A 205921-nucleotide genomic window follows, 5' to 3' on the forward strand; every position below is an offset into this window, starting at 1 on the left:
GCTTATGACCGTCCAGGTGGCTCGAAAGCTTGCTCTTGCCGCTGGCGTCCTTGGCCTTCTCCGCCTTGGTGCGTCCGAAGCTGGCGCGATTCTCCGCAGCTTTCACCTCGGCTGCTGAGCGGGCCTTGGCTTTGCGGGCGCGATTGAGGTTCACGATCTCAGCGGCCAAAGGAGCAACTCCTGTTCAAGGGAAACGGCGGTAGTCTACAGGGGATCGCGAGGGGAGCTTGAGAGATTTTTTGGTCAACATAGCTGCCATTCTTGTGGCGCCGGGAATGGGGACATTTTCAGCCTTGCGGGCGGGTTTGAAGCCGGGCAACGATAGCGCCGCCTACCTATCGCGGCAGGGCACAGAATAAGAAGAAGGGCATCATGCGGACGATCACCTATCTCGACGGAGCCTGGAGCGAAGGCAATACCCCGCTTATGGGGGCAACGACCCAGTCGGCTTGGCTCGGCCATTCCGTATTCGATGGCGCGCGGTCTTTTGGCGGGGCGGCGCCCGATCTGCAGAAACATTGCCAGCGGGCGATCCGCAGTGCCGAAGTTATGGCGATGAAGCCGCCGGTAAGCGCGCAGGAAATCGAAGCGCTGGCCCGCGAAGGCATCGCGAAGTTCGAGGCGGGGGCAGAGCTCTATATCCGCCCGATGTTCTGGCTTGAAACCGGCATGATGGTGATCGCCCCGGAGGCGACCCGGTTTGCCCTGGTGATCCAGGAAATTCCGCTGCCCGGCGACAAGGGTTTCTCGGCCACCCTGTCGGCCCATCGCCGTCCGACACCCGAACAGGCGCCGACGGCGGCCAAGGCCTCCTGCCTCTATCCCCAGGCGACGCTGGCGCTGCGGGCGGCGATGGAGAAGGGTTTCGAGAATGCCGTGATGTGCGATCTGGCGGGCAATGTCGCCGAATTCACCGGCTCGAACATCTTCATCGCCAAGAATGGCGTCGTCTCCACCCCCGTGCCGAACGGCTGCTTTCTGAATGGCATCACGCGCCAGCGCGTCGTCGCCCTGCTGCGTGAAGCGGGTATCGAGGTGCAGGAGCGCGCGGTGACGCCCGCCGATGTTGCCGATGCGGACGAGATTTTCTCGACCGGCAATTACGCCAAGGTCCAGCCGGTCACACGCTATGAACAGCGGGATCTGCAAGCCGGGCCGATGTATCGCAAGGCGCGGGAACTCTATTTCGGTTGGGCCAAGACCCAGCCCGTCTAAACCCGGGCGGTATGATATTGCCGCTGGTCTAGGACGGAATGTCGCGGGGGCGGCGGGGCAGGATCTAAAAGGCTTGCCCCGTCGTTCTGTCGTCGCCAGACTGAAAAGCCGAACGGAGTTAATCCGTCTTTAAAAAAGAAACCTTTGACAGGGGGAAGCGATGCGTAGCGTCAAGACCGTTTTCATGGCTGCATTGGCCACCACTCTCCTGGCCGGCACCGCCCTGGCCCAGGATTATCCGACCAAGCCGGTCACCGTCGTCGTGCCGTTCGCAGCCGGTGGTCCGACCGATACCGTTGCCCGCCTCGTCGCCCAGTCGATGAGCAAGACGCTGGGCCAGCAGGTCCTGATCGAAAACGTCGGCGGTGCCGGTGGTACCCTGGGCGCGGCCCGCGTCGCCAAGTCGCCGAATGACGGCTACACGCTGCTGCTGCATCACATCGGCCATGCGACCGCCGTCGCGCTGTATCGCAAGCTGCCCTACAACGCGCTGACCGATTTCCAGACCATCGGCCTCATCACCGACGTGCCGATGACCATCGTTGCCAAGGCCGATCTGCCGCCCAAGACCATGGCCGAGCTGATCGACTATGTGAAAGCCAACAAGGACAAGGTGTCCCTGGCCAATGCCGGTATCGGTTCGGCCTCGCACCTCTGCGGCATGATGCTGATGTCGGCCCTGCAGACCCAGGCGACCACCGTTGCCTATACCGGCACCGGCCCGGCGATGAATAATCTGCTGGGCGGACAGGTCGATCTGATGTGCGACCAGACCACCAACACCACCGGTCAGATCAAGGGTGGCAAGATCAAGGCCTATTCCGTCACCACCCTGACCAAGGTTCCCTCGCTTCCCGATCTGCCGACCGCCGACAGCGCGGGCCTGAAGGGTTTTGAAGTGGCCGTCTGGCACGGCCTCTACGCTCCCAAGGGCACGGCCGAGCCGATCGTGAATAAGCTGAACGCCGCTCTTAAGGTCGCCCTCAAGGATCCGACCGTCGTGCAGCGCTTCGCCGATCTCGGCACGGAGCCTGTTCCCGAAGCCAAGATCGACCCGAAGGCCCATGAAGCCTTCGTGAAGGCCGAAGTTGATAAGTGGTCGCCGGTCATCAAGGCCGCGGGCGAATACGCCGACTGATCGGTTCTACGTGACAAAGGGGCGGGCAGCGATGCTCGCCCCTTTTTCTTTTTGGCAAAAACCGTCATTCGTTGGCTCAAGGCTCCTCCTGCATAAGGACATCGCCATGAAGATCAAATTGATTGCCGGACTGTTTCTTGCGCTTGGGCCGCTGGTGTCGCCTGCTGCTGCGCAAAACTTCCCGTCCAAGGCCATTACCGTCGTCGTTCCCTATGCCGCCGGTGGGCCGACCGATACGGTGGCGCGCCTGACGGCCCAGTTCATGGGCGCCAATCTCGGCCAGCAGATGGTCGTCGAGAATGTCGCTGGGGCGGGCGGAACCCTGGGCGCGGCCCGCGTCGCCAAGTCCGATCCTGACGGCCATACGCTGCTGATCCACCATATCGGCCACGCCATCAGCCCGGCGATGTACCGCAAGCTGCCCTTCGATGCTGTGAAAGACTTCGCGCCGATCGGCCTGATCACGGAGGCGCCGATGACCTTCGTCGCGCGCTCGGACTTCCCAGCGCAGACGCTGAAAGACCTTATCGCCTATGTGAAGGAGCACCGCAGCCAGGTGACCTTCGGCCATGGCGGCATCGGCGGGGCGGCCCATTTGTGCGGGATGCTGTTCATGCAGGCGGTGGAGACACAGATCACCGTTGCGGCCTATCGCGGCACGGGCCCCGCCATGAATGATCTGCTGGGCGGCCAGATCGATTTCATGTGCGATCAGACGACGACCACCGTCAGCCAGATCAAGGCGGGGCGGGTCAAGGTCTATGGTGCGACGACCGCCAGCCGTATCCCCGCTTTACCCGAGGTTCCAACCCTGGCCGAGGCCGGGTTACCGGGCTTCGAGATCAGCGTCTGGCATGGTCTTTATGCCCCTGCCGGAACGCCGCCTGCCGTCATCCGGCAGTTGAGCGAGTCTTTGAAAAAAGCGCTGGCGGAACCGGAGTTGGCGGCACGCTTCAACGACCTTGGGACGGATCCCGTTCCGGCGGCCAAAGGCGAGCCAAAGCCGCTGGCGGATATGCTGGCAGCCGAAATCAAGAAATGGTCGCCGATTGTCCGGGCGGCGGGGGCTTATGCGGACTGAAAAACAGCGCTAACCGCAGCATTTTTGCTGACAAGCGGCGCGACGCTCGTTCACCATCACGCTCAATAGGGAGGAAGCGAGACCGCCGCCGGGAAAAATCGAGCGGTGGCCGCTCCCGTCACGTAGCGTGGAGGGCTGTGAATGGGGTCGTTGATACGAGCGCCCAAAGAATTTTGGTCAGGCGTTCTTTTCCTTTTCATCGGCGTCACGTTTTTCGCGCTGTCCTTTGAATTCCCGCTTCTGCAGCGGCGTGGCATCGGGGCAGGCATGTTCCCGGCCGTGGTTTCCGGATGTCTGATGCTGATCGGTGTCGTCATCATCGCGCGCGGTGCTCTGCTGAAAGGCGATGAGGAGGAAGCAGGTCACCCGATCGCCTGGAAGGCGCTGGCGGCCGTCGTCATCGGCGTCGTGCTGTTCGGGGTGCTGATCCGCACGGCCGGGCTCTTGATCGCAGTGCCGACCCTGATGCTGCTGGTGTCGCCCGCCTCGACCAAATTCAAGATTATCCCCGCCGTCCTTCTGGCGGTGTTCATGACCGGCTTCTGCTGGCTGGTCTTTACCAAAGGTCTTGGGCTGCCGATTCCGGTCGCCCCCTGGTTGGATTAAGGGGAGCGGCGATCATGGAAGTTTTTGACAATCTGGCGCTGGGTTTCGGCGTCGTCCTCACCTTCGATAATCTCGGCTATTGCCTGATCGGCGTGCTGCTGGGGACCCTGATCGGCGTGCTGCCGGGTCTGGGGCCGGTCGCGACCATCGCGATGCTGCTGCCGATCACCTTCACGCTGCCTGCCGTCTCCTCGCTCATCATGCTGGCGGGTATCTATTACGGTGCCCAATATGGCGGGTCGACGACGGCGATCCTGATCAATGTGCCGGGTGAAAGTACGTCTGTGGTGACCGCGCTCGACGGCTATCAGATGGCGCGCAAGGGCAAGGCGGGAACCGCGCTTGCCACCGCCGCCATCGGCAGCTTCTTTGCCGGGACCGTGGCGACGGTCCTGATCGTCTTCTTCGCCCCGCCGCTGTCGGAACTGGGCCTGAAGTTCGGTTCGGCCGAATATTTCTCGCTGATGCTCCTGGGCCTTGTTGCCTGCGTCACCCTGGCCAGCGGGTCGCTGATCCGCGCCATTGGCATGATGCTGGTCGGTCTGCTGTTCGGCATGATCGGCACCGATGTGACCTCGGGCACCGAGCGCTTCACCTTCGGCATCGATGTGGTGCGCGAGAAACTGGACTTCGTGATCGTCGCCATGGGCCTCTTCGGGTTGGGCGAGATCATCCGCAATCTCGAGGATGAATCGACCCGCGAAAGCTCGGTCAAAAAAATCTCCAGCCTGCTGCCGAGCAAGGATGATCTCAAGGCGATGACCAAGCCGATCCTGCGTGGCACGGCTCTGGGGTCGTTCCTCGGGATCCTGCCCGGTAACGGCGCTCTGCTGGCGTCGTTTGCAGCCTATTCGATGGAAAAGAAGCTGTCGAAGAACCCGCAGGAATTCGGCAAGGGTGCCATCGCGGGTGTCGCGGGGCCTGAATCGGCCAATAACGCGGGTGCGCAGACGAGCTTCATCCCGATGCTGACCCTCGGCATTCCCTCGAACCCGGTCATGGCGCTGATGATCGGCGCCATGATCATCCAGGGCATCGTGCCGGGACCGGCGGTGGTGACCGAACAGCCGCAGCTGTTCTGGGGGATCATCGCCTCCATGTGGGTCGGCAACCTGATGCTGATCATCCTCAATCTGCCGCTGATCGGACTGTGGGTGCGCCTGCTGACCGTGCCCTATCACATGCTCTATCCGGCGATCCTGGTGTTCTGCGCCATCGGCGTCTATTCGCTGAACAATCAGCCGCATGAGGTCATGCTGACCGCTGGCTTCGGGGCGCTCGGCTATATGTTCGCGCGTCTGAAGTGCGAACCGGCGCCGCTGCTGATCGGCCTGATCCTCGGCCCGATGATGGAAGAAAACCTGCGGCGTGCGATGACCCTGTCGCACAATGACCCGACGGTCTTCCTGACCCGTCCGATCAGCCTGGGTCTGCTGATCTGCACGGTCGGCATGCTGATCGTCGTGCTGCTGCCTGCCGTCCGCAAGAAGCGCGAAGAAGCGTTCCAAGAAGACTGATGGCGGCGGCTTCCCTGGATGCAGTGCTTGACCGCGCCATCGCCACCGGCACGCTTGCCGGGGCGGTGGTGGCGGTTGCAGCCCGTGGTAAGCCAGTCTATCTGCGGGCTGCAGGCGATCTGGATCGTGAAGCGGGCCGGGAAATGCCCTCCGATGCGATCTTCCGCCTTGCCTCCGTCACTAAGCCGATTGTGACGGTCGCCGCCTTCGGCCTTGCCGAGGATGGCGCCTTTACGCTCGATGCCCCGGTGACGGACTTCCTGCCGGACTTCCAGCCTCGCTTGAGGAATGGCGATCCCGCAGCCATCACTCTGCGCCATCTGCTAGGCCATACGGCGGGTCTCTATTATCGGTTCTTAGGCATTGGCGGTGGTGCCTATGACCGGGCCGAGGTTTCCGACGGTCTGGACCAGCCCGGCCTGTCGCTGGAGGAAAACCTGCGGCGGTTGGCCTCCGTCCCCCTGCTGTTCGCGCCGGGCAGCAGCTGGTGCTATTCGATGGCGACCGATGTCCTGGCAGCCGTCCTGAGCCGGGTGACCGGGATGAGCCTGCCCGATCTGATCGGGGCGCGGATCGGCAGTCCGCTCGACTGGCGCGATACCGGCTTTGGCGTTTCGGACAGCAGCCGTCTTGCCGTCCCCTATGCCGATGGTGAGGGGGGAGCCCCGGTTCGCATGGGGCGCTATCACGAGGTTCCGGTCGGCAAGGGCTTCCTGCGTTACGTGCCGGACCGCTATCTCGACCCGAAGTCCTATCCGTCGGGCGGCAGCGCGTTGAACGGCACGGCGACCGACCTGCTGGCGTTTTTCGAGGCGGTACGGACCCATCGACTGCTGTCGAAGGAAAGCCTCACCCTCATGACCCGCGATATTCTGGGCGACAGCCCCTTGCCGGATGCGCCGCCGGGTTGGGGCTTTGGGTTAGGAGTAGCGGTACTCAAGGACCGGGTGCCGTCGGGAACGCCGCAGGCCAATGGCAGTTTTGGATGGGGTGGGGCTTACGGCCATACTTGGTTCGTCGATCCGGTGAACGAGCTGACTGTGGTTTCCCTGACCAATACGGCTGTTGCCGGTATGCAGGGCTGGTTCCCGGAAGCCGTCCGCGATGCCGCCTACGATCTTCTGGCTTAAGGAAAACAGATGCAGCTCGGTTACGTCATTCGCTACGTCCCCAATGTGGAAGCCAGCATGGCTTTCTATGAGGCAGCTTTTGGCCTTTCCCGGCGCTTCCTGCATGAAAGCGGCGCTTACGGCGAGATGGAAACCGGGGCGACCGCGCTGGGATTCGCATCCGAAGAGAATGCGCCCGAGTTCGGGTTCGCGATTTCCCACCAGCGACCCGATGGCCTGCCGGGGCCGCAGGAGATCGCCTTCGTGATCGCCGATGTGGCAGATGCCTATCGCCGGGCGCTGGCGGCAGGCGCCGTGAGCCTGATGCCCCCGACCGAAAAGCCCTGGGGCCAGACCGTCGCCTATGTTCGGGACAGCGACGGTGCCCTGGTGGAGCTGTGCACGCCCGTTAGTGGGGGATGAAGCGGTTGAGGAGCAGGCCAAGCCAGCCCGGCAGCTTCAAGCGTCCTTCGATCAGATAAAGACAGATGCATTCCCCATCGTCGTGGGCGGTGGGGGTGTGCAGATCGTCATCCCCGGCGATAGCTAGGTCGCCGGGGAAATAATCCTTGCCCCCATCGCTGAAGCCGCCCTTCAGCACGGCTGTCAGCTCGCGACCGTTATGGGTATGCTTGGGCATGGCGCGACCGGCCTGGACGCGCAGAATCCGAAGGCTGCCACCCTCTGCGCCCAAGGGAATCTGGGTCATGCCGGGCAGAAAACTGCGCCAGGGAACCTGCGGCAGATAGGGGCGTAACGGCACCGGCGCCCATTCGTAACCCGGTTGCACCGGCGGTGGGGCCGATTCAGCCGGAGCCGGTTCATCGAGACGCGCGAACAAGCTGTCGAGGCTGGTCGTCACCGCCGTTGCCGGTAGTTGCTCCACCAGGGCGCCGCCGACGGCTTCCAGGCGCTTCACCTCGCCCCGGCAGGCGGAGCAATAGGTCAGGTGGGTTGCGATCAGCAGCGACGGAGCTTCGGCCAGGGCGCCGGTGGCATAATCGAGCAGCAGATCTTCGGTGGGATGATGGCGCGGATTCATGCGTCATCTCCCAGGGTGATGCGCAGATGCTTCAGCGCCAGGCGGATTCTGGATTTCACGGTACCAAGGGGCAGGGATGTCTCGTCTGCGATGCTGGCGTGGGACTTATCCTCATAGTAGGCCATCTTGATCAGGGTCGACTGTTCGGGCGAAAGGGTCTCTACCGCCTTCTGCAGCCGATCCACGTCGCGGGCGGCTTCCAGAAAGACATCGGCGCCGTCGATATAGCTCTCGCCGGTCAGCAAGGGGTCATTGGGGTCGAATTCGGCGCGATGGGAGCGCCGCAGATGATCGATCCGCTTGTTACGGGCGATGGCATAGACCCAGGTCGCGACCGACGACAGGGCCGGATCGAAGGTATCGGCCCGCCGCCAGAGGGCCAGCATGACCTCCTGCAGGACCTCTTCTGCTTCGGCGCTGCTGGCGCCCTGACGCATCAGGTAGGTTTTGACCCTGGGGCCGAAATGTTCAAAAAGCTCAGCAAAGGCGGTGCGGCTCTGCTCCGAAACGATCCGGGCGATAACATCGGCAAATGGGTCGACGCGACCGCCATCCTTCACGATGGCAATCCATGGCAGGCGCCAGGATACGCCGCCTTCCTCGATAAGGCGGTAAACAGCACGATCACGCCGGATGCAAAGGGGTAAGCACATACCCCACATACGCAGCCCTGTTGCACATGGATCACTGGAAGCCGCCTCGATACAGCGCGGGGTGAAAATCAGGTCCGGCAGTCCTAGATTCTAGCGGCAAGGCTCCCATACGGCCAATGCATTGTGAAGAAGGGCCGTTTTGAATTATAAGTCCTTCGCTCTAATGAGGGTCCCTTAAGTCATGTCGCTTGCAATTTCAGCCGCGCCCAGCGCGCCGGCCGCCGATACTGTTTCCGTGAAGCCGAATCTCATCGGCCTCTCTAAGGCTGAGCTTAAGCAGGCGATGGTTGACCTTGGCGAAAAGCCATTCCGGGCAACCCAGCTTTGGCACTGGATGTATTATCGCGGCGAAACCGATTTCGACCGCATGACGACCCTGCATAAGGATTTCCGCAAGCGACTGGCGGATAACTACGAAGTGCGCCGCCCGCGCACCTCGGTCGATCTCAAGTCTGTCGATGGCACCCGCAAGTGGCTGCTGAAGATGGATGACGGCAACGAGATCGAGACGGTGCATATCCCCGAAGAGGATCGCGGCACGCTGTGTGTCTCCTCGCAGATCGGCTGCACGCTCACCTGCTCCTTCTGCCATACCGGCACCATGCGCCTTGTGCGCAACCTCACCTCGGCCGAAATCGTCGGTCAGGTGATGCTGGCGCGCGACGGCATCGGCGAATGGCCGAGCCCGGCCGAAGGTCGCATGATCTCCAACATCGTCATGATGGGGATGGGCGAGCCGCTGTATAATTTCGACGAGGTGAAGAAGGCGCTGCATATCTGCATGGATGCCGAAGGCATCGCCCTGTCGCGCCGCCGCATCACTCTTTCGACCTCCGGCATCGTTCCCGGCATCAAACGGGCGGGCGAGGAAATCGGCACCATGCTGGCGATCTCGCTGCATGCGGTGACGGACGAACTGCGCAACGTGCTGGTGCCGATCAACAAGAAATATCCCCTGAAGGAACTGATGGACGCCTGCCGCACCTATCCCGGTGCGACCAATGCCCGGCGCATCACCTTCGAATACACCATGCTGAAGGGCGTCAACGACAGCCCGGCCGAAGCGCGCGAGCTGGTGCGCATGCTGGCGGGCATCCCGGCCAAGGTGAATCTGATCCCCTTCAATCCCTGGCCCGGCGCGCCTTATGAGTGCTCGACCGACGAGGCGATTGCCAAATTCGCCGATATCGTCAATGCGGCCGGTTACGCCTCGCCGGTCCGCACCCCGCGCGGTCGCGACATCTTCGCCGCCTGCGGTCAGTTGAAGTCCGCGTCGGAGCGTCCGCGCAAGAGCCGTCTTGACGGTGGTCTTGCGCCGCAGCCGATGGCAGGCGCCCTGCCGCAGCCGTCCGTGGCCTGAAGTTTTGTCGCAGCCGTCACCTAACTCCCGCCTGCTGTTCTGGATCATCGCTCCGGCGATCGGGTTCGGCAGTTCCATGCTGTTGGCCTTCCTGACCCTGGCCTTTGCCCGTTGGATCGGCTGGCCCGACCTGGGGGGCGCGGTTGTCGGTTTCGGCCTTATCGCGGTCTGGGAAGCGGGGACGGTGCGTCAGACCCTGGGGCAATCCTCGCTGGTCTGGGTGCAGGCTTTCCTGGTGCTGCCCGCGTTCCTGCTGGGAACCTCCGGTCTTGCCGTCAATCTGGTGCCGGGTGGCACCTGGCTTATGCCGATGCTGCTGGCCCTGCTGGTGCCTGCGGCGGCCTGCGCCTGGGCTGCGTTCAAGCTGGGTGCCAGAGCGGAACGTAATCACCTCATCGCGGCCTCCATCTGGCTGATCATTGCCATCATCGGCATGCCGGTGGATCGCGATATCGACAGTGCCTATCGCCTGCTGGCCCTGTCGGGGACCCTGACGGTTGCCGTGATCAACATCATGCTGGGCATGCTCTGGCCTTGGATGCATGACAATCGCGATCCGCGCCTGCTGGGGCTGTTCCCCTGGCTGATGCCGGTGCTGTTGGCCGAAAGCGTCTCGCCCCAGCGCAAGGCGGCCCCGCCGCCTGCGCCGACGCCGGTGCAGCCAGCGGGTGAAGCAGCGGCTCAGCCCCCGGTCGAAACCGTCGTGCAGCCACGCTCGACAGAAAATGACGAGCGGTTCCAGTCCTCCAAAACCGGCCCGACGCCAACCCTGCCCGCGAATGCCAAGGTGATCTCGGCAGCGGCCTTGCGCATGCGCCGCAAGCGTCGTCCGTCGCGTTAGATACTAAAAGAGGTCGTCATCCCGCACTTGATGCGGGATCTCTCTCCAGAGCGGCCGCCTCGGATAGACCCCGCACAAGTGCGGGGTGACGAAGGTTCCTTAAAGGCGCCTAAGCCGGAAGCGGTTGCGCGCTGGCCAGAACGGCAGCTGTCACCCGGTTGCGCCCGCCATCCTTGGAGCGATAGAGCGCCTGATCGGCCCGGACCATTGGGCCATCGATCTGGGTTTCTTCCGTCTCCAACTCGGCGATGCCGAAGCTCATGGTGACCTGCAGAACATCACCATTCGGCAGGGTGACCGTCTGTTTGGAGACGGTATCGCGCAGCCGGTCGGCCACTTCGCAGGCTGCATGCAGGGCGGTGCCGGGGAGTAGGATTGAAAACTCCTCGCCGCCGGTGCGCGCCAGCACATCTTCCTGCCGCAGAACCTTGGCCAGGGCCTGGGCGACCATCTTCAAGGTCGCATCGCCGATATCATGGCCGTGCCGGTCATTGACCTGTTTGAAGTGATCGATATCGCCGACGACGACGCAGAGCGGCAGGCCGGTCCGGTTGAAGCGGGCAATCTCCCGCTTGGAGGTTTCGATATAGGCCCGGCGGTTCGCGACCCCGGTCAAAGCGTCGGTCAGAGCCTGCTGTTTGAGTTCGTTCGAATAGACCCGCACGCGGTTGACCAGCGGACGGAAGATCAGGAATGCCTCGGCGATCAGGGTCGCCAGGATGAACAGCACCGTATAGCGCTGCATCGTCTCAAGCCGCTCGATGGCCTGAGCGTTTTCCTTCTCATACTGCAGCACTACGCGCTCCAGGCCGGCCAGCAGATCATTCTCTGCCGCCTCCACGATGGCAAGGCTGTGGAAACGCCCGGCATCCGTCTCGCGCACCATGCCCAGGCCCGATACGTGGGAGAGGAAACCTCGCACCTGCGGGTCAACGGCGGCGGGGCCGATGAAATAGATGTCTTTCAAGGTCGGGGATAGGGTCAGTTTCTGCGCGCCCGAGGTTTCGCCCATGAGGCGCTTATGGGCGGTTGCCATCTCCTCGGCCCCGGCCAGCATGCGGGCGCGATCTTCCTGGGCACCGGTCTGCGTATAGCGGTCGGCATAGAAGGCAATGCGCTGTGACAGCATCCGCTGGCGCCCTGCGAGATTGACGATCTCGGCCGTATCGCGGTTCTCGGCGATGACCCGGCCCAGGGTCATATGGGCCATCAGCGACATGAGGGCGATCAGGGATAAACCCAGGATATAACCGACGCTCAAGAGCCGTGTCGGTGTCGGATAGTCCGCATTTGGACGACTGCGTATGCCCGCCATTCGGTTGCCTGCCCCCTCGTTCACCGAACTGTCTCATAAAACCTTAGACGGTTTTCGCGAACTGACTAGGTCGTTTCCGCTGCATTGCAGCAAAAAAAGTGATTCCCTTGGATTTCTGGGGCGGGCTCTCCATCTTGGGGGAAGTCTCCGCAGAAAGGTCACAGCTTTGCCTGACATGATCATCACGCTTCCGATTGCGCTGATCGCGATCATTCCGCTCTGGCGGATCTTCGATCGCGCCGGAATCACGCCTATCTGGTCCCTGGCGGTTTTCATCCCGGTGATCGGATTGGTGCTGGTCGTTGCCATTCTGGCCTTCTCGCGCTGGCCCAGCGTGGAGGACGATATCCAGATCCTTGAGAGGAAAATGCGATGATCGATCTGTTCACCATGCTGGTCAGCTGGGGCCTGTCATCCATCGGCTGGATCCTGTCGGCGGTTTTTTCGCTGATCGGGCTGGTGATCCTGCTGCCGCTCGTGATCCTCTGGTTCTGGGCGTTTGTGCGCATCCTGAACAAGATGGGCTATTCGGGCTGGTGGAGCCTGCTGACCTTCATCCCGCCGCTCTCGCTGGTCGCACTCTGGATCGTCGCCTTTGCAGATTGGCCTAGTCAGAGGCGTCTGATCACCGTCATTCCGCCGCGATAAAAATGTAATATGCGCGGGGTGCGTTACAGGCATGACGGCTAAAACGTCGCCATAGATTGCACAAATTCCCGTGGTCGGGTACATGCACGCCGTCCAAACGGCCATCCGGCCTGTACCGGTCTCACTGGAGGTAACGTCCCCCATGCGTATGACCCAGCGCGTCAAAAAGATTCTGGCGCACTATGAATCCGATAATCCCGGCACTAAAGCCAATCTTGCCCGCATTCTGATGCAGGGTAAGCTGGGTGGTACCGGCAAACTGGTGATCCTGCCTGTCGACCAAGGTTTCGAACATGGTCCGGCGCGCAGCTTCGCTCCCAATCCGGATGCCTACGATCCGCACTATCATTTCGAGTTGGCGTTGGAAGCGGGCCTGTCGGCCTATGCCGCTCCGCTCGGCATGATCGAAGCGGGCGCAGACACCTTTGCGGGGCAGATCCCGCTCATCCTGAAGGTCAACAGCTCCAACAGCCTGTCGCGCCTGAAGGAAGATGCCGATCAGGCCGTGACCGCCACGGTGCAGGATGCCCTGCGCCTGGGCTGCGCTGCTATCGGCTTCACGATCTATCCTGGCTCCGACAATGCGTTTGCCATGATGGAAGAGCTGCGCGAACTGTCCGAGGAGGCCAAGTCGGTCGGCCTCGCGACCGTCGTCTGGTCCTATCCGCGTGGTGGTGAGTTGTCGAAGGCGGGCGAGACCGCGTTCGATATCTGCGCCTATGCCGCCCACATGGCCGCGCTGATGGGCGCTCATATCATCAAGGTGAAGCCTCCGCAGGCTCCGCTGGAACTCGACGCCGCCAAGAAGGTGTACGAGAAGCAGAAGATCCCCGGCGGCTCGATGGCCGAACGTGTGAGCCATGTTGTGCAGGCCTGCTTCGCCGGCAAGCGCATCGTGGTCTTCTCCGGCGGTGAAGCCAAGGATCTCGACGGCCTCTATAACGAGTGCCGCTCGATCCGCGATGGCGGTGGCAACGGTTCGATCATCGGCCGTAACACCTTCCAGCGTCCGAAGGCCGAAGCGCTGGCCATGCTCGATCAGATCATCAAGATCTATCAGGGCAAGGCTTAAGCCTTTACCGTTTTTTGCGGTGTAGAAACCCCGTCCGGTCTTGCCGGGCGGGGTTTCTCGTTTATAAAGGGCCTATGTCCGAAGAAACCTACGCTCCTCGCCTTTATCTCATCCTGCCTGCGACGACTGAACCGTCAGCATTGGCGGCCCTGCTGAAAGCGGGCGATGTTGCCTGCGTCGCGGTCAGCGGCAGTGCCGATCAGGCGAGGGGGCTGTTGGCGACCGTGCGGGAAGCCGACCGGGCTTTTGTCTTGATCGGCAGCGGTGCCGATGCTGCTCGGATCGACGCCGACGGTGTTCATCTGGTTGCGCCCAAGGATTATGCCGCTGCCCGTAAAGCCCTCGGGGCCGAGCAGATCTGCGGCGTGAACGCCGGGACCTCAATGCATGTGGCGATGGAAGCGGCTGAGCAGGGGGCCGATTATATCGCGCTGTCCCCCCAGACGGATCTGATCGACTTCTGGGTCGAAGCTATGACGGTGCCCTGCGTCGCCTGGGATGTGTCGGATGAAAAGACCGCGGCGGCCATGGTCGATGCCGGAGCCGATTTCATCGCGCTGAGCGGCGCCTTGGCAACTGTCGATGGCGTGACGGCGGTTCAGAAACTCATCGACGCCGCAGGCTGATGATTCTGTGATACACTGGCCCTCTGTTTCGACGGGAGGGGGCCATGCAGAACCAACCTGCCTCGTTGTTTCGTCAGCCGGTGCCGATCGATCCGCTGCGCCACGCCACGGCGGGCCTTATTCCGCAGGCTGGTTTCGAGTTTGCGGCCTCGCTCACGCTGATCCCGCTGGGGATCGAGGAGCTCGCCCCTGCCAGTGCCCATGTGCCGATCCTGTTTGGCGGCGAGGGCGGTTGCCCGCAGGGGCTCTATGGCATCAGGCCGGACCATAACCTGTTTGTCGGCAGCGATGGCCGCTGGCGCCCGACCTGCTATATCCCGCTGACCGTGCGGCATTATCCTTTCCATGTTCAGAACGTCGTCGGCGGTCCTCAGCTCACCATCGACGAGGCGGCCGAGATGTTTCGGGCCGAGGGTGGGGCACCGCTGTTCGAAAATGGTGACGTAAGTTCCCTGCATCGCGCGGCGTTCGATGCCTGTCTGGAAAGTGCGGCCGACCTGGATCGTGCGGCAGATTTCACCCTGGCGTTGCAAGATTATGGTCTGCTTAAACCGTGCGATCTGCATATGATGCTGGCGGACGGTGAAAGAATACATCTGGCCGGACATTACCAATTGGACGGAGCTTCACTTGAAGTCCTGTCCGATAGTGGGGTGCTTGATCTGCGTAGGAGAGGGTTTCTGAAGCCCCTCTATGCAGTTCTTCTGTCCCAGGAAAGATGGGATGGCTTGATGCAACTTGGGGGTGTGGCTGCGCGTGGAATTTAATTAGTCCCTTTCGCTTAAAGCAGGTTGACTTTCATCTGTCACAAGAAAGAACATTTCAGCCGCCGGTTCGGCACCCCGTCGCTCAGAGGGAGCGCGAGGGGGAGGAGTGTCGAACCAGACGAACAACGAAAGCCCACGGGAGATTGGGAATGCGGTTCAATGCAGCGCTTTTCGCAAGCGCACTTCTTGCTGGCGTGTCCAGCTTTTCGATGGTCCAGGCGGCAACGCCGAAGGACGTCATCGTCATGGCCAAGACCATCGACGACATCATCTCGCTGGATCCCGGCGAAAGCTTCGAATTTTCGGGTTCGGAAGTCCTCGGTAACGTCTACGACCGTCTGCTGACCTTCGATTATAACGACGTTTCGAAGATCAAAGGCGAAGCCGCCGAAAGCTTTGCGGTCGCCGAAGATGGCCTGACCTATATCTTCAAGATTCGCAAGGGTGTGAAGTTCCACTCCGGCAACACGATGACGGCCGAAGACGCTGCTTACTCGATCCAGCGCGCCGTGATCCTGAACAAGTCGCCGGGCTTCATCCTGACGCAGTTCGGTTTTAACAAGGACAATGTCACCGACCGCGTTCGCGCGCAGGACGCCGACACCCTGATTATCCGCCTGGATAAGCCTGTCGCGCCGACCTTCTTCTTCTACTGCCTGACCGCCACCGTGGCGTCGGTCGTCGATTCTAAACTGGTCAAGGCGAACGAAAAGGACGGCGACTTCGGCAATGCCTGGCTGAAGGCTAATTCGGCCGCCTCGGGCCCCTACAAGCTGCAGAGCTGGAAGGCCAAGGAAAGCTACACCCTGACCGCCAATACCGAATATTGGGGTGACAAGGCCAAGAACAAGCGCGTCATCGTCCAGCATATTCCGGAAGCCGCAACCCAGCGTCTGCTGCTGGAAAAGGGCGATATCGACTTTGCCCGTAATCTGGAAAAAGACCAGATCAACGGCGTTGCGAACAACAAGGACATCAAGATCCAGTCGGGCGTCAAAGGCTCGCTGATGTATCTCGGTCTGAACCAGAAGAACCCGAATCTGGCTAAGCCCGAAGTCCGTGAAGCGCTGAAGTATCTCGTCGACTATCAGTCGATCGAGAACAACCTGCTGAAGGGCACCTACACGACCCATCAGGCGTTCCTGCCGAAGGGTTTCCTGGGTGCGCTTAACGATACGCCGTACAAGTACGACGTCGCCAAGGCCAAGGAACTCCTGGCCAAGGCCGGTCTGCCGAATGGCTTCTCGATCACTATCGACGTGCGCAATGTCTCGCCCTGGCAGGACGTGGCTCAGGCCATCCAGGCTTCCTGGGCAAATGCTGGCGTGAAGGTGGAACTGGTTCCGGGCGATGGCGGTCAGGTTCTGACCAAGTATCGTGCGCGTAACCACGACATCTACATCGGTAACTGGGGGCCGGATTATCAGGATCCGCACACCAACGCCGAAACCTTTGCCGTGAACTACGACAATTCGGATGCCGGTAAGACCAAGACCCTGGCATGGCGCAACTCGTGGGATATCCCCGAGATGACCAAGCAGACCCTGGCCGCCGTTCTGGAACGTGATGCTGCAAAGCGCGCCGCGCTTTACACCACGATCCAGAAAGAGCATCAGAAGTCGTCGCCGTTCGTGGTGATGTTCCAGCAGACCGAAGTCGCGGCCAGCCGCACGAACGTCTCGGGCTTCATCATCGGCCCGAGCTTCGATAACAACATCTATACCAACATCGTAAAGAAGTAAGCCTTGTCTCAGTCGCCTCAGGCGACCGGCGCGCGGGCCGGGGGGGGGATCCCCCCCGGCCTCCTGCTTTTTGGCAGGGGGGTTCTCCGCGTTATTCCGGTGATCGCCGTTACCCTCTTCGGGCTTCTGCTCGTTACCTTCGTCATCGGCCGCTTCATGCCGCAGGACCCTGTGCTCGCCATCGTCGGTGACCGGGCAACGGCGGAGGTCTATCAGCGGGTTTATCTCGAACTCGGCCTCGATAAGCCGATTTGGACCCAGTTCTGGATCTATGCCAAGAAGGCCATTACCGGGGATCTGGGCATTTCGGTCCTGACGACCAAGCCCGTGATCGAGGATATCGCGCGATTCTTCCCGGCGACGCTTGAGCTGTCGACCATGGGAACCTTTATCGGCGTGCTCTTCGGCGTTCCGGCCGGCGTGATGGCGGCGGTCTATCAGGGGCGCTGGCCCGATTATCTGGTGCGTTTTGTCGGCCTGCTCGGCTATTCGGCGCCGGTCTTCTGGCTCAGCCTGATGGGCCTGTTGATTTTCTACGCCAATCTGGGCTGGGTTTCCGGGCCGGGGCGTCTGGATGTGGTCTATCAGGATCTGGTCGATAGCGTGACCGGGGTCGTTGTCATCGACGCGATGCTGGCTGGTGAATGGGAAGTGGCAGCCAATGCCTTCTCGCATCTGATCCTGCCGTCAACGGTGCTGGGCTATTATTCCATGGCCTATATCAGCCGCATGACCCGCAGTTTTATGGTCGAGCAGCTGCGCTCGGAATATGTCACCACCGCGCGTGTCAAAGGCATGTCGGAATTCAAGGTGATCTGGCGCCATGCACTCGGCAATATTGCTGTCCCGCTGATCACGGTGATCGCCCTGTCCTATGCCAATCTGCTGGAAGGCTCGGTTCTGACCGAGACCGTCTTCGCCTGGCCGGGCCTTGGGCAATACATCACCTCCTCGCTTCTCAATGCCGATATGAACGCGGTGCTGGGTGGAACGCTGGTTGTGGGTGTGACCTTCATCGTCATCAATATTTTCTGCGATATCCTGTATCGCCTCGTCGATCCGAGGGCAAAATGAGCACGAGTGCTGCATCCGGCAGTTGGAGATCCTGGCTGCTGGCGGCCGAGCCCAAGAGCCGGGCTCAAGCCCGCCTGGGTCAGACCTATCGCCGTTGGCTTACGTTCCGCCGCAATCCGCTGGCTTTGCTTGGCCTTACCATCGTTCTGGCCCTGATTCTCGTTGCAATGTTTGCCGATGTTCTGGCGCCGGCATCTCCGGTCGTTCAAGACCTGTCCCATCGCCTGCAGGCACCGGGTGGGCAGTATATTCTGGGGACGGACGATCTAGGCCGCGATATCCTATCGCGCTTGATTCATGGTTCCCGGATCACCCTGTGGGTTGTCGGGCTCGTCATCATCATCGTTGCGCCTATTGGCCTCGCGGTGGGGACGATCTCCGGTTACTTCGGAGGTTGGATCGATACGGCGCTGATGCGTATTACCGACGTCTTTATGGCCTTTCCGCGCCTAATTCTGGCGTTGGCTTTTGTCGCGGCGCTTGGGCCGGGGTTGACGAACGCGGTTATCGCAATCGCCATCACCAGCTGGCCACCCTATGCCCGCATGGCCCGTGCCGAAACGATCACCTTGCGCAACTCCGATTTCATCGCAGCAGCCCGTTTGCTCGGCGCTTCGAAGTCGCGGATCATCCTGGGTCACATCGTGCCGCTGTGCATGTCGTCGCTGATTGTGCGTGTGACGCTCGATATGGCGGGTATCATCCTGGTTGCTGCCGGTCTTGGCTTCCTGGGCCTTGGCGCGCAGCCTCCCTTACCTGAATGGGGCGCGATGATTGCCGGTGGCCGCAAGTTCATTCTTGATCAGTGGTGGGTTGCGGCGATGCCCGGCCTTGCCATCCTGACCGTATCGCTCGGCTTCAATCTGCTGGGTGATGGTCTGCGCGACGTTCTGGATCCCAAGCAGAAATGAGTCAGAAACCTCTCCTGGAAGTCGAAGACCTGCGGGTCAGCTTCAACACCGCTGACGGTGTGTTCGAAGCTGTGCGCGGTGTCAGTTTCACCATGGGGCGCGAGAAGCTGGGGATCGTCGGCGAAAGCGGGTCGGGCAAGTCGCTCACCGGCCGTTCGATCCTGAAGCTGATCCCGGCAGCCCGCGAAGTGACTGCCAAGCGCATGAACTTCGACGGCACCGATCTGATGACCGCCAGCCCCAAGCAGATGCGCGACATCCGCGGGCAGCGCATCAGCCTTGTGATGCAGGATCCGAAATACTCGCTGAACCCGGTCATGACCGTCGGCGCGCAGATCGAAGAAGCCCTGCTGACCCACAATAAGATGAAGCGGTCGGATGCCCGCAAGCGCGCCATCGCCATGCTGGAAGCGGTCAAGATCCGCGATCCCGAGCGTGTCTATCGCGCCTATCCGCACGAAGTGTCGGGCGGCATGGGTCAGCGCATCATGATCGCCATGATGCTGATCCCCGAACCCGATCTGATGATCGCGGACGAGCCGACCAGCGCCCTGGACGTGACCGTGCAGATGCAGGTGCTGGCGATCCTGGACGATCTCGTCTCGGAACGCGGCATGGGGCTGATCTTCATCAGCCACGACCTCAATCTGGTGGCCAGCTTCTGCGACCGCGTCATCGTCATGTACGGCGGCCGGATTGTTGAAACGCTCAAAGCGTCCGAACTGCATCAGGCCCGCCACCCCTATACCCAGGGTCTGCTGAAGGCGCTGCCGCAGCTGGAAAAGCCCGCAGGCGATCTGCCGGTGCTTACCCGCGATCCCGCCTGGATGACGGAGAGTTTCTCCTGATGATGATCGACGTAAAGAACCTAACCATCAGCTTCCAGACCAAGGGCGGCGCGGTCCATGCCGTCAAGAACATCGATTTCTCGGTGAAGGACGGCGAGTGCTACGGCCTCGTCGGGGAAAGCGGATCGGGTAAATCGACCGTGCTGCGCGCCCTGTCGGGGCTTAATCCCGATTGGACGGGCAATGTCTTCATTGCTGGGCAAAAGCAGGGCAAGGAACGTCCGAAGTCGTTCCACAAGCTGGTGCAGATGGTCTTCCAGGATCCCTATGGATCCCTGCATCCGCGCATGACCATCGATAGCGCGCTCGACGAAGCCCTGGCGATCCACGGGCTCGACAACCGTTCGCAGCGGGTGGAGCGGGCCTTGATGGACGTGGGGCTGCCGGTGGCCTTCCGCTTCCGCTATCCCCATCAGCTTTCGGGCGGTCAGCGTCAGCGCGTGGCGATTGCCCGTGCGCTGATCCTGGAGCCGAAGATCCTGCTGCTGGACGAACCGACCAGCGCGCTGGACGTCTCGGTGCAGGCGGAAATCCTCAATCTGCTGCGACGCCTGAAGGCGGAGCGTGGCCTCACTTATGTTCTGGTCACCCATAATCTCGCGGTGGTCGGCAATATGTGTGACCGCGTGGCGGTGATGCGCCATGGCGAGATCGTCGAAGAAACCTCCGTCGAGCAGCTGCGCGATGGTACGCCGTCGCAGGCCTATACCCGTCAGCTGCTGCTGGCCAGTAAGGGCTACGACCGGCAGGCGGCCCGCGAGATGGTCGAGCTTTAAGATCGGCTAAGCTTATGAAAAAGGCGCCCGCAAGGGCGCCTTTTTTGTTTCAGGAACGCAGTTTAGCTGGCCTCAAGCAGCGAAGCGTTAGGCCAACACAAAGCACGAGCCTCAAGCAGCGAAGCGTTAGGCCAACACAAAGAGTCTAAGCCGCGCAGATGTCTGCATGATCGTCCCAGGCTTCGGAACGTGCCCGTGCCCGCGACAGGTTGGCCGGGGTGAGGGTTTCCTCGGTGGATCCCCAGCCGATCAGTTCACGCGCGACCATCAGGGTGCGCGGGAAGTTGAGGCGCACCTGCTCCATATCATGCAGCACGGCAATGATCGTGCGCTGCTCACCATGCCAGCGGCGCACCAGGGTCAGCAGGTCAGCCGTGGTGCGGGCATCAATGGCATTGAACGGCTCGTCCAGCAGAATGACCGGGGCATCCTGGACCATGACGCGGGCGAAGAGCACGCGCTGGAACTGCCCGGCAGAGAGTTCGGCGATCATCCGGCGCTCGAACCCCGACAATCCGACTGCGGCCAGCGCGGCGAGGGCATCGCGTTGCGCGGCTTTGCCCAGCGATCTGAACGGACCCACGGTGCGCCAGGCGCCCATCAGCACGCAGTCCATCACCGATAGCGGAAAGCTGCGGTCCATTTCGGCGCTCTGGGGCAGATAGGCGATGTCGCGCCGCTCGCAGCCCTGAAGGCGGACATGACCGCCGCTAGGCGGCATCAGGCCGACGATGGCTTTCAGAAGGCTCGACTTGCCAGCACCATTGGGGCCGACGATGGCCGTCATGCTGCCGGTTTCGAAACTGCCGGAAACATGATGGATGGCCGGATGGCGCTGATAGGTGAGCGTCAGATTATCGAGCGTGATTGTCGACATTATTCCCCCAGCGCCCAGGCAACGAGCAACCACAAGGCAGCCAAGGCACCGGCTACCCAGATCAGGCGCCGCTGCACGCTCCAGCCGAAGGGGCCGCCGGTATAGGCGACAGGGGCATCATGCCCATGGGTATGGGGGGCGTGATGCGAATGGTCGTGCGAATGGCTCATGGAGGCAGATGTTATAGTATTGCGCCTGCCGGTCAAGCGCCTGCCCTGCATGCTTGCCTCCCGTGTTGCGAATGATTCCTCTTGCCGTCTAGCAGGCATCAGGCAAGGTAGCGCTTAAGGTTGCTGGAGACGCGTACATGTTGCGACGGTGGGTGCTGAGTATCCTGACGTTGGCCGTCCTCTGGGCCGCATTGTTCGGACTGGTTGTGATCTGGCGTCCCCCGACTCTGGTCGCAACGGAAGGCTGGGCCAGCGATCTGCTGCTGCGCCTGACGGATCCGGTATCGACCCGGACTGTGATTGTCGGCATCGATGAGGAAGACCTGAAAGAACTGGGGCAATGGCCCTGGTCGCGGGATCTTTCGGCCAAGATCGTTGATCGTCTGATAGAAGGCGGAGCAAGCGCGGTGGGGTTGCTGGTCACCTACGCCGAACCGGATAGGCTGGCGACACCACAGAATGATACGGACGGGGCCTTGGTGAGGGCGCTGGCAAACCGGCCGACTGTGGTTCTTACGCTGCGAAGCCTCAAGGGCGTTCGAGAGGCGCCTGTAGCCAGCCGTTTAGCCGTTGCCACATCGAAAACGACCAATCCGGAGGCGACCCTCTATCCGGCCCTGCCCCGGGTGCCGAACTTGCCGGCAATCGAGCAGGTGACCATGGTGGCGCCTGCTTTTAGTTATCCCGACCCGGACGAGGTCGTCCGACGTGTTCCTGCCTTCCTGAGTATGGCTGAACAGGCTTGGCCAAGCATGGCGACTGCCCTGGTGGCGCGTGCCAAGGGCTGTACGACTCCGGGGCTTACGATGTGGAAGTCCTTCGGAGGGGCGATGGCCTTCTGCGACGACAAGTTTCTGCGGCTAGGGTTGCTGGGTACGATTACTCTTGCCCGACCGGAAGGGGGCAGGCCGGTACTCTCTGCTGCAAAGGTTTTAGCAGGAGAAGTTCCCGCGGAGATCCGAGGCAGGCCCGTCCTCTTTGGCGCGCTGGCGGTTGGGCTGTCGGATCCGGTTCCTGTGCGCGACGCCCGTATCATGCCGGTAGAGCTGCACGCGCGGGCAGTGGATACGCTGCTGGCCGAGCGCAGCATCCAGTCGGAGCAACTCAATAGCCTCTATGCGATGATCGGTGTGGCGTTGCTTTGTCTTGTCCGCCGCAATCTTTTGATCTTTGGCGTTATGGTCGCCGCAATCATCGGAACTGCCTGTTATTTCGCAACACAAGATCTGCTGATCGAACCGGTGGGCATGCTGATTGCGCTGCTTGGCGCGTATCTGATGCCCCGCTGGCGTTGAAAAAGCAAAGACGGCATTTGCCTAATATTTGCCATTTTTCGGCAACTCCGCCACGATGGCTGAGAATCCAAGAAGAGGCGTTCAGCGGTGGGTATTCTCAAGAAAATCGGCGGCCGGGTCGGTAGGTTTTTCCGTAAGCTGTTCGGCGGCGGGCAATGGATCGCTTTTCTGGTGCTGGTTGGTCTTACGATCGTCCGCATCTGGAACCCGGAGCCGGTAGAATTTGTCCGCCTGAAGGTTTTCGACACCTATCAGAAGATCAAGCCGCGTGAAAACGCCGAGCAGAACGTCGTCGTCATCGATCTTGATGAACGGAGCTTAGCTGAAGTGGGGCAATGGCCCTGGGGTCGCGACAAGGTCGCTCAGATGGTGGTGAACGCCCACCGTGCGGGGGCCGTACTGGTCGGCTTCGATATTGTCTTTGCCGAACCGGATCGCCTTTCGCCCGACCTACTGGCGGATACTCTTCCCAATATCGACCCGGACATGCGCGGACGCCTCAAGGGGATGGGGTCGACCGATGCCATTCTCGCCAACGTCCTGAAACAGGCGCGATCGGTCCTGGGGCAGGCGGCAGATGATACTAAGGCCGCCGACGATCTGGTCCGCCCCGAACCCGCTGCGATTGCTACTATCGGTGGCGACCCAAGGCCTTTCCTGCAGAATTACCCCAGCCTCGTCGGTAATCTGAAGATGTTCGAGGATGTCGCGGGTGGTCGCGGCCTTTTCACAGTCTATCCGGAAAAAGACAACGTCGTTCGTCGCATCCCCGTAGTGGCCCGGTCGGAAGACAAGATCTATCCGGCCCTGTCGCTTGAGATGTTGCGGGTGTTCACGGGTAATTCGACCATCGGTATCCGCCTGACCCCGGAGGGAACGGGGATTCAGGATGTCTTCATGCAAGGCAGCCGTCGGATTATCTTCCCGACCGATCGCATGGGCCTGATGTGGCCTTATTATTCCAAGCTGGATGAGTCACGGTACATCCCGGCCAAGGACGTGCTGGCAGGTACCTTCGACCCAAAGAAGATGGCGGGCAAGCTGGTGTTGTTCGGAGCGTCTGCTGCGGGCCTGCGAGATCTGCGTACCACCGCCGTCGATGAGAACATTCCCGGCGTGGAAGTTCACGCGCAGCTCATTGAAAGCGTGTTCGCCGAATCGTTGCTCCAGCGGCCGCTTGAAGCGGAAATGATCGAAGGTGCGCTGGTTGTCGGCGGTGGTCTCTTCATGCTGATCGCCATGGCCTCGGTCGGCGCCCGCTGGACCATGGGTGTCTTCATCGCGGCAACCGCCGGAATGATCGGCGTCAGCTGGTATTATTTCGCGCACGACCGCACCCTGATCGATGCTACGGCGCCGGTCATTGTGGCGCTCGCGGTGTATATGACCTCGACCTATATCAGCTATACCCGCGAAGAAGCGCAGCGGCAGCAGATCAAGAATACCTTCGCCTTCTATCTGTCGCCCGCGATGGTCGATAAGCTGGCCGAACATCCCGACCAGCTGAAGCTGGGTGGCGAAACGCGCGAGATGACCATCTTCTTCTCCGACGTGCGTGGCTTCACCACCATCTCGGAAATGTTCGATGCGCAGGGCCTGACCGCCTTCATGAACCGCTATCTGACGCCGATGACCGATATCGCGCTCGCCCATGGCGCCTATATCGATAAATACATCGGCGATGCGATCATGGCGTTCTGGAACGCGCCGCTCGAAGACCTTAATCACGCCCGCAGCGCCTGCGATACGGTGCTGGAGATGCGGACGGCCCTGGTCGCGCTGAATGAAGAACTCCAGGCCGAAGCGACCAAGAACGGGACCAAGATGATTCCTATCGGCATCGGTATGGGTCTTAATTCCGGTCCCTGCGTCGTCGGCAATATGGGGTCGAACCAGAAGTTCAACTATTCGGTCCTGGGCGATGCCGTGAACCTTGCCTCTCGCCTGGAAGGTCAGTCCAAGCCCTATCACACCGACAATGTGATCGGCGAGGCGACCCAGGTGCTGGTGCCGGATTATGCCACGCTGGAAATCGACTCGATCCGGGTGAAGGGCAAGACTATTCCGGTGACGATCTTCACTCTGGTCGGCAAGCCCGAGGTGGCGCAGAGCGGCGAGTTCAAAGCTCTGAAGGAAGTGCACGACGAGATGCTGGCCTGCTATCGTGGTCAGCGTTGGGATGAGTGCGAGACCCTGATCGGCCGTGCACGCGTGCTCGCTGAACCATTCGGCATCGTCCCGCTCTATCAGACTTACGAAGAGCGCATTGCCGAATATCGCGCCGACCCGCCCCCCGCCGACTGGGATGGCGTCTATGTGGCGACGTCTAAATAGGGAGAACGGCGCGACGTTCCCAAAAAGAGATTGTCATCCCGGGACTTGATCCCGGGATCTCCTCCGGGTGCATTTCCTTAAGAAGACCTCGTCATCCTCGGGCTTGACCCGAGGATCCAGGGTGGTTGCCGAACTACAGCTCTACGCGGCGCGCTGAAAGATGGATCCTCGGGTCAAGCCCGAGGATGACGAGATTAAGTGGGACAGATTCCCGGAGGAGATCCCGTGGTCAAGCCACGGGATGACGACAGAAGCAGGAAAGCTTGGAGATCCTGTGGTCAAGCCACGGGATGACGAGGTCTTTACTACCGGCTCAGAATCAGCACCACGCCCGCAAAGGCGACAAAGGTCGCGGCCCAGGCGATGGTCGACAGACGGGCGCCGAAGCCAAAGCGTAGGATCGGCAGCATGATGATCGGCGGCAAGGCGGCCAGGATGGCTGCGATCCCGGCAGATGTATTGGCGATGGCGACCAGCAGCAGAATGATGCCGGTGCAGCCGAACATGGCCTGCGTCACGATCAGCGGGATCAGGCGCGGCGAGACGTAATAGGCGCGGAAGCCTGCGGTGGGCAGGGTGACGATGGCCATGGCCAGCATGGCGGCCCCGGTGCGGATCGGGGCGGCTGCCAGCGGTTCTACCCCCATCGCCAGGGCAGGCTTGGACAGCAGGGTGCCCGCCGCCTGGGCGAAGGCCGCGATCAGGCCAAACAGGATGCCCTTGGTCAAGGCGCCCGGTTCCATTTCAAAGCCTTTGGCTTCCTGTTCCTTGCGGGCCAGGGCCAGGCCGATGCCGCTTAAGGTCAGAAGGCCGCCCAGCAGCGCCTGGCCCGAGAGATATTCATTCAGGAACAGCCAGGCCAGCGCGACCGTGAAGGGCGCCGACATCATATAGAGCAGCGAGCCCAGGCGCGGCCCGACCGCCTTGTAGGAGGCAAAGAGAAACAGATCGCCGAAGGTGACGCCGATCACGCCGGAAAGCCCCAGCCACAGCGCGGCGGACGGGGTGATGCTGGCAAGGTCGCCCGCCAGTAGCGCCACGGCAAAGGTCATGAGGAAGAAAATCCCGGATCGCACGCGGTTGAAGCGTACCGAGCCGATTTCTTTCACGACCTTGGTGCCCAGCAGCGGACCGATGGTCCAGCAGGCAGCGGCGCCCAGGGCGGCTAATTCTCCGACGGGGATCTGGGAAATCATGATTGATGCTTTATAGGGCAATTTTAGTTGCGGCCGCTAACCGGAAACACACATCAGCCGAGCGTTTGCGTCGCTTGACGGAATGCCTCATGAACAGGCAGGGTTTCAGCCCCAAAATCTCCAACTAAATGTAACGGATAAGATGATTAAGATTACCCTTCCCGATAACTCGCAGCGCGAGTATCCCGGCCCGGTCACGGGCGCGGATATTGCCGCTTCGATCGGGCCGGGGCTGGCGAAGGCGGCTCTGGCGGTTAAGGTCAACGGCGACTTGAAAGACCTGACTGCCACCATCACTACCGACGCCAATGTCTCGATCATCACGGCCAAGTCGTCGGAGACGTTGGAACTTGTCCGCCATGACTGCGCACACATTATGGCGCAGGCCGTCCAGGAACTGTTCCCCGGCACGCAGGTGACCTTCGGTCCCGCGACGGAAACCGGCTTCTATTACGACTTCTATCGCGAGCAGCCTTTCTCGACCGATGATCTTGAGGTCATCGAGAAGCGCATGCATGAGATCGTCGACCGCGACCTGCCGCTCATCCGCGAGGAATGGAGCCGCGAGCAGGCCATCGAGTGGTTCACCAAGCAGGGCGAAAGCTTCAAGGCCGAATGGATCCCGCAGCTGCCCGCCAATGAGGCGCTGTCGATCTATCGCCAGGGCGACTGGCTCGACCTGTGCCGCGGTCCGCATCTGCCCTCCACGGGTAAGACCGGCCATGCCTTCAAGCTGATGCGCGTGTCGGGTGCCTATTGGCGCGGCGATGCCAAGAATGCCCAGCTGCAGCGCATCACCGGCACGGCCTGGCGCACCCAGGCGGAACTCGACCAGTATCTGTTCCAGCTGGCCGAGGCCGAGAAGCGCGACCATCGCAAGCTTGGCAAGGAAATGGGCCTCTTCCATCAGCAGGAAGAAGCCGCCGGCATGATCTTCTGGCATCCGAAGGGCTGGGCGCTCTACCGGACCCTGGAAAATTTCATCCGCGGCCGACTGCAGGAAGATTATGTCGAGGTGAAGACTCCGCAGCTGATCGACAGCAGCCTCTTCAAGGCGTCGGGCCACTGGGACATGTATGGCGACAACATGTACAAGGTGGCGGTGGACGAGGAGCGGATGTTCGGTCTGAAACCGATGAACTGCCCCGGCCATGTGCAGATCTTCCGTCAGGGCATCAAGTCCTATCGCGATCTGCCCTTACGTTTTGCCGAGTTCGGCTCCTGCCATCGCAACGAGCCCTCGGGCGGTCTGCACGGCATCATGCGCGTGCGTGCCTTCACCCAGGACGATGGGCATATCTTCTGCCGTGAGGATCAGATCCGCGACGAAAGCCTGGATTACTTCAAGCTTCAGCTTGGGGTTTACGAGGCTCTCGGCTTCTCGGGCGAGTCGATCCAGGTCAAGCTGGCGCTGCGTCCTGATGTCCGCGCCGGTGAGGACAATACCTGGGATCGTGCCGAACAGGGCCTGCGCGACGCCTTGAATGCCGCCGGTCTGGCGTTCGAGGAACTGCCGGGCGAAGGCGCCTTCTATGGCCCGAAGGTGGAATTCCATCTGACCGATGCCATCGGCCGGACCTGGCAGTGCGGGACCCTGCAGCTCGACTTCGTGTTGCCGGAACGCCTGGATGCGACCTATATCGGCGAAGATGGCGCCCGCCATCGCCCGGTGATGCTGCATCGTGCGATCCTCGGGTCGCTCGAACGGTTCATCGGCATGCTGATCGAACATTATGCGGGTCGTCTGCCGCTCTGGCTGTCGCCGGCGCAGGTGGTCGTCACGACCATCACCAACGAAGCCGACGGTTATGCTGCCGAGGTGCACGCGGCCCTGAAGGCGGCCGGGCTGAAGGCGGACCTTGACCTGCGGGCCGAGAAGATCAACTACAAGGTCCGTGATCATTCTCTCGCGAAGATCCCGGTGATTATCGCCGTGGGTAAGCGCGAATCCGAGGAACGGACCGTGACATTGCGGCGTTTAGGTGGCGATAAGCAGGAAGTGCTTGCGCTTACCGACGCCCTTACTAGACTAAGGGAAGAAGCGGCGGTGCCGGGGGCGTAAGCCCTCGGCCCGTTGGCCTGCTTAGATGTTACCGATCTACACTTTTTATCGACAACCATAGGGGGCTAGTCATAGCCAGGATTCCACAGGACATGGCGCCGACCCGGGACGGGCCGCGCGTTAATGGCGAAATTAATTCGATGCAGGTTCGCCTCGTCGATCAGAATGGCGAAATGATCGGGGTGGTCTCACTCCGGGAAGCGCTGGAGCGGGCGGATGACGTCGGTCTCGATCTGGTCGAAGTAGCGGCGCAGGCTTCGCCGCCCGTTTGCAAGATTCTCGACTTCGGCAAGTTCAAGTTCGAAGAACAGAAGAAGAAGAACGAAGCGCGCAAAAAGCAGAAGGTTATCGAAGTCAAGGAGATCAAGCTCCGACCGACGATCGATGACAATGATTATAATGTGAAGATGAAGGCGATGATTCGCTTCCTCGATGAAGGCGACAAGGTGAAAGTCACCCTGCGCTTCCGTGGTCGCGAATTGGCCCATCAGGATCTCGGCATGCAGGTGCTGATCCGGGTGCGTGACGACCTGGAGGAACTTGCCAAGGTCGAGCAGATGCCCAAGATGGAAGGCCGTCAGATGATCATGGTGCTGGCGCCCAAGTAAGGCGCCTGCCCGTCAAGACGACCTGAACCGAACCCCGCCCGATCATCCGGCGGGGTTTTGTTTTTCCGGGAAGCGCTTCAGTTCCCCACTTCCGTATCCGGCTGGCTCATGGGGTGGGCGGCGGCGAAGGCTTCGTGCGCGTCCAGATTGGCGGCGATGCGGCGGATGGTGGGGTAGGGCTTCATCTCCACATTGAAGCGGCGGGCGCTGAAAACCTGCGGCGCCAGGATGACGTCGGGCAGAGTCGGATTGTTGCCGACGCAGAAAGGCCCGGCGGTGGGGCCAAGGGCTGCTTCCAGGGCGGCAAATCCTTCCGCGATCCAATGGGTGACCCAGCCGTCGATCTGCGCTTGCTCGAGCGCGAGATCCTGCTTGAGGTACTTGAGGATCCGCAGGTTGTTGAGCGGATGGATATCGCAGGCGATCAATTGCGCCAGCGCCCGCAGGCGCGCGCGTTGCGCCGCATCGCCTGGCAGCAGGGACGGCCGGGGCTGCAGTTCGTCGAGATATTCGATGATCGCCATCGACTGGGTCAGGATGGCCCCTTCGTCGGTCACCAGGGCCGGAACGAAGCCTTGCGGGTTCAGGGCCAGAAAGCTTTCCCCGCGCTGCTCGCCCTTGCGTAGATGTACAAATGCCCGCTCCGCCGTCAGGCCCTTGAGGTTGAGGGCGATGCGGACGCGATAGGCCGCAGACGAGCGGAAATAGTCATAGAGGCGCATGATTACCTGTCGATGACGGAAGGTTAACTGGCGGGTGGCCGCAATTCAGCCAGGATCGAGGTCGATGGTATGAGCCATCTTGGATCATGGAGGCGACATCGTGAAGGTCTCGAGTATCGGTATGCTTATTTTGGCAGCAGCAATCGGCGTTGGCGGTTGTACGGCCAATCCGGGCGGGTCCGGTCAGATCGGGGATTCCTGCAGCGATCTCGGTTGGGGCAAGATCGTCGGTACGGCGGGTGGTGCGGCTGCGGGTGGTTACCTCGGATCGCGCTGGAAGGGGGCCGGTAGCGGCACACAGACGGCGGCCACGGTCGCTGGTACCCTGCTGGGCGCCGCAGGCGGTTTCTTCGCCGGGCGCTCGATCGATCGCGGCCAGTGCGAAAGCGCGACGATGGCGCGGCAACAGGCGCTGAACAGTAATCAACCGATCAACTGGAACCAAGGCAACGCTTCGGGTACTTTCACGCCCACCGGGCGTACCGGCAGTCTTTCTAACGGTCAGATTTGTAAAGAATATGAGCAGACAATCCGCATTGATGGTCAGTTGGAAACAGGGGTTGGGCAAGCGTGCCAGCGTCCTGACGGCAAGTGGGAAATCCACAACGGTTAAACGACTGCTGCTGTTGACGGCCATGCCGCTGGCTCTGGCGGCATGTTCCAGCAACGGCGCGCGTTCCAACATGTACAGCATGGAGGCGGCCCAGAAGGTCAGCCTCGTCGAGCGCGGTCAGGTCCTCAGCGTCCGCAAGGTTTCGGTCACCGGCAATAACAGCCAGGTCGGCACCCTTACGGGTGTCGGCGCTGGCGCCGTTGGTGGGTCGGCCGTCGGCGGCGACTGGCGATCCAATGCCCTCGGGGCCATCGGCGGTGCGGTGATCGGCGGAATCGGCGGCGCGGCCGTCGATAGCGTCGTGAACGAACAGGTCGGCTACGAGTATCTGTTCCAGGTCGATGGCGGCAAGCTGCAGTCCCTGACCCAGGTCGATACCGAACCCTTGCCGGTTGGTCAGCGGGTGCTGCTGATCCAGGGGCCGCCGGCGCGCCTGATCGTCGATACGCTGGGCTTGCCGCCCAAGGCCGCTGCAGAGACGGTCACGGCGCCGCCCCCGGCTCCGGTGCCGGCTGTCGCGCCCGCCGCGCAATCCTTTACCGTGACGGTGACGCCGGTCGCCCCGGCTCAGGGAGTTCCGGCGCCTGTGGTGCCAGCTTCTGTGACACCTGCCCCGGCGGCTGTTTCCGCCCCCTCCGCTCCGACCCCGGTCGTAGAAGCGCCGCTGGCCCCGCCGTCGGCTGTGACGGCTGTACCTGAAACTCCCGCTGCCACCACGGTAACGGCCGAGCCGCTGCCGCCGCCTGCGCCAGTTACGCCTGCGCCCGCCGCGCCGGAAATCGAGCCCTCTGCTCTGGAAGCTGGTCCGCTGGAGATACCACCCCCGCCGCTAACCCCCTAGGGGTCAGGCGGGGCTCATCCTGCCGGTACGCAGGGCAATCGCCCAATCCGGACGGCCTTCGTTCTCGGCCTTGCGGGCCGCGCTCTCATGGTCATAGGCGACATGGAGCAGGGAGACGGTAAAGGCGCGGCCATGGTCGGTGACGATGGCGTAACGCGCCGCCGTCTGGCCGTTCTCGATCACATGGCGAACGGGGTGGTCGTCCTCATAGGCCTGTAGACCGACGCTGCCCGGATTGACGATCAGCGGACCGTTCGGCACCTGGACGGCGCGCGGAATGTGGGTGTGGCCGCAGAGGATCAGGCGCTGCTCCCCGGCATTGCCCAGAAGCGGCATCAGCTCCGACGGACGGCGGGGGCGGACCTGGTCGCCGTCTAGGATCTCCATGAAATATTCGACGTCCGAGCGCGGGCTGCCATGGACCATCAGAATGCGGCCCGGCAGCTCCCGTTCCGCTGGCAGCGCCTCGATATACTCGATGTGGCGGGACCGAAGGCGCGCCGCTGTGAAAGCATCGCTCTCCCCCATGCGGTCGCCCAGGGTCAGAACCTGGCGTTCGTGATTTCCCCGGATGGCAATGGGGCGCAGGGCCTCCAGCCGCTCAGCCGTCTCGGCGGGCCAGAGCGGGCCGGAGAGCGAATCGCCAAGATCGACCAACTGATCGAACCCCCGGCGCGCCGCATCGGCCAGAACGGCCTCCAAAGCGGGCAGGTTGCCGTGGATGTCGGAGACTACGCAATATCGGGTCAAACTCAGCGCCACCCACCACCTCGCCGCGATCGGAAACCTTGCATACGTTCGGATGCCTCACCGGCTGTCATGGGGCGGCGGCGGGCAGCCTGACGGCGATCTAGGATCGCCATTTTTTCTTCGAAACTCAGTTTATGATTTTGGCGATGCGCCTTGATCCGGCGCTTCTCCATCATGTCGCGATAGGACTCGCGCCAGATCTGCAGGATGATCGCGCAGACGCTCACGGTAATGGCGGTGATGCTGAGGTACAGCATCCAATTGGGGGACAGGGCGATGGAAACGCCACCCGCAAGCGCGAGCAGCACCAGGACGGTCTTCAGTCCGCCCCGCCAGCCTGCCTTGATCCAGGCTCCGGCGATCAGCACTGCAGCTAAAATCCCCAAAAGCCAGGGCATCGTCAGCCCCATCGTCCCCACTCCATGACCTGGATATTGGCGCCAGCATGCCCACGACGCCCTGCTTCATAAAGCGAAATCCGCGCAATACGCTTAAAAAGCCGAGTGCTTGAAACTTGAATGGATTGTCGTTTCTCTGCGGCCCGCAGAAACCGAGTCGCAGAAAAGAGAAAGGCCACCCTTCGCTGAGAAGGATGGCCTTTTTTGCTACAAGCGTGTCCTGGCTATTCCACCAGTTCCTGTTCGCCTTCTTCCTGATCTTCCGACCGCTTGGAGCGTCCGGGAGCAGAGGTGACCAGGAACTTGAGCTTGTCGCCATCCTTGTCGGCATCGACCTGGACGGTGCCGCCGTGGACGAGCTTGCCGAACAGCAGTTCGTCGGCCAGCGGCTTCTTGACGTGCTCCTGGATGATACGGCCCAGCGGACGCGCGCCATAGAGCGGATCGAAGCCCTTCTTGGACAGCCAGGCCTTGGCCGCGTCCGTCAGCTCGATATTGACGTGACGTTCGGCAAGCTGGCTTTCCAGCTGGATGACGAACTTGTCGACCACACGGTCCATCACTTCCGGCGTCAGATTCGCGAACGGCACGATGGCGTCGAGGCGGTTGCGGAATTCGGGCGTGAACATCCGCTCGATCGCTTCCTTATCCTCGCCGACCCGCTTGTCGCGCTCGAAGCCGAAGGCATTCTTGGCCATGTCGGCCGCGCCCGCATTGGTCGTCATGATCAGGATGACGTTGCGGAAGTCGACATTCTTGCCGTTGTGATCGGTCAGTTTGCCGTGGTCCATGACCTGCAGCAGGATGTTGAAAAGGTCCGGATGGGCCTTTTCGATTTCATCCAGCAGCAGAACACAATGCGGCGTCTGATCGACGGCATCGGTCAAAAGACCGCCCTGGTCGAACCCGACATAGCCCGGAGGCGCGCCGATCAGGCGGCTGATGGAGTGGCGCTCCATATATTCCGACATGTCGAAGCGCTTGAGTTCGATCCCTAGCAGACGGGCCAGCTGACGCGCCACTTCGGTCTTACCCACGCCGGTCGGACCGGAGAAGAGGTAGGAACCGATGGGCTTTTCGGCATCGCGCAGTCCGGCGCGCGACAGTTTGATCGCGGTCGACAGGGCTTCGATCGCCTCGTTCTGCCCGAAGACGACGGTCTTCAGGTCGCGGTCCAGGGTTGCCAGCAGCGCCCGGTCGTCGCTGGAGACGGCCTTTGGCGGGATGCGGGCGATCTTGGCGACCACGGCTTCGACGTCCTTCACCGTGATGGTCTTCTTCCGCTTGGAGGGCGGCAGCAGCATCTGGTAGGCGCCGACTTCGTCGATCACGTCGATGGCCTTGTCGGGCAGCTTGCGGTCGTTGATATAGCGCGCGGCCAGTTCGACGGCGGTCTTGATCGCCTCGTTGGTGTAGCGCACGTGGTGATGCTGCTCGTAGTAGGGCTTAAGACCCTTCAGGATCTTCACCGAATCCTCGATGGAGGGTTCGGCCACATCGATCTTCTGGAAGCGCCGGACGAGTGCCCGGTCCTTCTCGAAGTAGCTGCGGTATTCCTTATAGGTGGTGGAGCCGATGCAGCGCAGCGAACCCGAGGCCAAAGCCGGCTTCAGCAGGTTCGAGGCATCCATGGCGCCGCCGCTGGTAGCGCCCGCACCGATGATGGTGTGGATCTCGTCGATGAAGAGCACGGCATTCGGATGGGCTTCCAGTTCCTGCAGGACGGCCTTCAAGCGCTCTTCGAAATCGCCGCGATAGCGGGTACCCGCCAGCAGCGCGCCCATATCGAGCCCGAAGATGGTGGCGCCCTTCAGGACTTCCGGCACATCGCCGGTGACGATGCGGCGGGCAAGCCCTTCGGCAATCGCGGTCTTGCCGACGCCCGGATCACCCACGAACAGCGGGTTGTTCTTGGTGCGGCGGCACAGGATCTGGATGGTGCGTTCGACTTCGCTCTCGCGCCCGATCAGCGGATCGATCTTGCCCTGACCGGCCTTCTTGTTGAGGTCGATGCAATAGTTGTCGAGGGCCTCATGCGCCTTCTTGCCGGGCTTCTCGGCACCAGCGGCGGCGGCGGGGCGCTCTTCTTCCTCGGCGCCAGTCACGCGCTTCGGTTCGGCCTTGCCCGGAACTTTCGAGATGCCATGGCTGATGAAATTGACGGCATCGAAGCGCGACATGTCCTGCTCTTGCAGGAAATAGACAGCGTGGCTTTCGCGTTCGGAGAAGAGGGCGACCAGCACATTGGCGCCGGTGACTTCCGACCGGCCGCTTGACTGCACATGGATGACCGCACGCTGGACGACGCGCTGGAAGCCTGACGTCGGCTTGGCTTCCTCGCCGCGCGGCGAAACGATGTTCGCCAGCTCGTTATCGAGATAATTGGTTAGATCCCGGCGCAGCTTATCCACGTCCAATCCGCAGGCGCGGAAGACGGCGATGGCGTCCTGATCCTCGGTGAGAGAGAGCAGCAGATGCTCGAGGGTTGCAAACTCATGCCGCCGTTGATTCGCTAAATCCAGGGCGAGATGCAGGCTTTTCTCAAGGTTCCGCGACAGCATGGGCGCTAATCCTTCTCCAGAGTGCACTGCAGCGGGTGCTGATGACGGCGGGCAAAATCCATTACCTCCGTCACTTTGGTTTCCGCGACTTCGTACGTAAAAACCCCACAAAGGCCCACGCCCTTTTGATGGACGTGCATCATGATACGGGTCGCTTCGTCACGGTTCTTCTGAAAGAACCGCTCCAACACGTGAACGACAAACTCCATGGGAGTATAGTCGTCGTTCAACATCAGGACCTTGTACATCGACGGCTTTTTAGTCTTCGGCTTGGTCTTTACGACCACGCCGGTGTTTGTGCGATCGCCGCCGTTTGTGTTGTCTTCGCTCATTATCGTTCGATACGCTTCAAGATCCGTTCACCTGACGCTGTACCAATCATATGAGATCGTCAGCGCTGCCGAAAAGGGGCGAACCTGACAGGAGGGGCCGATTTCGCGGTGCAACCGGCTATGCGCTCCCTCGCTCTTGATGTTCAGGCATCGATCCCCATGGATAAGTATCGAACCACAAAAACGCAGCCTTCGGCAGCCCTTATTGGGGGCAAGGTGGATGTTTTTGCGGCGCCGTGGATCGCCCTCGGGATAAGGGCAAAATAAAACCCCCGGCAAGCTCAAGCCTGCCGGGGGTTGATGGCGCGAAGATGGCAGGCGAATTAGGCCGCCTTGGTCGCCTTCGAGATCGCAACATCGACGCGGGCCTTCAGCGGCTCGACGACTTCGTTGGCGACCTTCTGAACCAGTTCGCTGACCTTGGTGCCTTCAGCAACCAGCTTGTCGAACGAGGTCTTGGCGACTTCGTTCTGCAGGTCGACGACCTGGTTGAAAGTGGTGGCGCCGAAGAAGGCCTTGCTGGTGGCAAGGGCGGCTTCGTAATTGGCCTGGCTCAGGGCGGCCAGGGTCTTGCCGATCTCTTCCGAGCCCTTCACGAAGGCGGTCTGGGCCTTCACAAAAGCTTCGACATTGTCCTTGCCGAAGGTGGTGAATTCTTCATACGAGCCAAAAAGGGTCGCGGTGGTCTTCTCGAACTGTGCCTTGGCGGCGGTGAACGAGGTTTCGAAAGCCTGGGTGGTGCTGGTCATGATGTCTTCTCCGGTCGGAAGGGCGGCGGGTGCGGGCAGAGCGGCGGGCGAGGTCAGGGCCGCAGTTGGCGCCTGGGCCACCTCGGCGGCGACTGTCTTGGCAACCTTCTTCACTGCGGCAACGGCCTTCACGGCTGCCGGCGCCGCGGCCTTGGCCGGGGCAGGAGCAACCTTCGGCGCAGGCGCCTTGGCAGGGGCGACAGCGGCGGGGCGCTTGACCGTCGTTTTAGGCGAGGTGGTCATGTAACTCTCCGTCAGTCTCACAATCTCGCACTCGCTCCCAAGAATGGTGCGCTGCGATAGGCTAGAATATGAGGAGAGTTCTCTCTGGGGTCAAGGGGATTTTTGCTGCACTGCAACAAAAAGATAAAATGCCCGATTCCTTCGTCTTTCCACTCTGGCTAGAGCAGCTTTGGCATGGAGGCGATGCCATTGGGTCGCGCGGTAATTGTAAAGTTGAAGCGGCGATCATCCTGCCTAATCCGCTCAGGAACCGCAGGAGGCATCTCGAGTGCGCCTGCATCGCCAGCCTGTTTCTGCAGCGCAGGTGCCGGGGCAAAGGCGGAAAAGCGCTGGCCGTCCTGTGGGCGCAGGGCGGCGGTTGTCCAGGCGCCCTTGTCGCAATGGTGGATCAGCCACCAATAGCCGTCGCCGTCCAGATTTTGCGAGTGGGTCAGCGGCGTATGAGCTGCACGCAGGAGACCGTCAAGCGCATCGCCCGCTGCCTTGTCGAGCTTCTGGTCGGTCTGGCGACCCCGCATCGGCGCCAGCGGATCATCAAGATTGACGGGGACGGTGGCAAAATTCATCTGGTCCCTGGCGAAGCTGGAAAATTCCCAGGTGGCTCCCGTCTGTTTGAGCGTGTACACCCGAACTTGTTTTTCGTACGTGCCATTATAAACCGCTCGCCAGAAGGTTCCGCCCGCATCGCAAGTGGGCTTCAGATCGGCCCCTTCCATGACGCCGAACCAGAGACCCTGGCGTTGGATCGGATCATTCAGGCTTGGCGGCTGGGCACAACCAGTCATGATGCTGGTCACAGCAATGGTGCAGAGAATTGTTGCGGTTTGGCGTGACGGCATGAAGGGCCTCTTACGAATGAGTCAGACTCATCAATTGGTTATGGACAGTTCTTAAAAGCAACTATAGTCTGTTGTCTATCGGGAAGCTTAAACAGTGCGGTGCGGTAAGACGGTTGCCGCGTTCGGTTTTGGGGGCATGACACATGCGGCTTGGGTTGAAGATCGGACGTTTCGGGGCCTCGATTGCGGCTGCCGCTGTTCTGGTGTTTGCTCAGATGGGTGTCGCTCAGGCCGCCCGCAATGACAAGGCCGCTTCCTTCGTGATCGACTATGCGACAGGTGAAGTGCTGCATGCGGACAATGCCGATGCGCAGCGTCATCCGGCGTCGCTGACCAAGATGATGACGCTCTATATGGCTTTCGAAGCCGTGGAGCAGGGCCGTCTCAAGCTCGACGACCGTATTGCCGTTTCCGAATATGCCTCCGAACAGTCGCCGACCAAGCTGGGCCTGAAGGCTGGCAGCACCGTGCGCACCGAAGATGCCATCATGGGCCTTGTTACCAAGTCGGCGAATGATGCCGCCGTGGTGATTGCCGAGCATCTGGGCGGTTCTGAGAGCGGCTTTGCCCGTCAGATGACCCAGAAGGCGCGTCGTCTTGGCATGCCGAACACCACCTTCAAGAATGCCTCCGGTCTGCCGGACAATGATCAGGTGACGACTGCCCGCGACATGGTTGCGCTGGGCCGCGCGCTGATTCGTGATTTTCCGCAATTCTATCCGCTGTTCTCGACCCGCAGCTTCACCTTTGCGGGCCGCGCCCATGCCAATCATAACCATCTGATGTCGACCTACGACGGCATGGATGGCATCAAGACCGGCTTCATCCGCGCGTCGGGTTTCAACCTCGTCGCGTCGGCCAAGCGCGGCAACCGCCGTCTGGTGGCGTCGGTCTTCGGTGGCACCTCGCCCAAGAACCGCGACGATTATATGGCCAAGCTGCTCGACCGTTCGTTCGGCACCGAGCCGGGCCGTGGCCGGGTCGAGGAGCCGCTGGTGGCTGCCGTTGCGCCCAAACCCGCTCCCAAGCCGGTTGCCGTTGCTGCGCCGACGCCTGTTCAGACGGCGCTGGCCAAGTCGTTGCCGACACTGCCTGAGGCCCGTCCTGAGCCGCAGACCGTCCAGGTCACGCCGGTCGTCAATCGCATGGGACAGGTGGTTTCTAACCAGCCGATCGAGGATGAGAGCGACCGTCTGGCCAATGCTAAGCTTGAAGTCGGCAAGCCTTTCAAGACGCCCGCCAAGCCGGTGCAGGTTGCCTCGGCACGGATGGTGCCCCAGGTTGCTCCCGCTCCTGCCAAGGGCGCTGCGGCTCAAGCCCCCGCTCCGGCTGTTGCAGGCAAGGGCGGCACCTGGATCATCCAGGTTGGCTCCTTCTCCTCCGATCAGGCTGCCCGTGTCACGGCTGACCGTGCCAAATCCTCCGTCGGGCGTGGTGCTGTTTCCATTGCGCCGGGCAAGGTCGGCGGCACGAAGGTCTTCCGCTCGCGCCTGTCCGGCTTCGATGAAACTGCTGCCCGCGCCGCCTGTCAGGTTCTGATGAAGCAGCAGCAGGCGTGTGTCGCGCTAGGCCCGAACTCCCCAATGCTCTAGGGCGGGCGGCGCTCGCCCTGACGCACGATCTGCATCGTTACCGGAAATGCTCGGTGCTCACGTACGGGACGTACGCTCCGCGCCTGTGCTTCCCGCTGCCTAGCATCTCATACGTCAGGCCTTCGCTTTTAAAGCCGACAAAAAAGAACTCGTCATCCCGGACTTGATCCGGGATCTCGTGTGGCCAAGCCGTGCCCCCTTTTTCTTCTGCTTTAGAAGCGAAGGCGGAAGGCATGAGATGCTAGGCGCCTAGCCGCGCAGAAGCGGAGCGTACGTCTGTACGTGAGCATTCGAGCAGCGTAGCAACGACGCAGATCGTGTCTTCGGCCGAGCGACGCTTAAGGCCAGGAGACTTCCGGGGGGAGCGACATCAAAATCGCTTCGATGTTGCCGCCGGTCTTGAGGCCGAAGGTCGTCCCGCGATCATAGAGCAGGTTGAACTCGACATAACGGCCGCGCTTGATCAGCTGATGGCGGCGCTGCTCGTCCGTCCAGGGACGTTCGCAATGGCGGGCGACAATCTTGGGATAGATATCCAGGAAGGCGCTGCCGACATCGCGGGTGAAGGCGAAGTCCGCCTCCCAGTCGCCGCTGGCAAGGCCGTCGAAGAAGATCCCGCCAACGCCGCGTGCCTCGTTCCGATGCTTCAGGAAGAAATACTCGTCGCACCAGTTTTTATACTTGGGATAATAGGCCGGATCATGGGCGTCGCAGGCAGCCTTGAGGGCGCCGTGGAAATCGGCGGTATCCTGATCGTCGGGATACATCGGCGTCAGATCCGCGCCGCCGCCGAACCAGCCCTTGGAGGTGACGATCATCCGCGTGTTCATATGGACGGCGGGCACGAGCGGCGACTGCATATGGGCGACCAGGGAGACGCCGGACGCCCAGAACTCCCCGCCGTTTTCAGCCGCGCCGGGGATCTGGTTGCGGAATTCTTCCGAAAACCGGCCATGGACGGTAGAGATATTGACGCCTACCTTCTCGAACACCCGGCCGCCGCGCATCAGCGACATGGTGCCGCCGCCACCCTTTTCGCCATCGGTGCCGTCGCGCTCCCAGGTCTTGCGTTCGAACCGACCGGCCGGACGGGCGGCGCTGGAATTTTCCTCCAGGGTTTCGAAGGCGGCGCAGATGCGGTCGCGCAGCCCCTCGAACCAAAGGGCAGCCTGCTGTTTGCGGGCAGTCCAGTCGATCTCACTCATTGCGGTAGTCCTTGGGTCTGGCGCAGGGCCTCGAAAGCGGTGATGGCGGCGGCGACCGCCACATTGAGCGAGCGGACACCCTGTGCTAGCGGAATGCGCACGCCAGCGTCGGCGATCTCGGCGACCTCCGCCGGGACGCCTGCGCTTTCCTGGCCGAACAGCAGCCGGTCGCCGGGCTGGAACTCGAAACCTTCAAGCCGGGTCGATGCCTTGGTCGACAGCAGCACGAGCCGCCCCTGGGGCTCGGTTGCGAGGTAAGCTTGCCAGGAGGAATGGCGCTGCCAGTCAACCTGATCCAGGTAATCCATGCCCGCCCGGCGGAACTTTGCGGCATCGAAGGGAAAGCCGCAGGGCTCGATCACATCGACACCGACACCAAGGCAGGCCGCCAGCCGCAGGATGGTTCCGGCGTTCTGGGCGATATCGGGCTGGAAAAGGACAAGGCGCATGGTGGGCAGAGGGATAGGCGAGCGGAAGCCTAATCACAAGTATCTTTGGGTATAGGGTGGCCTTGGGAGCGAACTGTTTTGTCGCCTCTCCCAAAGATCGTCACCCCGGGACTTGATCCCGGGGTCTCCTCCGGGGGCGTTTCGAACCAACAAAAACCTTGTCATCCCGGACTTGATCCGGGATCCGGCCGACGGCAATTGCATGCCTCTGACGCTATAGACTGGCCATCCAGGTGGCCGGATCCCGGCTCGGAGGCCGGGATGACAGCGAGAGTGGGGACAGGCTCCCGGAGGAGATCCCGTGGTCAGGCCACGGGATGACGACAAACACAAATGATTGGAGATCCCGTGGTCAGGCCACGGGATGACGACAAACACAAATGATTGGAGATCCCGTGGTCAGGCCACGGGATGACGACAAACACAAATGATTGGAGATCCCGTGGTCAAGTCACGGGAAGACGAGTTTTTACCCCCAGAGCTCACGTTCCGCCGGTGTGATCTCGCTGCCTTCGAACTTAAGGCCCGGTTCGCGGTCTTTTGCCAGCAGCAGAGGCCCATCGAGATCGACGAAATCAGCGCCTGCGGCCAGCAGCATGGCGGGCGCCATCGCCAGCGACGTGCCGACCATGCAGCCGATCATGAGGCCAAGGCCCAGGCTTTTGGCTTCAGTCACCAGGGCAACGGCTTCGGTCAGGCCGCCGGTCTTGTCGAGCTTGACGTTGATCGCCTGATAGCGCGTGGCGACATCGGCAAGGCCATGACGCTCATGCACGCTTTCATCGGCGCAGATGGGGATCGGCGACTTGATGCTGGCGAGCAGGCTGTCGTTTGCAGCGGGCAGCGGCTGTTCGATAAGGGCGACGCCAACTTCCCGGCAGGCAGCCAGATTTTCTTCGATGGTGTCCTTGTCCCAGGCCTCGTTCGCATCGACGATCAGGGTCGAGGATGGGGCGCCGCGACGCACCGCGCGGATACGCTCCGGATCGCCGACGCCGCCCAGTTTCACCTTCAGAAGGGGGCGGGCCGATGCTTTTGCAGCAGCGGCTTCCATCTCTGCAGGCTCGCCCAGGCTCAAGGTATAAGCGGTGATGGTCGGGCGCGGGGCGGGCAGGCCTGCCAGTTCCCACACCGGCTTGTCCGTCTGTTTGGCTTCGAGATCCCACAGCGCGCAATCAAGCGCATTCCGCGCCGCGCCACCCGGCAGCACGTCCTGCAACTGGGCGCGGGTCAGGCCACCGGCGATGGCGGCGGCTTGGGCCTGGATCAGTTCGGCAACGCCTTCGACCGTCTCGCCATAGCGGGGGTAGGGGACACATTCGCCCCGGCCGATGATGCCGTTGTCCTCGATGGTCGCGACGACGACCACGGCTTCGGTGCGGCTCCCGCGCGAGATCCGGAAGGACCCCGCGATTGGGAAACGCTCGATCGAGACAGAAAGAGTGCGTGCCATGATCAGCCGACGCGGGCCAGCTTACCCGACTGCGGATAGTCGGCGACCAGCTTGTCGACCAGCACGCCGACGCCGAAGCGGATCGGATCGGTGGCGGGCAGGCCATATTCCGCCGACAGATCGGCCAGATACTTCTTGGCCTCGGCTTCACCCAGGGCCTTGGTATTGACGGCGATGCCCAGCGGCTTGATGGCCGGATTGGTCAGCTTGCCGCAGCGCAGAGTCAGGTCGATGACATCGGCGATGGAGGGCAGCGGGGTCTTCACGCCGCGCATGGTGGTGCGGGTCGGTTCATGGCAGACGACGAAGGCATCCGGCTGAGCGCCATGCAGCAGACCCATGGAGACGCCGGCGAAGGACGGGTGGAACAGCGAACCCTGGCCTTCGATCAGATCCCAGTGATTGGCATCGGCGGCGGGCGCGATCCATTCGACGGCGCCGGAGATGAAGTCGGCGACCACCGCATCGATAGCGCAGCCGCGACCGGAGATGAAGACACCCGTCTGGCCGGTGGCGCGGAAATCGGCATCCAGGCCGCGGGCGCGCATTTCCTTTTCCAGGGCGAGCGCGGTGTATTTCTTACCGGCCGAGCAGTCGGTGCCGACGGTCAGCAGACGTAGGCCCGGGCGCTTGTCGCCCTTGCCGGTGGCGAAGGTCATGTCCGAATGGCGGACGTCGAAAAGGGTGCGGCCATGCTTGGCAGCGGCGGCGGCGATTTCCGGCTTGGAGCCCAGCTTGGTATGCAGACCGGAGGCGACATCCATCCCCGCCTCGATGGCTTCGACGATGACCGAAGTCCAATGATCGGGCAGGACGCCGCCAGCGTTCGCAACCCCCACGATCAGCGTCTTGACGCCCTTGGCCTTGGCCCCGGCGATGGTCATGTCGGCGATGCCGAGGTCCGCCTTGCAGTTCGGCAGGCGCAACTGGCCGACGCACCATTCAGCGCGCCAGTCGACGATCCCCTGGGCGGTCTTCGCGGCCAACTGGTCGTGAACATCGCCCAGGAACATGAGGTAGGGGGGATTGATCTGCATGGTGGAGGCGACCCGTGTTTGCTTGGTGTGACCGCATGATGGGAAGGCCGCCCGTTAAAGGCCAATGCCATTTGAGCATTATTGATGCAATATCTGCATTGGATGGTCCGCCGAGCCTGTGGATACAATCGGCCCCGATGTCGAACCGGACCTGTCACATAACCGCCGATTGCACCGGGGCCAGCCCCGGCAAGAGGGGATTTACGCAATGAATGTCCGCTGGCTGCAGGATTTCCTGGCGGTGGCCGAGACGGGGAATTTCACCCGTGCGGCTGCCCTACGGAATACCTCTCAGGCGGCTTTTTCGCGTCGGGTGCAAAGCCTTGAGGCCTGGGTCGGCGCCCCGCTGATCGACCGTAGTTTCTTTCCGACACGCCTGACCAAGGAAGGCGAGCAGTTCCGCCATCACGCCTCAGAAATCCTGCGGCAATTGTCCGATGCCAGGGCCGAAGTTTCGGGAGAAGCGGGCGCACGGGCAGACCACATCCGGATCGGAATTCCCTTCGCGCTGGCGACGACGCGGTTGCCGGGCTGGTGGGCCGATTGGACTGCCACCCGCAAGGTGACTGCCTCGCTGCTGGTCGGCAATATCCACGATCTCGCGACCGATATCGTCTCGGGCAACATGGATCTCATGATGTGTTTCCATAATGCCCAGGAACCTGTGCATCTCGATCCCGAACGGTTCGAACGGGTGCAGATCGCGACCGACGCCCTTAGCCCCTATGTCCGCCGGGACCTATTCGTCGAAGGCGGCTATACTTGGCCGGGGCATCCCGCGAAACCCTTGCCGCTGCTGATGTATTCGCGGGGGATTTATTTCGCGCGTCTGGTGGATGCCATCCTCGAATCCGCCCCGGCCAGCCTGCATGGCAACCGGGTTCTCGAGTGCGACATGACGGATGTGTTGCGCGAAATGGCGCTATCGGGCTACGGCGTCGCCTGGTTGCCGGAAAGCAGCATTCGGGGGGACGCTGCAGACAAACTGGTACGGCTTGGCGGTGCGCCCTGGAGCACACCGCTGTCCGTAGTGGTCTTCAAGGATCGGGCAAACGACCGCCCGGCGCTCGCCCGTCTCTGGGCGAAGCTAGCCGATGCCGAGGCAAGCGATCTCTCGGCGTCGCAAAAACCAAGGACGCGTACAGGCGGGGCAGTCGGCCGACGTCTGGCGCGGGGATAAACGTCACCAAAGAGAGGGAATTTGGTAATGCGCACACTCGTTCTTTTGGCAGCCGCCGCTGGCCTGATGGCTTCGCCGGCCTTCGCCCAGGATGGCACTCTGAAGAAGATCAAGGAAACCGGCGTGTTCAACGTCAGCTTCCGTGAATCCTCCATCCCCTTCTCGTATCTTGACGACAATCAGAAGCCGATCGGCTTTGCCAAGGACATCTGCGACAAGGTCGTGGAGGCCGTTAAGGCCGAACTGAAGCTGCCGAACCTCGAAGTGAAATATACGCCGGTCACCTCGGCCACCCGTATTCCGCTGCTGGCCAACGGCACCATCGATATCGAATGCGGCTCGACCACCAACAACGTCGACCGTCAGCAGCAGGTGTCCTTCACCAACACCCACTTCCTGACCGCTTCGGCTTTCGTTTCGAAGAAGTCGGCCAACCTGACCAAGATCGATGACCTGAAGGGCAAGACCATCGTCTCGACCTCGGGCACGACCAACATCCAGCAGGTCAATAATGTGAATACCGAGCGCAAGCTCGGCATGAACATCCTGGCCGCCAAGGACCATGCCGAAGCCTTCCTGATGGTCGAAACCGGCCGCGCAGTTGCCTTCGTGATGGACGACATCCTGCTCGCCAGCCTCGTTGCCAGCTCCAAGGCTCCGGCTGACTATCAGCTGTCGGCTGAAGCTTTCTCGATGCCCGAACCCTACGGCATCATGGTCCGCAAGGGCGATGCCGAGTTCAAGGCGCTGGTCGATAAGACCACGGCCGCTCTCTACAAGAGCCCGGAAGGCGAAGCCCTCTACAACAAGTGGTTCACCTCGCCGGTTCCCCCGAAGGGTCTGAACTTCAACGTTCCGATGTCGGCAGCCCAGAAGAAGGCCTTTGCCAATCCGTCCGATAGCGCGGATCCGAAGTCCTACCAATAAGTCTGAACGAAGTGACTGCCCGGCCTTGATGGCTGTGGCATGATCAAAAAGGAGGCGGCGGCCACTCGGTCGCCGCCTTTCTTAAAAGAACTGGCTCTCAACAGGGGCGGCGGGGCGCATGAATTACAATTGGAACTGGGGCATCTTCTGGCAGCCTTCGCCAGAAGGGGTCGGGACCTATTTCGATATGCTGATGACGGGGCTGCAATGGACGCTCGTCACGGCCCTATGCGCCTGGGTTCTGGCGCTGATCCTCGGATCCATCGTCGGCGTCGCGCGCACCTTGCCGTCGCGCGCCGTGCAGCGGATCGCCGGGGCTTACGTCGAGTTTTTCCGCAACATCCCGTTCCTGGTGCAGCTGTTCCTCTGGTACTTCGTGTTGCCGGAACTACTGCCGGAAGCGGCGGGACTGTGGCTGAAACAGCTGCCGAACGCGCCCTTCTGGACGACCATGATCGGCCTGGGTTTCTTCATGTCGGTGCGTGTCGCCGAACAGCTGCGCGCAGGCATCAACGCCTTGCCGCGCGGGCAGAAGATGGCCGGTCTCGCCCTGGGTCTCACCACCGGGCAGACTTACGGCTATGTCCTGCTGCCGATGGCCTATCGCATCATTCTGCCGCCGCTGACCTCCGAGCTGCTGAACACCATCAAGAATACCTCGGTCGGTCTCACCATCGGTCTGATCGAACTGACGGCGCGCGCCCGCGCCATTCAGGAATTCTCCTTCCAGGTGTTCGAGGCTTTCACGGCTGCGACCCTTATCTACCTCGTCCTCAACCTTCTGGTGACGGTTCTGATGCGCTGGCTTGAGCGTTCGGTTGCCGTGCCCGGTTATGTGGCGGGGAAGTGAGGCATTATGTTCGCTAATCTCGATTTCGAAATCATCGCCCGCACGCTGCCCTACCTGTTCCTGGAGGGCATGACCTTCACGCTGATGCTGACGGCTTTGGCGACGCTGGGCGGTATCGTGCTGGGCACGATCCTGGCGCTGATGCGGCTGGGGTCGCTCCCCGTGCTGCCGAAGATCGCGGCCGGTTACGTCAACCTGATGCGCTCGCTGCCGCTGGTGCTGGTGATCTTCTGGTTCTATTTCCTGGTGCCCTATCTCGGGCAATGGGCGACCGGGGCCTCGCGCCCGATGCAGGTCGGCGCCTTTGCCTCCTGCCTCATCACCTTCACGCTGTTCGAAGCGGCCTATTTCTCTGAAATCATGCGTGCGGGCATCCAGTCGATCTCCAAGGGTCAGGTGGGCGCCGGTTATGCGCTGGGTCTCACCTATCGCCAGGTGATGAGCTATGTCGTGCTGCCCCAGGCGTTCCGGAACATGGCGCCGGTGCTGCTGACCCAGACCATCGTGCTGTTCCAGGATACCTCGCTCGTCTACGTGCTGTCGGTCACCGACTTCCTGGGTGCGGCCAGCAAGGTCGCCCAGCGCGACGGGCGTCTGGTTGAGATGTATCTCTTCGCCGCCGTCGTCTATTTCGCGATTTCCTTTACCGCCTCGATGCTTGTGAAGCGCTTGCAGAAGCGCATCGCGATCATCCGCTAATCCAGGGTCGTATTCCCATGAGCACCATGATCGAATTCAAGGACGTCTCGAAGTTTTACGGGCCTTTCCAGGTCCTGAAGAACTGCAGCCTGAAGGTTGCCAAGGGCGAAGTGGTTGTCGTCTGCGGCCCCTCGGGCTCGGGCAAATCGACGCTGATCAAATGCGCCAATGGTCTGGAGCCCTTCCAGAAGGGCGAGTTGATCGTCGACGGCGTGCCGCTGCACGACCCCAAGACCGATATGCCCAAGCTGCGCGCCCGCGTCGGCATGGTCTTCCAGAACTTCGAGCTGTTCCCGCACCTGAAGATCGCCGAGAACCTGTGCCTTGCGCAGCAGAAGGTGCTGGGGCGCGGCAAGGACGAGGCGATGGTCAAGGGCATGGCCCTGCTGGATCGGGTCGGCCTGAAGGAACATTCCCACAAGTTCCCGGGCCAGCTGTCCGGCGGTCAGCAGCAGCGCGTGGCGATTGCCCGCGCGCTGGCGATGGATCCCATCGCCATGCTGTTCGACGAACCGACCTCCGCCCTTGATCCTGAAATGGTCAATGAAGTGCTGGATGTCATGGTCGAACTGGCCCGCGAAGGCATGACGATGATGGTCGTGACCCATGAAATGGGCTTTGCCCGCAAGGTCGCGCACCGGGTTGTCTTCATGGACAAGGGCGAAGTGGTGGAAAACGCGGCGAAGGATGATTTCTTCAACGCGCCGCGCAGCGACCGGGCCCAGCTGTTCCTGTCGAAGATCCTGACTCACTGACACCTGAAAGGGGTCATCGCTATGCAGGGAAAAGTAGCGCGCTGGGTTAAAACTCGGCTGCGGTGGACACTCATGCTCCGCTCGACCTTGACGGTCGTGGTGCTCGCCGGTCTTGCCAATGTGATCGGCGCCGCCGGCGGCTGGGTCATTCTGGCTTCCGAATCCCAAACCCAGCGCGAGCGGGCGGCGGAATCGAAGGTCGAGGTTGCGGTGACCGCCCTGCGGGACGTCTATACCTATGTCAGCGTCGATACCGACAACGACGGGCGCCTGCTGCGGATTGTCAGCGACAAGCCTATCGGCGATGTCAATTCCCTGCTGATCACCGGCTTGGTCCCCGACGACGTGCTCGACGGTGTGGCGCGCCGCACGATTGGCGAGGTCTGGGTATTCGGCAAAACGCCGGACGGCTTCGCCAGCCTCGTCACCAGCGCCAAGCGTGGACGCGGTGGCAAGCCGGTGCCAGGCGAAGATCCGCTTTTCGCCAGCATCACCGGCGAAAAGACCGATGTCGAATTCGCGACCATCGCGGGCGAGCGTCACTATGTCGGCACCATTCCCATCGTGAAGCCGGATGGCGCGATCCTGGGCCTTGTGGTCGTGAGCGCGGGTCTGGAGGAGGATCTGCTGCGGGCGCAGCGCACCCTGGCGCGCAATGCCCTGCTGATCCTGTCGGGCACCCTGGCCGTAACGATCCTGATCGGCTTGTGGATGTTCCGCCGTCAGTTCCGCCCCGTGCCGACCCTGGTGCGGGTGACGCGCGAGATCGCGGACGAACAGATCGGCGGAGTAGTGCCCTTCCGGGATCGCCGGGACGAGCTGGGCGAACTGGCCCGCGCGCTCGAAGATCTGCGTAACGCGGTTGCCGAACGCATGCGCCTGCGGGCGGCCGAACAGAGCCGCGAACAGCAGGCCGAACGCAGCCGGGCAATGGAAGCCGCCATTGCGCGCTTCCGCGCCGTGATCGATGTGGCCCTGCGCGCGACACGCGGCAGCGGCGATGCCGTGCGCTCCACCTCCGCAGCCCTGACTGCCGCCGTGCAACGCAATCGGGGCGAGGTGAAGGATGTGCTGAGCGCTTCCGAAGGCGCCAGCCGGGATGTGTCTTCTGTTGCGGCCTCGGCGCGGGATATCTCCGACGTGATCGCCACCATCTCCTCGCGCACTGGCCATGCCATCGAAGTGGTCAGCCGCTCGCGCACCATCGGCGAGGAATCCAAGGCCCGCAGCCTGGAGCTGGCGCGGGCTGCCGATCTGATCGGCAATGCCGTGCAGATGATCCGCAAGATCGCCGAACAGACCCATCTGCTGGCCCTGAATGCCACCATCGAGGCGGCGCGGGCGGGCGAATATGGCAAGGGGTTTGCCGTCGTGGCGTCGGAGGTCAAGGTGCTGGCCGGGCAATCGACCGAGGCGATGGACGAGATCGGCTCCCAGGTCGCCACCATCCAGGGGGCAACCCGCCAGGTCCTGAGCGCGGCGGAGGAGATGCAGCAGGTACTGCTGGAAGTCGGCGACGTCAGCCATCAGGTGGCGGCCGCCATCGGCGAACAGCAGGCGGTCACTGCCGATATCGCCCGGGCGGCCGATACGGCGGCGGGCGGCGTTGGTGATATCCGCGCGGCCATGGCGCAGATCGGCACGCTGATGGAGGATACCGGGGCCGCCGGTGGCAATCTGGAGCGGATCGCAACCGAACTGCTGGGGGCCGAGGAAGACCTGGATCAGGCCATCCGCGAATTCCTGTCCGCCATCACCGACCTGCAGGCCGAGGCTGCGGCAGATGAGGCACTGGTGGCCTAAAGGGTTTATCTCCAAGGCCGCGACCCGCTAGGATGCTGCCAGCTAAATCAAAGGAGCAGACGGATGATCAAGGCACGCGCCGCAGTCGCTTGGGCAGCAGGCAAGCCCCTCACCATTGAACAGGTCGAGGTTGCCCCTCCCAAACAGGGCGAGGTGCTGTTGCGGCTGGTCGCGACCGGCGTCTGCCATACCGACGCCTTCACCCTGTCGGGCGACGATCCCGAAGGCATCTTCCCGGCGATCCTGGGTCATGAAGGCGGCGCGATTGTCGAAGAAGTCGGCCCCGGCGTGACCTCGGTCAAGCCCGGCGACCATGTGATCCCGCTCTATACCCCCGAATGCGGCGAGTGCAAGTTCTGCCGCTCAGGGAAAACCAACCTCTGTCAGGCGATCCGCGCCACCCAGGGCAAGGGCCTGATGCCGGACGGCACCACGCGCTTCTCGGTCGGCGGCAAGCAGGTGTTCCATTACATGGGCACCTCCACCTTCTCCGAATATACCGTCCTGCCGGAGATCGCGGTCGCCAAGATCAACAAGGAAGCGCCGCTTGAAAAGGTCTGCCTGCTCGGCTGCGGCGTCACCACCGGCATCGGCGCGGTGATGAATACCGCCAAGGTGGAGCCGGGCGCGACTGTCGCGATCTTCGGTCTGGGCGGTATCGGCCTCTCGGCCATCATCGGCGCCGTGTTGTCGAAGGCGGGCCGCATCATCGGCATCGACACCAACCCGGCCAAGTTCGAAACCGCGAAGATGCTGGGTGCGACCGACTGCATCAATCCCAAGGACTACGATCTGCCGATCCAGCAGGTGCTGGTCGATATGACCGATGGCGGCGTCGATTATTCCTTCGAATGTATCGGCAACGTGAATGTCATGCGCTCGGCCCTGGAGTGCTGCCACAAGGGCTGGGGCGAATCGATCATCATCGGCGTTGCCGGTGCCGGTCAGGAAATCTCCACCCGTCCGTTCCAACTGGTGACGGGCCGCGTCTGGCGCGGGTCGGCCTTCGGCGGCGTGCGCGGCCGCTCGGAACTGCCGGGTTACGTTGACCGCTTCATGGGCGGCCAGTTCGAACTGGATACCTTCATCACCCACAAGATGGGTCTGGAAGACATCAACACGGCCTTCGATCTGATGCATGAGGGCAAGAGCATCCGTTCGGTCGTGATCTTCTGATGGAGCTGGTTTCCCAGAACAAGGTCTTCGGCGGCGCCCACCGCCGATACCGCCATCGGTCGGCCACGCTTGGCTGCGACATGGTGTTTGCCGTCTTCCTCCCGCCCCAGGCTTTGGCGGGAGAGAAGGTGCCGGTGCTTTACTGGCTGTCGGGCCTGACCTGCACGGACGAGAATTTCATGCAGAAGGCCGGGGCTTTCCGCACTGCTGCCGACCTGGGCCTCGCCATCGTCGCGCCCGACACCTCGCCGCGTGGCGAGGGCGTGCCGGGCGATCCCGACGGCAGTTGGGACTTCGGTCTGGGCGCCGGTTTCTATGTGGATGCCACGCAGGAGCCGTGGTCGAAGCACTACCGCATGCATGACTATGTGGTGAACGAACTGCCGGCCCTGGTCGAGGCGGAGTTCCCAGTGACCGGGCTGCGCTCCATCTCCGGCCACTCGATGGGCGGCCATGGTGCGCTGGTCTGTGCCCTGCGCAATCCGGGGCGCTACCGCTCCATTTCTGCCTTCGCGCCGATCAGCAACCCGACCGATGTCCCCTGGGGCCAGAAGGCTTTCGGGCATCTGCTGGGGCCTGAGCGGATCGGTTGGCTGGCCTGGGATGCCTCGGTCCTGATCGCAGGGTCGGACGAACGTCTGCCGCTGCTGGTCGACCAGGGGGAAGCCGACAGTTTCCTGGAGAGCCAGCTGAAGCCGGAACGCCTGAAAGAGGCTGCCGATGCCGCTGGGTATCCGCTGACCCTGCGGCGCCATGCCGGCTATGACCACAGCTATTATTTCATCGCCAGCTTCATCGACGACCACCTGCGCCACGCGGCGCGTGCGTTGGAGATTGCTTAGCATATAAGGCTCGTCATCCCAGGGCTTGACCCTGGGATCTTGTGTGGCCACACCGCGTCGAGCACTCAACGGCGGGAGATCCCAGGGTCAAGCCCTGGGATGACGGTTTCTTTATAAGGAACCCACCCCTTACCGCGCCGTTTAAGCCTCACACTTTCCTCGTGAGGCGCCCCATGATGCCCGACTGGCAAGCGATGTTCATTCCGCAGACCACCGTCTTCGAGGTGATCGTGCGTGGGACCATTATGTATTTTGTGCTGTTCCTGATCCTGCGTTTCTTCATGAAACGGCAGGCGGGCGGATTGGGCATTGCCGATGTGCTGGTCATCGTGCTGATCGCCGACGCGGCGCAGAACGGCATGGCGGCGGACTATAAGTCAGTGACCGAGGGCATCTTGCTGGTCCTGACCATCGCCTTCTGGGATTTTGCCCTTGATTGGCTCGGCTATCGCTTTTCCGCCATCGGCCGCTTCATCCAGCCGCCGCCGGTTCCCCTGATCGAGGACGGGCACATGATGCAGCGGAACATGCGCCGGGAAATGATCTCGCGCGACGAACTCATGAGCCAGTTGCGCCAGCAGGGGATCGAGGATCACCGCCAGGTCAAACGCGCCTGCATGGAAGGCAACGGCAATATCTCCGTCGTGCGGTTCGATGGCGATGAAACCGCCAAGCCAACCGATCGGAACGTTGCCTTCTGATCCTGCCCTGGCCCATAACGGGCCATGTTCATTCCCCGTCCGCACCAGGAAACCGCCCGCGACAGCATTTTGAAGGCCCGCGCCGCCGGGCGTCCCGGCTTCCTGCTGGGCGATCTGACCGGGCTGGGCAAGACGCTATCCGCCTGGAGTGCCGTAGCAGCGATGCCGGAGGCCGAGGTACTGGTGATCTGCCCCAAGGGCGCGATCCCGCAATGGCGCCGCACCATCGCCCAGTCGGGCCTGCCACCCAAGCAGGTGACGATCCTCAATTTCGAGAAGACAAAGTCGCTGCTGGCACCCTTGCCTGCGACTCTGAAACGCTCGACCCGCGCCAAGAATAACGAGCTGGCCAAACACGGCTCGCCCAAGAAGATCTGGCCGCTACTGATCATCGACGAGAGCCACCGCATCCGGAATCCCAATTCCCAGCAGGGCATGGTCTGCCGTCAGATGGCCGATGCCGCCGATTTCACCCTCTATCTCAGCGCCACCGCGGGCCAGTCCCCCCACGAGCTGTCGTATCTGGGCAAGCTGCTGGGGGCCGAAACGCTGGATGCCTATCGGGTGCTGATGAAGAAACTCGGCATCAAGGGGGCCAAGGGGCGCTGGAAGAACTGGCGGTGGGAGCCGAACGAGCGCGACCGCGCGGTGATGTCCGAGCTTCTCTATAGAGGCGCAAACGCCATCGGCCTGCGGCGTCGGCCCGAGGAGATCGCCGGTTGGCCGGAGGTCCAGCGCGAACTGGCCCCCATCGCGCTGGAAACGGGCGAGCGCAAACTCTATGACGCCACCTGGCGGGAGTTCCGCAAGGAACTGGGCCTCCTGGGCGGCTCCACCCGGCGCCCCGTGGGCTGGGCGGCCGACCTGCGGTTCCGCCAGAAAGCCAGCCTGCTGCGCCTCTTAGGTACTGCGGACTTCTGTGAGGATCTGCTGGATAACGGCCAGCAGGTCGCAATCTCCGTCGCCTTCCTGGAAACCAGCGCGCTGCTGGCCGAAAAACTGGCCGGGCGCGGCTGGCGGGTGGGGGAGATCAATGGTGAGCGCACGGGCGAGACCAACGAGACAACCCGCATCGCCTTCCAGACCGGGGAGCTGGATGTCGTGATTTTCACCGTGACCGAGTCGATCTCGCTCCACCGTGGCGAGATGCCGGGCGGGGACCGTGAACGCTCGCTGGTGATCCACGACATGCGGCATAGCGCAATCCAGTTGCAGCAGATCGAAGGCCGCTGCCATCGCGACGGCCAGCGCGCGACGATCTATTACGCCTATGCCGAAGACACGGTGGAGGAAAAGGTCGCCGGAACCGTCATCGCGCGCATGGCGGCGATGGATGGCATGGCGGGCGACGACACCAGCATGCTGGAAGCCATCGGCGCGGTGTTCGACGCGGCGGAGTGAGGTATCCGTTTGTTACCCGGTCCGCGAGCCGGGATATCCTCGCGATGCATCAAACAAGAACCGTCATCCCGGACTTGATCCGGGATCTTGTGTGGCCGGACTCTGTTCCGTTTTTCGACGCGGCTTGTCTACGCGAGATCCCGGATCAAGTCCGGGATGACAAAGTCTGTGGGGGAAAGACTCCAGAAAATTCACCGCCCAAGAAAAAGGGCGGCCCCGAAAGACCGCCCAATCTCGTGCCGTTCTTTAAAAGCCGAACGCCTTAGTGCGTCGCGCGCTTCATGGCATCCTTGGCATCGGCATAGGCTTCACGGGCATTGCCCTTGGCCTTGTCCAGCTTGCCTTCTGCCTGCAGCTTGGTGTTCCCGGTAGCGCCACCGACGGCGTCCTTCACGGCGCCCTTGGTCTTATCGACGGCGGCTTTGACGTGATCCTTGTTCATGTCTCTCTCCATCACTCGATATGGCTGCGGCGACAAATCGCTATTTGCGCCTCGCATCTAGTCAACGCTGCTGACCCGTCGCGGGTTCCATCCGTTTTCCCCTTGCTCAATCCGGCGTTAATCAGGAAGGCTCCCCAGCGGTCCGTTTGCTTCGCGAAGGAAGATCCGCCATGGCCCTACATTTCGACACGCCCGAATTCGATGCCCGTAAACAGCGCCTGCTGACCGCGATGAGCGCGGCCAAGCTCGATGGGCTTTTGATGTTCGAGCAGGAGTCGATGTATTGGCTGACCGGCTATGACACCTTCGGCTTTTGCTTTTTCCAATGCCTCTATCTGGGTGCCGATGGGCGCATGGCGCTGCTGACCCGCTCGGCCGATCTGCGGCAGGCGCAGCTGACCTCGATCCTGAAAGATATCCGAATCTGGAAGGATGGCGCGGCGGCCGACCCCGCCAAGGATCTCGCGCAGATGCTCAAAGACATCGGGGCGGGCAGGCGTCTGGGTGTCGAGTATGCCAGCTATGGTCTGACGGCGGCCAACGGTAAGCGCCTGGATGCGGTGGTGGGGTCGCTGTTCGATCTGAGCGATGCCTCGGGCATGGTCGGGCGGTTGCGCGCCGTCAAATCGGCGGCCGAGCTGGTCTATGTGCGGGAAGCGGCCCGCCTGTCCGATGCTGCCGATCAGGCCGCTATCGATCTGCTGGCGCCGGGGGCGGACGAGGGCGCGATTCTGGCCGCCCAGCATAACGCGATCTTCGAAGGCGGCGGCGATTATCCGGCCAATGAATTCATCATCGGATCGGGCGTCGATGCCCTGCTGTGCCGCTATAAAGCGGGCCGCCGCACCCTGGACGCCAACGACCAGCTGACCTTGGAATTTGCGGGCGTCTACCGCCACTACCATGCTGCCGCCATGCGGACCCATGTCACCGGCAAGCCACGCGACCTGCATCTGCGCTACCATGCCGCCGCAGTCGAAGCGCTGACGGCGGTGGAGGCGGAGATGCGGCCCGGCCGCACCGCGGGTGACGTCTTCGCAGCCCATGCGCGGATCTTCGACAAACACGGGCTGAAGAACCATCGCCTGAACGCCTGCGGCTATTCCCTGGGGGCGAAATTCACGCCCTCCTGGATGGACTGGCCGATGTTCTACGACGAAAACCCCTGGGTGCTGGAGCCAGGGATGGTCCTCTTCGCCCATATGATCCTGATGGACAGCGAGAGCGAAACCGCCCTCTGCCTCGGCCGTACCAGCCTTGTGACGGAGGGCGCGGCGGAAACCTTGAATATCTCCAATCTGGATCTCGTCGTCCGCTAGGCCCCGATCATGGCGGATATCTTCCTGACCCATACGCCGGACGCGCGGGCGACCTATTATGGGGAGCGGGCGCTGGCGGGACTGCGCGCCCTGGGATCGGTGCGCCTGAACGAGGCTGACCATCCGTTGTCGACGGCGGAATTGCTGGAGGCCTCGCAAGGCTGCCGCATCATCGTCTCGGATCGGGCAACCTTCGGCGAGGCGGCGCTGTTCGACCGCCACCCGACCCTGCAGGCCTTCCTGCGCTGCGCAGTCGATATCCGCACCATCGATGTGGAGGCGGCTTCCCGCAACGGCATCCTCGTCACCCGCGCAACGCCGGGATTCGGGGTGGCGGTGGCCGAACTGATCCTGGGTCTGATGATCGATCTGGCGCGCGGCATCTCGGACAATGTCCTGGCCTATCGTTCCGGGCAGAGCCAGACGATCCGCATCGGGCGGCAGTTGCGCGGGGCGACGCTGGGTATCGTCGGCTATGGCACCATCGGGCGGCTGTTGGGGGAGATGGCGCAGGCGTTGGGCATGGAGCTGCTGATCCATGATCCCTATCTGGAACCAGGGGCCAGTGTCGGTTTTCAAGATCTGCTGGCGGCATCCGATATGGTCGTCTGCCTTGCGCCCGCAACGGCTGAAACTGCCAATATGTTCGGGGCGGCGGCCTTTGCTGCCATGAAGCCCTCGGCCTATTTCATCAATGCCGCCCGGGGCGATCTGGTTGACGAGCAGGCGCTGATCGACGCCCTGGATCGCAAGCTCATCGCCGGGGCTGCGATGGATGTGGGCCGGGCGCTCGATCAGATGCCCTCGCCGTTGCTGGCGGGGCGCGCGGATGTCATCGCCACGCCCCATATCGGCGGCCTGACGCGGGAGGCGACAGAACATCAGGCGATGGATACCGTCGGGCAGGTGGGTGCACTGCTGTCAGGCAGTCTGCCGCTGCACGCCGTAAATACGGAAAGTGCATTTCGGATTCGCAGGCTATTGCCCTGATCGCAACCACTACCCGCTAAATTAATCGAGCGGTGCGAGGTCGGCGGTATCACCCGGCTTCAGAGCGCCCAATAACGCGGCCACAATACGGCGGTAGCCAGTTCCTACAGCGGCAGAAAAAGTTGGATGCCGCCAGGAATCGACCGCAGATCCTAAACATTACCCGCCACCGCGACGATCCCGGCGATTGCGCCCTTGCAGGCCACGTCATTCCCTATCCAGCCTCCGCTTCCGTGTGACATATCTATTTCTATATTAATTTCGCCGCAGATCGCATTTGACAGTTATAGCGAAATTCCCAAGGCTCTGGATCAACCGGCAGTAACCCTGAAGGAGATCCGGCGGTATCGGCGCGGGCGATGACAGCTGCGCTTTAAGGTTCATGCGGCGCTTAGCGCTGCTAATACAAGTTCTAAGCATTAAAGCTGCGGGTGTCGGACTTCCGGCCCGATAAGAACACATGGGAGAGAGACGTGAATAAACTGAAATCGCTCATCGGTGCGGTGGTCATCGGCGCGTTTGCTTTTGCATCCGGCGCTTTTGCCCAGGACAAGGGCACCATCGGCATCGCCATGCCCACCAAATCCTCGGCCCGCTGGATCGCCGATGGCGCCAGCATGGTGAAATACTTCCAGGAGAAGGGCTACAAGACCGATCTCCAGTACGCCGAAGATGATATTCCGAACCAGCTTGCGCAGATCGAGAACATGATCACCAAGAAGGTGAAGGTTCTGGTCATCGCCGCCATCGATGGCACCACACTCACCGGCGCCCTGAAGCAGGCAGCCGACAGCGGGATCAAGGTCATCGCCTATGACCGCCTGATCCGTGGTTCGGCGAATGTCGATTACTATGCGACCTTCGATAACTTCCAGGTCGGCGTGCTCCAGGCTGGTTATATCGAAACCGCGCTGGGTCTGAAGGACGGCAAGGGCCCCTTCAATATCGAGCTGTTCGGTGGCTCCAACGACGATAACAACGCCTTCTTCTTCTATGACGGCGCCATGTCGGTTCTGAAGCCCTATATCGACAGCGGCAAGCTGGTCGTGCAGTCCAAGCAGATGGGCATGGACAAGGTCGCGACCCTGCGCTGGGACGGCGCCGTTGCCCAGGCCCGCATGGATAACATCCTGTCGGCTTTCTATAACGGCAAGAAGGTCGATGCCGTGCTGTCGCCCTACGACGGCCTGTCCATCGGCATCATCTCGTCGCTGAAGGGTGTCGGTTATGGGTCGAAGGATCTGCCGATGCCGGTCGTCACCGGCCAGGACGCCGAAGTGCCGTCGGTGAAGTCGATCCTGAAGGGCGAGCAGACCTCGACCGTCTTCAAGGACACCCGCGAGCTGGCGAAGGTCACGGTCGGCATGGTTGATGCCCTGCTGGGCGGCGCCGCGCCGGAAATCAATGACACCAAGACCTACAACAACGGCGTGAAGACCGTGCCGTCGTACCTGCTGAAGCCGGTCAGCGTCGACAAGACCAACTGGGAACAGGTCCTGGTGACCAGCGGCTACTACAAGAAAGAGCAGATCCAGTAGGATCGGTTGAACGTGCGGCGTCCTTCTGGGCAACCGGAGGGACGCCGTTTCGTTTATACTGACCTACTGCCTGGTTCGAGGTTTTGTAGATGACCGCTATTCTGGAAATGCGGGGAATCACCAAGACGTTCCCCGGCGTTAAGGCCCTGCACGATGTCAATCTCGTGGTGCAGGAAGGCGAAATTCATGCCGTCGTCGGCGAGAATGGCGCGGGTAAATCGACCCTGATGAAGGTCCTGTCCGGGGTCTATCCCCATGGCACCTATGATGGCGCCATCGTTTTTAAGGGCGCGGAGCAGAAGTTCGCCTCCATCGCCGACAGCGAGAAGCAGGGCATCATCATCATCCACCAGGAACTCGCCCTGGTGCCGCTCCTGTCCATCGCCGAAAATATCTTCCTAGGCAACGAGCCCGCCAATAAGGCCGGGGTGATCGATTGGGGCGAGGCGTTCGACCGCACCAAGACATTGCTCGCCAAGGTGGGGCTCAAGGAAAAGCCGGGCGCGATCATCGCGAACCTTGGCGTCGGCAAGCAGCAACTGGTCGAGATCGCAAAGGCGCTGGCCAAGGAAGTGAAGCTGCTGATCCTGGACGAGCCGACCGCTTCACTCAATGAAAGCGACAGCGACGCGCTGCTCAATCTGCTACTGGAATTCAAGGCGCAGGGCATCTCCTCGATCCTGATTTCCCACAAGCTCAACGAGATTTCGAAGGTCGCCGACAGCATCACCATCCTGCGCGACGGCTCGACGGTCGACACGCTGGATTGCCGGGCGGAGACCATCTCCGAAGATCGGATCATCCAGAATATGGTCGGGCGAGAGATGGCAGATCGCTATCCCAAGCGCGAGCCCAAGATCGGCGAGACGATTTTCGAGGTGAAGGACTGGCGCGTCTATCACCCGCAGAACCCGGATCGCCAGATGATCAAGGGTGTCAATCTGCACCTGAAACGCGGCGAGATCCTGGGGATCGCGGGCCTGATGGGCGCCGGGCGGACCGAGCTGGCGATGAGCATCTTCGGTCGCGCCTATGGCCAGAAGATCAGCGGCACGGTCGAACTGCACGGCAAGGAGATCGATGTCTCCAGCATCCAGAATGCAATCGCCCATGGCCTTGCCTATGTGACCGAGGATCGCAAGAGTCTGGGGCTTATCCTGGCCGAAGACATCAAGCGCAACGTCACCCTGGCGAACCTGCCCGGCGTCTCGACGCATATGGTGATCGACGAGGGGGAGGAGCTGTCGGTGGCGGCTTCTTATCGTCGCCAGCTCAATATCCGTTCCTCCACGGTTTTTCAGAAGACGGTCAATCTGTCGGGCGGTAATCAGCAGAAGGTCGTGCTCTCGAAGTGGCTGTTTGCTGATCCCGAGATCCTGATCCTGGACGAGCCGACGCGCGGCATCGATGTTGGCGCGAAATACGAGATCTATTCCATCATCAACCAGCTCGCGAACGAGGGTCGGGGGGTGATCATGATCTCCTCCGAAATGCCCGAGCTGCTGGGGGTCTGTGACCGCATCTATGTGATGAACGAGGGGCGGTTTGTCGGCGAATTCGAGGCCAAGGATGCCTCGCAGGAAAAAATCATGCGCGCCATCATGCGCGAAAGGGAGGCGTCGTAATGGCCATCGGCACCGAAGTGGGCGAGGGCGCTGGCTCCTACGCGGGCTTCATGAAAAAGCATCTGCGCGAGTACGGCATCCTCATGTCGCTCGTCGCGATCATGATCTTCTTCCAGTTCATGACCGACGGCACGCTGATGCAGCCGCTCAACATCACGAACCTCATCCTGCAGAACAGCTACATCATCATCATGGCGCTGGGCATGCTGCTGGTGATCGTGGCGGGCCATATCGATCTGTCGGTCGGCTCGGTCGTCGGTTTCATCGGCGCGCTGGCCGCCGTCATGATGGTGCAGTTCAAGATCCATTATATCCCGGCGACGCTGATCTGCCTCATCGTCGGGGGCGCCATCGGGGCGGCCCAGGGCTATTGGGTCGCGTTCCTCAAGATCCCTTCCTTCATCGTGACCCTGGCGGGCATGCTGGTCTTCAAGGGGCTGGCACTGGCGATCCTGCAAGGCCAGTCGGTCGGCCCGTTCCCGCCGGAATTCCAGCTGCTATCTTCGGGCTTCCTGCCGGATTTCTTCGGCGTGCAGGGCCTGAAGGTCACGTCGCTGGTGATCGGGGTGGCGGTGGCCGTGGTGCTGGCCTATCGCGCTATCCGCTCCCGCGCCAATGTCTCGAAGCGCGCAGGGGAGCAGGAACCGGGGCCAGTCTTCATTGCCAAAATGGTGCTGCTGCTGGGCGCCATCGGCTATTTCAGCTGGCTGCTGGCCACCTATAAGGGCCTGCCGAACGTGCTGCTGGTCATGTTTGCCCTGATCCTGCTCTATGAATTCGTGACCACCCGCACCGTCATTGGCCGCCGCATCTATGCGTTGGGTGGGAACGAGAAGGCCGCCAAGCTTTCCGGCATCCGCAGCGAACGGCTGACCTTCCTGACCTTCGTCAATATGGGTGTGCTGGCGGCACTCGCGGGTCTGATCTTTGCCGCGCGCCTCAATACGGCTACGCCCAAGGCGGGGCTTTCGTTCGAGCTGGATGTCATCGCCGCCTGCTTCATCGGCGGGGCCTCGGCCTCGGGCGGGGTGGGCAAGGTGCTGGGCGCGGTCATCGGCGCCTTCATCATGGGCGTGATGAATAACGGCATGTCGATCCTGGGCATCGGTATCGACTATCAGCAGGTCATCAAGGGACTGGTGCTGCTGCTGGCCGTCTTCATCGACGTCTACAACAAGAATAAGGCGGTCGTCTGAGGCCTTTGTGTTGGCCTACCGGGCTTCGCCCTACTTGAGGCCCTTTCCGCCGGGTGGGTCAGCCCGGCGGCTTAAACAAGAACTGTCATCCCGGACTTGATCCGGGATCTCGAGTGGCAGAACTCTGCCCGAATTTCGACGCGGTCCGCCCACACAAGATCCCGGATCAAGTCCGGGATGACAGCTTTTTTGGGGAGTTGGGGATTACCCCCGCGCCGTCATCGGCGCGACGAGCTTGGTCTCCTCCAGGATAATCCCGCCACGCCGTCCCGGCTCGATCGATCCGAAGCGCTGGCGGAAGACTTCGGGCAGGGGGCGAGCATCTTCGGGGGAAAGCCACAGGCGCAGCAGATGCCGCTTCTCCGCATCCTCGGGCCAATCCTCGAACCCGGTGCGGTCGTGCAGCAGATTGTGGTTATGCACCAGCTGAATATCGCCCGGCTCCAGCACCATCTCGAAGTTCAGGGCCGGATCGTCGGCCAGCGCATCGAACAGATCGAGCGCGGCCACCGTCTCGGCACTTAGGCGCGGGGCATCCTCGAACCGCTGAGCGCTGTCGATATATTGCCGCTGGTAGATCGCGGACAGCAGGCCCGCATGCCAGTTGAAGACCGGGATTTCGAAATAGGGCTTCTCGCCTGGGGCGATTTCACCCCGGCGGTCGGTTGCCAGCGGCGCGAAGAGATGGCGGGCAAGGTCGCTGCGCTTCATCATCTCGTTATAGATCGTGACCGAACTGACGAGCGCCGAGTGTCCGCCGCGCTTGGCCTGCTTCAGGCACAGCAGGCCGACAATGTCGCAGCTGTCGGTATGGAAGGTCTGGCGCTCGCTGGTCTGATAGATGCGGACGTTCGGGTCCTTGGAGCTGAGCCCCAGGTCCTGCACATGCCCCAGCACATGGCCTTTGCCATTCTGCGAGCACGCCCGGCCGAAATGCAGGCCGACGCCATAGAAGGCGGTTGCCGCCATCCGCAGCCCCCAGTCCGCCACCGGCAGACCGCGCAGCAGGGCAAAGCCGCGACCCTCCAGAATCTCCTGCTTCAGATCCGCCAATATCGGACCGAGGGTCGGCAGCGGGAAGTCCGCCTGTCTCAGGCTGGCGATCTCGACCTGCTGTTCCGCCAGCGGTCCGGCCACGGCTGCGATTTCGGCGATTTCAGCGGCGGTGAACGGCCGGATCCATTCCGCGCTGCGCTGGGCCATGTCGGGGCCATACCAGGCGGAGGGGCCAGTGATCTGGGCGGGGGGCAGGCTCATGACTGAAATCCACAAGGCTGATTGAGGTGGCGATAAATTAGGCGGTTCGGAAAAAAATGAATAGCCGCGCTTGCGGTATGGAACCTTCCTTTTGGGGCAGCGTTGATCAGACGCACGCCGCTTCCAACCATCGGAAGGGCGCAGAAGTTCCGCAAAGGGAGTGTCCGCCATGAAGACCGCAGCTCTGATCCGCCCGTTCCTTGTCGTCGCCCTGCTGACCGCCACAGCGGCCTGCACCTCGACCCCGACGCAGGAAAGCACCGGCGAGTACATCGAAGCGTCGGCCACCACCGCGAAGGTGAAGGCCGCGATCCTGGAAGAACCGGGCCTGAAGTCGCTGCAGATCGGTGTCGAAACCTTCAAGGACGAAGTGCAGCTGTCGGGCTTTGTCGACACCGCCGCTTCGAAGGCCAAGGCCGGTCAGGTCGCCGCCAACGTGCCGGGCGTCAAGTCCGTGAAGAATAATCTCGTCGTGAAATAAAGAAGATAAGAACGATTGGCGGCCTCCCTCACGAAGGCCGCGCCACTAACCGGCGTTTATCAGGCTCCCCTGGTAAACGCCGTTTTTTTTGTGCGAAGCTGATGCCTCAAGACCAGGGGAGACGCTGTCCGTAATGCCGTCACTTACCATCATTGCCAAGGTTCAGGCCCGACCGGGCCATGCCGAGACCTTGCTCGCCGCGCAGCAGCAGCTTGTTGTCGAGACCCTACAGGAAAAAGGCTGCCTCAAGTACGAGCTGCACCGCTCCAACGAGCGGGAGGGGCTGGTGATCTTCGTCGAAAGCTGGGAAACCCACGCCGACTGGCAGGCCCATATGACGGGCGAAGCCATGCAGCGTTTTCAGCGCAGCGCGGGCGAGCTGATCGCCGACGCCGTGATCGATCAGCTAACCCCGGTCTGAGCAGCCGGAACGGCGTTTCTGCGCGCCGCAAACAGTCCCAGGCCCGCCAGCACCAGCACGACGCCCCAGCCGAAATAAAGCTGCTGCGCCGTCAGGCCGGACAGATATGTGGGCGACAGATAGACGAAGATGCCGAGCAGGCTGGTCGCCATCTGCACATTCGCGCGCACCCGGCCCATCATGTCTTCGCGGCAGATCTGCAGCAAGCGACCGTCCGCCAAGATCTTGGAGCCGGAGAAAGCCGCCCCCATAAGCCCATGGACGATGACCAGCGTTACCGGCACCTCCAGGAAGCTGAACAGCGCACTCGTCACGCCTAAGCCCGCCAGCAGGATATATTCCCAGCCTTTTAGGGCGAAGCGGCGCAGCAGGAAGCCGACAAGGAAAGCCACACCCACGCCGCCGACCGACCATCCGGCATCGACGAGGCCGTATAGTCCGCTGTCTCCCTCGGCGATCAGCTTGATGAAGCCTGGCAGCAGGGCGTTGCTCAACTGACCGGCGGACATGCCGAGCGCGCTGACCAGCGCCAGGGTGACGAGTTCGCCCGACTGGCGGAAATAGACGAAGCCCTCCTTCAGCTCGCCCATGAAGGCCGCATAGCCGCGTGCCTTCTTGGCGACCGGCACCGTCGGCAGCAGGGCGATGCAGCTGATGGTGATCAGGCACAGCAGGCTGCCGATCAGGAAGGCGCTCGGCAGGCCCAGCAAATGGATGACATAACCGCCGCCACCCGCGCCCGCGACCATTGATGCCTGCCGGATGCCATTGGTGAGCGAGGCCGCCTGCGGACGTTTCTCCACCGGGATCAGCGACTGCAGCATCCCATCGAGCGCGCCTGCGGCGAAGAGATGGCCGAACCCGTTGCAGAAGGCGACCAGCGCCAGATGCCAGAACTGCAGCTCGATCCCTAGCGCCCAGAGGACAAAGGGTGTGGCTGTCGACAGCCCGACAATCGCTTGTCCCAGGATGACGCTGAAGCGCCGGTTCAGCCGGTCGACCAGGGTCCCGAAGCCGGGACCGGCGACCACATTCAGGATCTGATTGATGACGAAGATCTGACCCGAAGCGGCGATGCTTCCGCTCACCACCAAGGCGCCCCAGGCAATCGTGACGATGAAGAGCCCGCGGAACAGATTGGAGACCAGCATCGCGCAGTAGAACAGCAGTATCTGCATCGACATCCGGGTCTCCAGTCTCGGTTAAGCTGCATTGGTCGAACGTTACTAGCCTGTTTCGTGTGGCGACGGCACCCACCCTTTTGTCATGCCACCCGCCCCTTTTTGTCATCCCCAACTTGTTCCCGAGAGCGCTTCAAAAAGATCCCGTCATCCCGGCCCCCGAGCCGGGATCTCGTGTAGACGAGCCGCGTCAAAGAATCGGACGGAGAGCGGCCACATAAGATCCCGGATCAGGTCCGGGATGACGAACTGACGGGGTCTCATCTAAAAAAACAAAAACTACACGTATATTTTTTCATATCACGGATCGTTAGTTTTATTCCGCTTGACCACCCCTGAACAAAGCCCTTAGATGGATCTGTCCGATGTAACCCGTCGGGCCGCGGTGATTTGAAAGCAGCAGCTTGCCCCGCGTTACCAAACGCTAAAGCGCCACGGCAGCGATGTCCGTGGTTTTCGTAACGGAGACCCGATGATGACATTGCCCCGTCGCCCGATTTCCCATTTTTCCGCCAGGGTCCGCTGTCGCGACTGAGTTCCGTCGCACAAGGTCTCTGACGTTCGCGCATCCGGCGCCCTGACGCCCGCTGTCTGCTTCCTTTATTTTTTGAGAGAGTTTCGCCATGTCCAAGACGCCCGCATTCCGTCCTGAAACCCTGGCTCTGCATGCCGGACACCGCGCCGATCCGACCACCGGCGCGGTGGCGGTGCCGATCTATCAGACCACCTCCTACCAGTTCCACAGCGCCGACCATGCCGCGAACCTGTTTGGGCTGAAGGAACTGGGGAATATCTATACCCGCATCATGAACCCGACCACGGCGGTGCTGGAGGAGCGCTTGGCGGCTCTCGAAGGCGGTGCGGCGGCTCTGGCCGTGGCATCAGGTCAGGCGGCATCGGCGCTGGCGATCCAGAATCTGGCGGTGGCGGGCGACAATATCGTCAGCTCGACCGACCTCTATGGCGGCACCTGGAACCTCTTCGCCAATACCCTGAAGAACCAGGGGATCGAAGTGCGGTTCGTCGATCCGTCCGACCCGGAAAATTTCCGGAAAGCCACGGACGAGCGCACCCGCGCCTATTACGCCGAAACCCTGCCCAACCCGAAGCTTGCGGTCTTCCCGATCAAAGAGGTGGCCGATATCGGCCGTCCGCTGGGCATTCCGCTGATCGTCGATAATACCGCCGCCCCCCTGCTGGCCCGGCCGTTCGACCATGGCGCGGCCATCGTCGTCTATTCCACCACGAAATATATCGGCGGCCATGGCACCTCCATCGGCGGTCTCGTGATCGACGGTGGGACATTCGATTGGGAGGCGCACGCAGCCCGTCAGCCCGCGTTGAACACCCCGGACCCCAGCTATCACGGCGCGGTCTGGGCGCAGGCGGCAAAGCCGCTCGGCCCCATCGCCTATATCCTGAAACTGCGGGTGACCCTGCTGCGCGACCTTGGCCCGGCCTTGAGCCCCTTCAACGCCTTCCAGATCATCCAGGGTGTCGAGACCCTGCCGCTGCGTATCCGCGAACATGCCCGCAATGGCGCGGCTGTGGCCGACTTCCTGGCGAAACATCCGGCGGTCGCCAAGGTGATCTATCCCGGCCTGCAGACCGGCGAGGCCAAGCGTCGGGCCGATGCGGTCCTGAAGGGCGGCTATGGCGGCCTTGTGGGGTTCGAACTGAAGAGCGGGCGCGAGGGCGGCCAGCAGTTCATCGACGGCCTCCAGCTTTTCTACCATGTCGCGAACATTGGCGATTCCCGCAGCCTTGCGATCCATCCGGCCAGCACCACCCACTCGCAGCTGACCGCCGCCGAACAGATCGCCAGTGGTGTCTCGCCAGGTTATGTGCGCCTGTCGGTGGGGATCGAGCATATCGATGATATCCTCGCCGATCTGTCCCAGGCCCTGGATCGCGTTACCCAGCGCGCCGCCGCCTGAACCAAAGGGAAGGCCGATATGCCGCTCGAAAGCCCCACCACGACCCTGCCGATCCTGTCGCTCGCGGCGGACCGGGAAAGCTTCCTTGCCGATCTGCGCCGTGCTGCGCGGGAGGTTGGGTTCTTCTACCTTGTCGACCATGGGGTGGATGCGGGGCTGATCGAGCGGCTGTTCGGCCTGTCCCGCCAGTTTTTCGATCTGCCCGATGCCGACAAGCTGGCCATCGAGATGGTCAATTCCCCGCATTTTCGGGGCTATACCCGGGTGGGGTGGGAGCGCACACGCGGCGCCGCCGATTGGCGCGAGCAGATCGATATCGCCGCCGAACGTCCCGCCCCGCCGCCCGGTGGTCCCGCCTGGTCGATCCTGGAGGGGCCGAACCAATGGCCGCAGGCCCTGCCGGATCTGAAGCCCGACGTGCTGCGCCTCCAGGCCGATCTCACCGCCCTGGCGATCAAGCTGCTGGGCCTCTTCGCCGTGGCGCTGGGCGAGCGGGAGGATTTTTTCGAGCCGATCTATCGCGGGGCGCCGGATCAACTGATCAAGCTGATCCGCTATCCCGGCCGCGATGTGGCGGCGACCGATCAAGGCGTCGGCGCCCATAAGGACAGCGGCCTGCTGACCTTTGTGCTTCAGCATCAACGCGGGGGCTTGCAGGTGGAGGGGGCCGATGGCTGGATCGACGCCACCCCGGTTCCCGGCGCTCTGGTCGTCAATATCGGCGAGACGCTGGAAATGGCGAGCGACGGCTATCTGCGGGCAAACGTCCATAAGGTGGTGGCGCCCCCGCCCGGTACCGACCGGCTTTCCATCGCGTTTTTCCTGGGTGCCCGGCTCGATTCGACCGTCCCGCTGCTGAATCTGCCACCGGAACTGGCAGCGGAGGCCAAAGGACCGGAGCGCGATCCCGATAATCCCCTGTTCCGGGAGGTCGGGCGCAACCGCCTGAAAGGCCGCCTGCGCTCCCACCCCGATGTAACGGAACGCCATCATGCGGCCCTGGCGGCGAAGTTTGGGATAAAGGCGGGACAGGCGGGCGGATATGGGTGAGGGCTAGGCGGGGTTGCTTTCCTTTAGCCGTCACCCCGGGACTTGATCCCGGGGTCTCCTCCGGGTGCGTTTCCTCGTGGCCTTAGTTGGAACTGGACAGGCTCCCGGAGGAGATCCCGGTATCGAGCACCGGGATGACGGAATTCATCCACACCCGTCACAAATCGGCCCCTTGCGAACCCCCTCATTCGGGGCCTAGGGTCTTCATCCCTCCTCCCCTGATAAGAAGACATCCGATGTCCTATCAAGCTGCTGCGGACCGTTACGAGTCCGCGACCTTCCGCCGTTGCGGGCGTAGCGGTCTCGATCTGCCTGCGCTGTCCCTGGGCCTCTGGCATAATTTCGGCGATAGCACGACTATCGATCGCCAGCGCGCGATCCTGCACAAGGCCTTCGACCTCGGGATCACCCATTTCGACCTCGCCAATAACTACGGTCCGCCGCCGGGCAGTGCCGAGACCAATTTCGGCCGCATCCTGAAGGAAGATTTCAAGGCGCACCGGGACGAGCTGATCATCTCCACCAAGGCGGGCTGGACCATGTGGGACGGCCCCTACGGCAAGGGCGGCGGCTCGCGCAAAGGTCTGCTCGCCAGCCTGGATCAGAGCCTGGGCCGCATGGGCGTCGACTATGTCGACATCTTCTATTCCCACCGTTTCGATGCCGACACCCCGCTCGAAGAGACGGCTGGCGCGCTGGCGACGGCCGTGCAGCAGGGCAAGGCGCTCTATGTCGGTATCTCTTCCTATTCGGCGGGCAAAACGCGGGAAATGGCCAAGCTGCTGGCCGACCTGAAGGTTCCGCTGCTGATCCACCAGCCCTCCTACAATATGTTCAACCGCTGGATCGAAAAGGGTCTGCTGGATGCGACGCAAGAGGCAGGCGCGGGCGTCATTGCCTTCACGCCGCTGGCGCAAGGGTTGCTGACGAACAAGTACCTCAACGGCGTTCCCGATGGCGCACGCGTCAAGAATGCAGGCGGCGGTTCGCTCAAAGACGACCATCTGTCGGACGAGAATCTCGCCCGTGTCCGTGCCTTGAACGAGATCGCCAGGAAGCGCGGCCAGAGTCTGGCCCAGATGGCCTTGGCCTGGGTGCTGCGGGACCCGCGTGTCACTACGGCTCTGATCGGCGCCAGCTCGCCCGAACAGATCGTGGAGAATGTCGCAGCCCTGAAGAACCTGTCCTTCACCGCTGCCGAACTGACCGAGATCGACCAATACGCCATCGACGGCGGGGTCAACCTCTGGGAAAAGCCCTCGACCGATCAGAAGGTGTAAATCAAAACTGACGTCATCCCGGGACTTGATCCCGGGATCTCCTTCCGCCGTTATCTCGACACGGCGTGGCCACACAAGATCCCAGGGTCAAGCCCTGGGATGACGGTTCTTGCTTGGGACGCAACCAGCGACCTACCCCAGCTTCAGCGAAAAATTGAAGGCCACCGAAATGCGGGTGCCGTCGCCGTGATAGGCGGTGACGGCATGCTGCAGCCAGGACGGGAACAGCACCAGCATCCCCATCTTAGGATAAAGCCGCTCGCCCAGGCCCGCCGTCAGAAAGCCGGGCAGGCCGACCTTCACCGTGGGGGCGGCCATCAGGGGCAAGGGGCCGCGCGGGTCGCTGAACTCCAGGGCGCCGCCCTGGTCGTCCCGCCCGTCGATCCCGCCGTCATCCACATAAAAGCAGCCCGACCAATAGGCGCCGGGATGGACGTGCGGGGCGTTGCCGTTGCCTCGGCGGTTGATATTGGCCCAGGCACCGATATGCCAATCGAGGGCATCGCTGGTCAGCGCGCCACCCTCCCAGACCACCGTCACCTGATCGATCATCTGGCGCACGGCGTCAATCAGGGCCGCTCCAGCCTCGCCAGACCAATCGAGGAAATCGCCTGCCGATTGCCAACCGCCATCATTGCTGTGGCTGACGCTGGGGACTGTGTCGGCCCGGCGTAGGATCGCCTGTTTCAGATCGGCGACCAGCGGCGTATCGGGCGCAAGCTGGCTGACGATCAGCGGCGTTGCGAAAAGATTTCTGATTTCCAAGGAATGGCTCCTCAGGTGCCATGCTGTTGCGCCATACCGCAGCCCAGCGCCCGAGGAGTTGCGTATCTGGTTAGACTTCTTTTTTCAAGGCGTTGTCGACCGAATGGGTGCGGGCGCCATGGATCATGAAGAAGATCGTGACGGCGGCCCAGAGGATCGATTTCTCCGACCCCGCATAGCCCTGGCTGACCACGATCCAGTGGAAATAGACCGTCACCAGCAGAATGATGGTGGCGACGGCGGCGGCCGGGCGGGTCAGGAAGCCGATCAGCAGGAAGATCCCGCTGAAAAACTCGGAAATCGACAGCAGCACCGACCAGAATTCCCCGGGGGCGAAGCCGATGCGCTCCACCATCCCGGCGGCGCCGGTCGGGTTCTGGATCTTCGGCCAGCCGTGCACGATCAGCAAGGCGCCACAGACCACCCGCAGCAGGGTTTCCGCCGGGTTGGCGAGGGTTGCGTAAAGCGGCCCCAGGGCCGGAATGATCAGACGTCCGCTCATAGATTTTGCCTCCTCTGCTTAAGCTGTCGGGATGAAGCGGGCAGAATATGGCGATTTCTGGATAGTGAGAGTTATTCGCAATTAGGCCGGGCGATGGTCAGCGATAGAAGGCGATGGCCAGGCCTGCGGCTGTCAGCAGAACGGCCAGGGAGACGGCCGCGCTGGCTGCCAGAATCAGCCAGAGATCGGACGCGCTAAATTTGCCCGGCGAGCGTCGGAAAAAGAGTTCGTAAAAGCTGATGCGTCTGATGGGCTGCATTGCAGTAGAGTCTGTCTGATTGGGCAACGCTCAACCAAAAGTAGGTGAAGCGTTTAATCGGGACAGAAAATTCGTTCCGAGTTGATCTTTTGTCAAATGTTTCAATTTTAGGAAAGTGAGACCTTCAATCAGCCGCGTTAAAAGCGCGAGTCCTGTCGATCTCTGCCAGTGCCTTATCGACGGTCGCCAGAATCTCTGAGGGCTCTGTTGGTGTCAGAACGATAGTGAGGCCGGGGACGGTCGCCTTCAGGCTGTCGTGATTGTCGAAGCGGCTGGCGAGAACGATGATCGGCATATCAGGTCGGATGCGACTGCGCAGATCCAGTGCCTCGGCCAGACCGCTGCGCGGCCCGCTGTTCCACTGCTCCGCCAGGGCAAGGGCGAGTGGAGTCGCGTGATTCAGTCTGCCCATGATCTCGTCGGCGTCAGACCCCAGAACTACCTGGTGGCCGCCGTCTTCCAGGGACAGTTGCAGGCCGCGTGCGGCCACTGCATTGCTGTCGATCAAGGCGATAAGGTTTTTCATGGATGTCAGCCTGCGCCGCTGTCTAGTGGCAGGCTAGTCGGCGGGACGGCTAATCCTTGGCCTAAGCCGCCGGCTTAGGCCGTTGGCTTAGGCTACTGGTTTAGATGGGGTGCAACAGAACCGCTAGGCTGCCGATGCGTTTTGCGCGCCGATGACGATTTTCTGGAAGGCTGGGCGCTCGTAGATGCGGGCCAGATAATCCTTGAAGACCGGCTTGGCCGGGATCTTCCCGAAGATATTGATGCCCCAGTGCAGGCTGCTCGCCATCTGGGTATCGGCTGCCGTGAAACGGTCGCCGGCGATATAGGGATTGTCTTTCAAGGTCTGCTCGACATAAGCAACCACCTCGTCCCAGGCACCGAAAGCCACAGTGCGCGGGTCATAGTTCCAGCCCAAAGCCGTTGCGGACAGAGCGGGATCCAGCACGCCGGAATTATAGACCGTCCAGGCGAGGTAGGGGCCGCGCATCGGGTCATCAAAAGCCGGGGCCAGCCCCATCTTCGGGAAGCGGTCGGCCAGATAGATCGAGATCGCGGACCGCTCGATGATGGTGACGCCGTCATGGACGATGGCCGGAACCTTTTTGTGCGGATGGATCGCCCGATAGCTCTCAGGGGCGCCGTCCACGCCGCGGATATCGACCACCTTCGCCTCATGGGGAACCTGCAGTTCCTCCAGCAGCCACAGGGTGGCAAGGCCGCGGGACTCGGGATGATAATAGAGCGTCAGCATGGTATTTCTCCGGTTCGGATTTTTGTTGGCCTATCGCGCTTTGCGCTACTTGAGGCCGTTTCGATGACCGGATCATGCATCCTGCTGCTGACAGATTATGTCAGTAGATGTGCGTCGAACCCCATTTCCTTGCGCCAGGCCTGTACCAGGGCGGCGCGACGGCGCGGATAGCGCCCCGCGACAGGCTCCAGGCTTTCGATCCGTTCCGTCCTGAAATGCCTGAACCCCTGGCGCAGTTCACACCAGGCCGCCAGAATCCGGGTGCGCTGGAAATAAGCCAGGGCGAAGGGCCAGATGATGCGCTCACTCGCGCTGCCTTGCAGATCATTGTAGCGGATCGAGAGGCGCGTTTCATGGCGGATCGCCTCCCGCAGGTCTTTCAGCAACGGGCTCTGCGCCGCCTCGCCCGCCGCCATGGGCGCCCAGAGGCCGGTATCCGCCATCTGGTCGCGCAGGTCGGTTGGGGCGGCGGTGGCGATCTTGGCCAGCAGATTTTCGGCGGCATCGGCCAGGGTCGCGTCACCCTGCTTGCAGACCCAGCGCACCCCCAGCACCAACGCCTCCAATTCCTCGGGCGTGAACATCAGCGGGGGCATGAAAAAGCCGGGGCGCAACAGATAGCCGATACCCGCCTCCCCATCGATGGCGGCGCCCATGCCGATCAAAGTTTGAATGTCACGGTAGATTGTACGCTGGGAGACCCCCATCTCCTGCGCAAGATGGGCTGCCGTCACCGGCGTTCGATGGCGGCGCAGTGTCTCGATCAGATCGAACAGGCGACTGGTACGGCTCATGCCTGCCAGTGTACCATTTGGTGTTTACAAAGGTAGAGACGGCAGGGCGCCATGAACGACATCAAGATGACGCCGATGGGCGACACGCAGGGTGAAACACGGGCAGACCGCCTGGGTGAGCGTCTGCGCGGGCGCAGCCGCAAGCTCTCGCCCGCCTTGCAGAAGGTTGCCGCCTACCTTGATGCCAACCGGCTGGAGTCGATGAATATGTCGGCGGCCGAACTGGCAGCAGCCATTGGCACCTCGGACGCCACTGTGGTGCGCGCTGTCCAGGCCCTGGGCTTTGCCGGGTTACCGGATCTCAAAGAGGCGCTGGCGGCTTTTTTTGGCGAGACTGTCAGCCCTGCCGAAAGTCTGAACCGGACCCTGGCTGCCATCGACCGCCGGGCGGAGAATGCAGTGGATCTGGTGGCGGGCGCCCATGGACAGGCTTTGGCCGCCATGCAGTCCCCCGAAGTGCGCGAGCGTATTTCCGCCGCGACGACGCTGCTGGGCAAGGCACAGCGGATCGTCGTCTTTGGCTTGGGCTCGTCCGCTTTTCTGGCCGGTTATGCCGGGGCTCTGCTGGCCCGCAACGGCCATGCGACCCATGTGCTCGATGCCACAGGCAGCGCCTTGGCCGACCAGTTGTTGGGCTTACGGGCAGGCGACGCCATCCTGATGCTGACCTATGGTCGAGCCTACCGCGAGTCGCTGGTGGTGCTGGCAGAGGCGCGGCGCCTGAAGCTGCCCGTCGTCATGATGGTCGGCAGCCAGGACGAGCGGCTGGCCCGCCGCGCGGACGTGGAAATTCCCGTCGGGCAGGACCGGACCGATACGGTCGCTCTGCAGGGCGCGACCTTCGTTTATCTCGAAGCGATCATGCTGGGGCTTGCCGCCATCAATCGGGGCAGGGCGGTTTCGGAACTGGAACGCCTCAACGATCTGCGTAAGACCCTGGGCGGTCGCCTGGATCGCTACAGCGGCATGGCTTTTCTGACCGCTGTGGGCGCTGCATTGGCCGAATTCCCCCTGATATAGAAATAGTTAATTCGATTAATTTTTTATATCTGACTCAATTCTTGAATCGGCTGATGGCGATTATTTTCGGCGGGGCTTTTTCTTTGATTTCCCCTCCAGCAACAAGGCCATCATCTGCAGGCTGAATGGGGCGGCCGCGAGGTAAACGGCCACTGTAGTAGAAAAAAACCTTGCTCTGCGTGTGGTGGCATAATCTTCTGCGCCGGGCTTGGCGCGAAATAATAATCATTATTGATCGCATTGACCTCGCTTTGCGTCAGTAAGTTTGAGACGCGGTCGCAATATTGATAAAGCAGAAATTTTGCTAATTTATCAATTAGAGTGCTTCTAAATAGTAATCTCGTTTACTGCTACAATCAGGCGTGGTTGTTCCGCTCCAGGTTGGTGCCACTAAGGCACATCCAGAGACGAGAGGAGCGATATACGTGAAGACATCATCCCTGAAGCTGGCGCTGCTCAGCTGCGCAATGGCTGTTTCCGTCACCGCCGGTGTGCAGGCTGCCGAAGTCAATCTCTACACCGCCCGCGAAGCTGGCCTTGTCGCTCCGCTGCTGGATGCCTACACCAAGAAGACCGGGGTGAAGGTCAATACGATTTTCCTGAAAGACGGTGTTGCTGAGCGCGTGGCTGCTGAAGGCGCCAGCTCGGTCGCCGACGTTCTGATGACCGTCGATTTCGGCAATCTGGTCGATCTCGTCGAAAAGGGCCTGACCCAGCCGGTGAAGAGCGCCGCTCTCGAAGCTGCCGTTCCGGCTGCTCTGCGCGATCCGCAGGGTAACTGGTTCGCCCTGTCGAGCCGCGCCCGAGTGCTCTATGTCGACAAGAAGCTCGACCTCAAGTCCTTTACCTATGAAGATCTCGCCGATCCGAAGTGGAAGGGCAAGGTCTGCATCCGTTCGGGCAACCATCCCTATAATACCGGCCTGATCGCTGCTTACATCGCCCACAATGGCGAAGAAGCTGCCGAACGTTGGCTGACCGGCGTGAAGGCCAATCTGGCCCGCAAGGCTGGTGGCGGCGACCGTGAAGTTGCCCGCGACATCCTGGGTGGCCTCTGCCAGATCGGCATTGCCAATTCCTACTACGTCGGTCTGATGCGCAGCGGCAAGGGTGGCCCGGATCAGCAGAAGTGGGGCGATGCGATCAACGTCGTGCTGCCGACCTTCAAGAATGGCGGGACCCAGGTCAACGTGTCGGGCGCCGCTGTCGCCAAGCACGCACCGAACAAGGCCGAAGCCGTGAAGCTGCTGGAATTCCTGGTCTCGGACGAAGCGCAGAAGATCTACGCCGAAGCCAACTACGAATATCCGGTGAAGCCGGGCGCGAAGATCGACCCGATCATCGCTTCGGCCGGTACGCTGAATATCGACGGTCTGCCGCTGACCCAGATCTCGGCCAACCGCAAGAAGGCAAGCCAGCTTGTCGACAGGGTCGGTTTCGACAATTAATAGTCCTTGAGTTTCCAGGGGCTGGCCGGTGCGTGGAAACACGCGCCGGCCTTTATCTTTTAGCGTGTGATGAAGCTGTCTGTTGCCGGAGGTGGCTGGCGAGCCGCCTCTCTCCTCATTGCAGGATTGGCCCTGGCGCCGATCGTGTCGCTGGTCGTGGTCGCCCTTGGGGGCGGCGCGGACCTGTGGCCGCATCTGCTTGCCAATGTGCTCCCGCGTGCGCTGCTGGAAACCGGTCAGCTGCTGCTGGGGGTCGGCTTCCTTGTCGCTGTGCTGGGTACCGGGCTCGCCTGGCTGGTGACAGCCTATGATTTTCCGGGCCGCAAGCTGCTGGAAGGCGCGTTGCTGCTGCCGCTGGCGGTGCCGACCTATATCGTCGCCTACGCCTATCTCGATCTGTTGCACCCCATCGGGCCGGTCCAGGTTTTCCTGCGGGATCTGCTGGGCTACGACTCTCCCCATGATTTTCGCCTGCCGGAAATCCGCTCCATGGGCGGCTGCATTCTGGTGCTGGGGTTTGTGCTCTATCCTTACGTCTATCTGCCGGTGCGGGCGATGTTCCTGACCCAGGCCGCCGGATTGATCGAAGCCTCGCGCACCCTGGGTGTTTCCCGGACCGGTGTGTTCTTCAAGGTGGCGCTGCCGCTGGCCCGTCCCGCCATCGCTGCCGGTATGGCGCTGGCGCTGATGGAGACGCTGAACGATATCGGCGCCTCCGAGTTTCTGGGCGTCCGCTCGCTCACTATCTCCATCTATACCACCTGGGTCACGCGCTCGGACCTGCCGGGAGCGGCGCAGATCGCGCTGGCCATGTTGCTGGTGGTCATTGCCCTGGTCAGTCTGGAGCGCTGGGCGCGCCGCCATCAGCGTTATGCAGCGTCGAGCCAGCGGATGCGGGTGATGGTGCCGCAGCGCCTGCCCCACACTTCGGGAAGTCTCGTGCTGCTGTTGGGCCTGCTGCCGATCCTGATCGGCTTTGCGGCACCGGCCTCCTATCTCGCGGTCCAGGCCTGGCGCCGGGTGGCCTTTGCCGGTATCTCCCCCGCGATCCGGGTCGAGACGCTGAATACTGTCATGGTTTCGGCCATCGCCACCGTGATCGTGCTGGCTGCCGGGATGGCCGTTGCCTATGCCGCGCGCCTGCGCCCTGGTCCGCTGTCGGGCGTCTTGGGTCGGGTGTCGGCTCTTGGCTATGCGGTGCCGGGGACGGTGCTGGCCATCGGCCTGCTGACGCCGGTGACCTTGGTGGATCGCGCCCTGGTCGATGTGACCCGTTCCTGGTTCGGGATCGCCGGAGGCTTGCTGCTGCTGGGGTCGGGGGCGGCTCTGGTCTATGCCTATGCCGCGCGGTTCCTGGCGATTTCGACCGGCGGGCTGGAGGCGGGCTTTTCCCGCATTCCGCTCAGCCTGGATCAGGCGTCGCGGGTTCTGGGCAAGACGGCGGGCGGCACCCTCGGGCGGGTGCATTTGCCGCTGTCCAAGCCTGCTCTGGCGGCGGCGGCGCTGCTGGTCTTTGTCGACTGCATGAAGGAATTGCCCGCCAGCCTGCTGCTGCGCCCGCTGAATTTCGAGACGCTGGCGACCCATCTCTATGGCGAAGCGGCGCGCGGCACCTATGAGGATGCGGCGCTGGCAGCTTTGATCATCGTGGTCATCGGGGTGGCGCCGGTCATTCTGCTGGCGCGTTTGGGGCGCCAGAAAAGCGCAAGTTAGAACCCCAGGACGCTGACACTGACGCCCTCACGCGGGGAGGGGGTCTCCTCGGCCCGGATCAGATCCTGCAAGGCCATTACAATCACATCGCTTTCCGTCGGGGTCGGCACGACCTTGAAGGCGGGCAGGGATTTTTCCAGATTGGGCGGGATATCGAAGCGGCTGGCGAGCAGCAGGATCGGCACGCACCACCCCACCGCCTGCCGCAAGCTCAGCGCATCTGCAAGTCCGCAGCCGTTGTTCCATTGCTCGACTACGATGGCATTCAGCCGGTCGAGCGCCCTTAGACCCAGCAGGACGTCGAGAGCGTCGCTGCCGATCACGGTTTCGCAACCATTATCACTCAGCAGCAGGCTCAGGCTTCTGGCCGCATGCTTGTGATTGTCGAGAAGGGCGATGATCGGTTTCATGCCGACACCATGGGCCTACTTATGGTCGGGTAATAGTCGGCATGGCGGTTAACCCGACGGCTTAGTCCTTCTGGCCTAATCGGTCGATGCCGCCGCGCCGAATTGTTGTGAAGGTGGGTTTCCCTGAAATTGGTGGCTCCAGGACGGCGGGTCAGCCGTCTTAACATCAACCCCGGGAGGGAGGTCTCGATGACCAGTCATGCCATCGAAGCCAAATGCCGAGAGCGCGATCACTATATGCATCAGGTCGCTGTCGACCTGATGGAGTCGGACGATCCCGTTGCTCAGGTGATCGGTCAGAATATTCTGCGCTGCATCCAGTGCAACGCCAGTCCGGCCCGCGAGCATCGGCGCTGCGATACCTGCCCCTTTGCCAACGACCGCGTGCTGACGCGGAACGAACTCTCCTAATATTTGACGGCCGGGCGCCCGCCTTGAGCGGGGCCAACTGAGGCCAAGGCCCGCCACGCGCGGGCGATCAGCGCCGCCATGGCGGCTGCTCGGGCGCGACGCGCCCACAGATGCATCTCAAAACTGGTCGGTCTTCTGGACATCACAAGCTCCTTTCCCGAGTGCTTGGTGGATGGGAAGAGTTTACGACTTCGAAAACATCACATAAAATGATTAATAGTGATTTCTGTTATCTGGTTTTGAGATGATCGATCTTTCCGACCTTCATGTTTTCAGAACGGTGGTTCAAGCGGGCGGGATAACCCGTGCTGCTGAGCGGCTGCACCGTGTGCAATCCAACGTGACCGCCCGTATCCAGAAGCTGGAAGAAGATCTCGGCGTCACCTTGTTTCTGCGGGAGGGCAAGCGGCTGCACCTGACAGCCACCGGCCAGACGCTGCTGGAGTATGCCGACCGTCTGCTGGATCTGGCCGTGGAAGCAAGGGCAGCGGTGCAGGGCAGCACGCCGCGTGGCATCCTGCGGTTAGGGGCGATGGAGAGCACGGCTGCCGTCCGTCTGCCACGCCCGATGTCGCTGCTGCAGGACCGCTATCCGGATCTCACCATCGAACTCCATACTGGCGATCCGCGCCGTCTGACAGCGGCTCTTCTCTCCGGCGATCTCGACGCTGCCCTGGTGACCGAACCCATATCCGATCCACGTCTGGGCAGCCGCCCGGTGTTCGAGGAGGAACTGATCATCGTCGCTGGACTGCGCCATCCACCGATTTCCGGTCCCTCGGATGTGCTGGGCGCGACCATGCTGGCCTTCCATCCCGGCTGCCCCCATCGCAAGCGTCTGGAGGATTGGTTCACCGACAGCGGTATTCCCATCGAACGGGTGGTGGAGGTCGCCTCCTACCACGCCATCCTGGGCTGCGCGGTGGCAGGCATGGGGGTGGCCGTCATGCCGCGCGCTGTGCTGGAAAGTTATTCCGAGCGCGACCGCCTCTCGATCCACGAGCTTTCCCCCCATCTTCGGCCTTTGAGGACGGTACTCATCTGGCGGGGGCAGGAGATGCCGGTGAAGGTCGCAGCCTTCCTGGAGGCGCTGGAGGCCTAGATCGCGCGACGCCGCAGACTGACAGGAGTCCGATAGCGGTCTTCGCCGGTGGCTGCTTGCAGATTGCCGAGCATCTGGGCAACGAAAGGCCAGCCGAGGGTCTGCGCCCATTCGAACGGCCCCAGCGGATAGCCGAGCCCCAGGCGCAGCGCGCGGTCGATATCCGCGACGCTGGCAACCCCGGCCTCTTCAGCCAGACAGGCTTCCGCGATCAGTTGGGCGAGGGTGCGGCCCAGGATCAGCCCCGGTGTATCGGCGACCGGCGTTGCGACAATGCCCAGGGCCTCCAGCAGTCCTGCTGCCGCTGCTTCTGCGGCGGGCGTGACACCGCAGAGAGCCAGCCGGGTGACCTGACCGAAATCGCGCGCCAGATCCAGCAGCACCAGATCCGGCAGCCCCTCCGCTTTCGCCCGCTCGCAGGCCAGCCGCCCATCGGTCAGGGCGAGGGTGGCCCCGGCGATTCTCAAAACGCCCGGACCTTCCGTCCGCTCCAACGGCAGCACCCGGCCGATCCGTTCAACCAGCGGTGCCAGCAGCCCGGCCTCGCCTCGTAAGGTGACGCTTACCGGAACTGGTCCTTCCAGATTGGCAGGGGCCGGGGTCTCCCCGGCGGGATAGAGGCCGCGCCCGCTTTTGCGTCCCAGGAACCCCGCTTCGACCAGTTCCCGCTGCCGCCAGGAGGGGGCATAGCGTGGGTCATGGCCGAAGGCTTCATGCAGGGCGGTGGAGACGGCGAGGCCAATATCATGGCCGATCATATCCATCAGTTCGGCAGGCCCCAGGCGGAACCCGCCCGCTTCCCGCATCACGGCATCCAGGGTCGCGGGGCTGCAGGCGTTCTCGCTCAGGAGGCGCCAAGCTTCCCCGTAATAGGGGCGAGCGCAGCGATTGACGGCGAAACCCGGTGCGGCCCGCACGCGGATCGGCTGTTTGCCCCAGGCCTCAGCCGTCGCCATCAAGGTCTCGACGGTCGCCGGATCGCTGGCAGGGCCCGAGATGACCTCCACCAGCGGCATCAGAGGTGCCGGATTGAAGAAATGCAGCCCGGCAAAGCGCCCCGGCTCCGGTACGCGGGCGGCGATGGCGGCAATGGAGAGCGAAGAGGTGTTGGTGGCGAGAATGGCCTCCGGCCCCAGGACACCGGCCAATTCATCGAACAGGCTGCGCTTGACGCTCAGATCTTCGACGATCGCCTCGATGGCCAGCCCACATCCGGCCAGATCGGCGATATGCGGGGCGGGGCGCAGGCGGGCGATCACCCCCTCCGCGTCGGGGATACGGCCCTTGGCTGCCAGACCGCGCAGCAGAGCCGCCAGTTTTTCGACCCCATCGTCGGCCGCGCCAGCGCGGGCATCGAAGATCCTGACCTCATGTCCCGCTTGGGCCGCGACCTGTGCGATCCCGATGCCCATCGTCCCCGCCCCGATGACGGCAACGCTTGTCTGGAGCGGAAGAGCAGGCATCATGGCGCTCGCAAGGCTGGAGGAATATTTCAGTCTTCAATATATTAGGCTTAAAGCAATTGGAGAAGAGGAGATCGTCGATGGCTCTGGTCCTGGTCGAGCATCCGACGCCCGCCATCCTTACCCTGCGTCTCAACCGGCCGGAGCGGCGCAATGCCCTCAATACGGCACTGCTGGGCGAACTGGCGGTTGCCTTGAAGATCGCGGCGGCCGATGAAACCTGCCGTGCCGTGATCCTGACCGGGGGCGACGGCCTCTTTGCCGCCGGGGCCGATCTGGATGAGATCATCGACCTCACCCCGCAGAGCGCCTTGACCGATCCCCGTCTGGCCTCCTGGGCGGCGATCCGATCCTTCCCCAAGCCGCTGCTGGCGGCGGTCGAGGGCTTCTGCCTGGGCGGCGGTCTGGAACTGGCGCTGGCCTGCGACCTGATCATCGTGGGGGCGGGGGCACAGCTGGGCCTGCCGGAGGTCAAGCTCGGTTTGATGCCGGGGGCGGGCGGTACGGCGCTGCTGCCCCGTATGGTCGGGAAGTCCCTCGCGATGCGTCTTGCCCTGACGGGGCTTCCGATCGATGCCGATCAGGCGGTGGCGGGCGGGCTGGCGGCAGAAGCGGTCGATGCGGGCGGCGCGCTGACACGCTGTCTGGAACTGGCCGAGGCGATTGCCGCCAACGGGCCAGTTGCCGTCTCGCAGGTCAAGCGCTCGATCCTGAATGCGTTTCAGATGCCCGCCGCCGAAGCCTTGGTTCAGGAGCGCGCGCTTTATGCCGGTCTGCAGGGCGGTGCGGAGAAAGCCGAGGGCATCGCGGCCTTCAAGGGGAAACGGCGGCCAGCTTTCTAGGTGTTCTGCGGCGCCAGATCCAGGCGACGGTTGCTGTGAAAAGGATCGGTGCGCCCAGGTCCAGCAGGGAATCCAGCGTCCAGTTCCACAGATAGAGCCCGTCCGGGAAAGCCTGGGTGATCGTTATCTGACGCGCGTCGGCGATATCGCGCTCGTGCTGGGTGAATTCCCGTCCGAAATAGAACATGGAGGCTGCGATAGCGCCGACCGTCACTGCCTGTTCCTTGAACCAGGGGCGGCAGCTCGCCGCAAACGCTACCTGGATAGCCACGGCCAGCAGACCGTGCGAAAGGGGCGTCCAATCCATGAGCGGGTGTTGCTCTCCAGCAAGAAGGTCGCGTCAGACCCCATGGGGGCTGGCGCTTTCTCTTAAAAAAGCTGTCTTGGATCGGTAACACAAGCCCCTGAAGAGGCGTCGTTGCTTACTCGGCGGCGTCGGCCATGATCGGCAGGCCAGCCCGTTCCTCGGCTGAAAGCCGTTCGATCAGGACAAAAACCCGCAGAGCGCTGGACAGGTTGCCGCTGCGGCCCTGGTCGATTTCGGCGATCAGGCCGTTGATCGACAGGCCCTTGCGCTGTGCCGAATGTTTAAGGGCGACCCAGAAGGCATCTTCCAGCGAAACCGAGGTTCGATGACCGGCGACGACTACGGAACGTTTGATCAGGCGGGTCGGATCGGGGCTGGTCATCATCGGATCTCCACAACAGCTCGGACAGAATAGAAAGCGGCGCGCATTCCGGCCTGCATCAAGGGGCAGGCGGACGCGGCGGAATGGGCAGGGGCGGGGGGTCTCGGCGGTCGCCCGGCATGCGCGGAATGCGCCCGCCACCCGACCAGTCCCACATCAGAAGACCGGGCAGGAACCCATCGCGTCCGCGCACAAGGCTGACGGCGGCGGCCCGCTGATCGGGGCCAAGGGCGCCCAGAAAATCCATTGTCTCGTCGGAAATCTGACGCTGCACTTCGAACCGCCCCAGCGTCGCGGCCCAAAGCTCGCGGTCCAGAACCTCGCGGTCGGGCTGCGGCTTGGCCATTTCGATCCAGAAGCGGTCGAAGTGGGGACGATTGCGGTCATTCATCTGTTTCAGCAGATTGATGACCTCCTTGCGGGCTTCCTTGGCGGCCTGCCGCTGGCTGTCGGTCATATTGACCTGCTCCAGCAGCCGGATTTCCGGCGCCATGCGTTTGCGCTCGGCAAACCATTGCCCGGTGAAAAAGAACCCGTTCCCCGCCAGCGAGATCACCAGCAGAACCCAGGGAAGCGCCTTGCGCCAGGAGGGAAGCCGCATCTGTTTCAGATCCCCGGCTCGTCGATGACCGCCACGATCAGCGCAGTATCGCTGTCGCCGATGGTCTCGGTCGCGACGCTGGCCTGACCCAGATCGAAGCCCATCCAGGCGGTCAGCATCAGGGCGCAGGCAGCCGCACCCCAGCTGGCCCGGTCCCGCCAGAAGGCACGGGCCTTGGCGCGTGGACGTTCACGTCCGGCGCGGCGGGCGGCCAGGATGTCGGCCAACCGATCCGGGTTACGGGCAAGCCAGCGCTCCACCTGGGCGCGGTCGCGCGGCCCAAGGGCACAATCTGCATAGGCGGCCAGCTGCATGGCGCCGGGTTCTTCCCCGTCATCCGGCTGCTGGGTGGCACTCCGATAGCGGCGCCATTGGTCACGCCCGATCTGCGTGCGGTCCGTCTCGCGGTCCATGGCTTAACTCCTCTTGAACCGTGATAGGGAGCCTTTGGGTGCGGCATCCCCACCGGGGTTTTCGATTTCGGCAAAATGACGGCGTAGTTTTGTCAGGGCCTTGTGATGCTGGCTGCGCACGGTCTGCGCCTCGATCTCCAGCGCCTGGGCGATCTCGATGGGATCCATGTCTTTTTCATAAAGCAGCGCCAGGATCAGTTCCTGCCGGGGGCTTAAGAGGCCCGGCGGTATCTGCACCTTCTCCTGAATTTCGACCGGCGGTACGGACAGGCTTTCTTCCGGCACATCGTCGATGGCGACGCCGATGGGCTGGCGGCGGCGCATGCGGTCGCGGGCGATGGAGCGCGCGACGATGGTCAGCCAGGTCGCGGGCGCCGCCCTTGCCGGATCATATTGTTTGAGCAGCCGGTAATCCTGGGCGACCAGCGCGGTGAACACATCCTGCGCCAGATCTGCGGCCTCGCCGCGTCCGACCATGCCGAAGCCGGGCAAGGTTCGGATCGCCGACTGAACGACCCCCGTGAACCCATCGACGAACCGATCCCAGGCGCCGCGCTCTCCGCGCATCAACGCCTGCTGGTCGAAATCATCGTCGTTGCTTCTTCGCCGACCGGCCACCCGCATCTCCCGTTACCGTAAACTGGAGATAGGCGGTATCCGGCTCAAGCATCCCCGTGTTGGAAAGTTTGTTGGGGCATTCTTTTTTGCTGCCCCCACGTACATCGTCATCCCGGTGTTCGACACCGGGATCTCCTGGCTTTTTGTATTTTTGTCGTCATCCCCCCGACTTGATCGGGGGATCTCCTCCGGGGGCTTGTCCCACTAAACCTCGTCATCCTCGGGCTTGACCCGAGGATCCATCTTTCAGCGAGCTGCGTAGGGCCGGAGTTTGGCAACCACCCTGGATCCTCGGCCCGGCGGCGTTGCCGCCGAACATTACGTTAAGCGCGCAACGCGCGCGGGGCCCGAGGATGACGAATACTCTTAAGGAAACGCCCCCGGAGGGGATCCCGGGATCAAGTCCCGGGATGACGGGATACCGCCTCAAGTAGGGCGAAGCCCGGTAGGCGAACGCACACCCGCCTCAAGTAGGGCGAAGCCCGGTAGGCGAACGCACACCCGCCTCAATGCGTCTTCTTTTTCTTCTGCAGCGCTTCGAAGATCTGCACGGCATTCAGGGCGGCGCCCTTGCGCAGATTGTCGGTAGCGCACCAGAGGGTCAGGCCGTGCGGCACGCTCTTATCTTCACGCACCCGCGACACGAAGACCGGATCGTCCCCCGCCACTTCGACCGGGGTGACATAGCCCTCATCAGCGCGATGATCGATGACCGTTATGCCGGACCGCTTCAGATGCTCGCGGGCGGCTTCGACCGACAGGGCATTCTCGAATTCGATGGTCACGGTCGCCGACTGTCCGATGAAGACCGGAACGCGCACGCAGGTGGCGGTCAGGGCGAAGTCCGGGTGGATCAGCTTGCGGGCTTCGCCTGCCAGGGTCGCTTCCTCGGTCGTCTCGCCATCCTTTTGAATGTCGCCCACGTGGGGGATGACGTTGAAGGCGATCTGCTTGGTGAAATGTTCCGGCTTCAGCGGATCATTCACGAAGACGGCGCGGGTCTGGTTGAACAGCTCGTCCATCGCCGACCGGCCAAGACCGGACACCGGCTGCATCGCCGTCACGACGGCACGCTTGGCATGGGCGGCCGCATGCAGCGGCTGGACGACGGCAGCAATCATGATCGCCAGCGGCGAGGGGTTGGCGACGATCTTCTTCTTGGCACCCGACAGGGCGGCGGCATTCACCTCCGGCACGATCAGCGGCACACCCGGCTCCAGCCGGAAAGCGGGGGAGCAGTCAATGACCATGGCCCCGGCAGCAGCGGCCTTCAGGGCATAGGGCTTGGTCTCGGCGGCATCGATGGCGAAGAAGGCATACTGGATGCCTGCGAAGTCGAATTCCTTCAGTGACCGGACGATCAGTTCGTCATCTTCGCCGAAGCTCGCCTCCTGACCCACCGAGCGGTCGGACGCCAGCGCAACGATGTCCGCAGCCTCGGCCAGTTCCTGTTCGGCCAGAATCATCAGAATTTCGCGCCCGACCGAACCGGTCGCGCCGATGACGGCAATGCTCGCAGCCATGTCCGGCTCCTTGAAAATGATTTGATCTGGGGAGGTAAGCCACATAAGTCGGGTTGGCAAGACGCCATTTGGACCATATCTTGTGATTCGTCATGTATGACGCCCCTTTTTGGTCACAGTTCTCTGTCACAGCGTTCGGGGGCCTTTGCATAAGGAACGCGGCGAATGACTGCTGCCCAGGACTGGTTCGTCTTCTGGCGCTCAATGGTTGATAATCCGGCACGCATTGGTGCCGTTCTCCCCTCCTCTCCCAGACTGGGCCAGCGTATGGCCCGTCAGGTCCGCCTGTTGCCAGGTGAAGTGCTGGTGGAGATTGGGGCCGGAACCGGCGTTGTGACCCAGGCTCTGCTGGAAGAAGCGGACGTCCTGCCCGAGCGTCTCTATATCGTCGAGCTTGATCCTCGGCTGGCGGCGCATTTGCGGGAGCGCTTCCCCCGCTGCCATGTGCTGGAAGGCAATGCGGCTGATCTGCCTGCCCTGCTTGGAGAGGAACTGATCGGCAAGGTCGGAACTGTCGTCTCCAGCCTGCCGATCCGCCCGATGAGCCGCGCTGTTCAGCGCAGCATCGTCGATGCGTCCTTTGCGGTGCTCAAGCCCGGCGGTTCTCTGCTGCAATACACCTATCCACCGCTCTGCCCGCTTCCTGCCGAGGAATTTGGGCTGGTGGCTGAGGGGTTGGGTCGCACCTGGCGCAATCTCCCCCCAGCCGCCGTCTGGCGTTTCACCCGGGCGTGATTTTGATCAACGATTGTCGTCATCCCCCGACTTGATCGGGGGATCTCCTCCGGGAGCCTGTCCCCCCTAAAAACTCTGTCATCCCGGGATCAAGTCCCGGGGTGACGATTGACGCAGGTCCTGCGGCTACCCTAAGCGCCGGATGCCATCGATCAGCAGCTGAGACGCAATCAGCCACATCACGATGGCGATGATGCTGTCGAGCACGCGCCACGCGCTCTGCTTCTTGAACAGCGGGGCCAGCAGGCGCGCGCCATAGCCAAGGCCGAAGAACCACACGAAGGACGCCGTTGCCGCGCCGCCCGCGAACCAATAGCGGTCGGGCAGGGGATGACGGCCGGACAGGCTGCCGACCAGCACCACGGTATCGAGATAGACATGCGGGTTCAGCAGGGTCACGGCGGCGACGGTTGCCAGTGCCTTGGCCAGCGTCGGCGCCGCGCCTTCGGTCGGCAGTAGGGCGCCGGGCTTCCAGGCACGCATCGCTGCTTTCAGGCCATACCAGCCCAGGAAGGCCGCGCCGGCGAAGGCAATCACGATCAGGGCATTGGGCGAGGCCTGGACGAGGCTGCCGAGACCAAAACAGCCCGCCAGGATCAGAATGGCATCGGACAGCGCGCAGAAGGCGGCCAGCGGAAAGACATGCTGGCGTAGCAGCCCTTGGCGCAGCACATAGGCATTCTGCGCGCCGATGGCGACGATAAGACCGGCACCGAGGGCAAAGCCTTCGGCGGCAACAGCGATGAACGACATGGGAAAACTCCTGACCCGCGCCCGTCTTTGAAAATGGGCGCTTCAAACAGCAAAGAATAAAGGCGATGCAGCAACCGAGGTCAGGCTCGGCGACGGCTCATCTTTTCAAGATAGTCGGCAATGATCAGGGTCATGGTGGCGGCTACTATTTCAGCAAGGCCCGTGCTTTGTCCATCTCGATCCTGCGGTAAAAATGGCGTGCCCCTGTCACACGAGCCTCACCTGCCTCGTCTCCCTTTCGAAAGCCAACTTGCTCAAGGAAGGAAGACTGCAATGGCCCGCTTGAATTGGTTCGAGATTGCGCCCGCTGGTGCGAAAGCCCTGTCCGGTATCCATCATTACGTCACGAAAGAGACCGACCTTCCCGAGGAGCTGGTTCATCTCGTCTTCCTTCGGGTCTCGCAGATCAACGGCTGCGCCCATTGCATCGATCTGCATAGCCGGGACCTCCGCAAAAGCATGTCGATCGGCAAGATCACGCTGGTGCCGGTGTGGTATGAAGTTCCCCACCTGTTTTCCGATCAGGAACGTGCTGCGCTGGCCTGGGCCGAGGAAGTGACACGTATCAGTGAAACCCATGCCTCCGACGAAGCCTATGCGGCTGTATCGGCGGTGTTCGAACCCAAAGATCTGGTGGATCTTACCATCGCCATTGCGGCCATGAATGCCTTCAACCGCTTGGGCGCGCCGTTCCGGCTCCCGGTGGCGACCAAGGCTTAGTCAATTCTAAAGGGAGCTAGTCTCATGTCGGTTTATCAGCCTGGAGTTCTTTACCCCCTAAGCGAGGGCATCTGGCTGGCCGAACATGAGATGAAGCTCGTCGGCATTCCGTTCCGCACGCGCATGTATCTGGTGCAACTGCCGGACGGCGATCTGGTGATGCATTCACCGATCCCGCCGAACCATGGGCTGACCGAGGCGGTGTGGAAACTCGGCACGCCCAACTGGCGGATCGCGCCAAACCTGCATCATCATCTCTTCCAGACCCCCTGGCAGGAACTCTGCGCTACCTCGCGGCTGCTGGCTCCCAAGGGGCTGGAGAAGAAGCGCCCGGATCTGCGTATCGACGGCACCCTGCCGCAGGATGTTCCACCGCAATGGGCCGGTGTGCTGGAGGCTTTTCCGATCCTGGGCAATCCGGTGATGAAGGAGAGCGTGTTCCTGCATCGCCCATCCCGCAGCCTGATCCTGACCGATCTCGCCATGAGCACGGCACCGGGGGACCATTGGATCCTGCGGCTCTACGGGCGCCTCAACGGTCTGCACGGCAAGCTGGGCGTGAGCCATATGCTGCGGCGGTTCTACAAGGATTGGGCGGCGGCGCGCGCCAGCCTCGACGCCATTCTGGATCAGGATTTTACCCGCGTGCTGACGACCCATGGCCCCCTCATAGAAAACGGCGGCAAGGATGCCCTTGCCGCCGCGTTCTCTTGGTTGAAACCTTAACCGGTAACCCGGCGAGGGCTAATTACTCACAATATCTTCCGTGCGTGGCTTCTGCTTGTTGCGGACCAGCAGGTTCAGGAACTCGACACCGGCCGAGAAGGCGATGGCGAAGTAGAGGTAGCCCTTGGGGATATGGAACCCCAGGCCTTCGGCGATCAGCGCCATGCCGATCAGCAGCAGGAACGACAGGGCCAGCATCTTCACGGTCGGATGTTTCGACACGAAGTTGCCGACGGGAACGGCGGCCAGGATCATGACGATCATCGCGGCAACGACGGCGGCGACCATAACGGCCAGCTCGTCGGCCATGCCGACGGCGGTGATGACGCTATCGAGCGAGAAGACGATATCCAGGATCGCGATCTGCACGATGGCGGCACCGAAGGCCAGATAGCCCTTCTTGGGCTTGCCCGTAGCGTCCTTTTCCTCGACTTCCATCGAGTGATGGACTTCGAGCGTTGCCTTGACCAGCAGGAAGGCACCGCCGCCCAGCAGGATGATATCGCGCCACGACAGCGAGAATTCACCGATGGTCAGGATCGGCGTCGTCAGCTTGACGATGAAGGAGATGGACGCCAGCAGGGCCAGGCGGGTCAGCAGGGCCATGGTCAGGCCCAGGCGCCGGGCGCGGTCGCGCTTTTCAGGCGACACCCGGTCGGCGACGATCTGCACGAACAGCAGATTGTCGATACCCAGAACGATTTCGAGGGCCGCCAACGTCAAGAAACTCATGATGACGGCGGGATTGGTCAGCAGGTCGAGCATGGCCGATCCGTTATTCCAAAATAAGGGGTTGAAGAAGTAGGTAGGGTATTACTTCCGCAGCCTGTCTAGCGTCAGTTGAGCCATCTCACGATGGCGGTCGTTGACGGAACCGGCAACAGATTTCAAGGCCGCGATCAGGACCGCGGCATCGTCGGTGAAGCCCAGACCCGCCAGAATGTCCGGCACGGCGTCGGTGGGCAGCAGGAAGTAGGCGAGGGCGCCATAGAGGATCCAGCGCACCCGGCGGGGCGTCTTGGGATCCCGTGCGGCAAACCAGGCGGCCAGCAGGTCGCTTGCGAACGGCAGACGATGAATGTTCTGACGCAGCTTGCGCCAGAAGCCCGCCTGAACGCGGGCTTCATCTTCAGCAGAGGCAACTGGAATGGGCAGATTCTCGCTCATGCGCGCCAGATGGCCCTGATAAGCGGTTTGTGCAAGGCTCGGCGCGTCGCTTTTACCTGTTTCTCACCAAAATCTTGGTCCCTAGGTGCTTCCATCGGGTTGAAAATTGCTCTAAACCCGTCGCCATCGAAGTTTTCGCTATTTTAATAAGAACGGACGATCATGGACCTCAGCAAGATCCCGACCGGCAAGAACCCGCCCCACGACGTCTATGTCGTGATCGAGAACCCGGCTGGCGCCCCGCCGGTGAAGTATGAATTCGACAAGGACAGCGGCGCGCTGTTCGTCGACCGTTTCATGCACACCAGCATGGTCTATCCGGTGAACTACGGCTTCATCCCCCATACCCTGGGCGGCGATGGCGACCCGGTTGATATGATGGTCATCACCCATCTGCCGCTGGTGCCGGGTGCGGTCATCCGCGCGCGTCCCGTCGGCGTGCTGCTGATGGAAGACGATGGCGGCATCGATGAAAAGATCATCGGCGTGCCGGTGGACAAGATGATCCCCTATTATGCCGACGTGAAGGAATACACTGACCTTCCGGCAATCCTGCTCGACCAGATCAAGCACTTCTTCGAGCGTTACAAGGACCTCGAAAAGGGCAAGTGGGTGAAGGTGCAGGGTTGGGAAGGCGCCGCCAAGGCAGCCTCCCTGATCGAAGAAGGCGTCTTGCGCGCCGCCAAGGAAGGCTGAGGTTTTCTAAGGGCCATAGCGAAAAGCCCCGGAGTTTCTCCGGGGCTTTTTTTGTCAGGGGGCATTGCGGTTATGGCAGTCCTGCGACCAACCAAGCCCCCAGTCCCCGGAATTGGTACATTCGACCGCCTTCGTTGGCTCACCTGTCCGAGTCGCTGCACCGTAGCCGGTAGGCTTTCCACCAGTCTGAGCGCAGGCTGCAAGGGCAAGAATGGCCGCCAGCATCAGCGACTTCGAGATAATCGTCGGCATCGCGGAAGTCTCCTTAATCGCGTTACCGTTCATATGGGGAGCAACAGGGATTGGTGAAGAGCCTATGTCCGGTCTCAACGGGATTGTAGTCGGGATCATCCTGACCTGGGCGCTGGCGATTGCCCTGTTGTATCTGGCGCTCTGGTTCGTGACCCGCCGTCTGGCATGGCGGTGGCGCATGGGCATCTTCGCTGTCCCGCTTCTGGCGTTGGGTGCCTGGATCACGTTCGAGCCGATCATTTACCGCGACGAACATCTTTATGAGCGTGTCTTTCAAACGGGCGTGGCCGACGAGGTTGCCGACCTCAAAACCTCGCTGGTGACGCGCCCAGGGGTGGAGATCATCGACCTGCGTTTCCGCGCCCCGCCCCAGTCGGTGGCCCGTCTCCTGGACTATTTCACGGAAACTCCGGGCGTCAGGATCCCGTCTCCGCCCACCTGGATGCCATTTATCTGTTCAACCGGCGGGCGGATTTATGCCGGAGCAGGGCTGTACGGCTGGACCGAACTGCTGGTCGCCCACTGCCCCGGCGATGGATCGGTATCGGTCCATGCTCGTCAGAACTTCGATCCGAGCGTGCAGCGGTAAGCCTCGCGGTCCTCACACCGGCCGGGCTGCATCCGTATAGGCTTCGGCGAAGTTCGCGGCGGGCGGGATCGGCTTGATCACATCGATCAGCACGCCATTCGGGTCTGCGGTAATGAAATGGCGTTGCCCAAAGTCCTCATCCCGCAGCGAGCGCAGGACGGGCAGACCCGCCGCGACCATGGCGTCATGGACGGCGTCCACATCCTCGACTTCGAAATTCAGCAGCAGACCGGAAGCCTTGCCGCGACCGATTTCGGGGATCGTCTCATGACTGCCGTCGAGGATCGCGAGATTGACCGACTCATTGCCTACCATCTGAAGATGGACATACCAGTCGGCGGTAAAGAGCGCCTGAAAGCCCAGATGCTTCTCATAGAAGCCAGCGGTTCCGGCGACATCATCGGTCATGATCACGGGGTAGTAGCTGGTGATTTTCATGGTGGCATCTCCGCATGAGAAAACATACAATCTGTATGTTTTATGGATTTAACATACAGGCTGCATGTATGCAAGAGGCAAAACGGACCAACCGCGACCGCACCGAACAGACGCGCGGCGCTTTGCTGCAGGCGGCGCGGGCGCTGTTTGTCGAGAAGGGCTATGCCGAAACCTCGACGCCGGAAATCGTCGCGGCTGCTGGGATCACGCGTGGGGCGCTCTATCACCATTTTGCTGACAAGCGCGCGCTGTTCCGGGCCGTGGTGATCGAAGAGGCGCAGGCGGTTGCTGCCGATATCGAGCGGACGGCAGCCGTCGCCACTTCCCCGCTGGACGCCTTGTTAGTGGGTAGCGATGCCTATATCGACGCCATGCAGGCGCCGGGGCGCACGTTGCTGCTGCTGATCGACGGCCCGGCCGTGCTGGGGCATCGGGAGATGCAGCATCTGGACGGCGACCATGCGGCCCGCACGCTTGCGCAAGGGCTGGCGGCTGTCTCGGGCAAGCAGGATCAGGCGCTGGCCGATCTTCTCTCGGCCGCCTTCGATCGGGCTGCACTGGCTATTGAGAGCGGCGAACCGGCAGAGGTTTACCGGGCAGCGATCAAGATGCTGGTGACAAGCGCTGTTAGGTGAAGTCCTTTTTTGCCGCTCTTTACATCCTCGTCATCCCGCACTTGATGCGGGATCGCTCTGATGCTGATCCGCCTCGGATAGACCCCGCATCAAGTGCGGGGTGACGACTTCTTGGGGAACCTCGGCAAGGATCGGGTGTCGGTGGAAGGGCAGTTTTGGCATCAAGCCCCCCTCACGAACCAAGGGGGGCTTTCAGATGACTATTCTTACCAACAAGACCGCCATCGTCACCGGTGCCAGCTCCGGCATCGGTCGGGCCGCCGCTTTGCTGTTCGCGGCCGAGGGGGCAAAGCTTGTCGTCACCGGTCGGCGCCAAGCAGAACTCGACAGGCTGGTCGCAGAGATCGGCGGCCAAGCCGTGGCGCTGGCGGGCGATGTTGCCGACGAAGCCCACGCCAAGGCAGCGGTTGACCTGGCTGTCGAGCGATTTGGCGGCCTCGACATCGCCTTCAATAATGCCGGGATCGTCGGACAGATGCTGCCGGTGGGCGAGATGACGCTGGCCCATTGGCAGGAGATCCTGGACACAAATCTGACTGGCGGCTTCCTGGGCGCGAAATATCAGATCCCGGCGATGCTGGCACGGGGCGGCGGCTCGCTGATCTTCACCTCGACCTTTGTCGGCTATACCGCCGGATTGGCGGGGATGAGTGCCTATGGCGCCAGCAAGGCCGGGCTGATCGGCTTCGCCAAGTGCCTTGCCACTGAATATGGCGCCAAGGGCATCCGGGTGAATGCCCTGTTGCCGGGCGGCACCGACACGCCCGCCAGCATCACGCGCGGTGCGCCCCAGGAAGTGGAAGATTTCGTCAACGGCCTGCATGCCCTTAAGCGTATGGCCGAGCCGGAGGAAATCGCCAAGGCCGCCCTGTTCCTGGCTTCGGATGCGTCCAGTTTCGTCACCGGCAGCGCGTTGCTGGCCGATGGCGGGGTGTCGATCAGCCGGGGGTGACAACATTTCCTTCCGTCATCCCCCGACTTGATCGGGGGATCTCCTCCGGGAGCCCGTCCAATTCTGACGGAGACAGCGTTGAAACGCCCCCGGAGGAGACCCCGCATCAAGTGCGGGGTGACGACAGAACACAAATGGCTGGAGACCCCGCATCAAGTGCGGGGTGACGGCGCTGAGCTTACCCCAGGCTCTTGCTCACGATCTCATAGACGTCCTTGGACAGGCCTTCGGTGCCCTTGATCTGTTCCAGGGCCGCACGCATCAGGTCTTGGCGTTGCTTGTCGAAGCGGCGCCAAGGGCCGAGCGGCAGGACGAGGCGGGCGGCGAGTTGCTTATTGACCTTGTCCGTCGCGACCACCTGTTCGGCGAGGAAGCGATAGCCGCTGCCGTCACCCGCATGGAAATACTGGCGATTGCCCGAGGTGAAGGCGCCGACAAGGCTACGCAGCTTGTTCGGGTTCTTGGCATCGAAGCTGGGATGGGACAGCAGCTTGCGCACCTCGGCCAGCGTGTCGGAGCGGCGCGACAGGGCCTGGAGCGTGAACCATTTGTCCATGACCAGCGTGTCGTGTTTCCAGCGCTTCTCGAAGTCGGCCAGCGCCTCCACCCGGTCGCGGCGGTCGGTATCCACAAGGCAGCCCAGGGCCGCCAGCACGTCGGTCATATTGGCCTGGGCGCGATATTGCGCGGCAGCCTCGTCCAGCGCCTGGGCATCGCCTGCGGCGCACAGCAGATCGAGGGCGGCATTCTTCAGGGCGCGCTTGCCAGCCTGATCGGCGGTGGGGGCAAAAGCCTCGTCACTCTTGCCCGCCTGATAGGCCGCGCGCAGTTCCTTCTGCAACTCGGCGCCCAGGGTGCGGCGGGCGAAGTTGCGGGCCTCGACAATCGCTTCGATATCGATCTCGCTGACCAGTTCGGCCAGATAGCTTTCGGCAGGCAGCGCAAGGCTAAGCGCGATGAAGGCCTGATCGAGGCTCTTGTCGACCAGGGTCAGGCGCATGGCTTCGACCACGGCGGGCGAGAGCGTCAGCACCCGGCCCGCACGCCAATCGGCGGCAAGCTGAAGCAGATGCTGGGCAGCCAGGGTCTGACCTGCTTCCCAGCGGGCAAAAGAATCGCTGTCATGGGCGGCCAGGAAGGCGAGATCGTCGGCCTTCAGATCGCTGACCAGCTTCACGGGGGCGGAGAAACCGCGCAGCAGCGAGGGCGTCGGCCGGTCCTTGAAGCCGGTGAAACGGAACGTCTGGCTTGCCTCCCGCAGGTCGAGGACGCGGGTTCCGGCATCGACCGGACCTTCATTCTCCAGACGCACCGGCAGATCGGCGCCATCCGTGCCGATCAGGCCAAGGGCGAAGGGGATATGATAGGGCCGCTTTTCCGACTGCCCCGGTGAGGCCGCGCAGGACTGTTTGAAGGTCAGCGACAGCACACCGGCTCCCGCATCCCACTCCTGGGAGACTTCCACGGTCGGGGTCCCGGCCTGATCGTACCAGCGTTCAAACTGGGAAAGATCGGCGCCATTGGCGTCGGCCATCGCGGCGCGGAAATCATCGCAGGTCACGGCCTGCCCGTCATGGCGCTGGAAATAGAGATCCATGCCCTTGCGGAAGCCGTCCTTGCCCAGCAGCGTCTGATACATGCGCACCACTTCGGCGCCCTTGTTATAGACGGTCGGCGTATAGAAATTGTTGATCTCGATATAGCTGGCCGGGCGTACCGGATGCGCCATCGGGCCAGCATCTTCGGGGAACTGCACGGCACGCAGGCCGCGCACGTCGCTGATGCGCTTCACGGCGGCGGAATTCATGTCCGAGCTGAATTCCTGATCGCGGAAGACCGTCAGGCCTTCCTTCAGGGATAGTTGGAACCAGTCGCGGCAGGTGACGCGGTTGCCGGTCCAATTATGGAAATACTCGTGGGCGATGACCGCCTCGATGCCCTGGTAATCGCCGTCGGTCGCGGTATCGGGGCGGGCCAGCACATATTTGGTATTGAAGACGTTGAGGCCCTTGTTCTCCATCGCGCCCATGTTGAAGTCGGACACGGCGACGATCATGAAGGTATCGAGGTCATATTCCAGGCCATAGACCTCCTCGTCCCAGGTCATGGAGCGCTTTAGGCTGTCCATGGCATAGTCGGTCTTGTCGGCATCGACGGCGACGGTCCAGATCTCCAGCGCCACCTTGCGGCCGCTCCTGGTCGTGAAGCTGTCACGGGTCGCGGTCAGGGTGCCGGCCACCAGGGCGAACAGATAGGAGGGTTTGGGGAACGGATCTTCCCAGCGCGCGAAATGCGTGCCGTCGCCTAAGTCCCCCTCGCCGATCTTATTGCCGTTCGACAGCAGCACCGGATAATCGGTCGGCGCGATCAGCGTCACCGTGTAACGCGCCATCACGTCGGGACGGTCGGGGAAATAGGTGATCTTGCGGAAGCCCTGGGCTTCGCACTGGGTGCAGAAATTATTGGAGGAGACGTAGAGGCCTTCCAGTTCGGAATTCTTGTCGGGATGGATCTCCACCACCGAATTGATCACGATGCGGCCATCGGCGGGGGGATTGAGGATCGTCAGCGCCTCGGCATCCCGGGTGTAATCGACGCCCTCGGCCAGATCCTTGCCGTTGAGGTTGATCGACTTCAGATCCAGCTTGCGGCCTTCCAGGCGCAGCGGCCCACCCTGACCTGCCGGATTGCGCTGCATCGACAGCCGGGCCTTCACCTCGGTCGTCGCGGGATCGAGCTTGAAGGTCAGATCCACCAAATCGACCAGATAGGGCGGCGGCGCGTAATTCTTCAGCTCGATCAGGCTGGGGGTCGCGACGCTGTTATCGGCCATGCTGGCGGATCCTTTTTGTTTTCTTCAGAAGTAGATATCGAACTTGGCAAGGCAGGCGCGGCGATGCAAGGCACAAGACGAAGACCGACTCATGAGCCAGATCGATCGGTTGCGCCGTAAACTCGCCCGATTGATCGATGAGATAGATCGGTCATGATCCGCGTCCTCCCCCTTCTCCTGTTTCTCGCCCTGCCCGCACTGGCCCAATCGCCCGAAGAAGCGAGCCACATCCGGGCGAGCGCCGATGCCTATCTGAAGGGCCGCTATCCCGACCTATGGCGGGCAGAGGTAGGATGGGATGTTAAGCCCGGCGCAGGGGAAACCTGGAGCGCCACCTACCGCGCCGCGCCGCAGGAAAGTGGCAAGGCACGTCTGTCAGCCGAACTCTTGCTGTCCAAGGGGCGCTACGAGGTGCTGCGGGAGGATATCTCCGTCCTGCGGGCCGACTGGGACATTCTGTCGATGGCGAAGCCAGTCCCTGCCGATCTGCTGAAGCTCGCGCAGGAGGCAGCGGGGGAGCAGCCCGGCTATGACGCGGCGTTACCGTGGGTGGTCTGGGACAGCGCGGACTGGATCAGATGGAACCGGCGCTACCGCCTCTATGCCGTGCGCTATTTCGGGGTGGAGCCCGGCCATTGGCTGGTCGGCCAGACCCGCGAGGACGGCACCTTCGGCATCGGCGCGCAGGTGATGATCGCCAAGGCAGACCGGCGAGTGGCGCGGGTGTTCTTCGAGAAGTAGGGTGCTTTCTAGACAAGGCGAATTCGGCTAATGTCAGCACAACCATGAGGCTGCTGTTCGCCCTGCTCATCATCGCGTGCCGCCCTGCCATCGCGCAGGAATCGGAGGTTGCGCCGCAGCCCGCGCCGGACCATCTGGCGACCATCGCCGATACCTATCTGTCGCTCCACCATCCGATTGTCTGGTCGCCGGGATTAAGGTGGTTGCTGGAGCCGCCGCCGGAGCCCAGGGACACTTGGACCTTGAAGCTTGAGGACACCACGGGACGGGGGCATTCCGGCTTGCTGGTTCTCTCCGCACGTAGCCAGGCCATAGTTGCCGAAGATATTCGGATTGTGGGGAAGCCGATCTTCTACGAACCAGAGCCGTTGTACCGGCCGCCGCTCGCCTTTCCGCCAACGCCGGAACTACTCGCCATTGCCGAGGAAGAGGCAAAGAAGCTAAGGCATTTCGAAAAGCGGGACCGTGAATGGGTCACCTATGACGGTGCCGATCTGATTGCCGACGAGACCCCATACCATCGCAACTCGACCTATAAAGCCGTCACCGCCGAAACCTGGGTTATCCGGCAGAAATGGACGATTGATGCGCTCGACGGGCATCACGCGATGATCGTGATCGCGAAATCGGATAAGCGCGTCCTCAAGGTCGGCTACAACTTTTTTGAGGAGGCGGACTAATCGCTTTTTGGGGCGTCCGGCACCAGACCGAAAGCGGCCACAGATCCCCCGGTCGAGCCGGGGGATGACAGTTCTTGTTTATGGAGCTTTAGAAGCGAAGGCGGGAGGGGGCAGATGCTAGGCACTTTCGAGCGCAGGCGCGGAACGTACGACTGTACGTGAGCACCGAGCACCGGAAGTAACGACGCAGATGCCCCCTCCCGCCGAGCGACCTTTAGGCGGCTTTGATTTTGGCGAGGAAGGTCGTGACAGACGTCCGCAGTTCCTCGGCCTGCTGGGCAAGACCGGTACCGGCGCCCAGGACCTGCTGGCTGGTGGCACCGGCGCGGCCCGCGGCGTCGCGCAGCTGGCCGACAGTGCTGGCCACTTCCTGGGTGCCGACGGCGGCTTCTTCCACGTTGCGGGCGATTTCAGCCGTTGCAGCGGACTGCTCTTCCACCGCCGAAGCAACGGCAGTCGCGATCTCGTTGATGCGGCGCACGGTGGAGCCGATCTCGTGGATCGCCGTCACCGCGCCATCGGTCGAGCCCTGGATCGCGGCGATCTGAGCGCCGATCTCCTCGGTCGCCTTGGCAGTCTGACCGGCGAGATTCTTCACTTCGCCCGCCACCACGGCAAAACCCTTGCCCGCATCGCCTGCGCGCGCGGCTTCGATGGTGGCATTCAGGGCCAGCAGATTGGTCTGTTCGGCAATCGCACTGATCAGGCTCAGCACGCCGCCGATCTTGCGGGCGGCATCGGCAAGACCAACCACGATCTCTTCGGTCTGGTGAACCGACTGCACCGCGCCATCGGTGATGCGGGCGGTTTCGGCCACCTGCTGACCGATCTCGCGGATCGAGGTGGTGAGTTCCTCGGTCGCGCTCGCCACCGTCTGCACGTTGGAGGAGGTATGTTCGGTCGCCTGGGCGGCAACCCCGGCCTGCTGATTGGCTTCGCTCGCCACCCCGGCCATTTCCTTGGCGGCGGCATTGAGCTGGCTCGATGCCGATCCGACCACCTGCAGAACCCCGCCCACCTGACGGTCGAAGCCCTGAATGAGGGTTTCGAGGGTCATCATGCGCATATCAGCCGCCGCGCGGGCCTCTTCCTGTTCGGCTTCCAGACTGACGCGGCGGACCGAGGACTGCTTGAGCACTTCGACGGCCTCGGCCATCGAGGCGATCTCGCCCGACAGGCCTTGCTTAGGAACGGTCGCCGACAGATCACCCTTGGCAAGCGAGCTCAGCACTTGTGTCAGGGTCAGGATCGGTCGGGCAAGGCTGCGCGACACGGTGATCGCTGCCCCGGCCACGGTCAGGCAGACCAACAGCCCGACAGCCAGCATCGGCACCAGTGATCCCAGAGCGTCCGAGCGCACCTCGTCCACATAAACGCCAGACCCGATGACCCAATCCCACTGGGGGACATAGGCGACGAAGGACACCTTGTCGACGGGCGCAGAACCTGCCTTGCGCGGCCAGGGATAATGGACATAGCCACCGGCGACATCGGCCTTGGCGACGCGGGTGAAGGTCTGGAAGATGGCCTGACCGTCGCTATCCTTGATGCCCGCCACCGACTTGCCCACCAGATCGGGCTGTATCGGATGCATGACCATCACGGGCTTGCTGTCGTTCACCCAGATATAACCTTCGTCATTATGGCGGATGGCGCCCAGGGCGATGATCGCATCCCGCTGGGCATCGGCGCGGCTAAGCTCGCCCTTTTTTTCCCGCTCGATATAGGCGGTCACGATGGACCGGCTGGCATCCACCGCCGTCTTGGCCATGGACTCGCGTTGATCGAATTTCGAGGCATAGAGCATCCAGGCGGCGACACCGCCATAGATCAGGAATCCTGCCAAGCCAACCAGCAAAATAGCTGTCAGTTTCTGTGAAACCGTCCCACGCGCCAGGAGCCCCGACATTATTCGTTCCCTTACAATAAGTTACGGGAACGCACTCTAATTAGATAAAATTGTATTTTTACCTGTCAGACTTCCAGGCCGGTGCGACATTTTTGACCATTGCCCCAGCGCGTGACTTACAGAAACGGAAGTGCCGTGCGTGTGGCAAGGGTCAGGGGTGACGGTAGCGCATCGATGGCGAACCACCCCCAGTCGGCCAGCGCCTTCGGTTCCTGGATCGCGGGAGTTCCCGACTCGATCCTAGCCCGGTGGGTGGGCGCGACCCAGTGATGATCGGCGGCGATCTGATCGACGACGCAGAGCAGCGGTCCGACCGCGATCACGATCCCCAGTTCCTCGGCGATCTCCCGCGCGATGCAGTCGACCACCGTCTCGCCGAAGTCGAGCTTGCCGCCGGGCAGGCCCCAGTGATCGGCCTCGGGCTCGCGGCGGCGCTTGACTAGCAGCAGGCGACCCTGGTCATCCAGGATCGCTGCCCCGCAACCAACTCTAGGCTGAAGTGATGTCACTTCGCCGCCATGCGAATGGCGCCATCCAGACGGATGACCGACCCGTTGAGCATGACGTTGCCGAGAATGCTTTCGACGAGCGCCGCATATTCGTCGGCCCGGCCCAGGCGGGAGGGGAAGGGGACCATGGCGCCCAAAGCGTCCTGCACATTCTGCGGCATGCCCGATACCATGGGCGTGCCGAAGATGCCCGGCGCGATGCTCATGACGCGGATGCCCTGGCCCGCGAATTCACGGGCCAGCGGCAGGGTCATCGCCGCAACCCCGCCCTTGGAGGCGGCATAGGCGGCCTGACCGATCTGACCTTCGAAGGCCGCGACAGAAGCGGTCATGATGATCGCCCCGCGCTCGCCGGTGTCCAGCGGATCAAGGCCCATCATTCCGGCCGCTGCCACCCGCAGCACATTGAAGGTGCCGATCAGATTGATATTGATCGCCTTGGTGAATTCGGCCAGCGGCTGGATACCGTTGCGTCCCACCACCTTGGCGGCGGGGGCGACGCCAGCACAGGCAACCAGGATGCGGGCAACGCCATTGGCTTCGGCGGCCTTGGCAATGGCGGCTTCGACGGCTGTGTCGGAGGTGACGTCGCATTCGATGCCCGTAACGCCCAGGTCGGCGGCAGCCTTGGCGACACGGTCGGCGCCGAGGTCGAGGATGGTCACCTTGGCGCCACGCTCTTTCAGCATCTGCGCCGTGCCATACCCAAGGCCCGAGGCCCCGCCGGTCACGAGGGCCGCTTGTCCGGCGATGTTCATGGGTTTCCTCCGTTTATGTTTTTTGCAGGCTGTGATCGACCATGCCGTGTTTAGCGGTTTGCGACTACCGTCTGCTTCTGCTCACCCAGCCCCTGAATGCCCAGGCGCATCACATCGCCTGCTTTCAGGAACTGCGGCGGAGTGAGCCCGACGCCGACGCCCCAGGGTGTGCCGGTAGCGATGATGTCGCCGGGCATCAGGGTCAGGAACTGACTTAGGTAGCTGACCAGGAAAGCCACGCCGAAGATCATATTGCCGGTATTGCCATCCTGGTGGCGAACCCCGTTCACCTCCAGGAACATCGGCAGATTCTGGACATCCGCAATCTCGTCCTTGGTGACCAACCAGGGGCCGGTGGGGCCGAAGCTATCGGCGCTCTTGCCCTTGATCCATTGGCCGCCGCGCTCGTTCTGCCAGCCGCGATCCGAGACATCGTTGACGACGCAATAGCCCGCCACATGGTCCAGAGCATTGGCTTCATCCACATAGGAGGCCCTGCTGCCGATCACCACGCCCAACTCGACCTCCCAATCGGGCTTGGGGGCACCGCGCGGCAGAACTACATCGTCGAAGGGGCCGGAGAGGGCGGAGACTGCCTTGTCGAACAGGATCGGCTCCTTGGGCCATTTATCCGGCTCGCCCGCATGGTCCTTATAGTTGAGGCCGACCGCCACGAACTTCGACACCTTGCCGACGCAAGGGCCCAGGCGCTGCTTGCCGGGTACGAGCGGCAGGCTTGCCGGGTCGATGGCGGCAAGTTTGGCGAGACCGGCGGGGCTGAGCGTATCGCCCGCAATGTCGCTCACATGACCCGACAGATCACGCAGGGCGCCATTGCTGTCGAGGATACCGGGCTTTTCAGCACCGGGAGTGCCATAGCGCAGGAGTTTCATGGGGGAGCCCTTTTTAGATCGTCATCCCAGGGCTCGACCCTGGGATCTTGTGTGGCCACGCCGCGTAGAGACAGCGGCGGAAGGAGATCCCAGGGGCAAGCCCTGGGATGACGTATCCTTGAATAGGGCGCTAATGCCCGACCAAAGTCCCTACCGGCTCCAGGCAACCACCTTCTGGTTCTGCTCGCCCAGGCCTGCGATGCCCAGGCGCATGCTGTCGCCTGCTTTCAGGAACTGCGGCGGCTTCATGCCCATGCCGACGCCCGGCGGGGTGCCGGTGGCGATCACGTCACCCGGCATCAAGGTCATGAACTGGCTGATATAATGGACGATATGGGCGACGCCGAAAACCATGGTGCCGGTATTGCCGGTCTGGCGGCGGGTGCCGCAGACATCCAGGAACATCTCCAGATTCTGCACGTCCGTGATCTCGTCCTTGGTGACGACATAGGGGCCGATAGGGCCGAAGGTATCGGCGCTTTTGCCCTTGGTCCATTGGCCGCCGCGCTCGATCTGATAGGCGCGCTCGGACACGTCGTTCACCACGCAGTAACCGGCGACATAATTCAGCGCGTCGGCCTCATCGACATAGGAGGCGCGGGTGCCGATGACGATGCCCAGTTCCACTTCCCAATCGGTCTTCTCCGATCCGCGCGGGATGACGACATCGTCATTGGGGCCGCAGATGGCGCTGACGGCCTTGGCGAACAGAATCGGCTCCTTGGGGATCGGCGATCCGGTTTCGGCGGCATGGTCGGAATAATTCAGGCCGCAGCAGATCATCTTGGAGACGCTGCCGACGCAGGGGCCGATGCGCGGGTTACCGGATACCAGCGGCAGGCTGGCAAGATCGAGCTTCGCCAGTTTGGCAAGGCCATCGGGGCCGAGGATGCTGCCGTCCACATCGGCAATAACGCCGGAGAGATCGCGGATCGCGCCGCTCTGATCGAGGATACCCGGCTTCTCCTGGCCAACAGGGCCATAGCGCAGCAGCTTCATCTTATCGTTTCCTTCCCAAGGTGAGGCCGGAAACACTAAAGGCCTGAGACGAAAGGTCAATTCCCTGGGGGCAGGATAGGGAAACTTTCGTTGAAGTTTCGTTGGGGTGGTTCCCCTTGCATTCATCGTCATCCCGGTGCTCGACACCGGGATCTCCTCCGGGAGACTGTCCAATCCTGCCGAGACACCGTGGAAGCGCCCCCGGAGGAGATCCCGGGATCGAGTCCCGGGATGACGGTCGTCTATTGGCTCGCATTTGCCAAAAGCCCTTATATACACGTGATAATCACGTATATAAATTAACAACTACATTTGGTTGTATTTTTATATTTGACGTCACAAATTCTCTGTGTTTATTCTGTGGACGCTCAAGACGAGCGGACTGAGCCGCCTAACGGCTTCGCGGTGATTTGACACCCAGTGCAGCTTGCGCCGCGTAACCAAACGCTAAAGCGCCACGACAGCCGTCGTGGTCCGGATAGGAGACCGACGATGAGCCATCATCGCTTTGAAATGACCGCCGCCTGCCAGTGTTCTTCCCTGCGCTGTTGTTGCGCCTGAAGCAGCTGCCTTTTCACCAGAAATGAAATAGGCCCGGCGCCCTTCGCAAAAGGGGCTGGGGCAAGTGGAGTATTCTTCCATGTCAGACGCCGTCGTCGTCAGCGTCGGCGGGCAGACCATCGGTTTGGCTGTCCGTCAGCGCCGTGGGTATCGCTTCTATGCGTCCGCCCACTCTTTTAATCGCATCGACCGCCATATTTTCCGCCGGGTGCGGGATCTGCAGCGCGCTGCCACAGCATTGATCCAGGACAAAGGGGGGATTGAGGCGTGAGCTATTCCCATACCCGTGCCTGGCCGCCCGCCGCGCAGACCGTGGCCGTTGCCGCCGTCATCGCGATCACTCTCCTGGGCGCCCTGCTCGCCCGTGGCTTTTAAGAAAGACAGGCCCATGTCCCAGTTCTGGAAAAGCTTCGCGGCGGCAACGCTGGCCGCCTCGGTCATCTCCTCCACCGCGCTGGCGGCGGAAATCAAACTGCTCAACGTCTCCTACGATCCGACGCGCGAATTTTATGCCGAGGTGAACAAGGTCTTCGGCGAGCATTGGACCAAGACCCATCCGGGCGACACCGTCTCGATCCGCCAGTCCCATGGTGGGTCGGGCAAGCAGGCACGCTCGGTCATCGACGGGCTTGAGGCCGATGTGGTCACTCTGGCATTGGCTTACGATATCGACGAGGTCAGCGATAACGGTTTCCTCGCCAAGGATTGGCAGAAGCGCCTGCCGCAGAACGCCTCGCCCTATACCTCGACCATCGTGTTCCTGGTGCGGAAGGGTAATCCGAAGAAGATCCAGGATTGGCCGGATCTGGCGCGTGACGATGTCGCCGTCATCACCCCGAACCCCAAGACCTCGGGCGGTGCGCGTTGGAACTACCTCGGCGCCTGGGGCTATATCCTCGACAAGGGTGGCTCGGAAGCCGAGGCTCAGAGTTTCGTCGACAAGATCCTGAAGCGGGTGCCGGTGCTGGACAGCGGCGCGCGCGGCTCGACCGTCACCTTCGTTGAACGCGGCGTCGGCGACGTGCTGATCTCCTGGGAGAACGAGGCCTTCCTGGCGGTGAACGAGCTGGGCAAGGACAAGTTCGAGATCGTGGTCCCCTCCATCTCGATCCTGGCCGAACCGCCCATTGCCGTGGTGGACAAGGTGGTCGACAAGCGCGGCACGCGCGCCGTGGCCGAGGAATATCTCAAGTTCCTCTATACCCCCGAAGGCCAGAAGCTGGCCGCCAAGCACTACTATCGTCCCCGCGACGAGAAGGCGGCGGCCGAGCAGTTCCCGAAGGTGAAGCTCTTCACCATCGACGAGAAGTTCGGCGGTTGGCGTGCGGCCCAGGCCAAGCATTTCGCCGATGGCGGCACCTTCGACCAGATCTACAAGCCCTAAAGGAACACCGGTGCAGCATTCCCTACTGCGTCGGCGGCCGAGCGTCATTCCCGGTTTCGGGGTGACGCTCGGCCTTACCTTGTTCTGGCTTGCCCTGATCGTGCTGGTGCCGCTTGCGGGGCTGGCGATCAAAAGCGCGGAACTGACGCCCACCCAGATCTACAATATCCTGACCTCCCGCCGGGTCGCCCATGCCCTGGGCCTTTCCTTCGGTCTGTCGGCGCTGGCCGCCGTCATCAACCTGATCTTCGGCACCATCCTGGCCTGGGTGCTGGTCCGCTACCGCTTCTGGGGTCGGGGGATCGCCGATGCGCTGGTCGATATCCCCTTTGCCCTGCCGACCGCCGTCGCCGGGATCGCCCTGACCGATCTCTATGGCCCCAACGGTCTGCTGGGCAGTGCGCTGGGGCAGATCGGTATCAAGGTCGCCTTTACCCCGCTGGGCATTCTGATCGCGCTGATCTTCATCGGCCTGCCCTTCGTGGTGCGCACGGTGCAGCCGGTGCTGATGGAACTGTCGGCGGAGGTTGAAGAGGCGGCGGCCACCCTGGGCGCTTCGCGCTGGCAGGTGATCCGCCGCGTCATCGCCCCGACCATTATTCCGGCCCTGTTGACCGGCGCCGCTTTGTCGTTTGCGCGCGGGGTCGGGGAATATGGCTCGGTCATCTTCATCGCGGGCAACCTGCCGAATGTGTCGGAGATCGCGCCACTGCTGATCGTGATCAAGCTCGAAGAATTCAAATATGCCGACGCGACCGCCATCGCGCTCGCCATGCTGATCGCGGCCTTCCTGCTGCTGCTGCCGATCAATTGGCTGCAACGCTGGTCCGACCGCCGGACGCGGAGGGCATGATGGCAAACTATAAAAGCGCTCGTCATCCCGGTGCTCGACACCGGGATCTCCTCCGGGAGACTGTCCAATCTTGCCGAGACACCGTGGAAGCGCCCCCGGAGGAGATCCCGGGATCGAGTCCCGGGATGACGGCTCTTTTTGTTTGGGTGGAAGTGCGTCCATGACCCTCTTCGCCGCCTCCGCCCCGCCCATCCGCACCGAGGCCCGGCCCGTCCGCTGGATCCTCACCAGCGTCGCGCTCGGCTTCCTCGGCCTGTTTATCCTGCTGCCGTTGATCCTGGTCTTCGGCAAAGCCTTCTCGCGCGGGATGACCGTCTATTGGGCCGCTTTAAGCGATCCCGACACCACGTCGGCGATCTTGCTGACCCTGGTGGTGGCCCTGACGGCGCTGGCGCTGAACCTGGTCTTCGGGGTGATCGCCGCCTGGGCGATTGCCAAGTTCGAATTTCCGGGCAAAAGCATCCTCATCACCCTCATCGACCTGCCGTTTTCCATCTCGCCGGTGGTGGCGGGTCTGGTGTTTGTGCTGCTGTTCGGCGCCAAGGGGCTGGTCGGGCCGTGGCTCGCCGAGCATGACCTGAAGATCATCTTCGCGCTGCCCGGCATCGTGCTGGCCACGATCTTCGTGACCTTCCCCTTCGTCGCCCGCGAACTCATTCCCCTGATGCAGGAGCAAGGCACGTCGGAGGAAGAGGCCGCCCGGTCCCTGGGCGCCAGCGGCTGGCTGACCTTCAGACGAGTCACCCTGCCCAATATCCGCTTCGGCCTGCTCTATGGCGCCTTGCTCTGTAATGCCCGCGCGATGGGGGAATTCGGCGCGGTGTCGGTCGTCTCCGGCCATATCCGGGGCGAGACCAACACCATGCCGCTGCATATCGAAATCCTGTATAATGAATATCAGTTCGTCGCCGCGTTCGCGGTGGCGTCGCTGCTCGCCTTCCTGGCCCTCCTGACGCTGGTCGCCAAGGCCGTGCTGGAGCGCCGGATCGCCCGCAGCCGGGGGACCCAGACATGACCGCAATAGAAACCAAGGGACTGGTGAAGCGCTTCGGCAGTTTCACCGCCCTCGACGGCATCGACCTCACGGTGAAGGATGGCGAGCTGATCGCCCTACTGGGACCGTCAGGCTCTGGCAAGACCACGCTGCTGCGGGTGCTGGGCGGGCTCGATCATCCTGACGAGGGCAGCCTGCTGGTCCATGGGGATGAGGCGCTGAACCGTAGTCTCAAAGACCGCCGCGTCGGCTTCGTCTTCCAGCATTACGCCCTGTTCCGCCATATGAGCGTGTTCGAGAATGTCGCCTTCGGTCTGCGAGTGAAACCCAAGGCCGAACGGTTACCGGATGCCGAGATTTCGGCGCGGGTGACGCGCCTGCTGGAGCTGGTGCATCTCTCCAACCACGCCACCCGCATGCCCGATCAGCTTTCGGGCGGGCAGCGCCAGCGGGTGGCCCTGGCCCGCGCGCTCGCCATCGAGCCGCGCGTGCTGCTGCTGGACGAACCCTTTGGCGCGCTCGACAGCAAGGTCCGCAAGGAGCTGCGCCGCTGGCTGCGGCAGTTGCAGCACGAACTGGGGGTGACGACCCTGCTGGTGACCCACGACCAGGAAGAAGCCCTGGAAGTTGCCGACCGCGTCGTCGTCATGAACAAGGGCCGGATCGAACAGATCGGCACACCCGAAGACCTTTATCAGCGCCCGGTCAGCCCCTTTGTGGCCGATTTCATCGGCGGCTCGAACTTGCTCCCCTGCGAGATCACGGCGCTGCAAGGCGACACGGCGGAGATCACCGTCGGTCCCTTGACACTGCGGGTGCCGTCGGTGCGGACGGAAGTAGGCCCGGCAACCCTTTCCATCCGTTCCGCCGCGTTGCGGGTGAACGGGGTGGGCCTGCCGGGGCAGGTCACCCACGTCAGCTACCTCGGTGCGTTACGGGAATATGTGTTCGATACGCCCGTTGGGCCGCTGACGGTGACCCAACCGCCCGAGGTTGTCCTGCGGCCGGGGGATAGCGCCCGCCTGGAGATCGTCGTCGGTGCCGGGGTCGTCGTCTTCTGATCCGCTGGCGCGGGTCAGATCGGCCAGGAACTCCTCGCGCCACGCCTCGATGGTATTGGTGCGCAGCACCTGGATCATGTCGGCCCAGCGGTCCTGGCGTTCTTCCAGCGCCATGGTCTGGGCGCGGTGCATGGCGTCGGTGATGCTGCCGATATCGAAGGGATTGACCAGCAGGGCTGCCGACAACTCCCGCGCCGCCCCGGCAAATTCCGACAGCACCAGCACGCCGGGATCCTCGCCGTCCTGGCTGGCGACATATTCCTTGGCGACCAGATTCATCCCGTCGCGGATCGGGGTGACGCAGCCGATGCGGGCGATGCGGAACAGGCCCGCCAGGGTCTCGCGCGGCCAGGCGGTGGTGAGGTAGCGCACCGGCACCCAATCCAACTCGGCATAGCGGCCGTTGATCTTGCCGGTCAACCGGTCGAGGTCGCGGCGCAAACTGCGATATTGCTCCACCTCACCCCGGCTGACCGGCGCGATCTGCATCATGGTCAGCTTGCCGCGATGCTCCGGGTGGGTTTCCAGCAGGGTGCCGAAGGCCTCCATCCGCTGGGTCAGGCCTTTGGAATAATCGAGGCGATCGGTGCCGATCATCAGATCGCGCCCGACGAGGCTTTCCTTGACCCGCTGCACGGCATCGCCAGCGGCGGCCCGCCGCGCCATCTCGGTAAAGCCGTCGGTGTCGATGCCGATGGAATAGACGCCGATGCGGGTGCGCCGCTGGCCCAGAATCACCGCATCGTCCGGCCCGATATCGCCCCCCGCCTCGTTCACCACATAGTCGAGGATCGAGCGCAGATCGCGGTCGGTCTGCAGGCCGATCAGATCATACTCCATCAGATCTTCGATCATCCGCCGATGGTTCGGCAGGATGCGCAGCACTTCCGTGCTGGGGAAGGGGATATGCAGGAAGAAGCCGATGCGGTTCTTCACCCCCCGCCGCCGCAGGGCCGAGGCGAGCGGGAAGAAGTGATAATCATGCACCCAGACGACATCATCCGGCTTCAGGAGCCGCGCGATATGGTCCGCGAAACGGTCGTTCACCTGCAGGTAGGCGCGCTCGTACTGGCGTTGGAAATCGACAAGGCCGATGCGGTAATGCGACAGCGGCCAGAGCGTCGAATTGGTATAGCCGAGGTAGAAATCCCGATGCTCGTCGGGATTGAGGTCGATGGTGGCATAGGAGACGGTGCCGAACTTCTGCACCTTCGGCGTGTCGCTGGGGGATTTGACGGTCTTGCCGCTCCAGCCGAACCACAGGCCGCCGTTCTTCTCGATGGCCTCCTGCAGGGCGACGGCAAGCCCGCCTGCCTCCACCTTGCGACCATCCGGGATCGTTACCCGGTTCGAGATGATTACCAGCCGCGCCAAACCGATTCCTCCCAAGATTTGCTCAGGCGCATCGCACAGAGGATGACGCCCACCATCGAATAGGTCTGGGGGAAGTTCCCCCACATCTCGCCGGTTTCGACGTCCGTATCCTCGGACATGAGGCCGAGGTGATTGCGGTGGGAGAGGAGATCGACGAACCGCTCGCGCGCTTCATCCACCCGGCCCAGCGCCACCAGCGCGTCGATGTACCAGAAGGAACAGACGTTGAAGGCCGTCTCCGGTGTGCCGAAATCATCGGCGGCGGCATAACGCATCATGTGCGGGCCGCGCTTCAGGTGGCGTTCTATCGCCTCGACCGTCGCGACAAACTGCGGGTCTTCGGGCGGCAGAAAGCCGATTTCCGGCATCAGCAGCAGGCTGGCATCCAGCGCATCCCCTCCAAAGCTTTCAACGAAACAGCCAAGCGTCGGGTTCCATGCTTTCTCCACAATTGCCGCTTTGATGCGGTCGGCTTCGCCCTGCCAATGGGCGGCCCGGCCCGGTCGGTCGAGCGTCTGGGCGATGCGGGCGAGGCGGTCGCAGGCTGCCCAGCACATCATGGCCGAATGGGTATGGATGCGTTTCCGGCCCCGGTATTCCCAGATCCCGGCATCGGGCTCCAGCGCCTGTCTGGCTGCCTTATGGCCCAGGGTTTCCAGCCGCTCGAACATCGCCTCGTCGCCGGGGATCGGCAGGCGCTTGTCGAAGAACATCTGGGCGGCCGACAGGATGATCGACCCATAGACGTCGTTCTGAACCTGAATGGCGGCGGCATTGCCCACCCGCACCGGCCCCATCCCGCGATAGCCCGGCAGCTGCTCCGCCACCCACTCATCCAGGCCCCCGGAAGGCAGCACGCCATAGACGGGGTTGAGGCCGCTGTCGCTGTCGACGGCCAGATCGGCGGCCACATCGGTCACATAGCGGATGAATTCCTCCATGGTCCGGGTGGCGCCCAGGCGGTTCAGGGCATGGACGACGAAATAGGCATCCCGCAGCCAGCAGAAGCGATAATCCCAGTTCCGCCCGCTGTTGGCCGCTTCGGGGACCGAGGTGGTGAGGGCGGCGACGATGGCGCCGCTATCCTCGAACGAGCAAAGCTTCAGGGTGATCGCCGCCCGGATCACCACCCCCTGCCATTCATAGGGGATGGAGAGGTAACGCACCCACTCCTGCCAATAGTCGACCGTGCGATCCTCGAAATCCCGCAAGGTGGCCAGCAGGGGACTGTCGAAGGGCTCGTCGATGCCCAGGGCGAAATAAAGCGCGCGATCCAGCACAAAGGACTGTTCCGCCGCGATATAGCTGACCGCCGCATTGGTGGTGAGGCGCAGGTTCAAATCCGGCGAGGTATAGCGGATATGGTGCGAGCCGATGGTCTTCTGCGGTTGCACCCCGCCGTACCCGAAGCTCGGGCGCAGGCGCACCTTCACGTGCGGGCGGCCTTTGAGCGGTTCGATCCGCCGCACATGCATCGCCGGGCGGAAGATGCGCTCCAGCCGCTTGAAGCGCGGGGCGTAATCGATGATGCGGACCGAATTGCCGTCCTTATCTTCGAGGATCGTCTCCAGGATAGCGGTATTGGTCAGATAGCGCTGTTTCGAGGCTACCTGATGGCTGAGTTCTATATCGAAGAACCCATGCTCCGCGCTCTCGCCGCCCAGCAGGGAATTGAAGATCGGATCGCCATCCAGGCGCGGGAAACACATCCAGACGAGGCGCGCGTTCCGGTCGATCAGCGCGGCGGTGGTGCAGTTTCCGACGACCCCCAGATCGAGGGTATTCTTGCCCAGCTTCGGGGCGTCCCGCTCGGCTTCGGCAATGGCGTCATTCATCACATGTTCGTTCATGCAGGCGCCCTCTCTGTCACGCAGCGAGACAACCAGCCGCGCAGCTCGGCCGGAGTCTCAAAATGCCGATCGAGATCGGCACGCGGTGCGCCGCCAACCCGGATCACCGCACCGCCATGGGCACGCACGATCAGGAAGCCCGCCTCGTCCGTCACATCGTCTCCGGCAAAGACCGGCAGGCGACCCTTGAAGGTCGGATCCTGCATCAACTTGGCAATCGCCTGACCCTTGTCGATGCCGATGGTGCGCACCTCCGCCACCATCTTGCCGGGGACGACTTCGAAGCGCTGAGCAAAGGGTTTGACGGCCAAAGCGACGGCATCGCGCACGGCATATTCCTGGGTCGGAATGGCGCGGAAATGGATGGCGCGGCCGCGCGGTTTACGCTCCAGCACCACGCCGTCGAAATCATGGGTGATCTTTTCCAGCGCCTCGGTCAGTTCGTGCGGGATCGGCGCGGCGCCCAGGTTCTGCGGCGTCTCCCCCGGTCGCCAGATCTCGGCGCCATGTTCGCCGGCGATGATGACGTCGAGGTGGGGCAGCAACTGGCGCAGGTCATCGACCGACCGGCCGCTCACCAGCGCCAGCGCGCCTTGCGTGCGATTCTGCAGCTGATGCAACAGCTGCACGAGGTCGGGAGGGATCACCACCTCTTGCGGGGAGGCGGCGATGTCGATCAATGTTCCATCGACATCAAGAAAAAAGGCACAGCGCTCAAGCTGCAACCTGTCGAGATCAAGGGTCATCTTGGCTCGCTTTCGGTTGAGACGGCGTAGACGGAAGCTTGGCACTGAAATTTGTCCTCAATGAGGACGGCAGGCCGGGAGGGGACATGATCGACAAGCTGGATTTCATCCTGGCGCTGGCGCGCGAACGCCACTTCGGCCACGCGGCCGAGGCATGCGGCGTCACCCAGCCGACGCTGTCGGCAGGCATCAAGCAGTTGGAAGACCAGTTCGGCGTCATGCTGGTACAACGCGGCTCACGCTTCCTGGGTTTCACACCCGAAGGCGAAAGAGTGCTGGAATGGGCGCGCCGCATCGTCGGCGACACCCGCGCCATGCGTCAGGATATCGACGCCCTGAAGCGCGGCCTCTCCGGTCGTCTCAAGATCGCGGCCATCCCGACTGCGCTGGCTATGGTCGCGCAATTGACCACGCCCTATCGCGCGCGGCACGCCGATGTGCGCTTTACGATCCTGTCCCGCACCTCGGTCGAAGTGCTGGCTCTGCTGGAAAATCTGGAGGTCGACGCCGGTTTGACCTACCTCGATAACGAACCGCTGGGACGGGTCACGACCGTGCCGCTGTACCGGGAGCGTTATTGCCTGCTGACCTCGGCTGAAGGCAAATACGGCGACCGCGACACGGTGACCTGGGCCGAAGTCGGGCATCTGCCGCTCTGCCTGCTGACCCCCGACATGCAGAACCGCCGCATCATCGACAAGCACCTGCTGGATGTGGGCGTGAAGCCGACGCCGACGCTGGAAAGCAATTCGATGATCGTGCTGTTCGCCCATGTGCGCACGGGCCAATGGGCCAGCATCATGCCCGCCAAGCTCGCCGATACCCTAGGCTTGACCGACCTTGTGCGCGCGGTGCCGATTGTCGAACCCGAGGCGACCCATACCATCGGCCTCGTCGTCCCCCACCGCGAACCCATGACCCCGCTGACGGCGGCTTTGGTGGCGGAGGCTAAAAGGCTGGCTGCGGCGCTGGAGGGTTAGGGGGAGATTCCCGCACCGCCCCGAGCCTAAGTCGGATCTAGCCGCCCTGGTGGCCATACTCAAGCAATCCTGTTGCGGTTCCTATGTAGTCTCGTCATCCCGGACTTGATCCGGGATCTTGTGTGGTCGAACTCTGTCCGACTTTTCGACGCGGCCCGTCTACCCGAGATCCCGGATCAGGTCCGGGATGACAGCTCTTGGTATCAGAAGCGCCCCAACTCTCCTTTCCTTGGCAATGGCCAAGTTGTCGGTTCTAAGCTATCACAACTATCGGGGGCAGTCGTCGAACCGAAAGCAGCTTGAATGACGGATGGATACTGGTGGCGTATCGAGGGGGGCGAGAAGAAAGGCCCCTATACCGCTGCGGACATCACTGCATCACTGACCCTCGGGAAGATCGACCACCGGACAGAATTCTGGCGTGACGGGATGAAGATCCCAAAGTCTCTGGGCGATATCCCGGAATTTGCGGACGCCGTCCGCGCGGATCGGGAGGCGAAGGGACTGATTGCACCCTGGTCGCGCTACTGGGCCCGCAGCGTGGATTTGGCTGTCTTCAGCCTCCCTCTGATCGTGCTGATGCCGTTCCTGATGACGCTGATAAGAACCCCCGGCTTTGCCTGGGTATTGCCGGTGACGGTCATCTCGGCATGGCTCCTGACGCTGGTGCTGGATGCTATGGTCTATGGGCGATTCGGGGTGACCCCGGGCAAATGGATCTTCGGCCTGACCATTCGGACGTTGGACGGCGGGCGGCCCTCCTTTCTGGTTCTGCTGAAGCGGAATTTGCTGATTTTTGTGTTCGGCTTTGGATGTTTTCTGCCACCGGTCGCTCTCCTGACGATGGGGCTAAGCTATGGGGCGGCAAGCCGGGGAGCGCCTTGCCGTTGGGATCGTGCGACGGGCTGTAACGTTCAATGGAAGCGCGTCAGCCCATGGCGATGGGTCATCGTTTTGGGGATGCCATATCTCTTGCCGATCCTGTTTCTGGCTGCTTCGGGTGGAAAAGTTTTCGCGGGGCAGAAATGGACGAACCCGGTGACGGGTGTTTCGACCGAACTGCCGTTGATATGGCGGGACGTATCCTTACCCGATCAGAGAGCGAGCAAAACCTATGTGTTCGCGGCCCCGTTGCGTGGCATCATCCTTACCCATATCGCCGCCGATGGGTCAGATCTTGCTGCGCAGGCTGAAAAAGCCCGGCTGAACCCGCACCTCGGTTCTTTTATCAGCGATGATACGAAGATCGACGACAGAGGGGCGACCTACCGGGAACTTCGATTTGCCCGCCTCACAGAAAAAGCCAAATACGATGTCTGGCATCGAATCCATCGGTCAGGCGCCGGCGGCTTCTGGACCTTAACTATCAGCGTCCATATTGAGGAAAATCGGGGTTTGAAAAGCGCCGAGGCGGCCGCCGCCGTTCTGACGGAAACCCTCCAGTGGGGTGAGGCTGAAAAATAATGACCGCTCCGCAATGGTGGTACATCGACGGAGAAACCCGCCGGGGTCCTTATCAGACGGCTGAAGTCGATGCGCTGTTGAAGGCGGAAGTCATTACTCCCGCTACCTTGATCTGGTGCGAGGATATGGCGGAGCCTGCGCCCATCTCCAGCGTCGATTATTTCGCCGTGGCGCAACGCCGGGCGGCCCTCGGCGAACGGTCGGCGCCCTGGATCCGCCTGATGGCACGGGCCATCGATTTGAGCCTCTGGATGGTGCCGCTCAGCCTGCTGACCACCGATCTGCGTATCCCCGGCGGCCCGTATCCGGAGACGGTCCTCTGGACGCTCGGAGCTATCGTCGGTTCGCTTACTCTGCTGATTGCCTTGCTGGCCGATGCTGTGATCATGGCGCTATTCGGCACCACCCTGGGTAAGTCTCTTTTTGATGTGACCGTGTTGAACGCCGATGGCTCGAGGCTTGGCCTGCGCCCCTTGCTTCGGCGCAATGCCTTGATCTGGTTTTACGGCCTTGGGCTGAATGTACCGGGCTTCAGCCTCTTTCGCCTTTGGGTCAGCTACAGGGAGGCGGCCAAGGGCGAACGAAGCCCCTGGGATGCCGTTACCCGTGTTGACGTCCGGTGCAAGCCGGCGGAGGGGTGGAGCTGGTGCATCGGACTTGTTCTGCTGCCGGCGCTCTGGATTGGGCCTTATTACCTGATTGCGCAGCTGCCGGGCCCTGCCTGGACGCATCCGGAAACCGGGATCACGGTGGATCTCCTGCCGGATTGGCAGATGACATCCTCTTCCCAGCAGATCGCGAAAAGCTACTATATTTTCTCCTCCCGGAACGGCACGGTTTCCCTGAGCAAGGCCAGGGCAAATGGCATGGCCCTTGATCGATTCGCCAAGGATTGGGCAAAAACGGTTCCGTCCAGCCTGTACGAGAATTTTCGTGGCATGACCATCGAAGTCGATGCCCAGGGGCGGACTTATGCCGAACTAATCTTCGCCCAGAAAATCGAAGGTCGCGACTTCGATATCCTGTTCCGCATCTGGCGCCGGGACGGCGATGATCTGTTGATCCTGAGCCTGGGCAAGCCGAGCCGTAATCCGCATCTCGCCACGACGGTAGAGACGATGGCGGCGACCCTGCTGTCGACCTCCGGCATCCCGCCGGCGGCCAGATAAAGCTAGCGCAACGCCAGCTTCACGGCATCGCAGGAAACGGGCAGCAACGGACGCGGAGCGTTAGATTTAGCGGGGGCAGCCGTCGCGCGCTGGCCGCTGGCGCAGACCAGATCTTTACCCGTCAGAAAGATCCCGGCCAGTCCCGCTAGCGGCAGTATCAACAGCCACGCCGCCAGCACCCTTTTGAATTCCGCCCTGGTCATCCGCATGTCCTCCCGCATGACTGAGCGCACCTTGCCCGGAAGTCGCGCGTATTACGACTGGCGCTTTTACCAGTCTAGGTAGCGTTTACCGATTGTCAGGTCACTGTTCTTCAGGCATCACAACCGGGGGTTTTCGATGTCTGGCGGCTGGGATGAGCGATATAGAGTGGTTTTATGGTGAGGGGAGCGACCGCAAGGGCCCCCACACTGCCGCAGACTTGAAAGCCCTGCTGGCCGATGGCGCCTTGACCCTGTCCAGTCTTGTCTGGCGCAAGGGCATGGATGGCATGGGCCCGATTTCCGATATCGCCGAACTTCAGAAATCCATGGCCGCCGGCGACAGGCCGGAGGGGGCGGTGGAGGAGTTCGAATATTCCACGCCCGAAGCCGGTGCCTGGTCCCGGTTCTGGGCGCGCAATATCGATATCGCCTTCTGGGCCATCCCGATCTACCTCTTCCTGACGCCGTTTCTGATACCACTCTATCCGCAGTCGGAATTTCTGCAGGGCATGGTGAATACGGCCCTGATTGTGCCGCTGGGGTTGCTGCTGGAAGTGCCCTTGATGGCGCTGACCGGCTCGACCCTTGGCAAATGGCTGCTCGGGATCAAAGTCCGCAGGCTTGATGGCGGCAAGATTTCCGCGCGCGGGCTGTTGCGCCGGAATTTTCTGATCTGGATCTATGGCTTTGGGCTGACGATCCCGGTGGTGGGGCTTGTGCGCGGGGTCTTGAGTTTCGGTCGCGCCAATTCGGGCAAGCGCTGTCCCTGGGACGAGCAGCCGCTTTACGTCGTTCGGCAGAAGCCCATCGGTTGGGTCCGGCGGATATTCGCTGTTCTCGCCCTTGGCCTCATGGTGTTTGCGGGTGATGTGGCAACGGCGATCTGGCAGCCTTCGCTCTGGACGAACCCCATCACGGGGCGGCAGGCAACGCTGCCTGCAGGCTGGAGCCTTGAGGTGATCGAGGCCGATTCGGGTGGTCAGGAATTCGAGTTCGCGTCCGACAAAGCGGCTGTTTACCTGCAGCGCGATGTCATGGACAGCGAGTTGGCTTTCTATGCCGACAGGATGGAGGATCGGGAGGAGTGGGGGGACCTGCGCGACCGCAAGGAGGTAACCCGCAACGGTGTCCCTGCCATCATCCTGCTGTTCCGCAAGACCAACGACGGCATCCGCTACGATGTGGAGATTAAAGTCTGGCAGGTCGGGAAACGGGATTTCTGGCGCCTGACGCAGATCAAACCCGTGAAGGATGCGCCAGCCCGCAAGGAAGCTGAAGCCGTGGCGGCGGCCCTGGAAGGGACAGCGCCGCCGGGCCGTTGAGGCCGGTTGATAAACCCGCAAATCAGGAGCTGACTGTGCAGGATGGTGGACAATGGTGGTATCTGGACGGTGACGTTAGGCGCGGCCCCTATGCTGCTGCCGAGATGGAAAAGCTGTTCGAAGCCGCCATCCTTACCCTGGAGACGCCGGTCTGGCGCGAGGGGATGGGCGAGCCCCAGCGTTTTGCCGATCAGCCTGAATTAGGCGGGAAAATCCGGGCCAGGGATGTGAAGGAGCAGCGGACCGCACCCTGGTCCCGTTGGGTCGCGCGTCAGATCGACATGCTGCTCTGGATGGTTCCGCCCAGCCTTATCGCGGTCTATGTGACCGACGGCTATTGGGAGGGGCATCCGGTTGGGGTTCTTTTCCTGCTGGGGTTTGCCTGCTTATCGGTGATCTTCCTCGCGGCCCTTCTGATTGATGCCTTGGTGCTCTGGGCCTTCGGCACGACACCGGGGAAATGGTGGTACCGGCTGTCGGTCCGAAACAAGGACGGTGGCCGCATTCCTTTGATTCAGTTGATCCGGCGCAACCTGTCGATCTGGCTCTATGGCTACGGCCTCAATCTGCCGTTTTTCGATATCCTGGCCCTATGGTTCAGCTATCGCCGCGCTGCCCAGGGCAAGCCCTGCATCTGGGACGAAATCGAGCGCCACGATGTCCGCCAGCAGCCGGTCGGCGGCTGGTGGTGGTTCGCAGGATTAGTCGTCCTGCTCGTCCTGCCTTTTGGTTTGGCAAAGATCGACCTCCCGCGCCCATCGCCCTGGACCAACCCCTTAAGCGGTGTCGCTGTCCGCATCCCGCCCGGTTGGGCGCTGGTCGATAGTTTCACCACTCCGCAGGGTCAGGGGTTTACCTTCAAGGCGCGTGGCGGACTTGAGGGCTATCTGATCCAGGAGATCGTGCCGAACCAGTCGCTGGCTGACTATGCCGAACAGCTTCAGCAGCGGCCGGTCTACGGAATGTTCCGCAGTTCGAGGCTGCATGTCGCCCCCGACGGCAAGTCCTATATCAAGCTGGCGTTTTCACAGGGTGAGGGTAGAAGCGCGAGCGACATTGACCTTTGGGTCTGGCAAGGGCAGGGCGGGTCCTTCTGGCATGTCGCCGTGTTCCAGCCGGTCAGCGACAGCGATGCCCGCCTTGAGGGGCGCAAGCTTGCGGAGATTCTGGGGAAGTCTGGCCTCGCACCGGGGCCTTGGGCGCGATAATTCGGCTGTGCGTCACGATGGGGAAGGCTGTATCGGCATCGTGGCCCGGATGAACTCGATGAGCTCTGCTTCGGGGAAGAAACTGGGGCCGAGGTAGAGGCTGATGATTTTGTTCATCAGGCTCGCGCGCAGCAGCATGTCGCCGGCTCGGTTGAGAAAATCCTCGTTCAGGTTGCGCCAACTCAAACTCGACTGCCGATGACCCAGTAGCGATTTTGGCAAATGTCGATGGCGGAAAATCCCGCGAAGCTGCTTGCCTTGATACACGGCCAGCACAAGCGTGACGTGAGCCTCGCCATCCGCTTCGATATGCTCGGTCAACTGATAGCCCTGGGGCAGGTGTTTCCGAAACGGAGTGCTCCCGAACTTATCCCTCAGCCCCATTCTCAAAAGCAGAAGATCGAGACGGTCGAGATAATTGGAGGAATCCGACGGCTCGAAATACAGACAGAAGCAGGCCTCATTCCAGCCAATTGTCCAGCGTGATAACCATGGGCTGTCGGAGAGGATCAGCGACGTGTGGGGATTATAGGGTACATTGGGTATGCCCTGCCCTTGACCGGTCAGTTGAATTTCGGTGGCTGGATCGTACCGCATCCAATCGATCAACCGGCCTGCGTTCGGCAGCATGACCAGGGTGATCAGGGCCACGCAGAAAACCAGGGCTTTCCCGAGTGGCTTACCTGGGACAAGGCCCGCAATCCCAAAAGCTAGCGTGAATTGTAGGAAAGTCGGCACCAGCCAGCCGAGAAAGAAAAACGGGATCCCGCCGAGCGGCCCGCTCACGGGGTGCAAGGCGATAAGATATCCAAAGGCGAGTATCCCTGCCGCCGCAAAGGGTCGCATTTTGGGAGGAATTCGCCGTTTCAGGGTCTGCATCGCCGCCATGGTGATCTCATTTCTGAGACCAGCTTATGGGTCTTTCCACCGTTGGTATAGCTCGCCGACGCTTCCGCCCGCTGACCCCCGGTCGAAACCGGGGCCATCCTCAAGTATTGACGCAGGGGTTCTAGATCCGCACGGCCCTGGCCGCTGCCGACAGGCTGACGATGTCCTGCACCGTCGCGCCCCGCTGTTTCACCTGATATTTCCGGCCGAGGTCGAGATACTCAGCAAGACGGCTGTCGTTCACCCAGGCGTGAAGGTCCATCTTGTTTCCGGCGGCCGTCAGTGCCTTCATCTTGGCAAACTCAGGGTTGGCATCATTCAGCTTCCCCTGTTTGGCGAGCTTATCCTCGGTCTCCAGCACACCGATGGTGATCTGAGCCAGCTTCACCCGATCATCAGCCCGCAGCACCATACGTTCGAATGGGTCAGACAGGCCCTGAAAGAACTCAGCCTGACGGGCCAGCTTATCGCGATCCACATAGGCATCGGATCGGCCGTCATATTCCAGCTTGGTCGCATAGATGGCGTCGCTGACCTTCTGCTCGGCAGCATTGAAGCGCTTCATGAAGCTGGAATTCTGGACGGTCTGGCTATAGGTCTGCCGTTCAGCAGAGGTGTATTTCGAGATGTTGGCGCTGCTGACCAGATAGTTGAAGCTAAGCTCGCCATCGAAATTTTTCTGGCTGATGTTCATGAATTTGAACGCTTCGTATTTCTGGGCGTCTGTGTAGGTGCCGCTCTCGTCGGCAATGATCGCAGCCATCGCTTTCAGGTCGACCTTGCCGCCCGCGCCATTGATCGCTTGCGACAAGGCCGAGAAGCTGGCAGCCGAAGCGGAAGCACTTAAGGAAAATCTGTTGGAAGAAACCGACGAGACCATCGTGACGTTCCTTTCTGGCTATCAACCGCGAGCCTTCATGCTCCCGGTGCCGCAAAATGCGGCCTATCCTTCAGGTTGTATTCTGTCTGCCTTTTATCTGCTTTATGGCATCGAAATCAATCGCAATGGTTGTAACAATTCACTGCCGATGTCTTTGAACCGGCGAGCCAGAGCATGTCAGGCTCGAACACCCAATCGAAACCCTCAATCAATGCTGCAACGCTTAATAGAAATGTTCTATCGCAGCATGGGACGGCTTTATTGAAGCCTTCTAAAAACCCCCTTAGTTTCGAGTGAAATAAAACAAATAAAATCATTCGGAAGGGGGAGAGGCCGTGCCTGGTTTCGAGCCGTGGAATACCGAGTTGGCGCAGGAAATCATTGCGTCCGGGGCAAAGATTGAAGGGGCAACTCTGCCTATTCTCCATGCCTTGCAGGAAGTCTTCGGCCATGTCCCGGAGGCAGCCGTGCCGTTGGTGGCGCAGGCCCTTAATCTCAGCCGGGCCGAGATCCATGGCGTCGTCACCTTCTACCATGATTTCCGTGAAAGCCCCGCCGGAACCCATGTTTTGAAGCTCTGCCGGGCCGAGGCCTGCCAGTCGGTGGGCGGGAACGAACTCGCCGACAGCGTGAAGGCCCGCCTGGGCGTGGATTGGGGCGGCACGACCGCCGACGGCAAGATCACACTCGAAGCGACATATTGCCTGGGCCTTTGCGCCTGCGCACCCGCCGGGATGCTGGACGGGCAGGTCGCAGGCCGCCTGGACGAGGCTGCGGTGAGTGAGCTGCTGGCGGAGGTCCGTCGATGACAATCCGCTTCTTTCTGCCCCGTGACAGCGCCGCTCTGGCTGTGGGGGCCGATAAGGTCGCCAAGCGCCTGTCGGTCGAGATTGCCTCGCGCGGTCTGGACGCCACGATCACCCGTACCGGCTCGCGCGGGTTGTTCTGGCTGGAGCCTATGCTGGAGGTGGAAACCACGGCCGGGCGGATCGCCTATGGACCGCTGACGGCTGCCGATATCCCCGCCCTGCTGGACAGCGGCCTGCTGACCGGCGGCCACCATGCCAAGCGCCTGGGCAAACCCGAAGAGCTGCCGTTCCTTGCCCGCCAGACCCGCCTGACCTTTGCCCGCTGCGGCATTGTCGATCCTTTGTCGCTGGAGGATTACCGCGCGACCGGCGGCCTCAAAGGGCTGGAGAAAGCTGTCACCCTGGGGGCGCCCGCGATTGTGGAGGAGGTCACCAAGTCCGGCCTGCGTGGTCGTGGCGGTGCGGGCTTCCCGACCGGCATCAAATGGAAGACGGTGGCCGACACCGCCGCTGTCCGTAAGTTCATCGTCTGCAATGCCGATGAAGGCGACAGCGGTACTTTTGCGGACCGTATGATCCTGGAAGGCGACCCCTTCTGCCTGATCGAAGGCATGATCATCGCCGGGATCGCGGTCGGGGCGACCAAGGGCTACGTCTATATCCGCTCGGAATATCCCGATGCTATCGATGTCTTTACGGCGGCGGTGGAGATCGCGGGACAGGCCGGGCTGCTCGGCCCCTCGGTGATGGGCTCCTCCTATGCCTTCGAGATCGAGGTGCGGACCGGCGCGGGCGCCTATGTCTGCGGCGAGGAAACCGCCCTGCTGGAGAGCATCGAAGGCAAGCGCGGACAGGTGCGTGCCAAACCGCCGCTGCCTGCCCACAAGGGCCTCTTCGGCATGCCGACCGTCATCAATAACCTTATCTCCCTGGCGACCGTGCCGGTGATCCTGGACAAGGGCAGCGCCTTCTATGCCGATTTCGGCCTGGGACGGTCGCGCGGCACCATGCCGATCCAGATCGCGGGCAACGTCAAACACGGCGGCTTGTTCGAGGCGGCCTTTGGCCTGACCCTGGGCGAGATTATCGAGGATATCGGCGGCGGCACCCTCACCGGACGCCCGGTAAAGGCGGTGCAGGCGGGCGGTCCGCTCGGCGCCTATTTTCCGCCCCACCTGTTCGACACGCCCTATGATTACGAGGCTTTTGCTGCCCGTGACGGACTGATCGGCCATGGCGGGCTGGTGGTCTTCGACGATAGTGTCGATATGGCTGGAATGGCGCGTTTCGCCATGGAGTTCTGCGCCATCGAGTCCTGCGGCAAATGCACGCCCTGCCGCATCGGTTCGACCCGCGGGGTGGAGGTCGTGGACCGCATCACCGCCGGGATCGATCACGCGGCTAACCTAACGGTGCTGAAAGACCTCTGCACCACTATGAAGTTCGGTTCGCTCTGCGCGCTGGGCGGTTTCACGCCCTATCCGGTGATGAGCGCGCTGACCCACTATCCCGATGATTTTGCCCCGCGCGGCACGCGCTTGCTAGACGCAAGCGCTCCCCGCGCCGCCGCTGCCGAATAGGGGACAAAGATGACCCTCGTTCATGAAACCGACTATGGCACCCCTGCTGTTAAAGACGGCGCCCCGGTAACCCTCACCATCGATGGCTTTGAGGTCACGGTTCCGGCCGGAACCTCCATCATGCGCGCCGCCATGGAAGCGGGCATCCAGGTGCCCAAGCTCTGCGCGACCGATATGGTCGATGCCTTCGGCTCCTGCCGCCTGTGCCTCATTGAGATCGAAGGCCGCAACGGCACGCCGGCTTCCTGCACCACGCTCGTTGCGCCCGGCATCCAAGTGCATACCCAGACCGAGCGCCTTGCCAAGATCCGGCGCGGGGTGATGGAGCTTTATATCTCCGACCATCCGCTCGATTGCCTGACCTGCGCTGCCAATGGCGATTGCGAGCTGCAGGATATGGCGGGCGCGGTCGGCCTGCGCGAAGTCCGCTACGGCTATGAGGGCGAGAGCCATCTGGGGCTGGAGAAGGATATCTCCAATCCCTACTTCACCTTCGATAGCTCCAAATGCATCGTCTGCTCCCGTTGCGTCCGGGCGTGCGAGGAAGTGCAGGGTACCTTCGCCCTGACCATCGAAGGCCGAGGCTTCGATAGCCGGGTATCGCCGGGTGGCACCGATTTCCTGTCGTCGGAGTGCGTGTCCTGCGGCGCCTGCGTCCAGGCCTGCCCGACCGCGACCCTGACGGAAGCCAAGGTCATCGAGATCGGTCAGCCCTCCCATTCGGTTGTCACCACCTGCGCCTATTGCGGCGTCGGCTGCTCCTTCAAGGCCGAGATGCGCGGCAATGAAGTCGTGCGCATGGTCCCCTATAAGGATGGCAAGGCCAATCGCGGCCATTCCTGTGTGAAGGGCCGTTTCGCCTGGGGCTATGCCACCCATCAGGAACGTATCCTGAAGCCGATGATGCGCGACAAGATCACCGATCCTTGGGTGGAGGTGAGCTGGGATCAGGCGCTGGATCGGGTGGCCAAGGACTTCACCCGCTTGCGCGCGACCTATGGCGCCAATGCCATCGGCGGCATCACCTCATCCCGCTGCACGAACGAGGAAACCTACCTCGTGCAGAAGATGATCCGCGCGGTCTTCGGCACCAATAATGTCGATACCTGCGCCCGTGTCTGCCATTCGCCCACCGGCTATGGGTTGAAGACGACGTTTGGCACCTCTGCCGGGACCCAGGATTTCGACTCGGTCGAGGATGCCGACGTCGTGGTGGTGATCGGCGCCAATCCGACCGATGGCCATCCGGTCTTCGGGTCGCGCCTCAAGAAGCGCCTGCGCCAGGGGGCCAAGCTGATCGTCGTCGATCCGCGCCGGATCGATCTGGTGCGCACGCCCCATGTGAAGGCCGCCCACCATCTGCCGCTGCGCCCCGGCACCAATGTCGCGGTCATGACGGCGATGGCCCATGTGATCGTGACCGAGGGGTTGGCGAACGAAGAGTTCATCCGCCAGTATTGCGACTGGGACGAGTTCCAGGATTGGGCCGCCTTCGTCTCCGAACCTTCGCGTTCGCCCGAAGCCATCGCGCCGCTGACCGGTGTCGATCCAGCCGAGCTGCGTGCCGCCGCCCGCCTCTATGCCACTGGCGGCAATGGCGCCATCTACTATGGGCTGGGTGTCACCGAACATAGCCAGGGCACCACCACTGTGATGGCCATCGCCAACCTCGCGATGGTCACCGGCAACCTCGGTCGCCGGGGTGTGGGCGTCAATCCGCTGCGTGGGCAGAACAATGTCCAGGGCGCCTGCGACATGGGCTCCTTCCCGCACGAGTTCTCCGGCTATCGCCATGTGTCGGAAGACGCGACACGCGAGATGTTCGAGGAACTTTGGGGTGTGCCGCTCTCCCAGGAACCGGGCCTGCGCATCCCGAATATGCTGGATGCCGCCGTCGATGGCTCCTTCAAAGGCATCTATATCCAGGGTGAAGACATCCTGCAGTCCGACCCCAATACCGCCCATGTGGCGGCGGGTCTGGCGGCGATGGAATGTGTCGTGGTCCAGGATCTGTTCCTGAACGAGACCGCCAACTACGCCCATGTCTTCCTGCCGGGATCGACCTTCCTGGAGAAGGACGGCACCTTCACCAATGCCGAACGCCGCATCAACCGCGTGCGCAAGGTGATGCCGTCGCGTTCCGGCATGGCGGATTGGGATATTACCCTGGCGGTCGCCAAGCGCATGGGCGCCCAGTTCGACTACACCCACCCGTCCCAGATCATGGACGAGATCGCGAAGACCACGCCCTCCTTCAAGAATGTCTCCTACGCGCTGCTGGAGGAAATGGGCTCGGTCCAATGGCCCTGTAACGACAAGTTCCCCGAAGGCTCGCCGATCATGCATGTGGGCGGTTTTGCGCGCGGCAAGGGCAAGTTCGTCGTCACCGACTATGTCCCGACGGACGAGAAGACCGGCCCGCGCTTCCCGCTGCTGCTGACCACCGGCCGCATCCTCAGCCAGTACAACGTCGGCGCTCAGACCCGCCGGACCGAAAATGTGCTCTGGCATGACGAGGATGTGCTGGAGATCCACCCCCATGACGCCGAACAGCGGGGCATCCGCGACGGCGATTGGGTTGCGCTCAACAGCCGGGCGGGCGGCACCACCCTGCGGGCCAGGATTACGGATCGCGTGGCGCCGGGTGTGGTCTATACGACCTTCCATCACCCCGCGACCCAGGCCAATGTGGTGACGACCGACTATTCCGATTGGGCGACCAACTGCCCGGAATATAAGGTCACCGCCGTGCAGATCAGCCCCTCCAACGGTCCCTCCGACTGGCAGGAAAGCTATCGCCGCCAGGCCGACCAGTCCCGCCGCATCGCCAAGCTGGATGCCGCCGAATGAGCCAGCTTCCGCCCCCCTCCGTCAGGCAGACCCGCCTCGGCTATCGGGGGGAGGAGCTGGTGTCCGGCGAGCGTGCGATCCCGGAGGAAACCCCGGTCGCCCTCACCTATGACGGCACCACCTATGCCGTGATGATGGCGACGCCTGCCGATCTGGCGGATTTCGCCATCGGCTTCACCCTGACCGAAGGCATCTGCGCCTCGGCGGGCGAGATCGAAGGGCCGGAGATCGTCAGTTCCGACGCCGGGATCGAGGTCCGCATGTGGATCCCGCCCGAACGGGGGGAAGCCGTGGTGGCTCGCCGCCGCGCGCTCACCGGCCCGGTCGGTTGCGGCCTGTGTGGCATCGATAGCTTGGCTGCCGCCAAGACTCCGTTGCCCCATGTTACCGCTGACCCTGGCGTCACCCTCGCGATGATCTCCGACGCGGTGGCAGCCCTTCCGGCTGCCCAGCCTCTCAGCCTGGAAACCCGCGCTGTCCATGCCGCAGGCTTCTGGACCCCTGGCGCGGGCCTCGTGGCGGTGCGCGAGGATGTCGGCCGCCATAATGCCCTCGACAAGCTGGCGGGTGCGCTGGCGGGCAAGGGGGTTGATCCGGCCTCCGGCGTGCTGCTGCTGACCAGCCGGGTGTCGGTCGAGCTGATCCAGAAGGCCGCGCGTATCGGCGTCGGCGTGCTGGCCGCCATCTCTGCCCCCACGGCCCTGGCGGTGCGCGAGGCGGAAGCTGCGAATATTACCCTGATCGCCGTCGCCCGTGCCGACGGGTTCGAGATTTTTACCCATCCGGAGCGTCTCGCCTCCGGTCCCACCACGAGAACAGCCACCCGATGAATACGGAGAAACTCGTCTATATGGCCAACCAGATCGGCACCTTCTTCGCCTCCCAAGGTGAAAAGCAGGCCGTGGCCGGGGTGGCCGACCATCTTGCGAAATTCTGGGATCCGCGCATGCGCAAGGCCATCTTCGCGCATGCCGATGCCGGGGGCGACGGTCTGATGCCCACGGTCAAACAAGCAATAGACAGCTTACCGAGATGAGGGCCTAGCCCTCAAGCCTACCCGCCGCAACGGGGCAACCGTTTCGGCCAACGATAAACTCCATCAACATGTTCCACCTAGGGAGGAACTGACGGTATGACTGCGACCACTTCTGGCGGTGAAGGATTGGGCGTGCCTGGTCTTTTGGATCGCGAACGCATCATTGCACAACCTGGGTTCAACCGTTGGCTGGTGCCGCCTGCGGCGCTTGCCATCCATCTTTGTATCGGCATGGCCTATGGCTTTTCCGTCTTCTGGTTGCCGCTCTCCCGCGCTCTTGGGACCGGCGCCGGGGTGGCGGGGGCAGCTTGCGGCGATCTCACGCTGATCAGTTCCCTCTTCACGACTGAATGTAACTGGCGTGTCGCCGATCTCGGCTGGATCTACACCCTGTTCTTCGTGCTGCTCGGGTCGGCTGCGGCCATCTGGGGCGGCTGGCTGGAGCGGTCCGGCCCGCGCAAGGCGGCCTTTGTCTCGGCCTGCTGCTGGTGTGGCGGCATGCTGATTTCGGCGGTCGGCATCATGACCCATCAGCTGTGGCTGATGTGGGTCGGCTCCGGTGTCATCGGCGGTATCGGCCTGGGCCTGGGCTATATCTCCCCCGTTTCGACCCTGATCAAATGGTTCCCGGACCGTCGCGGCATGGCGACTGGCATGGCGATCATGGGCTTTGGCGGCGGTGCCATGATCGGCGCTCCGCTTGCCAATCTGCTGATGGGCTATTTCCGCACGGCAGACAGCGTCGGCGTCTGGCAGACCTTCATCGTGATGGCGGGCATCTATTTCGTCTTCATGATGGGCGGCACCTTTGGCTATCGCATTCCGCCCGCAGGTTGGCGTCCCGAAGGTTGGACCCCGCCGTCCTCCAGCACCAATGCCATGATCACCAATGGCCATGTGCATCTCAACAAGGCCCATAAGACGCCGCAGTTCTGGCTGATCTGGACGGTACTCTGCCTCAATGTCTCCGCCGGTATCGGTGTCATCGGCATGGCCTCGCCGATGCTGCAGGAAGTCTTCGGCGGTGCCTTGATCGGTAAGCCGGATGTCAGCTTCACCCAGCTTATCCCCGAAGATCGCACCCTGGTTGCGGGGATTGCGGCGGGCTTTACCGGTCTGCTCTCGCTCTTCAACATCGGCGGCCGGTTCTTCTGGGCCTCGCTGTCCGACAAGATGGGCCGGAAAATGACCTACTTCACCTTCTTCGCCCTCGGGATTGCCCTTTATGCCGCCACTCCCTGGGCGGCCCATGAAGGCAGCAAGATCCTCTACGTCGCCTTCTTCTGCATCATCCTGTCGATGTATGGCGGCGGGTTCGCGACGATCCCGGCCTATCTCGCCGATATCTTCGGGACCCAGTTCGTCGGCGCGATCCATGGCCGCCTGCTGACCGCCTGGTCGACGGCGGGCATCATCGGTCCGGTGGTGGTGAACTACATCCGTGAAGCCCAGATCGCGGCCGGTGTCCCCCGCGCCCAGGTCTATGACTTCACGATGTATATCCTGGCCGGGATGCTGGTGCTGGGGTTCCTCGCCAATATGGCGGTGAAACCCCTGTCGCAGATCTGGTTCATGAAGGACGAGGAAGTGGCCGCCCTGCAAGCCAAGGCAAAGGCCGCTTCCGCCGGTCCCTCGGGCTCCTTCGGCATCGGCCGGGGTGGGTTCGACGGCAAGGCGGCACTGGCCTGGGCCGTGGTGGGCCTGCCGATCCTCTGGGGCGTCTGGATGACGCTGCAGCAGACGGCGGTGCTGTTCCGCTAAACTCTTGCTTCCAGCGGCCATTGAGGCCGCGGCCCCAGGAGCGCTATTGGGTCACGAAGTGACCGCCCGGCGAGGGACTAAAACGTAAAAACTCTTCTCATTCCCCTGAGACGACTAACCCCTGGAGGAGCGATCTTCCGGGGGCTTTTTTTAGGGGCGCGGGGTAACGGTCGCCTCCAGGGCATCGGCGACCTTCAGGGCCTGCTGCCCCGCCCGCACCTTGCCCATCGGGCGATAGATCACGAGGCGCCAGTACTCATCCCCCTGGGCATGCCAGATGCGGTTGGTGATATCGAAGTCCGTGTCGCTCATGCGGTCCCTGGCGAGGAGTTCTACCCGCCTGCTGCCGTCGTCGCGGGTGATCTCCGTCTGCCCCTGGAAGCTGGTCGTCATGCGGGTGCGGACGATATCGGCATAGAGATCCAGGTCGATCAGGGGGATGACGTCGCGTGCGAAGATCACCACCGCTTCCTGGGCGCCGAAGACATAGAAGGTCTTGTCCGGCATCGTCTGTTCGGGCAGGACGCGCCAGCTGGGTTGCAAGGTTGCGACCTGCCGGGTGATCGGATTAATCCATCCGGCGCCGCTACGGCTCCAGCCGATGTTGAAACGATCCGCCAGCCGGTCCAGCAGGTCGGGCGCCCGCCGGGTGCGATGCAGCGTCTCCTCGTCCCAGCGCACCAACTCCCCGGCATTGCCCCGCTCGCGGCTGAACCAGAGGGTGAAGGGCATCGCGATCGGGATGCCCGCCCCAAGGCCATAATACCAGAGCCGCAGGTTGCGACGCACCAGCCCCCGAAAGTCGATTCGGCTGCCATTCTGCCGACGCAGCTTGACCCCCATCAACCATTTACCGGGCGTCGAGCCGCTCCAGGCCAGGACCGGCACTTCCAGCAGTACAGCCAGCAGGGTCAGCAGGACGCTGGTGGTGGTGAGGCGTGCACTGACCCCGCGGTCGAAGAAGTCGGTGAAACTCGCGATCAGGAACAGCGCCGGTATCAACACCAGTGCCAGATCGATCAAGCGTGCAAAGAACCGTCGCCATGCCCCGGCATAGGTCGTGGCGACCACATCGACCAGCCCCAGCCGATGGTCGCCGCGCATATTGTCGAGCAGTTCGTCGAAGGTCTCGAGCGGAGCCGCCCCGTCCATCCCCTCGCGCCAGAGCGGCGTTTTAAGGGTGATGGCGCCAAAGCTCAGCATCCGCTCGATGGCGATCGAGTCGTAAGGTTCCCAGCGGTTCTCACCAACCGGGACATACCAGGGGCCGCCGTATTGCATCTAACTGGTCGCTCCGTCGATGCGGCGGATACGGGGCTGTTCGCAGCTGACTACATCTAGGCAGTGGTTAAGAGTATAGAGGGCCCAATGCTGAAATGGGCCGGGGAACGTCGGGCTTGCAGTGGTGGTTTTCGCGACATAATCCAGGAAAGCCGAACTCTCCCGCACATGCAGATTGCTTCCGTACTGTAGTTCGCCCTCCTCTGCCTGGAAGAAGCTCTCATTTCGAACGGCGTAGGCGATGTAGCTTTCCCAGATAAGTTCGACGCTTGAACTCGGATCCGGTAGTAGGCGTCTGGCAGGGCCGACGGGGCTATTCGATACTTCTTCAGACGGTTGCATATCGGTCACTACGACACGCAATAGATTGCTGTCGGATTCTCCGATCTCCGCCAAAAGCAGTTTGCGGCGCCCCGCCGGGAAGTCCGTCATCCCGCCTTCGCCTCGATCCGGCGCTGATGCAGCAGCGGTTCGGTATAGCCGTTAGGCTGCTCCTTGCCCTTCAGCGCCAGATCCATGGCGGCGGCGAAAGCGACCCCGTCGAAAGCAGGCGCCATCGGCTTATAACTCGCATCGCCCGCATTCTGCTTGTCGACGATGGCGGCCATCCGCTTCATGGTCTCGGTCACCTGCGCCTGCGTGCACACCCCATGGTGCAGCCAGTTGGCGATATGCTGGCTGGAGATGCGTAAGGTGGCGCGGTCTTCCATCAGCCCGACATTGTTGATATCCGGCACCTTGGAGCAGCCGACCCCGGCGTCGATCCAGCGCACCACATAGCCCAGGATGCCTTGCGCGTTATTGTCCAGCTCCTGCTGCACGATCTCCGCAGACCAGCCGGCCGGGCCGGGCCCGTTGATCCCATCGGCGAGAGGCGGCGTCAGGATGTTATCCAGGCTGGCCCGCGTGCGGGTCTTATAGGTCTCCTGGATCGCGGCGACATCGACCAGATGATAGTGCGTCGCGTGCAGGGTGGCGGCGGTGGGGGAGGGCACCCAGGCCGTATTGGCGCCCGCCTGCGGATGGGCGATCTTCTGGGCCAGCATGGCCGCCATCAGATCAGGCATGGCCCACATGCCCTTGCCGATCTGGGCGCGCCCTTGCAGGCCGCAGGCAAGACCGATATCGACGTTCCACTGCTCGTAATCCACCAGCCAGCGCGCGGATTTGATCTCACCCTTGCGGATGACCGGGCCCGCTTCCATCGAGGTATGGATCTCGTCGCCGGTGCGGTCCAGGAAGCCGGTATTGATGAAGACCACGCGGTTGCGCGCGGCGCGGATGCATTCCTTGAGGTTCACCGTCGTGCGGCGCTCCTCGTCCATGATCCCCATTTTCAGGGTATTGCGGGCAAGGCCCAGCGCATCCTCGACCCGGGCGAAGAGGGTGTCGGCGAAGGCGACTTCCTCCGGCCCATGCATCTTCGGCTTCACGATATAGACCGAACCGGCACGGCTGTTGCGGCGGGCCTGCAGGTCATGCATCGCGATCAGGCTGGTGAACAAACCATCAAGGATGCCCTCGGGCGCATTGCGACCGTTGATCTTCACCATGCCGATGGTCATCAGGTGGCCGACGTTGCGCACCAGCATCAGACTGCGGCCGGGCAGGGTGATTTCGCCGCCGCGTGGGCCGGTGTAGCTGCGGTCCTCATTGAGGCGCCGGGTGACCGTGCCTTTGCCCTTGGGGAAAGTCGCCTCGAGCGAACCTTTCATCAGGCCCAGCCAGTTGCGATAGACGGCCACCTTCTCCTCGCCATCGACGGCGGCGACGCTGTCTTCGCAGTCCTGGATGGTGGTCAGCGCAGCTTCCAGCACCACGTCGCTCACGCCTGCCGGATCGTCTTTGCCGATGGCATGGCTGCGGTCGATATGGATCTCGATATGCAGGCCGTTATGGACCAGCAGAACCAGCGTCGGATCCGTCGGCTCGCCCTGATAGCCGGCAAGGCCGTTGGGGTCGGCCAGGGTGACGGTCTGCCCGCCCGTCTGCTTGACGACCAGCTTGCCGTTCTCGACCGCATAGCCGGTAGCTTCGCGATGGTTGCCGCCGATCAGCGGCACGGCCCGGTCCAGGAAGTCGCGGGCAAAGGCTACGACCTTGGCGCCGCGCACGGGATTGAAGCCGCCGCTGCGGGTCGCGCCATCCTCTTCGGAAATCGCATCGGTGCCATAGAGCGCGTCATAAAGGCTGCCCCAGCGCGCGTTGGCAGCATTCAGGGCATAACGCGCATTCATCACCGGCACCACCAGCTGCGGCCCGGCGGTGGTGGCGATCTCGGGATCGGTATTCTCGGTCTCGACGCTGAAATCCGGGCCTTCAGGCAGCAGATAGCCGATCTCGCTCAGGAACGCCTTATAGGCAACCGGGTCCCACAGCTGCCCCTTGCGGGCGATATGCCATGCATCGATCTTGGCCTGGATCGCGTCGCGCTTTTCCAGCAGCGCCGCATTCACCGGGGCCAGTTCAGCCAGGATCTTTTCCAGCGACGCCCACAGCTTGCCCGCCTCGATCCCGGTGCCGGGCAGTGCCTCGTCGTTGATGAAATCATAGAGAACCTTGGCAATTTCCAAGGAACCGATCTGGATCGGCTGCGTCATCGGGGGTCTCCTCGAGTCAGTTCTTATAGGCGGCGTGAGGGGCGGCCCAGCCAACGAGCGGCTAGCCTAGCCGAGGAGAGAGGGGCGTCTCAAGGATGGCGTGACGAATTGCGAGGCAAGTGATATATTCATTTGGTATATATCGGAGGGTTCGATGGAAACGGCCAAGGTTTTCTGGAGTGGGCGATCCCAGGCAGTCCGGCTGCCCAAGGAATATCGCTTCAATACAGATGAGGTGCGTATCCGCCGCCATGGCAACGCACTGATTCTGGAGCCTATCGCGCAGGATTGGGCTTGGCTCGACGCGGTGACAGGGCCGGTCGATGCCGACTTTGCCGATGCGGCGGCAGATCAGCCCGAGCCGCAGCGCCGCCCCGGTCTCGACGACATCTTTGAATGAGCTACCTGCTCGACACCAACGCTGTGATCGCTTTGATGAAGGGCGATCCGGCTTTTTTGACGCGCCTGCGAGCCCGGCGTCCCCAGGATTTCTTTCTGTCTGCCATTGTCGAACACGAGCTTTTTTACGGGGCCTATAAGTCGCAGCGGGTGACGGAAAACCTCGCCCGTGTCGCTGCTCTGCAATTTGAAGTGCTGCCCTTCGACTCCGAAGATGCCCAGGCTTCGGGGCGTATCCGGGCGGTTCTGGGAAGCGAAGGGACGCCGATCGGGCCTTACGATGTTCTCATCGCCGGGCAAGCTTTGGCTCGGGGGCTGGTTCTGATCACCCGCAATCTGCGCGAATTCCAGCGCGTCCCAGGTCTGATGGCCGAGGAGTGGCAAGGGGGGTGAAAGGCTACGTTAGTCGGCTTGCTCGTCCCGCTCAAAGGGGATGGCTTTGGCTGCCATTAGCTGTGCCCGCTTGGCATCGGCGTAGCGATGGGCGAAGGCCTCGCGTTCGGACTGCGGGCGCGCGAAATAGAGATCCTGCAGGTCGAAAAAATTCCCGCCTGGTTCCGCTTCAGGCCGCAGGACCTTCTGCTGATAATCGACCCAGTGACCGATTTCGTGCGGCAGGGTGCGATAGAGTTGTGTCGCTCGTACACTGGCAACTGTGGTGTGGATGAGAGTGAAGCGGGCCGTCCGTTCGACGCGATGGCCGTCTTCTTCGAGACGCTGAAGCTCCAGGGAGGCCTCGGGACCAAGCGACTTGCCCCATTTGAGGGTGGTGCGCCCCTGGGTAGCTTGGAAAATCACGGTAGGCCCTTCGGCCAGTTCCGTGCCATAGGTCAGGCTGATGGTGGCGTCATAGCGCAATTGCCCCCAGGTCGGGGTCAAGATGGTTTGTTTCCGGGTCGGCTGCCGGAAGATGACATTGTTCAGCCCTTCCCAGTCCTCGGCAGGCAACAGCCCCAGGATTACGCAGACATCCGCGATGGTACAGGCATGCTGGAAGCCAGGGCGAAGCGGCTCGATGAAGAAATGAATTGCTCGCCCGCTCAGGGTGTGGGTGATCTGCTGGCAACCGCTGAGCTCAGTGCTCCAATTGCTGGTCTGCCAGCGCTCGGGAATGGTGAGCCGGTTATTCTGTCCATGACCTTGCCGCGCAGTGCCGATGTTTCGGTTTCGACGCGTTGGCCGGAAAACCGCCCTCACTCGACGACCTCAAACCCCGGCGGTGTCTTCATCGTATTGCTGACGGTGCAGATCGCCTCGGCTTCTTCGATCAGCTGGTGGCGTTCAGGATCGCTCAAACCGCCGTCGATCTCGAAGCGGATCTGGAATGTCTCGATGCGTGAGGGATAACTCTCGGCCTTGGTGCCGGTCACATGGACGCGGATATCCTCGATCCGCTCCCACCAGCCCAGTTTCTTGGCGGCGATGCGGGCGGACAGCACCAGACAGGTGGCGAGCGCGCCGAACATCAGGTCCATCGGATTGAAGCCCGCGCCCGAGACGGAAGTGGCGATGGGCGCACTGCCGCCGGTATCGCTGACCAGCGTCGGCTCGCCCGTCGGGCCAAGCTGCGCCGTCGCGCCGATGCTGCGGGTCTTGACGTTGAAGGAGACCATGGGGGGAAGCCTTACAAAAATAATGCCCGTCATCCCGGTGCTCGACACCGGGATCTCCTCCGGGAGAGGGCCAAACTATAGCCGAGGCAGCGTGGAAATGCTCTCGGAGGAGATCCCGGGATCAAGTCCCGGGATGACGGTTTTTAGGAAACCCGGCCTCAAGCAGCGCGAACTGCGGTAGGCCAACACAAAACCCCCTACTGCAGCTTCATCAGTGGTCGCCGCTGATCCAGCATGCTGAGGCCATAGTGGTTCAGCATGAACTCATAGGCGGGTTTGTCCATCAACCGGGTCAGCGCTTGATTGAAGCGCCAGATATCGCGTTCGCTGAAGCGGTGGCGCCCGAAGGCGACGGCCAGATCCGCATTGCCGATGGCCACGGGCAGTACCTGGGTGCGCCCGAAATTGGTCTGTTTCAGCAGCGCGGGCAGCAGGCTCTGGCTTTCCACGATCAGCGCATCGATCCGCTTGGCATTCATCAGGCGCAGGCCGGTATGCAGGCTGTCGAACCGTTCTATCCGCACGTCGGGGCGGAAATCCAGCTCGGGATAGGAGGTCGCCAGCCGTCCGCCGAGGATCCGGGACCGCAGGCTGTCCAGCGTCACCTCGAACCCCTGATCGATAGGCACCACCAGCACCAGCTGTTCGATAGCGAGCGGCGAGGAATGAATGATCCACTCCTTGCGCTCCTCGGCATTTTCCACCGGGAAACCGACGTCGAGCGTCCCCTGTTTCAGCTCGTGCAGCATACGCCCGCGCGACATGGTTTCGACACTGGGGATCAGGCCCATGGCCTCCACCAGCAGCGGACCCATCACATCCAGGAAGGCCGCCGCCACGGGCTGTCCGTAACTGGTGACAATCTCCGGCGGCAGGGCCAAGCCGACCCGGACCTCGCGCGGACCAGCGGCGGCAGGCAGGCAGAGAGTAAGGCCGAAGAGCAGGGACAGCAGACGCCTCATCGTGACCGGCGTCCTCCGCGTCCTTTGGGAGCCTTGGCACCGCCGGGGGCATTGATCGCCCGCACCGGCCCGCGCGAGGTGGCATTGGAATGCGGACGCTCGGTCGCGATGCCCAGTTCCTGCTGCTCCAGGCGGCGCAATTCGTCGCGCAGCCGGGCGGCGGTTTCGAACTCCAGATCGGCGGCGGCGGCGCGCATGCGCTTTTCCAGGTCGGCGATATAGGTCTTGATGTCCTTGCCGACCAGATGCGGATTGGCCTCGTCGCCCGTGTCGATGGTCACCCGGTCGCCGCGCTCATAGACGCTGGCCAGCACGTCGGAAATCGACTTCTTCACCGATTCCGGGGTGATGCCATTAGCGGCGTTATAGGCCTGCTGCTTCTCGCGGCGGCGGTTGGTCTCGCCGATGGCATACTCGAGGCTATCGGTGATGCGGTCGGCATAGAGCAGCGCCCGGCCTTCGATGTTACGCGCGGCGCGGCCGATGGTCTGCACCAGGGCGGTCTTGGAGCGCAGATAGCCCTCCTTATCGGCGTCCAGGATCGCGACCGTCGAACATTCCGGGATATCGAGGCCTTCGCGCAGCAGGTTGATCCCGATCAGCACGTCATAGGCACCCAGGCGCAGATCGCGGATGATCTCGATACGCTCCAGCGTTTCCACGTCTGAATGGATGTAGCGCACGCGTACACCGGCTTCGTGCAGATATTCCGTCAGCGCCTCGGCCATCTTCTTGGTCAGCACCGTGACCAGCACACGATAGCCCTTGGCGGCTTCGGCCTTGCATTCGGCGATCAGATCATCGACCTGATTTTCCGTGGGGCGCACGATGCAGGTCGGGTCGATCAGGCCGGTCGGGCGCACCACCTGTTCGGCAAAGACACCGCCCGTGCGCTCCAGCTCCCAATTGCCGGGCGTGGCGGACACAAAGATCGTTTCCGGGCGCATCTGCTCCCATTCCTCGAACTTCAATGGCCGATTGTCCATGCAGGAGGGCAGGCGGAAACCATAGCTTGCCAGGGTCGATTTACGCGCAAAGTCGCCTTTGTACATCGCGCCGATCTGCGGCACGGTCACATGGCTTTCGTCGATGATCAGCAGCGCGTCGGGCGGCAGATATTCGAACAGGGTGGGCGGGGGCTCGCCTGGATTGCGCCCCGACAGATAGCGGGAATAATTCTCGATGCCTGCGCACATGCCGGTGGTTTCCAGCATCTCCAGATCGAAGGTCGTGCGCTGCTCCAGGCGCTGGGCTTCCAGCAGCTTGCCTTCGTCGTTCAACGCCTGAAGCCGCTGTTTCAGCTCGATCTTGATCTGCTTGATTGCCTGGGTCAGCGTCGGGCGCGGCGTGACATGGTGGCTATTGGCGTAGATCTTGATCTCTTTGAGATCGGCCGATTTCTCGCCGGTCAGCGGATCGACCTCGGTGATCGCCTCCAGCTCGTCATCGAAGAAGGACAGGCGCCAGGCGCGGTCCTCGTAATGGGCGGGGAAAATCTCGACCACATCGCCCTTGGCGCGGAAGGTGCCGCGGGCAAATCCGGCGTCATTGCGCTTGTACTGCAGATCGACGAACTGCTTCAGCAGCGTCTGCCGGTCCACCCGCTGGCCCGCCTGCAAGGTGATCGTCATCCGGCTGTAGGTTTCGACCGACCCGATACCATAGATGCAGGAGACCGAGGCGACGATGATGACATCGCGCCGCTCCAGCAGGGCCCGGGTAGCCGAATGGCGCATCCGGTCGATCTGCTCGTTGATCGAGCTTTCCTTCTCGATATAGGTGTCGGTGCGCGCGACATAGGCTTCGGGCTGGTAATAGTCGTAATAGGAGACGAAATATTCGACCGAATTGTTCGGGAAGAAGCTTTTCATCTCCCCATAAAGCTGGGCAGCCAGCGTCTTGTTCGGCGCCAGCACCAGGGTCGGACGCTGCATCGCCTCGATCACATGGGCGGCGGTGAAGGTCTTGCCGGATCCGGTGACGCCCAGCAGAACCTGATCGCGCTCCTGGTCCTGCAGCCCTTTGATAAGCTCCGCTATCGCCGTCGGCTGATCACCGGCGGGCGTATAATCGGAAACGACTTTCAGCGGTTCGCCTTCGGTCGGCCAATCATACTCGGCCCGCAGCGCGCGAATACCGGCAAGCGGATGGTCTAGAACGGGGATCGACATACGGGCTAAATGGACTGGCTCGACGGTTGACTCAAGGGCTCTCTAGGTAGAACATTCGGAGAATATCACTCGCGACCCGACCGGTCTACCAGCCCTGTCATACTTGTCGCTTTTAAGAACGATTCAAAACATGCTTGACGGGGAATTTACCCCGTGCGATATCCAGAAGCGCGAATTAGATCGATTCTAATTCAGTCGTTTTTCTCTCCCCGAAGGCGGCTTGCGGGCCGTTTCGGGCTTCTACCAACCTCAGGAGTATTCAAGCTATGTTGACCGTTGGCGATAAGTTCCCGGCTTTCAATCTGACCGCCGTGACCGGCCCGGACCACAACAAGCACTTCGCTTCGGTGACGAACGAGTCCTACAAGGGCAAGTGGCTGGTCGTGTTCTTCTGGCCGAAGGATTTCACCTTCGTCTGCCCGACCGAAATTGTCGGTTACGGCTCGCTCGAAGGCGACTTCAAGGACCGCGATGCCGTCCTGATCGGCGCTTCGACCGACACCGATTTCGTGCATGCCGCCTGGCGCACCCATCACGCCGACCTGAACCCGCTGACCTTCCCGTGGCTGGCCGACGAGAAGCGTGAACTGTCGACCGAACTCGGCATCCTCGACAAGAACGCCGGCGTTGCCCTGCGCGCCACCTTCATCGTCGATCCGGAAGGCATCATCCGTCACGTGCAGGTCAATGACCTCTCGGTCGGCCGCAACCCGCAGGAAGCCCTGCGTATCCTCGACGCCCTGCAGACCGACGAACTTTGCCCCTGCAACTGGCAGAAGGGCGAGAACACCCTGGTTGCCTAACCCTTTCGGCAACGAAAGGGTCAAGCCCGCGCGGCGCTTGAGCGGGCCCGAATAGGGCCACAAAAATCGCGCGGAGTGCGACCAAGGTTTCTACCTGAGGCGAGGGGACTGCCGCCACGGTGGCGGTCCCCGACCTTGGGAACTGTCCGACTCCTGTGCAGCAGCGGCCGGACAGTTCCCAAGACGGCCTCTCCTGAAGACCTCGTCATCCCGGGACTTGATCCCGGGATCTCCTCCGGGGGCATATCCACCCTTATTGAGGACTCCCTGGACACGGTCCCGGAGGAGATCCCGGTGTCGAGCACCGGGATGACGGTTTCTCTTTATCGACTCCGCCTCAAGTAGGCCGAAGGCCGGTAGGCGAACGTAAAAAAGGACCCATCCCATGTCGATCGAGCAACTGAAGTCGGCCATGCCGGATTATGCCAAGGATACCAAGCTGAACATCGGTGCCGTGCTCTCGCAGCCGATGCTGAGCGCCAAGCAGACCTGGGGCACAGCCCTGGCCTGTGCGCTTGCCAGCCGCAACGCCACGGTGATCAAGGCTATCGGCGCCGAAGCCGCCGCCCATCTGGACGCGACTGAAACGGCTGCCGCCAAGACCGCCGCCTCGCTGATGGCGATGAACAATATCTATTATCGCTTTGTGCATCTCTCCTCGACGCCCGATTTCGCGACGATGCGCGCCGGTCTGCGCATGAACGGCATTGCCAACCATGGCACCGACCCGCTGACCTTCGAGCTGATCTCGCTGGCCGTGTCGGCGATCAACGGCTGCGGCCGCTGCATCGAAAGCCACGAGCACGAGGTCTATCAGAAGGGCGCGACCAAGGAGCAGGTTCAGGCCGTCGTCAAGATCGCCTCGGTCATCCACGCCGTCGCCGCGACGTTGGAAGGCGCCGAAGCCCTAGGCGATACGCCTGCGGCATAACCCGCCTCAAGCAGCGCAAGCAAAACCCCCGCTGGTGACAGCGGGGGTTTTGTTCGTTTGACCCTGATAACACCTTGTCATCCCGGCCTTGAGCCGGGATCCGTCCGAAGGTGGTTGCAAGGCGTAATCGCCTGAGATTGGTCTAAGCAGTGGCCAGATCCCGGCTCAAGGTCGGGATGACAGGGGAATGAGCCTCATCCCTTAGTCCACCTCGCAGTCGACCCGGACCGGCTGCCCGTTTTTATAGGCGAAATACTCCCGGCACTCCCGGGTCCCCAGCGACACGTCGCGCGCGCCGATGTCGCTGGCTTCCAGGACCTCCAGCAGGCTGGTGCTGCCGTCGCCGTCCCAATCCATCTCCGCCCAGTTGTAACCCTGGTTCAGCACCAGCACCCCCCGCCAGCCGAGATACCCGGCCGAAACGGCCAGGATCGCGATGATCAGCGAGGGGGCGAAGCGCAGCATCTCAGGCGGCGTTGCGCAGCAGCAGGTCGATGGCGTCGCGGGTGGCCTTATCGCCCGCCACGATCAATCCGGCCTTGGTATCGCTGGCTTCATTGACCCGGCCCACCAGTGGCTGCGGTAGGGTGCGGACTTTGATCGAGACCTCATCGCCAGTCCGGACCGACTGCGGATCGGCCAGCCCGATGCCCTCTTCGGACAGATCAACGATCCGGCTTTCGAAGCTCTTGCCGCGCACGGTGACGGTGCAGGGGATATTGACGTCCTGGCGGCGGCTCTTGCGGCGGTCCACATCGTCGGTGGCCGTGCGGACGACCCGCACCAGGACCGAGCGCAACTCGTCGATGCTGAGTTTCACCTCGCCTGCGGTCTCCCGCATGCTGTCGGCGCGCTTGCCGGTGACCGAGGCTTCGCTCGACACCTGGGCGATACGCTGGGCGACCTCCTGGGCGGCGGCGGCGGTCTGGGTCACGTTGCGGGCGATTTCGCCCGTCGCTGCCGTCTGCTCCTCCATCGCCGCCGCAATGGCGGTGGAGGTCTGATCCATATCGCGGATCGTATTATCGATGGCTTTCACCGCCGATACGGCCTCGCGGGTCGTCGCTTCGATCTCGGAAATCTGGCGGGTGATTTCCTCGGTCGAATTGGCGGTCTGATTGGCGAGGTTCTTCACCTCGCCCGCCACCACGGCAAAGCCCTTGCCCGCATCGCCGGCGCGGGCGGCTTCGATGGTGGCATTCAGCGCCAGCAGGTTGGTCTGGGCGGCGATCCCCTTGATGAGGTCGGCCACCTCGCCGATGCGGGCAACCGCCGACGACAGCGAGGCGATGGTCTCCTGGGCTTCCTCGCCGCGGGTCACCGCCTGACGCGAGATGGCACTGGCGTGATTGACCTGGCTGGTGATCTCGCGGATCGATGCCGACAGTTCGTCCGTGGCGGCGGCCACGGTCTGGGCGTTGGACAAAGCCTGTTCGGCGGCGCCTGCAACTTCGGCGGAATTGGCCTGCACCTTGTCGGCGCTGCCGGCCATCTGGTCGGCATTGTCGGTCATGGCGTTGGTGCGGGTCGCGACCTGATCCACCGCGCGGCGGGTTTCGGATTCGATACGTTCGGCCATGTCCGACAGGGTGCGGCGTTTCAGTTCCTCGGCGGCCTTGCGATCCGCCTCCTGGCGATTGCGCAACTCTTCTGCTTCGGCGCCGCTGGTTTTCAGGATCTGAAGGGCGGCACGCATGGCGCCGATCTCGTCGGCGCGGCTGTGGGCGGGAACCTCGGTCTGCCAATTGCCGCCCGCGATATTTTCCATGGCGCGGGTCAGGCGGGTCAGCGGGTTGCTGATCTGATAGACGACCGATAGCCAGGTCCAGAGCGACACCAGCAGCCCCAGCACCGTCAACCCGCCGCTGATCCAGATCGTGCGGTCGAAGGCCGCTGATTCATCGGCATAAAGCCCCAGGGAATTCTGGGTGATGGCGTCGATATTGCCCGAGATCGCGTCAGTCAGCGGATCGATGGTCGGGTACATTTCCTTGACGACATAGTCGTCGAGCGCCGCCTTGTCCTTGCGCTCCATGATGCCGATCACTTTTTCGACCGACAGCTTGACGTTGACTTCCAACTGGGCGGTCTTGGCCGCCATGTCGCGTTCGTTTTTGGCATGATCGGTCAGATCGCCCACGGCCTTGGTATAGGCGGCACGGGCGGCGGCGATATCGGCCTGGGCCTTGCGCAGGGACTTCAGCCCTTCTTCCCAGGTCCAGTTACCGTTGCGGGTCTTGTGCGAGGCATCGACGACAAAGACCGCATAGGCGTCGGAGATGATTTTCAGATGGCGCAGCGGCTCGATCTGATCTTCGGCCAGGAATCTGATCGCATCATGTTGCCGGGTCATCGCCGTCCAGGAAGCGATATTGGTAGCAAGAATCAGCCCGACGAGAGCCGCGAGGACGATGGTCAATCGTGCCCGGATGGTGATGCGCATGGTGGAAGCCCTTGGAAGCAATGTATGCGACCATACAGGCAGGAAGCGAAGCCATGTGCAACCGGCAAAAAATGCAGGATGGCATTACGTCGCGCCTGCGCATTTTCTAGGCAAAAGCTGGCAGAACGATGCCTGTTTCGCACACTTGCCCCGCAGCCTTGTTCCGGCTAGGTCTAGGACATGAACCGCTTGCGGCATAAGGGACTGCGGACGTTGGGGCGCCTTCTGGCGATGCTGGCGCTTGTCTCGGGCCTGCTGGCGCCGCTGGCCGCCGCCAAGGCCGATGCCTCGGCAGGCGAGCGCGCGGCTCTGATCGCCCTGTTTGGTGCCAATGTCCTCTGCCTTCCGACCGATGCGGGCGATGATCACGCCCCCGGCCTCGCCGCCCATGACTGCCAGCTCTGCTGCACGGCGCGCCTGATCGATGGTACGCCGCCGTCACTGGTCATCCGGCCGATCCGCTTCGGTTTTTCCCTGCTGGCCTGGGAGCGGGCAGCGCCCCCGCCGGTCACGGTCGCGACCCGTCCTCCCTATTCACCGCGAGATCCTCCATCGCAGGCCTGACCGCATCAGACCTGACGACCCTATTTTTGAGGATTCTCCGAGAATGAAGACCATCCTGCTGGGCGCCGCCGTGGCTGCCCTTATTCCCGCCTTTGCTTTCGCCCATGCCACTCTGGAGACCACCCAGGCGACGGCCGGTTCCTATTATAAGGCGGTCGTCCGCGTCGGCCATGGCTGTGCGGGCGAGCCGAGTCTGAAGATCCGGGTGCGCATTCCCGACGGCGTGACCTCCGTCAAGCCGATGCCCAAGGCAGGCTGGGACCTGACTATCGCCAAGGGGCCGCTCAAGACCCCGGTTTCGGACGGCCACGGCGGCCAGATCACCGAAGGCGTGACGGAGGTGACCTGGACCGGCAAGCTGCTGGACGAGCATTACGACGAGTTCGTCATCCGCGGGAAACTGCCTGATGCCGCCGGGACGATCTATTGGCCCATCGTGCAGGAATGCGCGGGCGGCGCCCATCGCTGGATCGAGATCCCGGCCGCCGGCCAGAAGTCGGGCGATCTCAAGGAACCGGCACCCTTCGTGGTGCTGACCCCGAAGCCGTAACCAGCTTGGGACAGGAGGGGCGGCAACGTCCCTCCTGGCAAGATTATGCGGATACTATTGTTCCTCCTCGGGCTCTTCGTCTCCTTCGACGCAGCAGCCCATGCGGTGCTGATCTCCATCACGCCCGGCGATGGCGCGCGGGTGGCCGAAGTACCTGCCGAGATCGCCCTGACGTTCAACGAGCCTGTCTCGCCCGAAGTCTTCACCCTGATCGGGCCGGACGGCACGGCCATTTCCGTGCTTCCCGCCGTGGGGAAGGGGGCAAACGTCAGCCAACCGCTGCCCAAGGACCTGCCCCAGGGACCCTATCTGCTGCGCTGGAAAGTGATTTCCGCTGACGGTCACACCATCATCAATGCCAGTGCGTTTGGCATCGGCGCCAGCGTCTCGGCGGCGGGAAATACCAGCGTGGTGCCGGAATGGCGCTCGGCGCTGGCCATGGCGATCATCCTGCCCCTGGGTCTGGCAGCCCTGGGCGGTGCGCTGCTGCCTCCCAACCTCGACCCCACCTGGCGTCGGCGCGCGGCGGAAGCGGCGCTTTTCGCCCTGGCCCTATCAACCTTCGTGCGGGGCGATTTCCGCATTGGCGAGGCCATGTGGCAGGCCGGAGTGGCGGCGGCCGGTTTGCTGCTGTTGCGCCTGCGCCGTCCTGTGGCCTATGTCGGCGCGGCCCTGACCGCCCTGGGCCTCGGGCTCGACGGTCATGCGGCGATTGCGGGCTGGGCCATGTTGATGCCGCCGCTCCATGTGGCCTTCACGGGCTTCTGGCTGGCCGGGCTGATCGTGCTGGTGCGCCATCCGGTCATGGCAGCGGAATTTGGGGATTTTGCCCTCTGGCTGGTGCCGGTCATCCCCTTGGCAGGCCTCGGCTTTGCCCTGGCGATTACCGGTGGTCCTGACAGTATCAGCACGCCCTACGCCGGACTGATGATCGGCAAGATCGCCGTGATGGTGATTTTGACTCTGCTGGCCGCTTTCAACCGCTGGCGTCTGGTGCCGCTGAAATCCCGATTTTTGCGAACCAGCCTGCGGATCGAGCTGGGTCTGGTGATGGCCGCCGTCCTGGCCGGTGCCGTCGCCCAGGCCACCCCGCCACGCAAGCCTCCACCCCAGATCGCCTATTACCATCTGCATGGCGGCGGATTTCATGGGGAAGGAGAGTTCAGTCCGGACGGCAGCTTCAGCCTGCTGCTGATCGATGAGGAAAAGGGCGAGGTCGCGACGGTCAAGGAAGTAACGCTGGTTCTCGACGGCCTGTCCCGCCCGGCAAAACTCCAGCCGGAAGGCAATTGGCTCGCCGACTTCGGCCAGCTACCGCCGGGCCGCAAGCCCCTCCAGGCGACGATCCTGGTGGATGACTTCACGCGGGTGACGCTCGGGGTGGAACCTTAACCAGCAAACTTGTCCCCCTAAATCTCGTCATCCCGCACTTGATGCGGGATCTCGCGTAGACAGACCGCGTCGAAAGCCGAACGGAGTTCGGCCACACAAGATCCCGCATCAGGTCCGGGGTGACGAGCCCCCTTTCCATTAGCCCCGCCGCCCCTTCAGCCGGATCAACGCCAGCGACGCCAGGATCAACCCACAGCCCACGGCCTGGGGCAGACTCACGGCCTCGCCCACGACGAACGGCACCGCGACCGCTGTCGCCACCGGCTGCAGCAGCAGGAAGGGCGCCACGGCTGCCGCACTCAACCGCCCCAAGCCGACAGCCGTCAGCCCCTGGCCAAAAGCATGCACGAGGCTGCCCAGGGCGATCAGCGCCGCCAGCCCGCCAAGAGTGGCGGGCATCTCGAACCCCTTACCATCCGCCAAGGCCATCGGGGCGAGGGTGAGGGCGCAGGCAAGGCTGCTCCACAGCATCACCGGCCCGCTGGCATGGCGGGCGCGCAGCCGCTGCACGATCAGCATATAGGCGGCAAAGGCGATGGCAGACCCGACGCCATAGACGTCGCTCATAGGATCAGCCCCCCCGCGTCCCAGGGTATCGAAGGACAGGGCCACGCCGCCCAGGCAGGCGATCCCCAGGGCGCCTGCCTGCCGTCCGCTCGGCCGCTGACCGAAAAGCCCCCAGGCCGCCAGCACCATCAGCACGGGCGCGAGATTGACCAGGAAGGTCGCATTGGTGACCGACCCGGTGGCAATCGCCGCATGCATCCCGGCCAGATCCAGCGCGAAAGCCACGCCCGCCAGGATCACCAGCGCGATATCCTTCAGGCTCCAGCGGGATTTCTCCGGTGTCGGCGCGATCAGGCTCCAGGCCAGCAGAATCGGCACCGCGATCCACATACGCCCGGCGGCACTGTCGATAGGATCCTGCCCGGTCAGCCGCACCAGGATCGGCGAGGCCGCGACCGCCAGTTGCCCGACGATCAGCGCGGTCAGGGCGCCATTATCGGCCTTCTGGGACGGCTCCGGCAGGCAGGGGGTGAGGACGGCCATGGCAGGCTCCTTGGTATGTTTTGTCATCCCGGCCTCCGCGCCGGGATCCGGCCGCCGGAACGACCGGACTCAGGCGGTGGTGTCGGGCAACGGCTGGCGGCCAGATCCCGGATCAAGTCCGGGATGACAAGCCAGATTGGATTGGTCCTTGCCCCATCATCTGCCCCGCCGTATCATTCTGGAAACGAATTGCCTGCATCCGATCATAAGGAATTGTGATGATGCGCCCGACCTTGGATCTCGATCAGCTCCGCGCCCTGGTGACGGTGGTGGAAACCGGCGGCTTCACCCAGGCGGGGGAGCGGCTGGGCCGCACCCAATCCGCCATCTCCATGCAGATCCGCAAGCTCGAAGACAGTATCGGCCGCCGACTGCTGGATCGCAGCCCGCGCGGCGTGTCCGTCACCTTGGCGGGGGAGCAGATCGTGGGCCTCGCCCGCCGCATGCTCCAGCTCCATGACGAGACGGTGGACAGCCTCACGGGCACCATCACCTCGGGCGCGGTCAATCTGGGCATGCCGGACGATTATGCGGAGATGATCCTGCCGCCGCTGCTGGCGCGCTTTGCCGCCGATTATCCGCTGATCGAGATCAATGTGCGCTGCGCACCCACGGTGGAACTGATCCCGCGCCTGGAGAATGGCGAGCTGGATATGGCGCTGCTCACCCGCCATCGCGGCGATCCCATCGGGCGCCTGATCAAGCAGGAACCCCTGGTCTGGGTCGCCGCCCCCGGCTTCCGGCCCGAGCTGATGGATCCGATCCCGCTGGCGCTGTTCCAGGAAAGCTGCCTCTTCCGCCCGCTGATCGCGGCGGCCCTGGACAAGGCCGGGCGGCGCTATCGCATCGCTTTCTCCGGCTCCTCCATCGCGGCGGTGCTGGCGGTGGTGAAAAGCGGCCTCTGCCTGACCGCCCTTGCACGTGGCTCTGTCCCGCCCGGTTGGCGTTTCATTGGGGAGGCCGAAGGCCTGCCGCCGCTTCCCATGGAAGAGATCGCCCTGCGCATGCGCCCCAGCCCAACCCAGGCGGCCCGGCTGCTGGCGCGCTATCTTGTAACCGAGATGGCGGAACCCGCTGCGGCGTGAGGGGGCGGCCAGCCCCCAAAACTGACTCTTTCCCTTGCATGCGCCCCGGCGATCCGCTATATGCCCGGCTTCGGAATTTGAGATTGAGACCGACGTGGGCTCTTGCCGCCCGTGGGTCGTGTTAAACACAGGGCGCCGACAAGATGAAAAAAGACATCCATCCGGACTATCACACCATCAACATCATCATGACCGATGGTTCGACCTACACCACCCGTTCGACCTACGGTAAGGAAGGCGACACGCTGCGCCTCGACATCGACCCGAAGTCGCATCCGGCCTGGACCGGTCAGAGCGCCCGCATGCTCGACCTCGGTGGCCAGCTGGCGCGCTTCAACAAGCGTTTCGCCGGTCTCGGCATCAAGTAAATCCTGCCGCTCCCATGGGGCGGTGGTGACGGAAAAGGCGCGAGAGTTTCTCGCGCCTTTTTTTGTTGCCCGGCTTTCTGCCGTCATCCCGGGATCTCCTAGTTTTCCTGTCTTTGTCGTCATCCCGGGACTTGATCCCGGGATCTCCTCCGGACGCTTTCTCATGAACGCGTCATCCTCAGACTTCAGTTCCTTGTCAAATAACACAATAATTCAACGTATATATAAATACACCAAACATCTGTTGTGTAATATAAATTGACATCACGTTTTGTCGGTGATTATGTGAAATCACCCGATGGTCGTGCGTGACCATGGATGGCCTGGGACGGCCGGTTCAGTCCTCGCGGCTTTTGACGATCTGCAGCTTGCGCCGCGTCACCAAACGCTAAAGCGCCACGAATGGCCCATTCGTGGATCTGGCCCTTTTACGAGACGAGGTTCTCATGCCGATCCGATGCCCCGCCCGCTGTTGTTGCTGACGTTCTGACGCTGCCCGGCCACCGGCCGATCCAGTTCACGCCAGCAAAGGGGAGATGCGCCATGCCGCACGAACCGACCGAGCTTTTCACCTACGGCTATTTTTCCGATCTGCCGCCCGACGAGCGTGCGCAGTCGGTTCGCGAGGATACTCAGACCATGACCGACAATCAGACCCTGCTTCGGACTTACGGCGCGCCCCTGGCCCTGTTCATTCTGTTCACGGCGATTCTCTTCACCGTGGCGACGGTTGGCGGGGCCTGAGCGGGTTCGGTCGGGCGATGAGCCATGTTTGTCCTTCTCACCTTGGGCGATCTCGATCAGGCATCGCTTGACGAGGCGCTCTCCCAGGATGTCGACGCCGTCTGCCTCGATATCGAAGGCTATGCGACCATCGACCGTGCGCTGGCGCTGCTGGCCGCCAATGCCGACCGACGCAAGCGGCTGTTTCTGAAGATCAATCCGCCCGGCAGCTATCGCGGTGCCGACGATTTGAAAGCCATCCTGCACGCCTCTGTGCGGCCCGTCGCCCTGGTGCTGCCCCATGTCCGGGCGGCTGCCGAACTGGCCCTGGTCGATGCCGAACTGGAACTGGCCCGCATCGATGATATGACCCTGCAGCCGATTGTGGAACGTCCAGCCGTCGCCAATGCACCCGACCGCCTGTTGGCCGCTGCTGCCCGTACCTCCGCCGTCTATTTCAACGGGGCCGAGCTGGCGCGCCAGCTGCGTCTGCGCCCGCGCTGGGACCGGCTGATCGAAATGCGCCGCCGTCTGGTGGAGGCTGCCCGCAGTTATCGCCTGCCGGTCATCGACGGCCCCCATGCCGACCTGTCTCTTCCCATTGAAGTCGAGGCAGGGTTGGCGCGTGACATGGGGTTTGTCGGCAAGATCGCCAGTTCCGCCGATGAAGCGGCCCGGCTGCGCCCGTCTCAGGGCAATAATAACGCAATTGTTGCGTAGATAATTCCCTATTGACGAGCAGGCGCGCGATGGGAATATCTAAGGGACGGATGCTATTTCCGAAATATAACGGTGATGTAATGTATTTTCCGATGTTCCTGTCTTTGAGCGGGCGGACGGCGCTGCTGGTGGGCGATGGTCCGCTGGCCGACAATAAGGCGCGCCTGCTGGAAAAGGCAGGGGCGTCGGTGGATCGCCGGGCGGTGGCACCGGTCGATCTGTCCCCCTATGCCCTGATCATCGCGGTGGCCGAAGGCGAAGCGGCGGAAATTCTGGCCGCGCGCGCCCGTGCGATCCGGGTGCCGATCAATATCGTCGATCAGCCGCACCTCTCGGACTTCAGCGTCCCGGCGGTAGTGGAGCGTGATCCGGTGACCATCGCCATTGCCAGCGACGGCAGCGCCCCGGTGCTCGCCCGCCGCATCCGCACCCAGATCGAGGCGCTGATCCCCGAACGTCTGGGCGCGCTGGCCCGGTTGATCGGCCGCTTCCGCCAGACCGCCCAGACCCGCCTGCCGGATATCTCCGACCGCCGCCGCTTCTGGGACGAGGTGCTGGACGGGCCGATTGCCAATCTCGCGCTCCAGGGGCATGAGGCGGACGCGATTGCCGCCCTGACCCATGCCCTCGATACCGGGGCCTCGCCGCAGGGTTCCGTCCAGATCGTCGGCGCCGGTCCTGGCGATCCTGAACTGCTGACCCTGAAAGCCGCCCGCGCGCTCGGCGAGGCCGATGTCATCCTCTATGACGATCTGGTAGGTGAAGGCGTGCTCGACCGCGCCCGCCGCGATGCCGAACGGATCTACGTGGGTAAACGCGCAGGGGAGCCCGGTGTCGGCCAGGACTTCATCCAGGCCCTGATGATCGCGCGCGCCAAGGCTGGGCAGCGCGTGGTGCGCTTGAAGGGTGGCGACCCCTTCATCTTCGGTCGCGGGGGGGAGGAAGTCGAAGCCCTGCGCGCGGAGAATATCGCCTACGAAGTCATTCCCGGCATCACCGCTGCCCTGGGCGCGGCAGCCGAAGTTGCCCTGCCGTTGACCTTCCGGCGCGAAGCCTCGGCCCTGACCCTGCTGACCGCCTATCGCGCCCCCGATGCCGACGCCATCGACTGGTCTTCGCACACCAACCCGCAGACCACGCTCGCCATCTATATGGGCCGCGAGAGTGCCGGGGCGGTGGCGCGCGGGCTGATCGAAGCCGGCCGCGATCCCGCGACGCCTGCCGCTGTGGTTGCTCGCGCGACCCGGGCGGACAGTTCCTTTGAAATCGGCCGCCTCGACCAACTGCCGCGCCTCGTTGCGCAGGCGGGCGAGGGGCCATCGCTTCTGATTGTCGGCGCCGTGGTCCAGCGCGCCGATGTCTTCACTCAAGAACAGCGCCAAGCTGTCTGAACGAAGGGTTCTTTCTAAATGGCCTCCCCCCATCAACAGAAGCTGCGCATCGACGGGCCCAGCCTCATCACCGGCAACCGCCTGGGCGCCGGTAGCCCCGCCTATCGCACGGCCGAGGGCGACTGGTCCGACGATATCGCCGCCGCTGCCGTTTCCGAGGATGCCGAGGTGGTGCTCGGCTGGCTCGATGCCGCCAAGGCCGACTACAGGCGCATCGTCGGCCCCTATGTCGCCCGCATCTCGCCCGAGGGCGCGACCCTGTCGGTGCGCGAGCGTATCCGCGCCAAAGGCCCCAGCGTCGCCATTCCCGGCGAAACGCTGGCCGATGCTGCGGCTTAAGGGACACGGCCTCAAGTAGGGCGAAGCCCGGTAGGCCAACGCAAAGGACTACTCATGTACCGCTATGATGAATTCGATCAGGCCCTGGTGGACGAACGTGTCGCCGAGTTCCGCGATCAGGTGACCCGGCGCCTCGCGGGCGACCTGACGGAAGATGAGTTCAAGGTCACGCGCCTAATGAACGGCGTCTATCTTCAGCTCCACGCCTATATGCTGCGGGTCGCCATCCCCTATGGCGCGCTCTCCTCCGACCAGTTGCGCAAGCTGGCCGAGGTGGGCCGCAAGTACGACCGCGGTTACGGCCATTTCACCACCCGCCAGAATCTCCAGTTCAACTGGATCAAGCTCTCGGACATGCCCGATGTCCTGGCCGATATGGCCAAGTCCGGCCTGCATGCCATCCAGACCAGCGGCAACTGCATCCGCAATGTGACGACCGATCAATATGCCGGTGTTGGTCGCCATGAGGTGACCGATCCGCGCATCTGGGCCGAAGTCTTACGCCAATGGTCGACCCTGCACCCCGAATTCACCTATCTGCCGCGCAAGTTCAAGATCGCCATCACCGCCGCCTCCGACCATGACCGCGCTGCGGTGAAGGTCCATGACGTCGGCCTGATCATTCACCAGCGCGACGGCAAGATTGGCTTCGAAGTGCTGGTCGGTGGCGGTCTGGGCCGCACCCCCTATATCGGCGTCTCGATCCGCGACTTCTTGGCCCCCGAGGAACTGATCCGTTATCTCGAGGCCATCCTGCGCGTCTATAACGCTGCCGGTCGCCGCGACAATATCTACAAGGCCCGCATCAAGATCCTGGTGGCCGAAACGGGTAAGGAGAAGTTCCAGGAGCTGGTGGAGGCTGAATATGCCGCGCTGGCGGGGGAGGAGCGCCTGACCCTCGACCCCGATATCGTGGCCGATGTCCGCTCCCGCTTCGTCTATCCCGACTATCCCGCGCGCGAGGAAAAACCCTCCAGCCTGCTGCACCGCATCGCCGACGATGCCGCCTTCCGCCGCTGGCACAAGAATGCCACCGTCGCCCATCAGCAGCCGGGTTACGCCATCGTGCAGATCTCGCTGAAGGTGCCGGGGCAGCCGCCCGGCGATATCACCTCCGATCAGATGGATGCCCTGGCTGATCTTGCCGACCGCTACAGCTTTGGCGAGATCCGGGTGGCCCACGAACAGAACCTCGTGCTGCCCCATGTGGCGCAGGCCGATCTGCCGATCCTCTGGCAGGCGCTGGCCAAGCTTGGTCTTGCCACCCCGAATATCGGCCTGATCAGCGATATCATCGCCTGCCCCGGCCTCGACTATTGCGACCTCGCCAACGCCCGTTCGATCCCGATTGCGACCGCGATTGCCGAACGGTTTGCCGACAGCGATCTGGCGGGCGATATCGGGCGGCTGCACATCAATATCTCCGGCTGCATCAATGCCTGCGCCCATCACCACGTGGGCCATATCGGCATCCTGGGCGTCGACAAGTCCGGCACCGAATTCTACCAGATCACCATCGGCGGCCGCGCGGACGAGAAAGCCAAGCTTGGCGCACTGCTCGGCCCCGCCGTCACCGCCGACAAGGTTCCGGACGTGATCGGCCAGATCGTCGAAACCTACCGCGCCCTGCGCCTGGATGCCGCCGAACCCTTCATCGCGACCGTCGAACGCCTCGGCGTCGCCCCCTTCAAGGAACGCGTCTATGCCGCTGGTTAAGAATGGCGCCCTGGTCGACGATATCTGGGTCCGCCCCGCCGAAGGCGAGGCTTTCGCCCCGGACGCCGCCGTGCTCCTGCCCGCCGATCGCATCGCGGAAGCCGATGGCCACCAAGGCCCGCTCGGCATCCTCTGGCCTAATACCAAGCCGGTGGACGAGCTGGCACCGCTGCTGCCGCGCCTCTCCCTGATCGCGCTCCATTGGCCGATCTTCCGCGACGGTCGCGCCTATACCCAGGCCCGCCTGCTGCGCCAGCGCCTTGGCTACAAAGGCGAGATCCGCGCGACCGGCAATATCCTGCAGGACCAGTTGATCTTCCTCGCCCGCTGCGGCATCGACAGCTTCGACCTCGTGAAACAAGCCGACGCCGAGGCTGCGTCCGAGGTGTTCAAGCGCTTCCATGTCTTCTACCAAGCCGTCGACACCGCGCGACCCACGGTCTTCGAACAGCGCAAGGCGCGGCTGAAGGCCTAAGGCCTCAAGCAGCGAAGCGATAGGCCAACACGCAAGAGGCCTCAAGCAGCGAAGCGATAGGCCAACATACAGAGTCCCGCCTCAAGCAGCGAAGCGATAGGCCAACATACAGAGTCCCGCCTCAAGCAGCGAAGCGATAGGCCAACATACAGAGTCCCGCCTCAAACAGCGAAGCGATAGGCCAACACAAGAGACACAAGGCAAGGGGCGCCGCGCCCCTTGACCCCCGCGTTCCTGTAGATCTTGCCGTCCCTATAGCCCTCGTCATGCCCCGGTTTATCCGGGGCATCTCCTACGGGGGCGTTTCAGTACATGAGGAACACTCTGCCGGAGTTGCGCGCCGCGTGCGGCTGGTTGCAAGGCAAACTGGCCGAGATCCTGGGCGTCTCCCGCCAGACGGTAAACGCCATCGAAACCGGCCGCTACGACCCCAGCCTGCCGCTGGCCTTCACCATCACGAAGGCCTTCGATCTGCGGATCGAGGATATTTTCCAGGAGGGTTAGGGGTGGATATCCCCAAAGTCCGAAACCTTGGGGACCGGGTATTTGCTCTGCGTACCGGGGAAACGCTCCAGCATATGCAGCCGCAGGTCCCGCAACAGTTGCTTGGCGGGTTCCGAAAAAGGCTCGGGATTGGGTTTCACCCGCATGCTGGCAAAATAGCGGATCTTGTCCGGTTCGCCGCTGTAGATATAGGCCAGCAGCGAGATGCGGGTGTTCTTGTCGATATCGACGTCAATCAGGTCGTCATTGCTTTTATGTTCGCTACGAAGCTGCCGGGAGGCAAAGAAGGCATCAAAAGCCTCAACGACCTTCGAATTCTCCTCCTCCGTATTGATCTCGAACGCATAGATCGGGTGATGGCTATAACGGTCAAAAGTAACGAGTGGCGAGCGTGGCCCGAAAGTGTGGGCTATACTCGATGCCACGACGGGAAAACCCTGCGTCAGTATCACCGCAAACGACAGCGCAATGGTGAGGCCTCTCATTGGCTCTTCTCCCCTTTGGCCGGGCGGCTGTAGCGAGGTTTTTGCGTGTTGACCGGGATTTCCCGGACCGCATGGTCAGGAAAGCGCTCGTTGACAAAGGCATACCACCGCTCTGCTTCCCGACGAGCTTCTTGGTAAGAGCTGGGAGCTGCTTCCCATCCTTGAAAGCCGAAGTCGACACCCCAGTTGGGGGCCAGACGGATAACGAAGGAAAGATCCCCTGAGATCTGTCTGCTCAAAACGATATGATGCCCACCCTTAGGGCCGGTTACCTCTTCACGCTTGTAGGGAAGAGCGTGCTCCGCGATGAAGGAGGTGATTATTTTGTCCAGGGCAGCATCCTGGGGACCGGCGGCTAGAGTAAAAAACGACCAGTCATTAAAATGCGACTTGGCCTCCGCCTCACCCCAAAAATAGTCCGCAACTCCTATCCGGGTAGTGTTGTCGGCCGTTGAGAGATAAATCCCTCCAAACATCAGGCAACAGAGTCCGGCAACAAAAACTGGCAGTTGGCGTCTGACGTCTTGCATCAAGTGTCCTCACTTCGATGCAACCATCTTGGCCGGGTGGGCAGATAATGCAACTTTAAGAAATGGTGACGAAACGTTTTTGATTAACTGGAGCAAAGCGGGTCCGGGGCGGCGCGCCCCGGAAGTCTTACTCTACTGCGCCAATGGCGTGCTCGGGGAAAGCCTCTCGCATTTTGGCGGTTAGGCGGTCGAACAGGCGCCGCATGGGTGCTACATCGGTCTTGAACTGGTCTCGGACAAAGAGCCATAGGCTCGTTTGGCCGTTGCTCTCGGCTTGATCGACGATGAGGCTGGCGTGCTCGTTCACTGTGATATCGGTGATGATCACCCTCTGGTTCCTCTCCGGCAGGTTCGGTCCCTCGAGCCTCAAACCCTCCGACGCTGCAAACTCACTGACAACTTCACGCAGGCGCGCCGCGCTCAGATTGCCGTCGATATTGACGCGGAGGACGAGATCGGCCCGCGTGAAGGTCACACCGCCTATAGGGATATCTGACGTGATGGAAACCGGCGCGAAATAGTCGGCGACACCGGTCTTCGGTCCTGTCTCGCGCATCACCAGCAGCCAGACGACAACAAACAGACAGCCGCCCAGAAAAACGGTGAGGCGGGTCTTATCCATGCCTACAGCCCCAGATAGGCCTGCTGCACCCGTGCATCCGTCAGCAGCTCCGCCCCTGTGCCCTGCAGCACCACGCGCCCGGTTTCCAGCACATAGGCCTGATCGGCCAGCTTCAGCGAGGCGGCGACATTCTGTTCCACCAGCACGATGGTCAGGCCTTCGTCCTTCAGGCGCCGCACCACCCGGAACACCTCCTGCACCACGGCGGGGGCGAGGCCGAGGGACGGTTCGTCCAGCATCACCAGGGTCGGCCGTCCCATGAGGCAGCGGGCGATGGCCAGCATCTGCTGTTCGCCGCCCGACAGGGTTCCGGCGGCTTGGGTCAGGCGTTCGCGGAGGCGCGGGAAGAGCTCCAGCATCTTTTCCAGCCGGTCGGCGGCGCCTTTGCGGGCGCGCGGCACCAGGGCGCCCATATCGAGGTTCTCGCGCACCGACAGGGTGGGGAAGACCTGACGGCCTTCGGCCACCTGACCGATGCCGAGGTCGACGACCTTATGGCTGGGCAGGTCGGTGATATCCCGACCTTCAAAGGAAATCCGGCCCGCGCGCGGCTTGATGATACCGGCGAGCGTGCGGATCAGCGTGGTTTTCCCTGCGCCATTGGTGCCGATGACGGCGGTGATGCCGCCCTGCGCGACGTTGAGCGAGATATCATCCAGGGCGACGGCATCGCCATAGGCCGCAGTGATCTTATCAAGGCTCAGCATCAGTGCGCCTCCTCGCCCAGATAGACCTCGATGACCTTCGGGTCTTTGACCACGTCTTCGGGCTTGCCGTCGGCGATCTTCACGCCGTGGTCCAGCACGACGACATGCTGCGACAGGGCCATGACCGCCCGCATCACATGTTCGATCAGCAGGATGGTGACGCCGGTGCGGGCGTTAAGATCGCGCAAAGTCGCAACCATCGCGTCGGTTTCCGTGGGCCGCAGCCCCGCCATCACCTCGTCCAGCAGCAGGATCTTCGGCTGGGTCGCCAGGGCCTTGGCGACCTCCAGCCCCTTGCGTTCGGGCAGGGTCAGACTACCGGCGGGGCGCTGGGCCAGCTTGTCGAGGCCGAGGGTCTGCAACACCTCCATCGCCGCATCCCGCGCCTTCGTGACGCTGGTTTCGCGGTGCAGGGCGCCGACCAGCACATTCTCCAGCACCGACAGACCCGCAAAGGGTTTCACGATCTGGAAGGTGCGGCCGATTCCGGCGGCGCAGATCTCATGGGCCGGGCGGCCGGTGATATCCTCGCCCGCCAGGGTGACCTTGCCGCTGTCGCCGGGGAACAGGCCCGCGATCAGGTTGAACGTGGTGGTCTTGCCCGCGCCATTGGGGCCGATCAGGGCGACGATCCCGCCTTGAGGCACGGAAAAGGAGACATTATCGACGGCCTTCAGGCCCTTGAAGCGTTTGGAGACGCCGTCGACGATCAGCAGATCGCTCATTTGCCGTCTCCCGTCACAAGCTTCAGGCGCTTGGCGAGCCAGGGCCAGATCCCGGCGGGCTGGAACAGCACGATCACCACCAGGGCGGCGCCATAGAAGACTTGTTTCGATCCCGGAACAGTCACGCCGATATGCTCCAGCACATTGGTCATGGTCTCGCCCAGCGGGGTCAGGATGAAGGCGCCCAGGATCGGGCCGAAGATGGTGCCGATGCCGCCGACGATGGCGCCCAGCAGGATCTCGATCGATCGGTTCATGGCAAACACCTGCTCGGGGAACAGGTTATTGTAATAGAAGGCATAGAAGACACCCGCCGGGGCCGTCATGGCGGCGGAGATCACCACGGCCAGCAGCTTGTAGCGGAAGACATTGATGCCGACGGCGCTTGCCGCTTCCTGATCCTCGCGGATGGCCAGCCAGTAATAGCCGATGCGGCTTTTCAGCAGCAGGCGGCAGGCCAGCAGGGCCAGGGCGGCGAGGCCCATCATGATGTAATAATACATGGCGGGCGGGCCGCGCAGATCCAGGATATCGATGCCCGCACGCTGGTCGACCGGCAGGAACAGCCCGCCCGAACCGCCCAGCGGCGTCACATGGTCGAAGGCGACGCGGGTAAACTCGGCAAAGGCGATGGTCAGCAGGGCGAAATGCACGCCCTTGATGCCGAAGCGGAAGCCCAGCCAACCGATGACGAGGCCCGCCAGGGCGGCTGCCAATACGGCGACCCAGACTCCCGCCCAGGGGCCGATCCCCAGCTTCACGAACAGCGCGGCGGCTGCATAACCGCCCAGCCCGACATAGAGGGTATGGCCCAGCGACAACTGCCCCGCAAAGCCCATCATCACGTTCCAGGCCTGCCCGACATAGGCGAACCACAGGATCAGCGTGCCGATGGCCAGCAGATAGGGGTTGGCGACCAGCGGCCAGAGAATCAGACCGCCCGCGAATAAAGCCAGCGCCGCACGGCCGCGCGGGGTGACCCCGTCGAAAAGTCCCTTCAACACGGCCCTTAGCCCTTCTTGCCCAGCAGGCCCTGGGGGCGCAGCAGCAGCACCAGCACCAGCAGACCATAGGAGAACATGGATTTCATCGACGGCAGCAGCACGAAGCCTGCGACCGCCTCGGACACGCCGATCAGCACGCCGCCCAGCAGCGCCCCGCCCATCGATCCCAGGCCGCCGACGATGACGATGATGAAGCTGAGCAGCGTATATTCCGGCGCCAGCTGCGGGCGCACATCGATGACAAGGCTCATCAGGCTGCCCGCGACGCCCACGCAGGCGGCGCCGATGCCAAAGGTGATGGCATAGAGGCCCTGGACATCCAGGCCCACGACCTTGGCGCCCAGCTGATTATCGGCGCAGGCGCGGATGGCGGTGCCGATGCGGCTATAGCGGAAGAAGCAGAACAGCAGGGCGGCGACCAGCAGCGCCGTCCCGGCAGCATAGACGCGCACCTTGTCGATATTCAGGGCACCGACCGCGAAACTGTCGAAGACATAATCGACCCCGGTGGAGCGCGCGTCGGGGCCGAACACCATCAGCAAGCCATTCACCAGCATCATGGCGATGCCGACCAGCAGGATGAACTGCTGATGGTCCGGGCGCTCGATGAAGCGGTTCAGCAGCCCGCGCTGCAAAGCGTACCCCGCGACGAACATCAGCACGGCGATCAGCGGCGCGCTCAGCATCGGGTCCAGATGGAAGCTCTGGGCCAGCAGCACGGCGCCGAACATGCCCAGCACCATCATCTCGCCATGGGCGAAATTGACGAGGCGCACGACCCCGAAAATGACCGACAGCCCCATGGCGGCCAGGCCATAGATCAGGCCGGTCAGCAGGCCGGAGACGATGATGTTGAGATAAAAATCTAAGGGCATGGGGTTCTTTTTACAGTGAGTACCGGAGGGGCCAAACAGAATCTCGCCTTATCCCTCCAAACCAAAAAAGTCGTCATCCCCCGACTTGATCGGGGGATCTCCTCCGGGAGCCCGTCCAATCTGAACTAAGGCAGTGAGGAAACTCCCCCGGAGGAGATGCCCCGGATGAACCGGGGCATGACGAAAAAGAGAAAGGCACTTCTTAAAAAGAAATCCCGGGCCGCTAAGCCCGGGATCGCTCAAAAACCTACCAACTACCCGCGCGCGGCGTCGGACCAGCCGGGCATCGGCCAGACCGGCTTGGCTTCGGCGGCGGCGCTCGGCATCACGACGGTCGGGCGGCCCTTCAGGTTCTGCACGACGACCGAGCTGAAATTGACGTTCTGACCCTTGGCATCGAAGGTGATGTCCGGGCCGACCATCATATGTTCGGCCAGCTTGGTTTCGCGGAGCGCCTTCAGCATGGCTTCGGGAGCAGCCGAACCGGCGCGCTTGAAGGCATCGCAGGCGACCAGGATGGCGTCCAGCGTGCAACCGATGTTGAAGCCGTACCCGTCGAAGGCATCGTTCGGATAGAGCTTGGCGAACTCGGCCTGGACCTTCTTGGTCAGCGCGGCATTCGGGTTGAACCAGGGCAGGTTGGTGACCGAGAAATCGGCGTATTTGCCCAGCGCCTTATAGAACTGCGCGTCATAGAGACCCGGCGAGCCCGGCGAGACGATGCCCATCGGCTCCCAGCGCTGCTTGACCATTTCCTTGACCAGCATGATGGCGTCGGCAGCGCGGGTGGTGACGATCACCAGCTCGGCGCCCGTGGCCTTGGCCTTGGCAACTTCGACCGACAGATCCTGCGCCTTCGGGTCGTAGGAGATCGGCTCGACCATGGTGAAGGGCATGCCCGCTGCCGGGAACAGCTGGTCGAAGGCGGCCTTGTTGGCCATGCCGAAGGTGTCGTTGGCATGCAGGAAGATCGCCGACTTCGGGGTCTTGCCACCGGCCGCGAACATATCCTTCATCAGCGGGAAGGCGTTGCGGACCAGATCGATGGAGGTCGGGAAGTTGCGGAAGAAGGTCTTGTAGCCCTGTTCGGTCAGCTGCGGGGCGGCGGCGATATTGGCCACCAGCGGAATGCCGCGCTGTTCGCAGACCTGGGCGGCGGCGCCGGTCTGGCCGCTGTCGAAGGCGCCGATGATGACCTGGGCGCCGTCGTTGATCAGCTTTTCGGTGCGGGCGCGCGCCTGATCGACGTTCGATTCCGTGTCGCCCGACATGATTTCGAGGGTGTAGCCCATACCGGGCAGGATCTTGGCGGCGATCTCGGCCCCGCGGAAGCAGGCTTGGCCTGCCTGCGCCAGGATGCCGGAGCGCGGCAGCAGCACGCCGACCTTAAGGGCAGCGCCCTGGGCGAAGACCGGGGCCGAACCGAAGGCGGTCAGGGCAGCCGTCGCGGCGGTCGTGCCCAGGAACTGGCGGCGGGTCGGGGTCGTGAAAATGGACGACATGATTTCCTCCTGTTAAGCGCGTTTCTTGCGGCATCGCCGATGGGTCGGCGTCCCTGTCCTTGTTGATAAGATCAATGACGGATGCGTGACCCCTTGCCAAGACGAGAATATAGGTCCCACATCTGTTTACGAACTTTCCAAGTGTGTCGTTGTTATCCAGGAAATCGGAAGTTTATCGACCGAGGAGGGGGATTACATGCTGCTTGCCGGTCTGCTTAAACGAGCGATCAGGGTCGGAACGCTCGATGTCATCGCGTCAGACGGAACGCGCCATCGTTTCGGGGATGGCGGAAAGCCCGCCCTCGCGCTGAAGTTTCACGATCAGAAGGCCGAAAATTCCGTCTTCTTCAATCCCTGGATGGCGGCAGGGGAAGCCTATATGGACGGGCGTCTGACGGTGGAGGAGGGCGACCTCGCCGACCTGTTCGACATCGTCTATATCAATATGAACAACTTCGGGACCCATCCGCTCCAGGGCGTGATCGATGTGGTGCGCAAGATCGGGCGGCGCCTGATGCAGATCAATCCGGCGCCGCGGTCGCGTCAGAATGTCGCGCATCACTATGATCTGTCGCGCCGGGTGTTCGAGCTGTTCCTCGATCCCTCGATGCAATATTCCTGCGCCTATTATCTGCGCCCGGACATGAGCTTGGCCGAGGCCCAGGCCGCCAAGCTGCGGCATCTGGCGGCCAAGCTGCTGTTGAAGCCCGGCCAGCGCGTTCTCGACATCGGCTCCGGCTGGGGTGGGCTTGGCATCCATCTGGCCGAAGCCGCGGATGTCGAGGTGCTGGGCGTCACGCTCTCGACCGAACAACTGGCCGTCGCCCGGGAGCGGGCCGCTGCAAAGGGCCTCGACGGCCGCGTGAAGTTTGAACTGATGGATTATCGCGCCCTGAACGGCAGCTTCGACCGCATCATCTCGGTTGGGATGTTCGAACATGTGGGCGTCAACCACTACCCGGCTTTCTTCGAGAAGGTCGAGGAACTGCTGGATCCCCAGGGCGTGGCGCTGCTGCATAGCATCGGGCGGGCCGATGGGGCGGGCTACACCAACCCCTGGATCCGCAAATATATCTTCCCCGGCGGCTATTCCCCGGCTGTCTCCGAAGTCGTGCCGGTGATCGAGAAAACCAATCTCTGGATTACCGATATCGAAATCCTGCGCGGTCATTACGCTGAAACTTTAAAGGCATGGCGACAGAATTTTAATAATAATCGTGCAGAAATAGAGGCGTTGACGGACGCGCGTTTCTGCCGGATGTGGGAATTTTATCTGGTGGGGAGTGAGATTTCGTTCCGCCACAGGATCAATGTGAACTTCCAAATCCAGATGGCACTTGATACAGGTGCTGTACCGGCGACAAGAGACTATATTACTGCATATGAAGCCGAGACTCCGCTGACCTTCCAGACCGCGCCTGCGGCGGGAAAGGAGGCGGCAGACTGACGATGCATAGAGGACTATGGGGCGAGTTCTTTTACTTTTTGCCGGGTTGATGCTGGCAGCGCTGCCAGCTGCGGCGCAGACGCCGTGGCAGTGGCGTCTGCCGCGTGGCGAAGCGCCGCCATCCGTCCCCGTCGACAACCCCCTGTCGGTCGAGAAGGTGGAGCTTGGGCGCAAGCTCTTCTACGACGTCCGCCTTTCCGGCCCCGGCTATATGTCCTGCGCCACCTGCCACGATCAGGAGCGCGCCTTCACCGACCGCCATCCCCGCGCGCTGGGCGTTTCGGGCGAGCGGCATCCGCGCAATGTGCAGTCGCTGGTCAATGTCGCCTATTACCCGGTCCTCACCTGGTCCGACCCCACCGTGCGCCGTCTGGAGGAGCAGCTGTTCACGCCGCTCTTCGGCGGCCATCCTGTGGAGATGGGCGGCCTGGGGCGCGAGGATGAGATCCTTGGCCGCCTGAAGGCCGATCCCGAGTATCCGGCAGCCTTCGCCGCCGCTTTCCCCGACGGCGCCGGGGCGATCAGCTGGCGCAACGTCGGCCGGGCGATTGCCTCGTTCGAGCGCACGCTGGTCAGTTTCGACTCAACCTACGACCGTCAGCGCCGGGGCGAGGGCGATCTGCCCGAGGATGCCAAGCGTGGCCGCACCCTCTTCTTTGGTCCCCATGCCCAATGCGGCACCTGCCACGGTGGCCGTTTCCTGACCGATTTCCGCTATCACCCGCCCCAGGGCGATACCAGCGGTGCCACCCGCGTCCGCACGCCCTCCTTGCGCAACGTGGAGCGCACGGCGCCCTATTTCCACGATGGCGCGGCCAAGACCCTGAGTGACGTGCTTTCGGTCCATGCCGCCGGTGCGCGCCTGTCGACTGACGAACGCGCGGACCTGGAAGCCTTCCTGCGCACGCTCACCGACCAGACCGTGCTGGCCGATCCCCTCTACGCCAATCCTTACCGCTAGCCGGGAGGCACGATCTGCGTCGTTGCTTGCGGTGCTCGGATCCTCACGTACAGACGTACGCTCCGGTCCTGTGCTCCGCACGCCTAGCATTTCATACCTCCCGCCGTCGCTTCTAAAGCCGGAACGGAACAAACAAGACCTGTCATCCCGGACTTGATCCGGGATCTTGTGTGGCCGAACCGCGTAGCGCCTTCATGACGGTTGTTTAACTCGATCCCGCCGCAATCTAGCGTCAGCGTGGCGGTATGAAAGCAGTGCTCGTCCTTCTGATCTGTGCATTTGCCCCGGCGGCCGGTGCGATGTCTCCCCCGAACCCGCCAGAGATCACCTGCTGGTCCGACAGGGCCTGCGAGCTGGAGGCGGTGTCCAAGCGGCGCCCGGTCCTGGAGGCAGAGTTTACGGCTCTCCCCGATCTGACGGAGATGTTCCGGGTCCTTGCGGGCGCCTGGGCTATTAACAAGGAATATGCGCCGGTTTCTCCATCGGGAGTTCGCTTCGACTGGCGGGTTTTCGAAGATCTCCGATGGGATCATTATGCCACCGGCAGCAAGGTCAAAACCCTCGCCTGGAACGAGCAGACGGCTTCCGGGGATCGGGAGGTGATGCTCCAAGCCTTTTCTCCCTCGGATCTGCTTCTGGTTACCAGGACGCATGCCAAAGGTGCGGACGAGGATTTCTATATGCTTGGAGGGCTGTTGCGCATCACTGAAGGCCCGGTGCCTTTGGAGGTGACGGTGAGGGCGGATAAGAAACCGTTGGAACAGAGCGCACGCTTCGCCTTGCGGACCGTGCGGTCGGAAAAGACCTCCGGCGAGCTCCATGGCGAAGAAACCCTGAAGCTCTGCTGCTATCGCCTGACCCTTCCGGCCTAAAGCCGGATTGGCACCGGCAGTGGCGATATGCGCCTTTATGGGTGCGAGGAGATCCTTGATAGGCAGCATCCCGACGGCAGCCGGGAAAGCTTCTACCGCCACAGCGAGATCGGCTATTTCCCGGCCTATAACCTCTTTCTGGAAGTTCTCACCGACAGCAGTGCCTGTTGTGCGCGGCAGGCGATCACCCAGATTGGTGACGAGCCATCCTATCCCGAACTGCCGGACTGGCTGCGCTAACGCCGCGCTTTAGTCCTCAGCAGATCCCACGAAAGCCTTCTCGATCACGAAAGTGCCCGGTGCAGAAGCCCGGCCCATCGTGAAGCCGCGGGCTTCCAGCAAGGCCTGGGTGTCGGTCAGCATTTCCGGGCTGCCGCACAGCATCACGCGATCTTCTTCGGCATTGAGTTCCGGCAGACCCAGATCGGCGGCCAGTTTCCCGGAGGTGATCAGGTCGGTGATGCGGCCCTGGGTCTTATAGTGCTCGCGCGTCACGGTCGGGTAATAGCGCAGCTTGGCCTTCACTTCTTCGCCCAGGAACTCGTCATTGGGCAGTTCCTCGGTGATCAGTTGCTGATAAGCCAGTTCACCGACCGTGCGGCAGGTATGGGTCAGCACGACCGTCTCGTATTTCTCATAGACCGCCGGATCGCGGATCAGGCTCATGAAGGGCGCAAGGCCGGTGCCGGTGGACAGCAGATAAAGGCGCTTGCCCGGCGTCAGATTATCGACCACCAGGGTGCCACTGGCCTTCTTGCCGACCAGCACCCCATCGCCGACCTTCAGATGCTGAAGCCGCGAGGTGAGGGGGCCGTTCGGCACCTTGATCGAGAAGAATTCCAGCTCTTCATTATAATTGGGGCTGGCAACGGAATAGGCGCGCAGCAGCGGCTTACCCTCGACCATCAGGCCGATCATGGTGAAATGGCCGTTCTCATAGCGGAAAGTCGGCGAACGGGTGGTCGTGAAGGTGAAAAGATTATCAGTCCAATGATGGACGGAGGTGACCTTTTCCTCGATCAAATTACTCATGATCTCTGTGCAACTTCCGGCTATGAGCAGTCAAGACTGTGACATAAGCTTTTTCCGGGGGCTGGTAAAGGGGTGGCGACGCATCGCCGCGTTGCAACAGCCTCGCAACGGCCCGGGCGCCCCTTGCCTTCCTTTACGTCACGCAATCCGTCCAATTGCCCAACTGCCCCATGATCCGGCTCAAGGTTGCGGAGCGGCGCTGGATATAGGCGGACGGCTTGCCCGCGTCGAAGCGGCGCGGATTGGGCAGCACGGCGGCCAGCAGGGTTGCCTCCGTCCGGTTCAATTGGGCGGCGGATTTGCCGAAATGGTGACGGCTGGCTGCCTCCACCCCATAGATGCCGGGGCCGAATTCCACGCTGTTGAGATAGACGGCCATGATGCGGTGTTTGGGCCACAGCAGATCGATGGTGAAGGCCAGCGGCACCTCCACGCCCTTGCGGATGAAGCCGCCACCGGGCCAGAGGAAGAGATTGCGCGCCAGTTGCATCGTGACCGTGCTGGCGCCGCGTAAGTCCTCGCCATTGCGATATTCTTCGATGGCATCCTGGACGGCGACCCAATCGACGCCGTTATGGCTGCAGAAGTTATTGTCTTCCCCCGCGATCACGGCGCGGGCGATATCCTTGTCGATGCGATCCCAGGCGACGGCTTCATGTTTCAGCCCTTCGCCCTCGAACAGGCGGATCACCATCAGGGGCGTGACGGGCGGATAGATCACGCGATAGACCAGGATCATCACGAGCCAGAAGGCAATAAGTCCACCGATCCCATAGGCGACCCAGCGGGCGATACGGCGAACCATGCTTTTGCTTTCCTCGACGCTCCGTTATCGGCAGATTAGCGCACATGAAACAAGAGCACACCCCCACCGACAAGTCCCCGGTTTTCATGGCCAGCTTCGACTGGCGCCGCCTTCTGATCCTGCACGTCATCCTGGCTGTGGGCGTGACGGCCAGCTTCCCCATGCCCTGGAACTTCGGCCTGGGGATCTTCGTGCTGGCGCTCTACTGGATACGGCAGCGGTTCTTCAACCACCCGGCCGTGATCCTGGAGGGCGAGATATCGACCTTCCGGCCGCTGGGTCACCTCTATACCGGCAAAACCAAGATGGTGAATGTGCGCGGCGCGGGCAAAAACATGGTCACCGGCGGTTGGATGACCGTCGACCTGAAGAGCTTTGGCCGCCGCCGCCTGACGATCTTCCCGCTAGAGGATCCCTATACCGTCGCCGCCACCTTGAAGGCGTCCAGCGCCCATTATCAGGCCGTCGACCGGGGCGAGGCATGAAGGCCGAGGATCTGGTCGCGCGCATCCTCTATCGCGACGGCAATCTGCTGATCATCGACAAGCCCGCAGGCCTTGCGGTCCATGCCGGGCCGACGACGAAGCACGATCTGGAGCAATATCTCCCGGCCCTGCAGTTCGAGCGCAAGGAGCCACCGCATCTCGCCCATCGGCTGGATCGCGACACGTCGGGTTGCCTCGCGCTCGGACGGCACAAGAAGGCACTGTCCAAGCTGGGGCGGCTGTTCCAGGCAGGGTCAGTGCGCAAGGCCTACTGGGCCATTGTTGCGGGCAATCCCAAGGGAGACGAGGGCCGGATCACGGCCCCGCTGCTGAAAGTGACGCGCCGGGGCGAAGGCTGGAAGATCCTGGTCGACAAGAAGGGCCAGCATTCGGTCACCAATTGGAAGGTGCTGGCGCGCACCGAAGGCACGGCGTGGCTGGAGCTGGAGCCGATGACCGGTCGCACTCACCAGATCCGCGTGCATTGCGCCCATATCGGCCTGCCGCTGATCGGCGATATCACCTATGGCATCGCCTCGACCATGCCGCAGCCGATGATGCTGCACGCAAGGCGTCTGACGATCCCCTACAAGGAAGAAGGCCCACCCATCGTGGCCGAAGCACCGCCGCCGCCGCATATGGCCTCTTATCTCAAGGCGATGGGGTGGTCTTGGTGACCGCCCCATCGCTGGTTTTTGCGTTTGCCGTGCCAAGCACGGCGGCGGGGTGGGAGTGGTAAGAGCCGGGCGCATCCAAACACCGCTAGGTGTCGCCGTCGCCGTTGTGAACAGTGACGGCGCCCTGACGCGTTTCATCCTGCCCGATGACGAGCAGCCGCGCTGGATCGCCGAACTGGGGGAGTCCCCCGACTGGGACGAAGCCGCCATCGCTCCCGTTGCCCGGCAGGTCGACGAATATTTCGCCAGGAAACGCCGCGACTTCGATTTGCCCCTGGCGGCAGAAGGAACGGAGTTCCAGCAGGCCGTGTGGCGCCAGCTCTGCCTCATTCCCTACGGCGAGACCATTTCCTATGGCGAGATGGCGCGCCGGATCGGCAATCCCGACGCCCAGCGTGCAGTCGGCATGGCGAATAACGCCAATCCCATCGGCCTGATCGTTCCCTGCCACCGGGTCATCGGCGCGGGTGGCAAGCTCGTCGGCTTTGGCGGCGGGTTGCCGATGAAGGTTGCCCTGCTGCGGTTCGAAGGGCCGGAACCGGATCTGTTCGGCATTTGATGCAGGGTCTCGACGCCGAGATGCACCGGCAAAAGGCACACTATATCTTCGACGAAATTCATCAGAACGACGTGTTTCTGACGGTTGAGCGCAATCACAGGGGCGATTGACGGGCGCCAATCTATAAAATGTCGTCATCCCCCGCTTCATGCGGGGGATCTCCTCCGGGTGCCTGTCCAACGAGGACCGAGGCCGCGTGGAAGCGCTCCCGGAGGAGACCCCGGGATCAAGTCCCGGGGTGACGACAAAACAGGAAAGGTTGGAGACCCCGGGATCACGTCCCGGGGTAACAGTGACGAGAAGGCCCTCCGCCTCCCCCTTGCGGCGACAGAATGTCCCCCCAACTTGCCCGCCTGGGGACCGGCTGCTATACCGGGGCCTCCGGGGGCGATTGCGAGTCCCTCTCAAAACCATCAGGAGTTCGCCGCCCTTGGCGCGCCGCCCGACTGCCATGCCCAACGACCGTCCGGCTTCCCGCGATATCCGCGCGCTGGGGTTCGTGTTCGCCTATCTGAAGCCCCACAAGCTCAAGCTGGTTGGGGCGACGGTTGCCCTGCTGATCGCTGCCGGTTCCGTGCTGGCGCTCGGCGGGGGCCTGCGCACGCTGGTCGACCATGGGTTCGTGGCGGGGGATGCGGCGCTGCTGGACAAGGCGGTGCTGGTCCTGATGGGCGCCGTCATCGTCATGGCGCTGGCCACATATTCCCGCTTCTCCCTGGTGTCCTGGCTGGGCGAGCGGGTGGTGGCGGATCTGCGCCGCGACGTCTTTGCTCGGGTTGTCAGCCTGGACGCGGGCTTCTTCGACAAGACCCGCAGCGCCGAAATCCAGTCGCGCATCACGACCGATACCGCGATCATCGAAGGCGTCGTCGGTTCGGCCGTTTCGGTTGCCTTGCGTAATGTGGCGACCTTCCTGGGCGGCACCGCCATGCTGCTGATCACCAGCCCCAAGCTGACTGGCCTCGTATTCCTGGTCGTGCCGCTGGTGGTGGTGCCGATCATCGTCTTTGGGCGTAAGGTGCGCGCGCTCTCCCGCGCGTCGCAAGATGCCGTCGCCGCCGTGGGTGTGCAGGTCTCCGATGCCTTGAGCGCGATCCGCACCGTCCAGGCCTATACCGCCGAAGGGTGGGAGCGGGCGCAGACTGTCGCCCGGAACGAGACTGCCTTCGCCGCTGCCCGCCAGCGCATCCGGGCCCGCGCGCTGCTGACCGCCATCGTGATCCTGCTGGTTTTCGGTGCCATTTCCGTCATCCTCTGGATCGGCGGTCATGATGTGCTGGCCGGGCGTCTCAGCCCCGGCGATCTGTCGGCTTTCGTCTTTTATGCCGCCGTGGTGGCAGGGGCCGTCGGCTCGATCTCCGAAGTGATGGGCGATCTGCAACGCGCCGCCGGGGCGTCGGAGAGGATTGTCGAGCTGCTGACCACCGTCCCGGCTATCGAAGCTCCCGCATCGCCCGCGATCCTGTCCCAGCCCGCCAAGGGTGAAGTGGCCTTCGAAGGTGTCGATTTCGCCTATCCGACCCGGCCCGACCGTCCTTCACTGCATGATCTGTCCTTCAAGCTGAAGGCGGGCGAGCGTGTGGCCCTGGTCGGCCCCAGCGGCGCGGGTAAGACCACGGTCATTCAGCTGCTGTTGCGCTTTTACGATCCCCAGCGCGGTGTGGTCCGCTTCGATGGCCATGATCTGCGCACCCTGGATCCCGAGGCGCTACGCCGTCCGATCGCCGTCGTCTCTCAGGATCCGGTGATCTTCGCAGGCAGCGTCAGCGACAATATCCGCTACGGCAGCCCCGATGCCTCGGATGCCGAGGTCAAGGCCGCCGCCGAAGCGGCCTTTGCCGCCGACTTCATCGACCGTCTGCCCGAAGGCTATGCCTCGGAACTGGGCGAGCGCGGTGTGCGCCTGTCGGGTGGCCAGCGTCAGCGTATCGCCATTGCCCGTGCAATTCTGCGCCGTCCGGCCCTGCTGCTGCTGGACGAAGCTACCAGCGCCCTGGATGCGGAATCGGAACAGGCGGTGCAGCAGGCGCTGGAGCGTCTGATGACCGGCTGCACCAGCATCGTCATCGCCCATCGCCTAGCCACCATCACCAATAGTGATCGTATTCTGGTCATGGACCAGGGGCGTCTGGTAGAAAGTGGCAGTCACGCTGGCCTGGTGGCCGCCGACGGACTCTATGCCCGCCTGGCTGCCTTGCAGTTCGACGCTCCCCTTCGTCGCCCGGCGGCGGAGTAACCCCAGAACTCCCCGCCGCCTGTGTAGGCCGACCGGGAGGCCGGAAAGCCTGTATCATGTCCAGTGCCGCCGAAGCCGCCCCTCCACCCGTCGCCCTGACGCCGAGGGAGATCAAGGTCGTTCTCTTCGGCGCGTTGCTGGCCTTGTTTTTGGCGGCTCTCGATCAGACCATCGTCGCGACCGCACTGCCGGTGATCGGCAAGGATCTGGGCGATTTTCACCTGATCGGCTGGATCATCACCTCCTATATGCTGACCGCGACCGCCGGGACGCCGATCCTGGGCAAGCTCGGCGATCTCTATGGCCGCCGCCGTCTGCTTTACGGCTGCATGGTGCTGTTCCTGATCGCCTCGGTCCTCTGTGCGATTTCGACGACCATGGTGCAGCTTATCCTGGCGCGCGCCGTTCAGGGGTTAGCGGGCGGCGGCCTCATGACCACCGTGCAGGCGCTGGTGGGGGAGATCATCAGCCCGCGTGAGCGCGCCCGTTATGCCGCCTTCTTCTCCATGACCTGGGCGGCGGCCTCGCTGGCAGGCCCCATCCTGGGCGGGGTTTTTGCCGCCCATGTGGGCTGGCCATGGGTCTTCTGGATCAATATTCCGCTCGGCCTTGCCGCTATGGCGGTGGTTGTGGTGGCGCTGCGCAAGCTGCCGCTGCAGACCCGCCCGGCCCGGATCGACGCGCCCTCGATCCTCTGGCTGCTGGTGGGGTCGACGACGCTGCTGCTGGCCATCTCCGAAGGCGGTACCTCGGCCACCTGGGGAATGCCCGTCATCGCCGGGCTGCTGGTTGCCGGGGTCGGCGGCCTCTGGTTCTTCTTCCGTCGCCAGACCAAGGTGGACGAGCCGATCCTGCCGCCGCATTTCCTGACCGACCGGGTGATCGGTCCGACCCTGGCCTCGATCTTCATCGTCTTTGGCGCCTATCTCGCGGTGGCGGTGCTGGCGCCCACATATCTTCAGGTTGGGTTGGGCGCCACGCCGGATTTCGCCGGTCTGATGATGATCCCCTTCATGCTGTCGGTGCCGGTGACGGCCTTCTTTGGCGGGCAATACGTCAAGAAGACCGGCAAGTACCGGCTGCCGGTTCTGGTCGGCATCCCTTTCGCTGTGATCGCCCTGCTGATCCAAGCCGCCTTTGCCGGGCAGTTGCCTGCCTGGCTCGCGGCCCTGCTGCTGATCCCCATCGGGCTGGGTATCGGCCCGATCTTCCCGACCACCATCGTCGCCTCGCAGAATGCCGTCGCCAAACGGGACCTGGGGGCCATTACCGGAGCGTTCGGTTTTGTGCGCTCGTTGGGGGGAGCCGTACTTATGGCCGGTGGCACCGCGATGGTGCTGGGGCTGATTGCAGCCTGGACCCCGTCGCTCTCCTCGGCCGGTGGTCTTGAGGGGCTGGCGCGTGCTGCCCTGACGCCCGAGGATCGCCTGACCATCAGCAATGCCTTTGGCGTGCTGTTCCTGGTGACGGCGGTGCTGATGCTGGTCGGCCTCGCGGTCTATGCCCGCGTGGAAGAACGCCCGCTGCGGTCGAGCAACGATTGATTTTTTAAATGCCGTCACCCCGGGACTTGATCCCGGGGTCTCCTCCGGGGGCGTTTCAACTCTGTTGGAGTAAGTATAGGACGGGCTCCCGGAGGAGATCCCGGTGTCGAGCACCGGGATGACGAGAGATTGATTTCTCCCCCAGCAGCCATTGCGGCTGCGGCCAAGGGTGCGGATGCACCCGCCCGGCGAGGGACCAACTAAACCAGCCGCCACAAGTTGCTCCGCAACTTGTGGCGGTAGAGCAACAGCCGCGCCTTGTTTCTGTCAATTTTCCGTAACAGCGGTATTCTCCATATTGGACCTGCTCCTTAACCGTGTTATCCGGTTAAGCAGAGATCGCGGCTAACAGCGGTACGAAAAAGCAGGTTTACCGGGAGAAAAATGATGCGGAGCATGGAATCGACGCCATTAATCCGTCTGCTGACAGGGGTCGCCTTGAGCGTCCTGGCAGGGGTTGGCAGTGCCCAGGCGGGCAGCTTCTACCTTCAGGAACAAAGCATCACGGGCATGGGGTCGGCTTTCGCGGGCCAGAATGCCACCGGCTTCGATGCGAGCACGGTCTATACCAATCCCGCAGGCATGACGAACCTCGACCGCAGCCAGGTGGCGGCGGGCGCCAATCTGATCCTGTTCAATCAGAAGCTACGCGATACCGGCACCGTTCCGGCGACCGGCACCAGTGATGGCGGCAACCCCTATGATCCGGCGGTTCTGCCCAATCTCTATGGTGTCTGGGCACCGACACCGGAACTGCGCCTTGGCATGGGCGTCAGCGCGCCCTTCGGTCTGTCGGGTGAATATGAAGAAGGCTGGTTCGGCCGCTACGACTCGGTCAAATCGCATCTGCAGACGATCAATCTCGGTCTCAGCGCTGCTTATAAGATCAATAACCAATGGTCTCTTGGCGCTGGGATCGACGTGCAGCGTGCTGAGGCTGAACTGACCAACGCTGTTCCGGGGGCCGCTGTTCCCACGCCTGCAACCGACCTGCTCGGCCGGGTGAAGGGCGATGACTGGTCGGTTGGCTTCAACGCCGGTCTGACCTTCAAGCCGGTCGAAACCGTGACGATGGGCCTGACCTATCGCTCGGCGGTTTCCCATAAGCTCGAAGGCACGGCGAGGGTGCGTACAGCGGGCGGTGTCACCGTCCTGGAAGATGATGCCACGGCGAAGCTGAAGACGCCGGATATCGTCGGTCTTGGTCTGGCTTGGGATGTGACGCCGGAGGCGAAACTGCTGGCCCAGGTGAACTGGTTCAACTGGTCGAACTTCAAGACGTTGCGGGTCGTCTCGCCGACCGGGGCCTTGAATACGACCTCGACCGAGAATTACCACGACAGCTACTCGGTTGCCCTTGGCGGCGAATATAAGCTGAACCCGGCCTGGACGCTCCGCGCGGGTGTCCAGTACGACACGTCGCCGACCAACGATAACCACCGCTCGACCCGCGTTCCCGATGGCGACCGCATCAATCTCGGTCTGGGCGCCAGCTGGGGCATCACGGATAATTGGGCGCTCGATGCCGCCTATCTGCTGGTTCTGGTCAAAGAAAGCGACCTGAGCCGCACCCAGGCATTTGGTGGCACGACCAATGCTCGATCCAAAGACCCGATGATCCATGTGCTGGGTCTGCAGGCTCGCTACAAGTTCTAGGGCGGGGCCGGGGTTCAAAGAAAAAGGCCGGGGAGCGATCCCCGGCCTTTTTGTTTTTATGCCTACCGCGGTCCGTAAGCGCGCAGGAACACCTCGACCGCGTGCTGCGCCTGTATCTCGCCGGTGATGCCGGGCAGGAAGGTCGGTAGGCCGCACATGCCGCGCATCTTGGCGTCCCCGCAGACCAGCGAGCAGAAATCCTCTGCCGCGCGCCGGGGGTTGTCGATGACCAGACGCCCGCGTTTGGTCTGTTCGGCCAGATAGTTCGCGACCGCCTGTTTGCTCGGCTCCGGGCCGCTTTCGTAGAAGAGGTGGCCCAGTTCGGGGAATTGGATGCTTTCGGCGAGGATGGTGCGCAGGGCGGCCATCGTATCGTCGTCCATCGTGTGGTTGATCAGGATGCAGGCAAAGGTACCCAGCGCCTGTTCGACCGGCATTTCGTTGATATCGTCGCGCTGGAACAGTTCGGTGATGCCCCGGCAGCGGTCTTCCACGATGGCGCGGAACAGCCCGGCCTTATTGCCGAACAGGTCATAGAGCGTCGAAAGCGATCCGCCCGACTGCTTCACCACTTCCGACAGCGAGGTCGCGCCATAGCCCTTGGTGCAGAAAAGCTCGGTCGCGGCTACCATCATGGCCTGCCGACGCGCCTCGCGCCGGTTGGAGGCGCCAGCGTCGGTTTCTCGGCTGATCGATACAAGAGTGTCCAAGGTCGTGTCGCTCATTCTGTCGCTCGTTCTCCTCCCCCCGAGGTTGGAATACCCTACCACCGCAACATCCGCTTGACAGTAATGTAAGCTACGTTACATTTTCTCGCAAGGGGTCCGCGACAGGGCCTTTCTTTTTGCCTGCTTGTAGGCCGGGATGGAACCCATGATGCGCAATCGCCTTGCTTGTTCGCTGATCGCCCTGACCGCCGTGGGGCTGGCCGCCTGTTCCGAGCCTGAAGCGCAGAAGGTGGAGGATATCCGGCCGGTGCGGGCGGAGAAGGTGACGTTCCACGAGCAGACGCGCAGCCTCAGCCTCGCCGGCATTGTCTCGGCCCGTATCGAATCGCCGCTCGCTTTCCAGGTCGCGGGCAAGATTATCGAGCGCTCGGTCGATGCCGGGGCGCGGGTGAAGGCAGGGCAGGTGATCGCCCGCATCGATCCCGAGGATTACCGCCTGCGGGTGCGGGAAGCCCAGGCCCAGGTCGCCTCGGCCGAGGCTGATCTGGCCCGTGCCAAGGCCGACCTCGACCGTTATGCCAAGCTGAAATCCAGCCAGGTCTTTGTGCAGGCCGTCTATGACCAGCGCCTTGCGACCGCCAATGTCGCCGCCTCCACCGTGCAGCGCGCGCGCTCCAGCCTGAAGATTGCCGAGAACCAGTTGGGCTACACCGATCTGCTGGCCTCGGCCGCAGGCGTGGTGACGGGTGTGCTGGCCGAACCGGGGCAGGTGGTGCAGGCGGGGCAGTCCGTCGTGCGTGTCGCCCAGGAAGGCGGCCTCGAAGTCACCGTCGGCGTGCCGGAAAATAGGGTGGAGGAGATCCGCGCCAAGGGTGGCGCCCAGGTCAGCCTTTGGGCCGAGCCGGACAAGGAATGGCCCGCGACCTTGCGTGAGCTGTCGCCCAGCGCCGATGCCGCGACCCGCACCTATGCCGCCAAATTCGCGCTCGAAAACCCGCCGGCCTATGCGCAGATCGGCATGACTGCGACCCTGTCGCTGAAGCAGCAGTTGCCCAAGCCGCTTGCCCGCCTGCCGCTGTCGGCGATCTTCCAGAAAGGCCCGCAGCCCGCTGTCTGGATCGTCGATGTCGCCTCGGGCAAGGTCACGCTGACCCCGGTCGAGGTCGCGGCTTTCCGCGAGGATGGTGCCTGGATCTCCTCGGGCCTGACCGAAGGTCAGACCGTGGTCACGGCGGGGGTCAATAAGATCGATCCGGCCCAGAAGGTCCGCCTGATGGATGCTTCCAAGCTTGTGGGCGAGGCTCCGGCGAAATGAGCGACCGCTTCAATCTTTCCGCGCTCGCCCTGCGTCACCAGACGCTGATCCTGTTTTTCATCATCATCTCCGCCATTGCCGGGACCCTCTCGTTCCTCAATCTGGGGCGGGCGGAGGATCCGGATTTCACCTTCAAGGTGATGATCGTCCAGGCCAATTGGCCGGGCGCCACGGCCCAGGAGATGCAGTCCCAGGTCGTCGATAAGATCGAAAAGAAGCTCCAGGAGCTGGAGTTCTACGATCAGACCACCAGCTATACCAAACCCGGCGAGACGGTCATCCAGGTCGTCCTCAAGGACTCGACCCCGCCCGCCCGCGTTGCGGATCAATGGTATCAGGTCCGCAAGAAGGTCGGCGATATCAAGGGAACCCTGCCCCAGGGCGTCATCGGTCCCTTCTTCAACGACGAATTCGGCGACACCTTCGGCGTCATCTATTCCTTCTCGGCCGATGGCTTCAGCGATGCCGAGCTGAAGCAGGTGGTCGAAGACGTGCGCCAGCGCGTGCTGTCGGTCAAATCTGTCAATAAGGTCGAGCTTTATGGTGTTCCCGACCAGAAGATCTTTGTCGAATTCTCCCACCGCAAGCTCGCGACTCTGGGGCTGACGGCGGAGCAGATCTTCGCCGCGCTTGCCCGCTCCAACTCGATCCTGCCCGCCGGTGCCGTCAATCTCCCGACCGAACGGGTGGCCGTGCGCCTCTCCTCCGACACCGACAGTGTGGAGAAGGTCCAGCAGCTGCCCATCAATACCGGCGACCGCATCCTCACCCTTGGCGACGTGGCCGATATCCGGCGCGGCTATGAAGATCCCCGCACCGTCGCCATGCGCCATAACGGCCAGCCGGTGATCGGTCTCGGCATCTCCATGGTCAAGGGCGGCAATATCCAGGTCATGGGCAAGGCCCTGGATATCGAGATGGCGAAGATCAAGGCCGAACTGCCGGTGGGGATCGAGGTCGACGCCATCGCCCTCCAGCCCCATGTGGTGCAGGAGTCGGTGCGCGAGTTCGTGCAGTCCCTGGGCGAAGCGCTGGCCATCGTGCTCGCGGTCAGCTTCCTCAGCTTAGGTCTGCGCACCGGCATCGTCGTCGCGCTCTCCGTGCCGCTGGTGCTGGCCATGACCTTCCTGGCCATGAGCATCATGGGCATCGACCTGCACCGCATCTCGCTCGGCGCCCTCATCATCGCGCTCGGCCTGCTGGTGGATGACGCCATCATCGCGGTCGAAATGATGCTGCTGAAGCTGGAAGAGGGGTTCGACCGCGTGAAGGCCGCCACCTTCGCCTTCACCTCGACCGCTTTCCCGATGCTGACCGGCACCCTGGTCACGGCGGCGGGCTTCGTGCCGGTGGGCTTCGCCAAGTCGGCGGCGGGTGAATATACCAACGCCATCTTCTGGGTGACCTTTGTGGCGCTGGTGATCTCCTGGATCGTCGCGGTGCTCTTCACCCCCTACCTCGGCTACAAGCTGCTGCCGGAGATCAAGGCCAAGGAAGGCCACAGCCACGACACCCACACCGGCCGCATCTATGATTCTCTGCGTGCGGTCATCACCTGGTGCGTGCGCTGGCGCAAGAGCGTGCTGGTCATCACCTTCGCCGTCTTCGTGGTGGCGGTGGTCGGCTTTGGCCTCGTCCAGCAGCAGTTCTTCCCCTCATCCTCCCGGCCCGAGCTGATCGTCGATCTGCGTCTGCCCGAAGGCTCCAGCTTTGCCGCGACCGAAAAGGCGGTGAAGGACCTGGAGGGGCTGCTGAAGGACGACAAGGATATCTCCCACTATGTCGCCTATATCGGCCAGGGGACGCCGCGCTTCTACCTTGCTTTGAATGTCGAGCTGCGGCAGCCGAACTTCGCCCAGTTCGTGGTGATGTCCAAGGATCTGAAGTCGCGTCCCGGCATCCAGGAGCGCATCTTCAAGGCCTTCGAGGAAGACCCCCGCTTTGCCAATCTGCGTGGCCGGGTGGAGCCCTTGCAGAACGGCCCGCCCGTGGGTTTCCCCGTGCAGTTCCGCGTGACCGGCAAGGATCTCGAAAAGCTGCGCGAGATTTCCTATCAGGTGCGCGACATCGTGCGCGCCAACCCCCATACCCGCGAAGTGAACCTCCAGTGGGACCAGAAGACCAAGGTCGCGCGCCTCGATGTCGATCAGGCGAAAAGCCGCGCGCTGGGCGTCGATCCCACGGCGCTCAGCCAGACCCTGGGCACCCTGCTCAACGGCGCGGTCATCACCCAGTATCGTGAAGGCACCGAACTGATCGACGTGGTTGCCCGCGCGGTGCCGGAGGAACGTCTGGCCTTGAGCGGCATCCAGGATATCAACATCCTGACCCGCGGCGGCGCGGTCGCCCTCTCTCAGATCGCCAAGGTGGAATACGAACTTGAGGAGCCGATGATCTGGCGCCGCAAGCGCGAACCCTATATCGCCGTGCGCGCCGATATCCGCGACTCAACCCAAGCCCCCGTGGTGACGGGCCAGATCCTGCCCGCGATCCAGGAACTTCAGAAGACTCTGCCCGACGGCTATCGCATCGAAACCGGCGGCGCGGTGGAAGAAAGCGCCAAGGGCCAGGACTCGATCAACGCCATGATGCCGGTCATGCTGCTGCTGATGGTCACCATCCTGATGCTTCAGCTGCAAAGCTTCTCGCGCCTGTTCATGGTGCTGCTGACGGCGCCGCTGGGCATCATCGGGGTCACGGCGGCACTGCTGATCTTCAACATGCCCTTCGGTTTTGTCGCCATGCTCGGCACCATTGCGCTGGCGGGCATGATCATGCGCAACGCGGTCATCCTGGTCGATCAGATCGATCAGGACATCAAGAGTGGCGAGCATCCCTGGGACGCCATCATCATGGCCGCCGTCCGCCGCTCGCGCCCGATCTTCCTGACCGCTGCCGCAGCCATCCTTGCCATGATCCCGCTCGCTCGCTCCGCCTTCTGGGGGCCGATGGCGGTGGCGATCATGGGCGGCCTGACGGTCGCGACGGTCTTGACCTTGATGTTCGTTCCGGCGCTCTATGCTGCCTGGTTCCGGGTGAAGCCGCCGAAGGGCGACGAACCGGCCAGCACCGATGCCCTGGAGCGCCGTGCCGACTTCCGCGCGCTCTCCGCCCCTGCCAGGAGTAGCTGATGGCTTTGCCAAAAATCCCCGTTCTCATCGTTTCCGATGTCGTCTGCCCCTGGTGCATGTTAGGCCGGGTGCGGTTGGGGGAAGCGGCAAAGCTGCTGGAAGGTCAGGTCGAACTCGATATCCACTGGCACCCCTTCGCCCTCAATCCCGACACCCCGCGTGGCGGGACCGAGCGCAAGGCCTTCATGGAAGCCAAGCTGGGCAAGGAACGCCTCGCCGAAGCCCATGCCCGCCTCACATCCATGGGGCAGGCCGAAGGGATCGAGTTCAATTTCGACCGCATCGCCGTACAGCCGAACACCACCGACGCCCATCGCCTGATTGGCATTGCCGGGGACAAGGCCGACGCGGTCGCCATGGCTGTCTTCAAGGCCTTCTTCACCGATGGCCAGGACATCGGCGATACCGCCGTCCTGCAGCAGATCGCCAAGGCCCATGGCCTGGATGCCGACGCCTATCTCGCCAGCGACGAAGGCCGCGAAGATATCGAAGCCGCCATGGCCCAAGCCTCGCAGTCGGGTGTGCAGGGCGTGCCGTTTTTCGTGATGAACGGCAAGTTAGCCGTTTCGGGGGCTCATCCCGCCGAAAGCCTCGCCGACGCGATCCGTCAGGCCGCTGGAATTCAGTAACGGTGCGGGGGCGTCTGACGCCCCCTAAAGCTTGGTTTCCTTCGCCCCCAGGGCATCGGCGAGGCGGGTCTTGGCCGACCCTGGGCGCAGCGGGCGCGGTTGACCCTCTGCCGGGGTCCAGCCGGTCATCGTGATGATCTCGAAGCTGGCGACGATCCTGCCGTCCGGTCCGGCGTGGCGCTGGGCATAGTCGGCGGCAGCCTTCATCAGCACCGCAGGCGGGGTCAGGCCACGGGGGCGACTGTTGACCGCATTGCTTTCCCCCATGCCGCGCAGGTCGCGCATCAGGGCCAGCGCGTCGGGGTAGGTGACCGTGATCACGTCGCTATCCACCACCGGCAGGGCAAAGCCCGCCCGTTGCAGCAGCATGCCCGCGTCCGACACGCCCGCCACGGGGGAGGTGCGGGGAGACACGCCGCCGCGCAGTTCCAACTCGGCCGCGATCAGGCATTCTTTCAGCTCGCTCAAGGTCTCGCCCCCCAGCATCGCCGCCAACAGCAGCCCATCGGGCTTGAGCGCGCGGTTCATCTGGATCAGGGCGCCCGGCAGATCATTCACCCAATGCAGCGCCAGGCAGGACGTTACGAGATCGAAACAACCGTCTTTGAAGGGCAGCCACTCCTCGTCCGCCACCAGGGCAGGCGCGGAAGCCGACCGGGCGTAAGTCTCTGACAGATCGGCGGTAATCACCGTCCCGACCTTATCTTCTCCGGCTTCGGCCAGGGCGCGCGCCAGCAGCCCGTCGCGCCCGCCGATATCCAGCGCTAGCGAGAAAGTCCGCATGATATCCGCCAGCCGGTCGACCAGCCGTCCCGCGACCTCCCGATAGAGGAAGTCATGGCCCTTAAAGCCTGCCGCGCTGCGCTCCCGGTTCCGGCGCACCGCCACCCGGTCAAAGATATTAACGTCGCTCATGGTCGGGCCTGGATGACGGTTTCAACTATTCGGCGCAAGCGTGAAGTACGAGGACGCAGATGCCCCCTCGGACGAACGCGTTATAAAAGGCCGTGGATCAGGGTGTAAACGCCCGACGCTCCGATAACCAGTGCGGAGATCGTTGGCAGGCGCTTCATGAAGCCCGACATGCGGCCTTCACCCGCCAGTTTGCTGAGGCCCACGGCGGCCAGCACACCGACGCCGACCAGGGTCAGGGCCAGACCCAGGCTGAAGGCCAGAACCATGGTGAAGCCCAGGCTGACCTGCTTGATATTCAGGCACAGGATCAGTACCGCGACGGCGGCGGGGCAGGGCATCAGGCCGCCGGTCAGCCCGACGAAGGCGATCTGCCCCAGGGACGGACGCGGACCACCTGCCGGCGGTGGGCTATGATCATGCCCGCAGGAGGAGCCGTGTTCATGCCCGTGCTCATGGTCATGAGAATGCCCGTGGTTATGGGAATGCCCATGGCCGCCGCCCTTATGCGTGCTCCACAGCATCCAGCCCGCGATGATCAGGGCCGCCACCCCGGCGATGGTCGAGAGGTACGGACGGGCGGTTTCCAGGATGGCGTGATTGGAGAGATAGAGCCCCAGGGCCGCCAGCACCCAGACGATCAAGGTATGGCTGATCGCCGCCGAAACCCCCAGGGTCACGGCATCGCGCACGCGCCCATGGATCGCGACGATGTAGCCCGCCATCAGGCTTTTGGCATGGCCGGGCTCCAGCGCATGCAGGATACCCAGCAGAACCGCCATCGGCAGATAGGCCCAGGCGGGCGTCGCCAGCAGGGTTTGGGTCATGGCACGGATCTCCCTAGAGATACTTCACGACGGCTTTCAATTCATCGAGCAGCGCCCTGGCTTCGGGCGTCGTGGCGGCGCCGTCCAGGCAATGTTCGATATGGTCGCGGATCATCATGGCCTTGGCGTTGGCAACAGCTTTTTCAACTGCCGACAGCTGCTGCGCGATATCCGTGCAGGAGCGCTTGGCCTCCATCATTGCGATAACGGAACGAAGATGCCCCTCGGCCCGCTTCAGGCGGCTGATGACTTCTGGGTGGCTGTGATGCAGCGATTCGTCGGCAATGCTTGTCATGTCTTATCCTATCCCCCTGGAGAGGATATTGCGCCGATCCCTACCTGATGGCAAGGGGCAGAGCCGCGAAACTTCCCTGGCCAAGATCACGCTTATCTGGTGCAGTCTTCTGCCACCTCTGGTGGCGGACACCACCAGGGGGAGGAAACAATGCCGCCGGAGACTGAGATTGAGTGCCTGATCTGCATGCATCGGGGCATGGGCGATGACGACCAGATCTACTGGTCGATCGGGGAACTGAAGCCATCCAAAGGGCCGGATCCGGAAATCCTTGTCTGGGGCAAGCGCTATAGCCTTGGCAGGCGCGCCTCCTCGGGCGTGTCGCTGTATCGGCGGTCGGGGGTGGATTTTCCCGTGGGGGCCTATGCCGATGAAAACGGTCGTCTGACCTTCCTGCAGAGCTCTGCCAAATTCGGTCGCGGCTATGAATGGACCGCCAGCCTCGTCGGTGACTATGGCTGCCTTGGCACCCCGACGATCCTGGAATTCCAGGACCGGTTCTGGATCATCTTCCGGGGCAAAGATACCTATCTCTATTACGCCGTCCGGGGCGATGACGGCCAGTGGGCCGCCTATCCCCTCTCGACCTATTCCGAATTCAAGTCCCAGGACGGGCCGGGGGCGGCAGTGGTGACGGGCAGCGGCGGGACGGCGCTTTATGCGCTGTTCGATTCCGCCGACTTTAACGAACATTACATCCGCTGTACGGCGACCACCGGCGGCGCCTGGACCAGTCCGCCGCAGATCATCCAGACGGCCAAGGACTTCAACGTGATGCGGTCCCGCTCGCGGCCGTCGATCCTCGATTGGGACGGCCTGACCTATGTCGCCCATTCCGGCAGCGACGACAGCCAGATCTGGACCGCCATTGTCGAAGGGCAGGTGACAGCCGGCAAGGGCCGGCTGGTGCTCACCCGGGTCGATATCTCCAATCAGCCCATGCAGACCAATGACGGCCCGACTCTGGTGGCGCTCAAAGATAAGCTCTACCTCTTCTATCGCGATGTGGAGGAGGCCTGGACCATGTTCGCCCAATGGCAGAAGCAGGATCCCTGGAACACCAGCCCCTGGGTCAATCCGCGGTATGTGGGCGATGGGGACGAGCGGCACCAGGGCTATTACGAGATCGGCGTCTGCACCGCCCGCTTCGTTCCAGGGGCATGAGCCCTGGATCTCGACGTTTGTCTAAATCTGAAAAAACGGGGGAGAGAACATGACGACGACACCGGCAATCATGCTGTGCCATCGCGGCGTTGGTGGCGATAACCAGATCTATTGGTCGATCGGCGTGCAGGACGAGAACAACCGCGTCACCTGGCCCCGGCGCGCGCCGATTCCCTTCGGCACCGATACGTGCCGCACGGAGACGGGTGTGTCGGTCATGACGGTCGGCGACGTGGTCTATTGTGCCTTCGTCGATACGAATGACGTGCTGCAATGCGCCCGCTACAAGAAGGACGCGAACGGCGTCCCCGGTTGGACGGTCGAGCAGATGAACGGCAATATGTCCGACCGCAGGCCGTGTCTCATCATGTTCGGCGACGAGCTCTGGTGTCTTCATCGGGGCGCGGGCGGGGATCACCACCTCTATTACACCATACGCGTCGGCCTGACCGAAATGCCCTGGTCCCCGGATAAGATATTCGGCGACACCCTCAGTGCCCCGTTGACCAGTCAAGGGCCAGCTGCCGTCGTGGCCAAGGACAATGTCCTCAGCGTCGTTTATGTGACTGAGGAGGACAACCTGAACGGCCAGATACGGGTCGTCAATTATGATGAGCCTCAGGGGGTCGGGCAGTTTTCGGCTCCCTATGACCTGAGCAAGATCTACAGCCATCACATCCCGTCCCTCCTTTGGTACAAGGACCGGATTGTCTGTATCTTCAAGAACGCCGAAGACAAGAAGATCAGCACCATGACCGTCCAGGCCGCCGGTGATAAGAACAGGCTCACCGTTGCGGTCTCGCCCTTCAATAACGGCAGCGGTCAGACCGTGGACGGGCCGACTCTGGTGCAACTGCGGCACCGGACCGACGAGCATTTCGCCCTCTATTCGATTTATCGCGGCATCGGCGAGGATGGCTGGCTCTATTTCTCCGCCTTCTGGGGAGAGGATCCCTTTAACAAGAGCAAATGGGTGGACGAACGACGGGTGGGCGAAGGGGACGAGGAGCATAACGACTTCTATGAGGTCGGGGCCGACAGCTTCCTCCACGATAGCTAGGGCGTCCCTTCCGCTTGTCGCTTGACCGGCATGGACGAGGCGCGGCACCGTCTCGTCCATGCTCCGTCTCAGCCTCTCCCTCGCGTCATCCCTTCTGCTCGCCGCCTGCGCTGGCCAGCCGAAGGCCCCGCAATATCCGCCGCTGGCCTGTCCGGTGCTGCCCCAGGCGGGTGCGCCACAGCGCCTGATCGTGGCGGCCCAGGGCGAATGGCAACGTTTCGGCGGCACCACCATCGACTGGCGCAATGGCGAGCGGCAGGTGCTGCAGGTCGGGGCAAACGAGCGCGATCCCGCCATGGCGCCCGCGATCCGTACCTATTGGCAGGCGGTGCCGACGCGTCTCGGTATGGTCTATGCCAATCAGAATGGGCGTAGCACGCCGACCGCGACCGATTTCGATGTAGCCTGGTCGGCTGCCTTCGTCGGCTGGGTAGCCTGCGCTGCCGGTGTGCCGGAAGGGCAGATGCCGCGCGACGAGGCGCATTTCCGTTACATTGATGCCGTGATCAACGGCCGGGATCGTCCCGATAGCTGGTTCCGTCCTTTTGAAGTGATCCAGACCCCGCCCCAGCCGGGCGATCTCGTCTGCCTGGATCGCGGTTCGCCCACCACGCGCCTGTCGTCCTGGGCGGAGAGGGTGGCGGAGCTGGGGGTGGCCCGTCCGCTCCATTGCGATCTGGTCGTTGGTGTCCAAGCCGGACAGGTGGAAGCCATCGGCGGCAATGTGGAGGATAGCGTCGCGCTGTCGCTCTATCCGACCGATCCGCAGGGGCGTCTCTATCCCCTCGGCGGCCCCGACAATCCCCCCGGCTGGTTCCTGATCCTCCGCCCGGTCGTGCCGGGTGCGGTGGTGCCGGTGAGCTGAGGGCGGCGTTCGGCCTCTCTCTTTCTCTTATGTCGTCATGCCCCGCCCCGCGCGTTCGCGCGCCTGACATAATGTTCGGCGGCAACGCCGCCGGGCGGGGCATCCCCTCCGGGGGCGTTTCCCGGAGCTCATGGCAGAGTTGGACAAGCTTCCGGAGGAGATCCCCCGCATAAAGCGGGGGATGACGAGTGTTTGTTTGTCAGGGTTTGGGCTTTAGAAGCGAAGGCCGGGTGGATGAGATGCTAGGCATCTGAAAGCGCAGGACCGGAACGAACGTCTGTACGTGAGGATCTGAGCACTTCAGATAACGACGCAGATCGCCACCCGGCCGAGCGACCCAGAAAGGGGGGCGGCCGACGTCGCAAAGGGGTGCCCCCCGAACCCTGCGCCATCGGCCGCCCGCATAAACCGCCGGTCTCCCTCCCGGCGGCTTACGCAGCTCGTTATGTCAGTCCCATCCAAGCCTCGGACTCAGAGGTGAAGGCCGGTGGATGAGCTGCTAGGCGCTTGAGAGCGCAGGACCCGGCGGCGTTGCCGCCTATCGTAAATGCCAGCGCGCAACGCGCGCGGGAGCGTACTCCCTGTACGCGAGCACCGAGCATGGAAAGCAACGCAGCAGATCGCCACTGCACGAACCTCATGCCGCGCGGATGTTGGAGAGGAAGCGTTCAACGCAATCCGACAGCGCCCGCGTCTGTTCGGCCAGCACCTCGGCGGCGCTGCCGGTTTCGGTAGAGGCGCGGTCGGCATCGCCCGCAGCATCCGCCAGGGTCGCGACCGTGCGATTAACGGTGGCGGTATCATCGGCGGCGGCGGCGATATTGCGGCTGATATCGCGGGTGGCGGCGCCCTGTTCCTCGACGGCGGAGGCGATACCGGACGAGATATTGTCGATCTGGCCGATGGTATTGGCGACGCCGTCGATGGTGCGCTCCACGGTGCCGGTGGCGCCCTGGATGCCAGCGATCTGCTGGGCGATCTCCTCGGTTGCCTTGGCGGTCTGTCCGGCCAGCGCCTTGACTTCGGAGGCCACGACCGCAAAGCCCTTGCCTGCTTCGCCTGCTCGCGCCGCCTCGATGGTGGCGTTCAGGGCCAGCAGATTGGTCTGGCTCGCGACCTCATTGATCAGGGCGACGACATCGCCGATGCGGGCGGCGGCGGCGGAGAGCTGGCCGACTTCGGCCTTGGCGCTGCGGGCTTCGGTGACGGCATTGCCAGCCACCTGGGTAGCGCGAGTCACCTGCTGGGCGATCTCGCTGATCGAGGCGGCCATCTGGTCGGCGGCGGCGGCGACCAGCCCGACGTTGCGGCTGGCATGGTCGGAGGCGACGGCGGCTTCGCTGGCTTGCCCGGCGGCATGCTGGGCGGTCTGGGTCAGGGCGGAGGCATTGCCGCGCAGCTGTTCGACCGCGCTGCCTGCGCTGGCCAAGGCCCGCTCCACATCCTCCTCGAAGCTGCGGATGGCGTCGGCCACATGTTCGGCGCGTTCCGCCTTGGCCTGCTGTTCGGCGGCTTCCGAGGCGGCAAGGCGCCGGGCTTCGACGCCATGGGATTTGAAGACTTCGACGGCGCGGGCCAGATGCCCTATTTCATCGCGGCGATGGCCTTCGGGGACCTCCGTCTCATCCTCGCCCTCGGCCAGTTTCAGCGTGGCGGCGGTCAGGTTGGCCAGCGGCTTGGTCACGGACCGTCCGACGGCCCAGGCGGCCAGGGTCATGACGATTGCCATGGCCGCCATGCCGATGCCCAGGATGCGGACGGCCAGCGCGGCCCGTTTGTTGGCATCGCGTTCGGCGGCCACGGTGACTTCCGAGGTGGCGGCAGTCAGCACCGCCATCTGAGCCTCGATGGTGGAATAGGCTTTATCCAAAGCTTCAGCGGCGGCCAGCACTTCCCCAAAGGCGGCGAACACATCCTTGGCCGATTTGACATAGACCGCGACGCCTTCGGTCACCGCATCGCGGATTGCCTGATGCAGCTGGGTTTCGGCCATGGCCTGTTCGAAGCGGTTGGCGGCGATACCGTGGCGGCGGATGAAGACCGGGTCGCGCTGGGTCAGATAATCGGTTTCGGCCTGTCGCATCATCATCAGCTGCAGCATCAGGCTGTCGCTGCCCACTTTGCGCAAGCCCCCGTCGGCATCGTCGGCGGCGGTGACCAGGGTCTTCATCAGGCCATCTTCGCGGGTGAAGCCGATGGTCTGCTGACGTTCCACCAGGGTTTCGAAGGCCTGGGCGAAGCCGCTCAGCCCCTCGGTCACCGTGGCGACGGGGCCGGTGAAATCGCCTTTTTTGTCGGCAGAGGCCAGGCCGCGCAGCTCGGCACCCAGTTCGGTGATGCGTTCGCGGGCCGAGCGGGCGGTTGCCGCCGATGGATTAAGCCGGAAGCTTGCGACCTCGCGCGCCGTATCGGTGGCGAGGCGCCGCACGGTCAGGGCGGTATTCTGCACCGTCTGGGCCTGTCCACGAATTGCTGTGGCCTCGTCTCGCATCTTCTCCGTTGCGACCAGTAGGCCCGCGATCGATGCGACACCCAGCAGGCCGATAAGGCCGATCAGAAGAATTCGAACGCGGACACTGAGACGATTCATGGCGATGACCCGACTTGTTGAAAGCCCCGTTGCTCCCAAATCGCCGGAAGCACGCCTCAGCTTCTTAGCAAAAGCAATGCCGTTTTTGCATGGTGGGGGCTCTGGTCCCATGGGCAGGTGCGAAAAACTGGGGAGTCATGCCGGAACTGGTATCGTTATCATCGGCTTTATGCATGGCTTTAAGCGCTGATGGTGCGAAGTGTGCGCCTGCTCTTAAGGCAATCGAATTTTGTTTCTGATTTATTTCTGGGCAGACCGCAAAAAGGGCAGGCTCTGCGACCTAGTTTTATCGAACACTTTGCCGATTTGTCAGTCATCTATAAGGGTTGTCGCTCGCCCAAACGGGTGATCTGCGTCGTTATCTGAAATGCTCGGATCCTCACGTACAGACGTACGTTCCGGTCCTGCGCTTTCAGATGCCTAGCATCTCACCCATTTGGCCTTCGCTTCTAAAGCCAGGAACGAAAAACCGTCATCCCAGTTGGAATGACGGTTCTATCTCTGCCCTCAAGGTGAAGGCCGCCGGACGAGCCTTTAGTGATTCCTGGCCTCAAGTAGCGCGAAGCGCGATAGGCCAACGCAAACGAACAAAGGATCACTAAGCTTTGCTTAGTGATCCTTTGTACCGAAGAGGCGGTCGCCGGCATCGCCCAGTCCTGGGACGATATAGGCATGCTCGTTCAGGTGGCTGTCGAGCGAGGCGGTGAAGACCGGGATATCGGCGTGTTGCTGGTTGAAGACGCGCAGGCCTTCGGGGGCGGCGACCAGGGCCATGAAGCGGATCATGTCGCGCGGCACGCCGTTCTTCAGCAGGACATCGACGGCATGGACGGCGGAATTGCCGGTCGCCAGCATCGGATCGGTCAGGATGAACAGGCGGTCGGCGGGGTTGGGCAGGCGGACGAGATATTCCACTGGCCGCTTGGTTTCCGGATCGCGATAGAGGCCGATATGGCCCTGGCGGGCCGACGGCATCAGATCCAGCAGCCCTTCGACCATCCCGAGGCCCGCGCGCAGGACCGAGACCACGGCGACCTTCTTGCCCGCGATGACGGGGGCGTCCATGGCGACCAGCGGGGTTTCGATCCGCTCGTTGGTCAGCGGCAGGTCGCGGGTGATCTCATAGCCCATGAGCAGCGAGATTTCGTGCAGGAACTGCCGGAACCGGACGGTCGAGCAGCTCTTGTCGCGCATATGGCTCAGCTTGTGCTGGATCAGCGGATGATCGAGGACTCGCAGATTAGGGAATTCGGCCGCTGCGCTCATGAAACTTCTCTCGCCCCTTGGGAAGCTGAATGACGGTTCTCTTCTAGCCGGATCAGGGCCCCTGACGGGAGTCTTTTATCGGGGGCGCTCGCCCAAACGGGCCGTCTATGTCGTTGCTTGAGATGCTCGGATCCTCGCGTACAGGGAGTACGCTCCGGTCCTGTGCTCTCAAGCGCCTAGTATCCGACCCGTTTGGCCTTCGCTTCTAAAGCTTAGTAAGAGAGAATCGTCATCCCGGACCTGATCCGGGATCTCGCGTAGGCAAACCGCGTCGAGAAGCTGGACCGAGTTCGGTCACAGGTAGATCCCGGATCAAGTCCGGGATGACAGACTCTTGTGGCGCTTTAGAGGCGAAGGTGGGAGGGGTCAGATGCTAGGCGCTTGCCAGCGCAGGCGCGGAGCGGACTTTGGTCCGTGAGCACCGAGCACGGCAAGCAACGACGCAGATGCCCCCTCCCGCCGAGCGACGCAAACGCGAAAAGCCCCGCCGGTTTCCCGACAGGGCTGATCACTTATTCTTGAAGAACCCGCGAGGAGGGTGACCCTCCCGCAAAGGCGCCAGCGTTACGCGGCGGCCTTTTCGGCGGCGGCCTTCACGACGGCCTTCTTCAGGCGCAGGATCTCGGCATCGAGACCGGTCGAACGCGCGCTGAGCAGATAGGCGTCGATGCCGCCATTGTGCTCGATCGTGCGGATCGCGTTGGTCGACAGACGCAGACGAACCAGGCGGCCCAGCAGGTCGCTGGTGAAGGAGGCGACTTGCAGGTTCGGCAGATACCGGCGACGCGTCTTGTTGTTCGCGTGGCTGACATTATTGCCGGACTGAACGCCCTTGCCGGTGATGGCGCAACGACGAGCCATGACCGCTCCCCTTTCAATTGCTATAAAACTGTTGGCGGTACCCCGAAAAACCAGGACACCTTTGCGAGCCGCCGTGTTTACGGGGAGTCTGCAGGGGCGTCAAGGTGAATCTCCCGCTGGGGGTGTTTTTTGGACCAGCTTCAGCGCCCGATGCAAGGGAAGTGAAGTCTCCTGGCCTTCCTGCGGCGCCGGTAGATCGTTGAGGATACTGCTCAGCAGTTGCTCGTCCCGATCCATCTCGCGCCATGCCGTCTGGGCGCTCCCCGCATCCTCGAAGCGGCGTTGGGACAATCTGCGCGGCAGGAGAGCCTGGCGGTCCTGCTCATCCAAGGGCGCCTTAAGGGTGAAAAGCGCCTGGCTCAGGGCGTGGCGTCGCCGCGCGCTTTCAGGCGCGATGCCCCAGGTCGCGAGATGCAGATACTGTGCGGGCAGCGCGCCCGCCGAACCTTCCAGCTCCGGCTCCGGACGCGCGGGGGCCAGCCCGACCGCCATCGAGTGCACCTGTCCCTGGCCGCCATAGCCGACCGCCAGCCCGACAGGCACGCCGCCGGCGCCGGTCAGCCGATAGGCGGAGGGCCGGTAAGGGTCGGGCCAGATATCGAAATAGGCCGCCTTGTCGAGCGGGGTCTTGCGCGGCGCCTCGAAGGGGATAAGCGTGATATATTCCTGGTCGTCCTCCAGGGCGGCTGCCCCGTCTCCATAGGAGGCCCAGCCATAGCCCTGGGGCAGCAGAAGCTTCATCTGCCAGCGCGGCAGCAGCAGCCGGTTGCCGACCAGCAGCGGCGCATCTTCGACCCTGCCCATCGGCAATCCCTCCAACTGGGCGAGGTGCCGGGGGTCGGGTGGCGCACGCTCGAAGTCTGCGGGCAGGGTGAGCGGCGGCTGCGGGCGGGCGAAGGGAGGCAGGGTGACGCCCCGCGCTGCGGCCAGCTCGTCCCAGCGCCGGCTCGCCTGATCGGCTACATGGATATCTGCCCCCCGATATCCGGCCTTTTCGAGGAACCCCTGAGCCTCCGTGTCCCAGCGGTTCCCCGCCTGATCCTCGGTCAGCCAGAGGCGGCGGCTGCTGAAGGCGACCACGGCATCGATCCCGGCCTCGCGGATGCGGTCGGGGGTGTCGAGCCAGGAATCGTCGGCCCAGGTCTGAAAGGCCAGCCGGTCGCCGATCTTCGACTGCAGGGCATCGCGATTCCAGGCGTATTGCCGGGCGAGCTGGAAGACCAGCATCGCCGCCAACTCGCTCTCGGTCGCGGTCAGGGCCAGGGCTGCCCGGCTGATGACCAGACGCCCGGCGATCATGCCGACCGACGGCTCCAGGCGGGTGCTGATTTCCACCGGCTGGCTCGGCCAACCGTTGGCGACGCTCAGGCGGCGGGCGACGGTCGTGGCATAGGCGGCCCAGGGGCCGAGAATGCGACGGTTGCCATGGCCACGGCGGGCGGCTTCGGCCCGGCGCGACAGGGCACTGATCTGGGCAGCGCGCGCGGCCTCGGCGTCGTCCAGGCGTTCCGCACCGAATTCCTCGATCAGCGCTGCCCGGTTCTGCAGCAGAAGCTCCTCTAGCGCCGCGCGCGCCGGTGCCGCTGTCTCCGCCGCTACCGACAGCGGCAGAAGGGTGAAGGCCAGCAGGAGTTGCCTCATTCGAGGCCTTTCCTGACGCTCGACAAGAATGTCTTGAACGACGTCATGAAGGTGTCGGGCACCTGTTGTGGGACCTTCAGCGGCTGGCCGACGGGCAGGCGTTCCGTGGCGCTCAGGCCGTTCAGGACCCGGACCATATGTTCCTCGGCGGGGGTGAGCTCCGCCAGCAGCCGCTCGGCCGCAGCTTTGCTGCGCGGGGTTTCGAGCGTCAGCACACGGGGCTTAAGGGCCGCCCAATCCTCGGGCTCCAGATCGTCGATGCGATCCTCCAGGCTTTCCATCAGCTCCTGGCGGCGGCGCGGGGCCTCATTGTCCAGCCCGCTCTGGGTGACGAAGAAGCCGCCATAGGGGTCCCAATGCGCGCTATAGGCGATGATCTCCGGCCGGTCGGCGCGACCGCCGGTGCGACCTGGGGCGAAGGTGAACCGCATGGGACGCTTGCGATCATTCACCGCTGTCAAAGTGGGGCCCGCTGGCCGCATATACTCCGGCAGATCATTGAAGAAAGGCGCCGTCCGGGGTTCGCCCTGGGGATTATAGGGTTCGATGGTGACCGCTTCGGACTGCCAGTCCGCCTGCGCGCTGGCGCCATGGGCATAGGGGCGCCAGTTATAATCGCGGGGCAGGATCAGTTTCACTTTCCAGCGCGGGATCAGCAGCTGATTGCCCAGCAGCAGGGATCCGCGCTCGCTCGGCCCCAGCGGCATATCCTCCAGCTGCGCCAGATAGTCGGGATCGGCCGGTCGGCGGGGCGCTTCCTCGGCGGCGGGTGGGCGATAGGGGGCGAAGTCGGGATGGCCGACCCCGCGGGCATATTGCAGCCGGTCCCAATGGCTGACGATCAGATCGGCGGTCCGCGCAGCATCGGGGTCATAGCCCGCACGGGCCAGCGCATCGGCATGGCGGGCGATCCGTTTGCCGCGGCCGTCAATCTGAACCCCCCACAGCAGGGCGGCGGCATCATCGACGGCATCGCGGATGGCGTCCTGATCGGCCTTGGCAGGAAGGGCGCGCCATCCGGTGCGGGCATTGCTCCAGTTGATCAGCGCTGTCTGATCCATCCCGGCATAGGTCGCCAGGACGGGCAGCATCATGGCCGCCACTTCGCTGTCGTTGCGGGCCAGGGCGAGGGCGATGCGGCTGATGACCAGCTTGTTGCCGAAGATGGCGACCTGGGGGGCGAGGTAATCGCTGACGACGACCGGGCGGCAGGGCCAGCCGTGGGTCTGGCAGAGTTTCCCGGCGATGACAGCGGCGCGATCGCGCCAGGGCCCCTCCAGGAAGACCGACCCCATGCGGTGCCAGTCTTCGTCGCTGCGTTCCTTCAGGGCCTGGGTCAGGCTGTCCTTCAGTGCCGGGGGTGTGGCGAGGGTCTGGTCGGGATATTCTGCTGCCAGCGCCGTATAGTTCTGGTCGAGGAAGGCGCGCAGCGCATCGGTGGCCGGACCCGCCCAGGCGGCGCCGGTGACGGGAGCGCACCAGGCGAGGATCAGGGCGGCAAAGCGGGGGAAACGAAGAGGCAAATCTAAGGAACCGCTACGGCGAAACTGCAACCGGGGGCATCTTAAAGCTTTTCGCCGGTCCCGCCATCGTTATCCGTGCGAAGAATCTTGCTGCCCGCCTTGATCCTGCCACAAGGAATGCGGCTTAGTGCGGGCGTTAGATCTTGGAAAAAGGGGACGGGTATGCGCGGGATATGGGCAGCGATGGCGGCAATGGCGGTTCTGTCCGCCTGCTCGGCGCCCGACATGTCCCGTGAGCCGCCGCCGCCCCCTGCCGCCCCCGCACCGGCTGCAATGCGGGGCGCCCCGCCGCCTGCCGCGGCAGCCAAACCTGCGCCGCCGCGCCCGGCCTCGGCTCCGACCCGGCTGGAGCCTCCCGTACCCGCCGTCCAGTCCGTCCCGCTGGCGCCGCCGCCCGCTTCCGGTGCAGCTTCCGCGCCTCCGCCCGCTCCCTCTCAGATGGAGGCCGCTTTACCCCCGCCGCCTCCCGCACCGGAGCGCAAGACCGGCTGGCTGGTCGGCAGCTTCGGTGGCCATCGCGAGCGCGGGTTGCTGACGGAATATCGCCTGACCCTGTGCGACGATAAGGAAGTGGAAGCAGCACGCCTTGCCTTCCGCCCGCCGCCCACGCCGCGCATCATCTCCGAAGGCGGGATCGAGGAGGAACTCTTCTCCGGCACCGCCTTCGCGGTACCGCTGCCCGAGGGGCGCTATCACTTCTGCGACACCGCCTTCACCAGCGGCAGCGATACGGTGGAGATGAAACGTCGTTTTGCCGTGCCGGTCGCCGTGCGGCCGGGCATGGTGAATTATGTCGGCCGCTATATCGGCGTGCCGGTCTTCGGGCGCAATTTTGTCGGCATGCGGGCTCTGGAGAGCGCCTATTGGGTGGTAAACGACCGCCGCGCCGCCGACTGGCCCGCGCTGCAGCGCCTGTCGCCCAAAACGATGACCCAACCGCCCATCGATGCCGTCCCCCCGGACGAAGCCCTGGCCCGTCCGGTCTTCTGGCCGATGATCCGGCCGTAGGCTTCTTTCGTCATTCCTCGACCTGATCGGGGGATCTCCAAGCCTTTGCGTTTTGTCGTCATCCCCCGACTTGATCGGGGGATCTCCAAGCTTTTCCGTTTTGTCGTCATCCCCCGACTTGATCGGGGGATCTCCTCCGGGGGCCTGTCCAACTTTCCAGAGGCGGCATTGGGGCATGTGCCGAAGACGGCAAGAATCGGGTTGCATCCGCTCCAGCCCGCCTGCTCCCTTGAAGCCCCCCTTACCGGAGCCCCCGATGACATTTCCCATCCTGCGTGTTGCCCGTCCGACCGACGCTATGGCGGCGGTCGAGCGTTTCTATACCCAGGGTCTCGGCCTCGGTGTCCTGGCGCGGTTCGAGGATCATGAAGGCTTCGACGGCGTGATCCTGGGCGGGGCAGGGGCGCCCTATCATCTGGAATTCACCCACCATCGCGGCCACACCGTGGGCCGGGCGCCGACTGAAGATAATCTGCTGGTCTTCTATTATCCCGAGCGCGCTGTCTGGCAAGCCGCCGTCGACCGCATGCTGTCCGCCGGGTACGTCCCCGTCGCCTCTTACAATCCCTATTGGGACACGGACGGCCGCACCTTCGAAGACCCCGACGGCTATCGCGTGGTCCTGCAAGGCGCCGCCTGGGAGCGGTGAGGGGAGCCAAAGTGTTTCCCCGCCATCTGCATCAAAACCAACACTGTCATCCCGGGACTTGATCCCGGGATCCCCTCCGGGGGCGCTTACATCCTGCCTGAGTGAAAATGGACAATCTCCCGGAGGAGATCCCGTGGTCGAGCCACGGGATGACGACAGAGTGAGGCCTAAGCCCTCCTATCGCCCCTGCCTCCCCAAAAACCCCGCAACCGCTGCCGCCACCTCCCGCTGCACCGCCAGCCGGTCGACGCCGGGCGGATCGATGAAGATCTCCGGCATGCCCGTCCGGCCGCGCGGCGTGGCGTCCTGCAGGAAGACATAATGGCCGATGTCCGGCCCCAGGATCGTCAACTCACTGTGCGGCAGTCGCTCCTTCAGCCAGTGGGACAGGGGCGGTGGCGCTTCGATATCGGCATCGCCGACCATGATCTTCAGAGGCCGGTCGATGGCACGCACGCTCGCCTCCGTCAGTCCTCGGATCGTCGGGGCCGGGGCCAGCAGGCAGGCCGCCCGGATGCGGGGGTCGCCATAATCATCCAGCTGCCGCGTCCAGCTTTCCTTGAACCGCGCGCTGGTCGCCAGCAGGCTGTCCACATGCTGGTCGAGGTCGGGGAACTCCCGCGGGCCGCGTCGCGATACCTCCAGCTCGGCCGGTTGCGCCAGTGCCCAGGCGCGGAACTGTTCCATATCCGTGCGGGCGCCCAGCAGGCCCAGGACAGCATGCCCGCCCAGCGAAAAGCCGACCGCGAAGACCCGGTCCAGATCCAGGCTGCCCGCCAGCGGACCTTCGCTCGCCATCAGATCCAGCAGCAGGCTCAGGTCGCGGCTGCGTTCCCACCATGCCAGGAACCCCTCGGGCAGATAGGGCTCGCGGGCCGTATTGCCGTGGTGATTGGCGCCCAGCACGATGAAGCCCTCGGCTGCCAGATGACGGGCCAGCCAATGCAGCCCGACCGCCGATCCGCCCGTGCCATGGGACAGCAGCACCACCGGATGGCGACCGGGGGCTGGAGCGGCATCCTGCGCCAGGGCGTCCAGCAGGAAGATCGGTGCGCCGGGCGGGCCGACCGGGATATCCTCCGCCACGCTCTCTTCTGCCGCCGGATACCAGACATTCCAGACCAGCGGGCGCGGGCTATCCTCCCGCCAGTGGGGGCGGTTCAGGTCGTCGAAGTGGCCGTCGCGATAGCCGACCCTGGTCATTTGCTCGCTTCGGGGCCGTAGTTGATGAAGCCCAGTTTGTTGCCGTCCGGGTCGCGGACATAGGCGGCATAGAAGCCCGGTCCATACTGCGGGCGGGGGCCAGGGGCGCCCTCATCCTTGCCGCCCAGGGCCAGGGCGGTCTCGAAGGCTTTCTCCACCAGATCGGGGGAGCGGGTGCGCAGGGCCAGCATGCCGCCGTTGCTCACCGTTGCGGGCTGCTCGTCGAAGGGCTGGCCGACATAGAGCCGGACCGCCTTGTCGCCGCCATAGGTGCCCCAGGCGGCGCAATGATCCTCGGTGAAGCAGCGCTCATGGCCCAGCAGGCCCATCACCGCGTCATAGAATTTGATGGCGCGCGGCAGGTCGTTGGTGCCCAGCATCGCATAATTGAACATCACTCGGATTTCCCTTCCGTATGGGCCGCGCGGGCCCTGAATTTACGTTGTTTGGCGGCATTGCCGCAGTCGCTCATGCTGCACCAGCGGCGGCGGCCTGCCTTGGACTGATCCAGGAACAGCCAGCCGCAGTCCTCCCCCGCGCAGCGTCGCAACCGGCCGTGGGTCAGATCCTTCAGCAGTTCCAGCGCCGCGTGGGCCAGGCGATAGACGGGCAGGTGATGGCCCGTGAAGGGCTCCTCTATCGGTCTCCAGGCATAGCCCGTGGCGGTATTGACGAATTCCGACCGTGTCATCGCCTCATGGAAGAAGTGGTAGAGCTTCGTCTGCTCGACGGCCTGGGGGCGGCGGCCGTCCACCCAGGCGTGCAGCAGTTCTCTCAGGGCCTTTTGATGGTTGGCCAGCCCCGGCGGCGGCTCGATCATGCCCTTGGTATGGGGGCGATAATGGATCGCCTCGCCCTGATCGATCAGCCCTTCCTTCAGACAGAAGTCGATGAAGCTATGGGCGTTCAGCAGACGCTCGCCGCCATTCACGAAATCGATGGCCGGATGACCGCCGACCAGCATCGGCAGATCCATCGCCGACCGGTCTGGCGGCAGCGGTATCGGGTTATTCCTCAGGTCGTTCGGATCTGCACTTTTTTGCGTCATGCGCCGTGGTATCCTGCCTCGGTCAGCCATGATAGGGCGCGTAACCGTTAAAGGTCAATTGACAGGTTACTGAAAACCGTTGAAATTCAATTCAACGGTTACGGAGGAAATCATGACCGCGGTGTTGAAAGACACGCCTTCGGCCCAACGTTGGCCGGTGATTCTGCTGGTTCTCTGCCATATGAACGGGGCTTTCAGCATGAGTCTGCTGAAATTCACGCCCGTTGGGCCGGTGGCAACGGCTTTTTGGCGTCTGGTTTTGACGTTACCGGTGTTAATTCGCGCTAATTCGCTACCTCCGCGCGCCGAATGGGCGATTATTACGCTCGCTGGCCTGATGTTCGGCCTCGACCTCGCCCTTTGGTACCGCGCCCTCCAGCAAACCACCTTCGTCAACGCCACTTTGCTGATAAATCTCTATCCGGCGCTGGTGGCTTTATTGGCATGGCCCCTTTTGAATCAAAGGCCTAGCAGGCGCTTCTGGCTGGGATTTGCCCTCACCGTGGCGGGCGCGGCGGTAATTATCGGCAAGCCATCGGGCCTCACCGTCGGGGCCTTGGGCGACCTCCAGGCAGTGGGGGCGGCTGTCGTCTACGCCGTCTATTTCGTAATAGTTTCAAGGCTTTCCGCGACCTACGGTGCCTCCAGCGCCCTGCTCTGGACCAATGCCGCTGCACTGCCCTGGCTTGCCGTTATTGCCTGGGGATTCGGGGAAAGTCTAGCGATTCCAATGGATTGGACCGTCTGGTCGCTCTTCGCAATCGCCTTCGCCTCCATCGCCGGGCAGTGGGTTTTCACCTATGCCCTGGCCCGTCTGCCCGCCGCATTTGCTGCCCTGACCAGCCATCTGGGCGTGCCATTTGCGGCTATCGCAGGCTGGCTCACCTGGGGTCAACCCATTGGCATCGTTCATCTAATTGGGGGCGGCCTCATCATCGGTGGCCTGACGGTCGCCCGTCACCGCCCCCTGTCTTAAGTCCTATTGGATGATCTTGACCCGCACCCCCGGCTTGGGCGCTTCGCCCGGCGACAGACCGTTCAGAATCTCGAACAGCCGCTTATCTGTCGTCCCCTGATACCGCATTTTGGCCGCCAAACCATTGGCTTCCGCCTGGGTTGCAGCGCTGACAATAGCGATGCGGGCCGGCTGAATCGTCTGGATTTCCGCGTCATTCAAGGTGGTCAGGGAGTTCACGACCTGCCCTGCCAACGTGTCGACCGCGCTGGCGCTGCTGGCTGGACCGATGACCTGGAATCGATAGACCAGATCGCCATCGCCCCGGATCGCAATTATCCGCACGGCCGCCTGGGCGCCGTTCTCGGTCTTGACCGTGGCCATCCCGGTTGCGCCCGGCTTCCCCATGGCGGTAATCGCCTGGGTTCGAGTAATGCCAAAGTCGGTACCCCAGACCCGAAGAAACTCGTCGGCTGTCTGCCCTGCTTTGGCTTTACGGACGTCAAAGATGAAGGACAGTGAATTCGGGCCGGTTGCGGTTACCTCGCTCTGTCCGTTCTGGAACCTGTAGCTGGCCGGGGCAGCGAATTTCAGCTTGAGTGGTGGGTAAAGGAACTCCTGTCCGCGCACGATCCCCTTCTCCGGATCCGCGCCATACATCATCCCGTCCAGGTGATTAAGCAAGGCATCGCGATTGACGACGGGATCCTTGACCGGCTTTTCCTTCGCCTGTGATACCGCGTCGGCTACCCGCTCCACAGTGCGGGGGTGGCTGGCCATGATATCGAAGCGGTCATCGACAGATTGGCCCGCTTTCTGGGCTTCAAAAGCCGAGATCGCCAGCAGTTTTGACAGGAAAGCTGCCATGGCCGATGGGTCATAGCCTGCCCGCGCAAGATACCGCACGCCCAGCATGTCGGACTCGAATTCCTGATCGCGGGAGAAGCGTTGAACGTAAGCGCCTGCGCCATAGCCTGCCACTTGGCTTGCGCCATTCCCGAAAAGCAGTCCCGCCACTCCAGCCAGCGTGCCCGCAACCTTGCTCTGGGCGTCGCGTTGGGCGGTATGGCGGGCCACTACATGACCAATCTCATGGCCAATGACCCCGGCTAACTCGGCTTCACTGGAGGTCAGTGCCACGAGCCCACGGGTCACATAGACATAGCCACCGGGGAGGGCGAAGGCATTGACGATGTCGCTATCGAGCAAGGTGAAGGTGAACTTCTGGTCCTTGCGCTCGGACACCGCGACCAGCTTGTTGCCAACTGTGGTGATGTAGGCCGCCAGTTCTTTGTGGTCATAGGTGCCGCCATATTCGGCGACGGTCTTTGGGTGCTCGCTATTGCCAATCTTCTGCTCTTCGGCAGGGGTCATAAAGGCGAGACTGCTGTCGCCGGTTGCCGGATTGGTCGAACAAGCCGCCGTGGACAATCCCAAACCGGCCAACAAGATCAGGGGTAGAAAACGGGGCATGGGCGGGCTATGTCCTCAATCACCGGGTGCGTCCGAATCATGATAGGCAAAATAACGCGGCAAAATCGAGGCTAAGAGGCTGGTGCTACGGGCGGCCTGCGTTAGTGTGAATATCAATGCTAAGAGAGAGATAGGACAGGGCAAGGCATGCGAACCGACCTCTTCCCCGCGATCGAACCGAACCGGACAGGGATGCTGCCGGTCGATCAGCGACATACGCTGTATTGGGAAGAATCGGGTAATCCAGATGGCTGCCCCGTCATTTTCCTCCACGGAGGACCGGGGGCGGGGACTTCGCCGACCCACCGGCGTTTCTTCGATCCGGCTTTCTATCGGATCATCATGGTCGACCAGCGCGGCTCCGGTAAATCCACCCCCACGGCAGAGATCCGCGACAACACCCTTCAGCATCTGATCGCCGATCTCGAGCAATTGCGCGAGCATCTGAAGGTTCAGGGCTGGTTGGTTTTTGGCGGTTCCTGGGGCGCTACCCTCGCGCTTGCCTATGGGCAGTCCCATCCCGAGCGCTGCCTGGGCTTCATTCTTCGGGGAATATTCCTGGGCCGCATGTCCGAACTGCATTGGTTCATGCATGGCATCCGTATGACTTTCCCGGAAGCTTGGCGCGATTTCATGGAGTTCCTGCCCGCGCCGGAACGGGACGATCCTTTGACCAGCTATCATCGGCGCCTGACCCATCCCGATCCGGCGATCCATCTGCCCGCGGCCCGGGCCTGGAGCCGCTACGAAGGGCGCTGCTCCACTCTGCTGCCAGGGCCGGATGCTCAGGCGGCGGAGCTAGGGGCCGCCGCTCTCTGTATCAGCCGTCTGGAAGCGCATTATTTCGTGAATGACGTCTTTCTGGCCGAGGATCAGCTGCTGACGAACATCGGCCGTCTGCGTCGTCACCCCTGCACAATCGTGCAGGGGCGTTACGATATGATCTGCCCGGCCGCAACTGCCGACGAACTGGCCAGAGCTTGGCCTGAAGCGCGATATGTTGTGGTGCCTGACGCCGGTCATGCCGCCCTGGAGCCCGGAATCCGGGCTTCGCTGATCGCCGCGACGGAACAGTTCCGTCTGATTCACGGCAGCGCCTTCCTGACGGGTGCGGTGGTCTAGGCCCAGCGTGGCCTAGACCCGCCCGTAGTCATCCTCCAGCCGGACGATGTCGTCGTCGCCCAGGTAACCGCCGACCTGCACCTCAATGACGTGCAAGGGCATCTTGCCGTTATTCGCGAGGCGGTGGGGTGTGCCGGTCGGAACGTCGCAGGATCCGTTCTCGAAGATCATGCGCTGGTCGTTGTTCAGGGTCACCGTCGCGGTGCCATGGACCACGGTCCAATGTTCCGAATGATGCTGGTGATAGTGATAAGAGAGCCGGTGTCCGGGCTTGAGCACCAGTTGGTTCACCCGATAGCGCTCGCCTTCCACCAACAGGGTGGATGTTCCCCAGGGGCGATAGGTGATGCGGTGAGTATCGGCCTCGCTGCGTTTGGCAGCCTTCAGCCGGTCGACGATCTTCTTCACATGCTGAGCCTGATCGCGCGGGGCGACCAGAACGGCATCGGAGGTCGCAATGACGACGAGATTGTCGACGCCGACGACGGCTGTCAGGGGGCCGTCAGAGCGCATATAGGAGTCATGAACTCCTTCAGCCAGAACATCGCCCAGAATGACATTCTGGTTGGCATCCTTCTGGCCGATATCCCAAAGGGCATCCCAGGCCCCTACGTCGCTCCAACCTGGGTCGGCGGGGATAACGGCGCCCTTGGTCGATTTTTCCATGACGGCATAGTCGATGGATTCCGAGGGACAGTCCTTAAAGGCATCGGGGCCAAGGCGCAGAAAATCGAGGTCGTCCTTGGCAGTCGCCAGCGCGCGCTCGCAAGCTTCCAGGATGTCCGGCCGGAAAGCCCGCATTTCGGCGATCATCGTATCGGCGCGGAACAGAAAAATGCCGGCATTCCAGACGTATTTGCCGTCGGCGAGATAGCCTTCGGCGGTCTTCACATCCGGCTTTTCGACAAACCGGTCGATAGCGTTGATGCCATCGGCAATCGGCTTGCCCTGACGGATATAGCCATAGCCGGTTTCAGGCTTAGTCGCTGCAATGCCGATAGTGACGAGGTGTCCCTTGGCCGCAGTCGGTGCTGCCTTAACGATGACATCCCGCAATGCCTGTGGGTTCGTCACCGCATGGTCGGAAGCAGCCAGCAATAGAAGGGTTTCCGGTGCTTCGCGCGCTGCATAAAGGGCCGCAACGGCAGCGGCAGGGGCGGTATTGCGCCCGAAGGGTTCGAGGACGATGGCAGTGGGGGTAATTCCGGCAGCACGCAACTGTTCGGCAACGATGAAGCGGTGGGCTTCATTGCCAATGACCAGAGGGGCCGAAAAATTTGGCCCCGTCAGGCGTCGAGCTGTTTCCACCAGCATGCTGTCCTGCCCGATAAGGGGCAGGAGCTGCTTGGGGTATTGCGTCCGGGACATCGGCCAAAGTCGCGTGCCCGATCCCCCCGACATAAGCACGGGGGTGATGCGAAGATCGTTCTGACGGCGTCCGCTCATTCAACCACCACAGATTTTGCGAGGTTACGGGGCTGATCGACGTCCGTGCCTTTGCGGACCGCCACATGATAGGCAATCAGCTGTGCGGGCAGGGTATAGAGCAGCGGTGCGACGAGGGGATCGATATCCGGAAGCTCGATGATGTGGCGGGCAATGCCGGACAGATGAGCTGCGCCCGCCTTGTCGGTGATGGCGATCACATGGCCGCGCCGGGCGGCGACTTCGTGAAGGTTCGACGCTGTCTTCTCGAACCAATGATCGCTGGGGGCAACGGCGATGACCGGCACCTGTTCATCGATGAGGGCGATGGGGCCGTGCTTCATCTCGCCGGCAGCATAGCCTTCAGCATGAATATAGCTGATTTCCTTAAGCTTCAGCGCCCCTTCCATGGCGATGGGGAAGCTGGTCCCGCGCCCGAGGTAAAGCACATCCCGTGCTTCCGAGATCGTCTCGACAATCTTCTTGAAGCTCTCATCGCCATCCAGGCGTGCCAGCAGCTCGGCACAGCGGGCGGGGGCTTCCATCAGGGCGCCGGTGATCTGTGAAGCGCGGGCGTTGTCGATGGTTCCCTTAGCGACGGCCAGACCGACGGCGAGGCAGGCGAGGGCGGCCAATTGAGTGGTGAAAGCCTTGGTTGAGGCGACGCCAATTTCCGGACCTGCAAGGGTGCGCATCGCGCCATCGGCTTCACGTGCCATGGCGGAGGTTGGAACATTGACCAGCGCCAGTGTCGCGCTGCCTTTGCTCTTCACATAGCGCATGGCTGCAAGCGTATCGATCGTCTCGCCGCTCTGGGAGATGAAGAGGGCGAGGCCGCCGGGCGAGACAGGCCCCTGGCGGTAGCGGTACTCCGAAGCGATGTCCACCTCGACCGGGATCTGCACAAGGCTCTCGATCCAATATTTCGCGACCGACCCTGCGTAGTAAGAGGTGCCGCAGGCGACAATGGTGACCCGGTCGATCTTGGCGAGGTCAACGGGCAGGGGGGGCAGCATGGTCGTGCGACGGACAGTATCGATCAGCGATCCGAGAGTTTCGCCGATCACGGCGGGCTGCTCGTAGATTTCCTTTTCCATGAAATGGCGGAAATTGCCTTTGCCGATCAGCGCACCGGTCACTTCGGTCACCTGAATTCGGCGTTCGACCTTCTCGCCCTTTTCATTGAAGATCTCGGCGCCCTGACGGGTCAGGACCGCTATATCCCCCTCTTCCAGATAGGCTATGCGCGGGGTCAGCGGACCCACGGCAATGGCATCTGAACCCAAGTACATTTCGCCGTCACCGTAACCGACGGCCAGCGGCGAGCCGCGACGGGCACCAAGCAGAAGATCTTCTTCACCTTTGATGAGAACCGCGATGGCAAAGGCGCCATGCAGGCGCTCCATTGCCATAACCATGGCGTCTTTAGGTGACACACCTGCCGCGAGCAGGTCGGTCAGCAGCATGACGATGGTTTCGGTATCGGTTTCGGTCGTGAAGGTGTGGCCTTTGCCTTCGAGTTCCCGGCGCAGATCGCCGAAATTCTCGATGATCCCATTGTGAACCAGTGCGACCCGGTCTGACATATGCGGGTGGGCATTGACGACGTTTGGCTGTCCATGCGTGGCCCAGCGTGTGTGCCCGATCCCCGCGACGCCAGCCAGGGGTTCATCCCGTAGCACTGCTTCCAGATTGCGCAGTTTACCTTCAGCGCGACGACGATCCAGCGCACCGTTATGGAGCGTCGCGATGCCTGCACTGTCATAGCCGCGATATTCCAGCCGCCGCAATGCGTCGATCAGAAGGGGCGATGCGTCCTGGGTGCCAAGAATGCCAATGATGCCACACATCGCGGATCAGTCCTTTCGAGCCAGTTTACGGGCTTGTCGTTCCGTGCGGAAACGGGTGGCAGAGCCTAGGCTTTCTCTGCGCTCACCCCGCGCCGAGACAATCGAGTCGGGCGGAACGTCATGGGTGAGGGTGCTGCCTGCGCCGATGATCGCCCCATCCCCGATGGTGATCGGGGCGACGAGCGCGCTATTGGATCCGACAAAAACCCCGGTGCCGATGGTCGTGCGGGATTTCAGGAAGCCGTCGTAATTGCAGGTGATCGTACCGGCGCCGACGTTCGTCTTGGCGCCGATATCCGCATCGCCCAGATACGTGAGGTGGTTTGCCTTGGCGCCAGCGCCCAGGCGGGTGTTCTTCAATTCGACGAAATTGCCGACATGGGCGTCCTCGCCAACCTCTGCGCCGGGGCGGAGGCGGGCAAAGGGACCGATGACCGCGCCAGAGGCGACGGTCGCGCCTTCAATATGGCTGAAAGCCTTGATCGTCACACCATCGCCAATCCGGGCACCGACACCGAAGAAGACATTCGGCTCGATATGGATATCCCGGCCAAGTTCGGTGTCGTAGCTGAAATAGGTGGTTGCCGGATCGATGAGCGTTGCCCCGCCCTTCATGGCTTTTGCGCGCAATCGGTTCTGCGCGACGGTTTCTACCTTGGCGAGCTCGGCACGGGAGTTCACACCCTGTACTTCATCTGCGGCAGCTTCCACGGCGATAACACGATGACCGAGCCCGCGGGCATGGGCGACGATATCCGTCAGGAGATATTCCTTCTGCGCGTTCTTGTCGGTCAACATGCCCAGCAACTGGGGCAGGACAGTGGCATCAATCGCATACATGCCCGCATTGCAGACCCGTACCGCGCGCTCTGTGTCATTGGCGTCGCGATGCTCGACGATCCGAACAACGTCACAGTCTTTCTCAAGAATGACGCGGCCATAGGCAGCCGTATCGTCCGGTCTAAACGTCAATAGACCGATCTGAGCGTCGCCCTTTTCTTTGATCAGTCGTGCCAGGGTTTCCGGCTGCACCAGGGGGCAGTCACCGTAGAGCACCAGAACGGTTTTGGCATCGTTGGGAATGAGGGTGGCTGCCTGCTGAACAGCGTGACCAGTACCACGGCGTTCTTTTTGCACCGCGATAACCGACGGTGCAACCTCGCGTTCGAGTTCGGGCATATCGGGGCCAACAACGACGATGGGCGCTACTGGTTCACCGGCCATATCAGCCGTAGCGCGCGCAATCGACAGCACGTGCCCAATCATGCTCCTGCCTGCGACTTTATGAAGAACCTTGGGGTAGTCCGATTGCATACGGGTGCCAAGACCGGCAGCGAGGATGATGGCGGCGATCATGATGTAAGTGTGGCTACCTTATTGTTTTCGGCGACTGGATCAGTGCCACAGGCGCTCTCCCCCGCAAAGCAATTAAATTATTGCGGGCATTGTGGCGCTGTTTAGGCTTGCCGCAGCACCATGCATGATGTCTCTATAGCCGCGTTTTCATGATGACGATGCGCGAACGACTCCTTCTTTCCGTTGGCCCGATTCTACTGGGCGTTACCCTGGCTACAGGGGCGCTGGCTCAGACTCCGCCAACGGCCGCCGAACGTCCCAAAGCCTGGGGCGAACCTCGCCATCTGTTCCCGGAAACCGTACCGGATCGGCCAAATTCTCCGCCTATCGCAATCGATCAGGATTTTCTGCTCGAAGCCGATGAGGTCGAGTACGATCAGAATACCGAGATCGTCACGGCACGCGGCGCGGTCGAGATCAGTCAGAACGACCGTATACTGCGAGCGGATGCTATCAGCTATAATCGGCGTAACGGCATTGTCACGGCTGCCGGTCATGTCGCGTTGCTTGAGCCGACCGGCGACGTGGTTTTTGGGGACTATCTGCAGGTTACTTCCGATTTCAAGGAAGCGATCGTCGAGAATTTCAAGGCGCTGCTTGCCGATAATAGCCGCCTGGCCGGCGCGGGCATGGAGCGTCTGCCCAATGGTCGCAAGGTCATCACGCGGGGCGTCTTCACTCCTTGTGCAGCTTGTGCAGACGGTGATCGCGAGCCTTTGTGGCAGATCAAGGGGCGCCGTATCACTCACGATGAGGTCAAGAAAGACATCATCTATGAGGATGCGACCTTTGAGGTGTTTGGCGTTCCTATCCTTTATACGCCCTACTTTTCGCACCCCGATCCTTCGGTCAAGCGGCGGAGCGGTTTTCTCTCGCCCAAGGTGGGCTATTCGGAGAACTACGGCGTTATCACCGGCACGCCTTATTATGCGGTGATATCGGACAGCGCCGATGCGACCATCGAGCCGCGTCTCTATAGCCGCGAAGGTTTCATGCTGGCGGGCGAAGCGCGCAAGCAGTTCCAGAGTGGCAAGATTCGTGTTGCAGGCTCGGGGCTTGATGAGGATTTCGCTGGCAATTATGAAGATCCGGCAACGGGTCGGCGCTGGCGCGGCTTTTTCGCTTCGGAAGGTCGTTTTGACCTCGATGAGAACTGGCGTGCGGGCTGGGACGTGGCGCGAACCACCGATCGTGCCTTCCTGCGGCAATACAAGCCGGGTGGCGACTACGGCGCCAAGGGGCGCTATCAGGTCAGCAATATCCTGGCCTCAGATGTGTTCGCGGAAGGTTTCTTCGGCCGCTCCTACGTTGATGTGCAGGCCATTGCCTTTCAATCCTTGCGCGACTTTGACGATCCGAAAAAGCTCGCCAAGATTCATCCCTATGGTACCGCCGACTGGGTGGGCAATCGTGATGGTATAGGCGGCAACTTCCGCGTCACAGCGAATGTGCTGTCCTTGAGCCGTGAAGCGGGAACCGACAGCAGCCGTATCTCTAATCTTGCCGGCTACTACCTCCCGATTGTCACGTCGGGTGGCCATATGTTCGATCTGGCGGCCACGCTGCAGCTCGACGGCTATTCCGTGAACGATGTGATGCAGAGCGACGGTACTGAATATTCAGGTAGCGTTGGGCGTGCACACCCCCGTCTCTCGGCCTATTGGCATTATCCTTTGATCGCACCGGCGATTGGGGGAGGCTCGCTAATCGTTGAGCCGATCGCCGGGGTTGTGCTCAGTCCCATCGGCAATAACCCCGATAAGATCCCGAACGAAGACAGCCGGACGGTCGAGCTTGATGCGTCCAATATCTTCTCGCCCAATCGCTTTTCGGGGCGCGACCGGGTGGATAACGGCAGCCGCTTTGACTATGGCGCCAAGTTCTCGTTCGTCGGCACCGAAGGGCGGGGGATCAGCGCGACCGTCGGCCAGAGCCAGCGACTGTCTACGGACTCGAACGCCTACCCGGTCGGCTCCGGCCTGGAAGGCAAGTCGTCTGACCTCGTCGGTAACTTCGTCGTGACGCCTGTGTCCTGGCTCGATCTTGCCTATCGTGTCCGTATCGATCAGGCCACTTATCGGACCGAACGCGAGGAACTGTCGGCAACAGTCACGCATGGGCTGTCTGGCTTCTCGCTATCCTACATCAATTATGAGCGCGCCTTCCCCGAAGCGGGCGTAGTGCGGCCGCGATCGATTGAAGGCGCAGGTGTCGCCCAGGTTACCGACAACTGGGGTGTCTACGGCCAGATGGCCTATGATCTTAAGGACGGTAATACAACCGAATATGCGGCTGGTCTGCTCTATCGCGATGAGTGCTTCGGCATGCTGATCGCCTATAGCGCGGACTACATTGACCCCAGGTTGGGCCGGGATCAGACGATTTTCGTCAAACTCTGGCTCAAGTATCTGGGTGATTTCGGGGGGTGACTGCGCCATGACCGTGTTGGTGACCGGCGTCGCTGGCTTCATCGGGATGCATGTCGCCGAGGCGCTTCTGGCCCGGGGTGATCAGGTTATCGGGCTCGATAACCTCAACAGCTATTACGATCCGGCTTTAAAGGCTGCCCGGCTTGCGCGCCTTGAGGGGCGCGCGGGGTTTGTCTTTGTGAAAGCGGACGTCTCGGATCGCGATGCGATGAATAGCCTTGCTGAGGCGCATCCAGAAATCACGGGTGTGGTCCATCTGGCTGCACAGGCTGGCGTTCGCTATTCCCTGGAAGATCCTTATTCCTACGTTCAATCGAACGTCATGGGACAAGTTGTCCTGGTGGAGGCAATGCGCCGTCTGCCGAGGTTGAATCATTTCGTTTATGCGTCCTCCTCGTCGGTCTATGGTGCCAATAAGAAAGTGCCGTTCTCCGTCGATGATCGGGCGGATAGTCCGCTGTCGGTCTATGCGGCCACGAAGAAGGCGGATGAGCTGCTGCTGCATGCTTATTGCCATCTCTATCGGCTGCCCGCGACCGGACTGCGCTTTTTCACGGTCTATGGGCCGTGGGGACGGCCGGATATGGCTCCCTATCTCTTTACCAGCGCAGTTTTTGATGGTCGCCCGCTCAAGCTCTTCAATCAGGGCAAGATGCATCGCGATTTCACTTATATCGACGATATCGTCGCCGGTGTGATCGCCGCGTTGGATCATCCCCCGGCCGATGATGGCGCCAGGCCGCCACACCGGGTCTATAATCTGGGTAATAGTCGTTCCGAACCACTGCGCGATTTTCTGGCAGCAATCGAGGCGGCGGTGGGGCGGGCGGCAATCGTCGAGCTGCATGATATGCAGCCGGGTGATGTTGTTGAGACCTTTGCGGATATCTCCGCCACCACCCGCGATCTCGGCTATGAGCCGAAGGTTGCAATCGGCGAGGGGATCCCCCGCTTCGTCGACTGGTATCGCGCCTATAAGGCTGCGCGTTAGGGGGATGCGCCCAATGCAGGGCGCTTTCGCTTGACTCAAAGGGCCGACACCCTTAGTGTCCGCCCACCTTGGGAAAAGCGGGTGTTTTTGGCTAACGCTGAATCATCGTTTTCCCAAGCAAACGCTTCATAGAGCCAACCCGGACGACAGTCTTGGTTGTGCCGTCCGGTGAAGACACAGCAAAGCGAGAGCGGGCATCCGCCTCGCCACGCTTTTTTGTGTTGACTGTAGGATCGCTTGGGAAGGGCCTAATGCCGACCATTAACCAATTGATTGCCACGCCTCGTCAGGCTCCGCGCACCCGTAACAAGGTGCCTGCCCTTGAGGCATGCCCGCAAAAGCGTGGTGTTTGCACCCGCGTTTACACGACGACCCCGAAGAAGCCGAACTCGGCGCTTCGTAAGGTTGCCCGTGTGCGTCTGACCAATGGCTTCGAAGTGACGAGCTATATCCCAGGCGAAGGCCATAACCTGCAGGAGCACTCTGTTGTGCTGATCCGCGGTGGCCGCGTGAAGGATTTGCCCGGTGTGCGTTATCACATCATCCGCGGCACGCTCGACACCCAGGGTGTCAAGGACCGTAAGCAACGCCGTTCGAAATACGGCGCCAAGCGTCCGAAGTAAGGAGTTTCAAGCATGTCTCGCCGTAGAGCTGCTGAACGCCGCGAAGTCCTTCCGGACGCGAAGTTTGGCGATATCATTCTGACCAAGTTCATGAACTCGCTCATGTACGATGGTAAGAAGTCCGCTGCTGAAGGCATCGTTTACGGTGCTTTCGACAAGATCGAATCCCGCGCGAAGACCGACGCCCTGCGTCTGTTCCATGATGCGCTGGACAACGTGAAGCCGCTGGTCGAAGTCCGTTCGCGCCGCGTCGGTGGTGCGACCTACCAGGTCCCCGTCGAAGTGCGTCAGGAACGTGCTCAGGCGCTGGCGATCCGTTGGATCATCGAAAACGCCCGTAAGCGTTCGGAGACCACCATGGTCGACCGTCTGTCGGGTGAGCTGCTGGACGCTGCGAACAATCGCGGTTCGGCTGTGAAGAAGCGCGAAGACACGCACCGTATGGCGGAAGCCAACCGCGCGTTCTCGCACTATCGCTGGTAATCGAGGCAGGATCGACCCGTCATGGCGCGCACGACCCCCCTGGAGCGTTACCGTAATATCGGCATCATGGCTCACATTGATGCCGGTAAGACGACGACGACCGAACGCATCCTCTACTACACCGGCAAGTCCTATAAGATCGGCGAAGTGCACGAAGGCACCGCGACGATGGACTGGATGGAGCAGGAGCAGGAACGCGGCATCACGATCACATCGGCTGCCACCACTGCGTTCTGGAACGACCATCGCATCAACATCATCGACACCCCGGGCCACGTCGACTTCACCATCGAAGTGGAGCGTTCGCTCCGCGTTCTCGACGGTGCTGTTGCTGTGTTCGATTCGGTTGCCGGCGTCGAGCCGCAGTCCGAAACCGTGTGGCGTCAGGCTGACAAGTACGGCGTTCCGCGCATGTGCTTCGTCAACAAGATGGACCGCATTGGTGCGAACTTCTATCGCTGCGTCGACATGATGGTCGATCGCCTTGGCACCCGTCCGCTGGTTCTCCAGCTGCCGATCGGTGTCGAGAGCGAATTTGCCGGCATGGTCGATCTGATCAAGATGCAGGCGATCATCTGGAAGGATGAGTCGCTGGGCGCCGAGTTCTACTACACCGACATTCCGGCCGATCTCGCCGACAAGGCTGCGGAATACCGCGCCAAGCTGGTCGAGACCGCAGTCGAAATGGACGATGCCCTGATGGAAGCCTACCTCGATGGCAATGAGCCGTCCGAGGCGGACCTGAAGCGCTGCATCCGTAAGGGCACGCTGACTTATGCTTTCGTCCCGGTCATCCTGGGTTCGGCCTTCAAGAACAAGGGCGTGCAGCCGATGCTGGACGCCGTGATCGACTACATGCCGTCGCCGCTCGACATCGAAGCGGTCAAGGGCGTGAAGATCGATTCCGAAGAAGAAGACACCCGTCCGACCTCGGACGATGCTCCCTTCTCCGGTCTTGCCTTCAAGATCATGACCGATCCGTTCGTTGGCTCGCTGACCTTCCTGCGCGTCTATTCGGGTGTTCTGGAAGCCGGTGCGACCGTCTCCAACACCGTGAAGGGCACTAAGGAACGTATCGGCCGTATGCTGCTTATGCATGCAAACAGCCGCGAAGACATCAAGGAAGCCCGCGCTGGTGATATCGTTGCGCTTGCTGGCCTGAAGGGCACCACCACTGGTGACACCCTCAGCGATGCGACCGCTCCGATCATCCTCGAGCGTATGGAATTCCCTGAGCCGGTTATCGAAATCGCCGTTGAGCCGAAGTCGAAGGCCGATCAGGAAAAGATGGGTGCCGCTCTGGCCCGTCTGGCCCAGGAAGATCCCTCGTTCCGCGTGAACGTCGACCACGAAAGCGGTCAGACGATCATTAAGGGCATGGGCGAACTCCATCTCGAAATCATCGTCGATCGCATGAAGCGCGAATTCAAAGTGGAAGCTAATGTTGGCGCTCCGCAGGTCGCCTATCGCGAGACGATTTCGAAGAAGGCCGACGTCGACTACACCCACAAGAAGCAGACCGGCGGTTCGGGCCAGTTCGCCCGTATCAAGCTGACCTTCGAACCGCAGGAGCCGGGCTACGGCTTCAAGTTCGAAAGCGCCGTTGTCGGTGGTTCGGTTCCCAAGGAATACGTCCCGGGCGTATCCAAGGGTCTGGAAGCATCGAAGGACACCGGTGTCATCGCGGGCTTCCCCGTGATCGACTTCAAGGTGACCCTCACCGACGGTGCTTATCATGACGTCGACTCGAGCGTTCTCGCCTTCGAAATCGCCGCCCGCGCCGCCTTCAAGGAAGGTATCGCCAAGGCCGGTCCGAAGCTGCTCGAACCGATCATGAAGGTCGAAGTTGTGACGCCGGAAGACTACATGGGCGACGTGATCGGCGACTTGAACAGCCGCCGCGGTCAGGTGACCGGCATGGATCAGCGCGGTAATGCCCGCGTCGTGTCCGCCATGGTTCCGCTGGCCAACATGTTCGGCTACGTCAACACCCTCCGCTCGATGAGCCAGGGTCGCGCGCAGTACAGCATGCAGTTCGATCACTACGAACAGGTCCCGCAAGCGGTCGCGGATGAAGTCCGCGCCAAGATGGCCTAACGGCCTACCGCTGCACGAAGGAGATAAAAATGGGTAAGGCTAAATTTGAGCGGAACAAGCCGCATTGCAACATCGGCACCATTGGTCACGTTGACCATGGCAAGACCTCGCTGACGGCTGCGATCACGAAGATCCTGGCTGAAAAGGGCGG

General features: G+C 62.6%; 208 protein-coding genes and 1 pseudogene. 120 read left to right on the top strand and 89 right to left on the bottom strand.

Annotation, left to right across the window (positions count from 1 at the left end; translation table 11 throughout):
- On the bottom strand, positions 1 to 154 hold a 154-nt coding region (locus ACFSM5_RS04430), incomplete at its 3' end, for a DUF4169 family protein (protein WP_379875267.1).
- 218 nt (positions 155 to 372) lie between these two features.
- Between ACFSM5_RS04430 and ACFSM5_RS04435 the strand changes: the two genes are divergently transcribed.
- The 7 genes from ACFSM5_RS04435 to ACFSM5_RS04465 all read left to right on the top strand — a co-directional run bounded on the left by ACFSM5_RS04435 (position 373) and on the right by ACFSM5_RS04465 (position 7089).
- The gene (locus tag ACFSM5_RS04435; RefSeq protein ID WP_379875036.1) at positions 373 to 1215 is read left to right on the top strand and encodes a branched-chain amino acid aminotransferase; all 843 of its coding nucleotides are present in this window, start codon (positions 373 to 375) and stop codon (positions 1213 to 1215) included.
- 160 nt (positions 1216 to 1375) lie between these two features.
- Positions 1376 to 2353, top strand: a complete 978-nt coding sequence (locus ACFSM5_RS04440) for a tripartite tricarboxylate transporter substrate-binding protein (protein ID WP_379875037.1) — start codon at positions 1376 to 1378, stop codon at positions 2351 to 2353.
- A gap of 106 nt (positions 2354 to 2459) precedes the next feature.
- Positions 2460 to 3434, top strand: coding sequence for a Bug family tripartite tricarboxylate transporter substrate binding protein (locus tag ACFSM5_RS04445; protein WP_379875038.1), 975 nt, complete (start codon positions 2460 to 2462; stop codon positions 3432 to 3434).
- Positions 3435 to 3575: 141 nt separating this feature from the next.
- Positions 3576 to 4040 (top strand): tripartite tricarboxylate transporter TctB family protein, encoded by a 465-nt coding sequence (locus tag ACFSM5_RS04450; RefSeq protein WP_379875039.1) that lies wholly within the window; start codon positions 3576 to 3578, stop codon positions 4038 to 4040.
- 14 nt (positions 4041 to 4054) lie between these two features.
- Entirely contained in the window at positions 4055 to 5557 is a 1503-nt protein-coding gene (locus ACFSM5_RS04455; protein WP_379875040.1) for a tripartite tricarboxylate transporter permease, read from the top strand.
- Positions 5557 to 6687: a serine hydrolase domain-containing protein gene (locus tag ACFSM5_RS04460; protein ID WP_379875041.1), complete on the top strand. Its 1131-nt coding sequence runs from the start codon at positions 5557 to 5559 to the stop codon at positions 6685 to 6687. Before ACFSM5_RS04455 ends, ACFSM5_RS04460 begins: the two co-directional genes overlap by 1 nt.
- Before the next feature lie 9 nt (positions 6688 to 6696).
- A complete protein-coding gene (locus tag ACFSM5_RS04465) occupies positions 6697 to 7089 on the top strand; it encodes a VOC family protein (protein ID WP_379875042.1) in 393 nt (130 codons plus the stop codon).
- On the opposite strand, the gene ACFSM5_RS04470 is transcribed toward ACFSM5_RS04465, so the two are convergent.
- Both ACFSM5_RS04470 and ACFSM5_RS04475 read right to left on the bottom strand, forming a co-directional pair.
- A complete protein-coding gene (locus ACFSM5_RS04470) occupies positions 7076 to 7708 on the bottom strand; it encodes a ChrR family anti-sigma-E factor (protein ID WP_379875044.1) in 633 nt (210 codons plus the stop codon). The two genes, ACFSM5_RS04465 and ACFSM5_RS04470, sit on opposite strands and share 14 nt — an antisense overlap.
- Positions 7705 to 8361 (bottom strand): sigma-70 family RNA polymerase sigma factor, encoded by a 657-nt coding sequence (locus ACFSM5_RS04475; protein ID WP_379875045.1) that lies wholly within the window; start codon positions 8359 to 8361, stop codon positions 7705 to 7707. The genes ACFSM5_RS04470 and ACFSM5_RS04475 overlap by 4 nt, the downstream gene beginning before the upstream one ends.
- Positions 8362 to 8542: 181 nt before the next feature.
- Between ACFSM5_RS04475 and rlmN the strand changes: the two genes are divergently transcribed.
- Both rlmN and ACFSM5_RS04485 read left to right on the top strand, forming a co-directional pair.
- On the top strand, positions 8543 to 9721 hold the full coding sequence (rlmN, locus tag ACFSM5_RS04480) for a dual-specificity RNA methyltransferase RlmN (protein WP_379875046.1): 1179 nt from the start codon (positions 8543 to 8545) through the stop codon (positions 9719 to 9721).
- 4 nt (positions 9722 to 9725) lie between these two features.
- A complete protein-coding gene (locus ACFSM5_RS04485) occupies positions 9726 to 10562 on the top strand; it encodes a hypothetical protein (protein WP_379875047.1) in 837 nt (278 codons plus the stop codon).
- A gap of 109 nt (positions 10563 to 10671) precedes the next feature.
- Here ACFSM5_RS04485 and ACFSM5_RS04490 read toward each other — a convergent pair whose 3' ends face one another.
- A complete protein-coding gene (locus tag ACFSM5_RS04490) occupies positions 10672 to 11877 on the bottom strand; it encodes a diguanylate cyclase (RefSeq protein WP_379875048.1) in 1206 nt (401 codons plus the stop codon).
- 175 nt (positions 11878 to 12052) lie between these two features.
- Here ACFSM5_RS04490 and ACFSM5_RS04495 point away from each other — a divergent pair, with 175 nt between their 5' ends.
- From ACFSM5_RS04495 to ACFSM5_RS04540, 10 genes are all read left to right on the top strand, one after another.
- On the top strand, positions 12053 to 12253 hold the full coding sequence (locus ACFSM5_RS04495; protein ID WP_379875049.1) for a hypothetical protein: 201 nt from the start codon (positions 12053 to 12055) through the stop codon (positions 12251 to 12253).
- The gene (locus ACFSM5_RS04500) at positions 12250 to 12525 is read left to right on the top strand and encodes a hypothetical protein (protein ID WP_379875050.1); all 276 of its coding nucleotides are present in this window, start codon (positions 12250 to 12252) and stop codon (positions 12523 to 12525) included. Before ACFSM5_RS04495 ends, ACFSM5_RS04500 begins: the two co-directional genes overlap by 4 nt.
- 142 nt (positions 12526 to 12667) lie before the next feature.
- Positions 12668 to 13597: a class I fructose-bisphosphate aldolase gene (locus ACFSM5_RS04505; protein WP_379875051.1), complete on the top strand. Its 930-nt coding sequence runs from the start codon at positions 12668 to 12670 to the stop codon at positions 13595 to 13597.
- A gap of 74 nt (positions 13598 to 13671) precedes the next feature.
- Entirely contained in the window at positions 13672 to 14223 is a 552-nt protein-coding gene (locus tag ACFSM5_RS04510) for a thiamine phosphate synthase (RefSeq protein ID WP_379875052.1), read from the top strand.
- Between the two features lie 44 nt (positions 14224 to 14267).
- A complete protein-coding gene (locus ACFSM5_RS04515; RefSeq protein WP_379875054.1) occupies positions 14268 to 14990 on the top strand; it encodes a SapC family protein in 723 nt (240 codons plus the stop codon).
- 149 nt (positions 14991 to 15139) lie between these two features.
- Entirely contained in the window at positions 15140 to 16732 is a 1593-nt protein-coding gene (locus ACFSM5_RS04520) for an ABC transporter substrate-binding protein (RefSeq protein ID WP_379875055.1), read from the top strand.
- Positions 16733 to 16795: 63 nt separating this feature from the next.
- Complete coding sequence (locus tag ACFSM5_RS04525; protein ID WP_379875268.1) at positions 16796 to 17806, top strand: ABC transporter permease; 1011 nt, start codon at positions 16796 to 16798, stop codon at positions 17804 to 17806.
- Entirely contained in the window at positions 17803 to 18717 is a 915-nt protein-coding gene (nikC, locus tag ACFSM5_RS04530; protein WP_379875056.1) for a nickel transporter permease, read from the top strand. Before ACFSM5_RS04525 ends, nikC begins: the two co-directional genes overlap by 4 nt.
- A complete protein-coding gene (locus ACFSM5_RS04535; protein WP_379875057.1) occupies positions 18714 to 19565 on the top strand; it encodes an ABC transporter ATP-binding protein in 852 nt (283 codons plus the stop codon). Before nikC ends, ACFSM5_RS04535 begins: the two co-directional genes overlap by 4 nt.
- Positions 19565 to 20341 (top strand): ABC transporter ATP-binding protein, encoded by a 777-nt coding sequence (locus ACFSM5_RS04540; RefSeq protein ID WP_379875058.1) that lies wholly within the window; start codon positions 19565 to 19567, stop codon positions 20339 to 20341. The genes ACFSM5_RS04535 and ACFSM5_RS04540 overlap by 1 nt, the downstream gene beginning before the upstream one ends.
- Before the next feature lie 145 nt (positions 20342 to 20486).
- Here the strand turns inward: ACFSM5_RS04540 and ACFSM5_RS04545 are convergent, their stop codons facing one another.
- Both ACFSM5_RS04545 and ACFSM5_RS04550 read right to left on the bottom strand, forming a co-directional pair.
- On the bottom strand, positions 20487 to 21218 hold the full coding sequence (locus ACFSM5_RS04545; protein ID WP_379875060.1) for a metal ABC transporter ATP-binding protein: 732 nt from the start codon (positions 21216 to 21218) through the stop codon (positions 20487 to 20489).
- Complete coding sequence (locus ACFSM5_RS04550; RefSeq protein WP_379875061.1) at positions 21218 to 21388, bottom strand: hypothetical protein; 171 nt, start codon at positions 21386 to 21388, stop codon at positions 21218 to 21220. Before ACFSM5_RS04550 ends, ACFSM5_RS04545 begins: the two co-directional genes overlap by 1 nt.
- Positions 21389 to 21525: 137 nt before the next feature.
- Here ACFSM5_RS04550 and ACFSM5_RS04555 point away from each other — a divergent pair, with 137 nt between their 5' ends.
- Together ACFSM5_RS04555 and ACFSM5_RS04560 are read left to right on the top strand one after the other, a co-directional pair.
- On the top strand, positions 21526 to 22683 hold the full coding sequence (locus ACFSM5_RS04555) for a CHASE2 domain-containing protein (RefSeq protein WP_379875062.1): 1158 nt from the start codon (positions 21526 to 21528) through the stop codon (positions 22681 to 22683).
- A gap of 87 nt (positions 22684 to 22770) precedes the next feature.
- Positions 22771 to 25017, top strand: coding sequence for a CHASE2 domain-containing protein (locus ACFSM5_RS04560; protein WP_379875063.1), 2247 nt, complete (start codon positions 22771 to 22773; stop codon positions 25015 to 25017).
- Between the two features lie 305 nt (positions 25018 to 25322).
- Here ACFSM5_RS04560 and ACFSM5_RS04565 read toward each other — a convergent pair whose 3' ends face one another.
- The gene (locus ACFSM5_RS04565; protein WP_379875064.1) at positions 25323 to 26213 is read right to left on the bottom strand and encodes an EamA family transporter; all 891 of its coding nucleotides are present in this window, start codon (positions 26211 to 26213) and stop codon (positions 25323 to 25325) included.
- A gap of 142 nt (positions 26214 to 26355) precedes the next feature.
- Between ACFSM5_RS04565 and thrS the strand changes: the two genes are divergently transcribed.
- Both thrS and infC read left to right on the top strand, forming a co-directional pair.
- Positions 26356 to 28275, top strand: coding sequence for a threonine--tRNA ligase (gene thrS, locus ACFSM5_RS04570; protein ID WP_379875066.1), 1920 nt, complete (start codon positions 26356 to 26358; stop codon positions 28273 to 28275).
- Positions 28276 to 28367: 92 nt separating this feature from the next.
- The gene (gene infC / locus ACFSM5_RS04575) at positions 28368 to 28883 is read left to right on the top strand and encodes a translation initiation factor IF-3 (protein WP_379875067.1); all 516 of its coding nucleotides are present in this window, start codon (positions 28368 to 28370) and stop codon (positions 28881 to 28883) included.
- A 77-nt stretch (positions 28884 to 28960) separates the two neighbouring features.
- Here infC and maiA read toward each other — a convergent pair whose 3' ends face one another.
- A complete protein-coding gene (gene maiA / locus ACFSM5_RS04580) occupies positions 28961 to 29605 on the bottom strand; it encodes a maleylacetoacetate isomerase (RefSeq protein WP_379875068.1) in 645 nt (214 codons plus the stop codon).
- Positions 29606 to 29705: 100 nt separating this feature from the next.
- On the opposite strand from maiA, the gene ACFSM5_RS04585 reads away from it, so the two are divergent.
- Entirely contained in the window at positions 29706 to 30218 is a 513-nt protein-coding gene (locus ACFSM5_RS04585; RefSeq protein WP_379875069.1) for a hypothetical protein, read from the top strand.
- On the top strand, positions 30145 to 31059 hold the full coding sequence (locus tag ACFSM5_RS04590; protein WP_379875070.1) for a hypothetical protein: 915 nt from the start codon (positions 30145 to 30147) through the stop codon (positions 31057 to 31059). The genes ACFSM5_RS04585 and ACFSM5_RS04590 overlap by 74 nt, the downstream gene beginning before the upstream one ends.
- Before the next feature lie 3 nt (positions 31060 to 31062).
- Here the strand turns inward: ACFSM5_RS04590 and ACFSM5_RS04595 are convergent, their stop codons facing one another.
- The 6 genes from ACFSM5_RS04595 to ACFSM5_RS04620 form a co-directional block, all read right to left on the bottom strand.
- Positions 31063 to 31821 carry a metallophosphoesterase family protein gene (locus ACFSM5_RS04595; protein WP_379875071.1) on the bottom strand — a complete coding sequence of 253 codons (759 nt, stop codon included), beginning with the start codon at positions 31819 to 31821 and terminating at the stop codon, positions 31063 to 31065.
- Positions 31812 to 32219: a hypothetical protein gene (locus tag ACFSM5_RS04600; protein ID WP_379875072.1), complete on the bottom strand. Its 408-nt coding sequence runs from the start codon at positions 32217 to 32219 to the stop codon at positions 31812 to 31814. The genes ACFSM5_RS04595 and ACFSM5_RS04600 overlap by 10 nt, the downstream gene beginning before the upstream one ends.
- Positions 32220 to 32431: 212 nt before the next feature.
- Positions 32432 to 34768 carry an ATP-dependent Clp protease ATP-binding subunit ClpA gene (gene clpA / locus ACFSM5_RS04605; RefSeq protein WP_379875073.1) on the bottom strand — a complete coding sequence of 779 codons (2337 nt, stop codon included), beginning with the start codon at positions 34766 to 34768 and terminating at the stop codon, positions 32432 to 32434.
- Between the two features lie 5 nt (positions 34769 to 34773).
- The gene (gene clpS / locus ACFSM5_RS04610; RefSeq protein WP_379875074.1) at positions 34774 to 35100 is read right to left on the bottom strand and encodes an ATP-dependent Clp protease adapter ClpS; all 327 of its coding nucleotides are present in this window, start codon (positions 35098 to 35100) and stop codon (positions 34774 to 34776) included.
- Between the two features lie 323 nt (positions 35101 to 35423).
- The gene (locus tag ACFSM5_RS04615; RefSeq protein ID WP_379875075.1) at positions 35424 to 36092 is read right to left on the bottom strand and encodes a phasin family protein; all 669 of its coding nucleotides are present in this window, start codon (positions 36090 to 36092) and stop codon (positions 35424 to 35426) included.
- Between the two features lie 158 nt (positions 36093 to 36250).
- Positions 36251 to 36931: a hypothetical protein gene (locus tag ACFSM5_RS04620; protein ID WP_379875076.1), complete on the bottom strand. Its 681-nt coding sequence runs from the start codon at positions 36929 to 36931 to the stop codon at positions 36251 to 36253.
- Between the two features lie 143 nt (positions 36932 to 37074).
- Here ACFSM5_RS04620 and ACFSM5_RS04625 point away from each other — a divergent pair, with 143 nt between their 5' ends.
- The gene (locus ACFSM5_RS04625) at positions 37075 to 38523 is read left to right on the top strand and encodes a serine hydrolase (RefSeq protein WP_379875077.1); all 1449 of its coding nucleotides are present in this window, start codon (positions 37075 to 37077) and stop codon (positions 38521 to 38523) included.
- A gap of 338 nt (positions 38524 to 38861) precedes the next feature.
- Here the strand turns inward: ACFSM5_RS04625 and hemF are convergent, their stop codons facing one another.
- The 4 genes from hemF to dgcN form a co-directional block, all read right to left on the bottom strand.
- A complete protein-coding gene (gene hemF / locus ACFSM5_RS04630) occupies positions 38862 to 39728 on the bottom strand; it encodes an oxygen-dependent coproporphyrinogen oxidase (RefSeq protein ID WP_379875078.1) in 867 nt (288 codons plus the stop codon).
- Positions 39725 to 40177: a tRNA (cytidine(34)-2'-O)-methyltransferase gene (locus ACFSM5_RS04635; RefSeq protein ID WP_379875079.1), complete on the bottom strand. Its 453-nt coding sequence runs from the start codon at positions 40175 to 40177 to the stop codon at positions 39725 to 39727. The genes hemF and ACFSM5_RS04635 overlap by 4 nt, the downstream gene beginning before the upstream one ends.
- 469 nt (positions 40178 to 40646) lie before the next feature.
- On the bottom strand, positions 40647 to 41630 hold the full coding sequence (dgcA, locus tag ACFSM5_RS04640; protein ID WP_379875080.1) for an N-acetyl-D-Glu racemase DgcA: 984 nt from the start codon (positions 41628 to 41630) through the stop codon (positions 40647 to 40649).
- Positions 41631 to 41632: 2 nt separating this feature from the next.
- Positions 41633 to 42667, bottom strand: a complete 1035-nt coding sequence (dgcN, locus tag ACFSM5_RS04645; protein WP_379875081.1) for an N-acetyltransferase DgcN — start codon at positions 42665 to 42667, stop codon at positions 41633 to 41635.
- Positions 42668 to 42875: 208 nt separating this feature from the next.
- Between dgcN and ACFSM5_RS04650 the strand changes: the two genes are divergently transcribed.
- From ACFSM5_RS04650 to ACFSM5_RS04695, 10 genes are all read left to right on the top strand, one after another.
- Entirely contained in the window at positions 42876 to 43847 is a 972-nt protein-coding gene (locus ACFSM5_RS04650; protein ID WP_379875082.1) for a LysR family transcriptional regulator, read from the top strand.
- Positions 43848 to 43874: 27 nt separating this feature from the next.
- Complete coding sequence (locus ACFSM5_RS04655; RefSeq protein WP_379875083.1) at positions 43875 to 44774, top strand: amino acid ABC transporter substrate-binding protein; 900 nt, start codon at positions 43875 to 43877, stop codon at positions 44772 to 44774.
- 118 nt (positions 44775 to 44892) lie between these two features.
- Positions 44893 to 45624 (top strand): amino acid ABC transporter permease, encoded by a 732-nt coding sequence (locus ACFSM5_RS04660; RefSeq protein WP_379875084.1) that lies wholly within the window; start codon positions 44893 to 44895, stop codon positions 45622 to 45624.
- Positions 45625 to 45630: 6 nt separating this feature from the next.
- A complete protein-coding gene (locus tag ACFSM5_RS04665; RefSeq protein WP_379875085.1) occupies positions 45631 to 46323 on the top strand; it encodes an amino acid ABC transporter permease in 693 nt (230 codons plus the stop codon).
- Between the two features lie 26 nt (positions 46324 to 46349).
- The gene (locus ACFSM5_RS04670; RefSeq protein ID WP_379875269.1) at positions 46350 to 47078 is read left to right on the top strand and encodes an amino acid ABC transporter ATP-binding protein; all 729 of its coding nucleotides are present in this window, start codon (positions 46350 to 46352) and stop codon (positions 47076 to 47078) included.
- Between the two features lie 72 nt (positions 47079 to 47150).
- Entirely contained in the window at positions 47151 to 48881 is a 1731-nt protein-coding gene (locus ACFSM5_RS04675; RefSeq protein WP_379875087.1) for a methyl-accepting chemotaxis protein, read from the top strand.
- 66 nt (positions 48882 to 48947) lie between these two features.
- Positions 48948 to 50057: an S-(hydroxymethyl)glutathione dehydrogenase/class III alcohol dehydrogenase gene (locus ACFSM5_RS04680; RefSeq protein ID WP_465261228.1), complete on the top strand. Its 1110-nt coding sequence runs from the start codon at positions 48948 to 48950 to the stop codon at positions 50055 to 50057.
- Positions 50057 to 50899 carry an S-formylglutathione hydrolase gene (gene fghA, locus ACFSM5_RS04685; protein WP_379875089.1) on the top strand — a complete coding sequence of 281 codons (843 nt, stop codon included), beginning with the start codon at positions 50057 to 50059 and terminating at the stop codon, positions 50897 to 50899. The genes ACFSM5_RS04680 and fghA overlap by 1 nt, the downstream gene beginning before the upstream one ends.
- A 176-nt stretch (positions 50900 to 51075) precedes the next feature.
- Complete coding sequence (locus ACFSM5_RS04690; RefSeq protein WP_379875090.1) at positions 51076 to 51600, top strand: DUF421 domain-containing protein; 525 nt, start codon at positions 51076 to 51078, stop codon at positions 51598 to 51600.
- A gap of 24 nt (positions 51601 to 51624) precedes the next feature.
- Positions 51625 to 53001: a DEAD/DEAH box helicase family protein gene (locus ACFSM5_RS04695; RefSeq protein ID WP_379875091.1), complete on the top strand. Its 1377-nt coding sequence runs from the start codon at positions 51625 to 51627 to the stop codon at positions 52999 to 53001.
- Between the two features lie 262 nt (positions 53002 to 53263).
- Here ACFSM5_RS04695 and ACFSM5_RS04700 read toward each other — a convergent pair whose 3' ends face one another.
- Entirely contained in the window at positions 53264 to 53443 is a 180-nt protein-coding gene (locus tag ACFSM5_RS04700; RefSeq protein ID WP_379875092.1) for a CsbD family protein, read from the bottom strand.
- A gap of 170 nt (positions 53444 to 53613) precedes the next feature.
- Between ACFSM5_RS04700 and ACFSM5_RS04705 the strand changes: the two genes are divergently transcribed.
- From ACFSM5_RS04705 to mmsB, 5 genes are all read left to right on the top strand, one after another.
- Positions 53614 to 54762, top strand: a complete 1149-nt coding sequence (locus ACFSM5_RS04705; RefSeq protein WP_379875093.1) for a M24 family metallopeptidase — start codon at positions 53614 to 53616, stop codon at positions 54760 to 54762.
- Positions 54763 to 54771: 9 nt separating this feature from the next.
- Positions 54772 to 55752 (top strand): NAD(P)-dependent oxidoreductase, encoded by a 981-nt coding sequence (locus ACFSM5_RS04710; protein WP_379875094.1) that lies wholly within the window; start codon positions 54772 to 54774, stop codon positions 55750 to 55752.
- Positions 55753 to 56225: 473 nt separating this feature from the next.
- Positions 56226 to 57290: a multiple monosaccharide ABC transporter substrate-binding protein gene (chvE, locus tag ACFSM5_RS04715; RefSeq protein ID WP_417498510.1), complete on the top strand. Its 1065-nt coding sequence runs from the start codon at positions 56226 to 56228 to the stop codon at positions 57288 to 57290.
- An 89-nt stretch (positions 57291 to 57379) separates the two neighbouring features.
- Positions 57380 to 58915, top strand: a complete 1536-nt coding sequence (gene mmsA, locus ACFSM5_RS04720; RefSeq protein WP_379875095.1) for a multiple monosaccharide ABC transporter ATP-binding protein — start codon at positions 57380 to 57382, stop codon at positions 58913 to 58915.
- Entirely contained in the window at positions 58915 to 60111 is a 1197-nt protein-coding gene (mmsB, locus tag ACFSM5_RS04725; protein ID WP_379875096.1) for a multiple monosaccharide ABC transporter permease, read from the top strand. The genes mmsA and mmsB overlap by 1 nt, the downstream gene beginning before the upstream one ends.
- 204 nt (positions 60112 to 60315) lie before the next feature.
- Here mmsB and ACFSM5_RS04730 read toward each other — a convergent pair whose 3' ends face one another.
- Complete coding sequence (locus ACFSM5_RS04730) at positions 60316 to 61368, bottom strand: TauD/TfdA family dioxygenase (RefSeq protein ID WP_379875097.1); 1053 nt, start codon at positions 61366 to 61368, stop codon at positions 60316 to 60318.
- Between the two features lie 169 nt (positions 61369 to 61537).
- On the opposite strand from ACFSM5_RS04730, the gene ACFSM5_RS04735 reads away from it, so the two are divergent.
- Together ACFSM5_RS04735 and ACFSM5_RS04740 are read left to right on the top strand one after the other, a co-directional pair.
- Positions 61538 to 61849 (top strand): BON domain-containing protein, encoded by a 312-nt coding sequence (locus tag ACFSM5_RS04735; protein WP_379875098.1) that lies wholly within the window; start codon positions 61538 to 61540, stop codon positions 61847 to 61849.
- 133 nt (positions 61850 to 61982) lie between these two features.
- On the top strand, positions 61983 to 62270 hold the full coding sequence (locus tag ACFSM5_RS04740) for a putative quinol monooxygenase (protein ID WP_379875099.1): 288 nt from the start codon (positions 61983 to 61985) through the stop codon (positions 62268 to 62270).
- Here the strand turns inward: ACFSM5_RS04740 and ACFSM5_RS04745 are convergent.
- The gene (locus ACFSM5_RS04745; RefSeq protein ID WP_379875100.1) at positions 62252 to 63454 is read right to left on the bottom strand and encodes an MFS transporter; all 1203 of its coding nucleotides are present in this window, start codon (positions 63452 to 63454) and stop codon (positions 62252 to 62254) included. The genes ACFSM5_RS04740 and ACFSM5_RS04745 overlap by 19 nt on opposite strands.
- Before the next feature lie 620 nt (positions 63455 to 64074).
- On the opposite strand from ACFSM5_RS04745, the gene ACFSM5_RS04750 reads away from it, so the two are divergent.
- The 3 genes from ACFSM5_RS04750 to mgrA all read left to right on the top strand — a co-directional run bounded on the left by ACFSM5_RS04750 (position 64075) and on the right by mgrA (position 67718).
- A complete protein-coding gene (locus ACFSM5_RS04750; protein WP_379875101.1) occupies positions 64075 to 65388 on the top strand; it encodes an O-acetylhomoserine aminocarboxypropyltransferase/cysteine synthase family protein in 1314 nt (437 codons plus the stop codon).
- A gap of 18 nt (positions 65389 to 65406) precedes the next feature.
- On the top strand, positions 65407 to 66438 hold the full coding sequence (locus ACFSM5_RS04755) for an isopenicillin N synthase family dioxygenase (RefSeq protein WP_379875102.1): 1032 nt from the start codon (positions 65407 to 65409) through the stop codon (positions 66436 to 66438).
- A gap of 236 nt (positions 66439 to 66674) precedes the next feature.
- Positions 66675 to 67718, top strand: coding sequence for an L-glyceraldehyde 3-phosphate reductase (gene mgrA, locus ACFSM5_RS04760; RefSeq protein WP_379875103.1), 1044 nt, complete (start codon positions 66675 to 66677; stop codon positions 67716 to 67718).
- Positions 67719 to 67850: 132 nt separating this feature from the next.
- Here mgrA and ACFSM5_RS04765 read toward each other — a convergent pair whose 3' ends face one another.
- From ACFSM5_RS04765 to ACFSM5_RS04790, 6 genes are all read right to left on the bottom strand, one after another.
- A complete protein-coding gene (locus tag ACFSM5_RS04765) occupies positions 67851 to 68483 on the bottom strand; it encodes a TIGR02466 family protein (protein WP_379875104.1) in 633 nt (210 codons plus the stop codon).
- 70 nt (positions 68484 to 68553) lie between these two features.
- Positions 68554 to 68985 carry a DoxX family protein gene (locus ACFSM5_RS04770; protein WP_379875105.1) on the bottom strand — a complete coding sequence of 144 codons (432 nt, stop codon included), beginning with the start codon at positions 68983 to 68985 and terminating at the stop codon, positions 68554 to 68556.
- 97 nt (positions 68986 to 69082) lie between these two features.
- The gene (locus ACFSM5_RS04775; protein ID WP_379875106.1) at positions 69083 to 69244 is read right to left on the bottom strand and encodes a hypothetical protein; all 162 of its coding nucleotides are present in this window, start codon (positions 69242 to 69244) and stop codon (positions 69083 to 69085) included.
- Positions 69245 to 69368: 124 nt separating this feature from the next.
- On the bottom strand, positions 69369 to 69770 hold the full coding sequence (locus ACFSM5_RS04780) for a DNA-binding transcriptional response regulator (protein WP_379875107.1): 402 nt from the start codon (positions 69768 to 69770) through the stop codon (positions 69369 to 69371).
- A gap of 123 nt (positions 69771 to 69893) precedes the next feature.
- Complete coding sequence (locus ACFSM5_RS04785) at positions 69894 to 70502, bottom strand: glutathione S-transferase family protein (RefSeq protein ID WP_379875109.1); 609 nt, start codon at positions 70500 to 70502, stop codon at positions 69894 to 69896.
- 95 nt (positions 70503 to 70597) lie between these two features.
- Positions 70598 to 71296 (bottom strand): helix-turn-helix transcriptional regulator, encoded by a 699-nt coding sequence (locus ACFSM5_RS04790; RefSeq protein ID WP_379875111.1) that lies wholly within the window; start codon positions 71294 to 71296, stop codon positions 70598 to 70600.
- A gap of 51 nt (positions 71297 to 71347) precedes the next feature.
- Here ACFSM5_RS04790 and ACFSM5_RS04795 point away from each other — a divergent pair, with 51 nt between their 5' ends.
- From ACFSM5_RS04795 to ACFSM5_RS04805, 3 genes are all read left to right on the top strand, one after another.
- Positions 71348 to 72316, top strand: a complete 969-nt coding sequence (locus tag ACFSM5_RS04795) for a MurR/RpiR family transcriptional regulator (protein WP_379875112.1) — start codon at positions 71348 to 71350, stop codon at positions 72314 to 72316.
- 425 nt (positions 72317 to 72741) lie between these two features.
- Positions 72742 to 73764 carry an extracellular solute-binding protein gene (locus ACFSM5_RS04800; RefSeq protein ID WP_379875113.1) on the top strand — a complete coding sequence of 341 codons (1023 nt, stop codon included), beginning with the start codon at positions 72742 to 72744 and terminating at the stop codon, positions 73762 to 73764.
- A 69-nt stretch (positions 73765 to 73833) separates the two neighbouring features.
- Positions 73834 to 75477: an ABC transporter permease gene (locus tag ACFSM5_RS04805; RefSeq protein WP_379875114.1), complete on the top strand. Its 1644-nt coding sequence runs from the start codon at positions 73834 to 73836 to the stop codon at positions 75475 to 75477.
- Here ACFSM5_RS04805 and ACFSM5_RS04810 read toward each other — a convergent pair.
- On the bottom strand, positions 75474 to 75887 hold the full coding sequence (locus ACFSM5_RS04810) for a hypothetical protein (RefSeq protein WP_379875115.1): 414 nt from the start codon (positions 75885 to 75887) through the stop codon (positions 75474 to 75476). The genes ACFSM5_RS04805 and ACFSM5_RS04810 overlap by 4 nt on opposite strands.
- Positions 75888 to 76076: 189 nt before the next feature.
- On the opposite strand from ACFSM5_RS04810, the gene ACFSM5_RS04815 reads away from it, so the two are divergent.
- Positions 76077 to 76298 carry a hypothetical protein gene (locus ACFSM5_RS04815; RefSeq protein WP_379875116.1) on the top strand — a complete coding sequence of 74 codons (222 nt, stop codon included), beginning with the start codon at positions 76077 to 76079 and terminating at the stop codon, positions 76296 to 76298.
- Here the strand turns inward: ACFSM5_RS04815 and ACFSM5_RS04820 are convergent.
- A complete protein-coding gene (locus ACFSM5_RS04820; protein ID WP_379875117.1) occupies positions 76295 to 76441 on the bottom strand; it encodes a hypothetical protein in 147 nt (48 codons plus the stop codon). The two genes, ACFSM5_RS04815 and ACFSM5_RS04820, sit on opposite strands and share 4 nt — an antisense overlap.
- 101 nt (positions 76442 to 76542) lie before the next feature.
- Here ACFSM5_RS04820 and ACFSM5_RS04825 point away from each other — a divergent pair, with 101 nt between their 5' ends.
- The gene (locus ACFSM5_RS04825) at positions 76543 to 77400 is read left to right on the top strand and encodes a LysR family transcriptional regulator (protein ID WP_379875118.1); all 858 of its coding nucleotides are present in this window, start codon (positions 76543 to 76545) and stop codon (positions 77398 to 77400) included.
- Here the strand turns inward: ACFSM5_RS04825 and ACFSM5_RS04830 are convergent.
- Positions 77397 to 78863: a 3-hydroxyacyl-CoA dehydrogenase gene (locus ACFSM5_RS04830; RefSeq protein WP_379875119.1), complete on the bottom strand. Its 1467-nt coding sequence runs from the start codon at positions 78861 to 78863 to the stop codon at positions 77397 to 77399. The two genes, ACFSM5_RS04825 and ACFSM5_RS04830, sit on opposite strands and share 4 nt — an antisense overlap.
- Before the next feature lie 80 nt (positions 78864 to 78943).
- On the opposite strand from ACFSM5_RS04830, the gene ACFSM5_RS04835 reads away from it, so the two are divergent.
- A complete protein-coding gene (locus ACFSM5_RS04835) occupies positions 78944 to 79705 on the top strand; it encodes an enoyl-CoA hydratase-related protein (RefSeq protein ID WP_379875120.1) in 762 nt (253 codons plus the stop codon).
- On the opposite strand, the gene ACFSM5_RS04840 is transcribed toward ACFSM5_RS04835, so the two are convergent.
- The 6 genes from ACFSM5_RS04840 to ACFSM5_RS04865 all read right to left on the bottom strand — a co-directional run bounded on the left by ACFSM5_RS04840 (position 79677) and on the right by ACFSM5_RS04865 (position 83549).
- Positions 79677 to 80012, bottom strand: a complete 336-nt coding sequence (locus ACFSM5_RS04840; RefSeq protein ID WP_379875121.1) for a hypothetical protein — start codon at positions 80010 to 80012, stop codon at positions 79677 to 79679. The genes ACFSM5_RS04835 and ACFSM5_RS04840 overlap by 29 nt on opposite strands.
- Before the next feature lie 115 nt (positions 80013 to 80127).
- Positions 80128 to 80397 carry a ribbon-helix-helix domain-containing protein gene (locus ACFSM5_RS04845; protein ID WP_379875122.1) on the bottom strand — a complete coding sequence of 90 codons (270 nt, stop codon included), beginning with the start codon at positions 80395 to 80397 and terminating at the stop codon, positions 80128 to 80130.
- A 55-nt stretch (positions 80398 to 80452) separates the two neighbouring features.
- Complete coding sequence (locus ACFSM5_RS04850) at positions 80453 to 80995, bottom strand: hypothetical protein (protein ID WP_379875123.1); 543 nt, start codon at positions 80993 to 80995, stop codon at positions 80453 to 80455.
- 5 nt (positions 80996 to 81000) lie between these two features.
- Positions 81001 to 81408, bottom strand: coding sequence for an anti-sigma factor (locus ACFSM5_RS04855; RefSeq protein ID WP_379875124.1), 408 nt, complete (start codon positions 81406 to 81408; stop codon positions 81001 to 81003).
- A 3-nt stretch (positions 81409 to 81411) separates the two neighbouring features.
- Positions 81412 to 82026: a sigma-70 family RNA polymerase sigma factor gene (locus ACFSM5_RS04860; protein WP_379875125.1), complete on the bottom strand. Its 615-nt coding sequence runs from the start codon at positions 82024 to 82026 to the stop codon at positions 81412 to 81414.
- 506 nt (positions 82027 to 82532) lie between these two features.
- The gene (locus tag ACFSM5_RS04865) at positions 82533 to 83549 is read right to left on the bottom strand and encodes an aspartate-semialdehyde dehydrogenase (RefSeq protein WP_379875126.1); all 1017 of its coding nucleotides are present in this window, start codon (positions 83547 to 83549) and stop codon (positions 82533 to 82535) included.
- A 165-nt stretch (positions 83550 to 83714) separates the two neighbouring features.
- Here ACFSM5_RS04865 and ACFSM5_RS04870 point away from each other — a divergent pair, with 165 nt between their 5' ends.
- On the top strand, positions 83715 to 84284 hold the full coding sequence (locus ACFSM5_RS04870) for a class I SAM-dependent methyltransferase (RefSeq protein ID WP_379875127.1): 570 nt from the start codon (positions 83715 to 83717) through the stop codon (positions 84282 to 84284).
- 126 nt (positions 84285 to 84410) lie between these two features.
- On the opposite strand, the gene ACFSM5_RS04875 is transcribed toward ACFSM5_RS04870, so the two are convergent.
- Entirely contained in the window at positions 84411 to 85037 is a 627-nt protein-coding gene (locus tag ACFSM5_RS04875) for a LysE/ArgO family amino acid transporter (protein ID WP_379875128.1), read from the bottom strand.
- A 273-nt stretch (positions 85038 to 85310) separates the two neighbouring features.
- Between ACFSM5_RS04875 and ACFSM5_RS04880 the strand changes: the two genes are divergently transcribed.
- Positions 85311 to 85757 carry a carboxymuconolactone decarboxylase family protein gene (locus ACFSM5_RS04880; protein ID WP_379875129.1) on the top strand — a complete coding sequence of 149 codons (447 nt, stop codon included), beginning with the start codon at positions 85311 to 85313 and terminating at the stop codon, positions 85755 to 85757.
- A 24-nt stretch (positions 85758 to 85781) separates the two neighbouring features.
- Positions 85782 to 86483, top strand: a complete 702-nt coding sequence (locus ACFSM5_RS04885; protein ID WP_379875130.1) for a hypothetical protein — start codon at positions 85782 to 85784, stop codon at positions 86481 to 86483.
- Positions 86484 to 86501: 18 nt separating this feature from the next.
- Here the strand turns inward: ACFSM5_RS04885 and ACFSM5_RS04890 are convergent, their stop codons facing one another.
- The gene (locus ACFSM5_RS04890; RefSeq protein ID WP_379875131.1) at positions 86502 to 87248 is read right to left on the bottom strand and encodes a TerC family protein; all 747 of its coding nucleotides are present in this window, start codon (positions 87246 to 87248) and stop codon (positions 86502 to 86504) included.
- A 48-nt stretch (positions 87249 to 87296) separates the two neighbouring features.
- Positions 87297 to 87650 carry a YkvA family protein gene (locus ACFSM5_RS04895; RefSeq protein WP_379875133.1) on the bottom strand — a complete coding sequence of 118 codons (354 nt, stop codon included), beginning with the start codon at positions 87648 to 87650 and terminating at the stop codon, positions 87297 to 87299.
- A 162-nt stretch (positions 87651 to 87812) separates the two neighbouring features.
- Between ACFSM5_RS04895 and ppa the strand changes: the two genes are divergently transcribed.
- A complete protein-coding gene (gene ppa / locus ACFSM5_RS04900; RefSeq protein WP_379875134.1) occupies positions 87813 to 88346 on the top strand; it encodes an inorganic diphosphatase in 534 nt (177 codons plus the stop codon).
- 54 nt (positions 88347 to 88400) lie between these two features.
- On the opposite strand, the gene ACFSM5_RS04905 is transcribed toward ppa, so the two are convergent.
- Positions 88401 to 88598, bottom strand: a complete 198-nt coding sequence (locus ACFSM5_RS04905; protein ID WP_379875135.1) for a hypothetical protein — start codon at positions 88596 to 88598, stop codon at positions 88401 to 88403.
- 64 nt (positions 88599 to 88662) lie between these two features.
- Between ACFSM5_RS04905 and ACFSM5_RS04910 the strand changes: the two genes are divergently transcribed.
- Positions 88663 to 89187 (top strand): hypothetical protein, encoded by a 525-nt coding sequence (locus tag ACFSM5_RS04910; protein WP_379875136.1) that lies wholly within the window; start codon positions 88663 to 88665, stop codon positions 89185 to 89187.
- Positions 89188 to 89199: 12 nt separating this feature from the next.
- On the opposite strand, the gene ACFSM5_RS04915 is transcribed toward ACFSM5_RS04910, so the two are convergent.
- Positions 89200 to 89625, bottom strand: a complete 426-nt coding sequence (locus ACFSM5_RS04915) for a VOC family protein (RefSeq protein ID WP_379875137.1) — start codon at positions 89623 to 89625, stop codon at positions 89200 to 89202.
- A gap of 68 nt (positions 89626 to 89693) precedes the next feature.
- On the opposite strand from ACFSM5_RS04915, the gene ACFSM5_RS04920 reads away from it, so the two are divergent.
- Complete coding sequence (locus tag ACFSM5_RS04920) at positions 89694 to 90260, top strand: TetR/AcrR family transcriptional regulator (RefSeq protein WP_379875138.1); 567 nt, start codon at positions 89694 to 89696, stop codon at positions 90258 to 90260.
- Between the two features lie 196 nt (positions 90261 to 90456).
- Positions 90457 to 91212 (top strand): SDR family oxidoreductase, encoded by a 756-nt coding sequence (locus ACFSM5_RS04925; protein ID WP_379875139.1) that lies wholly within the window; start codon positions 90457 to 90459, stop codon positions 91210 to 91212.
- 178 nt (positions 91213 to 91390) lie between these two features.
- On the opposite strand, the gene pepN is transcribed toward ACFSM5_RS04925, so the two are convergent.
- Entirely contained in the window at positions 91391 to 94045 is a 2655-nt protein-coding gene (pepN, locus tag ACFSM5_RS04930) for an aminopeptidase N (protein WP_379875140.1), read from the bottom strand.
- Between the two features lie 153 nt (positions 94046 to 94198).
- On the opposite strand from pepN, the gene ACFSM5_RS04935 reads away from it, so the two are divergent.
- On the top strand, positions 94199 to 94786 hold the full coding sequence (locus ACFSM5_RS04935) for a hypothetical protein (protein WP_379875141.1): 588 nt from the start codon (positions 94199 to 94201) through the stop codon (positions 94784 to 94786).
- A 44-nt stretch (positions 94787 to 94830) separates the two neighbouring features.
- Positions 94831 to 95466: a hypothetical protein gene (locus tag ACFSM5_RS04940; RefSeq protein ID WP_379875142.1), complete on the top strand. Its 636-nt coding sequence runs from the start codon at positions 94831 to 94833 to the stop codon at positions 95464 to 95466.
- Between the two features lie 214 nt (positions 95467 to 95680).
- On the opposite strand, the gene ACFSM5_RS04945 is transcribed toward ACFSM5_RS04940, so the two are convergent.
- The 5 genes from ACFSM5_RS04945 to ACFSM5_RS04965 form a co-directional block, all read right to left on the bottom strand.
- On the bottom strand, positions 95681 to 97375 hold the full coding sequence (locus ACFSM5_RS04945; protein ID WP_379875143.1) for a methyl-accepting chemotaxis protein: 1695 nt from the start codon (positions 97373 to 97375) through the stop codon (positions 95681 to 95683).
- Between the two features lie 116 nt (positions 97376 to 97491).
- On the bottom strand, positions 97492 to 97884 hold the full coding sequence (locus ACFSM5_RS04950) for an NUDIX domain-containing protein (protein WP_379875145.1): 393 nt from the start codon (positions 97882 to 97884) through the stop codon (positions 97492 to 97494).
- Entirely contained in the window at positions 97881 to 98642 is a 762-nt protein-coding gene (locus ACFSM5_RS04955) for an SDR family NAD(P)-dependent oxidoreductase (protein ID WP_379875146.1), read from the bottom strand. The genes ACFSM5_RS04950 and ACFSM5_RS04955 overlap by 4 nt, the downstream gene beginning before the upstream one ends.
- 50 nt (positions 98643 to 98692) lie before the next feature.
- Positions 98693 to 99535: a fumarylacetoacetate hydrolase family protein gene (locus ACFSM5_RS04960; protein WP_379875147.1), complete on the bottom strand. Its 843-nt coding sequence runs from the start codon at positions 99533 to 99535 to the stop codon at positions 98693 to 98695.
- A 150-nt stretch (positions 99536 to 99685) separates the two neighbouring features.
- Positions 99686 to 100534 carry a fumarylacetoacetate hydrolase family protein gene (locus ACFSM5_RS04965; RefSeq protein ID WP_379875148.1) on the bottom strand — a complete coding sequence of 283 codons (849 nt, stop codon included), beginning with the start codon at positions 100532 to 100534 and terminating at the stop codon, positions 99686 to 99688.
- 640 nt (positions 100535 to 101174) lie between these two features.
- Between ACFSM5_RS04965 and ACFSM5_RS04970 the strand changes: the two genes are divergently transcribed.
- The 5 genes from ACFSM5_RS04970 (at position 101175) to ACFSM5_RS04990 (ending at position 105387) form a co-directional block, all read left to right on the top strand.
- Positions 101175 to 101366, top strand: a complete 192-nt coding sequence (locus tag ACFSM5_RS04970; RefSeq protein ID WP_379875149.1) for a hypothetical protein — start codon at positions 101175 to 101177, stop codon at positions 101364 to 101366.
- A gap of 117 nt (positions 101367 to 101483) precedes the next feature.
- A complete protein-coding gene (locus tag ACFSM5_RS04975) occupies positions 101484 to 102479 on the top strand; it encodes a sulfate ABC transporter substrate-binding protein (protein ID WP_379875150.1) in 996 nt (331 codons plus the stop codon).
- Positions 102445 to 103332: a sulfate ABC transporter permease subunit CysT gene (cysT, locus tag ACFSM5_RS04980; RefSeq protein WP_379875151.1), complete on the top strand. Its 888-nt coding sequence runs from the start codon at positions 102445 to 102447 to the stop codon at positions 103330 to 103332. The genes ACFSM5_RS04975 and cysT overlap by 35 nt, the downstream gene beginning before the upstream one ends.
- Positions 103333 to 103492: 160 nt before the next feature.
- Positions 103493 to 104347: a sulfate ABC transporter permease subunit CysW gene (cysW, locus tag ACFSM5_RS04985; RefSeq protein WP_379875152.1), complete on the top strand. Its 855-nt coding sequence runs from the start codon at positions 103493 to 103495 to the stop codon at positions 104345 to 104347.
- Positions 104344 to 105387: an ABC transporter ATP-binding protein gene (locus ACFSM5_RS04990; RefSeq protein ID WP_379875153.1), complete on the top strand. Its 1044-nt coding sequence runs from the start codon at positions 104344 to 104346 to the stop codon at positions 105385 to 105387. The genes cysW and ACFSM5_RS04990 overlap by 4 nt, the downstream gene beginning before the upstream one ends.
- A 24-nt stretch (positions 105388 to 105411) precedes the next feature.
- On the opposite strand, the pseudogene ACFSM5_RS04995 reads toward ACFSM5_RS04990, so the two are convergent.
- The 3 genes and pseudogenes from ACFSM5_RS04995 to otsB all read right to left on the bottom strand — a co-directional run.
- Positions 105412 to 106845, bottom strand: a pseudogene (locus ACFSM5_RS04995) (alpha,alpha-trehalose-phosphate synthase (UDP-forming)); the annotation flags it as partial.
- The gene (locus ACFSM5_RS05000) at positions 106746 to 108611 is read right to left on the bottom strand and encodes a glycoside hydrolase family 15 protein (protein ID WP_379875154.1); all 1866 of its coding nucleotides are present in this window, start codon (positions 108609 to 108611) and stop codon (positions 106746 to 106748) included. The gene ACFSM5_RS05000 and the pseudogene ACFSM5_RS04995, both read right to left, overlap by 100 nt.
- A complete protein-coding gene (otsB, locus tag ACFSM5_RS05005; protein ID WP_379875155.1) occupies positions 108608 to 109357 on the bottom strand; it encodes a trehalose-phosphatase in 750 nt (249 codons plus the stop codon). Before otsB ends, ACFSM5_RS05000 begins: the two co-directional genes overlap by 4 nt.
- A gap of 86 nt (positions 109358 to 109443) precedes the next feature.
- Between otsB and ACFSM5_RS05010 the strand changes: the two genes are divergently transcribed.
- The 3 genes from ACFSM5_RS05010 (at position 109444) to ACFSM5_RS05020 (ending at position 112970) form a co-directional block, all read left to right on the top strand.
- The gene (locus ACFSM5_RS05010; RefSeq protein ID WP_379875156.1) at positions 109444 to 110337 is read left to right on the top strand and encodes a LysR family transcriptional regulator; all 894 of its coding nucleotides are present in this window, start codon (positions 109444 to 109446) and stop codon (positions 110335 to 110337) included.
- 303 nt (positions 110338 to 110640) lie between these two features.
- Positions 110641 to 111801 carry an RDD family protein gene (locus ACFSM5_RS05015; protein WP_379875157.1) on the top strand — a complete coding sequence of 387 codons (1161 nt, stop codon included), beginning with the start codon at positions 110641 to 110643 and terminating at the stop codon, positions 111799 to 111801.
- A complete protein-coding gene (locus ACFSM5_RS05020; RefSeq protein ID WP_379875158.1) occupies positions 111801 to 112970 on the top strand; it encodes an RDD family protein in 1170 nt (389 codons plus the stop codon). Before ACFSM5_RS05015 ends, ACFSM5_RS05020 begins: the two co-directional genes overlap by 1 nt.
- A 2-nt stretch (positions 112971 to 112972) precedes the next feature.
- Here ACFSM5_RS05020 and ACFSM5_RS05025 read toward each other — a convergent pair whose 3' ends face one another.
- Positions 112973 to 113173 carry a hypothetical protein gene (locus ACFSM5_RS05025; RefSeq protein WP_379875159.1) on the bottom strand — a complete coding sequence of 67 codons (201 nt, stop codon included), beginning with the start codon at positions 113171 to 113173 and terminating at the stop codon, positions 112973 to 112975.
- Between the two features lie 152 nt (positions 113174 to 113325).
- Here ACFSM5_RS05025 and ACFSM5_RS05030 point away from each other — a divergent pair, with 152 nt between their 5' ends.
- Positions 113326 to 114495 carry an RDD family protein gene (locus ACFSM5_RS05030; RefSeq protein ID WP_379875160.1) on the top strand — a complete coding sequence of 390 codons (1170 nt, stop codon included), beginning with the start codon at positions 113326 to 113328 and terminating at the stop codon, positions 114493 to 114495.
- A 35-nt stretch (positions 114496 to 114530) separates the two neighbouring features.
- Positions 114531 to 115703, top strand: coding sequence for an RDD family protein (locus ACFSM5_RS05035; RefSeq protein WP_379875161.1), 1173 nt, complete (start codon positions 114531 to 114533; stop codon positions 115701 to 115703).
- Positions 115704 to 115715: 12 nt separating this feature from the next.
- Here ACFSM5_RS05035 and ACFSM5_RS05040 read toward each other — a convergent pair whose 3' ends face one another.
- Together ACFSM5_RS05040 and ACFSM5_RS05045 are read right to left on the bottom strand one after the other, a co-directional pair.
- The gene (locus ACFSM5_RS05040; protein ID WP_379875162.1) at positions 115716 to 116591 is read right to left on the bottom strand and encodes a hypothetical protein; all 876 of its coding nucleotides are present in this window, start codon (positions 116589 to 116591) and stop codon (positions 115716 to 115718) included.
- 121 nt (positions 116592 to 116712) lie between these two features.
- Positions 116713 to 117471, bottom strand: coding sequence for a hypothetical protein (locus tag ACFSM5_RS05045; RefSeq protein WP_379875164.1), 759 nt, complete (start codon positions 117469 to 117471; stop codon positions 116713 to 116715).
- On the opposite strand from ACFSM5_RS05045, the gene ACFSM5_RS05050 reads away from it, so the two are divergent.
- From ACFSM5_RS05050 to ACFSM5_RS05080, 7 genes are all read left to right on the top strand, one after another.
- Complete coding sequence (locus ACFSM5_RS05050) at positions 117449 to 117736, top strand: hypothetical protein (protein ID WP_379875165.1); 288 nt, start codon at positions 117449 to 117451, stop codon at positions 117734 to 117736. The two genes, ACFSM5_RS05045 and ACFSM5_RS05050, sit on opposite strands and share 23 nt — an antisense overlap.
- Before the next feature lie 70 nt (positions 117737 to 117806).
- Positions 117807 to 118280: a formate dehydrogenase subunit gamma gene (locus tag ACFSM5_RS05055; protein WP_379875166.1), complete on the top strand. Its 474-nt coding sequence runs from the start codon at positions 117807 to 117809 to the stop codon at positions 118278 to 118280.
- The gene (locus ACFSM5_RS05060) at positions 118277 to 119860 is read left to right on the top strand and encodes a formate dehydrogenase beta subunit (RefSeq protein ID WP_379875167.1); all 1584 of its coding nucleotides are present in this window, start codon (positions 118277 to 118279) and stop codon (positions 119858 to 119860) included. The genes ACFSM5_RS05055 and ACFSM5_RS05060 overlap by 4 nt, the downstream gene beginning before the upstream one ends.
- Before the next feature lie 9 nt (positions 119861 to 119869).
- Positions 119870 to 122710, top strand: a complete 2841-nt coding sequence (gene fdhF / locus ACFSM5_RS05065; RefSeq protein ID WP_379875168.1) for a formate dehydrogenase subunit alpha — start codon at positions 119870 to 119872, stop codon at positions 122708 to 122710.
- Positions 122707 to 123540: a formate dehydrogenase accessory sulfurtransferase FdhD gene (gene fdhD / locus ACFSM5_RS05070; RefSeq protein ID WP_379875169.1), complete on the top strand. Its 834-nt coding sequence runs from the start codon at positions 122707 to 122709 to the stop codon at positions 123538 to 123540. The genes fdhF and fdhD overlap by 4 nt, the downstream gene beginning before the upstream one ends.
- 20 nt (positions 123541 to 123560) lie before the next feature.
- The gene (locus ACFSM5_RS05075) at positions 123561 to 123746 is read left to right on the top strand and encodes a formate dehydrogenase subunit delta (RefSeq protein ID WP_379875170.1); all 186 of its coding nucleotides are present in this window, start codon (positions 123561 to 123563) and stop codon (positions 123744 to 123746) included.
- 96 nt (positions 123747 to 123842) lie between these two features.
- Positions 123843 to 125507, top strand: a complete 1665-nt coding sequence (locus ACFSM5_RS05080; protein ID WP_379875171.1) for an OFA family MFS transporter — start codon at positions 123843 to 123845, stop codon at positions 125505 to 125507.
- Positions 125508 to 125657: 150 nt separating this feature from the next.
- Here ACFSM5_RS05080 and ACFSM5_RS05085 read toward each other — a convergent pair whose 3' ends face one another.
- The 3 genes from ACFSM5_RS05085 to ACFSM5_RS05095 are packed head-to-tail and all read right to left on the bottom strand — an operon-like array spanning position 125658 to position 129388.
- Entirely contained in the window at positions 125658 to 126788 is a 1131-nt protein-coding gene (locus ACFSM5_RS05085; protein WP_379875172.1) for an RDD family protein, read from the bottom strand.
- A complete protein-coding gene (locus ACFSM5_RS05090) occupies positions 126789 to 127220 on the bottom strand; it encodes a hypothetical protein (RefSeq protein ID WP_379875173.1) in 432 nt (143 codons plus the stop codon).
- The gene (locus tag ACFSM5_RS05095) at positions 127217 to 129388 is read right to left on the bottom strand and encodes a malate synthase G (RefSeq protein ID WP_379875174.1); all 2172 of its coding nucleotides are present in this window, start codon (positions 129386 to 129388) and stop codon (positions 127217 to 127219) included. Before ACFSM5_RS05095 ends, ACFSM5_RS05090 begins: the two co-directional genes overlap by 4 nt.
- 154 nt (positions 129389 to 129542) lie before the next feature.
- Between ACFSM5_RS05095 and ACFSM5_RS05100 the strand changes: the two genes are divergently transcribed.
- Both ACFSM5_RS05100 and ACFSM5_RS05105 read left to right on the top strand, forming a co-directional pair.
- A complete protein-coding gene (locus ACFSM5_RS05100; protein ID WP_379875175.1) occupies positions 129543 to 129788 on the top strand; it encodes an antitoxin in 246 nt (81 codons plus the stop codon).
- Positions 129785 to 130180, top strand: a complete 396-nt coding sequence (locus ACFSM5_RS05105; RefSeq protein WP_379875176.1) for a type II toxin-antitoxin system VapC family toxin — start codon at positions 129785 to 129787, stop codon at positions 130178 to 130180. Before ACFSM5_RS05100 ends, ACFSM5_RS05105 begins: the two co-directional genes overlap by 4 nt.
- A gap of 9 nt (positions 130181 to 130189) precedes the next feature.
- Here ACFSM5_RS05105 and ACFSM5_RS05110 read toward each other — a convergent pair whose 3' ends face one another.
- From ACFSM5_RS05110 to uvrB, 4 genes are all read right to left on the bottom strand, one after another.
- The gene (locus ACFSM5_RS05110) at positions 130190 to 130984 is read right to left on the bottom strand and encodes a hypothetical protein (protein WP_379875177.1); all 795 of its coding nucleotides are present in this window, start codon (positions 130982 to 130984) and stop codon (positions 130190 to 130192) included.
- On the bottom strand, positions 130981 to 131400 hold the full coding sequence (locus tag ACFSM5_RS05115) for an OsmC family protein (protein WP_379875178.1): 420 nt from the start codon (positions 131398 to 131400) through the stop codon (positions 130981 to 130983). Before ACFSM5_RS05115 ends, ACFSM5_RS05110 begins: the two co-directional genes overlap by 4 nt.
- A gap of 197 nt (positions 131401 to 131597) precedes the next feature.
- On the bottom strand, positions 131598 to 132362 hold the full coding sequence (locus ACFSM5_RS05120; RefSeq protein ID WP_379875179.1) for a substrate-binding periplasmic protein: 765 nt from the start codon (positions 132360 to 132362) through the stop codon (positions 131598 to 131600).
- Complete coding sequence (uvrB, locus tag ACFSM5_RS05125) at positions 132359 to 134533, bottom strand: excinuclease ABC subunit UvrB (protein WP_379875180.1); 2175 nt, start codon at positions 134531 to 134533, stop codon at positions 132359 to 132361. The genes ACFSM5_RS05120 and uvrB overlap by 4 nt, the downstream gene beginning before the upstream one ends.
- Positions 134534 to 134799: 266 nt before the next feature.
- Between uvrB and ACFSM5_RS05130 the strand changes: the two genes are divergently transcribed.
- Both ACFSM5_RS05130 and ahpD read left to right on the top strand, forming a co-directional pair.
- Complete coding sequence (locus ACFSM5_RS05130; protein WP_379875181.1) at positions 134800 to 135336, top strand: peroxiredoxin; 537 nt, start codon at positions 134800 to 134802, stop codon at positions 135334 to 135336.
- Positions 135337 to 135721: 385 nt separating this feature from the next.
- Entirely contained in the window at positions 135722 to 136267 is a 546-nt protein-coding gene (gene ahpD, locus ACFSM5_RS05135; protein ID WP_379875182.1) for an alkylhydroperoxidase, AhpD family, read from the top strand.
- A gap of 201 nt (positions 136268 to 136468) precedes the next feature.
- On the opposite strand, the gene ACFSM5_RS05140 is transcribed toward ahpD, so the two are convergent.
- Together ACFSM5_RS05140 and ACFSM5_RS05145 are read right to left on the bottom strand one after the other, a co-directional pair.
- Positions 136469 to 136732, bottom strand: a complete 264-nt coding sequence (locus ACFSM5_RS05140) for a hypothetical protein (protein ID WP_379875183.1) — start codon at positions 136730 to 136732, stop codon at positions 136469 to 136471.
- Position 136733: 1 nt separating this feature from the next.
- Positions 136734 to 138710, bottom strand: a complete 1977-nt coding sequence (locus ACFSM5_RS05145; RefSeq protein WP_379875185.1) for a methyl-accepting chemotaxis protein — start codon at positions 138708 to 138710, stop codon at positions 136734 to 136736.
- Positions 138711 to 138890: 180 nt separating this feature from the next.
- Between ACFSM5_RS05145 and ACFSM5_RS05150 the strand changes: the two genes are divergently transcribed.
- The 3 genes from ACFSM5_RS05150 to ACFSM5_RS05160 are packed head-to-tail and all read left to right on the top strand — an operon-like array spanning position 138891 to position 141216.
- Positions 138891 to 139274, top strand: a complete 384-nt coding sequence (locus ACFSM5_RS05150; RefSeq protein WP_379875186.1) for a hypothetical protein — start codon at positions 138891 to 138893, stop codon at positions 139272 to 139274.
- Between the two features lie 43 nt (positions 139275 to 139317).
- Positions 139318 to 139824, top strand: a complete 507-nt coding sequence (locus ACFSM5_RS05155; RefSeq protein ID WP_379875187.1) for a YcnI family copper-binding membrane protein — start codon at positions 139318 to 139320, stop codon at positions 139822 to 139824.
- A gap of 45 nt (positions 139825 to 139869) precedes the next feature.
- Complete coding sequence (locus ACFSM5_RS05160) at positions 139870 to 141216, top strand: copper resistance CopC/CopD family protein (RefSeq protein WP_379875189.1); 1347 nt, start codon at positions 139870 to 139872, stop codon at positions 141214 to 141216.
- A gap of 138 nt (positions 141217 to 141354) precedes the next feature.
- Here ACFSM5_RS05160 and ACFSM5_RS05165 read toward each other — a convergent pair whose 3' ends face one another.
- Positions 141355 to 142266, bottom strand: coding sequence for a DMT family transporter (locus ACFSM5_RS05165; RefSeq protein WP_379875190.1), 912 nt, complete (start codon positions 142264 to 142266; stop codon positions 141355 to 141357).
- A gap of 218 nt (positions 142267 to 142484) precedes the next feature.
- On the opposite strand from ACFSM5_RS05165, the gene ACFSM5_RS05170 reads away from it, so the two are divergent.
- The 9 genes from ACFSM5_RS05170 to ACFSM5_RS05210 all read left to right on the top strand — a co-directional run bounded on the left by ACFSM5_RS05170 (position 142485) and on the right by ACFSM5_RS05210 (position 149587).
- Positions 142485 to 143351, top strand: a complete 867-nt coding sequence (locus tag ACFSM5_RS05170; RefSeq protein WP_379875191.1) for a LysR substrate-binding domain-containing protein — start codon at positions 142485 to 142487, stop codon at positions 143349 to 143351.
- Between the two features lie 143 nt (positions 143352 to 143494).
- The gene (gene rpmE / locus ACFSM5_RS05175) at positions 143495 to 143719 is read left to right on the top strand and encodes a 50S ribosomal protein L31 (protein ID WP_379875193.1); all 225 of its coding nucleotides are present in this window, start codon (positions 143495 to 143497) and stop codon (positions 143717 to 143719) included.
- Between the two features lie 543 nt (positions 143720 to 144262).
- Positions 144263 to 144463 (top strand): hypothetical protein, encoded by a 201-nt coding sequence (locus ACFSM5_RS05180; RefSeq protein ID WP_379875194.1) that lies wholly within the window; start codon positions 144263 to 144265, stop codon positions 144461 to 144463.
- A gap of 24 nt (positions 144464 to 144487) precedes the next feature.
- The gene (locus ACFSM5_RS05185) at positions 144488 to 145162 is read left to right on the top strand and encodes a hypothetical protein (protein ID WP_379875195.1); all 675 of its coding nucleotides are present in this window, start codon (positions 144488 to 144490) and stop codon (positions 145160 to 145162) included.
- An 80-nt stretch (positions 145163 to 145242) separates the two neighbouring features.
- Complete coding sequence (gene cysG / locus ACFSM5_RS05190; protein ID WP_379875196.1) at positions 145243 to 146553, top strand: siroheme synthase CysG; 1311 nt, start codon at positions 145243 to 145245, stop codon at positions 146551 to 146553.
- An 18-nt stretch (positions 146554 to 146571) separates the two neighbouring features.
- Entirely contained in the window at positions 146572 to 146892 is a 321-nt protein-coding gene (locus ACFSM5_RS05195) for a DUF2849 domain-containing protein (protein ID WP_379875197.1), read from the top strand.
- A gap of 54 nt (positions 146893 to 146946) precedes the next feature.
- Complete coding sequence (locus ACFSM5_RS05200) at positions 146947 to 148608, top strand: nitrite/sulfite reductase (RefSeq protein ID WP_379875198.1); 1662 nt, start codon at positions 146947 to 146949, stop codon at positions 148606 to 148608.
- Positions 148595 to 149083, top strand: a complete 489-nt coding sequence (locus tag ACFSM5_RS05205; protein WP_379875199.1) for a DUF934 domain-containing protein — start codon at positions 148595 to 148597, stop codon at positions 149081 to 149083. The genes ACFSM5_RS05200 and ACFSM5_RS05205 overlap by 14 nt, the downstream gene beginning before the upstream one ends.
- A gap of 312 nt (positions 149084 to 149395) precedes the next feature.
- Positions 149396 to 149587, top strand: a complete 192-nt coding sequence (locus ACFSM5_RS05210; RefSeq protein WP_379875201.1) for a helix-turn-helix transcriptional regulator — start codon at positions 149396 to 149398, stop codon at positions 149585 to 149587.
- Here the strand turns inward: ACFSM5_RS05210 and ACFSM5_RS05215 are convergent.
- The 8 genes from ACFSM5_RS05215 to ACFSM5_RS05250 all read right to left on the bottom strand — a co-directional run bounded on the left by ACFSM5_RS05215 (position 149584) and on the right by ACFSM5_RS05250 (position 156037).
- Positions 149584 to 150072, bottom strand: coding sequence for a hypothetical protein (locus ACFSM5_RS05215; RefSeq protein ID WP_379875202.1), 489 nt, complete (start codon positions 150070 to 150072; stop codon positions 149584 to 149586). The genes ACFSM5_RS05210 and ACFSM5_RS05215 overlap by 4 nt on opposite strands.
- Positions 150069 to 150602 (bottom strand): hypothetical protein, encoded by a 534-nt coding sequence (locus ACFSM5_RS05220; protein WP_379875203.1) that lies wholly within the window; start codon positions 150600 to 150602, stop codon positions 150069 to 150071. Before ACFSM5_RS05220 ends, ACFSM5_RS05215 begins: the two co-directional genes overlap by 4 nt.
- A gap of 127 nt (positions 150603 to 150729) precedes the next feature.
- Positions 150730 to 151224: a hypothetical protein gene (locus ACFSM5_RS05225; protein WP_379875204.1), complete on the bottom strand. Its 495-nt coding sequence runs from the start codon at positions 151222 to 151224 to the stop codon at positions 150730 to 150732.
- 2 nt (positions 151225 to 151226) lie between these two features.
- On the bottom strand, positions 151227 to 151931 hold the full coding sequence (locus ACFSM5_RS05230; RefSeq protein ID WP_379875205.1) for an ABC transporter ATP-binding protein: 705 nt from the start codon (positions 151929 to 151931) through the stop codon (positions 151227 to 151229).
- Positions 151931 to 152656 (bottom strand): ABC transporter ATP-binding protein, encoded by a 726-nt coding sequence (locus ACFSM5_RS05235; protein WP_379875206.1) that lies wholly within the window; start codon positions 152654 to 152656, stop codon positions 151931 to 151933. Before ACFSM5_RS05235 ends, ACFSM5_RS05230 begins: the two co-directional genes overlap by 1 nt.
- On the bottom strand, positions 152653 to 153660 hold the full coding sequence (locus ACFSM5_RS05240) for a branched-chain amino acid ABC transporter permease (protein ID WP_379875208.1): 1008 nt from the start codon (positions 153658 to 153660) through the stop codon (positions 152653 to 152655). Before ACFSM5_RS05240 ends, ACFSM5_RS05235 begins: the two co-directional genes overlap by 4 nt.
- Positions 153661 to 153665: 5 nt before the next feature.
- Positions 153666 to 154535, bottom strand: a complete 870-nt coding sequence (locus ACFSM5_RS05245; protein ID WP_379875209.1) for a branched-chain amino acid ABC transporter permease — start codon at positions 154533 to 154535, stop codon at positions 153666 to 153668.
- Between the two features lie 254 nt (positions 154536 to 154789).
- The gene (locus tag ACFSM5_RS05250; RefSeq protein WP_379875211.1) at positions 154790 to 156037 is read right to left on the bottom strand and encodes an ABC transporter substrate-binding protein; all 1248 of its coding nucleotides are present in this window, start codon (positions 156035 to 156037) and stop codon (positions 154790 to 154792) included.
- Positions 156038 to 156233: 196 nt separating this feature from the next.
- On the opposite strand from ACFSM5_RS05250, the gene ACFSM5_RS05255 reads away from it, so the two are divergent.
- The 4 genes from ACFSM5_RS05255 to ACFSM5_RS05270 all read left to right on the top strand — a co-directional run bounded on the left by ACFSM5_RS05255 (position 156234) and on the right by ACFSM5_RS05270 (position 159557).
- Positions 156234 to 157484, top strand: coding sequence for a class I SAM-dependent methyltransferase (locus ACFSM5_RS05255; RefSeq protein ID WP_379875213.1), 1251 nt, complete (start codon positions 156234 to 156236; stop codon positions 157482 to 157484).
- Between the two features lie 16 nt (positions 157485 to 157500).
- Positions 157501 to 158445 carry a cytochrome c peroxidase gene (locus tag ACFSM5_RS05260; RefSeq protein WP_379875214.1) on the top strand — a complete coding sequence of 315 codons (945 nt, stop codon included), beginning with the start codon at positions 157501 to 157503 and terminating at the stop codon, positions 158443 to 158445.
- A 245-nt stretch (positions 158446 to 158690) separates the two neighbouring features.
- A complete protein-coding gene (locus tag ACFSM5_RS05265) occupies positions 158691 to 159317 on the top strand; it encodes a hypothetical protein (RefSeq protein ID WP_379875215.1) in 627 nt (208 codons plus the stop codon).
- Between the two features lie 27 nt (positions 159318 to 159344).
- The gene (locus ACFSM5_RS05270; RefSeq protein WP_379875216.1) at positions 159345 to 159557 is read left to right on the top strand and encodes a hypothetical protein; all 213 of its coding nucleotides are present in this window, start codon (positions 159345 to 159347) and stop codon (positions 159555 to 159557) included.
- Positions 159558 to 159566: 9 nt separating this feature from the next.
- Here the strand turns inward: ACFSM5_RS05270 and ACFSM5_RS05275 are convergent, their stop codons facing one another.
- Positions 159567 to 160349 (bottom strand): ferredoxin--NADP reductase, encoded by a 783-nt coding sequence (locus ACFSM5_RS05275; RefSeq protein ID WP_379875217.1) that lies wholly within the window; start codon positions 160347 to 160349, stop codon positions 159567 to 159569.
- Positions 160350 to 160482: 133 nt separating this feature from the next.
- Complete coding sequence (gene mtgA, locus ACFSM5_RS05280) at positions 160483 to 161154, bottom strand: monofunctional biosynthetic peptidoglycan transglycosylase (protein WP_379875218.1); 672 nt, start codon at positions 161152 to 161154, stop codon at positions 160483 to 160485.
- Between the two features lie 44 nt (positions 161155 to 161198).
- Between mtgA and ACFSM5_RS05285 the strand changes: the two genes are divergently transcribed.
- From ACFSM5_RS05285 to ACFSM5_RS05310, 6 genes are all read left to right on the top strand, one after another.
- Positions 161199 to 161639, top strand: coding sequence for a hypothetical protein (locus ACFSM5_RS05285; RefSeq protein WP_379875219.1), 441 nt, complete (start codon positions 161199 to 161201; stop codon positions 161637 to 161639).
- The gene (locus ACFSM5_RS05290; RefSeq protein ID WP_379875220.1) at positions 161636 to 162316 is read left to right on the top strand and encodes an RluA family pseudouridine synthase; all 681 of its coding nucleotides are present in this window, start codon (positions 161636 to 161638) and stop codon (positions 162314 to 162316) included. The genes ACFSM5_RS05285 and ACFSM5_RS05290 overlap by 4 nt, the downstream gene beginning before the upstream one ends.
- A gap of 106 nt (positions 162317 to 162422) precedes the next feature.
- Positions 162423 to 162875: a methylated-DNA--[protein]-cysteine S-methyltransferase gene (locus tag ACFSM5_RS05295; protein WP_379875221.1), complete on the top strand. Its 453-nt coding sequence runs from the start codon at positions 162423 to 162425 to the stop codon at positions 162873 to 162875.
- A gap of 430 nt (positions 162876 to 163305) precedes the next feature.
- The gene (locus ACFSM5_RS05300; protein ID WP_379875222.1) at positions 163306 to 165111 is read left to right on the top strand and encodes an ABC transporter transmembrane domain-containing protein; all 1806 of its coding nucleotides are present in this window, start codon (positions 163306 to 163308) and stop codon (positions 165109 to 165111) included.
- A 56-nt stretch (positions 165112 to 165167) separates the two neighbouring features.
- Positions 165168 to 166655 (top strand): MDR family MFS transporter, encoded by a 1488-nt coding sequence (locus ACFSM5_RS05305; RefSeq protein ID WP_379875223.1) that lies wholly within the window; start codon positions 165168 to 165170, stop codon positions 166653 to 166655.
- 396 nt (positions 166656 to 167051) lie between these two features.
- Positions 167052 to 168311, top strand: coding sequence for an OmpP1/FadL family transporter (locus ACFSM5_RS05310; RefSeq protein ID WP_379875224.1), 1260 nt, complete (start codon positions 167052 to 167054; stop codon positions 168309 to 168311).
- A 62-nt stretch (positions 168312 to 168373) separates the two neighbouring features.
- Here the strand turns inward: ACFSM5_RS05310 and ACFSM5_RS05315 are convergent, their stop codons facing one another.
- Complete coding sequence (locus ACFSM5_RS05315) at positions 168374 to 169036, bottom strand: TetR/AcrR family transcriptional regulator (RefSeq protein WP_379875225.1); 663 nt, start codon at positions 169034 to 169036, stop codon at positions 168374 to 168376.
- 151 nt (positions 169037 to 169187) lie between these two features.
- On the opposite strand from ACFSM5_RS05315, the gene ACFSM5_RS05320 reads away from it, so the two are divergent.
- Genes ACFSM5_RS05320 through ACFSM5_RS05330 form a run of 3 tightly spaced genes read left to right on the top strand, consistent with a single transcriptional unit; the run spans position 169188 to position 174054 of the window.
- The gene (locus ACFSM5_RS05320; protein ID WP_379875226.1) at positions 169188 to 170294 is read left to right on the top strand and encodes an efflux RND transporter periplasmic adaptor subunit; all 1107 of its coding nucleotides are present in this window, start codon (positions 169188 to 169190) and stop codon (positions 170292 to 170294) included.
- Entirely contained in the window at positions 170291 to 173425 is a 3135-nt protein-coding gene (locus ACFSM5_RS05325) for an efflux RND transporter permease subunit (protein WP_379875227.1), read from the top strand. The genes ACFSM5_RS05320 and ACFSM5_RS05325 overlap by 4 nt, the downstream gene beginning before the upstream one ends.
- Complete coding sequence (locus tag ACFSM5_RS05330) at positions 173425 to 174054, top strand: DsbA family oxidoreductase (RefSeq protein WP_379875228.1); 630 nt, start codon at positions 173425 to 173427, stop codon at positions 174052 to 174054. Before ACFSM5_RS05325 ends, ACFSM5_RS05330 begins: the two co-directional genes overlap by 1 nt.
- 24 nt (positions 174055 to 174078) lie before the next feature.
- Here ACFSM5_RS05330 and ACFSM5_RS05335 read toward each other — a convergent pair whose 3' ends face one another.
- The 3 genes from ACFSM5_RS05335 to ACFSM5_RS05345 all read right to left on the bottom strand — a co-directional run bounded on the left by ACFSM5_RS05335 (position 174079) and on the right by ACFSM5_RS05345 (position 176088).
- Entirely contained in the window at positions 174079 to 174969 is an 891-nt protein-coding gene (locus ACFSM5_RS05335) for a methyltransferase domain-containing protein (protein WP_379875229.1), read from the bottom strand.
- Between the two features lie 80 nt (positions 174970 to 175049).
- On the bottom strand, positions 175050 to 175793 hold the full coding sequence (locus tag ACFSM5_RS05340; RefSeq protein WP_379875230.1) for a HoxN/HupN/NixA family nickel/cobalt transporter: 744 nt from the start codon (positions 175791 to 175793) through the stop codon (positions 175050 to 175052).
- A gap of 13 nt (positions 175794 to 175806) precedes the next feature.
- Positions 175807 to 176088, bottom strand: coding sequence for a metal-sensing transcriptional repressor (locus ACFSM5_RS05345; protein WP_379875231.1), 282 nt, complete (start codon positions 176086 to 176088; stop codon positions 175807 to 175809).
- Positions 176089 to 176238: 150 nt separating this feature from the next.
- Between ACFSM5_RS05345 and ACFSM5_RS05350 the strand changes: the two genes are divergently transcribed.
- The 3 genes from ACFSM5_RS05350 to ACFSM5_RS05360 are packed head-to-tail and all read left to right on the top strand — an operon-like array spanning position 176239 to position 179177.
- Positions 176239 to 177252, top strand: a complete 1014-nt coding sequence (locus tag ACFSM5_RS05350; protein WP_379875232.1) for a hypothetical protein — start codon at positions 176239 to 176241, stop codon at positions 177250 to 177252.
- A gap of 49 nt (positions 177253 to 177301) precedes the next feature.
- Entirely contained in the window at positions 177302 to 178312 is a 1011-nt protein-coding gene (locus tag ACFSM5_RS05355) for a hypothetical protein (RefSeq protein WP_379875233.1), read from the top strand.
- Positions 178313 to 178370: 58 nt separating this feature from the next.
- Positions 178371 to 179177 (top strand): DUF2272 domain-containing protein, encoded by an 807-nt coding sequence (locus ACFSM5_RS05360; protein WP_379875234.1) that lies wholly within the window; start codon positions 178371 to 178373, stop codon positions 179175 to 179177.
- 637 nt (positions 179178 to 179814) lie between these two features.
- Here ACFSM5_RS05360 and ACFSM5_RS05365 read toward each other — a convergent pair.
- The 5 genes from ACFSM5_RS05365 to ACFSM5_RS05385 all read right to left on the bottom strand — a co-directional run bounded on the left by ACFSM5_RS05365 (position 179815) and on the right by ACFSM5_RS05385 (position 187058).
- Entirely contained in the window at positions 179815 to 181767 is a 1953-nt protein-coding gene (locus tag ACFSM5_RS05365) for a methyl-accepting chemotaxis protein (RefSeq protein ID WP_379875235.1), read from the bottom strand.
- 609 nt (positions 181768 to 182376) lie between these two features.
- Positions 182377 to 183033, bottom strand: a complete 657-nt coding sequence (gene upp / locus ACFSM5_RS05370) for a uracil phosphoribosyltransferase (RefSeq protein ID WP_379875236.1) — start codon at positions 183031 to 183033, stop codon at positions 182377 to 182379.
- A 564-nt stretch (positions 183034 to 183597) separates the two neighbouring features.
- Complete coding sequence (gene rpmB / locus ACFSM5_RS05375; RefSeq protein WP_379875237.1) at positions 183598 to 183894, bottom strand: 50S ribosomal protein L28; 297 nt, start codon at positions 183892 to 183894, stop codon at positions 183598 to 183600.
- Positions 183895 to 183993: 99 nt separating this feature from the next.
- Positions 183994 to 185535, bottom strand: a complete 1542-nt coding sequence (locus ACFSM5_RS05380; protein ID WP_379875238.1) for a hypothetical protein — start codon at positions 185533 to 185535, stop codon at positions 183994 to 183996.
- The gene (locus ACFSM5_RS05385; RefSeq protein ID WP_379875239.1) at positions 185532 to 187058 is read right to left on the bottom strand and encodes a hypothetical protein; all 1527 of its coding nucleotides are present in this window, start codon (positions 187056 to 187058) and stop codon (positions 185532 to 185534) included. The genes ACFSM5_RS05380 and ACFSM5_RS05385 overlap by 4 nt, the downstream gene beginning before the upstream one ends.
- 162 nt (positions 187059 to 187220) lie before the next feature.
- Between ACFSM5_RS05385 and ACFSM5_RS05390 the strand changes: the two genes are divergently transcribed.
- Entirely contained in the window at positions 187221 to 188066 is an 846-nt protein-coding gene (locus tag ACFSM5_RS05390; RefSeq protein WP_379875240.1) for a hypothetical protein, read from the top strand.
- A 256-nt stretch (positions 188067 to 188322) separates the two neighbouring features.
- A complete protein-coding gene (locus ACFSM5_RS05395) occupies positions 188323 to 188715 on the top strand; it encodes a VOC family protein (RefSeq protein WP_379875241.1) in 393 nt (130 codons plus the stop codon).
- Between the two features lie 177 nt (positions 188716 to 188892).
- Here the strand turns inward: ACFSM5_RS05395 and ACFSM5_RS05400 are convergent, their stop codons facing one another.
- Genes ACFSM5_RS05400 through ACFSM5_RS05410 form a run of 3 tightly spaced genes read right to left on the bottom strand, consistent with a single transcriptional unit; the run spans position 188893 to position 190966 of the window.
- Positions 188893 to 189918, bottom strand: a complete 1026-nt coding sequence (locus ACFSM5_RS05400; RefSeq protein WP_379875242.1) for an alpha/beta hydrolase family protein — start codon at positions 189916 to 189918, stop codon at positions 188893 to 188895.
- Positions 189915 to 190313 carry a VOC family protein gene (locus ACFSM5_RS05405; RefSeq protein WP_379875243.1) on the bottom strand — a complete coding sequence of 133 codons (399 nt, stop codon included), beginning with the start codon at positions 190311 to 190313 and terminating at the stop codon, positions 189915 to 189917. The genes ACFSM5_RS05400 and ACFSM5_RS05405 overlap by 4 nt, the downstream gene beginning before the upstream one ends.
- The gene (locus ACFSM5_RS05410) at positions 190313 to 190966 is read right to left on the bottom strand and encodes a CGNR zinc finger domain-containing protein (RefSeq protein WP_379875244.1); all 654 of its coding nucleotides are present in this window, start codon (positions 190964 to 190966) and stop codon (positions 190313 to 190315) included. The genes ACFSM5_RS05405 and ACFSM5_RS05410 overlap by 1 nt, the downstream gene beginning before the upstream one ends.
- Before the next feature lie 112 nt (positions 190967 to 191078).
- On the opposite strand from ACFSM5_RS05410, the gene ACFSM5_RS05415 reads away from it, so the two are divergent.
- Positions 191079 to 191942 (top strand): DMT family transporter, encoded by an 864-nt coding sequence (locus ACFSM5_RS05415; RefSeq protein WP_379875245.1) that lies wholly within the window; start codon positions 191079 to 191081, stop codon positions 191940 to 191942.
- Positions 191943 to 191945: 3 nt separating this feature from the next.
- Here ACFSM5_RS05415 and ACFSM5_RS05420 read toward each other — a convergent pair whose 3' ends face one another.
- Positions 191946 to 193394, bottom strand: coding sequence for a M48 family metalloprotease (locus ACFSM5_RS05420; RefSeq protein ID WP_379875246.1), 1449 nt, complete (start codon positions 193392 to 193394; stop codon positions 191946 to 191948).
- 147 nt (positions 193395 to 193541) lie between these two features.
- Between ACFSM5_RS05420 and pip the strand changes: the two genes are divergently transcribed.
- Positions 193542 to 194516, top strand: a complete 975-nt coding sequence (pip, locus tag ACFSM5_RS05425) for a prolyl aminopeptidase (RefSeq protein WP_379875247.1) — start codon at positions 193542 to 193544, stop codon at positions 194514 to 194516.
- A gap of 12 nt (positions 194517 to 194528) precedes the next feature.
- Here pip and ACFSM5_RS05430 read toward each other — a convergent pair whose 3' ends face one another.
- Genes ACFSM5_RS05430 through glmU form a run of 3 tightly spaced genes read right to left on the bottom strand, consistent with a single transcriptional unit; the run spans position 194529 to position 199147 of the window.
- Positions 194529 to 195962 carry a mannose-1-phosphate guanylyltransferase/mannose-6-phosphate isomerase gene (locus tag ACFSM5_RS05430; RefSeq protein ID WP_379875248.1) on the bottom strand — a complete coding sequence of 478 codons (1434 nt, stop codon included), beginning with the start codon at positions 195960 to 195962 and terminating at the stop codon, positions 194529 to 194531.
- Positions 195959 to 197791, bottom strand: a complete 1833-nt coding sequence (glmS, locus tag ACFSM5_RS05435) for a glutamine--fructose-6-phosphate transaminase (isomerizing) (RefSeq protein ID WP_379875249.1) — start codon at positions 197789 to 197791, stop codon at positions 195959 to 195961. Before glmS ends, ACFSM5_RS05430 begins: the two co-directional genes overlap by 4 nt.
- A gap of 6 nt (positions 197792 to 197797) precedes the next feature.
- Positions 197798 to 199147: a bifunctional UDP-N-acetylglucosamine diphosphorylase/glucosamine-1-phosphate N-acetyltransferase GlmU gene (gene glmU, locus ACFSM5_RS05440; RefSeq protein WP_379875250.1), complete on the bottom strand. Its 1350-nt coding sequence runs from the start codon at positions 199145 to 199147 to the stop codon at positions 197798 to 197800.
- Positions 199148 to 199305: 158 nt separating this feature from the next.
- Between glmU and ACFSM5_RS05445 the strand changes: the two genes are divergently transcribed.
- The 6 genes from ACFSM5_RS05445 to ACFSM5_RS05470 all read left to right on the top strand — a co-directional run.
- Positions 199306 to 201576: an LPS-assembly protein LptD gene (locus ACFSM5_RS05445; RefSeq protein ID WP_379875251.1), complete on the top strand. Its 2271-nt coding sequence runs from the start codon at positions 199306 to 199308 to the stop codon at positions 201574 to 201576.
- Between the two features lie 7 nt (positions 201577 to 201583).
- On the top strand, positions 201584 to 202567 hold the full coding sequence (locus tag ACFSM5_RS05450; RefSeq protein ID WP_379875253.1) for an SDR family NAD(P)-dependent oxidoreductase: 984 nt from the start codon (positions 201584 to 201586) through the stop codon (positions 202565 to 202567).
- A 251-nt stretch (positions 202568 to 202818) separates the two neighbouring features.
- Positions 202819 to 203190 (top strand): 30S ribosomal protein S12, encoded by a 372-nt coding sequence (rpsL, locus tag ACFSM5_RS05455; protein WP_379875254.1) that lies wholly within the window; start codon positions 202819 to 202821, stop codon positions 203188 to 203190.
- A 12-nt stretch (positions 203191 to 203202) separates the two neighbouring features.
- A complete protein-coding gene (gene rpsG / locus ACFSM5_RS05460; protein ID WP_379875255.1) occupies positions 203203 to 203673 on the top strand; it encodes a 30S ribosomal protein S7 in 471 nt (156 codons plus the stop codon).
- A gap of 21 nt (positions 203674 to 203694) precedes the next feature.
- On the top strand, positions 203695 to 205770 hold the full coding sequence (gene fusA, locus ACFSM5_RS05465; RefSeq protein ID WP_379875256.1) for an elongation factor G: 2076 nt from the start codon (positions 203695 to 203697) through the stop codon (positions 205768 to 205770).
- Positions 205771 to 205799: 29 nt separating this feature from the next.
- Positions 205800 to 205921 (top strand): GTP-binding protein (locus tag ACFSM5_RS05470; protein WP_379875273.1); only part of this gene is annotated, 122 nt, incomplete at its 3' end.

It is taken from the genome of Lacibacterium aquatile (assembly GCF_042683105.1).
GTDB classification, from domain to species: Bacteria; Pseudomonadota; Alphaproteobacteria; order Elsterales; family Elsteraceae; genus Lacibacterium; species Lacibacterium aquatile.

What these genes read in the sequence shown, in the direction of transcription:
- ACFSM5_RS04435 (WP_379875036.1), top strand. Translation starts at nt 373, where the DNA reads ATGCGGACGATCACCTATCTCGACGGAGCCTGGAGCGAAGGCAATACC.
- ACFSM5_RS04440 (WP_379875037.1), top strand. Translation starts at nt 1,376, where the DNA reads ATGCGTAGCGTCAAGACCGTTTTCATGGCTGCATTGGCCACCACTCTC.
- ACFSM5_RS04445 (WP_379875038.1), top strand. Translation starts at nt 2,460, where the DNA reads ATGAAGATCAAATTGATTGCCGGACTGTTTCTTGCGCTTGGGCCGCTG.
- ACFSM5_RS04450 (WP_379875039.1), top strand. Translation starts at nt 3,576, where the DNA reads ATGGGGTCGTTGATACGAGCGCCCAAAGAATTTTGGTCAGGCGTTCTT.
- ACFSM5_RS04455 (WP_379875040.1), top strand. Translation starts at nt 4,055, where the DNA reads ATGGAAGTTTTTGACAATCTGGCGCTGGGTTTCGGCGTCGTCCTCACC.
- ACFSM5_RS04460 (WP_379875041.1), top strand. Translation starts at nt 5,557, where the DNA reads ATGGCGGCGGCTTCCCTGGATGCAGTGCTTGACCGCGCCATCGCCACC.
- ACFSM5_RS04465 (WP_379875042.1), top strand. Translation starts at nt 6,697, where the DNA reads ATGCAGCTCGGTTACGTCATTCGCTACGTCCCCAATGTGGAAGCCAGC.
- ACFSM5_RS04470 (WP_379875044.1), bottom strand. Translation starts at nt 7,708, where the DNA reads ATGAATCCGCGCCATCATCCCACCGAAGATCTGCTGCTCGATTATGCC.
- ACFSM5_RS04475 (WP_379875045.1), bottom strand. Translation starts at nt 8,361, where the DNA reads ATGTGCTTACCCCTTTGCATCCGGCGTGATCGTGCTGTTTACCGCCTT.
- rlmN (WP_379875046.1), top strand. Translation starts at nt 8,543, where the DNA reads ATGTCGCTTGCAATTTCAGCCGCGCCCAGCGCGCCGGCCGCCGATACT.
- ACFSM5_RS04490 (WP_379875048.1), bottom strand. Translation starts at nt 11,877, where the DNA reads ATGGCGGGCATACGCAGTCGTCCAAATGCGGACTATCCGACACCGACA.
- ACFSM5_RS04495 (WP_379875049.1), top strand. Translation starts at nt 12,053, where the DNA reads ATGATCATCACGCTTCCGATTGCGCTGATCGCGATCATTCCGCTCTGG.
- ACFSM5_RS04500 (WP_379875050.1), top strand. Translation starts at nt 12,250, where the DNA reads ATGATCGATCTGTTCACCATGCTGGTCAGCTGGGGCCTGTCATCCATC.
- ACFSM5_RS04505 (WP_379875051.1), top strand. Translation starts at nt 12,668, where the DNA reads ATGCGTATGACCCAGCGCGTCAAAAAGATTCTGGCGCACTATGAATCC.
- ACFSM5_RS04510 (WP_379875052.1), top strand. Translation starts at nt 13,672, where the DNA reads ATGTCCGAAGAAACCTACGCTCCTCGCCTTTATCTCATCCTGCCTGCG.
- ACFSM5_RS04515 (WP_379875054.1), top strand. Translation starts at nt 14,268, where the DNA reads ATGCAGAACCAACCTGCCTCGTTGTTTCGTCAGCCGGTGCCGATCGAT.
- ACFSM5_RS04520 (WP_379875055.1), top strand. Translation starts at nt 15,140, where the DNA reads ATGCGGTTCAATGCAGCGCTTTTCGCAAGCGCACTTCTTGCTGGCGTG.
- nikC (WP_379875056.1), top strand. Translation starts at nt 17,803, where the DNA reads ATGAGCACGAGTGCTGCATCCGGCAGTTGGAGATCCTGGCTGCTGGCG.
- ACFSM5_RS04535 (WP_379875057.1), top strand. Translation starts at nt 18,714, where the DNA reads ATGAGTCAGAAACCTCTCCTGGAAGTCGAAGACCTGCGGGTCAGCTTC.
- ACFSM5_RS04540 (WP_379875058.1), top strand. Translation starts at nt 19,565, where the DNA reads ATGATGATCGACGTAAAGAACCTAACCATCAGCTTCCAGACCAAGGGC.
- ACFSM5_RS04545 (WP_379875060.1), bottom strand. Translation starts at nt 21,218, where the DNA reads ATGTCGACAATCACGCTCGATAATCTGACGCTCACCTATCAGCGCCAT.
- ACFSM5_RS04550 (WP_379875061.1), bottom strand. Translation starts at nt 21,388, where the DNA reads ATGAGCCATTCGCACGACCATTCGCATCACGCCCCCCATACCCATGGG.
- ACFSM5_RS04555 (WP_379875062.1), top strand. Translation starts at nt 21,526, where the DNA reads ATGTTGCGACGGTGGGTGCTGAGTATCCTGACGTTGGCCGTCCTCTGG.
- ACFSM5_RS04565 (WP_379875064.1), bottom strand. Translation starts at nt 26,213, where the DNA reads ATGATTTCCCAGATCCCCGTCGGAGAATTAGCCGCCCTGGGCGCCGCT.
- thrS (WP_379875066.1), top strand. Translation starts at nt 26,356, where the DNA reads ATGATTAAGATTACCCTTCCCGATAACTCGCAGCGCGAGTATCCCGGC.
- infC (WP_379875067.1), top strand. Translation starts at nt 28,368, where the DNA reads ATGGCGCCGACCCGGGACGGGCCGCGCGTTAATGGCGAAATTAATTCG.
- maiA (WP_379875068.1), bottom strand. Translation starts at nt 29,605, where the DNA reads ATGCGCCTCTATGACTATTTCCGCTCGTCTGCGGCCTATCGCGTCCGC.
- ACFSM5_RS04590 (WP_379875070.1), top strand. Translation starts at nt 30,145, where the DNA reads ATGGTCAGTTGGAAACAGGGGTTGGGCAAGCGTGCCAGCGTCCTGACG.
- ACFSM5_RS04600 (WP_379875072.1), bottom strand. Translation starts at nt 32,219, where the DNA reads ATGGGGCTGACGATGCCCTGGCTTTTGGGGATTTTAGCTGCAGTGCTG.
- clpA (WP_379875073.1), bottom strand. Translation starts at nt 34,768, where the DNA reads ATGCTGTCGCGGAACCTTGAGAAAAGCCTGCATCTCGCCCTGGATTTA.
- clpS (WP_379875074.1), bottom strand. Translation starts at nt 35,100, where the DNA reads ATGAGCGAAGACAACACAAACGGCGGCGATCGCACAAACACCGGCGTG.
- ACFSM5_RS04615 (WP_379875075.1), bottom strand. Translation starts at nt 36,092, where the DNA reads ATGACCACCTCGCCTAAAACGACGGTCAAGCGCCCCGCCGCTGTCGCC.
- ACFSM5_RS04620 (WP_379875076.1), bottom strand. Translation starts at nt 36,931, where the DNA reads ATGCCGTCACGCCAAACCGCAACAATTCTCTGCACCATTGCTGTGACC.
- ACFSM5_RS04625 (WP_379875077.1), top strand. Translation starts at nt 37,075, where the DNA reads ATGCGGCTTGGGTTGAAGATCGGACGTTTCGGGGCCTCGATTGCGGCT.
- hemF (WP_379875078.1), bottom strand. Translation starts at nt 39,728, where the DNA reads ATGAGTGAGATCGACTGGACTGCCCGCAAACAGCAGGCTGCCCTTTGG.
- ACFSM5_RS04635 (WP_379875079.1), bottom strand. Translation starts at nt 40,177, where the DNA reads ATGCGCCTTGTCCTTTTCCAGCCCGATATCGCCCAGAACGCCGGAACC.
- dgcA (WP_379875080.1), bottom strand. Translation starts at nt 41,630, where the DNA reads ATGGCACGCACTCTTTCTGTCTCGATCGAGCGTTTCCCAATCGCGGGG.
- dgcN (WP_379875081.1), bottom strand. Translation starts at nt 42,667, where the DNA reads ATGCAGATCAATCCCCCCTACCTCATGTTCCTGGGCGATGTTCACGAC.
- ACFSM5_RS04650 (WP_379875082.1), top strand. Translation starts at nt 42,876, where the DNA reads ATGAATGTCCGCTGGCTGCAGGATTTCCTGGCGGTGGCCGAGACGGGG.
- ACFSM5_RS04655 (WP_379875083.1), top strand. Translation starts at nt 43,875, where the DNA reads ATGCGCACACTCGTTCTTTTGGCAGCCGCCGCTGGCCTGATGGCTTCG.
- ACFSM5_RS04660 (WP_379875084.1), top strand. Translation starts at nt 44,893, where the DNA reads ATGAATTACAATTGGAACTGGGGCATCTTCTGGCAGCCTTCGCCAGAA.
- ACFSM5_RS04665 (WP_379875085.1), top strand. Translation starts at nt 45,631, where the DNA reads ATGTTCGCTAATCTCGATTTCGAAATCATCGCCCGCACGCTGCCCTAC.
- ACFSM5_RS04670 (WP_379875269.1), top strand. Translation starts at nt 46,350, where the DNA reads ATGATCGAATTCAAGGACGTCTCGAAGTTTTACGGGCCTTTCCAGGTC.
- ACFSM5_RS04675 (WP_379875087.1), top strand. Translation starts at nt 47,151, where the DNA reads ATGCTCCGCTCGACCTTGACGGTCGTGGTGCTCGCCGGTCTTGCCAAT.
- fghA (WP_379875089.1), top strand. Translation starts at nt 50,057, where the DNA reads ATGGAGCTGGTTTCCCAGAACAAGGTCTTCGGCGGCGCCCACCGCCGA.
- ACFSM5_RS04690 (WP_379875090.1), top strand. Translation starts at nt 51,076, where the DNA reads ATGCCCGACTGGCAAGCGATGTTCATTCCGCAGACCACCGTCTTCGAG.
- ACFSM5_RS04695 (WP_379875091.1), top strand. Translation starts at nt 51,625, where the DNA reads ATGTTCATTCCCCGTCCGCACCAGGAAACCGCCCGCGACAGCATTTTG.
- ACFSM5_RS04700 (WP_379875092.1), bottom strand. Translation starts at nt 53,443, where the DNA reads ATGAACAAGGATCACGTCAAAGCCGCCGTCGATAAGACCAAGGGCGCC.
- ACFSM5_RS04705 (WP_379875093.1), top strand. Translation starts at nt 53,614, where the DNA reads ATGGCCCTACATTTCGACACGCCCGAATTCGATGCCCGTAAACAGCGC.
- ACFSM5_RS04710 (WP_379875094.1), top strand. Translation starts at nt 54,772, where the DNA reads ATGGCGGATATCTTCCTGACCCATACGCCGGACGCGCGGGCGACCTAT.
- mmsA (WP_379875095.1), top strand. Translation starts at nt 57,380, where the DNA reads ATGACCGCTATTCTGGAAATGCGGGGAATCACCAAGACGTTCCCCGGC.
- mmsB (WP_379875096.1), top strand. Translation starts at nt 58,915, where the DNA reads ATGGCCATCGGCACCGAAGTGGGCGAGGGCGCTGGCTCCTACGCGGGC.
- ACFSM5_RS04730 (WP_379875097.1), bottom strand. Translation starts at nt 61,368, where the DNA reads ATGAGCCTGCCCCCCGCCCAGATCACTGGCCCCTCCGCCTGGTATGGC.
- ACFSM5_RS04735 (WP_379875098.1), top strand. Translation starts at nt 61,538, where the DNA reads ATGAAGACCGCAGCTCTGATCCGCCCGTTCCTTGTCGTCGCCCTGCTG.
- ACFSM5_RS04740 (WP_379875099.1), top strand. Translation starts at nt 61,983, where the DNA reads ATGCCGTCACTTACCATCATTGCCAAGGTTCAGGCCCGACCGGGCCAT.
- ACFSM5_RS04745 (WP_379875100.1), bottom strand. Translation starts at nt 63,454, where the DNA reads ATGTCGATGCAGATACTGCTGTTCTACTGCGCGATGCTGGTCTCCAAT.
- ACFSM5_RS04750 (WP_379875101.1), top strand. Translation starts at nt 64,075, where the DNA reads ATGTCCAAGACGCCCGCATTCCGTCCTGAAACCCTGGCTCTGCATGCC.
- ACFSM5_RS04755 (WP_379875102.1), top strand. Translation starts at nt 65,407, where the DNA reads ATGCCGCTCGAAAGCCCCACCACGACCCTGCCGATCCTGTCGCTCGCG.
- mgrA (WP_379875103.1), top strand. Translation starts at nt 66,675, where the DNA reads ATGTCCTATCAAGCTGCTGCGGACCGTTACGAGTCCGCGACCTTCCGC.
- ACFSM5_RS04770 (WP_379875105.1), bottom strand. Translation starts at nt 68,985, where the DNA reads ATGAGCGGACGTCTGATCATTCCGGCCCTGGGGCCGCTTTACGCAACC.
- ACFSM5_RS04775 (WP_379875106.1), bottom strand. Translation starts at nt 69,244, where the DNA reads ATGCAGCCCATCAGACGCATCAGCTTTTACGAACTCTTTTTCCGACGC.
- ACFSM5_RS04780 (WP_379875107.1), bottom strand. Translation starts at nt 69,770, where the DNA reads ATGAAAAACCTTATCGCCTTGATCGACAGCAATGCAGTGGCCGCACGC.
- ACFSM5_RS04785 (WP_379875109.1), bottom strand. Translation starts at nt 70,502, where the DNA reads ATGCTGACGCTCTATTATCATCCCGAGTCCCGCGGCCTTGCCACCCTG.
- ACFSM5_RS04790 (WP_379875111.1), bottom strand. Translation starts at nt 71,296, where the DNA reads ATGAGCCGTACCAGTCGCCTGTTCGATCTGATCGAGACACTGCGCCGC.
- ACFSM5_RS04795 (WP_379875112.1), top strand. Translation starts at nt 71,348, where the DNA reads ATGAACGACATCAAGATGACGCCGATGGGCGACACGCAGGGTGAAACA.
- ACFSM5_RS04805 (WP_379875114.1), top strand. Translation starts at nt 73,834, where the DNA reads ATGAAGCTGTCTGTTGCCGGAGGTGGCTGGCGAGCCGCCTCTCTCCTC.
- ACFSM5_RS04810 (WP_379875115.1), bottom strand. Translation starts at nt 75,887, where the DNA reads ATGAAACCGATCATCGCCCTTCTCGACAATCACAAGCATGCGGCCAGA.
- ACFSM5_RS04815 (WP_379875116.1), top strand. Translation starts at nt 76,077, where the DNA reads ATGACCAGTCATGCCATCGAAGCCAAATGCCGAGAGCGCGATCACTAT.
- ACFSM5_RS04820 (WP_379875117.1), bottom strand. Translation starts at nt 76,441, where the DNA reads ATGTCCAGAAGACCGACCAGTTTTGAGATGCATCTGTGGGCGCGTCGC.
- ACFSM5_RS04825 (WP_379875118.1), top strand. Translation starts at nt 76,543, where the DNA reads ATGATCGATCTTTCCGACCTTCATGTTTTCAGAACGGTGGTTCAAGCG.
- ACFSM5_RS04830 (WP_379875119.1), bottom strand. Translation starts at nt 78,863, where the DNA reads ATGCCTGCTCTTCCGCTCCAGACAAGCGTTGCCGTCATCGGGGCGGGG.
- ACFSM5_RS04835 (WP_379875120.1), top strand. Translation starts at nt 78,944, where the DNA reads ATGGCTCTGGTCCTGGTCGAGCATCCGACGCCCGCCATCCTTACCCTG.
- ACFSM5_RS04840 (WP_379875121.1), bottom strand. Translation starts at nt 80,012, where the DNA reads ATGGATTGGACGCCCCTTTCGCACGGTCTGCTGGCCGTGGCTATCCAG.
- ACFSM5_RS04845 (WP_379875122.1), bottom strand. Translation starts at nt 80,397, where the DNA reads ATGATGACCAGCCCCGATCCGACCCGCCTGATCAAACGTTCCGTAGTC.
- ACFSM5_RS04850 (WP_379875123.1), bottom strand. Translation starts at nt 80,995, where the DNA reads ATGCGGCTTCCCTCCTGGCGCAAGGCGCTTCCCTGGGTTCTGCTGGTG.
- ACFSM5_RS04855 (WP_379875124.1), bottom strand. Translation starts at nt 81,408, where the DNA reads ATGGACCGCGAGACGGACCGCACGCAGATCGGGCGTGACCAATGGCGC.
- ACFSM5_RS04865 (WP_379875126.1), bottom strand. Translation starts at nt 83,549, where the DNA reads ATGGCTGCGAGCATTGCCGTCATCGGCGCGACCGGTTCGGTCGGGCGC.
- ACFSM5_RS04870 (WP_379875127.1), top strand. Translation starts at nt 83,715, where the DNA reads ATGACTGCTGCCCAGGACTGGTTCGTCTTCTGGCGCTCAATGGTTGAT.
- ACFSM5_RS04875 (WP_379875128.1), bottom strand. Translation starts at nt 85,037, where the DNA reads ATGTCGTTCATCGCTGTTGCCGCCGAAGGCTTTGCCCTCGGTGCCGGT.
- ACFSM5_RS04880 (WP_379875129.1), top strand. Translation starts at nt 85,311, where the DNA reads ATGGCCCGCTTGAATTGGTTCGAGATTGCGCCCGCTGGTGCGAAAGCC.
- ACFSM5_RS04885 (WP_379875130.1), top strand. Translation starts at nt 85,782, where the DNA reads ATGTCGGTTTATCAGCCTGGAGTTCTTTACCCCCTAAGCGAGGGCATC.
- ACFSM5_RS04890 (WP_379875131.1), bottom strand. Translation starts at nt 87,248, where the DNA reads ATGCTCGACCTGCTGACCAATCCCGCCGTCATCATGAGTTTCTTGACG.
- ACFSM5_RS04895 (WP_379875133.1), bottom strand. Translation starts at nt 87,650, where the DNA reads ATGAGCGAGAATCTGCCCATTCCAGTTGCCTCTGCTGAAGATGAAGCC.
- ppa (WP_379875134.1), top strand. Translation starts at nt 87,813, where the DNA reads ATGGACCTCAGCAAGATCCCGACCGGCAAGAACCCGCCCCACGACGTC.
- ACFSM5_RS04905 (WP_379875135.1), bottom strand. Translation starts at nt 88,598, where the DNA reads ATGCCGACGATTATCTCGAAGTCGCTGATGCTGGCGGCCATTCTTGCC.
- ACFSM5_RS04910 (WP_379875136.1), top strand. Translation starts at nt 88,663, where the DNA reads ATGTCCGGTCTCAACGGGATTGTAGTCGGGATCATCCTGACCTGGGCG.
- ACFSM5_RS04915 (WP_379875137.1), bottom strand. Translation starts at nt 89,625, where the DNA reads ATGAAAATCACCAGCTACTACCCCGTGATCATGACCGATGATGTCGCC.
- ACFSM5_RS04920 (WP_379875138.1), top strand. Translation starts at nt 89,694, where the DNA reads ATGCAAGAGGCAAAACGGACCAACCGCGACCGCACCGAACAGACGCGC.
- ACFSM5_RS04925 (WP_379875139.1), top strand. Translation starts at nt 90,457, where the DNA reads ATGACTATTCTTACCAACAAGACCGCCATCGTCACCGGTGCCAGCTCC.
- pepN (WP_379875140.1), bottom strand. Translation starts at nt 94,045, where the DNA reads ATGGCCGATAACAGCGTCGCGACCCCCAGCCTGATCGAGCTGAAGAAT.
- ACFSM5_RS04935 (WP_379875141.1), top strand. Translation starts at nt 94,199, where the DNA reads ATGATCCGCGTCCTCCCCCTTCTCCTGTTTCTCGCCCTGCCCGCACTG.
- ACFSM5_RS04940 (WP_379875142.1), top strand. Translation starts at nt 94,831, where the DNA reads ATGAGGCTGCTGTTCGCCCTGCTCATCATCGCGTGCCGCCCTGCCATC.
- ACFSM5_RS04945 (WP_379875143.1), bottom strand. Translation starts at nt 97,375, where the DNA reads ATGTCGGGGCTCCTGGCGCGTGGGACGGTTTCACAGAAACTGACAGCT.
- ACFSM5_RS04955 (WP_379875146.1), bottom strand. Translation starts at nt 98,642, where the DNA reads ATGAACATCGCCGGACAAGCGGCCCTCGTGACCGGCGGGGCCTCGGGC.
- ACFSM5_RS04960 (WP_379875147.1), bottom strand. Translation starts at nt 99,535, where the DNA reads ATGAAACTCCTGCGCTATGGCACTCCCGGTGCTGAAAAGCCCGGTATC.
- ACFSM5_RS04965 (WP_379875148.1), bottom strand. Translation starts at nt 100,534, where the DNA reads ATGAAGCTGCTGCGCTATGGCCCTGTTGGCCAGGAGAAGCCGGGTATC.
- ACFSM5_RS04970 (WP_379875149.1), top strand. Translation starts at nt 101,175, where the DNA reads ATGTCAGACGCCGTCGTCGTCAGCGTCGGCGGGCAGACCATCGGTTTG.
- ACFSM5_RS04975 (WP_379875150.1), top strand. Translation starts at nt 101,484, where the DNA reads ATGTCCCAGTTCTGGAAAAGCTTCGCGGCGGCAACGCTGGCCGCCTCG.
- cysT (WP_379875151.1), top strand. Translation starts at nt 102,445, where the DNA reads ATGGCGGCACCTTCGACCAGATCTACAAGCCCTAAAGGAACACCGGTG.
- cysW (WP_379875152.1), top strand. Translation starts at nt 103,493, where the DNA reads ATGACCCTCTTCGCCGCCTCCGCCCCGCCCATCCGCACCGAGGCCCGG.
- ACFSM5_RS04990 (WP_379875153.1), top strand. Translation starts at nt 104,344, where the DNA reads ATGACCGCAATAGAAACCAAGGGACTGGTGAAGCGCTTCGGCAGTTTC.
- ACFSM5_RS05000 (WP_379875154.1), bottom strand. Translation starts at nt 108,611, where the DNA reads ATGAACGAACATGTGATGAATGACGCCATTGCCGAAGCCGAGCGGGAC.
- otsB (WP_379875155.1), bottom strand. Translation starts at nt 109,357, where the DNA reads ATGACCCTTGATCTCGACAGGTTGCAGCTTGAGCGCTGTGCCTTTTTT.
- ACFSM5_RS05010 (WP_379875156.1), top strand. Translation starts at nt 109,444, where the DNA reads ATGATCGACAAGCTGGATTTCATCCTGGCGCTGGCGCGCGAACGCCAC.
- ACFSM5_RS05015 (WP_379875157.1), top strand. Translation starts at nt 110,641, where the DNA reads ATGACGGATGGATACTGGTGGCGTATCGAGGGGGGCGAGAAGAAAGGC.
- ACFSM5_RS05020 (WP_379875158.1), top strand. Translation starts at nt 111,801, where the DNA reads ATGACCGCTCCGCAATGGTGGTACATCGACGGAGAAACCCGCCGGGGT.
- ACFSM5_RS05025 (WP_379875159.1), bottom strand. Translation starts at nt 113,173, where the DNA reads ATGACCAGGGCGGAATTCAAAAGGGTGCTGGCGGCGTGGCTGTTGATA.
- ACFSM5_RS05030 (WP_379875160.1), top strand. Translation starts at nt 113,326, where the DNA reads ATGAGCGATATAGAGTGGTTTTATGGTGAGGGGAGCGACCGCAAGGGC.
- ACFSM5_RS05040 (WP_379875162.1), bottom strand. Translation starts at nt 116,591, where the DNA reads ATGGCGGCGATGCAGACCCTGAAACGGCGAATTCCTCCCAAAATGCGA.
- ACFSM5_RS05045 (WP_379875164.1), bottom strand. Translation starts at nt 117,471, where the DNA reads ATGGTCTCGTCGGTTTCTTCCAACAGATTTTCCTTAAGTGCTTCCGCT.
- ACFSM5_RS05060 (WP_379875167.1), top strand. Translation starts at nt 118,277, where the DNA reads ATGACAATCCGCTTCTTTCTGCCCCGTGACAGCGCCGCTCTGGCTGTG.
- fdhF (WP_379875168.1), top strand. Translation starts at nt 119,870, where the DNA reads ATGACCCTCGTTCATGAAACCGACTATGGCACCCCTGCTGTTAAAGAC.
- fdhD (WP_379875169.1), top strand. Translation starts at nt 122,707, where the DNA reads ATGAGCCAGCTTCCGCCCCCCTCCGTCAGGCAGACCCGCCTCGGCTAT.
- ACFSM5_RS05075 (WP_379875170.1), top strand. Translation starts at nt 123,561, where the DNA reads ATGGCCAACCAGATCGGCACCTTCTTCGCCTCCCAAGGTGAAAAGCAG.
- ACFSM5_RS05080 (WP_379875171.1), top strand. Translation starts at nt 123,843, where the DNA reads ATGACTGCGACCACTTCTGGCGGTGAAGGATTGGGCGTGCCTGGTCTT.
- ACFSM5_RS05085 (WP_379875172.1), bottom strand. Translation starts at nt 126,788, where the DNA reads ATGCAATACGGCGGCCCCTGGTATGTCCCGGTTGGTGAGAACCGCTGG.
- ACFSM5_RS05090 (WP_379875173.1), bottom strand. Translation starts at nt 127,220, where the DNA reads ATGACGGACTTCCCGGCGGGGCGCCGCAAACTGCTTTTGGCGGAGATC.
- ACFSM5_RS05095 (WP_379875174.1), bottom strand. Translation starts at nt 129,388, where the DNA reads ATGACGCAGCCGATCCAGATCGGTTCCTTGGAAATTGCCAAGGTTCTC.
- ACFSM5_RS05100 (WP_379875175.1), top strand. Translation starts at nt 129,543, where the DNA reads ATGGAAACGGCCAAGGTTTTCTGGAGTGGGCGATCCCAGGCAGTCCGG.
- ACFSM5_RS05105 (WP_379875176.1), top strand. Translation starts at nt 129,785, where the DNA reads ATGAGCTACCTGCTCGACACCAACGCTGTGATCGCTTTGATGAAGGGC.
- ACFSM5_RS05115 (WP_379875178.1), bottom strand. Translation starts at nt 131,400, where the DNA reads ATGGTCTCCTTCAACGTCAAGACCCGCAGCATCGGCGCGACGGCGCAG.
- ACFSM5_RS05120 (WP_379875179.1), bottom strand. Translation starts at nt 132,362, where the DNA reads ATGAGGCGTCTGCTGTCCCTGCTCTTCGGCCTTACTCTCTGCCTGCCT.
- uvrB (WP_379875180.1), bottom strand. Translation starts at nt 134,533, where the DNA reads ATGTCGATCCCCGTTCTAGACCATCCGCTTGCCGGTATTCGCGCGCTG.
- ACFSM5_RS05130 (WP_379875181.1), top strand. Translation starts at nt 134,800, where the DNA reads ATGTTGACCGTTGGCGATAAGTTCCCGGCTTTCAATCTGACCGCCGTG.
- ahpD (WP_379875182.1), top strand. Translation starts at nt 135,722, where the DNA reads ATGTCGATCGAGCAACTGAAGTCGGCCATGCCGGATTATGCCAAGGAT.
- ACFSM5_RS05140 (WP_379875183.1), bottom strand. Translation starts at nt 136,732, where the DNA reads ATGCTGCGCTTCGCCCCCTCGCTGATCATCGCGATCCTGGCCGTTTCG.
- ACFSM5_RS05145 (WP_379875185.1), bottom strand. Translation starts at nt 138,710, where the DNA reads ATGCGCATCACCATCCGGGCACGATTGACCATCGTCCTCGCGGCTCTC.
- ACFSM5_RS05150 (WP_379875186.1), top strand. Translation starts at nt 138,891, where the DNA reads ATGAACCGCTTGCGGCATAAGGGACTGCGGACGTTGGGGCGCCTTCTG.
- ACFSM5_RS05155 (WP_379875187.1), top strand. Translation starts at nt 139,318, where the DNA reads ATGAAGACCATCCTGCTGGGCGCCGCCGTGGCTGCCCTTATTCCCGCC.
- ACFSM5_RS05160 (WP_379875189.1), top strand. Translation starts at nt 139,870, where the DNA reads ATGCGGATACTATTGTTCCTCCTCGGGCTCTTCGTCTCCTTCGACGCA.
- ACFSM5_RS05165 (WP_379875190.1), bottom strand. Translation starts at nt 142,266, where the DNA reads ATGGCCGTCCTCACCCCCTGCCTGCCGGAGCCGTCCCAGAAGGCCGAT.
- ACFSM5_RS05170 (WP_379875191.1), top strand. Translation starts at nt 142,485, where the DNA reads ATGATGCGCCCGACCTTGGATCTCGATCAGCTCCGCGCCCTGGTGACG.
- rpmE (WP_379875193.1), top strand. Translation starts at nt 143,495, where the DNA reads ATGAAAAAAGACATCCATCCGGACTATCACACCATCAACATCATCATG.
- ACFSM5_RS05180 (WP_379875194.1), top strand. Translation starts at nt 144,263, where the DNA reads ATGCCGCACGAACCGACCGAGCTTTTCACCTACGGCTATTTTTCCGAT.
- ACFSM5_RS05185 (WP_379875195.1), top strand. Translation starts at nt 144,488, where the DNA reads ATGTTTGTCCTTCTCACCTTGGGCGATCTCGATCAGGCATCGCTTGAC.
- cysG (WP_379875196.1), top strand. Translation starts at nt 145,243, where the DNA reads ATGTATTTTCCGATGTTCCTGTCTTTGAGCGGGCGGACGGCGCTGCTG.
- ACFSM5_RS05195 (WP_379875197.1), top strand. Translation starts at nt 146,572, where the DNA reads ATGGCCTCCCCCCATCAACAGAAGCTGCGCATCGACGGGCCCAGCCTC.
- ACFSM5_RS05200 (WP_379875198.1), top strand. Translation starts at nt 146,947, where the DNA reads ATGTACCGCTATGATGAATTCGATCAGGCCCTGGTGGACGAACGTGTC.
- ACFSM5_RS05205 (WP_379875199.1), top strand. Translation starts at nt 148,595, where the DNA reads ATGCCGCTGGTTAAGAATGGCGCCCTGGTCGACGATATCTGGGTCCGC.
- ACFSM5_RS05210 (WP_379875201.1), top strand. Translation starts at nt 149,396, where the DNA reads ATGAGGAACACTCTGCCGGAGTTGCGCGCCGCGTGCGGCTGGTTGCAA.
- ACFSM5_RS05215 (WP_379875202.1), bottom strand. Translation starts at nt 150,072, where the DNA reads ATGAGAGGCCTCACCATTGCGCTGTCGTTTGCGGTGATACTGACGCAG.
- ACFSM5_RS05220 (WP_379875203.1), bottom strand. Translation starts at nt 150,602, where the DNA reads ATGCAAGACGTCAGACGCCAACTGCCAGTTTTTGTTGCCGGACTCTGT.
- ACFSM5_RS05225 (WP_379875204.1), bottom strand. Translation starts at nt 151,224, where the DNA reads ATGGATAAGACCCGCCTCACCGTTTTTCTGGGCGGCTGTCTGTTTGTT.
- ACFSM5_RS05230 (WP_379875205.1), bottom strand. Translation starts at nt 151,931, where the DNA reads ATGCTGAGCCTTGATAAGATCACTGCGGCCTATGGCGATGCCGTCGCC.
- ACFSM5_RS05235 (WP_379875206.1), bottom strand. Translation starts at nt 152,656, where the DNA reads ATGAGCGATCTGCTGATCGTCGACGGCGTCTCCAAACGCTTCAAGGGC.
- ACFSM5_RS05245 (WP_379875209.1), bottom strand. Translation starts at nt 154,535, where the DNA reads ATGCCCTTAGATTTTTATCTCAACATCATCGTCTCCGGCCTGCTGACC.
- ACFSM5_RS05250 (WP_379875211.1), bottom strand. Translation starts at nt 156,037, where the DNA reads ATGTCGTCCATTTTCACGACCCCGACCCGCCGCCAGTTCCTGGGCACG.
- ACFSM5_RS05255 (WP_379875213.1), top strand. Translation starts at nt 156,234, where the DNA reads ATGCTGCTTGCCGGTCTGCTTAAACGAGCGATCAGGGTCGGAACGCTC.
- ACFSM5_RS05260 (WP_379875214.1), top strand. Translation starts at nt 157,501, where the DNA reads ATGGGGCGAGTTCTTTTACTTTTTGCCGGGTTGATGCTGGCAGCGCTG.
- ACFSM5_RS05265 (WP_379875215.1), top strand. Translation starts at nt 158,691, where the DNA reads ATGAAAGCAGTGCTCGTCCTTCTGATCTGTGCATTTGCCCCGGCGGCC.
- ACFSM5_RS05270 (WP_379875216.1), top strand. Translation starts at nt 159,345, where the DNA reads ATGCGCCTTTATGGGTGCGAGGAGATCCTTGATAGGCAGCATCCCGAC.
- ACFSM5_RS05275 (WP_379875217.1), bottom strand. Translation starts at nt 160,349, where the DNA reads ATGAGTAATTTGATCGAGGAAAAGGTCACCTCCGTCCATCATTGGACT.
- mtgA (WP_379875218.1), bottom strand. Translation starts at nt 161,154, where the DNA reads ATGGTTCGCCGTATCGCCCGCTGGGTCGCCTATGGGATCGGTGGACTT.
- ACFSM5_RS05285 (WP_379875219.1), top strand. Translation starts at nt 161,199, where the DNA reads ATGAAACAAGAGCACACCCCCACCGACAAGTCCCCGGTTTTCATGGCC.
- ACFSM5_RS05290 (WP_379875220.1), top strand. Translation starts at nt 161,636, where the DNA reads ATGAAGGCCGAGGATCTGGTCGCGCGCATCCTCTATCGCGACGGCAAT.
- ACFSM5_RS05305 (WP_379875223.1), top strand. Translation starts at nt 165,168, where the DNA reads ATGTCCAGTGCCGCCGAAGCCGCCCCTCCACCCGTCGCCCTGACGCCG.
- ACFSM5_RS05310 (WP_379875224.1), top strand. Translation starts at nt 167,052, where the DNA reads ATGGAATCGACGCCATTAATCCGTCTGCTGACAGGGGTCGCCTTGAGC.
- ACFSM5_RS05315 (WP_379875225.1), bottom strand. Translation starts at nt 169,036, where the DNA reads ATGAGCGACACGACCTTGGACACTCTTGTATCGATCAGCCGAGAAACC.
- ACFSM5_RS05320 (WP_379875226.1), top strand. Translation starts at nt 169,188, where the DNA reads ATGCGCAATCGCCTTGCTTGTTCGCTGATCGCCCTGACCGCCGTGGGG.
- ACFSM5_RS05325 (WP_379875227.1), top strand. Translation starts at nt 170,291, where the DNA reads ATGAGCGACCGCTTCAATCTTTCCGCGCTCGCCCTGCGTCACCAGACG.
- ACFSM5_RS05330 (WP_379875228.1), top strand. Translation starts at nt 173,425, where the DNA reads ATGGCTTTGCCAAAAATCCCCGTTCTCATCGTTTCCGATGTCGTCTGC.
- ACFSM5_RS05335 (WP_379875229.1), bottom strand. Translation starts at nt 174,969, where the DNA reads ATGAGCGACGTTAATATCTTTGACCGGGTGGCGGTGCGCCGGAACCGG.
- ACFSM5_RS05340 (WP_379875230.1), bottom strand. Translation starts at nt 175,793, where the DNA reads ATGACCCAAACCCTGCTGGCGACGCCCGCCTGGGCCTATCTGCCGATG.
- ACFSM5_RS05345 (WP_379875231.1), bottom strand. Translation starts at nt 176,088, where the DNA reads ATGACAAGCATTGCCGACGAATCGCTGCATCACAGCCACCCAGAAGTC.
- ACFSM5_RS05350 (WP_379875232.1), top strand. Translation starts at nt 176,239, where the DNA reads ATGCCGCCGGAGACTGAGATTGAGTGCCTGATCTGCATGCATCGGGGC.
- ACFSM5_RS05355 (WP_379875233.1), top strand. Translation starts at nt 177,302, where the DNA reads ATGACGACGACACCGGCAATCATGCTGTGCCATCGCGGCGTTGGTGGC.
- ACFSM5_RS05360 (WP_379875234.1), top strand. Translation starts at nt 178,371, where the DNA reads ATGCTCCGTCTCAGCCTCTCCCTCGCGTCATCCCTTCTGCTCGCCGCC.
- ACFSM5_RS05365 (WP_379875235.1), bottom strand. Translation starts at nt 181,767, where the DNA reads ATGAATCGTCTCAGTGTCCGCGTTCGAATTCTTCTGATCGGCCTTATC.
- upp (WP_379875236.1), bottom strand. Translation starts at nt 183,033, where the DNA reads ATGAGCGCAGCGGCCGAATTCCCTAATCTGCGAGTCCTCGATCATCCG.
- rpmB (WP_379875237.1), bottom strand. Translation starts at nt 183,894, where the DNA reads ATGGCTCGTCGTTGCGCCATCACCGGCAAGGGCGTTCAGTCCGGCAAT.
- ACFSM5_RS05380 (WP_379875238.1), bottom strand. Translation starts at nt 185,535, where the DNA reads ATGAGGCAACTCCTGCTGGCCTTCACCCTTCTGCCGCTGTCGGTAGCG.
- ACFSM5_RS05390 (WP_379875240.1), top strand. Translation starts at nt 187,221, where the DNA reads ATGCGCGGGATATGGGCAGCGATGGCGGCAATGGCGGTTCTGTCCGCC.
- ACFSM5_RS05395 (WP_379875241.1), top strand. Translation starts at nt 188,323, where the DNA reads ATGACATTTCCCATCCTGCGTGTTGCCCGTCCGACCGACGCTATGGCG.
- ACFSM5_RS05400 (WP_379875242.1), bottom strand. Translation starts at nt 189,918, where the DNA reads ATGACCAGGGTCGGCTATCGCGACGGCCACTTCGACGACCTGAACCGC.
- ACFSM5_RS05405 (WP_379875243.1), bottom strand. Translation starts at nt 190,313, where the DNA reads ATGTTCAATTATGCGATGCTGGGCACCAACGACCTGCCGCGCGCCATC.
- ACFSM5_RS05410 (WP_379875244.1), bottom strand. Translation starts at nt 190,966, where the DNA reads ATGACGCAAAAAAGTGCAGATCCGAACGACCTGAGGAATAACCCGATA.
- ACFSM5_RS05415 (WP_379875245.1), top strand. Translation starts at nt 191,079, where the DNA reads ATGACCGCGGTGTTGAAAGACACGCCTTCGGCCCAACGTTGGCCGGTG.
- ACFSM5_RS05420 (WP_379875246.1), bottom strand. Translation starts at nt 193,394, where the DNA reads ATGCCCCGTTTTCTACCCCTGATCTTGTTGGCCGGTTTGGGATTGTCC.
- pip (WP_379875247.1), top strand. Translation starts at nt 193,542, where the DNA reads ATGCGAACCGACCTCTTCCCCGCGATCGAACCGAACCGGACAGGGATG.
- ACFSM5_RS05430 (WP_379875248.1), bottom strand. Translation starts at nt 195,962, where the DNA reads ATGAGCGGACGCCGTCAGAACGATCTTCGCATCACCCCCGTGCTTATG.
- glmS (WP_379875249.1), bottom strand. Translation starts at nt 197,791, where the DNA reads ATGTGTGGCATCATTGGCATTCTTGGCACCCAGGACGCATCGCCCCTT.
- glmU (WP_379875250.1), bottom strand. Translation starts at nt 199,147, where the DNA reads ATGATCGCCGCCATCATCCTCGCTGCCGGTCTTGGCACCCGTATGCAA.
- ACFSM5_RS05445 (WP_379875251.1), top strand. Translation starts at nt 199,306, where the DNA reads ATGCGCGAACGACTCCTTCTTTCCGTTGGCCCGATTCTACTGGGCGTT.
- ACFSM5_RS05450 (WP_379875253.1), top strand. Translation starts at nt 201,584, where the DNA reads ATGACCGTGTTGGTGACCGGCGTCGCTGGCTTCATCGGGATGCATGTC.
- rpsL (WP_379875254.1), top strand. Translation starts at nt 202,819, where the DNA reads ATGCCGACCATTAACCAATTGATTGCCACGCCTCGTCAGGCTCCGCGC.
- rpsG (WP_379875255.1), top strand. Translation starts at nt 203,203, where the DNA reads ATGTCTCGCCGTAGAGCTGCTGAACGCCGCGAAGTCCTTCCGGACGCG.
- fusA (WP_379875256.1), top strand. Translation starts at nt 203,695, where the DNA reads ATGGCGCGCACGACCCCCCTGGAGCGTTACCGTAATATCGGCATCATG.